Annotated in this window: 213 protein-coding genes, 2 tRNA genes, 1 other RNA gene, 1 pseudogene and 1 other annotated feature (1 of these 218 cut by a window edge); of the genes and pseudogenes, 99 read left to right on the top strand and 118 right to left on the bottom strand. The window is 51.5% G+C overall.

Annotation, left to right across the window (positions count from 1 at the left end; translation table 11 throughout):
• A protein-coding gene (locus WHR59_RS01085) for an AsmA family protein (protein WP_043018658.1) crosses the window boundary here: on the bottom strand, window positions 1-1,262 show its 5' portion. 799 nt of this gene lie to the left of the window's left edge; 1,262 of the gene's 2,061 nt are visible here — the first part of the coding sequence; it begins with the start codon at window positions 1,260-1,262; the stop codon falls past the left edge of the window.
• 77 nt (window positions 1,263-1,339) lie between these two features.
• Window positions 1,340-2,107 carry a cyclic-guanylate-specific phosphodiesterase gene (gene pdeH, locus WHR59_RS01080; protein WP_043018659.1) on the bottom strand — a complete coding sequence of 256 codons (768 nt, stop codon included), beginning with the start codon at window positions 2,105-2,107 and terminating at the stop codon, window positions 1,340-1,342.
• A gap of 230 nt (window positions 2,108-2,337) precedes the next feature.
• Here pdeH and WHR59_RS01075 point away from each other — a divergent pair, with 230 nt between their 5' ends.
• The gene (locus tag WHR59_RS01075; protein ID WP_047408018.1) at window positions 2,338-3,267 is read left to right on the top strand and encodes a sugar kinase; all 930 of its coding nucleotides are present in this window, start codon (window positions 2,338-2,340) and stop codon (window positions 3,265-3,267) included.
• Between the two features lie 49 nt (window positions 3,268-3,316).
• On the opposite strand, the gene WHR59_RS01070 is transcribed toward WHR59_RS01075, so the two are convergent.
• From WHR59_RS01070 to WHR59_RS01055, 4 genes are all read right to left on the bottom strand, one after another.
• A complete protein-coding gene (locus tag WHR59_RS01070; RefSeq protein ID WP_043018661.1) occupies window positions 3,317-4,810 on the bottom strand; it encodes a M16 family metallopeptidase in 1,494 nt (497 codons plus the stop codon).
• Between the two features lie 222 nt (window positions 4,811-5,032).
• On the bottom strand, window positions 5,033-6,319 hold the full coding sequence (dctA, locus tag WHR59_RS01065) for a C4-dicarboxylate transporter DctC (protein WP_003827429.1): 1,287 nt from the start codon (window positions 6,317-6,319) through the stop codon (window positions 5,033-5,035).
• 157 nt (window positions 6,320-6,476) lie between these two features.
• Window positions 6,477-8,483: a biofilm formation regulator HmsP gene (hmsP, locus tag WHR59_RS01060; RefSeq protein WP_047408009.1), complete on the bottom strand. Its 2,007-nt coding sequence runs from the start codon at window positions 8,481-8,483 to the stop codon at window positions 6,477-6,479.
• A gap of 225 nt (window positions 8,484-8,708) precedes the next feature.
• Window positions 8,709-8,816, bottom strand: a complete 108-nt coding sequence (locus WHR59_RS01055) for a type I toxin-antitoxin system toxin Ldr family protein (RefSeq protein ID WP_043018663.1) — start codon at window positions 8,814-8,816, stop codon at window positions 8,709-8,711.
• A 426-nt stretch (window positions 8,817-9,242) separates the two neighbouring features.
• On the opposite strand from WHR59_RS01055, the gene megL reads away from it, so the two are divergent.
• Complete coding sequence (gene megL / locus WHR59_RS01050; RefSeq protein ID WP_338843534.1) at window positions 9,243-10,439, top strand: methionine gamma-lyase; 1,197 nt, start codon at window positions 9,243-9,245, stop codon at window positions 10,437-10,439.
• 117 nt (window positions 10,440-10,556) lie between these two features.
• Complete coding sequence (locus tag WHR59_RS01045) at window positions 10,557-11,855, top strand: aromatic amino acid transport family protein (protein ID WP_043018665.1); 1,299 nt, start codon at window positions 10,557-10,559, stop codon at window positions 11,853-11,855.
• Window positions 11,856-11,890: 35 nt separating this feature from the next.
• Here WHR59_RS01045 and WHR59_RS01040 read toward each other — a convergent pair whose 3' ends face one another.
• The 7 genes from WHR59_RS01040 to WHR59_RS01010 all read right to left on the bottom strand — a co-directional run bounded on the left by WHR59_RS01040 (window position 11,891) and on the right by WHR59_RS01010 (window position 19,121).
• Window positions 11,891-13,093 (bottom strand): sigma-54 interaction domain-containing protein, encoded by a 1,203-nt coding sequence (locus WHR59_RS01040; protein ID WP_338843533.1) that lies wholly within the window; start codon window positions 13,091-13,093, stop codon window positions 11,891-11,893.
• 176 nt (window positions 13,094-13,269) lie between these two features.
• Complete coding sequence (dppF, locus tag WHR59_RS01035; RefSeq protein ID WP_043018667.1) at window positions 13,270-14,274, bottom strand: dipeptide ABC transporter ATP-binding subunit DppF; 1,005 nt, start codon at window positions 14,272-14,274, stop codon at window positions 13,270-13,272.
• Window positions 14,271-15,254 (bottom strand): dipeptide ABC transporter ATP-binding protein, encoded by a 984-nt coding sequence (dppD, locus tag WHR59_RS01030; RefSeq protein WP_005133837.1) that lies wholly within the window; start codon window positions 15,252-15,254, stop codon window positions 14,271-14,273. The genes dppF and dppD overlap by 4 nt, the downstream gene beginning before the upstream one ends.
• 10 nt (window positions 15,255-15,264) lie before the next feature.
• On the bottom strand, window positions 15,265-16,167 hold the full coding sequence (dppC, locus tag WHR59_RS01025; protein ID WP_338843532.1) for a dipeptide ABC transporter permease DppC: 903 nt from the start codon (window positions 16,165-16,167) through the stop codon (window positions 15,265-15,267).
• Window positions 16,168-16,176: 9 nt separating this feature from the next.
• A complete protein-coding gene (gene dppB, locus WHR59_RS01020; RefSeq protein ID WP_003837733.1) occupies window positions 16,177-17,196 on the bottom strand; it encodes a dipeptide ABC transporter permease DppB in 1,020 nt (339 codons plus the stop codon).
• A 166-nt stretch (window positions 17,197-17,362) separates the two neighbouring features.
• On the bottom strand, window positions 17,363-18,970 hold the full coding sequence (dppA, locus tag WHR59_RS01015; RefSeq protein WP_043018669.1) for a dipeptide ABC transporter periplasmic-binding protein DppA: 1,608 nt from the start codon (window positions 18,968-18,970) through the stop codon (window positions 17,363-17,365).
• Window positions 18,885-19,121 carry a hypothetical protein gene (locus WHR59_RS01010; RefSeq protein WP_162267364.1) on the bottom strand — a complete coding sequence of 79 codons (237 nt, stop codon included), beginning with the start codon at window positions 19,119-19,121 and terminating at the stop codon, window positions 18,885-18,887. Before WHR59_RS01010 ends, dppA begins: the two co-directional genes overlap by 86 nt.
• A gap of 563 nt (window positions 19,122-19,684) precedes the next feature.
• Here WHR59_RS01010 and WHR59_RS01005 point away from each other — a divergent pair.
• Both WHR59_RS01005 and WHR59_RS01000 read left to right on the top strand, forming a co-directional pair.
• Window positions 19,685-21,046: a hypothetical protein gene (locus tag WHR59_RS01005; RefSeq protein ID WP_338843531.1), complete on the top strand. Its 1,362-nt coding sequence runs from the start codon at window positions 19,685-19,687 to the stop codon at window positions 21,044-21,046.
• Window positions 21,047-21,369: 323 nt separating this feature from the next.
• Window positions 21,370-22,731 carry a hypothetical protein gene (locus WHR59_RS01000; RefSeq protein ID WP_338843530.1) on the top strand — a complete coding sequence of 454 codons (1,362 nt, stop codon included), beginning with the start codon at window positions 21,370-21,372 and terminating at the stop codon, window positions 22,729-22,731.
• Between the two features lie 73 nt (window positions 22,732-22,804).
• Here the strand turns inward: WHR59_RS01000 and WHR59_RS00995 are convergent.
• The 5 genes from WHR59_RS00995 to WHR59_RS00975 all read right to left on the bottom strand — a co-directional run bounded on the left by WHR59_RS00995 (window position 22,805) and on the right by WHR59_RS00975 (window position 27,200).
• A non-coding RNA gene (locus tag WHR59_RS00995) (RtT sRNA) lies at window positions 22,805-22,936 on the bottom strand.
• Window positions 22,937-22,970: 34 nt separating this feature from the next.
• Window positions 22,971-23,047 (bottom strand) — tRNA-Pro (locus tag WHR59_RS00990).
• Between the two features lie 91 nt (window positions 23,048-23,138).
• Window positions 23,139-24,833 (bottom strand): kdo(2)-lipid A phosphoethanolamine 7''-transferase, encoded by a 1,695-nt coding sequence (eptB, locus tag WHR59_RS00985; protein ID WP_080625973.1) that lies wholly within the window; start codon window positions 24,831-24,833, stop codon window positions 23,139-23,141.
• A 211-nt stretch (window positions 24,834-25,044) separates the two neighbouring features.
• Window positions 25,045-26,247 carry an L-lactate MFS transporter gene (locus WHR59_RS00980; RefSeq protein WP_047407984.1) on the bottom strand — a complete coding sequence of 401 codons (1,203 nt, stop codon included), beginning with the start codon at window positions 26,245-26,247 and terminating at the stop codon, window positions 25,045-25,047.
• 251 nt (window positions 26,248-26,498) lie between these two features.
• On the bottom strand, window positions 26,499-27,200 hold the full coding sequence (locus WHR59_RS00975; RefSeq protein WP_181230973.1) for an autotransporter outer membrane beta-barrel domain-containing protein: 702 nt from the start codon (window positions 27,198-27,200) through the stop codon (window positions 26,499-26,501).
• Between the two features lie 159 nt (window positions 27,201-27,359).
• Between WHR59_RS00975 and tag the strand changes: the two genes are divergently transcribed.
• Both tag and WHR59_RS00965 read left to right on the top strand, forming a co-directional pair.
• Window positions 27,360-27,929 carry a DNA-3-methyladenine glycosylase I gene (tag, locus tag WHR59_RS00970; RefSeq protein WP_003846107.1) on the top strand — a complete coding sequence of 190 codons (570 nt, stop codon included), beginning with the start codon at window positions 27,360-27,362 and terminating at the stop codon, window positions 27,927-27,929.
• A complete protein-coding gene (locus WHR59_RS00965; protein ID WP_047407975.1) occupies window positions 27,919-28,359 on the top strand; it encodes an N-acetyltransferase in 441 nt (146 codons plus the stop codon). The genes tag and WHR59_RS00965 overlap by 11 nt, the downstream gene beginning before the upstream one ends.
• Here the strand turns inward: WHR59_RS00965 and WHR59_RS00960 are convergent.
• Window positions 28,328-30,661 (bottom strand): molybdopterin guanine dinucleotide-containing S/N-oxide reductase, encoded by a 2,334-nt coding sequence (locus tag WHR59_RS00960; protein ID WP_338843529.1) that lies wholly within the window; start codon window positions 30,659-30,661, stop codon window positions 28,328-28,330. The two genes, WHR59_RS00965 and WHR59_RS00960, sit on opposite strands and share 32 nt — an antisense overlap.
• Before the next feature lie 159 nt (window positions 30,662-30,820).
• Here WHR59_RS00960 and WHR59_RS00955 point away from each other — a divergent pair, with 159 nt between their 5' ends.
• From WHR59_RS00955 to ghrB, 6 genes are all read left to right on the top strand, one after another.
• Entirely contained in the window at window positions 30,821-31,483 is a 663-nt protein-coding gene (locus WHR59_RS00955; protein ID WP_043018678.1) for an OmpA family lipoprotein, read from the top strand.
• Between the two features lie 104 nt (window positions 31,484-31,587).
• Window positions 31,588-32,604: a LacI family DNA-binding transcriptional regulator gene (locus tag WHR59_RS00950; protein ID WP_047407969.1), complete on the top strand. Its 1,017-nt coding sequence runs from the start codon at window positions 31,588-31,590 to the stop codon at window positions 32,602-32,604.
• 99 nt (window positions 32,605-32,703) lie between these two features.
• Window positions 32,704-33,453: a sugar phosphate isomerase/epimerase family protein gene (locus tag WHR59_RS00945; protein ID WP_043018680.1), complete on the top strand. Its 750-nt coding sequence runs from the start codon at window positions 32,704-32,706 to the stop codon at window positions 33,451-33,453.
• Between the two features lie 3 nt (window positions 33,454-33,456).
• Entirely contained in the window at window positions 33,457-34,395 is a 939-nt protein-coding gene (locus WHR59_RS00940; RefSeq protein WP_043018681.1) for a sugar kinase, read from the top strand.
• 64 nt (window positions 34,396-34,459) lie between these two features.
• A complete protein-coding gene (locus tag WHR59_RS00935; protein ID WP_003827389.1) occupies window positions 34,460-35,740 on the top strand; it encodes an MFS transporter in 1,281 nt (426 codons plus the stop codon).
• Between the two features lie 22 nt (window positions 35,741-35,762).
• Entirely contained in the window at window positions 35,763-36,737 is a 975-nt protein-coding gene (ghrB, locus tag WHR59_RS00930) for a glyoxylate/hydroxypyruvate reductase GhrB (protein ID WP_338843528.1), read from the top strand.
• 58 nt (window positions 36,738-36,795) lie between these two features.
• On the opposite strand, the gene WHR59_RS00925 is transcribed toward ghrB, so the two are convergent.
• Window positions 36,796-37,506, bottom strand: coding sequence for a DUF3053 domain-containing protein (locus tag WHR59_RS00925; RefSeq protein WP_016154915.1), 711 nt, complete (start codon window positions 37,504-37,506; stop codon window positions 36,796-36,798).
• A gap of 380 nt (window positions 37,507-37,886) precedes the next feature.
• Between WHR59_RS00925 and WHR59_RS00920 the strand changes: the two genes are divergently transcribed.
• From WHR59_RS00920 to cueP, 3 genes are all read left to right on the top strand, one after another.
• Window positions 37,887-38,177 (top strand): HTH-type transcriptional regulator, encoded by a 291-nt coding sequence (locus tag WHR59_RS00920; RefSeq protein ID WP_005133819.1) that lies wholly within the window; start codon window positions 37,887-37,889, stop codon window positions 38,175-38,177.
• Window positions 38,178-38,456: 279 nt separating this feature from the next.
• Window positions 38,457-38,669: a transcription antiterminator/RNA stability regulator CspE gene (gene cspE, locus WHR59_RS00915; protein ID WP_000014594.1), complete on the top strand. Its 213-nt coding sequence runs from the start codon at window positions 38,457-38,459 to the stop codon at window positions 38,667-38,669.
• 186 nt (window positions 38,670-38,855) lie between these two features.
• Entirely contained in the window at window positions 38,856-39,395 is a 540-nt protein-coding gene (gene cueP, locus WHR59_RS00910) for a copper-binding periplasmic metallochaperone CueP (protein ID WP_043018683.1), read from the top strand.
• Between the two features lie 66 nt (window positions 39,396-39,461).
• Here cueP and glyS read toward each other — a convergent pair whose 3' ends face one another.
• The 3 genes from glyS to WHR59_RS00895 all read right to left on the bottom strand — a co-directional run bounded on the left by glyS (window position 39,462) and on the right by WHR59_RS00895 (window position 42,856).
• Window positions 39,462-41,531: a glycine--tRNA ligase subunit beta gene (gene glyS, locus WHR59_RS00905; protein ID WP_338843527.1), complete on the bottom strand. Its 2,070-nt coding sequence runs from the start codon at window positions 41,529-41,531 to the stop codon at window positions 39,462-39,464.
• Between the two features lie 9 nt (window positions 41,532-41,540).
• Entirely contained in the window at window positions 41,541-42,452 is a 912-nt protein-coding gene (gene glyQ / locus WHR59_RS00900) for a glycine--tRNA ligase subunit alpha (RefSeq protein ID WP_001168551.1), read from the bottom strand.
• A gap of 95 nt (window positions 42,453-42,547) precedes the next feature.
• Complete coding sequence (locus WHR59_RS00895) at window positions 42,548-42,856, bottom strand: YsaB family lipoprotein (RefSeq protein ID WP_193145673.1); 309 nt, start codon at window positions 42,854-42,856, stop codon at window positions 42,548-42,550.
• 172 nt (window positions 42,857-43,028) lie between these two features.
• On the opposite strand from WHR59_RS00895, the gene WHR59_RS00890 reads away from it, so the two are divergent.
• Complete coding sequence (locus tag WHR59_RS00890) at window positions 43,029-44,024, top strand: acyltransferase (protein ID WP_087050766.1); 996 nt, start codon at window positions 43,029-43,031, stop codon at window positions 44,022-44,024.
• Window positions 44,025-44,064: 40 nt separating this feature from the next.
• On the opposite strand, the gene yiaA is transcribed toward WHR59_RS00890, so the two are convergent.
• The 4 genes from yiaA to xylA form a co-directional block, all read right to left on the bottom strand.
• Window positions 44,065-44,502, bottom strand: a complete 438-nt coding sequence (gene yiaA / locus WHR59_RS00885; protein WP_075145496.1) for an inner membrane protein YiaA — start codon at window positions 44,500-44,502, stop codon at window positions 44,065-44,067.
• Window positions 44,503-44,871: an inner membrane protein YiaB gene (gene yiaB / locus WHR59_RS00880; RefSeq protein ID WP_047407954.1), complete on the bottom strand. Its 369-nt coding sequence runs from the start codon at window positions 44,869-44,871 to the stop codon at window positions 44,503-44,505.
• A 167-nt stretch (window positions 44,872-45,038) separates the two neighbouring features.
• A complete protein-coding gene (xylB, locus tag WHR59_RS00875; RefSeq protein ID WP_199995049.1) occupies window positions 45,039-46,493 on the bottom strand; it encodes a xylulokinase in 1,455 nt (484 codons plus the stop codon).
• 71 nt (window positions 46,494-46,564) lie between these two features.
• Window positions 46,565-47,887 (bottom strand): xylose isomerase, encoded by a 1,323-nt coding sequence (xylA, locus tag WHR59_RS00870; protein WP_003024252.1) that lies wholly within the window; start codon window positions 47,885-47,887, stop codon window positions 46,565-46,567.
• A gap of 361 nt (window positions 47,888-48,248) precedes the next feature.
• Here xylA and xylR point away from each other — a divergent pair, with 361 nt between their 5' ends.
• Window positions 48,249-49,427 carry a D-xylose utilization transcriptional activator XylR gene (gene xylR, locus WHR59_RS00865; RefSeq protein WP_043018691.1) on the top strand — a complete coding sequence of 393 codons (1,179 nt, stop codon included), beginning with the start codon at window positions 48,249-48,251 and terminating at the stop codon, window positions 49,425-49,427.
• A 73-nt stretch (window positions 49,428-49,500) separates the two neighbouring features.
• Here the strand turns inward: xylR and WHR59_RS00860 are convergent, their stop codons facing one another.
• The gene (locus WHR59_RS00860) at window positions 49,501-50,325 is read right to left on the bottom strand and encodes a protein bax (protein ID WP_338843526.1); all 825 of its coding nucleotides are present in this window, start codon (window positions 50,323-50,325) and stop codon (window positions 49,501-49,503) included.
• A 316-nt stretch (window positions 50,326-50,641) separates the two neighbouring features.
• Here WHR59_RS00860 and malS point away from each other — a divergent pair, with 316 nt between their 5' ends.
• Together malS and avtA are read left to right on the top strand one after the other, a co-directional pair.
• Window positions 50,642-52,672 carry an alpha-amylase gene (gene malS, locus WHR59_RS00855; protein WP_172862499.1) on the top strand — a complete coding sequence of 677 codons (2,031 nt, stop codon included), beginning with the start codon at window positions 50,642-50,644 and terminating at the stop codon, window positions 52,670-52,672.
• Window positions 52,673-52,847: 175 nt separating this feature from the next.
• Window positions 52,848-54,104 carry a valine--pyruvate transaminase gene (gene avtA, locus WHR59_RS00850; protein ID WP_075145492.1) on the top strand — a complete coding sequence of 419 codons (1,257 nt, stop codon included), beginning with the start codon at window positions 52,848-52,850 and terminating at the stop codon, window positions 54,102-54,104.
• A 39-nt stretch (window positions 54,105-54,143) separates the two neighbouring features.
• Here the strand turns inward: avtA and WHR59_RS00845 are convergent, their stop codons facing one another.
• From WHR59_RS00845 to yiaJ, 3 genes are all read right to left on the bottom strand, one after another.
• Window positions 54,144-55,490, bottom strand: coding sequence for a DUF4026 domain-containing protein (locus WHR59_RS00845; RefSeq protein ID WP_172862501.1), 1,347 nt, complete (start codon window positions 55,488-55,490; stop codon window positions 54,144-54,146).
• 23 nt (window positions 55,491-55,513) lie between these two features.
• On the bottom strand, window positions 55,514-56,005 hold the full coding sequence (locus WHR59_RS00840; RefSeq protein WP_043018695.1) for a 4Fe-4S dicluster domain-containing protein: 492 nt from the start codon (window positions 56,003-56,005) through the stop codon (window positions 55,514-55,516).
• A 117-nt stretch (window positions 56,006-56,122) separates the two neighbouring features.
• Window positions 56,123-56,938 carry an IclR family transcriptional regulator YiaJ gene (yiaJ, locus tag WHR59_RS00835; protein ID WP_043018696.1) on the bottom strand — a complete coding sequence of 272 codons (816 nt, stop codon included), beginning with the start codon at window positions 56,936-56,938 and terminating at the stop codon, window positions 56,123-56,125.
• A 217-nt stretch (window positions 56,939-57,155) separates the two neighbouring features.
• Here yiaJ and yiaK point away from each other — a divergent pair, with 217 nt between their 5' ends.
• From yiaK to araD, 8 genes are all read left to right on the top strand, one after another.
• On the top strand, window positions 57,156-58,154 hold the full coding sequence (gene yiaK / locus WHR59_RS00830; RefSeq protein ID WP_043018697.1) for a 3-dehydro-L-gulonate 2-dehydrogenase: 999 nt from the start codon (window positions 57,156-57,158) through the stop codon (window positions 58,152-58,154).
• Between the two features lie 11 nt (window positions 58,155-58,165).
• Window positions 58,166-58,630: a YhcH/YjgK/YiaL family protein gene (locus WHR59_RS00825; RefSeq protein ID WP_047407940.1), complete on the top strand. Its 465-nt coding sequence runs from the start codon at window positions 58,166-58,168 to the stop codon at window positions 58,628-58,630.
• 14 nt (window positions 58,631-58,644) lie between these two features.
• Window positions 58,645-59,577 carry a DUF4862 family protein gene (locus WHR59_RS00820; RefSeq protein ID WP_172862503.1) on the top strand — a complete coding sequence of 311 codons (933 nt, stop codon included), beginning with the start codon at window positions 58,645-58,647 and terminating at the stop codon, window positions 59,575-59,577.
• A gap of 31 nt (window positions 59,578-59,608) precedes the next feature.
• A complete protein-coding gene (locus tag WHR59_RS00815; RefSeq protein WP_043018700.1) occupies window positions 59,609-60,928 on the top strand; it encodes an MFS transporter in 1,320 nt (439 codons plus the stop codon).
• A gap of 100 nt (window positions 60,929-61,028) precedes the next feature.
• Window positions 61,029-62,531 (top strand): FGGY-family carbohydrate kinase, encoded by a 1,503-nt coding sequence (locus tag WHR59_RS00810; protein ID WP_338843525.1) that lies wholly within the window; start codon window positions 61,029-61,031, stop codon window positions 62,529-62,531.
• Entirely contained in the window at window positions 62,531-63,193 is a 663-nt protein-coding gene (gene ulaD, locus WHR59_RS00805; protein ID WP_043018842.1) for a 3-keto-L-gulonate-6-phosphate decarboxylase UlaD, read from the top strand. Before WHR59_RS00810 ends, ulaD begins: the two co-directional genes overlap by 1 nt.
• Window positions 63,186-64,046 carry an L-ribulose-5-phosphate 3-epimerase gene (locus tag WHR59_RS00800; protein ID WP_043018702.1) on the top strand — a complete coding sequence of 287 codons (861 nt, stop codon included), beginning with the start codon at window positions 63,186-63,188 and terminating at the stop codon, window positions 64,044-64,046. Before ulaD ends, WHR59_RS00800 begins: the two co-directional genes overlap by 8 nt.
• Window positions 64,040-64,735, top strand: a complete 696-nt coding sequence (gene araD / locus WHR59_RS00795) for an L-ribulose-5-phosphate 4-epimerase (RefSeq protein WP_080625963.1) — start codon at window positions 64,040-64,042, stop codon at window positions 64,733-64,735. The genes WHR59_RS00800 and araD overlap by 7 nt, the downstream gene beginning before the upstream one ends.
• Before the next feature lie 4 nt (window positions 64,736-64,739).
• Here araD and WHR59_RS00790 read toward each other — a convergent pair whose 3' ends face one another.
• On the bottom strand, window positions 64,740-65,555 hold the full coding sequence (locus WHR59_RS00790; protein WP_338843524.1) for a helix-turn-helix domain-containing protein: 816 nt from the start codon (window positions 65,553-65,555) through the stop codon (window positions 64,740-64,742).
• Between the two features lie 252 nt (window positions 65,556-65,807).
• Here WHR59_RS00790 and WHR59_RS00785 point away from each other — a divergent pair, with 252 nt between their 5' ends.
• Both WHR59_RS00785 and WHR59_RS00780 read left to right on the top strand, forming a co-directional pair.
• On the top strand, window positions 65,808-67,208 hold the full coding sequence (locus WHR59_RS00785) for an MFS transporter (RefSeq protein WP_181634214.1): 1,401 nt from the start codon (window positions 65,808-65,810) through the stop codon (window positions 67,206-67,208).
• A gap of 10 nt (window positions 67,209-67,218) precedes the next feature.
• Complete coding sequence (locus WHR59_RS00780) at window positions 67,219-69,174, top strand: glycoside hydrolase family 127 protein (RefSeq protein WP_181634213.1); 1,956 nt, start codon at window positions 67,219-67,221, stop codon at window positions 69,172-69,174.
• Window positions 69,175-69,265: 91 nt separating this feature from the next.
• On the opposite strand, the gene WHR59_RS00775 is transcribed toward WHR59_RS00780, so the two are convergent.
• On the bottom strand, window positions 69,266-70,006 hold the full coding sequence (locus tag WHR59_RS00775; RefSeq protein WP_047407925.1) for a MipA/OmpV family protein: 741 nt from the start codon (window positions 70,004-70,006) through the stop codon (window positions 69,266-69,268).
• 121 nt (window positions 70,007-70,127) lie between these two features.
• On the opposite strand from WHR59_RS00775, the gene WHR59_RS00770 reads away from it, so the two are divergent.
• Complete coding sequence (locus WHR59_RS00770) at window positions 70,128-71,081, top strand: LysR family transcriptional regulator (protein WP_043018708.1); 954 nt, start codon at window positions 70,128-70,130, stop codon at window positions 71,079-71,081.
• 81 nt (window positions 71,082-71,162) lie between these two features.
• Here WHR59_RS00770 and WHR59_RS00765 read toward each other — a convergent pair whose 3' ends face one another.
• The 9 genes from WHR59_RS00765 to WHR59_RS00725 all read right to left on the bottom strand — a co-directional run bounded on the left by WHR59_RS00765 (window position 71,163) and on the right by WHR59_RS00725 (window position 81,493).
• Entirely contained in the window at window positions 71,163-72,299 is a 1,137-nt protein-coding gene (locus WHR59_RS00765; RefSeq protein WP_047407922.1) for an HlyD family secretion protein, read from the bottom strand.
• Between the two features lie 5 nt (window positions 72,300-72,304).
• Window positions 72,305-72,628 (bottom strand): DUF3302 domain-containing protein, encoded by a 324-nt coding sequence (locus tag WHR59_RS00760; RefSeq protein WP_047407908.1) that lies wholly within the window; start codon window positions 72,626-72,628, stop codon window positions 72,305-72,307.
• Between the two features lie 254 nt (window positions 72,629-72,882).
• Window positions 72,883-74,421 carry an aldehyde dehydrogenase AldB gene (gene aldB / locus WHR59_RS00755; protein ID WP_043018711.1) on the bottom strand — a complete coding sequence of 513 codons (1,539 nt, stop codon included), beginning with the start codon at window positions 74,419-74,421 and terminating at the stop codon, window positions 72,883-72,885.
• A 92-nt stretch (window positions 74,422-74,513) separates the two neighbouring features.
• Window positions 74,514-75,665, bottom strand: a complete 1,152-nt coding sequence (gene yiaY / locus WHR59_RS00750; RefSeq protein WP_043018712.1) for an L-threonine dehydrogenase — start codon at window positions 75,663-75,665, stop codon at window positions 74,514-74,516.
• A gap of 189 nt (window positions 75,666-75,854) precedes the next feature.
• Window positions 75,855-77,699 carry a selenocysteine-specific translation elongation factor gene (selB, locus tag WHR59_RS00745; RefSeq protein WP_043018713.1) on the bottom strand — a complete coding sequence of 615 codons (1,845 nt, stop codon included), beginning with the start codon at window positions 77,697-77,699 and terminating at the stop codon, window positions 75,855-75,857.
• Window positions 77,696-79,087: an L-seryl-tRNA(Sec) selenium transferase gene (selA, locus tag WHR59_RS00740; protein ID WP_043018714.1), complete on the bottom strand. Its 1,392-nt coding sequence runs from the start codon at window positions 79,085-79,087 to the stop codon at window positions 77,696-77,698. The genes selB and selA overlap by 4 nt, the downstream gene beginning before the upstream one ends.
• A 225-nt stretch (window positions 79,088-79,312) precedes the next feature.
• Window positions 79,313-79,921: a glutathione S-transferase gene (locus WHR59_RS00735; protein WP_075145483.1), complete on the bottom strand. Its 609-nt coding sequence runs from the start codon at window positions 79,919-79,921 to the stop codon at window positions 79,313-79,315.
• A gap of 70 nt (window positions 79,922-79,991) precedes the next feature.
• A complete protein-coding gene (locus tag WHR59_RS00730) occupies window positions 79,992-81,128 on the bottom strand; it encodes an HlyD family secretion protein (protein ID WP_047407893.1) in 1,137 nt (378 codons plus the stop codon).
• Between the two features lie 2 nt (window positions 81,129-81,130).
• Complete coding sequence (locus WHR59_RS00725; protein WP_043018717.1) at window positions 81,131-81,493, bottom strand: DUF3302 domain-containing protein; 363 nt, start codon at window positions 81,491-81,493, stop codon at window positions 81,131-81,133.
• Window positions 81,494-82,023: 530 nt separating this feature from the next.
• On the opposite strand from WHR59_RS00725, the gene mtlA reads away from it, so the two are divergent.
• The 3 genes from mtlA (at window position 82,024) to mtlR (ending at window position 85,896) form a co-directional block, all read left to right on the top strand.
• Window positions 82,024-83,940, top strand: coding sequence for a PTS mannitol transporter subunit IICBA (gene mtlA, locus WHR59_RS00720; RefSeq protein WP_043018718.1), 1,917 nt, complete (start codon window positions 82,024-82,026; stop codon window positions 83,938-83,940).
• Window positions 83,941-84,160: 220 nt separating this feature from the next.
• The gene (gene mtlD / locus WHR59_RS00715; RefSeq protein WP_338843523.1) at window positions 84,161-85,309 is read left to right on the top strand and encodes a mannitol-1-phosphate 5-dehydrogenase; all 1,149 of its coding nucleotides are present in this window, start codon (window positions 84,161-84,163) and stop codon (window positions 85,307-85,309) included.
• Window positions 85,306-85,896, top strand: coding sequence for a mannitol operon repressor MtlR (gene mtlR, locus WHR59_RS00710; RefSeq protein ID WP_005120486.1), 591 nt, complete (start codon window positions 85,306-85,308; stop codon window positions 85,894-85,896). The genes mtlD and mtlR overlap by 4 nt, the downstream gene beginning before the upstream one ends.
• 12 nt (window positions 85,897-85,908) lie before the next feature.
• On the opposite strand, the gene WHR59_RS00705 is transcribed toward mtlR, so the two are convergent.
• Window positions 85,909-86,115 (bottom strand): hypothetical protein, encoded by a 207-nt coding sequence (locus WHR59_RS00705; protein ID WP_003827334.1) that lies wholly within the window; start codon window positions 86,113-86,115, stop codon window positions 85,909-85,911.
• Between the two features lie 292 nt (window positions 86,116-86,407).
• On the opposite strand from WHR59_RS00705, the gene WHR59_RS00700 reads away from it, so the two are divergent.
• From WHR59_RS00700 to trmL, 6 genes are all read left to right on the top strand, one after another.
• The gene (locus WHR59_RS00700) at window positions 86,408-86,770 is read left to right on the top strand and encodes a YibL family ribosome-associated protein (protein WP_043018722.1); all 363 of its coding nucleotides are present in this window, start codon (window positions 86,408-86,410) and stop codon (window positions 86,768-86,770) included.
• A 262-nt stretch (window positions 86,771-87,032) separates the two neighbouring features.
• Window positions 87,033-88,688 (top strand): L-lactate permease, encoded by a 1,656-nt coding sequence (gene lldP / locus WHR59_RS00695; RefSeq protein WP_003827332.1) that lies wholly within the window; start codon window positions 87,033-87,035, stop codon window positions 88,686-88,688.
• Window positions 88,685-89,461, top strand: coding sequence for a transcriptional regulator LldR (lldR, locus tag WHR59_RS00690; protein WP_338843522.1), 777 nt, complete (start codon window positions 88,685-88,687; stop codon window positions 89,459-89,461). Before lldP ends, lldR begins: the two co-directional genes overlap by 4 nt.
• Window positions 89,458-90,648, top strand: coding sequence for an FMN-dependent L-lactate dehydrogenase LldD (gene lldD / locus WHR59_RS00685; protein WP_043018724.1), 1,191 nt, complete (start codon window positions 89,458-89,460; stop codon window positions 90,646-90,648). Before lldR ends, lldD begins: the two co-directional genes overlap by 4 nt.
• A gap of 197 nt (window positions 90,649-90,845) precedes the next feature.
• Window positions 90,846-92,186 carry an aromatic acid/H+ symport family MFS transporter gene (locus WHR59_RS00680; RefSeq protein ID WP_338843521.1) on the top strand — a complete coding sequence of 447 codons (1,341 nt, stop codon included), beginning with the start codon at window positions 90,846-90,848 and terminating at the stop codon, window positions 92,184-92,186.
• Between the two features lie 46 nt (window positions 92,187-92,232).
• On the top strand, window positions 92,233-92,706 hold the full coding sequence (gene trmL / locus WHR59_RS00675; RefSeq protein ID WP_043018725.1) for a tRNA (uridine(34)/cytosine(34)/5-carboxymethylaminomethyluridine(34)-2'-O)-methyltransferase TrmL: 474 nt from the start codon (window positions 92,233-92,235) through the stop codon (window positions 92,704-92,706).
• A 93-nt stretch (window positions 92,707-92,799) separates the two neighbouring features.
• Here the strand turns inward: trmL and cysE are convergent, their stop codons facing one another.
• From cysE to WHR59_RS00650, 5 genes are all read right to left on the bottom strand, one after another.
• Complete coding sequence (gene cysE / locus WHR59_RS00670; protein WP_016154965.1) at window positions 92,800-93,621, bottom strand: serine O-acetyltransferase; 822 nt, start codon at window positions 93,619-93,621, stop codon at window positions 92,800-92,802.
• A 77-nt stretch (window positions 93,622-93,698) separates the two neighbouring features.
• Window positions 93,699-94,718 carry an NAD(P)H-dependent glycerol-3-phosphate dehydrogenase gene (gene gpsA / locus WHR59_RS00665; RefSeq protein WP_043018726.1) on the bottom strand — a complete coding sequence of 340 codons (1,020 nt, stop codon included), beginning with the start codon at window positions 94,716-94,718 and terminating at the stop codon, window positions 93,699-93,701.
• Window positions 94,718-95,185, bottom strand: a complete 468-nt coding sequence (gene secB, locus WHR59_RS00660; protein ID WP_003024155.1) for a protein-export chaperone SecB — start codon at window positions 95,183-95,185, stop codon at window positions 94,718-94,720. Before secB ends, gpsA begins: the two co-directional genes overlap by 1 nt.
• A 46-nt stretch (window positions 95,186-95,231) precedes the next feature.
• Window positions 95,232-95,483, bottom strand: coding sequence for a glutaredoxin 3 (grxC, locus tag WHR59_RS00655; RefSeq protein ID WP_003024152.1), 252 nt, complete (start codon window positions 95,481-95,483; stop codon window positions 95,232-95,234).
• Between the two features lie 51 nt (window positions 95,484-95,534).
• Window positions 95,535-95,966 carry a rhodanese-like domain-containing protein gene (locus WHR59_RS00650; RefSeq protein WP_005120473.1) on the bottom strand — a complete coding sequence of 144 codons (432 nt, stop codon included), beginning with the start codon at window positions 95,964-95,966 and terminating at the stop codon, window positions 95,535-95,537.
• A gap of 248 nt (window positions 95,967-96,214) precedes the next feature.
• Between WHR59_RS00650 and gpmM the strand changes: the two genes are divergently transcribed.
• From gpmM to WHR59_RS00635, 3 genes are read left to right on the top strand one after another with little or no spacing between them, the layout of a single operon-like run.
• Window positions 96,215-97,759, top strand: a complete 1,545-nt coding sequence (gene gpmM, locus WHR59_RS00645; protein WP_043018843.1) for a 2,3-bisphosphoglycerate-independent phosphoglycerate mutase — start codon at window positions 96,215-96,217, stop codon at window positions 97,757-97,759.
• Between the two features lie 33 nt (window positions 97,760-97,792).
• On the top strand, window positions 97,793-99,052 hold the full coding sequence (gene envC, locus WHR59_RS00640; RefSeq protein WP_254302595.1) for a murein hydrolase activator EnvC: 1,260 nt from the start codon (window positions 97,793-97,795) through the stop codon (window positions 99,050-99,052).
• Between the two features lie 3 nt (window positions 99,053-99,055).
• A complete protein-coding gene (locus WHR59_RS00635) occupies window positions 99,056-100,027 on the top strand; it encodes a divergent polysaccharide deacetylase family protein (protein WP_172862510.1) in 972 nt (323 codons plus the stop codon).
• On the opposite strand, the gene WHR59_RS00630 is transcribed toward WHR59_RS00635, so the two are convergent.
• Complete coding sequence (locus WHR59_RS00630) at window positions 100,014-101,048, bottom strand: glycosyltransferase (RefSeq protein WP_043018729.1); 1,035 nt, start codon at window positions 101,046-101,048, stop codon at window positions 100,014-100,016. The genes WHR59_RS00635 and WHR59_RS00630 overlap by 14 nt on opposite strands.
• 244 nt (window positions 101,049-101,292) lie before the next feature.
• Between WHR59_RS00630 and rfaY the strand changes: the two genes are divergently transcribed.
• Window positions 101,293-101,979, top strand: a complete 687-nt coding sequence (gene rfaY / locus WHR59_RS00625) for a lipopolysaccharide core heptose(II) kinase RfaY (RefSeq protein WP_338843520.1) — start codon at window positions 101,293-101,295, stop codon at window positions 101,977-101,979.
• Between the two features lie 67 nt (window positions 101,980-102,046).
• Here rfaY and tdh read toward each other — a convergent pair whose 3' ends face one another.
• The 3 genes from tdh to yibB all read right to left on the bottom strand — a co-directional run bounded on the left by tdh (window position 102,047) and on the right by yibB (window position 105,415).
• Complete coding sequence (gene tdh / locus WHR59_RS00620) at window positions 102,047-103,072, bottom strand: L-threonine 3-dehydrogenase (RefSeq protein ID WP_338843519.1); 1,026 nt, start codon at window positions 103,070-103,072, stop codon at window positions 102,047-102,049.
• Window positions 103,073-103,081: 9 nt separating this feature from the next.
• Window positions 103,082-104,278 carry a glycine C-acetyltransferase gene (gene kbl / locus WHR59_RS00615; protein ID WP_043018731.1) on the bottom strand — a complete coding sequence of 399 codons (1,197 nt, stop codon included), beginning with the start codon at window positions 104,276-104,278 and terminating at the stop codon, window positions 103,082-103,084.
• A gap of 279 nt (window positions 104,279-104,557) precedes the next feature.
• The gene (gene yibB, locus WHR59_RS00610) at window positions 104,558-105,415 is read right to left on the bottom strand and encodes a protein YibB (RefSeq protein ID WP_200001147.1); all 858 of its coding nucleotides are present in this window, start codon (window positions 105,413-105,415) and stop codon (window positions 104,558-104,560) included.
• A 278-nt stretch (window positions 105,416-105,693) separates the two neighbouring features.
• On the opposite strand from yibB, the gene rfaD reads away from it, so the two are divergent.
• The 4 genes from rfaD to rfaL are packed head-to-tail and all read left to right on the top strand — an operon-like array spanning window position 105,694 to window position 109,889.
• Window positions 105,694-106,626, top strand: a complete 933-nt coding sequence (rfaD, locus tag WHR59_RS00605) for an ADP-glyceromanno-heptose 6-epimerase (RefSeq protein ID WP_043018732.1) — start codon at window positions 105,694-105,696, stop codon at window positions 106,624-106,626.
• 12 nt (window positions 106,627-106,638) lie between these two features.
• Complete coding sequence (rfaF, locus tag WHR59_RS00600) at window positions 106,639-107,685, top strand: ADP-heptose--LPS heptosyltransferase RfaF (RefSeq protein WP_043018733.1); 1,047 nt, start codon at window positions 106,639-106,641, stop codon at window positions 107,683-107,685.
• A gap of 3 nt (window positions 107,686-107,688) precedes the next feature.
• Window positions 107,689-108,681: a lipopolysaccharide heptosyltransferase RfaC gene (rfaC, locus tag WHR59_RS00595; protein WP_338843518.1), complete on the top strand. Its 993-nt coding sequence runs from the start codon at window positions 107,689-107,691 to the stop codon at window positions 108,679-108,681.
• Window positions 108,681-109,889, top strand: coding sequence for an O-antigen ligase RfaL (gene rfaL, locus WHR59_RS00590; RefSeq protein WP_338844090.1), 1,209 nt, complete (start codon window positions 108,681-108,683; stop codon window positions 109,887-109,889). Before rfaC ends, rfaL begins: the two co-directional genes overlap by 1 nt.
• Window positions 109,890-109,924: 35 nt before the next feature.
• On the opposite strand, the gene WHR59_RS00585 is transcribed toward rfaL, so the two are convergent.
• The 6 genes from WHR59_RS00585 to rfaQ all read right to left on the bottom strand — a co-directional run bounded on the left by WHR59_RS00585 (window position 109,925) and on the right by rfaQ (window position 116,249).
• Window positions 109,925-111,067: a lipopolysaccharide N-acetylglucosaminyltransferase gene (locus tag WHR59_RS00585; RefSeq protein WP_043018735.1), complete on the bottom strand. Its 1,143-nt coding sequence runs from the start codon at window positions 111,065-111,067 to the stop codon at window positions 109,925-109,927.
• Between the two features lie 11 nt (window positions 111,068-111,078).
• Window positions 111,079-112,092, bottom strand: coding sequence for a glycosyltransferase family 8 protein (locus WHR59_RS00580; protein WP_043018736.1), 1,014 nt, complete (start codon window positions 112,090-112,092; stop codon window positions 111,079-111,081).
• 90 nt (window positions 112,093-112,182) lie between these two features.
• The gene (gene waaO, locus WHR59_RS00575; protein ID WP_140389866.1) at window positions 112,183-113,193 is read right to left on the bottom strand and encodes a lipopolysaccharide 3-alpha-galactosyltransferase; all 1,011 of its coding nucleotides are present in this window, start codon (window positions 113,191-113,193) and stop codon (window positions 112,183-112,185) included.
• Window positions 113,194-113,267: 74 nt separating this feature from the next.
• Window positions 113,268-114,065, bottom strand: a complete 798-nt coding sequence (gene rfaP, locus WHR59_RS00570) for a lipopolysaccharide core heptose(I) kinase RfaP (protein WP_043018738.1) — start codon at window positions 114,063-114,065, stop codon at window positions 113,268-113,270.
• Entirely contained in the window at window positions 114,058-115,182 is a 1,125-nt protein-coding gene (locus WHR59_RS00565) for a glycosyltransferase family 4 protein (protein ID WP_193145690.1), read from the bottom strand. The genes rfaP and WHR59_RS00565 overlap by 8 nt, the downstream gene beginning before the upstream one ends.
• Window positions 115,179-116,249, bottom strand: coding sequence for a lipopolysaccharide core heptosyltransferase RfaQ (gene rfaQ, locus WHR59_RS00560; RefSeq protein WP_072033413.1), 1,071 nt, complete (start codon window positions 116,247-116,249; stop codon window positions 115,179-115,181). Before rfaQ ends, WHR59_RS00565 begins: the two co-directional genes overlap by 4 nt.
• 398 nt (window positions 116,250-116,647) lie before the next feature.
• Between rfaQ and waaA the strand changes: the two genes are divergently transcribed.
• Together waaA and coaD are read left to right on the top strand one after the other, a co-directional pair.
• Window positions 116,648-117,925 carry a lipid IV(A) 3-deoxy-D-manno-octulosonic acid transferase gene (gene waaA / locus WHR59_RS00555; protein WP_043018741.1) on the top strand — a complete coding sequence of 426 codons (1,278 nt, stop codon included), beginning with the start codon at window positions 116,648-116,650 and terminating at the stop codon, window positions 117,923-117,925.
• Window positions 117,926-117,933: 8 nt separating this feature from the next.
• Complete coding sequence (coaD, locus tag WHR59_RS00550) at window positions 117,934-118,413, top strand: pantetheine-phosphate adenylyltransferase (protein WP_080625955.1); 480 nt, start codon at window positions 117,934-117,936, stop codon at window positions 118,411-118,413.
• Between the two features lie 47 nt (window positions 118,414-118,460).
• Here the strand turns inward: coaD and mutM are convergent, their stop codons facing one another.
• From mutM to radC (WHR59_RS00530), 4 genes are all read right to left on the bottom strand, one after another.
• Entirely contained in the window at window positions 118,461-119,270 is an 810-nt protein-coding gene (mutM, locus tag WHR59_RS00545) for a bifunctional DNA-formamidopyrimidine glycosylase/DNA-(apurinic or apyrimidinic site) lyase (protein ID WP_043018743.1), read from the bottom strand.
• Between the two features lie 98 nt (window positions 119,271-119,368).
• Entirely contained in the window at window positions 119,369-119,536 is a 168-nt protein-coding gene (rpmG, locus tag WHR59_RS00540) for a 50S ribosomal protein L33 (protein WP_003024094.1), read from the bottom strand.
• Between the two features lie 20 nt (window positions 119,537-119,556).
• Complete coding sequence (gene rpmB / locus WHR59_RS00535) at window positions 119,557-119,793, bottom strand: 50S ribosomal protein L28 (protein WP_003024071.1); 237 nt, start codon at window positions 119,791-119,793, stop codon at window positions 119,557-119,559.
• A gap of 218 nt (window positions 119,794-120,011) precedes the next feature.
• On the bottom strand, window positions 120,012-120,677 hold the full coding sequence (gene radC, locus WHR59_RS00530) for a RadC family protein (protein WP_043018744.1): 666 nt from the start codon (window positions 120,675-120,677) through the stop codon (window positions 120,012-120,014).
• Between the two features lie 172 nt (window positions 120,678-120,849).
• Between radC (WHR59_RS00530) and coaBC the strand changes: the two genes are divergently transcribed.
• The 3 genes from coaBC to slmA all read left to right on the top strand — a co-directional run bounded on the left by coaBC (window position 120,850) and on the right by slmA (window position 123,219).
• Window positions 120,850-122,070, top strand: coding sequence for a bifunctional phosphopantothenoylcysteine decarboxylase/phosphopantothenate--cysteine ligase CoaBC (coaBC, locus tag WHR59_RS00525; RefSeq protein ID WP_087052877.1), 1,221 nt, complete (start codon window positions 120,850-120,852; stop codon window positions 122,068-122,070).
• Window positions 122,048-122,506 carry a dUTP diphosphatase gene (gene dut, locus WHR59_RS00520; protein WP_003827259.1) on the top strand — a complete coding sequence of 153 codons (459 nt, stop codon included), beginning with the start codon at window positions 122,048-122,050 and terminating at the stop codon, window positions 122,504-122,506. The genes coaBC and dut overlap by 23 nt, the downstream gene beginning before the upstream one ends.
• A 116-nt stretch (window positions 122,507-122,622) precedes the next feature.
• Complete coding sequence (slmA, locus tag WHR59_RS00515; RefSeq protein ID WP_003827257.1) at window positions 122,623-123,219, top strand: nucleoid occlusion factor SlmA; 597 nt, start codon at window positions 122,623-122,625, stop codon at window positions 123,217-123,219.
• A gap of 66 nt (window positions 123,220-123,285) precedes the next feature.
• Here slmA and pyrE read toward each other — a convergent pair whose 3' ends face one another.
• A complete protein-coding gene (gene pyrE, locus WHR59_RS00510; protein WP_043018746.1) occupies window positions 123,286-123,927 on the bottom strand; it encodes an orotate phosphoribosyltransferase in 642 nt (213 codons plus the stop codon).
• A 65-nt stretch (window positions 123,928-123,992) separates the two neighbouring features.
• The gene (gene rph, locus WHR59_RS00505) at window positions 123,993-124,709 is read right to left on the bottom strand and encodes a ribonuclease PH (protein WP_003024054.1); all 717 of its coding nucleotides are present in this window, start codon (window positions 124,707-124,709) and stop codon (window positions 123,993-123,995) included.
• Window positions 124,710-124,834: 125 nt separating this feature from the next.
• On the opposite strand from rph, the gene WHR59_RS00500 reads away from it, so the two are divergent.
• Window positions 124,835-125,698, top strand: a complete 864-nt coding sequence (locus WHR59_RS00500) for a YicC/YloC family endoribonuclease (protein ID WP_003024052.1) — start codon at window positions 124,835-124,837, stop codon at window positions 125,696-125,698.
• Between the two features lie 258 nt (window positions 125,699-125,956).
• The gene (locus WHR59_RS00495; RefSeq protein WP_003024049.1) at window positions 125,957-126,574 is read left to right on the top strand and encodes a trimeric intracellular cation channel family protein; all 618 of its coding nucleotides are present in this window, start codon (window positions 125,957-125,959) and stop codon (window positions 126,572-126,574) included.
• Here the strand turns inward: WHR59_RS00495 and ligB are convergent.
• Entirely contained in the window at window positions 126,571-128,250 is a 1,680-nt protein-coding gene (gene ligB, locus WHR59_RS00490; protein ID WP_181230960.1) for an NAD-dependent DNA ligase LigB, read from the bottom strand. The genes WHR59_RS00495 and ligB overlap by 4 nt on opposite strands.
• Window positions 128,251-128,511: 261 nt before the next feature.
• Here ligB and gmk point away from each other — a divergent pair, with 261 nt between their 5' ends.
• From gmk to recG, 5 genes are read left to right on the top strand one after another with little or no spacing between them, the layout of a single operon-like run.
• Complete coding sequence (gene gmk / locus WHR59_RS00485) at window positions 128,512-129,135, top strand: guanylate kinase (protein ID WP_019078035.1); 624 nt, start codon at window positions 128,512-128,514, stop codon at window positions 129,133-129,135.
• Between the two features lie 54 nt (window positions 129,136-129,189).
• Window positions 129,190-129,465 carry a DNA-directed RNA polymerase subunit omega gene (gene rpoZ / locus WHR59_RS00480; protein ID WP_000135058.1) on the top strand — a complete coding sequence of 92 codons (276 nt, stop codon included), beginning with the start codon at window positions 129,190-129,192 and terminating at the stop codon, window positions 129,463-129,465.
• 18 nt (window positions 129,466-129,483) lie between these two features.
• Window positions 129,484-131,598 (top strand): bifunctional GTP diphosphokinase/guanosine-3',5'-bis pyrophosphate 3'-pyrophosphohydrolase, encoded by a 2,115-nt coding sequence (spoT, locus tag WHR59_RS00475; protein WP_032950538.1) that lies wholly within the window; start codon window positions 129,484-129,486, stop codon window positions 131,596-131,598.
• Window positions 131,599-131,602: 4 nt separating this feature from the next.
• Window positions 131,603-132,292: a tRNA (guanosine(18)-2'-O)-methyltransferase TrmH gene (gene trmH, locus WHR59_RS00470; RefSeq protein WP_043018748.1), complete on the top strand. Its 690-nt coding sequence runs from the start codon at window positions 131,603-131,605 to the stop codon at window positions 132,290-132,292.
• Window positions 132,293-132,297: 5 nt separating this feature from the next.
• Entirely contained in the window at window positions 132,298-134,379 is a 2,082-nt protein-coding gene (gene recG, locus WHR59_RS00465) for an ATP-dependent DNA helicase RecG (RefSeq protein WP_338843517.1), read from the top strand.
• Window positions 134,380-134,421: 42 nt separating this feature from the next.
• Here the strand turns inward: recG and gltS are convergent, their stop codons facing one another.
• Window positions 134,422-135,627, bottom strand: a complete 1,206-nt coding sequence (gene gltS, locus WHR59_RS00460) for a sodium/glutamate symporter (RefSeq protein WP_087050748.1) — start codon at window positions 135,625-135,627, stop codon at window positions 134,422-134,424.
• 225 nt (window positions 135,628-135,852) lie between these two features.
• On the opposite strand from gltS, the gene xanP reads away from it, so the two are divergent.
• A complete protein-coding gene (xanP, locus tag WHR59_RS00455; RefSeq protein ID WP_003024026.1) occupies window positions 135,853-137,244 on the top strand; it encodes a xanthine/proton symporter XanP in 1,392 nt (463 codons plus the stop codon).
• Window positions 137,245-137,365: 121 nt separating this feature from the next.
• Entirely contained in the window at window positions 137,366-139,075 is a 1,710-nt protein-coding gene (locus tag WHR59_RS00450) for an AsmA family protein (RefSeq protein ID WP_200008085.1), read from the top strand.
• 41 nt (window positions 139,076-139,116) lie between these two features.
• Here the strand turns inward: WHR59_RS00450 and WHR59_RS00445 are convergent, their stop codons facing one another.
• The 9 genes from WHR59_RS00445 to WHR59_RS00405 form a co-directional block, all read right to left on the bottom strand.
• Window positions 139,117-139,794 (bottom strand): D-lyxose/D-mannose family sugar isomerase, encoded by a 678-nt coding sequence (locus WHR59_RS00445; protein WP_338843516.1) that lies wholly within the window; start codon window positions 139,792-139,794, stop codon window positions 139,117-139,119.
• Between the two features lie 49 nt (window positions 139,795-139,843).
• Window positions 139,844-140,704 carry a ketose-bisphosphate aldolase gene (locus WHR59_RS00440; RefSeq protein WP_338843515.1) on the bottom strand — a complete coding sequence of 287 codons (861 nt, stop codon included), beginning with the start codon at window positions 140,702-140,704 and terminating at the stop codon, window positions 139,844-139,846.
• 80 nt (window positions 140,705-140,784) lie between these two features.
• Window positions 140,785-141,636 carry a class II fructose-bisphosphate aldolase gene (locus tag WHR59_RS00435; protein ID WP_075145468.1) on the bottom strand — a complete coding sequence of 284 codons (852 nt, stop codon included), beginning with the start codon at window positions 141,634-141,636 and terminating at the stop codon, window positions 140,785-140,787.
• Window positions 141,637-141,647: 11 nt separating this feature from the next.
• Window positions 141,648-142,739 carry a PTS fructose transporter subunit IIC gene (locus WHR59_RS00430; RefSeq protein WP_003837581.1) on the bottom strand — a complete coding sequence of 364 codons (1,092 nt, stop codon included), beginning with the start codon at window positions 142,737-142,739 and terminating at the stop codon, window positions 141,648-141,650.
• 26 nt (window positions 142,740-142,765) lie between these two features.
• Window positions 142,766-143,086 carry a PTS fructose transporter subunit IIB gene (locus tag WHR59_RS00425; RefSeq protein ID WP_043018754.1) on the bottom strand — a complete coding sequence of 107 codons (321 nt, stop codon included), beginning with the start codon at window positions 143,084-143,086 and terminating at the stop codon, window positions 142,766-142,768.
• A 20-nt stretch (window positions 143,087-143,106) separates the two neighbouring features.
• Complete coding sequence (locus WHR59_RS00420) at window positions 143,107-143,577, bottom strand: fructose PTS transporter subunit IIA (protein ID WP_338843514.1); 471 nt, start codon at window positions 143,575-143,577, stop codon at window positions 143,107-143,109.
• 26 nt (window positions 143,578-143,603) lie between these two features.
• Entirely contained in the window at window positions 143,604-145,157 is a 1,554-nt protein-coding gene (locus tag WHR59_RS00415; protein WP_220772205.1) for a BglG family transcription antiterminator, read from the bottom strand.
• 446 nt (window positions 145,158-145,603) lie between these two features.
• Window positions 145,604-147,922, bottom strand: a complete 2,319-nt coding sequence (gene yicI, locus WHR59_RS00410; protein ID WP_338843513.1) for an alpha-xylosidase — start codon at window positions 147,920-147,922, stop codon at window positions 145,604-145,606.
• 10 nt (window positions 147,923-147,932) lie between these two features.
• Window positions 147,933-149,315 (bottom strand): glycoside-pentoside-hexuronide family transporter, encoded by a 1,383-nt coding sequence (locus WHR59_RS00405; protein WP_338843512.1) that lies wholly within the window; start codon window positions 149,313-149,315, stop codon window positions 147,933-147,935.
• Window positions 149,316-149,605: 290 nt separating this feature from the next.
• On the opposite strand from WHR59_RS00405, the gene WHR59_RS00400 reads away from it, so the two are divergent.
• Together WHR59_RS00400 and WHR59_RS00395 are read left to right on the top strand one after the other, a co-directional pair.
• Window positions 149,606-149,700, top strand: a tRNA-Sec gene (locus tag WHR59_RS00400).
• Between the two features lie 163 nt (window positions 149,701-149,863).
• Window positions 149,864-151,063, top strand: coding sequence for a tyrosine-type recombinase/integrase (locus tag WHR59_RS00395; RefSeq protein WP_192226461.1), 1,200 nt, complete (start codon window positions 149,864-149,866; stop codon window positions 151,061-151,063).
• A 52-nt stretch (window positions 151,064-151,115) separates the two neighbouring features.
• Here WHR59_RS00395 and WHR59_RS00390 read toward each other — a convergent pair whose 3' ends face one another.
• Window positions 151,116-152,015, bottom strand: coding sequence for a hypothetical protein (locus WHR59_RS00390; protein ID WP_116944062.1), 900 nt, complete (start codon window positions 152,013-152,015; stop codon window positions 151,116-151,118).
• Window positions 152,015-153,727 carry a zinc ribbon domain-containing protein gene (locus WHR59_RS00385; protein WP_139157166.1) on the bottom strand — a complete coding sequence of 571 codons (1,713 nt, stop codon included), beginning with the start codon at window positions 153,725-153,727 and terminating at the stop codon, window positions 152,015-152,017. The genes WHR59_RS00390 and WHR59_RS00385 overlap by 1 nt, the downstream gene beginning before the upstream one ends.
• 21 nt (window positions 153,728-153,748) lie before the next feature.
• Here WHR59_RS00385 and WHR59_RS00380 point away from each other — a divergent pair, with 21 nt between their 5' ends.
• Window positions 153,749-154,963, top strand: coding sequence for an N-6 DNA methylase (locus WHR59_RS00380; RefSeq protein ID WP_338843511.1), 1,215 nt, complete (start codon window positions 153,749-153,751; stop codon window positions 154,961-154,963).
• 76 nt (window positions 154,964-155,039) lie between these two features.
• On the opposite strand, the pseudogene WHR59_RS00375 reads toward WHR59_RS00380, so the two are convergent.
• Window positions 155,040-155,366 (bottom strand): annotated as a pseudogene (locus WHR59_RS00375) (transposase); the annotation flags it as partial.
• Window positions 155,367-155,479: 113 nt separating this feature from the next.
• Entirely contained in the window at window positions 155,480-156,607 is a 1,128-nt protein-coding gene (locus tag WHR59_RS00370) for a hypothetical protein (RefSeq protein ID WP_338843510.1), read from the bottom strand.
• A 377-nt stretch (window positions 156,608-156,984) separates the two neighbouring features.
• On the opposite strand from WHR59_RS00370, the gene WHR59_RS00365 reads away from it, so the two are divergent.
• The 10 genes from WHR59_RS00365 (at window position 156,985) to WHR59_RS00320 (ending at window position 165,058) form a co-directional block, all read left to right on the top strand.
• On the top strand, window positions 156,985-157,149 hold the full coding sequence (locus tag WHR59_RS00365; RefSeq protein WP_187301237.1) for a helix-turn-helix transcriptional regulator: 165 nt from the start codon (window positions 156,985-156,987) through the stop codon (window positions 157,147-157,149).
• A 159-nt stretch (window positions 157,150-157,308) separates the two neighbouring features.
• Window positions 157,309-158,592: a hypothetical protein gene (locus tag WHR59_RS00360; protein ID WP_338843509.1), complete on the top strand. Its 1,284-nt coding sequence runs from the start codon at window positions 157,309-157,311 to the stop codon at window positions 158,590-158,592.
• 184 nt (window positions 158,593-158,776) lie between these two features.
• Window positions 158,777-159,670: a GTPase family protein gene (locus tag WHR59_RS00355; RefSeq protein WP_192226451.1), complete on the top strand. Its 894-nt coding sequence runs from the start codon at window positions 158,777-158,779 to the stop codon at window positions 159,668-159,670.
• Between the two features lie 191 nt (window positions 159,671-159,861).
• On the top strand, window positions 159,862-160,551 hold the full coding sequence (locus WHR59_RS00350; protein WP_015703837.1) for a helix-turn-helix transcriptional regulator: 690 nt from the start codon (window positions 159,862-159,864) through the stop codon (window positions 160,549-160,551).
• Between the two features lie 61 nt (window positions 160,552-160,612).
• A complete protein-coding gene (locus WHR59_RS00345; RefSeq protein WP_338843508.1) occupies window positions 160,613-161,623 on the top strand; it encodes a hypothetical protein in 1,011 nt (336 codons plus the stop codon).
• A 92-nt stretch (window positions 161,624-161,715) separates the two neighbouring features.
• Window positions 161,716-162,537, top strand: coding sequence for a DUF932 domain-containing protein (locus tag WHR59_RS00340; RefSeq protein WP_015703839.1), 822 nt, complete (start codon window positions 161,716-161,718; stop codon window positions 162,535-162,537).
• Between the two features lie 68 nt (window positions 162,538-162,605).
• Window positions 162,606-163,076 (top strand): RadC family protein, encoded by a 471-nt coding sequence (gene radC, locus WHR59_RS00335; protein WP_063411334.1) that lies wholly within the window; start codon window positions 162,606-162,608, stop codon window positions 163,074-163,076.
• Between the two features lie 12 nt (window positions 163,077-163,088).
• Entirely contained in the window at window positions 163,089-163,415 is a 327-nt protein-coding gene (locus WHR59_RS00330; protein WP_338843507.1) for a type IV toxin-antitoxin system YeeU family antitoxin, read from the top strand.
• Window positions 163,416-163,435: 20 nt separating this feature from the next.
• Window positions 163,436-163,756 carry a TA system toxin CbtA family protein gene (locus tag WHR59_RS00325; protein WP_015703842.1) on the top strand — a complete coding sequence of 107 codons (321 nt, stop codon included), beginning with the start codon at window positions 163,436-163,438 and terminating at the stop codon, window positions 163,754-163,756.
• Window positions 163,757-164,029: 273 nt separating this feature from the next.
• The gene (locus WHR59_RS00320) at window positions 164,030-165,058 is read left to right on the top strand and encodes a hypothetical protein (protein ID WP_338843506.1); all 1,029 of its coding nucleotides are present in this window, start codon (window positions 164,030-164,032) and stop codon (window positions 165,056-165,058) included.
• 73 nt (window positions 165,059-165,131) lie between these two features.
• Here WHR59_RS00320 and WHR59_RS00315 read toward each other — a convergent pair whose 3' ends face one another.
• Window positions 165,132-165,290, bottom strand: coding sequence for a YlcI/YnfO family protein (locus tag WHR59_RS00315; RefSeq protein WP_338843505.1), 159 nt, complete (start codon window positions 165,288-165,290; stop codon window positions 165,132-165,134).
• A gap of 128 nt (window positions 165,291-165,418) precedes the next feature.
• Between WHR59_RS00315 and WHR59_RS00310 the strand changes: the two genes are divergently transcribed.
• From WHR59_RS00310 to WHR59_RS00300, 3 genes are all read left to right on the top strand, one after another.
• On the top strand, window positions 165,419-165,709 hold the full coding sequence (locus tag WHR59_RS00310) for a SymE family type I addiction module toxin (protein WP_038635547.1): 291 nt from the start codon (window positions 165,419-165,421) through the stop codon (window positions 165,707-165,709).
• Between the two features lie 117 nt (window positions 165,710-165,826).
• A complete protein-coding gene (locus tag WHR59_RS00305; RefSeq protein WP_286605683.1) occupies window positions 165,827-166,003 on the top strand; it encodes a prevent-host-death protein in 177 nt (58 codons plus the stop codon).
• A gap of 400 nt (window positions 166,004-166,403) precedes the next feature.
• Entirely contained in the window at window positions 166,404-166,778 is a 375-nt protein-coding gene (locus WHR59_RS00300; RefSeq protein WP_338843504.1) for a Rap1a/Tai family immunity protein, read from the top strand.
• Window positions 166,779-166,899: 121 nt separating this feature from the next.
• On the opposite strand, the gene misL is transcribed toward WHR59_RS00300, so the two are convergent.
• Window positions 166,900-169,734, bottom strand: a complete 2,835-nt coding sequence (gene misL / locus WHR59_RS00295) for an intestinal colonization autotransporter adhesin MisL (RefSeq protein ID WP_047407799.1) — start codon at window positions 169,732-169,734, stop codon at window positions 166,900-166,902.
• A 75-nt stretch (window positions 169,735-169,809) separates the two neighbouring features.
• Window positions 169,810-170,427 carry a helix-turn-helix transcriptional regulator gene (locus WHR59_RS00290; protein ID WP_043018761.1) on the bottom strand — a complete coding sequence of 206 codons (618 nt, stop codon included), beginning with the start codon at window positions 170,425-170,427 and terminating at the stop codon, window positions 169,810-169,812.
• A gap of 577 nt (window positions 170,428-171,004) precedes the next feature.
• On the opposite strand from WHR59_RS00290, the gene WHR59_RS00285 reads away from it, so the two are divergent.
• From WHR59_RS00285 to WHR59_RS00275, 3 genes are all read left to right on the top strand, one after another.
• Complete coding sequence (locus WHR59_RS00285) at window positions 171,005-171,778, top strand: winged helix-turn-helix domain-containing protein (protein WP_338843503.1); 774 nt, start codon at window positions 171,005-171,007, stop codon at window positions 171,776-171,778.
• The gene (locus WHR59_RS00280) at window positions 171,775-172,239 is read left to right on the top strand and encodes a hypothetical protein (protein WP_043018762.1); all 465 of its coding nucleotides are present in this window, start codon (window positions 171,775-171,777) and stop codon (window positions 172,237-172,239) included. The genes WHR59_RS00285 and WHR59_RS00280 overlap by 4 nt, the downstream gene beginning before the upstream one ends.
• A gap of 342 nt (window positions 172,240-172,581) precedes the next feature.
• Window positions 172,582-174,078, top strand: coding sequence for a C69 family dipeptidase (locus WHR59_RS00275; protein ID WP_043018763.1), 1,497 nt, complete (start codon window positions 172,582-172,584; stop codon window positions 174,076-174,078).
• 35 nt (window positions 174,079-174,113) lie between these two features.
• On the opposite strand, the gene WHR59_RS00270 is transcribed toward WHR59_RS00275, so the two are convergent.
• Window positions 174,114-175,016 carry a LysR family transcriptional regulator gene (locus WHR59_RS00270; protein ID WP_043018764.1) on the bottom strand — a complete coding sequence of 301 codons (903 nt, stop codon included), beginning with the start codon at window positions 175,014-175,016 and terminating at the stop codon, window positions 174,114-174,116.
• Between the two features lie 236 nt (window positions 175,017-175,252).
• Between WHR59_RS00270 and WHR59_RS00265 the strand changes: the two genes are divergently transcribed.
• The 3 genes from WHR59_RS00265 (at window position 175,253) to WHR59_RS00255 (ending at window position 177,586) form a co-directional block, all read left to right on the top strand.
• Window positions 175,253-176,260 (top strand): zinc-binding alcohol dehydrogenase family protein, encoded by a 1,008-nt coding sequence (locus WHR59_RS00265; protein ID WP_043018765.1) that lies wholly within the window; start codon window positions 175,253-175,255, stop codon window positions 176,258-176,260.
• 1 nt (window position 176,261) lies between these two features.
• Window positions 176,262-176,567 (top strand): putative quinol monooxygenase, encoded by a 306-nt coding sequence (locus tag WHR59_RS00260; protein ID WP_043018766.1) that lies wholly within the window; start codon window positions 176,262-176,264, stop codon window positions 176,565-176,567.
• Between the two features lie 116 nt (window positions 176,568-176,683).
• Entirely contained in the window at window positions 176,684-177,586 is a 903-nt protein-coding gene (locus WHR59_RS00255) for a carboxylate/amino acid/amine transporter (protein ID WP_003827166.1), read from the top strand.
• A 28-nt stretch (window positions 177,587-177,614) separates the two neighbouring features.
• Here the strand turns inward: WHR59_RS00255 and nlpA are convergent, their stop codons facing one another.
• The 9 genes from nlpA to WHR59_RS00210 form a co-directional block, all read right to left on the bottom strand.
• Window positions 177,615-178,433, bottom strand: coding sequence for a lipoprotein NlpA (gene nlpA, locus WHR59_RS00250; RefSeq protein ID WP_043018767.1), 819 nt, complete (start codon window positions 178,431-178,433; stop codon window positions 177,615-177,617).
• A 215-nt stretch (window positions 178,434-178,648) separates the two neighbouring features.
• Complete coding sequence (gene dagF / locus WHR59_RS00245) at window positions 178,649-179,392, bottom strand: 2-dehydro-3-deoxy-phosphogluconate aldolase (RefSeq protein ID WP_338843502.1); 744 nt, start codon at window positions 179,390-179,392, stop codon at window positions 178,649-178,651.
• Window positions 179,379-180,488 carry a D-glucosaminate-6-phosphate ammonia lyase gene (gene dgaE, locus WHR59_RS00240; protein ID WP_338843501.1) on the bottom strand — a complete coding sequence of 370 codons (1,110 nt, stop codon included), beginning with the start codon at window positions 180,486-180,488 and terminating at the stop codon, window positions 179,379-179,381. The genes dagF and dgaE overlap by 14 nt, the downstream gene beginning before the upstream one ends.
• Before the next feature lie 3 nt (window positions 180,489-180,491).
• Window positions 180,492-181,352, bottom strand: coding sequence for a PTS system mannose/fructose/sorbose family transporter subunit IID (locus WHR59_RS00235; RefSeq protein WP_005121522.1), 861 nt, complete (start codon window positions 181,350-181,352; stop codon window positions 180,492-180,494).
• Window positions 181,349-182,098: a PTS mannose/fructose/sorbose/N-acetylgalactosamine transporter subunit IIC gene (locus WHR59_RS00230; protein WP_003023960.1), complete on the bottom strand. Its 750-nt coding sequence runs from the start codon at window positions 182,096-182,098 to the stop codon at window positions 181,349-181,351. Before WHR59_RS00230 ends, WHR59_RS00235 begins: the two co-directional genes overlap by 4 nt.
• Window positions 182,099-182,123: 25 nt before the next feature.
• Window positions 182,124-182,609 (bottom strand): PTS system mannose/fructose/N-acetylgalactosamine-transporter subunit IIB, encoded by a 486-nt coding sequence (locus WHR59_RS00225; protein WP_043018770.1) that lies wholly within the window; start codon window positions 182,607-182,609, stop codon window positions 182,124-182,126.
• Window positions 182,610-182,621: 12 nt separating this feature from the next.
• Window positions 182,622-183,047 (bottom strand): PTS sugar transporter subunit IIA, encoded by a 426-nt coding sequence (locus WHR59_RS00220; protein ID WP_043018771.1) that lies wholly within the window; start codon window positions 183,045-183,047, stop codon window positions 182,622-182,624.
• Window positions 183,048-183,167: 120 nt separating this feature from the next.
• Entirely contained in the window at window positions 183,168-185,966 is a 2,799-nt protein-coding gene (gene dagR, locus WHR59_RS00215) for a transcriptional regulator DagR (RefSeq protein WP_043018772.1), read from the bottom strand.
• Window positions 185,967-186,056: 90 nt separating this feature from the next.
• A complete protein-coding gene (locus WHR59_RS00210) occupies window positions 186,057-186,473 on the bottom strand; it encodes a GNAT family N-acetyltransferase (protein WP_043018773.1) in 417 nt (138 codons plus the stop codon).
• Between the two features lie 129 nt (window positions 186,474-186,602).
• On the opposite strand from WHR59_RS00210, the gene WHR59_RS00205 reads away from it, so the two are divergent.
• Window positions 186,603-186,896 (top strand): YicS family protein, encoded by a 294-nt coding sequence (locus WHR59_RS00205; protein ID WP_043018774.1) that lies wholly within the window; start codon window positions 186,603-186,605, stop codon window positions 186,894-186,896.
• Between the two features lie 94 nt (window positions 186,897-186,990).
• A complete protein-coding gene (locus WHR59_RS00200) occupies window positions 186,991-188,373 on the top strand; it encodes a glycoside hydrolase family 1 protein (RefSeq protein WP_100193764.1) in 1,383 nt (460 codons plus the stop codon).
• A 46-nt stretch (window positions 188,374-188,419) separates the two neighbouring features.
• On the opposite strand, the gene nepI is transcribed toward WHR59_RS00200, so the two are convergent.
• From nepI to WHR59_RS00185, 3 genes are all read right to left on the bottom strand, one after another.
• A complete protein-coding gene (gene nepI / locus WHR59_RS00195) occupies window positions 188,420-189,613 on the bottom strand; it encodes a purine ribonucleoside efflux pump NepI (RefSeq protein ID WP_075145455.1) in 1,194 nt (397 codons plus the stop codon).
• A gap of 168 nt (window positions 189,614-189,781) precedes the next feature.
• Entirely contained in the window at window positions 189,782-190,234 is a 453-nt protein-coding gene (locus WHR59_RS00190) for a DUF1198 family protein (protein WP_003827141.1), read from the bottom strand.
• 20 nt (window positions 190,235-190,254) lie between these two features.
• Entirely contained in the window at window positions 190,255-191,010 is a 756-nt protein-coding gene (locus WHR59_RS00185) for an IclR family transcriptional regulator (protein WP_043018781.1), read from the bottom strand.
• A gap of 245 nt (window positions 191,011-191,255) precedes the next feature.
• Between WHR59_RS00185 and WHR59_RS00180 the strand changes: the two genes are divergently transcribed.
• From WHR59_RS00180 to WHR59_RS00170, 3 genes are all read left to right on the top strand, one after another.
• Entirely contained in the window at window positions 191,256-192,155 is a 900-nt protein-coding gene (locus tag WHR59_RS00180; RefSeq protein WP_043018782.1) for a dihydrodipicolinate synthase family protein, read from the top strand.
• A 21-nt stretch (window positions 192,156-192,176) separates the two neighbouring features.
• Window positions 192,177-193,694 (top strand): UxaA family hydrolase, encoded by a 1,518-nt coding sequence (locus tag WHR59_RS00175; protein ID WP_043018783.1) that lies wholly within the window; start codon window positions 192,177-192,179, stop codon window positions 193,692-193,694.
• A gap of 63 nt (window positions 193,695-193,757) precedes the next feature.
• Window positions 193,758-195,068 (top strand): MFS transporter, encoded by a 1,311-nt coding sequence (locus tag WHR59_RS00170; RefSeq protein WP_051642805.1) that lies wholly within the window; start codon window positions 193,758-193,760, stop codon window positions 195,066-195,068.
• A 99-nt stretch (window positions 195,069-195,167) separates the two neighbouring features.
• On the opposite strand, the gene uhpT is transcribed toward WHR59_RS00170, so the two are convergent.
• From uhpT to ivbL, 7 genes are all read right to left on the bottom strand, one after another.
• Window positions 195,168-196,559 (bottom strand): hexose-6-phosphate:phosphate antiporter, encoded by a 1,392-nt coding sequence (uhpT, locus tag WHR59_RS00165; RefSeq protein ID WP_047407748.1) that lies wholly within the window; start codon window positions 196,557-196,559, stop codon window positions 195,168-195,170.
• 142 nt (window positions 196,560-196,701) lie between these two features.
• On the bottom strand, window positions 196,702-198,030 hold the full coding sequence (locus WHR59_RS00160) for an MFS transporter (RefSeq protein WP_043018785.1): 1,329 nt from the start codon (window positions 198,028-198,030) through the stop codon (window positions 196,702-196,704).
• Window positions 198,031-198,039: 9 nt separating this feature from the next.
• Window positions 198,040-199,542, bottom strand: coding sequence for a signal transduction histidine-protein kinase/phosphatase UhpB (uhpB, locus tag WHR59_RS00155; RefSeq protein ID WP_338843500.1), 1,503 nt, complete (start codon window positions 199,540-199,542; stop codon window positions 198,040-198,042).
• Window positions 199,539-200,132: a transcriptional regulator UhpA gene (uhpA, locus tag WHR59_RS00150; protein WP_043018787.1), complete on the bottom strand. Its 594-nt coding sequence runs from the start codon at window positions 200,130-200,132 to the stop codon at window positions 199,539-199,541. Before uhpA ends, uhpB begins: the two co-directional genes overlap by 4 nt.
• 73 nt (window positions 200,133-200,205) lie before the next feature.
• Window positions 200,206-200,496, bottom strand: a complete 291-nt coding sequence (ilvN, locus tag WHR59_RS00145) for an acetolactate synthase small subunit (protein ID WP_003023914.1) — start codon at window positions 200,494-200,496, stop codon at window positions 200,206-200,208.
• Window positions 200,497-200,499: 3 nt separating this feature from the next.
• Window positions 200,500-202,188: an acetolactate synthase large subunit gene (ilvB, locus tag WHR59_RS00140; RefSeq protein ID WP_181230950.1), complete on the bottom strand. Its 1,689-nt coding sequence runs from the start codon at window positions 202,186-202,188 to the stop codon at window positions 200,500-200,502.
• Between the two features lie 107 nt (window positions 202,189-202,295).
• Window positions 202,296-202,394: an ilvB operon leader peptide IvbL gene (ivbL, locus tag WHR59_RS00135; RefSeq protein WP_003827118.1), complete on the bottom strand. Its 99-nt coding sequence runs from the start codon at window positions 202,392-202,394 to the stop codon at window positions 202,296-202,298.
• 521 nt (window positions 202,395-202,915) lie between these two features.
• On the opposite strand from ivbL, the gene tisB reads away from it, so the two are divergent.
• The 3 genes from tisB (at window position 202,916) to emrD (ending at window position 205,339) form a co-directional block, all read left to right on the top strand.
• Window positions 202,916-203,005, top strand: coding sequence for a type I toxin-antitoxin system toxin TisB (gene tisB, locus WHR59_RS00130; protein ID WP_003840643.1), 90 nt, complete (start codon window positions 202,916-202,918; stop codon window positions 203,003-203,005).
• Window positions 203,006-203,128: 123 nt separating this feature from the next.
• Window positions 203,129-203,962 carry a DMT family transporter gene (locus WHR59_RS00125; protein ID WP_047407739.1) on the top strand — a complete coding sequence of 278 codons (834 nt, stop codon included), beginning with the start codon at window positions 203,129-203,131 and terminating at the stop codon, window positions 203,960-203,962.
• A 192-nt stretch (window positions 203,963-204,154) separates the two neighbouring features.
• Window positions 204,155-205,339, top strand: coding sequence for a multidrug efflux MFS transporter EmrD (gene emrD / locus WHR59_RS00120; RefSeq protein WP_075145452.1), 1,185 nt, complete (start codon window positions 204,155-204,157; stop codon window positions 205,337-205,339).
• Here the strand turns inward: emrD and WHR59_RS00115 are convergent.
• Window positions 205,266-206,348: a cellulase family glycosylhydrolase gene (locus WHR59_RS00115; protein WP_043018792.1), complete on the bottom strand. Its 1,083-nt coding sequence runs from the start codon at window positions 206,346-206,348 to the stop codon at window positions 205,266-205,268. The genes emrD and WHR59_RS00115 overlap by 74 nt on opposite strands.
• 78 nt (window positions 206,349-206,426) lie before the next feature.
• The gene (gene dsdC, locus WHR59_RS00110; RefSeq protein WP_043018793.1) at window positions 206,427-207,353 is read right to left on the bottom strand and encodes a DNA-binding transcriptional regulator DsdC; all 927 of its coding nucleotides are present in this window, start codon (window positions 207,351-207,353) and stop codon (window positions 206,427-206,429) included.
• Window positions 207,354-207,582: 229 nt separating this feature from the next.
• Between dsdC and dsdX the strand changes: the two genes are divergently transcribed.
• On the top strand, window positions 207,583-208,920 hold the full coding sequence (dsdX, locus tag WHR59_RS00105) for a D-serine transporter DsdX (protein WP_043018794.1): 1,338 nt from the start codon (window positions 207,583-207,585) through the stop codon (window positions 208,918-208,920).
• A 17-nt stretch (window positions 208,921-208,937) separates the two neighbouring features.
• The gene (dsdA, locus tag WHR59_RS00100) at window positions 208,938-210,260 is read left to right on the top strand and encodes a D-serine ammonia-lyase (RefSeq protein WP_043018795.1); all 1,323 of its coding nucleotides are present in this window, start codon (window positions 208,938-208,940) and stop codon (window positions 210,258-210,260) included.
• Window positions 210,261-210,272: 12 nt separating this feature from the next.
• Here the strand turns inward: dsdA and WHR59_RS00095 are convergent, their stop codons facing one another.
• Genes WHR59_RS00095 through WHR59_RS00085 form a run of 3 tightly spaced genes read right to left on the bottom strand, consistent with a single transcriptional unit; the run spans window position 210,273 to window position 212,081 of the window.
• The gene (locus tag WHR59_RS00095) at window positions 210,273-211,385 is read right to left on the bottom strand and encodes an anaerobic sulfatase maturase (RefSeq protein ID WP_167373430.1); all 1,113 of its coding nucleotides are present in this window, start codon (window positions 211,383-211,385) and stop codon (window positions 210,273-210,275) included.
• Window positions 211,382-211,744, bottom strand: a complete 363-nt coding sequence (locus WHR59_RS00090) for a DUF202 domain-containing protein (protein WP_043018797.1) — start codon at window positions 211,742-211,744, stop codon at window positions 211,382-211,384. Before WHR59_RS00090 ends, WHR59_RS00095 begins: the two co-directional genes overlap by 4 nt.
• The gene (locus WHR59_RS00085; RefSeq protein ID WP_042311462.1) at window positions 211,734-212,081 is read right to left on the bottom strand and encodes a YidH family protein; all 348 of its coding nucleotides are present in this window, start codon (window positions 212,079-212,081) and stop codon (window positions 211,734-211,736) included. Before WHR59_RS00085 ends, WHR59_RS00090 begins: the two co-directional genes overlap by 11 nt.
• A 107-nt stretch (window positions 212,082-212,188) precedes the next feature.
• On the opposite strand from WHR59_RS00085, the gene WHR59_RS00080 reads away from it, so the two are divergent.
• On the top strand, window positions 212,189-212,638 hold the full coding sequence (locus WHR59_RS00080) for a hypothetical protein (protein WP_043018798.1): 450 nt from the start codon (window positions 212,189-212,191) through the stop codon (window positions 212,636-212,638).
• A gap of 49 nt (window positions 212,639-212,687) precedes the next feature.
• Here the strand turns inward: WHR59_RS00080 and WHR59_RS00075 are convergent, their stop codons facing one another.
• Window positions 212,688-214,181, bottom strand: coding sequence for a sulfatase-like hydrolase/transferase (locus WHR59_RS00075; protein WP_043018799.1), 1,494 nt, complete (start codon window positions 214,179-214,181; stop codon window positions 212,688-212,690).
• Window positions 214,178-215,893, bottom strand: coding sequence for a solute:sodium symporter family transporter (locus WHR59_RS00070; RefSeq protein ID WP_043018800.1), 1,716 nt, complete (start codon window positions 215,891-215,893; stop codon window positions 214,178-214,180). Before WHR59_RS00070 ends, WHR59_RS00075 begins: the two co-directional genes overlap by 4 nt.
• Before the next feature lie 166 nt (window positions 215,894-216,059).
• On the opposite strand from WHR59_RS00070, the gene WHR59_RS00065 reads away from it, so the two are divergent.
• Window positions 216,060-216,923, top strand: coding sequence for an AraC family transcriptional regulator (locus WHR59_RS00065; protein ID WP_043018801.1), 864 nt, complete (start codon window positions 216,060-216,062; stop codon window positions 216,921-216,923).
• A gap of 49 nt (window positions 216,924-216,972) precedes the next feature.
• On the opposite strand, the gene WHR59_RS00060 is transcribed toward WHR59_RS00065, so the two are convergent.
• The 3 genes from WHR59_RS00060 to ibpA all read right to left on the bottom strand — a co-directional run bounded on the left by WHR59_RS00060 (window position 216,973) and on the right by ibpA (window position 219,693).
• Complete coding sequence (locus WHR59_RS00060) at window positions 216,973-218,634, bottom strand: putative transporter (RefSeq protein WP_043018802.1); 1,662 nt, start codon at window positions 218,632-218,634, stop codon at window positions 216,973-216,975.
• A 124-nt stretch (window positions 218,635-218,758) separates the two neighbouring features.
• Complete coding sequence (gene ibpB, locus WHR59_RS00055; protein WP_047407721.1) at window positions 218,759-219,187, bottom strand: small heat shock chaperone IbpB; 429 nt, start codon at window positions 219,185-219,187, stop codon at window positions 218,759-218,761.
• 92 nt (window positions 219,188-219,279) lie between these two features.
• Entirely contained in the window at window positions 219,280-219,693 is a 414-nt protein-coding gene (ibpA, locus tag WHR59_RS00050) for a small heat shock chaperone IbpA (protein WP_003023882.1), read from the bottom strand.
• Window positions 219,687-219,759: a sequence feature (ROSE (Repression Of Heat Shock gene Expression) occurs in the 5'-region of heat shock genes and acts as an RNA thermometer to modulate expression.), on the bottom strand. (Overlaps the previous gene by 7 nt.)
• A 238-nt stretch (window positions 219,760-219,997) precedes the next feature.
• Between ibpA and WHR59_RS00045 the strand changes: the two genes are divergently transcribed.
• A complete protein-coding gene (locus tag WHR59_RS00045) occupies window positions 219,998-220,330 on the top strand; it encodes a YceK/YidQ family lipoprotein (protein WP_167373431.1) in 333 nt (110 codons plus the stop codon).
• 1 nt (window position 220,331) lies between these two features.
• On the opposite strand, the gene WHR59_RS00040 is transcribed toward WHR59_RS00045, so the two are convergent.
• On the bottom strand, window positions 220,332-221,558 hold the full coding sequence (locus WHR59_RS00040; RefSeq protein ID WP_338843499.1) for a DUF3748 domain-containing protein: 1,227 nt from the start codon (window positions 221,556-221,558) through the stop codon (window positions 220,332-220,334).
• 100 nt (window positions 221,559-221,658) lie between these two features.
• Between WHR59_RS00040 and cbrA the strand changes: the two genes are divergently transcribed.
• Together cbrA and WHR59_RS00030 are read left to right on the top strand one after the other, a co-directional pair.
• Window positions 221,659-222,804, top strand: a complete 1,146-nt coding sequence (gene cbrA, locus WHR59_RS00035) for a colicin M resistance lipid reductase CbrA (protein ID WP_193145732.1) — start codon at window positions 221,659-221,661, stop codon at window positions 222,802-222,804.
• Window positions 222,805-222,862: 58 nt separating this feature from the next.
• Entirely contained in the window at window positions 222,863-223,456 is a 594-nt protein-coding gene (locus WHR59_RS00030) for a hypothetical protein (protein WP_230586372.1), read from the top strand.
• Between the two features lie 44 nt (window positions 223,457-223,500).
• Here the strand turns inward: WHR59_RS00030 and yidA are convergent, their stop codons facing one another.
• From yidA to dnaA, 5 genes are all read right to left on the bottom strand, one after another.
• Window positions 223,501-224,313 (bottom strand): sugar-phosphatase, encoded by an 813-nt coding sequence (gene yidA / locus WHR59_RS00025; RefSeq protein WP_043018808.1) that lies wholly within the window; start codon window positions 224,311-224,313, stop codon window positions 223,501-223,503.
• A gap of 209 nt (window positions 224,314-224,522) precedes the next feature.
• Complete coding sequence (gyrB, locus tag WHR59_RS00020; RefSeq protein ID WP_043018809.1) at window positions 224,523-226,937, bottom strand: DNA topoisomerase (ATP-hydrolyzing) subunit B; 2,415 nt, start codon at window positions 226,935-226,937, stop codon at window positions 224,523-224,525.
• 28 nt (window positions 226,938-226,965) lie between these two features.
• Window positions 226,966-228,039 (bottom strand): DNA replication/repair protein RecF, encoded by a 1,074-nt coding sequence (gene recF / locus WHR59_RS00015; protein ID WP_003844434.1) that lies wholly within the window; start codon window positions 228,037-228,039, stop codon window positions 226,966-226,968.
• A gap of 138 nt (window positions 228,040-228,177) precedes the next feature.
• The gene (gene dnaN / locus WHR59_RS00010; RefSeq protein ID WP_005121477.1) at window positions 228,178-229,278 is read right to left on the bottom strand and encodes a DNA polymerase III subunit beta; all 1,101 of its coding nucleotides are present in this window, start codon (window positions 229,276-229,278) and stop codon (window positions 228,178-228,180) included.
• A 4-nt stretch (window positions 229,279-229,282) separates the two neighbouring features.
• A complete protein-coding gene (dnaA, locus tag WHR59_RS00005) occupies window positions 229,283-230,686 on the bottom strand; it encodes a chromosomal replication initiator protein DnaA (protein ID WP_043018810.1) in 1,404 nt (467 codons plus the stop codon).

Raw genomic sequence — 230,686 nt, 5'->3', positions numbered from 1 at the left:
CCTTTGAAACGCACGTCAGCGTCCATCACGTTCCATTTGTCGGTTTCAAAACGGTCATACGGCAAGACCTTGCCCGCAGGTTGAACGCTCTTCTCACCTTTGCGCTGTTCAGATTGTTTTGCCCGTTCTGCCCCTTTACCTGAATCCACACCGATCAACGGACCCAAATCAGCCAGCCTCAGTTGGCGAGACTCAACATCCCCCTTCAGCATGGGTCGCGGTTTACCGGTGGTATAGGCCAGCGTTCCGTGAATATCGCTATCGCCAATGCGGCCATTAAAATCGCGATAATCAAAAACAGAGGATTTTTCCGGGTCGATTTTTGCCACCAGACGCCCGTCGGTTTCAAACGGCGGCGTATCCGGGAGCAGTACGCCGGTCAAATCGTACAAATCCCCTAGCGAATCTCCCGAGAATTTAAGCCGCAGATCCGCCCCGCCCATGTTCAACGGATCGTTTATCGTGCCGATAAACGCCACGCGCGTATTGCCCGAACGGAAATCAGCCTGAATCGGGAAAGGGGTATCTTCACCACGCAGCGCCAGCATTCCGCCTATTTTCCCGCTACCGCTTAGCGGTTCGCCGTTATATCGCCCTTGCGCTTTCAGCCCAAATACGTAGTCCTCGACGCGGGCGTTGCTCTCTTTACCCTTTGCGCCGGTCACTTCGCTAAAGGGCAACGGTTTACCCAGCGGATCGACCAGGATCTCAAGCTCTGACTTCGTCACCTTATCGTTAATGGCGATACGTCCCTGATCGAACAGAATGTTATCCAGCCGGAACGACCACGCGGATGGCGGCGCATTGGGATCGCGATTTTCATCCCCTGCTAAGTTAAAGGTCCAGTTATTGTTTTTCTCAGACAGGCGGATAAGCCGCGCATCGGGTTTGACCAGCTTGATCCACGGGAGCCAGACGGTTTTTGTCAGCAGCGCCAGTGGGGCGAGCGTGGCTTCAACGCGCGGGAGATGCACCATGGTAACGTCAGGAATATCTGGCGGGTTGCCGAGGATAATATCTTCGGCATGGATATGCGGCCACGGAACCCAGCTACGCCAGCCGGTTTCCTGCTGCTGGCGCTGCCAAACCACGCCCAGATCCCCTCGTATGGCGAAGGGCCGGTTGAGTTCTGTAGAGACTTTCTGGTTGATGGTCGGTTTGAGCCGGTTCCAGTCAAATGTCGCAATCACAATGATGAGTACGACGATCAACAACAAGAAAACCCCTATTACTGAAGTGGTTATTTTACCTGTTCTCGTCATGTCTAACCTCCTTACTTCCTTCCTTGCCTGTCCTAAAGATAGTCCAGTAGAAGAAAAGGAGGCGCTCTACATCCTCATCAAAGGGACAGAATAACGTCTTCGAGGGTATCCAGGGGCACTGGACGAGAGAGAAAATAGCCTTGGGCCGCGAAAGCCGGTGAGTTTTGCACATCACGCCACTCTTCCAGCGTTTCGACGCCTTCAACAATTACGCCGCGGCAATAGCGGTTCATCAGCTGTAACAGTAGCGTGAAGAGATTGCGGCCTTCCGGCGTCTGGCGCAGCATGACAAACAGATCCCGCGCCACTTTGATATAGTCGTAACTCACTTCGCTCAGGGCCGAGAAGTTCGCCATACCGGTACCGAAATCATCCAGCCAGAGCGGGCCAAATTCGCACATTGAGGCGAACGACGAGCCCTTCGGCAAACGGATATGCTCCACCAGTTCAAAGCGCAGCCACGGCAGGCATTCGATGATTTTCAGGATTTCGGGATCCTGGCGCATGGCAATAAGCGTTGGCCCGTCGACATTCACTGATGCCAGCAGATTATTAACCCGGAAAAACGCTGCTTTTTGTTCAAGCTGTAAAAGCTGCTCTTTCACCACATCGACACGATGTCGGACGGCTACTTCGGCAAAATAGCGGTCTGGCGCGATGCGTTGGGAGGGGTTTTCAGGATGGCTTACGACGGTCAGCAGCTCAACGGCCATCAGCCGACCATTGGTCTGGTAAATCGGCTGGTAGGTGTAAGCACGCTCGCACTGCAGCCAATAGCGTCTCTCCTGCAAGCTTTCAATACTCGCATCGGGCGTAATTAGCTGCTGGGTAACCTGCTTTATCATCTGAGATGTCCTGTAAATAAGAGTGTGACTGACCGGACTCGTCAAAGGTTATCGGCGCTCAGGCGCAGAACTTTACGTTCAGCCGTACGCAAAATAGAAACTAAGCGGCAAAAAACGACGCAGAACACGTGCTGGCTCAAAAAAATAATGGAACGATGTTTTAATATAGTTGACCACTTAACACCCACAGCGCACACTAACGCTAATTTTTTTCAGAGCAGGTTACGACTATGTCCAGAAAGATTGCCGTGATTGGCGAATGCATGATTGAGCTGTCACAGAAAGGCGCTGACGTTCAGCGCGGATTCGGTGGCGACACGTTGAATACATCCGTTTATATCGCCCGTCAGGTCGATGCTGCGGCACTTTCCGTACACTATGTGACTGCACTGGGTACCGACAGTTTTAGCCAACAAATGCTGGAATCCTGGCAGGGCGAAAACGTCGATACCTCATTAACTCAGCGCATGGAAAACCGCCTGCCGGGCCTCTATTACATTGAGACCGATAGCACCGGCGAGCGCACCTTCTATTACTGGCGTAATGAAGCCGCCGCAAAATTCTGGCTGGAGAGCGAACAGTCCACCGCGATTTGCGAAGAGCTGGCGACATTTGACTATCTGTATCTGAGCGGAATCAGCCTGGCGATTTTAAGCCCGGCAAGTCGTGACAAGCTGCTGTCATTGCTGCGTGAATGCCGTGCCAACGGTGGAAAAGTCATTTTTGACAATAACTACCGTCCACGCCTGTGGAGCAGTAAAGAAGAGACCCAGCAGGTGTATCAGCAGATGCTGGAATGCACCAATATTGCGTTCCTGACGCTGGACGATGAAGACGCGCTGTGGGGTGAAAAACCCGTTGCCGAGGTGATTGCCCGTACTCACGCTGCTGGCGTTCAGGAAGTGGTTGTGAAGCGCGGCGCAGACTCTTGCCTGGTTTCCATTGCAGGCGAAGAACTGATCGACGTTCCGGCCGTAAAACTACCGAAAGAGAAGGTGATCGATACCACCGCTGCGGGAGACTCCTTCAGCGCCGGGTATCTGGCGGTACGTCTGACCGGTGGCGATGCCGCTGATGCCGCAAAACGCGGTCACCTGACGGCAAGCACGGTGATTCAGCATCGCGGGGCGATTATCCCCCGCGACGCCATGCCGCAATAACGTGTTGTTCTTGTAGGCCGGGGGCGCTTAGCTTGCCCGGCCTACAGGTCTACTGTACCGGCGGGATGTCCGACACTTCAGGATGTGATTCATCCGTCTCAACCGAGGTTGCCGCTGCGGTAACCGGCGCCATAATGCTATCCCACGTCGCCTGCAGATCCTTCATATTGAATTCAGGCTCACCCTTTGGCTGCAGCAGGATTAACGCCATGTCTTGCGACAGTTGCTGACGCAGGTCCTGATTCAGCATCTCAACGCTCAGGCTGTTCAGGAAGCTCTGGCGTAAACGCTGATACTGTTCAGGCGCAATATCCACCACCTGATTTTGCAGTGAGCGCAAACGCTGGCTGATCAAAATATCGGTATCGGTGCGACCATAGGTGGCAAACAGCTTCTGCAGTTCCAGATTCTTTTGCGCCACCAGCGCATTAAACTCTTCTTCCGGCAGCCCCTTATCACGCACTTTGGCCAGCTCACGCGCAACCGTACCGAGGTTCGCATTCAGCTTACCGTTCGGTGATTCAACGTTGATGGCGCACTGCGCGCGCAGGAACAGCACCCGACAGTCGAATCCAAGGCCAATGTCTTTGGCATTGTTTTTGGTGAGCTCCTGCTGAATGTGCCAGAACAACGCTTCGCGAGCTAAATCAGCGCGCCAGTAACGTAGCAGTGCGGCAGATTCACGGATCGGCTGCCACGGCGTATCCCACATAATAGACAGACGATCCTGACGTACCGCATCAGTCATGATGCTCACAGCCTCTGCACGCAGCGGAGAGAGCGTCGGTACCGGCGCCGGGGTTTCGCGTTTACCTTTTAACTCGCCAAAGGTTTTGTTGATTTGCTCAGCCACGCTGCGCGCATCTACGTTACCGACGATAATCAGCGTCATCGCATCCGGGGTATACCATTTCTGGTAGAAGGACTGGATTTTCGTCGCATCGACAGGCGTTTTCAGCGGATCGGCTGGATCGTGACCCAGCAGCGTCGATCCCTTCAGACGATAGCGCCACCATCCCTCTTTGGTATCTGACGGCCAGGTTGCCACCATGTCTTCACTACTCAGCGCATGATTGACCGTTTCAGGGGTAATGCTCAAATTGCCGGAAATATTGGCCAGATATGAAAGCGACTCTTTCAGCAGATCGTTACGGCTGTTAGGCAGACTGAGGTTATACAGCGTGGAATCATAGGAAACGATAACGGGCGGCATGGGACGTTTGGGATCGAACCCCTGCTGCCAAAGTGAACGGGCTTGCGTGGCGTCGAGGCCGCCGCTTTGCGTCAGCGCGATACGTGGGATCGCATGGCTGAAACCACTCTGTTGCGTACTTTCGGTGAGTGAACCGGTATTAACCAGCAGGCGAACCTCAATACGGTCGCTGGGGCGCTGGGGAGTGGCCAAGACTTGCCACTGTAAACCATTTGCCAGCGTACCCTGTTGCCACGCCGGGTCAGGCTGGAGCGCATCTGCCTGCACATAGCCGGCAGTGGCCATCATCAGCAAGCCGCCCGCTAAAAGTCGAATTTTTGTGCCCTGCATGTGAACCCCTGATCAACTATCCTGGAAATAAAAAGACAGCCCGTGAAAGGACTCTCTGAATATGACGTTAAAAACACTTCGTGTTAGACCGCAAGAACATAAAAATGTCACGGAGGAAGTGAAAAAATCCCGACGCCGCCGAATCGGCAGTTTCAGGCACAGGGGGTAATTATGCGCAAACACCCGCAGTCCTGGAAGGGACTACGGGCATAAGTGACGAGATTAAGAGGATAAATCGTGCGTTTTGCCATCCGGCGCACGGTTATTCAACGTATCATCCAGCTTTTTGGTGTCCAATTCTTTCACCCATTTAGCCACAACGACAGTTGCCACACCGTTACCAATCAGGTTGGTCAGCGCACGGGCTTCAGACATGAAGCGGTCAATACCGAGAATCAGCGCCAGACCTGCAACCGGCAAATGCCCCACCGCAGAGATAGTCGCGGCCAGAACAATAAAGCCACTCCCGGTCACACCCGCAGCACCTTTTGAGGAGAGCAGGAGCACTACCAACAGGGTTATCTGATGGAAGATATCCATATGGCTGTTGGTGGCCTGTGCGATAAACACCGCCGCCATCGTCAGATAGATTGATGTCCCATCAAGGTTAAACGAGTAGCCCGTGGGTATAACCAATCCGACAACCGACTTCCGACAGCCCAGTTTTTCCATCTTATCGAGCATGCGCGGTAGCGCGGACTCGGAAGAGGAAGTCCCCAGAACGATCAGCAGTTCTTCACGGATATAGCGGATGAATTTAAAGATACTGAAGCCGGTTGCGCGCGCAATTGAGCCCAGCACCAGCACCACGAACAAAATACAGGTGATGTAGAAGCAGATGATCAACTGACCCAGTTGGACCAGCGTCCCGACGCCATATTTACCGATGGTAAAGGCCATGGCACCGAAAGCACCGATCGGCGCCAGGCGCATGATCATATTGATGATGCCGAAAATAACCTGTGAGAAACTTTCAATCACGTTGAAAATCATCTGGCCTTTGCTGCCCAGACGATGCAGCGCAAAACCAAACATTACCGCAAACAGCAATACCTGCAGGATGTTACCGCTGGCAAACGCGCCAATGACGCTCGCCGGGATAATATCCATCAGGAAACCTACGATCCCCTGGTCTTTTGCCTGCTCTGCATACATTGCAACCGCTTTGGCATCCAGCGTCGCCGGATCGACGTTCATCCCGGCACCGGGTTGCACCACGTTGACGATGATAAGGCCGATGATCAGCGCAATCGTACTGACAATTTCAAAATAAAGCAGTGCAACCGCACCGGTGCGGCCTACGGCTTTCATACTTTCCATGCCTGCAATGCCGGTAACGACAGTACAGAAGATGACAGGTGCGATGACCATTTTGATGAGCTTAACGAAAGCATCACCCAGCGGCTTCATTTGTGCGCCTAATTCAGGATAGAAATGGCCAAGGAGAATACCTATGGCAATTGCTGTCAGGACCTGAAAGTAAAGGCTTTTGAATATAGAGGTTTTCATAGGGTGTCCTTAAAGTAAAAACCACAGGTCTTGTAAGGTTTTGTTTAACCTGCGGCCTTAAAGTAACACCCACTCAACATGACAGAAATGCACCTGGATCATAATTGATACAGAAATGTTAAAAATTTTGAGCTGGCTCGCACAAGCGAGACCTTTTTTAACTTTTGTAATCAGCGTTTTCCGGCGTCAGATAACGTTCTTCGAAGATATTTGCCGGGACCGGCCTTGCAAACAGGAACCCTTGCGCCACTTCAACTCCGGCTTGTGATAACCATTCGCGTTGCGCTTCGGTTTCGACGCCTTCGGCGATCATCTGCAAATTAAGGCTATGAGCCAGCTGAATAATGGCGGAGATCATGCTGCAATCTTCAGGAACGCCATCGACAAACATCTTATCGATTTTAAGTACATCTACCGGTAACGACTTCATATGCTGCAGCTGTCGCAGACCGGCATACCCCATGCCAAAATCGTCCAGTGCGATACGCACGCCTGCGTTGCGCAGCGGGCGTAAAATAGCCACAGCGGCATTAGGATCATCAATATGCCGGCTTTCGGTCACTTCCAGAATCAACGTCCCTGGCTTGATGCGATAGCGATTTAACAATTCCAGCAGATCCGACACCATACTCGGGTGCATCAGCTGTAGCGCAGACAGGTTCACCGACAGAGGCAGCATCAGGCCGCGTTCCTGCCAGGCTGACAGCTGGCGGCATGTCTCTTCCAGCACCCAGTAACCGACCGTTACCATCAGACCACAGGACTCAATCCTGTCGATTAACCCTTCTGGCAGCTCCCAACTTCCGTCCGGCTGCTGCATTCGCAATAATGCTTCTGCACTCAATACTTTACCGCTGGACATCTCCACCTGCGGCTGCATCCAGAGCGCAAACTGACGGTTATCCAGCGCGGTAAGAATATCGTTCTCTTCCGTCAAACGCTGCTGCGCCTCTTCCATTTGCAACGGATCAAAGAACTGAATCTGGTTTTTACCCTTGTGGCGCGACGTTAACACGGCTGAGAGCGCCCGGCGGTATAGTTGTTCTGCGGTCAAATCGCCATTAAACATCGCTACCCCAATGTTGCAGGCAGGACGGAGTTGAATACCTTGAATCGGTAATCGCTCATTAACGATAGTAAGTACTTGCTGACCTAGTGTAATCGCGTGCCAGGGCTCTTTTACGCCATGTGCGAGGATGGCAAAGTCATAGCCGCTCACCTGGGTAAGCACCATTCTGGGGGCCAATACTGACTTCAGCTTTTCAACCAGCGTAAGCAACAGGATTTCCCGCTGGGTCTCGGATAATACACCCGCGGTATCACGCAGGGTTTCGCAGGTGACAATCATCAGCGCCGTCGTCTGCTGGCGGGTAACAACCTGCTCCAGCAGTTCCATCAGAAACGACTTGTTGGGCAGTTCGGAAACCGGGAACCGCATTGAATTGTCGCTTTGTTCTTCACTGTGGCGCTGAATCAGCTGCTGATTGAGGTTGTAGCTACGCACCAGCAGGCCAATCTCATCATCCTGATGCAGACGCGGCAGCGTCAGCTGATAGCCAATCAGATTCTGTTGGGGAATATCGTTTAACTCACGTGCTATTTTACGTAATGGATGCAAAATCAATCGGTTAATACACCATGAGATGGCTATTGTGAGGATTAACGATAGAAGTAAGTAAATGGTCACTAACGTTGAGAGCGTACTCATCACGAACTTATACATGCGGTAAGAATCCGCCTGCAGCACCAGATACGCCAGCGGTTGCGGGTTCGCTGAACGCTCAAGAGAATAGACCGGTAGCGAGATTTGTACCGGAAGCTCAAACAGACGGGTCACCGTAACCGGAACCGGACGCTCAGGGATAAAGCTCATGCGCAACGCCTGAAACTGATTGGGCAGCACCACATCGGCACGACTGACCACGCCTGCAGGCCGAATACTTCTTAAAATGGCTTCCGCTTCGGGAATATCCCCTTTCAGGATTGTGCCCGACAGAGGCTCACGGACGGAGCGAGCGATACTTTCCAGTTGCGTAGCCGTGTTATAGCGGTTCTGCTGGACCAAATGGAACAACAAAACGGTGCAAAAAATAAACACAAACACCATGACAACGGCCGCAACCATTGCCATCTGCTTAATTGTTAACGAGCGACTGACACGCAAACTGACTCTCCACGGATAGACGAAACTGCCGTCAGAGTATACCCGATCGTGGCGGTATTAAGAGAGGCGGTATCTGAAAACTTCCCAGCATGCATTATCGCGACAGGATAGGCACCTGACGACGAGATTTATCTGCATTTAAGCCGAAAAAGGCCGCAAGGTCGCCCCTGCGGCCTGGTTCGGGCGCATGTTGCCATCGCGGCAGACAGACGCCCACAAAGCGCATTACTTCCTGTTACGCAGCCAGCTCACAATCAGGCTGGCAATAATGCCAGCGATGACTGGAGCCGCTAAATCGTGCCAGAAGGCCACGCCTAACTGTGCGAGCGTCATATAGCCGCCTGTGTTGCAATGGCAACTGTTCGCGGCTATCCTTAACTTGTCTGGAGTCAAGTTAGCCCCCGTTTTGTTGCCAGGTTTATACCGAACAACGTGCGGGGGTTTTCTCTTTCCAGCAACCGATGCCGCCGGGGATCAAGCCCCCGCAACATTGCGCCTCACCGGGAATTCCCGGCTTGCCGCTGATTCTACGGTAGCCCACTTGCCATATCACTGCGCAATATTCCGCTCTGCGTAGCGCCTCGCATTTCACCCTTTTTTCTCGCCAGTACGCTGGAAAGATTCTTGCCAGTTGGCAACATTCCTGCCGACTATCAATCCAGGAAAACACATAACCCATTGATATCTATTAATTCAATTTCTGGCACAGCGATTGCTATTTGAGTGTGAGCTGTTCTGTTCCGAATTAAAGGAGATATCATGTCTGACTGTCGTACTTACGGATTCAACACCCAGATCGTTCACGCGGGGCAACAACCCGACCCTTCAACTGGCGCGCTCAGTACGCCTATTTTCCAGACTTCAACGTTTGTTTTTGACAGCGCCGAACAAGGTGCCGCCCGCTTTGCGCTCGAAGAGTCCGGGTACATTTACACCCGCCTGGGTAACCCCACCACCGATGCGCTGGAGAAAAAGCTGGCGGTACTGGAAAGAGGTGAAGCCGGGCTGGCAACCGCGTCCGGTATTTCTGCCATCACCACAACGCTGCTGACGTTATGCCAGCAGGGCGACCATATTGTTTCCGCCAGCGCGATTTACGGCTGTACCCACGCGTTTTTGTCGCACAGCATGCCGAAGTTTGGCATTAACGTCAGCTTTGTCGATGCGGCTAAGCCTGAAGAAATTCGCGCCGCCATGCGTCCGGAAACCAAAGTGGTGTATATCGAAACACCCGCTAACCCGACGCTCTCATTGGTTGATATTGAAACGGTGGCCGGCATTGCCCATCAGCAAGGCGCATTGCTGGTGGTGGATAACACCTTTATGTCGCCCTACTGTCAGCAGCCTTTGCAACTGGGCGCAGACATCGTGGTGCACAGCGTCACTAAATACATCAACGGCCACGGGGACGTGATTGGCGGCATTATCGTCGGCAAGCAGGAGTTTATCGACCAGGCTCGGTTTGTTGGGCTGAAAGATATCACCGGCGGCTGCATGAGTCCGTTCAACGCCTGGTTGACGCTGCGCGGCGTTAAAACGCTGGGTATTCGTATGGAGCGCCACTGTGAAAACGCGTTGAAAATCGCCCGCTTCCTCGAAGGGCATCCGTCCATTACCCGGGTCTATTATCCTGGCCTGTCTTCGCATCCGCAGTATGGGCTGGGCCAGCGGCAGATGAGCTTGCCAGGAGGAATCATCAGCTTCGAAATCGCTGGCGGCCTCGAGGCTGGCAGACGGATGATCAATTCTGTAGAATTGTGCCTCCTCGCGGTCAGTCTCGGTGATACCGAAACCCTCATTCAGCACCCAGCGTCTATGACACATTCGCCCGTTGCGCCAGAGGAGCGGCTTAAAGCAGGTATTACCGACGGGCTTATCCGTCTTTCTGTGGGTCTTGAAGATCCAGAAGATATTATTAACGACCTTGAACACGCCATCAGAAAGGCAACATTCTGACCATTATGACCTGAACCGACGCAGATCGGTTCAGGTTGTTGAGAATCAAGGCACAACAGTCTGGCAATACGCGCAATCCTGTTTCGGGGGGAGCGCGTATTTTGGGCAGGGGGTTCTATGCAGGACAACACACTACAACTAAGCAACAATACAGCAACCGCCGTACCATTCTCAAAGAAAATACCATTCACGAAATACGATTTTGGCTGGGTATTACTGTGCATCGGCATGGCAATTGGCGCCGGAACGGTACTGATGCCGGTACAAATAGGTTTGACAGGCATTTGGGTATTCATTGTCGCCTTTATTATTGCCTATCCGGCAACCTATATTGTGCAGGATATTTATTTAAAAACATTATCAGAAAGTGAAACCTGTAATGATTATACTGATATTATTAGTCATTATCTAGGCAAGAACTGGGGCGTATTTCTTGGCGTCATCTATTTTCTGATGATTATTCACGGCATATTTATCTATTCCTTATCCGTGGTTTTTGACAGTGCCTCATATATCAAAACCTTCGGCTTGACCGAGGCCGATCTCTCACAGTCGATAATCTACAAAGTGGCCATTTTTGCCGTGCTGGTCGCCATTGCTTCCGGAGGAGAAAAACTGCTGTTCAAAATCTCCGGTCCGATGGTGGTAGTCAAAGTGGGTATCATCATCGTGTTTGGTTTTGCGATGGTTCCGCACTGGAACTTCGCTAATATCAGCGCATTCCCTGAAGCATCGGTCTTCTTTCGCGACGTGCTGCTGACCATCCCGTTCTGCTTCTTCTCAGCGGTGTTTATTCAGGTGTTGAACCCAATGAACATCGCCTACCGCAAACGGGTGGCGGATCGGGTGCTGGCCACGCGTATGGCAATCCGTACGCATCGGATCAGTTACATTACGCTGATTGCGGTCATTCTGTTTTTCTCTTTCTCTTTTACCTTTTCTATTAGCCATGAAGAGGCCGTTTCGGCCTTTGAACAAAATATTTCCGCACTGGCGCTGGCGGCGCAGGTCATTCCAGGGCAAATTATTCATATCACCTCCACGGTGCTGAATATCTTCGCCGTATTAACCGCATTCTTTGGTATTTATCTGGGGTTCCACGAGGCGATTAAAGGTATTATTCTTAACGTTCTGAGTCGCGTTATTGACGTCGAGAAAATTAATCCCCTGGTGCTTACACTAGGTATTTGCACCTTTATTGTTATCACCCTGGTCATTTGGGTATCATTTCGCGTCTCGGTACTGGTGTTCTTCCAGTTGGGTAGCCCACTGTACGGGATTGTGTCGTGTATTATTCCGTTTTTCCTGATCTATAAAGTAACGCAACTGGAAAAACTGCGCGGGCTGAAAACCTGGCTCATCCTGCTGTACGGGATCCTGCTGTGCCTGTCGCCATTATTGAAGCTGATTGAATAATCCACGTATACTGCGCCGTCAGCCACTGGCGGCGCTTAATCCACACCCTCCAGTTGATAGCTGCGAATTTTATTCAGTACCGTGGTATGTGATACCCCCAGCGCTTTGGCAATATGCCGCGACGACACATTCTCTTCCACCATCTGTTCAATAAGCTGACGTTCAGCACACAAAACCTGTTCTTTAAAAGGACGTTCTGTCGGTGCCTGCTCAACGGCGGGCAAATTCACCATCCCTAATTCTTCCCGCGTAATAACATCGGATTCCGCCATCAGCATCAGGCGAATAATGGTATTTTCCAGTTCACGCACGTTTCCCGGCCAGTTGTGATGATGCAGGGCATCAAAGCAGGCTTTATCCAGAATGATCCGCCGCTGGAATTCCTTCGCGTATTTCTGCACAAAGTGGCGAATCAGCAGGCTGATATCCTGCGGACGCTCCCGCAAAGGCGGAATAGTCAGTGAAAGTACGTTGATGCGGTAATAGAGATCCGCGCGCAGCAGACGTTGTTCCACCCTCTCTTCCAGATTGGCGTTGGTGGCCACAATAATGCGCACATTGACCGGAATAATTTGCGCCCCGCCAACGCGACGGATCCCGCCATCCTGAAGAACACGCAGTAATTTAGCCTGTAAACTCAGCGGCATTTCACCAAATTCATCGAGAAAAAGGGTGCCTTTATCGGCCATTTCAAACAGCCCTTTTTTGCCTTTACCGTCTGCGCCGCTAAAAGCCCCTTTCTCGTAGCCAAAGAATTCACTCTCCATCAGCGACTCAGGTAGCGCAGAGCAGTTGACCGGAATAAACGGATAAAAACGCCGCTGCCCGGAATTATGGATAGCCCGGGCTAACAGCTCTTTGCCGGTACCCGTATCGCCGCGGATCAGAACAGTGTATTTGCTGTCGGCAATTTTTATCGCCTTTTCGATAAGCGAGTGCATGCTCTGGCTGCTGCAAATAATGTCGGAGAAATAGCGCGGGCGTTCCGGCTCAGACATCGACAGCTCGCTTATCTCTTCGCACAGGTAAGCGACGTTAATAATATCGGTGCGCTGGCTTAAACAGGATTGCACGCAGGAAATATCCTGTAACTGGCGGCACCAGGATTTAATCAGGATCCGTCCAGGCGTGACTTTCATCGAGATGATATTGATATCGCAGCAGGAAAATTCCTTCAGGACATCCTCAACCATCGACAGACGATCAATTGTTTTAATATCCCAGCGTATCGTGACCACATTTGCTCCTGATAGTTAGCAACTGCGAAACAGATATTTCTGTGACGAGAGAAAATCTGACTACATTTTAGACGCTATGGAATAATGTTCTGCCAGAGGACTCACATTGTGGGCGTAAAAACAAAATATAAAAAAACCGGAGCACAAGGCTCCGGTTATTGGGTCATAACCCACGTTTATTGCTGCGGGTTTTCATCCTGGTCAACGGCGAAACAGGCGACCAGTTGACCGCCGTAATCTTTCAACTGCGGCTGAAGCTGGGTACACGGACCAAAGCGACGACGGCAGCGCGCGTTGAACGCACAGCCCGGCGGCGGATTCAGCGGGCTTGGCAGCTCACCGGTCAGCTTGATACGCTCACGACGATCGTCAGGGTTCAGGCGCGGCGTTGCGGAAAGCAGCGCCTGCGTGTACGGATGACGCGGATTATTGAAGATCTGATCCTTCGTTCCTTTTTCCACACAGCGGCCTAAGTACATCACCATCACTTCATCGGCAATGTGCTCAACTACCGACAGGTCGTGGGAGATGAAGACGTATGACAACCCCAGTTCCTGCTGCAAGTCCATCATCAGGTTAAGCACCTGCGCACGAACGGAAACGTCCAGCGCCGAGACCGGTTCGTCGGCAATCACCACGTCCGGGTCAAGCATCAGCCCGCGAGCGATGGCAATACGCTGACGCTGACCGCCGGAGAACATGTGCGGATAGCGATCGTAGTGCTCAGTTTTCAGCCCCACTTTCGCCATCATCGCCAGCGCCTTTTCACGACGCTGCTCTTTGCTCAGCGTGGAGTTGATTAGCAGCGGCTCTTCCAGAATCTGCCCGACTTTTTTACGCGGGTTCAGGGAACCGTACGGGTTCTGGAACACAATCTGGATTTTCTGCCGACGCAGCTTCTGCGCCTGCGGGTCGTGCTTAAGCAGATCCTGCCCCTGGTAATACAGCTCACCGCCGGTCGGAACTTCAATCATTGTCAGCAGGCGGCCAAGGGTGGATTTCCCGCAGCCCGACTCGCCGACCACCGCCAATGTTTTACCGCGTTCTAAGGTAAAGGAGACACCGTCCAGCGCTTTCACCAGGCGTTCCGGGGCGAACATGCCCTTTTTCACCGGGTAGTGTTTTTTCAGGTCAATTGCCTGCAACAGCGGCTGTGGCAAAGCGGCCTTTTGCGTACTCATAGCCCAGGCCTCCCGGCATCATCAAGTGGGTAGTGGCATTTCGACTGACGACCGCCTTCCAGCAGGTTCAGTTCAGGTTCTTCAGCGCGGCATTTGTCGGTCGCATAGGGGCAGCGCGGATTCAGCAAACAGCCGTTCGGGCGGTCATATTTACCGGGCACCACGCCCGGCAACGAAGCCAGACGCGCTTTATCCTGAGCAAACTCCGGCAACGCGCGCAGCAACGCCTGGGTATACGGGTGACGCGGCGCGCGGAAAATATCCTGCGCGGCTCCGGTTTCCACTACCTGCCCGGCGTACATCACGATAATTTTGTGCGCTGCTTCGGCCACCAGCGCCAGATCGTGCGTAATCAAGACCAGCGCCATGTTCTCTTTTTGCTGCAACTCCAGCAGCAGCTCGATGATTTGCGCCTGAATAGTCACATCCAGCGCCGTGGTCGGTTCGTCGGCAATCAGCAGCTTTGGACGACAGGCTATCGCCATCGCGATCATGACGCGCTGGCTCATCCCACCGGACAACTGGTGCGGATATACATCCAGACGCGAGGCCGGATCGGGGATCCCCACCAGCGTCAGCAGGTCAATCGCCCGCTGAATACGCGTTTTTTTGTTGCCGCCCTGGTGCACCTTGATGGCTTCCATAATCTGGTAACCAACGGTATAGCACGGGTTAAGGCTGGTCATCGGGTCCTGGAAGATCATCGCGACTTCCGCGCCCACTAACTGGCGACGCTCTTTCTCAGAGATGCGCTTCAGGTCGCGACCATTAAATTCCAGATTTTCGGCCATTACCCGGCCTGGGTAGTCAATCAATCCCATAATCGCCAGAGAGCTGACGGACTTACCAGAGCCTGACTCCCCAACAATGCCAACCACTTCACCCTGGTTCACACTGTAACTAATGCGGTCTACGGCGCGGAATTCGGAACCGACATCGCCGAAATGCACCGATAATTTATCTACATTTAATAACGCCATCTCGAACCTCTTACTGCTTCAGTTTGGGATCGAGCGCGTCACGCAGACCGTCACCCATCAGGTTAAATGCCAGCACCGTCAGCAGGATTGCCAGCCCCGGGAAGGTCACGACCCACCAGGCGCTTTGCGCAAACTGCAACACGTCAGAGAGCATGGTGCCCCATTCCGGCGTAGGCGGCTGTGCGCCCATCCCCAGGAAGCCGAGAGCAGCCATATCGAGAATGGCGTTAGAGAAACCCAGCGACGCCTGAACAATCAGCGGCGCAAGACAGTTAGGAAGAATATTGACGAACATCTGGCGCATCGCACCGGCTCCCGCCACGCGGGATGCGGTGACGTAGTCGCGGTTAACTTCCACAAGGACAGCGGCGCGCGTCAGACGTACATAGTGCGGCAATGCCACGAACGTCAGCGCCAGCGCGGCGTTGCCAATCGAGGGGCCAAACACCGCCACCAGCACCAGCGCCAGTAACAGGCTCGGCAACGCCAGCATGATATCGACCACACGCATAATGACGTTATCGACAATCCCGCCAAAGTAGCCGGCGATAAGCCCGAGAATCACGCCCATCAGCAGGGAGAGCACCACCACCAGACAGCCGACCAGCAGCGACAGACGCGCACCGTACATCAGGCGGGACAGCACATCGCGGCCCACATCATCAGTACCAAACAGATGCGCCATGGTACCGCCTTCCTGCCACGCAGGAGGAGCCAGCAGCGTATCGCGGAACTGTTCTGCCGGGTTGTACGGCGCAAGGACGTTGGCAAAGACCGCAATCAGAATCATGATGACAACATAAACCAGCCCGACAACCGCGCCTTTGTTGCGTTTAAAATAGTGCCAGAACTCCTGCAGCGGAGTCATTGGCACCGGTGCAGCAATAACTTTATTTTCAGTAACCTGTGACATGATGGCCCCTTACTTCTTATGCCGAATACGCGGGTTCACCACGCCGTACAGCAGGTCTACCAGCAGGTTGACGAGAATAATCATCGTCGCGACCAGCAGCACTCCGCCCTGCACCACCGGATAATCACGGCGTTGCAGCGCATCGATCAGCCAGCGCCCCAGCCCCGGCCAGGAGAAGATAGTTTCGGTCAGGATCGCCCCAGCCAGCAGCGTACCGACCTGCAGGCCGATTACGGTTACCACGGGCAGCATCGCGTTACGCAGAGCGTGAATGATGATGACGCGCATACGGGTCAGACCTTTGGCGCGCGCGGTGCGAATGTAATCCTCGCCCAGCACTTCCAGCATCGATGAACGGGTCATACGCACAATGACCGCCAGAGGAATGGTACCCAGCACCATCGCCGGCAGAACCATATGCGCCAACGCATCAATAAAGTTGCCCTCTTCCCCCCAGATGGCGGTGTCTATCAGCATAAAACCGGTGAGGGGATTGGAGTCATCAAGGAACACCATGTCGCTCACCCGACCGGAAACCGGCGTCAGGTTCCACTGCACGGAAACCAGCATGATCAGCATCATGCCCCACCAGAAGATCGGCATGGAGTAACCGGTCAGCGCCAGGCCAACAGCGGTGTGATCGAAAATAGAGCCGCGCTTCACGGCAGCAAGTACACCCACCGGAATACCCACCGCAACGGCGAAAATCATCGCACAAACGCCGAGTTCCAGCGTTGCTTTAAAGCGAGGTACGAACTCTTCCCATACCGGTAAGCGGCTTTTCAGCGAGATACCTAAGTCACCATGCATAACCCCCCAGATATAGTGGAGGTACTGCTGCCACATCGGTTTATCCAGACCGAGTTCAGCCAACAGTTGAGCATGACGCTCAGGGGAGATTCCACGTTCACCCGCCATGATCATTACCGGATCGCCGGGGATCATATGGACGAAGGCAAAAGTGAGAAGAGTGATACCGATAAACGTGGGGATGACGAGTCCCAAACGTCGGAGAATGAACTGCAACATAACCCGGATTCTCTCTAATGACGCACGGCCTGGAACCGTGAGTCTGTATTGCTCACAAATCTTATCCCACGCAAACTGCATCGCGGGTAAAGCATTACGCCGGATGGCGCTGCGCTTATCCGGCCTACACAATACCGGGGCGCAGCGCTTCCTTAATTGCTTTTAATTATTCGACAGAAACGTTTTCGAAGTGGTGTTTGCCTAATGGATCAACCACATAGCCTTTCACTTCTTTACGCACTGGTTCGTACACGGTGGAGTGAGCAACAATCAGAGCCGGAGCCTGATCGTGCATAACTACCTGCGCTTGCTTGTACAGTTCAATACGTTTGTTGTGATCGTCAGTCGCACGCGCCGGCTGAATCAGGTCTTCAAACGGCTTGTAGCACCAGCGAGAGTAGTTGGAACCGTCTTTCGCTGCCGCACAGCTGAACAGGGTGGCGAAGAAGTTGTCCGGATCCCCATTGTCACCGGTCCAGCCCATCATCACCGCCTGATGCTCACCCGCTTTGGCGCGTTTCAGATACTCGCCCCACTCGTAGGTCACAATTTTGGCCTGAACGCCAATTTTCGCCCAGTCGGCCTGAACCATCTCCGCCATACGGCGAGCGTTCGGGTTGTACGGACGCTGTACCGGCATCGCCCACAACTCAACGGTAAAGCCTTTATCCTGACCGGCTTCCTTCAGCAGCGCTTTGGCTTTCTCAGGGTCGTAGGTGTAGTCTTTAACGTCGTCGTTATAGCCCCACATGGTCGGCGGGATCAGGTTCTTCGCGGCGACGCCAGCGCCCTGATAAACCGCTTTAATGATCGCTTCTTTGTTCACCGCGTAGGTCAACGCCTGACGGACTTTCACGTCATCAAACGGTTTCTTCTCGGTGTTGAAAGAGAGGTAGCCAACGTTCAGACCGGCCTGCTCCATCAGGTTGATGTTTTTATCCTGCTTCATGCGCGCGATGTCTGCCGGGTTCGGGTACGGCATCACCTGGCACTCGTTCTTCTGCAGCTTGGCGTAACGCACGGAAGCGTCAGGCGTAATGGAGAAGACCAGACGGTCGATCTGCGGCTTGGTGCCCCAGTAACCTTCGAATGCTTTATACAGAATACGGGAGTCTTTCTGGTACTGCTGCAGCTGGAATGGACCGGTACCGATAGGGTTCAGATCCACTTTCTCCGGGGAACCGGCTTTCAGCATGTTATCCGCATATTCTTTGGAAAGAATAGAAGCGAAGTCCATCGCCAGGTCAGCCAGGAACGGTGCTTCCGGGCGAGTCAGGACGAACTGAACGGTTTTATCGTCCACTTTTTTCACTTCGGCGATCAGATCTGGCAGACCCATCCCTTCGAAGTATTCATAGCTGCCGCCGGACACTTTGTGGTACGGATTCTGGGCATTTTTCTGACGATCGAAAGAGAACACCACGTCATCGGCGTTTAAATCGCGCGTCGGTTTGAAATCTTTGTTGTCTTGCCACTTCACGCCCTGGCGCAGGTGGAAGGTATAGGTTTTACCGTCTTCGCTGATTTCCCACTTCTCAGCAAGGCCCGGGATGACTTCAGTTGTACCCGTTTTGAACTCAACCAGGCGGTTATAGATCGGTACGGAGCTGGCATCATAGGTGGTGCCAGAGGTGAAAAGCTGCGGGTTAAAGCCTTCAGGAGATCCTTCTGAACAATAAACCAGAGTTTTAGCCTGTACGCTTGCTGCGACGGTCATGGCCACCAGGCTCAGACCAAGCTTCAGCATCCCTGACTTCTTCAAGGAAATACTCATTCTTCTGCTCCAAATGTGATGTTTGTTGTTTTACCCTTTGCAGTGGGTTTGCACCGCCTGGCCTTTTTTGTTTTTTACCCGGCCGGGTCGGCGTTAAGAGGATGGGGATTCCGTTCACATAAGCGACTGAGTTGCAGTGCGGATTCTCCATGAAATGCCCCTCATGCCCTACAATCTGTCAACAGAATGTGTAAACGTCAATAAGGGAGCCTTGATTTACGCGGAGGATGAGAAATCCCGAACAAAGATAAAAAAAACATTTCTGAAACATTTCCAGCAGGGAAATTTATGCTACGCCCTCTGACTCAGCATAAAAAACCAAACATATTGCAACACTTAGAGTATAAATTTTACGCAGATTATGAAAAATAACTCACATTTTGCTGAATATGTGAGCATGACCTTCTGTGAACGTTAAAACGCACAGGTGAAAATGCTACTTTCAGACATAAGTTCAGACACCTTTCTCAGCGCAAGCTCATACATAAAATCAATAGAAGATGTCACAAAATGGCACGTTATCCTCACTAGCCGACATCATCTCCTCTCGTAAAATCTCACAGCATCATTGAGGGGATGGCGTTCCGCTATAAATATATAAATAAAGCCATTTTTATCTAATGTGATTTCATTCATTGCTGTTACCTCCATTAAATTTGATTCACGGCCAACAATCCGCCGTATCCGAAATTAAATATGAAATGGAGAAATACAATGAGTGACATGATTTTTTATACTGAACCAGATTTCCAGGGAGAAAGCCTGACTATTGCAAGCCATGACAACGTTGAAGTATATGCTCTAACAAAATGGACTTATCGCTCAGTAAGACTTAATAATAACAAGGCTATGATTAGCGCATCATATAACGACTTTGATCCTGTCAATCAACAAGAAAATTTCATGAGTGAAGATATCCGTGATTTAGCGGACACTATTCATGTGAAGGATTCTTTATCATCAGTCACGGTTTTTAACTTAAACAGTGATGATATCATTGTCAGTATGGATGCGCACTGCGACATGCGAGGATTGAAAACAAACATTGATAGTGAAGCAAAACAACCACCTCTGTTCGATTCGTATTGCTTTGAAAAATACACTACAGATGCTATTTCAGGCACGCTCGCTATTTTAAACCCAGTGACGTTACTTTCCTCAGATGTATATCTGACCTGTGAATCACATTCAATTTACTCAGTCGGCAGTATTGGTACAGGTTATGGAACAGCAACTACCGCGACGATTACGTACTCTCCGGAAACAAAAGATGTTGTCGTGACACCTGCGGCTAAACAAGTCTCCGTTACCGTAGAAAAGGTGGATGAACATCACTTCCTTGCTCATTTTGTCTATGACTGCGGGATCTACGATCATTGTATAATGCATCCTGAGGAGGATTATCGTGGTTATAATGCTATCACTCCTGAAGATCAGTTTTCTAACGTCAGAAATGTAAGCGGTTCCTGGAACTATAAATCTATGGAGATTATTTCAGACTCTAATTATAAAACATCATGGCTTTGGACAGATTACCCTGCCGGCGGCGATGGATATGACATGAGTCAATATCGCAGCTTTACAACATCAACTTCCTTACCTCGATTCAATAATATTTTTGACAGCGGTAGCTCAAATCAAGTGTCATTGGCGTATAGCGCAGGCGGAATTCCGGTGTTATTACGCCTGACAAATACGGATGCTTCCGCAAACTGGAAAGATTTTGTCATTGAAAGCTACTTTAACACCGAAATGTTCACCGTCCGTGTCCCCATTGAATATCATACTTTCTGTGCCAATAACCCAGATGCTGCACAACCCGGTATGGTATGCGTGGTAAATGAGAGCAACCTTCATCAGGATTTTAATACCTGCTTACTTCGGTATGGCTCTCTGAGTACTGATGGTGCGACCGTCACTTGGGCAGGAGAAACAACGCTTAACATTGAATATGCTTCCACTGATACTCTGACCCTTTCGCTGGGTAGTGAGGCCCCAGCAGACTGGGTGATTACAGCCGTAACACGCGGTGACGACTGCTGGTACGTTGATCTGAGCGGCTCTGTTCCTGCCTGACAGGCAATAATCTCCTTTTATAAGACGACAAAAGCCTCATCGATTCTCTGATGAGGCTTTTTTATGCTTTCAAACTTATCTTCAGTTCGCATTATAAGGGGCAAGACCTGAGTGAAAATTGTCGCGTTGGCCTCAACAGCCGACATCAACATCTCCCATTAAATCCTACAGCATCATAGAGGAAGTTGCCTTTTTCTATCAAAATTATAAATAAACCGATTTTTATCTGATGTGATTTCATTTAACCCTGCTTTCTCCATTAAATTTGATTCGCGGTCAACAAACTGCCGCATCCACAATTAAATATGAAATGGAGAAATATAATGAGCGATATGATTTTTTATACTGAGACCAATTTTCAGGGCACATCCATTACCCTGCCAGTGCATAAGGTATTAGATGTCTTTGAGTATGGTATCTGGGCATTTCGTTCGGTTAAGGTAAACGGGAATAAACTTTTTCTTCAGAGTATTGATGCTGTTCAGGAAAACGAATATGTTGTCCCTTACCGTTCAGAGCTTTTTATTAATGAGGATGTCAGCGACCTGACCGTACTGACAAATAATATTGAGAACTTATCTGGCGTTTTTGCAATTTCCCTACCTGAAAATGAAATTATTGTCAGCATGGATGTGACTAACAAACTCAATAACTTCAGGACATCTATTGATTCATATGTTTCGTCATTATCACGTATTGACACTGAATGTTACTTTAATCACACCCAACAAAACATCCCTGGCGTGATGGTTTTTTTGAACCCAGAAACGCAGCTTTCTGAGTTCACCTCACTGACTGCCGAGGCCACGACAGCCAAATATCCCGATGGCTGTCAATCCAGTTACGATAAACTAGCCAGCGTTACCGTCACTTATTTACCTGAGTCAGAGACGATTACCTTAACGCCAGATGTTAGTGTATTGCCCTATACAATTGAGAAATTAAGTGACAACCATTTTATTGTTCACTATGAATATATTGTGGAAAACTACAACCATAGTTATTTTTACGATCAAGAGGAATATCGCGGTGACATGGCAGTTTTAAGCACTCAGTTCAGCGTGAATTTAAAAGATGATGCAAATAACTGGCTGTACCAATCAGCATCAATTTTTAGTACAGCAAATTCACCGCTGTTTTTTTTCACAACACCTTACCCTACAGATGGCGTAGGTTTTGACTTCAATGAGTTCCGCAATTTAATCACCAATACAGGTGTGGATAATATTCCTGTCGCATTAAACCATACTTCCGCTGCTGTAACCGCAGTTTATACAAGTAATGCCGTGCCGGTTTTTGTGCGCCTGACGAACACAGTAGACGCCGATAACTGGAAAGGTTTTGTCCTCCAAAGCGAGTTTATTACCGATCTCATCCAATTCGACCAGCGAGATTATTCCTCATTTTGCATGAGCAAACCGGATACCCAGCCAGGCTTGCTGTGCATTGCCCCCTATAGCGCCTCTAAACTTGATTACCATGAATGCAACCTGCGTTATGGTTCGCTGAGTGAGGATGGCTCGACCGTCACCTGGACCGGCGACTGCGGGCTTATCATCGAAAATGCTTCAACCGATGAATTAAACGTTTCACTACTGAATGCCCCGGCTGACTGGGAAATCACAGCGGTAACGCGCGGTGATGACGGCTGGTACGTTGATCTGAGCGGTTCAGCCGTTGCCTGATGGCGTTTCTCTTATCAGGCCTGGAAATGCCACTAAAGCAAAAAACCCTGCTCGTTGAGCAGGGTTTTGAATTTGGTCGGTGATAGAGGATTACTCGCCACTGCGTGGCTCGCCCTGCGGCCGTTGCTGACGCAACGTTCTCTCACTACGCTCGAGTCGAACCTCTTGCCCCCGGAGGTTCTCATCCTCGTGGATTCCTGAATGCAAAAAGCCCGCTCAAAGAGCGGGCTTTTCTAATTTGGTCGGTGATAGAGGATTCGAACCTCCGACCCCTTCGTCCCGAACGAAGTGCGCTACCAGGCTGCGCCAATCACCGAATGCGGGGCGCATCTTACTGCTCAGCAGCGCGCCCGTCAATCCCTTAGCATCAAAATGCCATTTGATCGGTGAGAAAGTCAGCAGCCCAATTACTGAGCCTTAACCTTCTTCGCGTCCGGAATGCGGCACCAGTTGTTATTCTCGTTAATACCGCCATTTGGCGAGGTATAACCGAGGCAACCCAAAATAGTGTCGTACAGTTCCACATGACGACGCGGCACCTTCATATCAGCTTCTTGCTTCAGATGTGCAAACGCCTTCGCATGGTCTGGGTCTTCCAGATATTTGTCTGACATCCACACCAACATAGGAACGCGGAACTGCTCTGGCGGCGCCATTTTACGCGGCGTACCGTGCAGGTGCTCACGCTCGTTAATCGACTCACCGTGGTCGGCGGCGTAGAACACAATCGCTTTCTTATCGCGCAGTTGATCGAACACTTTGGTAATAAAGTGATCAACATAGGTTACCGAGTTATCAAACGAGTTGATCATCTCGGCCTTCGAGCAGCCGCTATCAACATTGACGCACTCCGGCTTCCACTGCGCATATTCGCGGGTGTAGCGCTGAGTGTAGTTAAAATGCGAGCCTTTGGTGTGCAGAATAATCAGATGCTTGTCACCATCTTCATTATTCTGCAAAGACTGCTGCATCTCGGTAATCAGCAGCATATCGTCAACGTTTTTGCCACGGTTACGCGGCTCAGCGCCAATCTGCTCACGGTAAGCGATGTTCTCCGCCATGGTATTACTGTAGAACCACATCTCGCTTTGCATCGCGTAGAGGTCGGTCTTGAACCCTAACTGGCTGAGCACAGCAAAGACGTTTTGTTCTTTCAGGGTACGCTGCGGGTTTTCTTCCGCCCCGCCCTGACGTACAAACATACAGCGCAGCGAAAGTTTAGTTGCCGTATCGCAGGAATATCCCCGGAATGCGGCCAGATTTTTCTCCTGGGCGAGTCTTGGCGTAGTATTGCGCTCATAGCCAAAAATCCCCATATGATCCCAACGCGTGGTTTCCCCGATAATAAAGACCACATAGGTGTCGTCGAGATTTTTGGGCGCAACGTAGGTGAACTTCTTCGCCGGGTTCATCAGCGATTTGTTGTCTGAAGATTCATCCACCTGTGCCCAGGCGTACAGACCCAGCGCTGAGAGCCAGTTTGACGGCAAATAAGAGTTCGCCACAACCCCGCCATAGCTGGGTAGATCGATCCCCGTTTCACGTTCAACGCTTCTCTGTTGCATGCTCAGCAGGCGAATCGGCGCCCATACCAGCAGGCCAGCTAACAATACTACCCCCACGCTACGCCATCTCATACCCGGTGTACGAATCTGTCTCATCAGGGTATAGCGGCAGCGGTTACTCCAGATCAGCACCAATGGGATAATACTGACCGAAACCAGCCACACGATGAAATGCCAGCCGACGACTTCTTTCGATAAATCAATATCCGTGGTCATAACGGAGGCGATAATGCCGTAGCCAATTACCACGTTCAGGAAGGTCATATAATAACTGGCGCCGGCAGAACACAGCACCACAAAGGTTGCCAGCACACGCCAGGCGCGTCGGCCAAATAACGAGAGAAGTCGGAGTAAAAAGAAGGTCACCAGCACAGTGCCGGCCAATTCAACAACCGCGGAGAGTCCTTTCCAGACGGTAAACTCGTGCGCATATCCACTAAAGCGACGGAAAAATACGGCACAGTTCATAAACAAACCGATATAGATTGCCAGCAAGAAACTGAGTTTCTGCTGCGTCATCGACTTAATGTATCTCATGCAAACAAACCCTGGAAATCGGGATAAAAACACCCTGTGCAGCGATCAATCAGACCGGACAGAGGAAAAATGCGACAACAGCAGAAGTGAAATGTCTACGGGCGCGGGTAAGTAGACCACAGGAGGGAGAAAAAGTGCTTATAGAGAATGAAAATGGCGCATATATTTTTGTAAATATATGCGCCAGGTATTAATCAGACCACTAATAGGTTTAGGCGTGTGCCTCGGTGTAGACGCTACGTTGTGGCTGACGAATAGTGGTAGAAAGCGCCAGCGAAATGATTAACAACGCAAAGATAACGCAGAAGGTCACAAAGAACCCGCCAAACAGCGAGGCGATAATGGAACCGCAAATACTGCCAATACCGAAGCCCAGGTAGATAACACCGTAGTTTTTAGCCAGGTTATTCAGACCGAAGAATTCGCTGACCAGTGATGGGAACACGGTGATGGTGCCGCCAAAGTTAAATGCGACACAGGCAATCGCCATAAAGAAAGTGACGTCATTCAGCGGCGCGAACAGCAGAGCAGCCATACCCACCAGCGAAACGACCTGGCCAATGGTGATAACGCGAATACGGGAGATTTTATCGGACAGAATCCCCAGCACCAGACGGCCCGACAGGTTCGCGATAGAAATCACGGTAACCGCATTTGCCGCCGTTGCCACATCCATATGCGCCAGGCTTTGTGCGATATCTTTCGCCACGCCAATCACATACAGGCCGCTCATACACGCCGTCAGGAACATGACCGCCAGCATCCAGTACTGCGGTTTACGCATGGACTGCGCCAGGGTGAAGTCATTCTCGACCACGCCATTTTTCGTTTTCACTTCCTGATTCGGCGCATCTTTCATCAGCGTGGAGCCAAAGACGATCATTACCAGCACAATCGCGCCCCAAATCATGAAGGTTTTTTCCAGGCCTACGGTACTCAGTAACTGGCTATCGATAAATTTAAAACCGAGGCTGCCAAGGCCATAAGAACCGATGGCAAAGGCGGAAATCAACCCTTTACGCTCCGGGAACCATTTTACGCAGTTGGAAAGCGTTAACAGGTAACCTGCACCATCCGCCAGACCAACCAGCACACCGGCGCTCAGCCACAGCATAATCAGGCTGTCGGAGTGGGCGGTTAAGAAGAAGCCGACGCCGAGTAAAACACCGGAGGCCATGGTGACGCGTTTCACGCCAAAACGTTCCTGCAGCTTGCCGGCAACGGAAGAGGAAATCGCCAGCCCAAGGCTCAGCAAGCCAAAGGAAAAGGCAACCTGGCTCACTGGCGCATCAAGCTTAGAAGAGAGTGCGCCATTAAACAGGCTCCAGGTATAAACAGAACCTAAAGCAAATTGGGTAATAATGGTGCCGATCAGAGTCAGCCAGCGGGTACGCTGATAATCAGAAGTTTTCATGGCAGTCTTCCTGCATAAACAAAATGGGAAATTCTCTGCCAACAACCATACCGAAGCGCTTTTATGAGCAGGAGAAAACGGCATGAAATGCCGCCAGGACGGAATGAAATGCCTGGATTGTGGAATGAATGACGAGACAAAAAGTCGGGTTACTGAATTTTATCGCATGAGTTAGTACACGCTATCGCTGAGGCGCGTGTGATTGTTGATCTCGATATGTAACAGAGATGTTTTTCTGATGATTTTTTACGTTAAAATTTGGCGCTCACACCCATGGTGTACATATAGTCGCTGTTGTTGGTGCTATTTTCCGCCTGCGAGAGCGCCGCATAAGCCGCCATGTGCGGGTTCAACAGCATGTCTGCACCGACGGTAACATCCAGCCAGTTACCGTCCTGACCCGCCGCCGTCATGCGGCTTAAGCCCGACTGCGCTTTCCAGATATTCTCGCCAAACTGCTGGTTATAGCTGATTTGCGCCCACGGTCGCACATCACCGAACTGGGAGTTCACTCGCCAGCCTAACGTGCTGACGCTGGCATGCCACAACGGATCGTTCTGCGCTATCGACGTCGCGCTATCGCCAAACTCGTTGTAAGTAGACGTGGTTGAACCGTCATAATGCAGCGCGGCAACCGGACCGGTTGTCACCTGCCTTGAAAGCGGGAAGTTCCAGCCCATACTCATGCCGCTGGTCGCCTCCATAGGCGTCTCAGCCGCCAGATTCACCACGGGCCCCGCTACGTTTTGAGTGGAGCGAATACGTTCTTCCAGAATGTCGTTATAACGTGGTTGGTGATCGCTGTCCCATGTATAACGTTCAGCCGTATGCCCTGACATCGCATCAACGATATATTCTTGTTGCCAGCCATATGCTGTATTGATGGACAGCGCACAAACTATGACGCTCGCCAGAGTTAACCTTTGGCGACCACTACTGTTTCTTATAATCATCAACGCGACTCCAGAAAAGAGCCGAATTCGGCGATATTATTGTCATTGTGTGAAGGATATCGGGCCCATCAGGCCCTGTATTAAATATTGTCTTTTTAGCTGGCGCGTCAAGGCGGGCCGAATGAAATTTTTACGCCAGTAAAAACAGCGAGGAAGAATATGCAGCGTTGCGGATGGGTCAGCCAGGACCCACTTTACATTGCCTACCACGACAAGGAATGGGGCGTCCCCGAAACCGATGGCAAAAAGCTGTTCGAAATGATCTGCCTTGAAGGCCAGCAGGCCGGATTATCGTGGATTACCGTACTAAAGAAACGGGAAAATTATCGCCACGCCTTCCACCATTTTGACCCGGAAAAAGTGGCGGCCATGACTGAAGAGGATGTGGAGAGGCTGGTACTGGATGCTGGCATTATTCGCCATCGCGGAAAGATTCAGGCCATTATCGGCAACGCTCGCGCCTTTTTGACCATGGCGCAAAACGGAGAGTCGTTTAGCGAATTCGTCTGGTCATTTGTTGATAACCAACCGCAAGTGACCCGCGCCGCCAACCTGAGCGATATCCCCACCTCAACGCCTGCGTCAGACGCGCTGTCTAAAGCGTTAAAAAAACGCGGGTTTAAATTTGTCGGCACCACCATTTGTTACTCCTTTATGCAGGCGTGCGGCCTGGTCAACGATCATGTCACCAGTTGCATCTGCTATCCGGGAGAACAACATGATTCGTGAATCAAAGGCTGACGATCTACCGGCGATTCTGGCGCTATGGATGGAAAGCACAATCCATGCCCACCCGTTTATCGAAGAGCGCTACTGGCGCGAAAGTGAATCCATCGTGCGTGATGTTTACCTGCCCGCCGCGCAAACCTGGGTGTGGGAAGAAGAAGGCGAGCTCAAAGGCTTTGCCAGCGTTATTGATGACCGCTTTCTCGGCGCGCTGTTTGTCGCGCCTGCCGCCATCAGAAACGGGATCGGCAAAGCGCTGGTGCAGCATGTGCAGCAGCGCTTTTCGATACTCAGCCTTGAGGTCTACCAGAAGAACCAATCGGCGGTGAACTTCTACCATGCACTGGGTTTTCGCATTGAAGACGGCGCATGGCAGGAGGAAACTCACCATCCCACGTGGATTATGGGCTGGCAGGCGGATCAAACGCCGTAAGGGTCAACGTTGGTCCGCTGTATTTTTCGAGCCACGCCAGCGCAGTGTTGCCCGCGCAGCCATTCCCCAGCTTCGAGCTGGGGAGATCTTTGGTCAGCACGTTGACGGCGCCATTTTTACAAATACCGTTAGCAGCGAGATCCAAATCAGGCCAGGCGCCTTCATGAATACAGATGACGCCAGGTTTAATACCTGCCGACACCACCGCTCCCGCCAGTACTTGTCCTCGCAGATTCCACACCCTGACCGTGTCGCCATCCACAATGCCGCGCGCGTGGGCGTCCTGCGGGTGGATCGTAACCGGCTCACGATCCGCTACCGCATACCGTTCGCGCAACGCGCTGTAGTTAAGCTGGCTGTGCAAACGGTGCGCCGGATGAGCGGAAAGCAACTGTAACTGCTCCGGCTCTGCGTTACCGAACCACTCATCAGGCTCCAGCCACATCGGGTGTCCCGCACAGTCTGCGTAGCCGTAACCGGCAATCCTCTCACAGTAGATTTCAATTTTTCCGCTGTCCGTTTTCAGCGGATGCGCCTGCGGGTCGCGGCGAAAATCCGCGAAACGGATAAACTGCGCGCTGGCGGCGTTTTCTGGCATTTCGATCAGGGCGTTGCGCTGCCAAAACTCGGCGAAAGGCGGCAATGTCACCTGCTGACTGGCCCCGCGTTGCCCGGCAATATTGTAAAAGGTCTCCAGCCACGCCAGTTCGCTTCTACCTTCGGTAAATCGGTCATATCCGCCTTTTTCCCAGCGTTCACTCAGCTCGGCAAAGACATCAAAATCATTTCTCGCTTCGTCCTGCGGCGGTACGACCAGCTTCATTGGCACCAGATGCTGGTTGCTGTAATCGCCGGTCATGGTCAAATCATTACGCTCAAACGACGTTGTCGCCGGCAGCACGATATCGGCATGCTTCGCTGCGGCAGTCCAGAAACATTCCGAGATAACCACCAGCTCCGGTTTCTGCCAGGCGCGAATTAAACGGTTGGTGTCCTGGTGATGAGTGAAGTTAGCGCCGCCCGCCCACCACAGCATGCGGATGTCCGGGAAATGGCGGTCCATTCCATTATGCTGGTAAAAACCGCCGGGGTTCTCCAGCGCGTCGACAATACGCGCCACCGGGATTTTATCCACCGCGTCGGTGCCGCCTTTAATGCTGCCCTGCATTGAGGCCAGCACCGCAGACCGGCGCGTTGGGTTGCCGCCGTTGGCAAAATGGTACGACAGCCCAAAGCCACCGCCTGGCGTGCCGATTTGTCCGAGCATGGCGGCCAGGGTGACGATCATCCAGTGCTTCTGCTCGCCATACTGCTGGCGCTGCATCCCCCATCCTGCCATCAGCATGGTGGTGTTTTGGTGAAATATCGCCGCCAGCTCACGTATTTTCGCTGCCGGAATGCCACAAATGTCGGCTGCCCACTCCGCCGTTTTTGCAACATCGTCAGATTTACCCAGCAGATAGTCGGCAAAACGGGCATAACCGGTCGTGCACCGGGCGAGAAAGTCCTCGTCGTGCCAGCCGTTTTCCACCAGCGTATGCGCGATACCCAGCATCAACGCCACGTCAGTCCCCATATGCGGGGCGATCCATTCCATCTTATCGCCAAAGAAATCGACGCTTTCCGATCGCATCGGATCGATACAGATCAATCGTTTCCCGCTGTCGCGTAAAGCCGCAAAGTAAGCGATCCCCTGTTCGTCAGAAGCGTTCCAGGCAATCTTCAGGGTATTCAGCGGATTGGCGCTCCATAACACCACCACCTCGCTGTGCTCCAGCACCACCGGCCAGCTGGTTTGCTGCTGGTAAACTTCGTTGCCGCCCACCACGTACGGCATGATGGCCTGCGCAGCCCCCGTCGAGTAATCCCCCAGATGCCCGGTATAACCGCCCGCCAGCGCCATATAACGCTGTAACAGCGTCGCGGCTTTGTGTAACACGCCGTTGGAACGCCAGCCGTAGGAACCAGCAAAAATCGAGGCCGGGCCGTAGCTGTCACGGATGCGTTTATGCTGCGTATGGATAAGATTTAGCGCGTCATCCCAACTGACGCGAACAAATTCATCCTGCCCGCGCACCCCCTGTGGGTTATCCGGCGAGGCGAGAAAGCCTTTACGCACCATCGGAAAACGTACCCGCGTTTTACTGTGAACCTGGTCGCGCACCACGGTTTGCAAAGAGTTGGGATGGGTGCCAGGCAGCGCGCCACGCGAGGAGAAAACCGTCTCCCCATCGGTTTCGACAAGGACTGGTCCCCAGTGAGCGGCGGTTAATACCGAGTAATGTGCGGGTGAATTAGCCAAGATGGTGCTCCTGAATGCGATGTGACGGCTTATTTATTATGCCGTTCAATGTTACTTACAAATTTCAGAGTCTTCCCTGGAATTTTCTTCATGTTCACACGTCATAATCAACCGCCACGGTCGCTGTGGCAAAGAAGAAAAAGTCATTAAGGAATTAAGATGAAGAAACGTGTTTTTGTTATTGCTGCCATCGTGAGCGGCGCCCTGGCGGTTTCTGGCTGCACAACAAACCCTTACACCGGCGAACGCGAAGCGGGTAAATCCGGCATTGGCGCGGGTATTGGCTCTCTGGTCGGCGCGGGCATTGGCGCACTCTCTTCTTCGAAGAAAGATCGCGGCAAAGGCGCACTGATTGGCGCAGCGGCTGGCGCGGCCGTTGGCGGCGGTGTCGGCTATTACATGGACGTGCAGGAAGCAAAACTGCGCGAAAAAATGCAGGGAACCGGCGTCAGCGTGACGCGTAGTGGCGATAACATCATTCTGAATATGCCAAATAACGTCACCTTCGACAGCAGCAGTGCCAACCTGAAACCTGCTGGTGCCAACACCCTGACCGGCGTAGCAATGGTACTGAAAGAGTACAATAAAACCGCCGTCAACGTGCTGGGCTTCACCGACAGCACCGGCAGCCAGGATCTGAATATGCGTCTGTCGCAGCAGCGCGCGGACTCCGTCGCCAGCGCCTTAATCACTCAAGGGGTCGCGGCTAACCGTATCCGCACTCAAGGTATGGGCCCGGCAAATCCGATCGCCAGCAACAGCACGGCAGAAGGTAAAGCGCAGAACCGTCGCGTAGAAATCACCTTAAGCCCACTTCAGTAACGTTTTGTGCCGGGTGAAGACAGGTCGAATCCATCCGGCATGAAGCACTTGCCATCGTTGATTTTCGCGTTAAGGTGTTGTCACCAAACTCAGGGAAATCAGCGATGAGCAAATCAACACGAGCAACCATCAGCGATGTGGCGAAAGCCGCAAAAACCGGCAAGACCAGCATTTCACGTTATCTCAACGGTGAAAAGCACCTGCTTTCCGACGCGCTGCTGGCCCGCATTGAACAAGCCATTGCCGATCTCGACTACCGCCCCAGCCTGATGGCAAGAGGCCTGAAACACGGTCGTACCCGCCTGATCGGCCTGATCATCGCCGATATTACAAATCCCTACTCCGTCAACGTGTTAAGCGGTATTGAAGCCGCCTGTCGCGATAAGGGCTTTACCCCGCTGGTGTGTAACACCAACAACGAAGTGGATCAGGAGCTGCATTATCTCGACCTGCTGCGCAGTTACCAGGTCGAAGGAATTGTGGTCAACGCCGTCGGGATGCGCGAAGAGGGGCTGAACCGCCTGCAGCAGTCTGCGCTGCCGATGGTGCTGATTGACCGTAAAATTCCCGATTTCGCCTGCGATATGGTCGGGCTGGATAACACCCAGGCGGCAACGGTTGCCACCGAGCATCTGGTCGAGCAAGGTTTTGAAGCCATCCTGTTCCTCAGCGAACCGCTGGGCATGGTGAATACGCGCCGCGAACGTCTGAGCGCTTTTCGCGCCACGCTCGCGCAGTACCCCGGCGTTATCGCGCAAAATGCCGAAGTCCCGCTAACGGACAATACGCAACTGGATGACACGCTGCGCCAGTTCCACCAGCAGCATCGGGGCATGCGTAAAGCCGTTATCTCCGCCAATGGCGCCCTCACGCTACAGGTTGCCCGCGCCCTGAAGCGCATTGGCCTTAACTGGGGCAGCGATATCGGCCTGCTCGGTTTTGACGAACTGGAATGGGCAGAGCTGGCGGGCGTCGGTATTACCACATTGAAACAACCCACCTGGCAGATTGGCTACACTGCCGTTGAGCAGGTTGTAAGCCGAATTGATGGCGGCTCTTCTGCCATTCAGGAACAGGTCTTCTCCGGCGAGCTGATCGTGCGCGGCTCTACCGCCCGTTAAATTACCTTCGTGATGGTGATCATAAATTCGACATCCCAGGCTTTTCTTTGGAACCGGTTCCATCTAGCGTTATTACAACAACGCTAGTCTGGAGTTTCCATGAAAAGAAAAATTATGGTGGTCACCGCCGCTTACGGCCAAGACCAGGTGCGGGCCGCAGGCGGACAAACGGCATTATTGCCTATCATTGCCGAAGCCGGTGCTGACGGCGTTGAAATCCGCCGCGAGTTATTAACCGATGCCGAGCTGAAAACGCTCCCTACGATGGCTTCTGCTATCGAAATCTTCGGCCTGCTGGCCTGTTACTCAGCGCCTGAGCCATTGTTCCTTGCGAACGGTAACCTCAACCCCCAACTTCCCGCGCTACTTGAAGAAGCGCAGGCCCTGCAGGCGCTGTGGTTAAAAGTCTCCCTCGGCCATTTTTCCCATACCGAACAGTTCAACGTTTTACGCGAATGGCTCGACAACAGCGGAATGGAGCTGGTTGTTGAGAACGATCAAACCGCCTGCGGACGCCTGCAACCGATGCAGCGCTTTAACGAAGCCTGTCAGACGCAAAACCTGCCGATATCTTTAACCTTCGATATGGGCAACTGGCTGTGGGTGGGCGACTCCCCGGAAGAAGCAGCACAAAACCTGGCGTCAACCGTTGGCTATATCCATGTCAAAGCCGCTGTCACACATCGCGACAGCTACCGCGCCGTACCGCCAGATGCAGCAGACTCGCGCTGGATGGCGCTGCTAAAAACGCTGCCCAACGACGTCCCGCGCGGCATTGAGTTCCCCCTGGAAGGGCAGGATCTGACGGCGGTTACCCGCCACTACGTCGAGCTGTTACGCGAGGAGTAACGTATGAAAAATTCACTGGATGTGGTCACTATTGGTGAAGCGATGGCGATGTTTGTCGCCACGCAAACTGGCGAACTGGCGGATGTGGAGCAGTTTATCAAGCGCGTTGCAGGCGCGGAGCTTAACGTGGCGACCGGTCTTGCCCGTCTGGGCCTGAAGGTCGGCTGGGTGAGCCGCGTTGGCAACGACAGTTTTGGCCGTTTTATCGTTAAGTCGCTGGAAAAAGAAGGGATTGATGCGCAGGGAGTCACCCAGGACGGGCGTTACGCTACCGGCTTTCAGCTTAAATCTAAGGTCGAAAATGGAACCGATCCCATTGTGGAGTATTTCCGCAAAGGTTCCGCTGCCAGCCGCCTCAGCGTTGAGGATTACCACGAGGCCTATTTCGCCAGCGCGCGCCACCTGCACCTGAGCGGCGTAGCAGCCGCGCTTTCCTCCAGCTCTTATGAACTACTGGCGCATACCGCCCGCACCATGAAGGCCCAGGGGAAGACCATCTCGTTCGACCCGAATTTGCGCCCAGTGCTGTGGAAAAGCGAAGCCGAGATGGTGGAAAAACTGAACCGGCTGGCATTTCAGGCTGACTGGGTTCTACCCGGGTTAAAAGAGGGCATGATTTTAACCGGTCAGCAAACGCCTGAAGCCATCGCCGACTTTTATCTGCGCCATGGCGTGAAGGCCGTGATCGTTAAAACCGGGGCTGATGGCGCCTGGTACAAAACTGCCAGCGGTGAACAAGGCTGCGTTGCGCCGGTAAAAGTCGACAACGTGGTCGATACGGTCGGCGCAGGCGATGGCTTTGCCGTGGGCGTTATCAGCGCCCTGCTCGAAGGCCGCTCGCTACATCAGGCAGTGACCCGCGGCAATAAAATTGGCGCACTGGCCATTCAGGTTCAGGGCGACAGCGAAGGATTACCCACACGTGAACAATTAGGGGAATAAATTCCCGGCCAACTCTGTACCCTACATACAGAGGCGGCGTAACAGCATAACCAGAGGGCAGTCTATGAATAGCTCAACTAATGCAGCAAAACGCTGGTGGTACATCATGCCAATCGTGTTTATCACGTATAGCCTGGCGTACCTTGACCGCGCGAACTTCAGCTTCGCCTCCGCCGCAGGTATCAACGAGGACCTCGGCATTACCAAAGGGATCTCTTCCCTGCTGGGCGCGCTGTTTTTCCTTGGTTATTTCTTCTTTCAGATCCCGGGCGCAATTTATGCCGAACGCCGCAGCGTACGAAAACTGATTTTTGTCTGTCTGATCCTCTGGGGTGCCTGCGCGTCGTTAACCGGGATGGTCAGCAATATTCCAATGCTTGCCGCCATTCGCTTTATTCTTGGCGTCGTTGAAGCCGCCGTGATGCCGGCAATGCTGATTTATATCAGCAACTGGTTTACAAAATCCGAGCGCTCGCGCGCTAACACCTTCCTGATCCTCGGTAATCCGGTCACCGTCCTGTGGATGTCCGTGGTTTCCGGTTACCTGATTCAGGCGCTGGGCTGGCGGGAAATGTTTATCATCGAGGGCTTCCCGGCCATCATCTGGGCATTCTGCTGGTGGGTGCTGGTAAAAGACAAACCGTCTCAGGTCGGCTGGTTGTCAGAATCTGAAAAAGCCGCGCTTCAGGCGCAACTGGAAAAAGAGCAGCAAGGCATCAAAGCCGTACGTAACTACAGCGAGGCTTTCCGCTCACGTAACGTGATCCTGCTGTGCATGCAGTATTTCGCCTGGAGTATTGGCGTCTATGGTTTTGTCCTGTGGCTGCCGTCGATTATCCGCAACGGCGGTGCAAATCTGGGGATGGTAGAGGTTGGCTGGCTGTCATCCGTACCGTATCTGGCGGCGACGGCGGCGATGATCCTCGTCTCCTGGGCCTCCGATAAGCTGCAAAATCGTAAACTGTTTGTCTGGCCGCTGTTACTCATTGCCGCTTTCGCTTTTATCGGCTCCTGGGCCGTGGGCGCAGACCACTTCTGGATTTCTTACACGCTGTTGGTTATTGCGGGTGCGGCAATGTATGCCCCTTATGGCCCCTTCTTCGCCATCATTCCGGAAATGCTGCCGCGCAACGTCGCCGGTGGGGCAATGGCGCTGATAAACAGCATGGGCGCGCTAGGTTCATTCTTTGGTTCATGGTTTGTCGGCTACCTAAATGGCGCAACCGGCAGCCCGTCCGCCTCGTACATTTTTATGGGGGTAGCGCTTTTTGTCTCAGTATGGCTAACTTTGATCGTTAAGCCTGCTAATAATCAACAGCTACCTATTGGCGCACGCCACGCTTAAATTTTAACTTACGGAGATTCGCATGAAGCCGTCCATTATTCTCTATAAAGCGTTACCTGACGATTTACTGCATCGCCTGGAAGAGCATTTTACTGTGACTCAGGTGCCTAACCTGCGCCCGGAAACGGTCACACAGCACGCCGACGCTTTTGCCAATGCAGAAGGTCTGCTGGGCTCCAGTGAAGCCGTCAATACCGCCCTGCTGGAGAAAATGCCCAGGCTGCGGGCGACATCCACGATTTCCGTAGGCTATGACAACTTCGACGTCGATGCTCTCAACGCGCGTAAGGTGCTGTTGATGCACACGCCAACCGTGCTGACGGAAACCGTCGCCGATACGGTGATGGCACTGGTGTTAAGCACCGCTCGCCGCGTGGTAGAAGTCGCTGAACGAGTTAAAGTTGGCGAATGGACCAAAAGTATCGGGCCGGACTGGTTTGGTACCGATGTACACCACAAAACGCTGGGGATTGTCGGCATGGGCCGTATTGGCCTGGCACTGGCACAACGCGCGCATTTCGGCTTTAGCATGCCAATTCTCTACAACGCGCGTCGTCATCACCAGGAGGCGGAAGAGCGCTTCAATGCACGTTACTGCGATCTTGATACGCTGTTGCAGGAGTCTGATTTTGTTTGCCTGATCCTGCCGTTAACCGAAGAAACGCATCATCTGTTCAGCACCGAACAGTTCGCCAAAATGAAGTCTTCCGCCATTTTCATTAATGCCGGACGTGGACCAGTGGTTGATGAAAAAGCACTGATTGCCGCCCTGCAAAATGGGGAAATTCATGCCGCAGGCCTGGATGTGTTTGAGCAGGAGCCATTACCGGCGGACTCACCGCTGCTGTCGCTGCCAAACGTGGTTGCCGTGCCGCACATTGGTTCAGCCACGCATGAAACACGCTATAACATGGCGGCCTGTGCGGTGGATAATTTAATCGATGCGCTGCAAGGACGCCTTGAGAAAAACTGCGTGAACCCGCAGGTTGCGCCATAAACAAAAGGCCGGGTAGCGCTTACGCTCACCCGGCCTTTCATGTATTACAGCGTCTTAATTACTGAGCGGCATTCACCGCAGCAGTCCAGGCCTGATTAAATGCCTGATGCTGAGAAGCCAACGGGCCAATCAGCGTGTTGTACTGACTTGCCTGCTGTGACGTTGGGAACTGGATACCGTTGGCGACAAAGCTCACCTGTGTATCCTGCTGCGCGACAAAATCACCGACCTGCACTAACTGCTGCGTGAAGATTTGCGCGGCAGGAATCAGCGGCTGTAACGCCTCTGAAGGTACAGTGACGACTTTGTTATAGACCTGGTCAAAGACCGGCTTCAGATCCTCGCCCTGCTTCAGCGCGCCATGCGCAGCATCCGCCTGCAGTTTCGCATTCTGCAACTGTTGCCCTAACACGCCCAGCGCACCATTTGCCTGACGCAACGGTTCACGCTGAGTCACATAATCCTGAGGAACACGAATCGCATTTACGCTATCAACCACCGGACGCAGACCGGAATCCATCGCCTGATTAACCTGCTGTGAATAGCCATACAGAATCGCGTAATCGGACACAAACGGGCCAAACTGTTTTTTCTGATCGGCGGTCAGCGTTGGTAAACGCTCTCCGCTACGCATTGCAGTATTCTGCAGAAAATCGATAAACGCTTTGCGTTGATCGCCTTCTTTATCAAAACACCCACTCAGGCCAACTACCATTAAGAGCGCCAAAACAGGCGCAAACCAGCGAGAGCAGGACTTACCTGTCGCCATTTTAATACTCCTTTCACCCAAAAATGCGCACAACGACACCCGCGTGCCTGACGTTGACAAGGATAGTCCAGGTCAGCCCCGCAAGATACCCTTTCCGCGTAATCTTGTGGGGGAAAATAACCACTCCCGCCACCCTTCGTTTTGCTAAACAATGCTGCATTTGCCCCACGGCGTCATATTTTAGTCATCTTTACAATCGGGTTCGCTCGTTCGGAGATCCCGACCGTTATCAGTTCGTTAGCCTGCAAAAGATTATCGGCCACGATCCGCTGAAACGAATCCATCACGCAAAGCTTAAATCCGGCTTCATTTTTTCCGACTACTCTTAATGAGCTTCGATGAAATTCACGATCCCGCTGTGTGATTTGTAGGAGTTCTCAATGGAATACAAAGATCCTATGTTTGAACTGCTGAGCAGTCTGGAGCAGATTGTTTTTAAAGATGTATCGCAGACGGTCACTCTGACGCAAAAAACCAACCCTTTCACCGAATTTGAACAGCTACGACGAGGGACAGGTTTAAAAACAGACGATTTTGCCCGGGTGATGGGCGTGACGGTCGCAATGGTTCATGAATGGGAGTCTAAACGCGTAAAGCCTTCCAGTACCGAATTGAAGTTAATGCGCCTGATTCAGGCAGACCCAAGACTAAGTAAGCAATTGATGGATTGAACTATTTTTCAATTTTACCTAAGAACGGTCCGGTAAAAGGACCGTTCCCTTACGGAGAGTATCCACAAATAAGAAAATAGTAGTTGCATCCACATGCGTAAAATGAGTTAATGCCCTCAACGGTTTGACGTACAGACCATTACAGCAGTTAGTAAGGCAAGTCCCTTCAAGAGTTATCGTTGATACCCCTCGTAGTGAGCATTTCCTTTACTGTTAAAAAATCTGTAGAGCACGCCATATCGCCGAAAGGCACACTTATTTTTTAAAAGGTAATACACTATGTCCGGTAAAATGACTGGTATCGTAAAATGGTTCAACGCTGACAAAGGTTTCGGCTTCATCACTCCTGACGATGGCTCTAAAGACGTGTTCGTACACTTCTCTGCTATCCAGAACGATGGCTACAAATCTCTGGACGAAGGTCAGAAAGTTTCCTTCACCATCGAAAGCGGCGCTAAAGGCCCGGCAGCTGGCAACGTAACCAGCCTGTAAGCTTAAAAAGCTCAAAATTCTGAATCCCTGCCATACGGCGGGGATTTTTTTTATCTGTACTTCGCAAGACTTCCCCCCAAACGCTTCTTTGCATTACTTTACCCGTCGTCCCTTTGACCTTTCCCTAAGGGCAAGCTTTATAGTGAGCCAGTCTGTATTCCACAACATTCACAAGGAATTGAAGCTATGTCGAAATCCTCACTGCTGCTGATATTAGGTTTGCTCACAACCGGTAGCGCGTTCGCTGCAACCCCGCCAGCGACTTTTCTGGCGGAGAATGGGCTCAGCGGTAAATCCGTCGAGCAAATCGTCGAAACCATTGACCAGTCGCCGCAGAGCCGCCCGCTGCCGTACTCCGCATCCATCACCAGTACCGAATTAAAGCTCTCGTCGGGCGATCAGATTTATACCCTGCCGCTCGGTGACAAGTTCTATCTGTCATTTGCCCCTTATGAATGGCAAACACATCCTTGCTTCAACCACAGCCTTTCTGGCTGCCAGGGTGAAATGCCGGAGAAAACATTCAATGTCAAAGTGACGGATAACAAGGGGGGCGTGGTGGTCCAAAAAGAGATGAAGAGCGGTCGAAATGGCTTCGTCGGGATATGGTTACCGCGCAATATGACAGGTACCATCGCAGTAAGCTACAACGGTAAAACAGCGCAGTATCCCATCACGACGATGGAAGACAGCCAGACCTGTCTGACAAAATTACAGCTGCGCTAACAACATAAAAAAATGCCGGATAAGGCACAGCCGCCATCCGGCATTTTCTAAGTCAGCTCAGGACCATTACTGCAGCAGAGAAATATCCGCCACGCGCAGGAACAGTTCGCGCAGTTTTTCGAGCATAGACAGACGGTTAATACGCAGATCTTTATCTTCCACGTTAACCATCACTTTCTCAAAGAACGCATCAACCGGTTCACGCAGCGCCGATAGCTCAACCAGCGCTTCCTGGTAATGACCGGCTGCAAAAACAGGCTCCAGCTTATCGCGCAGCACCACAACCTGCATCGCCAGCGCAATTTCTTCCGGCTCCTTCAGCGTTGCCGCATTTACGCGGTCATTCAACGTCTCTTCAGACTTCGCCAGGATGTTCGATACACGCTTGTTCGCGGCAGCCAGCGCGGACGCGGCTTCCAGCGTACGGAAGTGCGAAACCGCCTTCATACGTGCGTCAAAATCAGCCGGACGAGTCGGACGACGCGCCAGTACTGCCTGGATGGTATCGACGGTGTAACCTTCATCCTGATACCAGGCGCGGAAGCGACCAAGCATAAAGTCGATAACGTCATCCACCACGTTGGCGTTAGTCAGCTTATCGCCATACAGACGAACCGCTTCCTCGGTCAACGTTTGCAGATCCAGGTTCAGGTTCTTCTCAACGATGATACGCAGTACGCCCAGCGCGGCACGACGCAGCGCAAACGGGTCTTTGTCACCTTTCGGATGCTGACCGATACCGAAGATACCCGCCAGAGTATCCATCTTATCGGCAATCGCCACGGCACAGGCAACCGGGTTAGACGGCAGGTCATCACCAGAAAAACGCGGCTGATACTGCTCGTTCAGCGCCACAGCCACATCTTCCGCTTCACCATCGTGACGCGCGTAGTGCATGCCCATTACGCCCTGGGTATCAGTGAACTCGAAGACCATGTTGGTCATCAGGTCGCACTTAGACAGCAGGCCAGCACGCGTTGCGTGGTTAACGTCAGCGCCAATCTGACCAGCAATCCAGCCCGCCAGCGCCTGGATACGGTCAGTCTTGTCGCGCAGCGTACCCAGTTGCTGTTGGAACAGCACGGTTTGCAGACGCGGCAGATGGTCTTCCAGACGTTTTTTACGGTCGGTATTGAAGAAGAACTCGGCATCCGCCAGACGTGGACGAACTACCTTCTCATTACCGGAGATAATCTGGCTCGGATCTTTCGATTCGATGTTGGCAACGAAGATAAAGTTCGGCAGCAGTTTGCCGTCGTTCGCGTAAACCGGGAAGTACTTCTGGTCACCTTTCATGGTGTGTACCAGTGCTTCAGACGGAACCGCGAGGAATTTCTCTTCGAACTTCGCAGTCAACACTACCGGCCATTCCACCAGCGAGGTGACTTCTTCCAGCAGGCTTTCGCTCAGGTCAGCGTTACCGCCAATCTTACGCGCCGCTTCTTCAGCATCGGCTTTGATTTTCGCTTTACGCTCAGCGTAATCTGCAATCACTTTGCCGCGCTCACGCAGGATTTCTGGGTACTGATCGGCAGAATCGATGGTGAATTCCGGCTCGCCCATAAAGCGATGTCCGCGGATCACGCGATCTGACTGAATACCCAGAATAGTTGCCGGAATGACTTTGTCGCCCAGCAGCAGGGTCACGGTGTGAACCGGACGCACGAAGTGCACGTCAGACGCGCCCCAGCGCATCAGTTTCGGGATAGGCAGTTTCGCCAAAGAGGTGGCGATCATATTCGGCAGCAGCGCTTCAGCGCTTTCACCTTTCACATGCGCGCGATACAGCAGCCACTCACCTTTGTCGGTGGTCAGACGCTCAGCCTGGTCAACCGTAATGCCGCAGCCACGCGCCCAACCTTCTGCCGCTTTGCTCGGTTTTCCTTCAGCGTCAAACGCCTGGGAAATGGCCGGGCCGCGTTTTTCAACTTCACGGTCAGGTTGCGCTTGCGCCAGATTCGCGACTTTCAGCGCCAGACGACGCGGCGCGGCGAACCACTCCACGTTGCCGTGCGCGATGCCAGCGTTATCCAGCTCCGCAGTAACGTTCGCAGCAAAGGACTCAGCCAGGCTGCGCAGTGCTTTTGGTGGCAGCTCTTCAGTGCCGATTTCCACCAGAAAAGTTTTCTCAGACATGGCCGCCTCTTATTTGTCTTTGTTGCACATCGGGAAGCCAAGGGCTTCACGGGAAGCGTAGTAAGCTTCTGCCACTGCTTTGGTCAGGGTGCGAATGCGCAGGATATAGCGCTGACGCTCGGTGACGGAGATCGCTTTACGCGCATCCAGCAGGTTGAAGCTATGGGCGGCTTTCAGGATACGTTCATACGCAGGCAGCGGCAGCGGATTTTCCAGCGCCAGCAGCTGCTGCGCTTCTTTCTCGTACTGCTCGAAGCAGGTGAACAGGAAGTCCACGTCGGCGTATTCGAAGTTGTAGGTGGATTGCTCCACTTCGTTCTGATGGAACACGTCGCCGTAAGTGGTTTTACCCAGCGGGCCGTCGCTCCAGACCAGGTCGTAAACGCTGTCTACGCCCTGAATGTACATGGCCAGACGTTCCAGACCGTAGGTAATTTCCCCGGTCACAGGTTTACACTCCAGACCACCAACCTGCTGGAAGTAGGTGAACTGCGTCACTTCCATGCCGTTCAGCCACACTTCCCAACCCAGACCCCAGGCACCCAGCGTCGGGTTTTCCCAGTTATCTTCCACGAAACGGATATCGTGAATGGTCGGGTCCATACCCAGCTCTTTCAGAGAACCCAGGTACAGCTCCTGAATGTTGTCCGGAGACGGCTTAATCACTACCTGGAACTGATAGTAGTGCTGTAAGCGGTTCGGGTTTTCGCCATAGCGGCCATCGGTCGGACGACGAGAAGGCTGCACATAAGCAGTCGCCATCGGTTCCGGCCCCAGCGCACGCAGGCAGGTCATTGGGTGAGATGTGCCCGCGCCGACTTCCATGTCCAATGGTTGAACGATGGTGCAGCCCTGGCGAGCCCAGTAATCCTGTAAGGTCAGGATCAAGCCCTGGAAGGTCCTGGTATCAAACTTTTGCATATTATTTCGTGCTGGATACGTGTGGATTTAAAGGAAGCGGTCAGTATACCCGCTGGCTGCAAGATATACAGTACGAAACGGGAAAAAGGGGGAACTTAGCGCATGGAAAGGTGCAAAAACTGCCCGTCTGCATCAAAAGAGCAGACAAAATTCTCTTTACGGAAGGTCGAACCACGCATCTCATAGCTGCCCTGGAATTGTTCCAGGCCGGAGATATCAATTTTCTGCGCGCCGGTGTTATAAAGTTGTGCCGCCTCATTTTTGCACAGCGACTCCATATCCAGCGAGCGTGTTGCACTGACCTTAACCTTTTGCGCCTTCTGCGCGGGTGCAGGCGGCTGTGTGTTAGCGCACGCTACCAGCATGAGGGTAGCAATCGCGGGAAAGAAATACTTCATCATCATTTTATTACCGCCTGGTTTGCTGGTCAGTCTTATTATTAGTGTCTGGAAACTGATCCTATTTTGAGAATCTCATCAGACCATCTCAAGCTTTAGCGTAAGAACTCGGATTATTCCAGTGAGCTACGCGCGCAAAATTTCGGTCAGACTTTTTTTAACGGATACAGAGGAACTGATGCAGCCCAAAATTTTCTGGATTGATAACCTGCGCGGGATAGCCTGTCTCATGGTCGTGATGATCCACACCACGACCTGGTACATCACCAATGCGCAAAGCGTCAGCCCGTTGAATTGGGATCTGGCCAATGTGCTCAATTCAGCCTCTCGCGTCAGCGTCCCGCTGTTCTTTATGATTTCGGGCTATCTTTTTTTTGGCGAGCGCAGCGCCAAACCGCGCCATTTCACGCGCATCGCGCTCTGCATTTTGTTTTACAGCAGCGTGGCGCTGGCCTATATCCTGCTGTTTACCTCGATCAACGCCGGGCTGTCGCTGAAAAACCTGCTGCAAAAGCCGGTGTTCTATCACCTGTGGTTTTTCTTCGCGATCGCCGTCATCTACCTGGTTTCACCGCTGATACAGGTGAAAAATATCAGCGGCAAGATGCTGCTGGCGCTCATGGTAGTGATTGGGGTGATTGCCAATCCCAACACCGTTTCGCAAAAAATTGGCGGTTTTGAATGGCTGCCCATCAATCTGTACATCAGTGGCGACACTTTCTATTACATCGTGTACGGCCTGCTGGGTCGGGCGATTGGCATGATGGATACGCAAAAGCGCACGCTCACCTTGCTCTGTGCGGCGTTGTTCATCACCGCGGTGTTTATTATTTCTCGGGGCACGTTGCATGAACTGCGCTGGCGAGGCAATTTTGCCGATACCTGGTATCTCTACTGCGGTCCGGCAGTGTTTATTTGCGCCGTCTCGCTCCTGACGCTGGTCAAAAATACGCTCAGCACGCGCACTTTGCCGGTACTGGGCCTTATTTCCCGCCACTCGCTGGGCATTTATGGCTTTCATGCGCTGATCATTCACGCGCTGCGCACCAACGGCCTTGAACTCAAGAGCTGGCCACCGCTGGATATGCTGTGGATTTTCAGCGCTACGCTGGCTGGTAGTTTACTGTTGTCCATACTGTTGCAGCGTATCGATACGCGCAGGCTGGTGAGCTAAAAAGAAAAGCCCTCGATCGGTAACCATCGAGGGCAAGCGATCATTCTGTAAAATCTTCCGCTACTGCTGGCGTTTCTTTTGATTGATCCAAACCACCATCACGGATATTTTTCTGTACCGCAACGGTACCAAACAGGCTCAAAAAGAAGGCCAGGCCATAAAATCCTTTCTCGTTTAGCAGCAGCGTGGCATTCCACAAACCGATAACCAACAACGCCACCGCAATAACAAACGCGGCCAGGCAGGTTACGTAGTAAATCGGCGTAGTCGGGATCCCTTCATATTTATCCCGTACCGTTTTTTGATAAGACGCAGCAGAAAACAAACCAAGCACCAAAACAGCAAAGTAATACCCCTTTTCGTTCAACTGCATATCGGCGTTCCACAACCCCAACAGATAAACCACAATACCGCCGAGCAGCGCGACCCACGACACAATGCTAAATGCGGGTGAATAAGTTGATGTCCTGTTTTCCATTTAGAGTTCCTGTCCTTTAGATAAATATTCTGCTGGGCGCATGAGTAAAACTTGCCCCAGTAAACACACAAAGAATGCCGCCGGGTACAGCCCCATTTCGATGGGTGCTAACGGGGTATTCCACACCCCCACCAGCAACAATCCGATCGTTATGAGCGCCACCATCTGACACACGGAAGCGAAGCGTTCGTCGTTCTGATTGAGATTTTCAGCACGCTGGTAAGCGTACGTCACAAACATTCCCGTCATCAGCGCACCAAAAAAATAGCCTTTGCTGCTCAATAACGGGCATGCTCGCCATAAGCCAATAACGTAAATCAACGCGCCAGAGAGGAATAATATCCATGGCAACAGCCTTGTCGTCTTCATTGGGATCTCCTTATCCATCATGGATACAATATGAATAACCCGCTAAAGACAACACAGAAAAATGCCACTACGCCGGACTTTCAGAATAAATTCATGCACGCTAATTATTTATTAGATTGAAATATATATTTGATAAATCCCCACTGTTTACCAGAGGGGATTTAGGGTCAGGACATCAGCGGTTTTAATTGCTGATAGATTTGGCGGAAGGTTTCCCGACGCTGTTGGTAAAGCGCGTGGCGCCCGGCATCCGGATAATGCGCTTGTTCCAGCGTAAGCTGAGGCAGAAGGTCTGATAAAGGCCGCTGCGGATTCATGGCAATTTGCGCCAGTCGCGCCGCGCCGAGTGCAGGACCGACATCGCCGCCGGTACGGTAATCCAGCTGCAATCCGCTGATGTCAGACAGCATCTGACGCCAGTATTCGCTGCGCGCCCCGCCGCCAATCAGCGTGATGCTGGCGGGCTGCACGCCGCAGGCATGAACCACGTCCATACCATCGGCCAGCGCAAAACCCACGCCTTCCAGCACCGCCTGCGCCAGTTCCGCCGGCCCGTGCTGATGCGTCAGACCGAAAAATACGCCCTTTGCCTGTGGGTTGTTGTGCGGCGTACGTTCCCCGGACAGATAGGGTAAAAACCAGACCGGCTCAGCGTGTTCATCCGCCTCTTGCGCAGCAGCAATCAACGCAGGAACGCTCGCCAGTCCGGTTAATTTTGCCGCCCAGTCCAGGCAGGACGCCGCACTAAGCATCACGGACATCAGATGCCATCGTTCAGGCAAGGCATGGCAAAAGCTGTGGACTGCGCTTTCCGGTTTGCTGAGAAAGCCGTCGCTGACCGCAAAATAGACCCCGGAAGTACCCAGCGATAACATCGCCTGACCGGCATTCATCATGCCCACACCCACTGCTCCCGCCGCGTTATCGCCGCCGCCGGCAACCACCGCAACCTCCTGCATACCCCAGGCGTGGGCGACCTCTGGCAACAATGTTCCGGTAATACCGCTGCCTTCATAGAGCGCAGGCATATGCGCACGAGTCAGCTTACAGGCGGCCAGCATGACATCACTCCAGTCACGCTTCGCGACATCCAGCCACATCGTACCTGCCGCATCAGACATATCGCTGGCAAAATCGCCGGTCATACGCAGGCGCAGGTAATCTTTCGGCAGCAGGACTTTATCAACCCGGCTGAAAATCTCCGGTTCGTGGCGCTGCACCCACAGCAGCTTTGGCGCGGTAAAGCCAGGCATCATCAGGTTGCCGGTGATGGCGCGCGACTGCGGAACCAGGTTCTCGAGCATCACGCACTCTTCAGCACAGCGTCCATCATTCCACAGGATAGCTGGACGCAATACCTTCCGTTGCTCGTCCAGTAGCGTGGCGCCGTGCATTTGTCCGGCAATCCCCAGCGCTTTCACTTCGCGAAGTGAATGCTGCTGGCCCAGCGCTGTCACCGCACGATCCGTTGCCCGCCACCACTGCTCAGGGTCTTGTTCAGACCATAACGGATGAGGCCGCGAGACGGTGAGTTTCTCCGTGTGCGAAGCGACCACATCGCCCTGCTCATTGAGCAGAATAGCCTTTACGCCTGATGTACCTAGATCTATCCCGATATACATAGGGCATCGTTCCTTAAAGAAAGGCCCGGTAGCGCGAGCTGACCGGGCTTACCGACGTTCTCAGAGATCCGTTATTTGTCGAACAAATAATGGTTTACCAGATTTTCCAGCAATTCCTGATGACCACTCTGGTGCACCGGCGCCAGGTTGTGTTGCTCAGCGTACTGCGCAATTTCCGTCAGCGTCATCTGTCCTTTCAGAATTTGCTGGCCCAGCTCACCATTCCAACCGGCATAGCGTTTAGCCACGCGTTGATCCAGACCACCGTCTTCAATCATACGGGCCGCAATTTTCAGCGACAGCGCCATGGTATCCATCGCGCCAATATGACCATAGAACAAATCGTATTTATCGGTACTCTGACGACGCACTTTGGCATCAAAGTTCAGGCCGCCGGTGGTGAAGCCGCCCGCTTTCAGGATTTCATACATCACCAGTGCATTCTCTTCGACGCTGTTAGGGAACTGGTCTGTATCCCAGCCCAGCTGTGCGTCACCACGGTTGGCATCGACAGAACCAAACAGACCCAGCGCGATGGCGGTAGCAATTTCGTGATGGAACGAGTGGCCTGCCAGCGTGGCGTGGTTGGCTTCGATATTCAGTTTGATCTCTTTTTCCAGACCGAACTGCTTGAGGAATCCGTACACGGTCGCCGCATCGTAGTCGTACTGGTGTTTGGTCGGTTCCTGCGGTTTCGGTTCAATAAGCAAAGTGCCCTGGAAACCGGTTTTGTGTTTGTGTTCCACCACCAGTTGCATGAAGCGGCCAATCTGCTCACGTTCCTGACGCAGATCGGTATTCAACAGTGTTTCATAGCCTTCACGACCGCCCCACAGAACGTAGTTTTCGCCGCCGAGCTTATGCGTGGCATCCATAGCCGTAACCACCTGCGTGGCGGCCCAGCTGAACACTTCCGGATCCGGGTTCGTGGCCGCGCCCGCGCCGTAGCGTGGGTTGGTGAAGCAGTTTGCCGTTCCCCACAGCAGCTTCACACCGCTTTGTTCCTGTTTTGCCGCCAGCACATCAACCATCTGCGCAAAGTTGTTTTTATACTCTTTCAAAGACGCGCCTTCCGGCGAAACATCCACGTCATGGAAGCAGTAATAAGGCACGTTCAGCTTGTGGAAGAACTCAAATGCCACATCCGCTTTGCGTTTCGCCAGCGCCAGTGCTTCACCAGGCTGCTGCCATGGGCGATCGAAAGCCCCCATACCGAACATATCCGCACCGTTCCAGCAGAAGGTATGCCAGTAGCAGGCCGCAAAACGCAGATGATCTTCCATGCGCTTGCCCAACACGATTTCGTCAGGGTTGTAATGGCGGAATGCGAGCGGGTTGGTGGATTGAGTGCCTTCAAAACGAACACGATCGAGTTGGTCAAAATAAGCCGGCATAATAAGCTCCATAATCAGGTAATACGGCAAGTAAACTGCGATATGGCTATACTGGAATTTCCTGATTTATTGCTCAATTACGTTATTTCACACCGCTATTAAGAGAATACCCAAACGTGCGCTGGCTCCCAAAAAAACGCGCTGAAAAAAGAAATAAAAAAGCGATCGCGATCGAAGGTTAGCCATTAAACAAAAAACCGTAATGCGTAGATAAAAAATGACAATTGTCATCCCGCTGACAGTATGTGAATTTTGCGTAGCGCCAGGCAAATAAGAAATTTGTCACGCTTCATCAAGCAGTCGTACCTGCGGTTTTGCTAGTATCGACAGGCCCACGTTAACCTTTCCAGGACAGGTTCTTATGTTTGATAAACGTCACCGCATCACTCTGCTATTTAATGCCAATAAAGCCTACGACCGCCAGGTGGTAGAAGGAGTGGGTGAATATTTACAGGCATCGCAATCCGAGTGGGATATATTCATTGAGGAAGACTTCCGCGCCCGTATCGATAATATTAAAGACTGGTTAGGCGACGGCGTTATTGCTGATTATGACGATGATGACATTGCGCAATTACTTGCCGATGTCGATGTTCCCATCATCGGCGTTGGAGGTTCTTACCATCTGGAGCAAGATTACCCACCGGTACATTACATCGCCACCGACAACCACGCGCTGGTAGAAAGCGCTTTCCTGCATCTGAAAGAGAAGGGAGTTAACCGCTTTGCATTTTACGGCCTGCCCTCCTCAAGCGGTAAACGCTGGGCCGCGGAACGTGAATATGCGTTTTGCCAGTTGGTTGCCAAAGAGAAGTACCGCGGTGTCGTCTATCAGGGGCTGGAAACCGCGCCGGAGAACTGGCAGCACGCGCAAAATCGACTGGCGGACTGGCTACAAACTCTGCCACCGCAAACCGGTATTATCGCCGTTACCGACGCGCGGGCACGACACGTCCTGCAAGTCTGCGAACACCTGCATATTCCGGTACCGGAAAAACTGTGCGTGATAGGAATAGACAACGAAGAATTGACCCGCTACCTGTCCCGGGTGGCGCTGTCATCCGTGGCTCAGGGAGCCAGGCAGATGGGATATCAGGCTGCTAAACTCCTGCACCGTTTACTGGCGAACGAGGAACTGCCGCTGCAACGCATTTTGGTTCCTCCGGTGCGTGTCATTGAACGTCGCTCAACCGACTACCGTTCCTTAACCGACCCGGCGGTCATTCAGGCGATGCACTTTATCCGTAATCATGCCTGTAAAGGTATTAAGGTTGAACAGGTGCTGGATTCAGTAGGAATCTCACGCTCGAACCTGGAGAAGCGCTTTAAAGAAGAGGTCGGCGAGACTATCCACGCTGTGATTCATGCCGAAAAGCTGGAAAAAGCGCGTAGCCTATTGATTTCTACCACACTTTCAATCAACGAAATTTCACAGATGTGCGGCTATCCGTCTCTGCAGTATTTCTATTCGGTCTTCAAGAAAGAGTACGACACGACGCCAAAAGAGTATCGCGATGTGAACAGTGAAGTGTTGCTATAGGGGGAATTACCGGATGGCGGCTTCGTCTGATCCGGCCTACGAGATGACTTGTAGACCGGATCAGCACGCGAAATTACATATGCGCGGCGATTAAACGCTGGTTATCCTGATACATTGCGAACAGATAGTTGTTGTAGCTCTGTCCCTTAGTGGAGTAACCCTTCAGCTTATGGATCATCGCGGTAGCGGTGACTTCCTGATCGGCTTTACGCAGCTGCGCGCGTGACTTACGGAAGGAAGAGTAAGCCGGATGCGTGTTCAGGTTGATGACGTAAGCATTCACCGACTCTTTCACCGATTCAAACTGTGAGTAGCCTTTCACCTTACCTGGTGCATTGTTACAACGACCTTTGCCACATTTCATGCCAAACAGGTTGTTGTTGCTGCGCGCCAGCTTCGACGTGCCCCAGCCGCTTTCGGCCGCAGCCATGGTTGCCACCATACTGGTCGGGATAATGTCTACGCGCTCAAGCAGCGTATTCCACGGAATTTTACGCGTGTTACCAGACCAGCTCACTTTGTAGCGCTTCGCGATGTCTTTCATCCGCGTACGCTCAGTCGGTGACCAGCGGTTCTGGTACTGTTTTGAAATCAGCCAGTTACGGTTCGCCGTAATGGCAGCATTTTGACTGGTAATATAAGGCATAACCGTCCGGAGAAACGCTTTTTTCCTTGGTGTTCCGGAAGGGTATTTTCGCAAATCAGGAAGTGAACTACTCTTTGCACTATTGCGAGAATACTCTTGTTTACTGCTAACCTGTTTATTACTTGCCTTGGTTATCTGGGGCTTGTGACTCGTTGTCGCCGTGTGTGTCTTTGCCAGCACCTCACCCGAAAATGCAACGGTGAGTAACATAAGAATCATTGCCCCATATCGTCGAATGGGAGTCAATATCATTAGGTCTCCTGGTCGGATTTATACATTCCAACACCTTATATTTTTCACAAAAATGAGAGATGAATCTCAAATCATATCAAAAATAGCTGTCAAGAGCACCCAAAGGAATAGTCCAATTCTGAAACTATGTCACGCACTAACAGTTCTGGGCGCCATTAATTCGAAGAAAATGTGGGGGTTATCGCAAAATCAGTTTATTTTTTGCGCGCGTTAACTCACCCTCACTTCTCCTCCTGGCGGAATCGACTCTAAGGAGGAGTTTCCGGCCTGATTTCACTGGCAAACTGGCGAAAATCGCAGCATCAAGGACAGCATTATGAAACTTGCCGCCGTTGCGCTGGCGCTCATACCCGGCATTGCCATCGCTTCATCATGGACTTCTCAAGGACTACCGACCTTCGAAGCGGAAGGTACGGGTAAATTCGTCAGCCATGCAGCGTTGACGAAGGGTACTCGTCCTTTAACCCTGAATTTTGACCAACAGTGCTGGCAGCCCGCCGATGCGATAAAACTCAACCAGATGCTGTCGCTAAAACCGTGTGAAGGCGCTCCGCCGCAGTGGCGCTTATTCAAAGACGGCGATTACACGCTGGAAGTGGATACCCGCTCCGGCACGCCAACGCTGATGCTCTCGGTAAAAAGCGCCGCAGACCCTGTCACGACCCAGATTCGCCAGTGCCCGAAATGGGACGGTGCGCCGGTCACGCTGAACGTGAGCCAGACCTTCCCGGAAGGTGCCGTGGTACGTGATTTCTACAGCCAGCAAACCGCGACGGTAAAAAACGGGGCGATTACCCTGCAGCCCGCCGCAACCAGTAACGGGCTGTTGCTGCTCGAACGGGCGGAAACTGATGCCCCTGCCGCTTTTGACTGGCATAACGCCACGGTGTATTTCGTCCTGACGGACCGCTTTGTAAATGGCGATCCGAGTAACGACCACAGCTATGGGCGTCGCAGCGACGGCATGCAGGAAATTGGCACCTTCCACGGCGGCGATTTGCGCGGGCTCGCCAGCAAACTCGACTACCTGCAACAACTGGGCGTCAACGCCCTGTGGATCAGTGCGCCGTTTGAGCAAATCCACGGCTGGGTCGGTGGTGGCACCAAAGGCGACTTCCCTCACTACGCTTACCACGGCTACTACACTCAGGACTGGACCACGCTCGACGCCAATATGGGTGACGAAGCAGACCTGCGCACGCTGGTTGATGGCGCACATCAGCGCGGCATCCGTGTTCTGTTTGATGTGGTAATGAACCATACCGGCTACGCCACCCTGGCGGATATGCAGGAATATCAGTTTGGGGCGCTGTACTTATCGGGCGATGAGCTGAAAAAAACGCTCGGCGAACACTGGACTGACTGGAAACCGGCCGCCGGGCAGAGCTGGCACAGCTTTAATGATTACATCAACTTCAGCGATAAAGCCGGCTGGGAAAAATGGTGGGGGAAAAACTGGATCCGCACCGATATTGGCGATTACGACAATCCTGGCTTTGACGACCTCACCATGTCGCTGGCCTTCCTGCCCGACCTGAAAACCGAATCGACCACGCCCTCCGGGCTGCCACATTTTTATCAGCACAAGCCGGATACGCACGCTAAAGCTATCGCCGGATACACGCCCCGGGATTATCTGACGCACTGGCTCAGTCAGTGGGTGCGTGATTACGGGATTGACGGCTTTCGGGTCGATACCGCTAAACACGTCGAACTTCCCGCCTGGCAGCAGCTAAAAACACAGGCCAGCACGGCGCTGGTCGAATGGAAGAAAGCCAACCCTGACAAAGCGCTGGATGATAAACCCTTCTGGATGACCGGCGAGGCCTGGGGCCACGGCGTGATGCAAAGCGACTATTACCGTCACGGCTTCGATGCGATGATCAATTTCGACTACCAGGAGCAAGCGGCAAAAGCCGTCGAGTGTCTGGCGAATATGGACCCCACCTGGCAGCAGATGGCGGATAAACTGCAGGACTTTAACGTTCTGAGCTATCTCTCCTCACACGATACGCGTCTGTTCCGCGAAGGTGGAGACAAAGCCGCCGAGCTATTGCTGCTGGCGCCTGGCGCGGTACAACTCTTTTATGGCGACGAGTCGGCCCGCCCCTTTGGCCCAACCGGCTCAGATCCATTACAGGGGACGCGCTCGGAGATGAACTGGCAGGATGTGACCGGGAAATCTGCCGCCAGCGTCGCACACTGGCAACGTATCAGCCAGTTCAGGGCCAGACATCCGGCCATTGGCGCCGGTAAACAAACCACGCTGCCCCTGAAGCAGGGATACGGATTTATCCGCGAACATGGCGACGACAAAGTGATGGTGGTGTGGGCCGGTCAGCCCTGACGCGCCCGGCTTCTCGCTGTGCACGCAGCGGGAAGCCTGATTCAACATAAAAAACCAGCCAGATAAAAATCTACAGCACAAAACCTCAATCCAACCTGATGCCCCCGATTTGCACCCTGCCATGGGTAGCGCTATGGTTAGCCACTTTACTACTCAGTTCGACAGACCACCTGCTATGACATTCTCACTTTTTGGCGACAAATTCACCCGCCATTCAGGCATCACACGCCTGATGGAGGACCTCAACGACGGTTTACGCACCCCAGGCGCCATCATGCTTGGCGGCGGTAATCCGGCGCAAATTCCAGAGATGCAAAATTACTTTCAGTCTCTGCTGGCAGATATGCTGGAAAACGGCAAAGCCACTGATGCGCTTTGTAATTATGACGGTCCACAAGGAAAAACCGAGCTACTGTCTGAGCTGGCGAAACTGCTACGTGAGAAGCAGGGTTGGGATATCGAGCCACAAAATATTGCTCTGACAAATGGCAGTCAGAGCGCGTTTTTCTACTTATTCAATCTGTTCGCCGGACGTCGCGCCGACGGCACAACGCAAAAAGTGTTGTTCCCGTTAGCCCCGGAATACATTGGTTATGCCGATTCCGGGCTGGAAGAGGAACTCTTTGTCTCCGCGCGCCCAAACATCGAACTGTTACCGGAAGGCCAGTTTAAGTATCACGTTGATTTTGAACACCTGCATATTGGTGAAGAGACGGGGATGATTTGCGTGTCTCGTCCGACGAATCCGACAGGCAACGTGATCACCGACGAAGAGCTGATGAAGCTGGACCGGCTGGCCAACCAGCATGGGATCCCGCTGGTGATTGATAACGCCTATGGCGTACCGTTCCCCGGCATCATCTTTAGCGAAGCGCGCCCGCTGTGGAACCCCAACATTGTGCTGTGCATGAGCCTTTCGAAGCTGGGCCTGCCAGGCTCCCGCTGCGGCATCATCATCGCGAATGAAAAAATCATCACCGCCATCACCAATATGAACGGCATCATCAGCCTCGCGCCTGGCGGAATGGGGCCGGCAATGATGTGCGAGATGATTAAACGTAACGATCTGCTGCGCCTCTCCGAAACGGTAATCAAACCGTTTTATTATCAGCGTGTTCAGGAGACGATTGCGATCATTCGCCGCTATTTGTCTGAAGATCGCTGCCTGATTCATAAACCGGAAGGCGCGATTTTCCTGTGGTTATGGTTTAAAGATTTGCCGATCACCACCGAGCTGCTGTATCAGCGCCTGAAAGCGCGCGGCGTACTGATGGTTCCCGGTGACTACTTCTTCCCGGGTCTGGATAAACCCTGGCCGCATACCCATCAGTGCATGCGGATGAACTACGTTCCGGAGCCGGAGAAAATCGAAGCTGGGGTGAAAATTCTGGCGGAAGAGATCGAGCGCGCCTGGAGCGAAGGGAGCAACTGATTTTTGTCGCCCGATACCGTTTTGTATCGGGCGCTAGCATCACGAACTGTGCGATATCAGCTCGAAAATATTATCTGGGGTAAACACTCCCCGCGGATGATAAATGCGCCAGTCACTGAGCAGTGTAAACGGTAACGTATATTGCTCGCCTTCCTGCATATGATGCACGTAATACGGCTGATTGGTTAATACGCCTGTCAGATGTTCATCAGCGATGTTCTGCAACATAAACCACATATGTTCGCGCTTATCGTCATCGCCGTAGGGAACACCGATTTTGACAAGGGGCGCTGATATTTCATTATGCTGCGTCTCAAAAATATGCTGGAAATAAGGCCAGCGCATTTGCGCTTTTTGCGCATCGCTATCCGACAATGCGATACTTTTCATGAACATCACTTGATCGCCACCCAGCCCACCGTCAATCACGCTGCCAATGCCGCCACGCTCATCGGCTAGACGGAACAACAGGCACGACGGGCCATTATGCTCATCTTCCCGATCGGCCAGATCGCCGGAAAAACGCCCGGAAGGTAAATCTGAGATATCACCCACCCTCTCTGCGATCTCAGGCAACAGGTTCAGGTTGCCGCCATGTTCGATCACGCTAAGTCCCTGTTCCCAGGGAATGGCCACAATATACTGCTCGCCTTCGTGAGTTCGCGCCAGCATCAGCGGTTCATTACAATACATGCCGCGATCGTCAATACAGATATTCACAAACGCTTCAATCATGTAGCCAATGCTGCCCAGATTTTCCACCGGCTGGTGAATAATCACCTCGCACTCCGGTAAACCCAACCGCCGCAGGCCATGCGTGTGCAACCAGTAATGATCGTTTTCATCATCGTGAACGGCGTGGATCGCATACAGTGTATCTGCACGCGGCCGCGCCGGAAAACGCGCTTCAAACAGTAACCGCTCGCGGGAAAACAGCCTACCGCCTGCGCTAGCGTCCTGGGCCACCAGCAGGTCCGGCACCAACAGTCCCACAATTTTGATCGCCTGCTGCCAGCTCAGGAAAACATCATTACTAAAACGGGTCGTGACTGAGATTCGCTGGCGATAATCTGCCATCTCAGAAAGTACTTCCGGTGCAACAGAACGTGCGCCAGGGACGTATTCCAGGGCGGAAGGATCGTGCTCACAGCTAAAGAGAGAAACGCGATAAAGATAAAGCTCACCGCCTGCGGTAAAGGTCAGATGCAGTTCTTCTTTCTCTTCGTCAATACGTGACAACAGCTCCGGAAATAGCGTCTGCCCCTCCACACGCGCCTGTAACGCTTCAAGGGTAACGGGTTGTGGCGGGGTCGCTACAAACTCGGAGTCCGTTTTAAACAGACCGTTGTTCGCAGCGGCGAGATACGCTTGCTTGTTTGATGCCATAATTATGCGTCCTTGCTCAATGTTCAAAAGGTAGAAAACGCCGTACGGCTACGCCTTTCACAGTTTAGCTGCGCGATCTGATTCTCGCTTACGCACTGCAACGCACTTGTCGGGCAAGCTTCAACACACGCAGGCCCCGTTTCGCGATGCCAGCACAAATCGCATTTTATCGCCTGCACCCGCGATGAGCGGGCGACAACATTCATTGCCCCAAACGGACAGGCCAGCATACAGCTTTTACAACCAATACATCGTGTTTGTTCAACGAAGATATGTCCATGTTCACGGCGAATAGCGTGCGTTGGACATACATTCGCGCAGGGAGCATCTTCACATTGATGGCAGGCGACTGCCGTTGTAAAGGCATCGTCTTTGATCACCCGAATCCGCGGGACAAACGCAGAAGAAGAGACCGACGCACAGTCCTGGTTTTGCTGATGCGCGACGACGCAGGCAACTTCACAGGTACGACACCCAATACATTTTGCCGCATCCGCCATAATAAACTCGTTCATTGCCCCCTCCTTCTGCATGAAAACTTCAGATTGCCAGAGAGACTGCCCCTGTCGCTTTGATCGGACAGGGGAAACGGTTAAATAGTGTCAGGTGTCTGAATGACGCCTGGCATGCGCCTAATCGCGAACGGTAAAGCCCAGCTCATTTGAAATGGCCTGTGCGGTTTCCCGCAGCGGCTTGAGTAGATTCTTTTCCCCTACCTGCTTAAGTCGCGATGTCGAGAGTGAAATTGATACCGCGTAGGGCACCCGGCCATGAATATCAAACACCGGCACGGCAATACAGGATACCCCCAGCTCATTCTCTTCCCGATCCATCGCCATACTGCTTTCGCGGATCTGCGCCAGTTCATCGTACATCGCCGGTAGACCGGTAATGGTATTGCGGGTCAGCGGCTGAATCAGATCCTGATGGCTCTCCCAGTAGGACTCCACGTAATCCGCATGCCCAAACGCCATGTAAATTTTGCCCATCGCGGAGCAGTACAGCGGCATATGTTGGCCGATATAGGCGCGGGTACGCAGCATGCCTGTCGTCGGCTCCAGCTTATAAATCAGAATCGCATGGTCATCTTCACGACTGGAGAAGTTGATCGTTTCGCCAGTGGCGATATTCAGCGCTTCAAGGTGCGGTGCGGCAACATGGATGATATTCAGTGACGACAGCGCCTTCTGTCCCACGGCGATAAATTTAGTGGTCAACCGATAACTGCCCGCAGCGGGTGCGGGCGTGACGTATCCGCATGACTGAAGGCCTTGCAGGAGTCGATGCACGGTACTTTTGTTCAGCCCGGCCAGTTCAGACAAATGGGCCAGCGGACACCCATTCGGATAGTTGCTCAGGATCTCAATCAACATCAAACCACGGAACAGGCTCTGACTTCCGGCTGGCCTCTCTTTATCTTGCGTCATTTCACTCTCTTTGGTGCCCATCGCTTCCGCTCCCCTTTTCGTCGCGCTCTGATGGTAGCGCAAAGTGTGTTTCAGTTCACGATCTGAACCGAAAAAACACAACTATTTGATTTTGATGATTTTAAAAAATAGACCACCCCGTTGATCTGTCAAAATTTGATCGCTATATTTGAAATCAGATTTCGCATAGTGAAATTTAGAGATAAAAAAGCGATCAAACTTAAACAAGGAAACAGGAATGAAAGTCACTTTTGAGCAGTTGAAAGATGCGTTCAATCGGGTACTGCTGGCACGCGGTATCGCCGTTGAAACCGCCGATGCCTGTGCCGAAATGTTTGCGCGCACCACCGAGTCCGGCGTTTATTCGCACGGCGTGAATCGCTTCCCCCGTTTCATTCAGCAACTGGATAACGGCGACATCATTCCTGAGGCCAAACCGCAGCGCATTACCAGCCTGGGGGCGATTGAACAATGGGATGCCCAGCGTTCGATCGGCAACCTGACGGCGAAAAAGATGATGGACAGAGCTATTGAGTTGGCTTCCGATCACGGCATCGGCCTGGTCGCGCTGCGTAACGCCAACCACTGGATGCGCGGCGGCAGCTATGGCTGGCAGGCGGCAGAGAAAGGGTACATTGGTATCTGCTGGACCAACTCGATTGCCGTAATGCCGCCATGGGGTTCGAAAGAGTGCCGTATTGGTACTAACCCGCTGATTGTCGCGATCCCCTCCACGCCAATCACCATGGTTGATATGTCGATGTCGATGTTCTCCTACGGCATGCTGGAAGTGAATCGCCTGGCTGGTCGCGAACTGCCGGTAGACGGTGGTTTTGACGATGAAGGCAATCTCACCAAAGAGCCGGGCGTTATCGAAAAAAATCGCCGCATTTTACCAATGGGTTACTGGAAAGGTTCAGGCCTGTCGATTGTGCTGGATATGATTGCCACCCTGCTTTCTGACGGTTCCTCCGTGGCGGAAGTCACCCAGGATAACAGCGATGAATATGGCGTTTCACAGATTTTCATCGCCATTGAAGTGGATAAGCTAATCGATGGAGCCACCCGCGATGCCAAACTACAGCGGATTATGGATTTCATCACCACCGCCGAACGCGCTGATGAAAACACGCCTGTTCGTCTGCCGGGCCACGAGTTTACAAAGCTACTGGCAGAAAATCGCCAAAACGGCATCACCATTGATGACAGTGTCTGGGCAAAAATTCAGTCGCTGTAAGGAGCAACACCATGATCTTTGGACATATTGCTCAGCCTAATCCGTGTCGTTTGCCCGCAGCGATTGAAAGGGCGCTCGATTTTCTGCGCACCACGGATTTCCGCAAACTGGAGCCGGGCGTGGTGGAGATAGACGGTAAAAATATCTTCGCGCAGATTATCGATTTAACTACCCGTGACCCAGCCGAAAATCGCCCGGAAGCGCATCGCCGCTATCTGGATATTCAGTTTTTAGCCTGGGGTGAAGAAAAAATCGGTATCGCTATTGATACCGGAAATAATGAAATCAGCGAAGCGTTATTAGAACAGCGCGATATTATTTTTTATCACGCCAGTGAACATGAATCTTTTATTGAAATGACTCCGGGAAGTTACGCCATATTTTTCCCGCAGGATGTTCATCGTCCGGGATGTCATAAAACTGTCGCCACACCGATCCGCAAAATAGTCGTGAAGGTTGCTATTTCAGTTTTATAAAAGGAGCACAAAAAATGAAAGCTAATACAACCGGTTATATTATCGGTGCGTACCCCTGTGCACCCTCATTTCACCAAAAGAGTGAAGAGGAAGAGAAGGAATTCTGGCGGCAGCTCTCCGATACCCCGGATATTCGCGGACTGGAACAGCCCTGCCTTGAACATCTGCATCCGTTGGGCGACGAATGGTTATTGCGCCATACGCCGGGCGACTGGCAAATCGTGGTCACGGCCATTATGGAAACCATGCGCCGCCGCGGTACTGAGGGTGGTTTCGGGTTGGCCTCCAGCGACGAAGATCAGCGTAAAGCCTGTGTGGCGTATTACCGCCATCTGCACCAGAAAATCAACCATATCAATGCAACTAATGGCGGAAAAGTGATCGCGCTGGAGTTGCACGCTGCCCCGCTGGCAGGCAACCCGAACGTCGCCCAGGCCACCGACGCGTTCGCTCGTTCACTGAAAGAAATTACCCACTGGGACTGGTCCTGCGATCTGGTGCTGGAGCATTGCGATGCCATGACGGGCCCTGCGCCACGCAAAGGCTTTTTGCCGTTAGAAAACGTGCTGGACGCAATAACCGGATATGACATCAGCGTGTGCATTAACTGGGCGCGATCGGCCATTGAAGGGCAGAACCTCGCCCTACCGCTGACCCACACGCAGCAGGTCCAACAGGCCGGTAAATTGGGCGCGCTGATGTTTTCCGGCACCACAATCACGGGAGAGTATGGCGAGTGGCAGGACTTACACGCGCCGTTTGCTCCTTTCTGCCCGCAAAGCTTGATGACCACCGACCATGCCCGCGAATTATTCGCCTGCGCAGGAACCGAGCCATTGCAATTTGCCGGTATTAAATTACTGGAAATAAATGCCAATGCAGATGTGGATCATCGCGTAGCAATATTGCGCGACGGTATCGCTGCATTAAGCAAAACAAAATTATAAAAATAACATACTACTCTACGAGAATATTAATATGAACATGACCTCTCGCCCTACACTCAAAGATATACCCCGTCAGCGCTGGCTGCGAATTATTCCACCCATTCTCATCGCCTGTATTATTTCTTATATGGACCGCGTTAATATCGCATTTGCGATGCCGGGCGGCATGGACGCCGAATTAGGTATTTCCGCCACCATGGCGGGACTGGCTGGCGGTATTTTCTTTATCGGTTATCTGTTTTTACAGGTTCCCGGCGGAAAAATTGCCGTACACGGTAGCGGCAAGAAATTTATCGGCTGGTCGTTGGTTGCCTGGGCGGTCATTTCCGTTTTGACGGGATTGATCACTAATCAGTATCAACTGCTGGTTTTGCGCTTTTTACTCGGCGTTGCCGAAGGCGGCATGCTGCCGGTTGTGTTGACGATGATCAGCAACTGGTTCCCCGACGCCGAGCGCGGTCGCGCCAATGCGATTGTGATTATGTTTGTGCCGATTGCCGGGATCATTACCGCCCCGCTCTCGGGTTGGATCATCACCGTGCTCGACTGGCGCTGGCTGTTCATTATTGAAGGTTTACTCTCCATTGTGGTCCTGGTGCTGTGGGCCTATACCGTTTACGACCGACCGCAGGAAGCACGCTGGATCTCTGACGCCGAGAAAAATTACCTCGTTGAAACGCTGGCCGCCGAGCAAAAAGCTATTGCCGGAACCGAAGTCAAAAATGCCTCTCTGGGCGCGGTGCTGTCCGATAAAACCATGTGGCAGTTGATCGCACTGAATTTCTTCTACCAAACCGGGATTTACGGTTACACCCTGTGGCTGCCGACCATCCTCAAAGAGTTGACGCACAGCAGCATGGGACAGGTCGGTATGCTCGCCATTCTGCCGTACGTTGGCGCAATTGCCGGGATGTTCCTGTTCTCTTCTCTCTCTGACCGCACCGGTAAACGCAAGCTGTTCGTCTGCCTGCCGCTGATTGGCTTTGCCCTGTGCATGTTCCTCTCCGTGGCGCTGAAAAATAACGTCTGGCTGGCTTATGCCGCGCTGGTCGGCTGTGGCTTCTTCCTGCAATCGGCTGCGGGCGTGTTCTGGACCATTCCGGCGCGGTTGTTCAGCGCGGAAATGGCCGGTGGCGCACGTGGGGTTATCAACGCCCTCGGCAACCTTGGAGGCTTCTGCGGTCCTTACGCGGTCGGCGTACTCATCACCCTGTACAGCAAAGATGCGGGCGTTTACTGCCTGGCAATCTCACTGGCGCTGGCCGCGCTGATGGCACTGCTGCTGCCAGCAAAATGCGATGCCGGTTCTGCGCCGCTAAAGACGCTGAATCCGCGTAAACACGCGGCGTAACACGATGTCCGGTGACGCTTCGCTTATCGGGCCGACGAAATCCATACATACCCCAGGCCGGATAAGCGCAGCGTCATCCGGCCAAAATGAGATGACAAAGATGAGTGAGAAAGCGACCTTCTGGCTGGGTATTGATTGTGGCGGTACATATCTGAAAGCAGGTTTGTATGATGCCAAAGGTCATGAGCAGGGAATTAACCGGCAATCGCTGCAGACAATATCGCCGTTACCCGGTTACGCCGAACGCGATATGCACCAACTGTGGCAACAGTGCGTCGCGACCATTGCCGGTCTGTTAAAACGCACTGGCGTCTGCGGCGATCAAATTAAAGGCGTCGGTATTTCCGCTCAGGGCAAAGGCCTGTTTCTTCTTGATAAGCAGGATAAACCGCTGGGCAATGCCATTCTCTCTTCCGATCGACGCGCGATGGACATCGTTCAGCGCTGGCAGCAGGATGGGATCCCTGAGCAGCTCTACCCGGTCACCCGCCAGACATTGTGGACCGGGCATCCGGCATCGCTCCTGCGTTGGGTAAAGGAGAATACCCCTCAGCGCTACGCGCAAATTGGCAGCGTCATGATGGGCCATGATTACCTGCGCTGGTGCTTAACCGGCGTCAAAGGCTGCGAAGAAAGCAATATCTCCGAGTCGAACCTCTACAACATGACCACCGGTCAGTACGACCCGCGATTGACCCAATGGTTGGGCATCAGTGAAATCGACACTGCCCTGCCACCTGTCGTTGGCTCAGCAGAAATATGCGGGGAAATCACCGCTCAGACAGCCGCCATCACCGGTCTGGCGGCGGGTACGCCCGTCGTCGGCGGTCTGTTTGATGTGGTTTCCACCGCACTCTGCGCCGGTATTGAAGATGAGCACACCCTCAACGCGGTAATGGGAACCTGGGCTGTCACCAGCGGGATCGCTCACGGCCTGCGTGACCACGAGGCCCATCCCTATGTTTATGGCCGCTATGTGAATGACGGGCAGTACATCGTTCACGAAGCCAGTCCGACCTCCTCCGGCAATCTGGAATGGTTTACCGCTCAGTGGGGCGAACTCTCTTTTGATGAGATCAATCAGGCCGTCGACAGCTTACCGAAAGCCGGTAGCGAGCTTTTCTTCCTGCCCTTTTTGTACGGCAGCAACGCCGGGCTGGAGATGACCAGCGGCTTTTATGGCATGCAGGCTATACACTCTCGCGCCCACTTATTACAGGCCATCTACGAAGGCGTGGTTTTCAGCCACATGACCCACCTCAACCGCATGCGCGAACGTTTTACGCAGGCGCATACCCTGCGCGTCACCGGAGGTCCGGCGCACTCAGATGTCTGGATGCAAATGCTGGCCGACGTCAGCGGCTTACGTATCGAGCTGCCGCAGATTGAAGAGACCGGCTGCTTTGGCGCAGCGCTTGCTGCCCGCGTAGGCACCGGCGTTTATCACGATTTCAGCGACGCCCAGCGCAGCTTACAGCACCCGGTACGCACGCTGCTGCCAGACGCCGCCGCGCATGCGAGCTACCAGCGTAAATACCGCCAATACCAGAATTTAATTACCGCACTACAGGGCTACCACGCCCGCATTAAGGAGTACGAATGATGAGTCGACCATTACTGCAACTGGCGCTCGACCACACCAACCTGCAGGCGGCCCAGCGCGATGTCGCACTGCTACAAGAGAGTGTTGATATCGTTGAGGCGGGGACGATTCTCTGCTTAACCGAAGGCCTTAGCGCCGTAAAAGCGTTACGCGCCCAGTGCCCAAATAAAATCATCGTCGCCGACTGGAAGGTGGCCGATGCGGGCGAAACCCTTGCACAGCAAGCGTTTGACGCTGGCGCTAACTGGATGACCATCATCTGCGCTGCGCCGCTGGCGACGGTAGAAAAAGGTCATGGCGTCGCGCAGTCCTGCGGCGGTGAAATTCAGATGGAACTGTTCGGCAACTGGACGCTGGATGACGCCCGAGACTGGTATCGCGTAGGGGTTCGTCAGGCGATTTACCATCGCGGGCGCGATGCCCAAGCCAGCGGGCAACAGTGGGGAGAAGCGGATCTGGCACGCATGAAAGCGCTTTCCGATATTGGTCTGGAACTGTCGATTACCGGCGGGATTACGCCCGCCGACCTGCCGCTGTTTCGCGATATCAACGTCAAAGCCTTTATCGCCGGACGCGCGCTGGCTGGGGCGAAAAACCCAACGCAGGTTGCTGGCGAATTCCATGCGCAAATCGATGCCATCTGGGGAGCACAGTATGCGTAATCATCCGTTAGGTATCTATGAAAAAGCGCTGGCGAAAGACCTCTCCTGGCCGGAGCGTCTGGTGCTGGCGAAAAGCTGCGGTTTTGATTTCGTCGAAATGTCAGTGGATGAAACCGATGAACGCCTGTCGCGTCTCGACTGGAGTCCCACTCAGCGCGCATCGCTGGTGAGCGCGATGCTGGAAACCGGTGTGGCAATCCCCTCAATGTGCCTGTCCGCCCACCGCCGTTTTCCGTTTGGCAGCCGCGATGAATCTGCACGCGTCCGGGCGCGCGACATCATGACCAAAGCCATTCGTCTGGCGCGCGATCTCGGTATTCGCACCATTCAGCTGGCAGGCTACGACGTCTATTACGAAGAACATGACGAAGGTACGCAGCAGCGCTTTGCCGAAGGGTTGGCATGGGCAGTCGAGCAAGCCGCCGCCGCGCAGGTCATGCTGGCGGTAGAAATCATGGATACCGCGTTCATGAACTCGATCAGCAAGTGGAAAAAGTGGGATGAAATGCTGTCATCGCCGTGGTTCACCGTCTATCCGGACGTAGGCAACCTCAGCGCCTGGGGTAATGACGTCACTGCCGAATTGACGCTGGGTATTGACCGTATCGCCGCTATCCACCTGAAAGACACGCTGCCAGTAACCGAAACCCATCCGGGCCAGTTTCGCGATGTGCCCTTTGGCGAAGGGTGTGTGGACTTTGTTGGTATCTTCAAAACGCTGCATGAGCTGAACTATCGCGGGTCGTTTCTGATTGAAATGTGGACTGAAAAAGCGAAAGAGCCAGTACTGGAAATTATCGAGGCACGACGCTGGATAGAGGCACGTATGCAGGAAGGAGGATTTCCATGTTAGAACAACTGAAGTCCGAGGTGCTGGCAGCCAATCTGGCGCTTCCGGCTCATGGGTTAGTCACCTTTACCTGGGGTAACGTCAGCGCAGTAGATGAAACGCGGACACTGATGGTGATTAAGCCATCCGGCGTAGAATATGACGTGATGACCGCCGACGATATGGTGGTGGTGGATATCGCCAGCGGCGACGTGGTTGAAGGGAGTAAAAAACCCTCATCTGACACGCCAACCCATCTGGCGCTATACCGCCGCTACCCTGAGATCGGTGGGATCGTCCATACCCACTCACGCCACGCGACGATCTGGTCGCAGGCGGGTCTTGATCTCCCTGCATGGGGCACCACACATGCCGATTATTTCTATGGTTCTATTCCATGTACCCGTCTGATGACCGTTGAGGAGATCAACGGTGAATATGAATACCAGACCGGCGAAGTCATCATTAAAACTTTTGAGCAACGAGACCTGAACCCGATGCAGGTTCCGGCGGTGTTAGTGCATTCACACGGTCCGTTTGCCTGGGGTAAAGACGCCGCAGACGCCGTACATAACGCCGTGGTGCTCGAAGAGTGCGCCTACATGGGGCTGTTCTCGCGCCAGTTAGCTCCGCAGCTGCCGGATATGCAGCCTGAGTTGCTGGATAAACATTATCTGCGCAAACATGGCGTGAATGCGTATTACGGGCAGTAACGGGTCAGGCGCTATTAATATGCTCTTTGCAATAGCGCCGTTTCCACGCCGCGGGCGTCAGGCTGGTATGCTTGCGAAAGATTTTGCGAAAATAACCCACCTCATTAAATCCACATTTCATCGCCACTTCGGTAAGCGATAGCGAATCACTGATCAACAGTTTTTCTGCCGCCCTTACCCGCTGGCGATGCAACGCTTCAGTGAGTGTCAGCCGGAAAGCGCTACGGAATACACGCCCCAGATAGTCCGCATTGCAATGCAGCTCTTTCGCCAGCGTTGAGGCACTAATCGGCAGGTGGAACTGAGTGTGAATTATCTGCTGCGCTTTCCACGCCAGCGCATTACCTGGACTGTCTGGTGGTTGCTCGCTGGCAGCCGCGGATATTTGCTGCAAAATCAGCAGCAGGATCAGTTCCAGCGCTATGCTGCGATGAATATTTTCCTGCTCGCGTAAGAACTGACGAAACAACGAGATAATATATTGTGGCTCGCTCACCCGGGTATGTTGAGGGATAGCAAGTAACGGTTCCGTTATTGATGCGTCGCTTTCTGCCGTCACCTCAAAATGCAGCCAGTAAAATTTCAAATTAGCCGGAAATTGCCCAACGCCAATATGCGAGCGCTGCGGCCACAGCAGCAAACTTTCTCCGGCATTCACGCAAAAAACGGTCTGGCCTTCGCGAATCGTTAATGTCCCTTTTTCGACAAAGATAATTTCCCAGGATTGCAATCGTCGCGCAGGATGACTGCCCACGCCCCGGGAAATAAATAATCCGCCATTTTGTACTTTAATCGGAAGAGACATGGATAATTCGAGCATATATATTCAAATTCCCGCTTTCAGCATTATTTAAATCGGTCTTTATTATTGATTATTCACGATAAACCCAGGTTTCACCGGATCGAAATCACATTTTCTAAATGAAGTCGGAATTGTTATCTTTTTATACTTTTCTCTTCCCTTGTTGCTCCAAACATTTCGTGCAGAATAAATAACGTACTTTGCAAATTACCCACAAATAACCCGCAGTGTAGCGGGAATTTTTCTGAACATTCTCTCCGGGAGTTATTTATGACTTCGGCTCCGATTACGACATCCGATTTGGCACAGCGTGCCCAGGACGACAAACTCTCTCTGCGTGAAAAAATAGGCTATGGGTTAGGCGATGCGGGCGGGACGGTCATTACCTGTCTGATCATGAACTTCCTGACATTTTTCTACACCGATGTCTTCGGGTTAACGCCCGCACTGGTTGGTACATTGTTTATTGCCCTGCGCGTATTTGACGCCATTTCCGACCCGATAATGGGCGTGCTGGCCGACCGTACCCAAAGCCGCTGGGGGCGCTTTCGCCCCTGGCAGCTTTGGGTTGCGGTTCCCATTGGCATTATTGGCGTACTCACGTTTACCGTCCCTGACGCCAGCATGAGCGTAAAAATTGCCTGGGCGTTCGGCACCTATCTGCTGCTCTCCGTCGGCTATACCGCCATCAACGTGCCGTACTGTGCGCTGATCAACACCATGACAACCCGCCACAATGAGGTGATCGCCTGCCAGTCCTGGCGCTTTGTGTTGTGCGGCGTGGCGGGATTCCTTGTCTCCGTCGGCCTGCCGTGGATGGTGGATGTTCTGGGTCAGGGCAACGCTGCGCAGGGTTATCAGTTCGGCGTAGGTGTCCTGTGCGCCATCGCGGTAGTGATGTTCCTGTGCTGCTTCTTCTGGGTGCGCGAGCGCGTGCCGCTGGCGATGATGGGGAAATTTACCCTGCGCGAACACATTGGCGGGCTGCGCAAAAATGATCAGCTATTACTGATGCTGGTAATGTCTTTCCTGCTGATTAACGTCTTTAATATTCGCGGCGGCGGGTACATGTACTTCATTACCTATGTGCTGGAGGGCAGCACCGCTTACACGTCGCTGTTTTTCACCATGGTCACCTTCGCGTCCATCATCGGTTCGGTGATCGTCAGCCCGCTGACCCGCCGCATGGATACCGTCAAACTCTATTACTACACCAACCTGGTGCTGACGGCGCTGGCGGTGCTGATGTGGTTCCTGCCAACCGGTCCGGCTTATCAGACGCTGTGGCTGGCGGTGATCCTCGGCAACGGTATTATTCTGGGCTTTACTCTGCCGCTGCATTTCTCGCTGATGGCCTTTGCCGACGACTACGGCGAGTGGAAAACCGGCGTGCGTTCTTCCGGCATGAATTTCGCCTTCAACCTGTTTTTCATCAAGCTGGCTTGGGCCTCAAGCGCGGGGATCATCAGCCTGTTGTTTATTTTTGTCGCCTATCAGCCAGGCGCTGGCAACCAAACCGCCAGTTCGCTGCAAGGGATTACCGCGATGGAAACGCTGCTGCCCGCGCTGTTCCACCTGCTGCTGGCGCTGTCTATCCGCCTTTGCAAACTCAATAACCCGATGATGTCGCGCATTGCCACCGATCTGCGTCAGCGTCATGTACAGCCTTAAGGAGCATGAAATGAACGTACTGGAAGTCGACCTGCATAAGCTCACGGTCAGCGATCCGTTCCTCGGACAATATCAGCAGTTGGTGCGTGATGTGGTGATCCCCTACCAGTGGGATGCGCTTAATGACCGCATTGCAGAGGCGGAACCAAGCCATGCGATAGAAAACTTCCGCATCGCCGCGGGACTGCAGGACGGCGAGTTTTACGGCATGGTTTTTCAGGATAGCGACGTGGCGAAATGGCTCGAGGCCGTCGCCTGGTCCCTGTGCCAGAAACCCGATGCGGAACTTGAGAAAACCGCTGATGAGGTCATTGAACTGGTGGCTGCGGCACAGTGTGCAGACGGCTATCTCAATACTTACTTCACGGTAAAAGCTCCGGATGAACGCTGGACCAACCTCGCCGAATGCCATGAACTGTACTGCGCCGGTCATTTAATTGAAGCGGGCGTCGCATTCTTCCAGGCGACGGGTAAGCGTCGTCTGTTAGAAGTGGTGTGCCGCCTGGCGGATCATATCGACAGCGTGTTTGGGCTTGGTGAAAATCAGTTACGCGGCTACCCCGGACACCCGGAAATCGAGCTGGCCTTAATGCGCTTATATGAAGTGACTCAGCAGCCACGCTATATGGCGCTGGTAAATTACTTTGTTGAACAACGCGGCGCTCAGCCCCATTTCTATGACGAAGAGTACGAAAAGCGGGGGCAAACCTCTTACTGGCACACTTACGGCCCGGCGTGGATGGTGAAAGATAAACCCTACAGCCAGGCACATCAGCCCATTTCAGAACAGCAAACGGCTATCGGTCACGCGGTGCGCTTTGTATATCTGATGACCGGCGTGGCGCACCTGGCACGTTTAAGCCAGGACGAAGGCAAGCGTCAGGATTGCCTGCGTCTGTGGAAAAATATGGCCCAGCGCCAGTTGTACATTACCGGCGGCATTGGCTCTCAAAGCAGTGGCGAGGCGTTTAGCAGCGATTACGATCTGCCCAACGACTCCGTGTACGCGGAAAGCTGCGCTTCAATCGGACTGATGATGTTCGCCCGCAGAATGCTGGAAATGGAGGCCGACAGCCAGTATGCCGACGTCATGGAGCGCGCCCTGTATAACACCGTTCTCGGCGGCATGGCGCTGGACGGTAAACACTTCTTCTACGTTAACCCACTGGAAGTACACCCTAAGTCATTAAAATTCAATCATATTTACGACCACGTGAAGCCCGTTCGCCAACGCTGGTTCGGCTGCGCCTGCTGTCCGCCCAATATCGCCCGCGTCTTAACCTCAATTGGCCATTACATCTACACGCCACGTCAGGACGCGCTGTATATCAATATGTATGTGGGCAATAGCATGGAAGTCCCCGTGGCAGATGGCGCGCTCAAACTGCGCATTAGCGGGGATTATCCATGGCATGAGCAGGTGAAAATCGCCATTGAATCACCGCAGTCGGTGTATCACACCCTGGCCTTGCGCTTGCCTGACTGGTGCTCCGCGCCGCAGGTTTTGCTGAATGGCCAACCGGTTGAGCAGGATATTCGCAAAGGCTATTTGCACATCAGCCGAACCTGGCAGGAGGGCGATACGCTCAGTCTGACTCTGCCAATGCCAGTGCGTCGGGTGTACGGAAACCCACTGGTGCGTCATGTTGCCGGTAAGGTCGCTATTCAACGTGGGCCATTGGTGTATTGCCTGGAGCAGGCCGACAACGGCGAAGAACTGCATAATCTGTGGCTGGCGAAAGAGAACGAATTCAGGGTGTTCGAGGGTAAGGGGCTGTTCAGCCATAAGATGTTAATTCAGGCTGAAGGCGTGAAGCAAAGCTGCGCCGACGCGACGCAGCAATCCTTGTGGCACTATGATGTTTCACCGGCTTCTCGCCAGGCGCACACGCTGACGTTTATTCCGTGGTTTAGCTGGGCGAACCGTGGTGAAGGCGAAATGCGAATCTGGGTAAACGAGCAGTAACGGTAAGCGTACCGGATGACGACGCTTCGCGTCTTATCCGGTCTGGCGACTGAAAAGATTGCCCTCCTCCCTGAGGACAAACGGGTGAGAATCAGAAACGCCAGGTCAGACCGGACATCAAGGTGAAGCTGTCATCGCGATCAACCATCGGGCTATTTTTAATGTCGTCCGGCAGCGCACTGTAGTTGGCGCTGGCCAGCAGCGTCAGGTTGCTGGTCAACGCGTATTTAGCGGACAGGCCAACATACGGTGTCCAGCTGTCCCCAGGAGAGTAGCTTGATAACCCACTACGGCGGGATTCATTGCCAGAGATGCCGTAGTAATATTCGTTGAAGTTTTCGTCATAGTAGAGCACGCCAATCGCCGGCGTCAGCGTTAGCTTGCCCATCGGCATTTGGCGGAACAGAGACATTTCCGCGACCCAGCCATTGCTGTTATCCAGCACATCCGCTGCGGCGGAGACTTTCACACTGCCCCATTTCTGATGGTGATACCACGCAGCGCCCGCCATGGCGGTCGCGTCACGCTTATCCAGCTTTTTCATCGCATGATCGTCGTTATCACCTGGATCAAACTCAAGCGGCATGTATGAGGCAGTAATGCTAAATTCATTACTTTCGTTTTTTGAAAGAATATAACCTAACGTTGTTTGCCTAAAATAAAAGGATTCACTTTCATAACTGACAAGCGGTACTGCGTGAACGTTATCATTATATCCACGATAAGGAGATTCATTATATACAGCGCCAGCACCAATAGAAAATTCTGCGGCAGTTGCACTCGCCATAAAAGAAAAGGCGAACAGCGCCACAATATTGCGTTTAATTAACATGCCAACATTCCATTTTAAAATAAGCTACAAAGCGCGTGCATAATAATGCTTACAATTTCATCGATGCAACATTCATATTTATATAGTAATATATACAAACATATATATATTGGGTTTGGCGATGAACAAATTACAACTCAAACACCGGGAACTGAAAATTATTTCGGTAATTGCTGCCAGTGAAAACATCAGTCATGCCGCTACGGTTCTCGGCATCGCACAGGCCAACGTCAGCAAGTATCTGGCTGATTTCGAATCAAAAGTTGGATTAAAGGTGTTTGACCGCACCACTCGGCAGCTAACTCTTACGCCGTTTGGTACGGCGCTGCTTCCTTACATCAATGATATGCTGGAAAGAAACGATCAGCTCAATAGTTTCATTGCTGATTATAAGCATGAAAAACGTGGGCGGGTAACGGTCTATGCACCAACGGGAATTATTGCTTACTTATCGCAACATGTTATTGCAAAAATTCAGAATATCGGCGGCATTAGCCTCTCACTTAAAACATGTAACCTTGAACGTAAAGCATTTTATGAAGGCGTCGACTTTCCTGATGATTGTGATGTTTTAATCACCTATGCACACCCTAAAGATGAATCACTGGTCGCCAGTTTTATTACCAAATATGCAGTGACGGCATTTGCCAGCCCTGAATACATCAAACAACATCCTATTAGTAGCCCTGATGAGCTGGAAGAACATTCCTGCATTCTGATTGATTCCATGATGATAGATGATGCCAATATCTGGCGCTTCACCTCCGCCGGCGGCAAGGAAATGCACGATTATCGGGTGACCGGAAATTATGTCTGCGACAATACACAGTCTGCGTTGGCGCTGGCACGTAACCATCTGGGCATTGTTTTTGCGCCGAATGCGAGTGTACAAAAAGATGTTCAATCCGGATTGCTGGTCCCATGTTTCTCAGAACAACATGAATGGTGGCTGGATTTAGTGGCGATTTTCCGCAAGCGTGAATACCAGCCATGGCGGGTACAGTTTATTCTTGATGAGATGTTGGCAGAGATCCGCCAGCAGCTTACTCAGTCGCTGGAGCAGCAGACTGAGTAAGCAAAATGAGGATACCAGACTCAACAGGCGTTATTGGCGCAGGTAGTTTGAACACTGCCCAGGTTCAAAAATAGCCTGCACCTAGTGGTCGAGATACAGGTAATGCACCCAGCTGGTCATCCGCAGCAAGACCTTACGCATGACCGACACATGCTCGAAGTGGTCAGAGTAAACGGCGACCTGGGCGTAAATCCCATCAGGTAATGCGCTCACATCCGCATTTTCATTTAGCTCAATTGTGGCGATCACCCCTTCCGAACCGGGCGTCGAGTTTAAGGATTGTAGCGCCCCGTTCGACTGGTATGTCCCCCCCGGTACGGCTGGGCTGATGGCAGCCAGTTTGCCGCTAAATACCTTACCCGGCAGGGCGTTAAAGACCACTTCCGCTTCATCGCCGGGCTCCAGTCGCAGCAGCGAGTTTTGACGGAACTGGGCGATAATTTGCCGTTTTTGATCCGGAATAAACACCATCACCGGGCGCATCGGCAGCGCGGCGGCGTAGGTTCCGGGGCGCATCAGCACCTGGGTTACGTAACCATCGCTGGGCGCGCGAACCACGGTCTGATCCAGATTGAATTCCGCTTCAGCTAACTGTGCTTTCAGGCTGGCAATTTGCGAATTCTCACCCTGCACCAGGCTGTCTAACTGACTCTGGATTTGCTGTTGTTCTGCAACGGAGGATTTCACCGCGGCTTCCTGCGCCAGATAGTTTTGCCGCGCCGCGTCGATATCGCGTTCAGAAAAAGGATTCACCTTCGCCTGACTCCCCTGCGCATAGCGCTGGTAATCTTTAGCCAGTTTGTCGCGCGTGGCCTTTGCCTGCTGCGTGTTGGCTTGCATTTCGTCTAACTGTGCCACCAGAGCCTGCTCTTTATGCTGTGCGGTGACAATATCAGCTTTCAGACGATCTACCCGCGCCTGATAACGTCCCGGATTAAGCTTAAAAAGAACCTCGCCTTTTTTGATCAGCGTATTCTTCTTATCCGTTACTTCCGTCACTACACCCGTTACCTGCGGCACTACGGGAATTGAAATTACCGCCTTTTGCGCCTTAAATGTATACGGATGGTTATAATTCATCAGTAATATCAGCCCGCAAACAATAAATATACCGCCTAAGGCTGCGGTGGGTACTGTCCATTTATTTACAGGAATTTTAAATATTTTAAATATTGACCATGCGCACGCCACATAGGTCAGAACAATCAGTAAATCCATCGATATTACTCCGCCGGAGAGGTCTTCGCCTCACCCAGTTTCTTTTCCAGATCGGCCACCCGTGCCTGAAGCTGGATCAGGGAAGGATCCGCGCTCTGCATGCCCCATCCGCGCTCGGGGCGATAAAGCGTTGCCCAGATCCACAAAAAGGGCCAAATAACATGTAAGGTAAACAAACTAACCCAGCCCGCGACGTGTATTGCGTCAGCATGTGGATGGTTACGTTTCTTTGCAATTAGATAGGGAATATCATGCAGAATAATAATCCCGTAAAAAATGACCAGGAATACAAAAATAAGCACTCCTAATGCAAAATAATCAAGGAACATATTTGCCTCAGGGATTTAAATTAAAAATTCGGCTGCTGTTTGATTTAAACAATAGAGTTGATAATAGTAGTGGAATGACCAGATTGGATGCAATGGTGTTATTTATATAACGATATATGGGTTTCTATATATACCCGTCGTCTATCGAGCTGCTTCTTTGTTGGCTGCGTTCGTTCACCCCAGCCACTTACCTGAGTAAGCATCCTGGGGATGCCCGGTACGCTAAACGCGTCCGGGCAGTAAGTGACGGGATATTAGAACAGCCCCAGCGGTTTATCTGAGTAACTCACCAGCAGGCATTTGGTTTGCTGATAATGCTCGAGCATCATCTTATGCGTCTCGCGCCCGATGCCCGACTGCTTGTAACCGCCGAACGCCGCATGCGCCGGGTAAGCATGGTAACAGTTGGTCCATACACGCCCCGCCTGAATACCGCGGCCCATCTTGTACGCCAGATTTCCGTTACGACTCCAGACGCCAGCACCGAGACCGTATTGGGTGTCATTGGCGATTTCCAGCGCCTCTTCCATGGTTTTGAAGGTCGTGACGGCCAGTACCGGTCCGAAGATCTCTTCCTGGAAAACCCGCATATTATTCTTACCAAACAAAATGGTCGGTTCGAGGTAGTAACCCTCTTTTAACTCGCCATCCAGCTGCTTACGCCGCCCGCCAGTGAGAATATCTGCCCCTTCTTTCTTACCAATATCGATGTAATTCAGGATGGTTTCCAGTTGACCATGCGACACCTGCGCGCCCATTTGCGTCACGCTGTCTAACGGGTTGCCGCTACGAATACTTTCCACCCGGCGAATCGCTCTTTCCATAAAACGTTCGTAAATGGATTCCTGCACCAGGGCACGGCTTGGACAGGTACACACTTCGCCCTGGTTGAAGGCAAACAACGCAAAGCCTTCCAGCGCTTTGTCAAAGAACGCATCTTCTTCATCCATCACGTCTGCAAAGAAGATATTGGGAGATTTCCCACCCAGCTCCAGCGTGACAGGGATAATATTCTGCGTGGCGTACTGCATGATCTGCTGCCCGACTTCCGTTGAGCCGGTAAACGCCACTTTCGCAATGCGTTTAGATGTCGCCAGATATTCACCGATTTCTCCACCCGCGCCGTTTACCACGTTCACTACGCCTGGTGGGAGAAGATCGCCGATGACTTCCATCAACAGCAGTACGGACAGCGGCGTCAGACGCGCAGGTTTAAGCACCACGCAGTTACCCGCCGCCAGCGCGGGCGCCATCTTCCAACTGGCCATCAGTAGCGGGAAGTTCCACGGGATAATTTGCCCTACCACACCAAGAGGTTCATGGAAGTGATACGCCACGGTCTCGCTATCAACCTCACTGATTCCCCCTTCCTGCGCACGAATACAGGAAGCGAAATAGCGGAAATGGTCAATCGCCAGCGGCACGTCTGCCGCGCTGGTTTCGCGGATAGGTTTACCGTTATCCCAGGTTTCTGCCGTCGCCAGCAGCTCGAGATTTTGCTCCATGCGATCGGCGATTTTGAACAGAATCGCCGCCCTGTCCTGCACGGATGTCTGCGCCCACTTGTCTTTTATCTTGTGCGCGGCATCCAGGGCAAGATCGATATCCTTTTTGCCGGAAGAGGCCACTTCGCACAGTAATTGCCCGGTTACCGGCGTCAGGTTTTGGTAATACTCGCCGTCCACCGGTGCGACCCAGTCACCACCGATAAAGTTATCGTATCGGGCTTTTAACTTCAGAGGGTAACCATATTCGCCGGGATAAATACGCGTTGAAGGGGGATTATTGGTCATGACCGTCTCCTTGCTGTAGGGGTACTACAAGGGTAGACGGGGCTGGCGAATTATTCGCCAGCCATTTCCTGCTTTACGACAGGTATCACGAATTACATGGCTGCGCGATAAATCGCCATAATTTCTTCATGAGTCGCCTGAATCGGGTTAGTGAAACCGCAGGCATCTTTCAGGGCATTGGTCGCCAGTACGGCAATATCTTCTTCCTTCACGTTCAGCTCACGCAGACCGGCAGGAATATTCACTTTCTGCGCCAGTTCGCGGATCGCCGCGATGCAAGCTTCCGCCCCTTGCTCCGCGCTCAAGCCAGCAACGTCCACGCCCATCGCCTTAGCGCAATCACTCAGACGAGCGGCAGCCACTTTACTATTGAAAACCTGCACATGCGGCAGCAAAACAGCGTTACATACACCGTGCGGCAGATCGTAGAAACCACCCAACTGGTGCGCCATGGCGTGCACGTAACCCAGAGAAGCGTTGTTAAAGGCCATGCCTGCGAGGAACTGCGCGTAGGCCATAGCCTCACGTGCCTGAGCATTGCTGCCGTCTTCAACAGCGACCGGCAGGTTTTCCGCAATCATGGTGACCGCTTTCAGCGCGCAAGCATCGGTAATTGGGGTTGCAGCAATAGAAACGTAGGCTTCGATAGCGTGGGTCAGCGCATCCATACCAGTGGCCGCCGTCAGAGACTTCGGCATACCGACCATCAGCGAGGAGTCATTAACGGACAGCAGCGGCGTAACATGCTTATCCACAATCGCCATTTTAATATGGCGTACTTCATCGGTAATAATGCAAAAACGCGTCATCTCCGACGCCGTGCCCGCGGTGGTGTTAATGGCGATCATCGGCAACTGAGGTTTTGCTGAGCGATCCACGCCTTCGTAATCGCGAATATCGCCGCCGTTAGCCGCCACCAGCGCAATACCTTTTGCACAATCGTGCGGAGAACCACCGCCGAGGGAAATAACGCTATCACATTGGTTTTCTTTCAACATTTGCAGGCCAGCAGCGACGTTACTGGTCGTGGGATTAGGATGTGTACCGTCGTAAATGACGCTGAAAATATCACGTTCCTGTAATGCCTTTTGAATCTCGCCAGCCATACCTAATTTCGTCAGCATGGCATCTGTGACAATCAGCGTACGGCGAAAACCATATTCCGCCATTGTATTCATCGCGTCTTTTAATGAATCAGCGCCAATTACATTCACGGAAGGAATAAAAAATGTTGAAGCAGCCATTGTACGTTCCTTATTTTATTCTGAAGAGCCAGGAAGCATACGTGTGAATTTTTCAACAAAATATGATCGTGGTGGTTATTTTAATAACACCATAAATAAAAAAGCACATTAGGCTTAGAATCTAATGTGCTTATTTCAATCAACATATATTTTGTATTAATTCATTTAAACCATGAATTAATTGTTTCATTATTTTTCCGGAAACAATAACGCATCGCGTAATAAATGATCATTTCCCCGGCGACGCGTAAAACCAATGCGGTCAAAATATTCCAGAATCTGAATAGCCAATTTGCGCCCAACGTTCAGCCTGTCGCGGAAATCAGCCGCACAGGTCGATCCCCGTTCCTGATCCAGCTCGCGGATCATATTGGCAAAGGCCACAATCCGATCGTTACGGTAATAGCGATCTTTAACGATCGCGGTAATAATGCCTTGCTGTGCCGCTTGTCGTAACGCCACGCGCATCATCTGCTCATCCGTACCCGTCTGTTTTGCCAGATCGCGTACCCACCACGGCTCATCGCCAAAAAGCGGTTCTGCTTTTAGCCAGATTGCCTGCTGCTCATCGCTGAAACCCGCCTTGTGATCCGGCAAATGCAGCCAGCCATGATGGCTATGGATGGCACCGCTCTCGCGCATCTTTTCAATCAGCAGCAAGACCAGCGCTTCGTCTTCCATCGGCAAAGCCATACGCCGCAGACGTTCGCGTCCAGGCCCTGGCTCATCACGGTGCTGTTCGTGGTAGGTCGCCAGCGTATCGAGGACTTTTCGCTGCCAGCGCGCCGCAACGGGAGCATTCAACAGGCTGTATCCCGCCTGAATAAAACCATGTTGCTCAATCAACGGACGCATCCCGTTGCCGTTGAGCTGGCGCGCCCAGGCGAAATCAGGAATATTCACCGCCCCACGCGTCAGATGCAGCGCCAGGGCGTCGCCGTCACTCTGCGCCTTTTCCAGCGCCGACAGCCACTGCAGATATTCCGGCTTACGTTTCCCGCGACGCGGCGGATTGAGCGTTACCACGCGCGCACCTGCTAGCGTCGTGCGGGCAGAAATATCGCGCAGCACCAGACGGTCGTTATCAGCAAGCCAGAGCGGTGTATCAAACACCAGTTCCGCCAGCGTTCCTTCAAGCAGCGAGATTCGCCCGGTTACATGACTGGCCGCGTGGTGAATATGCAGCGGTTGCCACTGCATCAGCGGCGCGGCATGTTCTAAAGAAACAATTACGCGGGTAAAAGCCTCCGGCGGCGCATCGGAAAGTAGCCAGTCGCCGCGGTTAAGTTCTTCTTTTTGCGCATCGCCGGCAATATTCAGCGCGATACGTTGCCCCGCCTGCGCGCGTTCGGTGGCCTGATTTTGCGCATGCAGGCTACGTACGCGCATCGGTTTGTTGACGCCCGTGAGCCACAGCGTGTCACCGATATTCACTTCACCGCTAAGCGCCGTCCCGGTCACCACCAGCCCCGCGCCTTTGACCGTAAAGGCACGGTCAATCGCCAGGCGAAAGCTGCGATCGCAGGCATGCTCGCGCGACGTTAATTGCAGCAAATGCTCGCGCAGTTCTTCAATCCCACGACCTTCACTGGCGGCCGTCACGAACAGAACCGCACCGGCGAAACCATAATTCTCAAGCGTGGTGTGCACCTCGGCACGTACCGCGTTGATGCGATCCTCATCCACGCGGTCGGCTTTCGTGAGCGCCACGGTGATCTGCGGATTACCCGTCAGTTGCAAAATTTGCAAATGCTCACGCGTTTGCGCCATCACGCCATCATCACACGCCACCACCAGCAGCGCGTGGTCAATCCCGCCGACACCTGCCAGCATGTTGGACAAAAACTTTTCGTGTCCCGGAACATCGATAAATCCCAGTATCCGTCCGTCCGGCTGCGGCCAGTAGGCATAGCCGAGATCGATGGTCATGCCGCGCTTTTTTTCTTCCGGCAGACGGTCGGCATTCACGCCGGTAATCGCCTGTAATAACGTTGTTTTTCCGTGGTCAACGTGTCCGGCGGTTGCAATAATCATTTCAGCATCATCTCCATAAACCGGGTCTCGTCTTCAAGGCAGCGCAGATCCAGCCACATGCGACCATCATAAATTCGCCCAATGATCGGCACGGGCAACGTACGCCAGCGAGCGGCCAGCGCTTCAAGGCGGCTACCGCGCCCGTCGTGGGGGGTAAAGGTTAATGCCGCGCTGGGCAGCCTATCAACAGGTAGCGAGCCGCTGCCAATCTGCGACAGGCAAGGCATCACATTCAGGGCGAATTCGTCGCCGTAATGCTCAGCAAGCCGTGCCTGTAATTGTTGGGCCTGCGCGTGGACAGCCTCTTGCGAACGGGTGAGCTGGCGTAGCGTCGGCAGCTTCGTCGCCAGTGCTTCCGGGTGCAGATAAAGCCGCAGCGTCGCTTCCAGCGCAGCCAGCGTCATTTTGTCTGCCCGTAACGCACGTTTCAGCGGATGGCTCTGTAAGCGAGCGATCATCTCTTTTTTACCGACGATGATCCCGGCCTGCGGCCCGCCCAGTAATTTATCGCCAGAAAAGCTCACCAGACTGACGCCAGCGGCAATCAGTTGCTGCGGCATCGGCTCCTGCGGCAGTCCATACTGGCCGAGATCGACCAGCGAGCCGCTGCCGAGATCCGCCACCACCGGTACATCCAGCTCCTTACCAATAGCGGCCAGCTCAGCCTCACCCACCGACTTCGTAAAGCCTTCAATGCTGTAATTACTGGTATGCACCTTCATCAGCAGCCCGGTGTTTTCATTCACCGCCTGACGGTAATCTTTCGCATGGGTCCGGTTGGTGGTACCCACTTCGCGCAGCATACATCCGGCCTGGCACATAACGTCCGGAATACGAAACGCGCCGCCAATTTCTACCAGTTCGCCGCGTGAAACGACCACCTCTTTGCCGTTAGCCGTGGCGGCCAACATCAGTAAAACCGCTGCTGCATTGTTATTAACGATACAGGCGTCTTCCGCCCCCGTCAGACGGCAGAGTAAATCCGCCAGGGCCCGATCCCGATGTCCACGCCCGGCATCATCCAGGCTGTATTCCAGCGTCACCGGCGTGCGCATCGCCTGCACCACCGCCTCGATCGCTTCTTCTGCCTGCGACGCGCGACCAAGGTTGGTGTGCAGCACCGTGCCGGTCAGGTTAATCACCGGACGCAGCGCGCTTTGCGATTCTCGTTCCAGCCGGGCGCTGGCTTCTTGCGCCCAGTCCTCACACCATGCCGGGAGCGCGTGCGTGTCGCGGATGGCTTCTCTGGCTTCGTCGAGCATATGACGCAGCAGGTCAACCACTCGGGTATGACCGTGAGACTCACGTAAGGCTGGGAAGGCGCTATCGCGCAATAAACGATCGATAGCGGGAAGCTGGCTGTAGAGTGAACGCATGTCGGTTGTCATGAAAGGGCCTGGCTGTTGGTGGCCCTCTCCACCGTGGAGAGGGATATCGATATAGGAAGGATTGTACCGTGACTTTGCTCAGGCGGACATACATACACAATATCATTCAAGATGCATCGAGGCGGCAAGAGAATGAGTCCCCAGGTGCGTACGAATAGTACGTAACTGGGGCGAAGAAACGCTGCCAACAAAGAGGCAGCTTGAAGGATGAAGTGTAAATGTGCATCAAGCCTTTGGCGGTTCTGTACGGGCAAAACTTTCGCGTTGAAAGAGCGTTTCCACCAGTTTGACCAGGCGCGGGCGATCAACACACCAGCCGGGCGCGACCCGACGGAAATTGAGATAACCGACGGCACAAGCAATCGCAATGGTTGCCAGGTTAACCGTATCCGTTTTCAGCGTACCGTCCGCCAGATAGCCCTCCAGCATATCCAGACTACGGGTAATCTTTTCCCGCTGGCGTAACAGTTCCGTTTCTGACTGCTGCGCGGCGGGGCGAGCCTGCTCACGCACCGAGACTAAACCCGCATCCATAATGCCGTCTGCCAGCGCTTCCAACTGGCGTACCTTCAGCGCCGCCAGCGGTTCACGCGGCAGCATAGCTGGCGCAATATCCAGCAGCTCGATATATTCCGCAATGATCGGGGAGTCAAACCAGTACTCGCCCTCATCGGTGACCAGCGCGGGCACTTTTCCTAGCGGGTTATAGCGCGCCACGCCGCTATCCGCGTTATAGGGAAGTTCATTCACAAATTCGAAGGTGATGCCCTTTTCCAGTAACAGAATAGAAATTTTACGCACAAAAGGGCTGGTATAGCTGCCGATGAGTTTCATGCCGGGTCCTTTTTGCCAACAAAAATATCAGTATGGCTCAGGTCGCCGTAAATGGCAGGTGATGACGATCTCAATGATCCAAATAAAGGTAATGCATCCAACTGGTCATGCGCAGCAACACTTTACGCATCACCGACACGTGGGCGAAATGGTCAGAATAGACCGCCACCTGGGCATAGATACCGTCCGGCAACGCATCCACATCGGCATTAGGATCCAGTTCAATCGTGGCCAGCACCCCATCGGTACCCGGCACCACCGTTAAGGATTGTAATGCCCCCTGGGCCTGATAAGAACCGCCCGGCACAACCGGCAGAATGGAGGTCAACTTAGCGGAGAAAACCTGACCTGGTAGCGCATTAAACACCACTTCCGCTTCATCGCCCGGTTTCAGGCGCAACAGCGAGTTCTGGCGGAATTGCGCCACGATTTGTCGTTTCTGTTCCGGAATAAACACCATCACCGGGCGCAGAGGCAGCGCGGCAGCGTAGGTCCCGGGACGAATAAGCACCTGCGTAACATAGCCGTTGCTGGGGGCACGGACGATAGTCTGCTCAAGATTGTATTTGGCTTCAGCGAGCTGAGCGCGCAGAGACGCAACCTGAGATTGCTCCCCGTTGACCATACTGTCTAACTGGCTTTGAATCTGTGTCTGTTCCGCAACCGATCCTTTGACCAGCGCATCCTGGGCCAGATAGTTTTGCCGGGCGTTGTCGATATCGCTTTCAGAGAATGGGTTTACCCTCGCCTGGCTGCCCTTCAAATAGCGTTGATAATCCTTATACAGGCGGTCACGTTCCGCAGACACGCGGGTGGTATTAGCGACCGCTTCCGACAGCTGTGCTTTCAGATTGTCGATATTATGCGTCGCGGTCACCAGGTCTGCCTGGAGTCTGTCAACCCGCGCCTGATAACGCACAGGATCGAGTTTAAATAACACCTCGCCTTTTTTAATCAGCTGATTATTTTTATCTGTCACCTCACTAACAATTCCCGTGACCTGCGGGGTAACAGGAATTGAAATAACCGCTTTTTGCGCCGTAAAGGTATACGGGTGGTTATAGTTCATTAATAAAATAAGTCCCGCCACAATAAACACGCCGCCTAATGCAGCGGTTGCAAGCGTCCATTGGTTGACCGGAATACGAAATATTTTAAAGATGGCCCAGGCGAATGCCACGTAGGTCAGGACAATCAACAGATCCATGATTAAATCTCCGGAAAGGTGGAGTTATCGGTTTTATTCTCCCCATCCAGTCTTTTTTCCAACTGGCTGATGCGCGCTGCCAGCGCAGCAATCTCGGGGTCTGGATCCTTTCCGGTCGACGTGATGTGTGACTGCATGCCCCAGCCACGCTCAGGCTGGTAGAGCGTCGCCCAAATCCACAGGAATGGCCAAATAACATGCAATGTAAAAAGACTCACCCATCCCGCCGTGTGGATGGCATCGGCATGAGGATGGTTGCGCTTCTTAGCCATGTTATATGGGATATCATGGATGGCGATGATTCCATAAAACAGCACCAGAAATACGAAGATCAGCACGCCCAACGCGAAATAATTAAGAAACATACCTGCCTCGAATTCACGCTAATTAGAGTTTTTTTATGCCGGCAGCCGTATGCACCCAGGCTGATGTTTTGAACATAACTGCAGTTTGGGGTTTTCGCCATACCACAAAAAAAATATTTTTTCTGGTGAGAAGTTGCTTTCTTTTGCAATAAAAATGTCGGGGGTAGAACCTGCTGTAGATCACATCCGGGCAAATGCAGATAAAAATACTTTGCGATCTACATCACAAAGATTCAACAAACAGCAAAAGCAAAAATGTGAATCAGTTCACATTTACCCCTCGTTTTTGGCGAATTTTGATCCAGCGATGTTTTTTTGTACCGGTATTTTGTGATTAAGATCACATTAACTAGCGCCCCACACCCTATATTTACGTGACGGAAGTCACACAAAAAGGCATCGACTGGACAGTTGAACGATTCAGTGCCAGATTTCGCAGTATCTACAGGGTCCGGCTACCTCCTGCCGCTACATTAACAAACCTCGGGCTTTCAGCCTGCGCGATAGCAAACATAAGAAGGGGTGTTTTTATGTCATCCGATATTAAGATCAAGGTGCAAAGCTTTGGTCGATTCCTCAGCAACATGGTGATGCCAAATATCGGCGCGTTTATCGCGTGGGGTATTATCACCGCATTATTCATTCCGACAGGGTGGTTGCCGAACGAAACGCTGGCGAAGCTTGTCGGCCCAATGATCACCTATCTGCTGCCGCTACTGATCGGTTATACCGGTGGTAAGCTGGTTGGCGGCGAGCGTGGCGGCGTGGTTGGTGCTATCACCACCATGGGCGTTATCGTCGGTGCTGATATGCCAATGTTCCTCGGCGCGATGATCGCAGGTCCGCTGGGCGGCTGGGCTATCAAACATTTCGACAACTGGGTAGACGGTAAGATCAAGTCCGGTTTTGAGATGCTGGTGAATAACTTCTCCGCAGGCATCATCGGGATGATCCTCGCCATTCTGGCATTCCTTGGCATTGGCCCATTGGTTGAAGCACTGTCCAAAATCCTGGCGGCAGGCGTTAACTTCATGGTTGTCCATGACATGCTGCCGCTGGCGTCTATCTTCGTTGAACCGGCGAAAATCCTGTTCCTCAATAACGCCATCAACCACGGTATTTTCTCACCGCTGGGTATTCAGCAATCCCATGAGATGGGCAAATCCATCTTCTTCCTGATTGAAGCTAACCCGGGTCCGGGTATGGGCGTCCTGCTGGCATACATGTTCTTCGGTCGCGGCAGCGCTAAGCAGTCTGCGGGCGGCGCGGCAATCATTCACTTCCTGGGTGGTATCCACGAAATTTACTTCCCGTACGTGCTGATGAACCCACGTCTGATCCTGGCCGTTATCCTCGGCGGTATGACTGGCGTATTTACCCTGACTATCCTGAACGGCGGTCTGGTTTCTCCGGCCTCTCCGGGTTCTATCCTGGCCGTGCTGGCAATGACGCCGAAGGGGGCTTACTTCGCTAACATCGCCGCTATCTGTGCAGCAATGGCGGTCTCCTTTGTAGTCTCAGCCATTCTGCTGAAAACCAGCAAAGTGAAAGAAGATGATGACATTGATGCTGCCACACGTCGTATGCACGACATGAAAGCGGAATCTAAAGGCGCATCTCCGCTGGCGGCTGGCGACGTGACTAACGACCTGAGCCATGTGCGTAAAATCATCGTTGCCTGCGATGCCGGTATGGGTTCCAGTGCCATGGGTGCGGGCGTACTGCGTAAGAAAGTGCAGGATGCCGGTCTGTCTCAGATTTCTGTCACCAACAGCGCGATTAACAATCTGCCGCCGGATGTGGATCTGGTCATTACCCACCGTGACCTGACCGAACGTGCGATGCGCCAGGTGCCTCAGGCACAGCACATTTCGCTGACCAACTTCCTCGACAGCGGTCTGTACTCCAGCCTGACCGAACGTCTGGTTGCGGCACAGCGCCACAACGTGAATGAAGTGAAAGTCCGCGATCACCTGAAAGACAGCTTTGAAGAGGGTGATACCCACCTGTTCAAGCTGGGTGCGGAGAATATCTTCCTTGGCCGTAAAGCCACTAACAAAGAGGAAGCGATTCGCTTTGCCGGTGAGCAACTGGTGAAAGGTGGTTACGTTGAGCCAGAATACGTTGAGGCGATGCTGGACCGCGAAAAACTGACCCCGACTTACCTCGGCGAGTCCATCGCAGTACCGCACGGTACGGTTGAAGCCAAAGACCGCGTGCTGAAAACCGGTGTGGTGTTCTGCCAATACCCGGAAGGCGTTCGCTTCGGTGAAGAAGAAGACGATATTGCCCGCCTGGTTATTGGTATCGCAGCACGTAACAACGAGCACATCCAGGTGATTACCAGCCTGACCAACGCTCTGGATGATGAATCTGTGATCGAACGTCTGGCCCATACCACCAGCGTGGATGAAGTTCTGGAACTGCTGGCGGGTAAAAAAGCTTAACGCTTAAGTATCTCCAAAATAGTTCGAGCTGCAGGAAGGCGGCAACGCAGTGAATCCCCAGGAGCGTACATAAGTACGTGACTGGGGTGAGCGAGGAGAGCCAACGCATCTGCAGTTCGAAATATGAAGGCGATATCCTCTCCCTTGTGGAGAGGGTTAGGTTGAGGGAAAAGCCTCACCCCAGCCCTCTTGGGTAAAAACATTAATGAAGGTTAATACTATGAAAGCATTACATTTTGGCGCAGGTAATATCGGTCGTGGCTTTATCGGCAAATTGCTGGCGGACGCGGGGATACAGCTGACGTTCGCGGATGTAAACCAGGTCGTGCTCGATGCCCTGAATGCCCGTCATAGCTATCAGGTTCATGTGGTGGGTGAAAACGAGCAAGTTGATACCGTCTCCGGCGTCAACGCCGTGAGCAGCATCGGCGATGATGTCGTCGACCTGATTGCCCATGTAGATTTAGTCACTACCGCCGTCGGTCCGGTCGTGCTTGAGCGCATCGCTCCGGCCATCGCCAAAGGGCTGGTTAAACGCAAGGCACAGGGCATAGCTACTCCGCTAAATATCATCGCCTGTGAAAACATGGTGCGCGGAACGACCCAGTTGAAAGGCCATGTAATGAACGCGCTGGCAGATGAAGACAAAGCCTGGGTTGAAGAACATGTTGGCTTCGTCGATTCCGCCGTGGACCGTATTGTTCCTCCTTCAGCCTCTGCGACCAATGACCCGCTGGAAGTTACCGTTGAAACCTTCAGTGAGTGGATTGTCGACAAAACGCAGTTTAAAGGCGGATTGCCGAACATCCCGGGAATGGAATTAACTGATAACCTGATGGCATTTGTCGAACGTAAACTCTTCACGCTGAACACCGGGCATGCTATAACCGCGTACCTCGGAAAATTGACCGGTCATCAGACCATCCGTGACGCGATTCTCGACGAGAAAATCCGCGCAGTGGTAAAAGGTGCGATGGAAGAGAGCGGCGCGGTACTGATCAAACGCTATGGCTTTGATGCAGCAAAACATGCGGCATACATTCAGAAAATCCTCGGTCGCTTTGAAAACCCGTATCTGAAAGATGACGTTGAGCGCGTGGGTCGTCAGCCGCTGCGTAAGCTGAGCGCGGGCGATCGTCTGATTAAACCGCTGCTGGGCACGCTGGAGTATGCTCTACCGCACGCCAATCTGGTCACCGGTATTGCTGCTGCAATGCACTATCGCAGTGAGGAAGATCCGCAGGCACAGGAACTGGCCGCGCTGATTGACGAAAAAGGTCCACAGGCCGCGCTGGCGCAGATCTCCGGCCTGGATGCCAACAGTGATGTGGTGGCGGAGGCGGTTAACGCATATAACGCGACCAAATGATAGAGAATGTGGCGCAGGTCAGCCTGCGCCCAAATGACAGATTGTCAGATATGCAGGCAATAATGGAACAAACGCAGGCCTTTGAAAATCGTGTGCTTGAGCGTCTGAATGCTGGCAAAACCGTACGCAGCTTCCTCATCACCGCCGTAGAACTGCTCACCGAGGCGGTGAATATTCTTGTGCTTCAGGTATTTCGCAAAGACGACTATGCGGTGAAATATGCTGTAGAACCGCTGCTTGACGGCGACGGTCCGCTGGGCGATCTTTCCGTTCGCCTGAAGCTCATCTACGGTCTGGGCGTACTCAGCCGGCCGGAGTATGAAGACGCGGAGCTTCTGATGGCGCTGCGGGAAGAGTTAAACCATGACGGCAATGAATATGCGTTCACCGACGACGAAATTCTTGGTCCGTTTGGCGAACTCCACTGCGTGACGGCACTCCCGCCGCCACCGCAGTTTGATACCTCAGACTCAGGTCTGCACGCGATGCAGATCCAGCGCTACCAGCAGATGGTGCGCTCCACGATGGTACTTTCCCTGACCGAGCTGATTTCTAAAATCAGCTTAAAAAAAGCCTTTCAAAAATAAGACCCTGCAGGCTTACTTCTCTTCCTGCTGCGGTCGATAAAGCTGCCGATAGTACGCCAGACGTTGCAGATACAGCTGCGCATTCTCCTGCGGTATTTCAGAAGGGACAACGTTGCGCGGTGGTGTTTTATTCAGATACTCGCGAAAAGCCTGGCTTGAAGCCATAAAATCGACCGTCTTATCAATAAGGACCGAAACGTTCTCACCTATTTTCGCCATAATCTTCCCTCCTCCATGTATTAACCACGCTCAGCCTGCGCGGTTGATCATTTAAGTTTAGGATCGGTTGGGCAATTACATTGAGGAAAACGTGCTTCACTATGAACCCGCCAATAAAAAGCGCCATGGCCGATCTTATCGCTTAAAATTCCTTATTAATCAAAATTGTAGTATTTCCATTAGCTGAATAATACTTGCGGCATTTGATTATTTATCTTCGATTAGTTGTGAATAATCCCGCTCTGCGCGCATACTATAGGATATTCATCCTATTTTTATCAGAAGCTATCCTATGAAAGAAGTCGAAAAAAACGAAATTAAACGCCTGAGCGATCGTCTGGACGCTATCCGCCACCAGCAGGCTGACCTGTCTCTGGTTGAGGCCGCCGACAAATATGCCGAGCTGGAACAAGAGAAAGAAACTCTGGAAACCGAGATTGCGCGTCTGCGTGAAGTCCATGGCCAGAAGCTGAGCAAAGAAGCGCAAAAGCTGACGAAACTCCCTTTCCGTCGCGCCATCACCAAAAAAGAGCAGGCGGATATGGGCAAGCTGAAGAAGAGCGTGCGCGGCCTGATTGTCGTTCACCCGATGACCGAGCTTGGCCGTGAAATGGGCCTGAAAGAGATGACGGGCTTCGCGAAGAGCGAGTTCTAATCTCCCACCGGGCAACATCCGCTTGCCCGGTCCTTCATTTCCCCTCGCAATTGGCCCTACCAATTTCAGTCAGATCCTACCAGCACCTCACATTTCATTAAAATGCGCGTACAATACCGTTGCCAATAGATAACATTTGATTAACCATTCATTGTCATTACCCCTACACAACAATATTGGCAGGGCCACTTTTACACATAATGTGACCTGGAGATGAGCACAGACTCATTCCATTATGTCGGCGGCCCCCAGGAGACCTGCAATGAATCTCTGGCAACAGAACTACGACCCGGCCGGTAACATCTGGCTTTCCAGTTTGATCGCATCGCTCCCTATCCTGTTCTTTTTCTTCGCCCTGATTAAGCTCAAGCTGAAAGGCTATGTTGCGGCATCATGGACGGTGGTGATTGCTTTGTCGGTCGCCCTGCTGTTTTACAAAATGCCGGTCGATCACGCTCTGGCTTCCGTGGTCTACGGCTTCTTCTATGGTTTGTGGCCGATTGCCTGGATCATTATCGCCGCGGTATTCGTCTATAAAATCTCGGTGAAAACCGGACAGTTCGACATCATCCGCTCATCGATACTCTCGATTACCCCGGACCAGCGTCTGCAAATGCTGATTGTCGGTTTCTCCTTTGGTGCCTTCCTCGAAGGAGCAGCAGGCTTTGGCGCTCCGGTAGCGATTACCGCCGCGCTGCTGGTAGGCCTCGGCTTTAACCCACTGTACGCGGCAGGTTTGTGCTTGATCGTAAATACTGCGCCGGTCGCTTTTGGCGCAATGGGCATTCCGATTCTGGTTGCCGGTCAGGTGACCGGACTGGACAGCTTCGAGATTGGCCAGATGGTGGGCCGTCAGCTGCCGTTCCTGACCATTATCGTGCTGTTCTGGATTATGGCGATTATGGATGGCTGGCGCGGCGTAAAAGAGACCTGGCCTGCGGTGATGGTCGCTGGAGGCTCGTTTGCTATCGCGCAGTATCTCAGCTCTAACTTTATCGGACCGGAGCTGCCAGACATCATCTCTTCTCTGGTTTCGCTGGTCTGCCTGACGCTGTTCCTGAAACGCTGGCAGCCAGTACGCATCTTCCGCTTTGGCGATATGGGCGCTTCGCAGGTCGATATGGACCTGTCGCGCACCCGCTACACCGCAGGACAAGTGGTACGCGCCTGGTCTCCGTTCCTGTTCCTGACCGCCACCGTCACGCTGTGGAGCATACCGCCGTTTAAAGCGCTGTTTGCGCCCGGCGGCGCGATGTACCACTGGGTGGTCAATATTCCAGTCCCGTTCCTCGACAAGCTGGTTGCCCGTATGCCGCCGGTCGTACACGAAGCCACAGCCTACGCGGCGGTGTACAAATTTGACTGGTTCTCTGCGACCGGTACCGCGATCCTGTTTGCCGCCCTGCTGTCTATCGTCTGGTTGAAGATGAAGCCGTCTGCTGCGCTGCAAACCTTTGGCAGCACGCTGAAAGATCTGGCGCTGCCTATTTACTCCATCGGCATGGTGCTGGCGTTCGCGTTTATCTCTAACTACTCAGGTCTTTCATCAACCCTGGCATTGGCCCTGGCGCACACCGGCAGCGCGTTTACCTTCTTCTCGCCGTTCCTCGGCTGGCTGGGGGTATTCCTGACCGGGTCCGACACCTCATCAAACGCACTGTTTGCCGCCCTGCAGGCCACGGCCGCTCAGCAAATCGGCGTATCAGACGTACTGATGGTGGCGGCAAATACCACCGGCGGCGTGACTGGCAAGATGATCTCTCCACAATCTATCGCTATTGCCTGTGCGGCAGTGGGATTAGTGGGGAAAGAATCTGACCTGTTCCGCTTTACCGTGAAGCACAGCCTGATTTTCACCTGCATGGTGGGTGTGATCACCACGCTGCAGGCCTATGTCTTAACCTGGATGATTCCATGATAGTGATGCCCAGACGCCTGTCAGACGAAGTCGCATCTCGTGTGCGGGCGCTGATTGAAGAACACCAGTTGGAGGCGGGCATGAAGTTGCCCGCTGAGCGTCAGCTGGCCGTACAGCTCGGCGTCTCGCGCAACTCGCTGCGCGAGGCGTTAGCAAAGCTGGTGAGCGAAGGCGTACTGATTAGCCGTCGTGGCGGCGGGACGTTTATCCGCTGGCAGCATGAGGCCTGGTCTGAACAAAACATCGTTCAGCCGCTGAAGACTCTGCTGGCGGACGATCCCGACTACAGCTTCGATATTCTTGAAGCCCGCCACGCCATTGAAGCCAGCACCGCATGGCACGCAGCGATGCGGGCCACCGCCGCCGACAAAGAGAAAATCAGGCTCTGTTTCGACGCCACGCAAAGCGAAGATCCGGATCTCGCCTCACAGGCTGACGTGCGCTTTCATCTCGCCATTGCGGAGGCCTCGCACAACGTGGTGCTGTTGCAGACCATGCGCGGTTTCTTCGACGTATTGCAGTCTTCGGTTAAACAGAGCCGCCAACGTATGTACCTCGTGCCCCCCGTATTTTCACAACTGACGGCGCAGCATCAGGCAGTGCTGGACGCCATTGTCGCCGGCGATGCCGACGGGGCGCGTAAGGCCATGATGGCGCACCTTAGTTTTGTCCACACCACGATTAAACGATTTGATGAAGATCAGGCCCGCCAGGCGCGTATCACCCGCCTGCCCGGTGACTCTGGTGAAAATAGCAGGGAGAACAACACATGATTATTTCAGCAGCCAGCGACTATCGCGCCGCAGCCCAGCGCATCCTACCCCCCTTCTTGTTCCATTATATTGACGGTGGGGCGTATGCCGAGCACACCTTGCGCCGTAACGTGGCAGACCTGTCGGAAGTGGCGCTGCGCCAGCGCGTGCTGAAGAATATGTCCGACCTGAGCCTGGAAACAAAGCTGTTCAACGAAACGCTTTCCATGCCGGTGGCCCTCGCGCCTGTCGGACTGTGCGGCATGTACGCACGCCGGGGGGAAGTTCAGGCCGCCGCCGCCGCTGACGCTAAAGGCATTCCGTTTACGCTTTCCACGGTATCCGTATGTCCTATTGAAGAAGTCGCCCCGACCATCAAGCGTCCGATGTGGTTCCAGCTGTATGTCCTGCGCGATCGCGGCTTTATGCGTAACGCCCTGGAGCGCGCCAAAGCAGCGGGTTGCTCCACGCTGGTCTTTACCGTCGATATGCCTACGCCCGGCGCACGTTACCGTGACGCCCATTCCGGTATGAGCGGTCCAAATGCGGCACTGCGTCGCTACTGGCAGGCAGCCACTCATCCACAGTGGGCATGGGACGTTGGCCTGAACGGTCGCCCGCATGATTTAGGCAATATCTCGACCTATCTTGGCAAACCCACCGGCCTTGAGGATTACATCGGCTGGTTGGCGAATAATTTCGATCCGTCGATTTCCTGGAAAGACCTCGAGTGGATCCGTGAATTCTGGGACGGCCCGATGGTGATCAAAGGGATCCTCGATCCGGAAGATGCTCGTGATGCCGTCCGTTTCGGCGCGGATGGCATTGTCGTTTCTAACCATGGTGGCCGCCAGTTAGATGGTGTACTGTCTTCTGCTCGCGCGCTGCCCGCCATTGCCGATGCGGTGAAGGGCGATATCACCATTCTGGCCGATAGCGGGATCCGCAACGGTCTGGACGTTGTGCGCATGATTGCGCTGGGCGCGGATAGCGTACTGCTGGGGCGGGCCTATCTGTACGCGCTGGCGACCCACGGCCAGGCCGGGGTGGCGAATCTGCTGAATCTGATCGAGAAAGAGATGAAAGTGGCAATGACCCTGACCGGTGCGAAGTCGATTAGCGAAATCAGCGGTGATTCGCTGGTACAGGAACTGGGTAAGAGCCTGCCTGCTGCATTAGCGCCTCTGGCCCAGGGTAGCGCTGCGTAACACTCTCCCCCGTAAAATCGCGTTTTCTGCATGGTCGGCCTGTTCTCAGCCCGGCCATTTTTTATGCAAAAATAACGACCAGTTAACATTTACAACCAATATATTTGACAACTTTTTATCCACCTGCCAAATGTATATACAAGCTAATACAAGAGCGATTTATACAGATAACAACCATCATAACGGGCGAGGGTGACATGGCTTATTCCGGTAAAGTGAATATCCAGCAGGCGATAGATGACAGTCCTTTTTCGCGCTTCCATTGGGTCATTATTGTCCTGGGATTTCTGGTTTTAGCCATTGACGGCTTCGATACCGCGGCGATGGGTTATATTGCTCCCACGCTCTCAGCCGACTGGGGCATCAAGAAGCAAGATCTCGGACCGGTGTTAAGCGCCGCGCTATTAGGCCTGTCATTTGGCGCCCTGCTCGCCGGACCGATTTCCGATCGTATGGGCCGTAAGCGTGTCCTGGTCTTTTCCTGTCTGTTCTTTGGCCTCGCCAGTCTGGGAACCGCCTATGCCCAGACGCTGAATATGCTCACATTTTGGCGTTTTCTCACTGGACTTGGGCTTGGCGCGGCAATGCCCAACGCCATCACCCTGGTGTCAGAATTCGCCCCGAAACGCTGTCGTTCAATGGCGATTAACACCATGTACTGCGGCTTTCCGTTAGGCGCTGCGGGCGGCGGCGTAATCTCCTCCTGGCTTATTCCCAATTACGGCTGGCACAGTGTTCTGCTTGCCGGTGCGATCGCCCCGCTGGCCCTCACCGTACTGTTGGTGCTGTTCCTGCCGGAGTCGGTGAAGTATCTGGTTCACCGCGGTAAAGGGGTGGCACAGGTTAAACGCATTGCTCAACGTTTTATATCGGGAAATCTGGAACAGGTTACCCAGTTTTATCTGGATGAAGACCGCGTCACGATCAAAAAAGGCAGCGTGGCGCAGCTATTCAGTATGCCCTGGCTGCCGGGCACGCTGATGCTCTGGACGACCTACTTTATGGGGCTGGTTATCTATTACGTGCTGCTGAGCTGGATGCCAACGCTGATGCTGGGCATGGGCTATCCGCTGGCTGAATCCGCCTGGCTGACGTCACTGTTTACCTTCGGCGGTACCGCAGGGATCCTGCTGGCCGGTTGGTTAATGGACCGTTGGGAAGCGCATAAAGTGGTGTCACTCGGCTTTATTCTGACGATGCTGTTTGCCCTCGCCCTCGGTTTTGAGCATAACCATATCATCCTGTTCGGCGCACTGATCTTCCTGATGGGGATTACTATGAACGGCGCGCAGTCCGGGCTACAGACGCTGGCTGCAACGTTTTATCCAACCCACTGCCGCGCAACGGGCATTGCCTGGATGCAGGGCGTGGGCCGCTTCGGTGGCGTAGCCGGAACGATGATGAGCGCCCAGTTGCTTTCCCTGCAATGGCAGGCAGACAGTATCTTAATGTTCCTCAGCCTTCCGGCTTTGGTCGCCGCTGCCGCGACGATTTACAAGCTGCAACGCTATAAACCGCACGCGCTGACCGTCGCATAGTACCGGCTCTTTCTGCTATTCTGCCCCCCGTTATTAAGGGGGCAGTATGCTTAACATCGTTTTATTCGAACCAGAAATCCCGCCAAATACCGGCAATATTATCCGTCTTTGCGCCAACACCGGCTTTCGTCTGCATATTATTGAGCCAATGGGCTTTACCTGGGACGATAAGCGCCTGCGTCGCGCGGGGCTGGATTACCATGAATTTACCGCCGTGCTTCGCCACCCTGATTACGCCGCCTTCGTCGCTGCAGAACATCCGCAACGTTTGTTTGCCCTGACCACCAAAGGTACGCCAGCGCATAGCGCGGTAAGCTATCAGGACGGAGATTATCTGATGTTTGGCCCGGAAACCCGCGGCCTGCCAGCCAGCATCCTCGATGCGCTGCCTGCCGAACAAAAAATTCGTATTCCGATGATGCCGGACAGTCGCAGCATGAACCTGTCAAATGCGGTGTCGGTGGTGGTGTATGAGGCCTGGCGCCAGTTAGGATACCCTGGCGCGGTATTACGGTCGTAAAAGAATTAAATGCCGGATGGCGGCTACACCTTATCCGGCCTACAAATACCACGTAGGCCCGGTAAACGCAGTGCCACCGGGCATGGCTCGAAATCAGATGCCATCACCGTATTCGAAAGTATGATGAATCCCATTGAAATGCTGATCCATATCCATGGACGGCTTATCGCTGTCTGGCTTACCGACGATGCGTGCCGGAACGCCTGCCGCGGTAGTGTGCGGGGGGACCGGCTGTAAAACCACGGAACCTGCGCCAATCTTCGCGCCGCGTCCGACTTCAATGTTGCCGAGAATTTTCGCGCCCGCGCCAATCATCACCCCTTCACGAATTTTCGGATGACGATCGCCGCCGGCTTTACCGGTCCCGCCGAGCGTAACGGATTGCAAAATAGAGACGTCGTTTTCAATCACGGCGGTTTCACCCACCACAATACCGGTGGCGTGATCGAGCATGATTCCACGGCCAATTTTTGCCGCCGGGTGAATATCTACCTGGAAGCTAACGGACACCTGATTTTGCAGGAAGATCGCCAGTGCCTGACGCCCCTGATGCCACAGCCAGTGACCAATACGGTAGGCCTGAAGCGCATGAAAACCCTTCAGGTACAGAAGTGGGGTGGAATATTTATCGACAGCCGGGTCACGCGTACGTACCGCCTGAATATCACAGGCCGCTGAGGCAATCATTTCAGGATCGGCGGCGTAGGCCTCTTCCACGACTTCGCGAATCGCAATGGCAGGCATGATCGGAGAGGCGAGTTTATTCGCCAGCATATAGCTTAGCGCACTGCCGAGATTTTCATGCTTGAGCAGCGTTGCGTGGTAAAAACTGGCCAGCATTGGCTCACATTCCGCCAGTGCCCGGGCTTCCGCTTTAATGTTTTTCCAGACGATATCCAGTTCTTCACACGGCATTGCGTACTCCAGAAGGTAGCAAAACGACCGACCCGTTCTTCGCGGGTCGGGTCGTTATATTCAACAGTTCCTTACAGCTAGTGGCGACTCAGCTCGTCCTTGCGTGCACGGCCTAATAACGTCAATGCTGCCTCGCGCGCGTTTTTTCCGCAATACAATACTTGATAAATTTCCTCGGTTATTGGCATCTCAACACCAAAACGGTGCGCCAATTCACGAACTTCTTTTGTATTGCGGTAGCCTTCAACCACCTGACCAATCTTGTCCTGCGCGCCCTGCACGTCCATCCCCTGGCCGAGCATCATGCCAAAACGACGGTTACGTGACTGGTTGTCGGTACAGGTCAGCACCAGATCGCCCAAACCCGCCATCCCCATAAAGGTGGCAGGATCGGCACCCAGCGCCGCGCCAAGACGAGACATTTCGGTCAGACCACGGGTGATCAATGCGGTTCGCGCATTCGCGCCGAAACCAATGCCGTCAGACATCCCCGCGCCAATCGCAATGACGTTTTTCACCGCGCCGCCCAGTTGAACGCCAATGAAATCCGGGTTGCTGTACACACGGAAGCTTTTGCCGCAGTGCAGCAACTGCTGGAGATCGTCAGCAAAAGTATCATCCGTTGAGGCCAGAGATATCGCCGTCGGCATACCCGCCGCCAGCTCTTTCGCGAACGTCGGACCGGAAATAACCGCCAGTGGAATAGAATCACCTAACGCTTCACGCGCGACGTCCTGCAGCAGGCGTCCCGTTTCCGCTTCCAGACCTTTTGTCGCCCAGACCAGCCGCGCGTCAGGGCGCATCAGCGGTTTGATGTTACGCAGCACTTCGCCAAAAACGTGGCTCGGCACTACCACCAGAATATTACGACTGGCGGCCAGCGCAGTGGCTAAGTCACTTTCCAGGCGCAGCGTTTCGGGAAAAGGCACATCAGGGAGGAACGCGACGTTGCAGCGATCGTGCTCGAGGGTCGCGATATGTTTCGGATCATGGCCCCACAGGACAACCTGATGGCCATTTCTTGCCAGGGTAATGGCAAGAGCGGTGCCGTACGAGCCGGCACCAATCACAGTCATTGAAGCATTACTTTGGTTCATCAGGCATCCTGATGTTCTTCAGTACCTTCGCCAGCCTGCTGCTGTAAATAGTTCATGAACAGCGCATCAAAGTTGACCGGCGCAAGGTTCAGTTGCGGGAATGTACCGCGTGAAACCAGGCTGGTGATGCATTCACGGGCATACGGGAACAGAATGTTCGGGCAGTATGCGCCAAGGCAATGCGCCATCTGAGTCCCTTCAATACCACTGATGGAGAAAATACCGCCCTGCTGAACTTCGCACAGGAACGCAGTTTCTTCGCCCAGAGAAGCCGTTACGGTGACACGCAGCACTACTTCATACACATCATCTGCCAGTTGGGTAGATGCGGTATCAAGATCAAGTTTAACCTCTGGCTGCCAATCTTTCTGGAAAACATGCGGTGCATTTGGCGCTTCGAAAGACACATCCTTGGTATAGATACGTTGGATCTGGAAAGCCATTTCAGTGTTATTTTGTTCTGACATGTTGAGAAAACCCTTTAGTGTTGTCCTTTAAATACTTCGGTACGCCTTAACGCAGCAGTGGATCCAGTCCACCACGCGCATCCAACGCATACAAGTCGTCACAACCACCAATGTGCTGTGCATCAATAAAAATCTGCGGAACCGTAGTACGGCCACTGCGCTTGATCATCTCTTCGCGCTTCACGGCATCGCCGTCAATCGGAAGTTCCTGGAAACTCACACCCTTGCTGTTCAACAGCGCCTTTGCGCGATGGCAAAACGGGCAGGTTGCTTTGGTATAGATCTCAATATTGGCCATGACTTATCTCCAGTGTTCTTTTACCCTGCGGTATGAAAGAAGACGGGTAAATTACTTGCCGCGAACCAGTGGCAGGTTCTCACCACTCCAGCCCGCTACGCCGTCTTTCAGTACAGATACCTGCTCAAAACCGGCTTTAATCAGCGCAGTTGCTGAATCCTGGCATTGCATGCCTGAGCCATCAACCACAATAACAGGTTTGTTTTTGTGTTTTTCCAGCTCGCCAAAATTATTGGCTTTGATTTCGCTCGGCAGCAGGTTAGTGGAGCCTGCGATATGACCTTTACGGAAGTCGTCGCGCTGACGTAAATCCACAATCACCGCATCTTCTTTATTGATAAGACGTGTAGCTTCTCCGCGCGTAATCACCTTCACTTTCGAAGTCAGGCTCTTAAACGTGGTAAATAATACAGCCGCCAGTAACGCAATCCAGGCGATACTCAAGACAGGGTGGCGACTAACAAATTGCATAATTTCTTGCATGGGGGGTAACAACTCCCGACTCAGTGATTAAAAAACCAGGAAAGGAGTATACCTGCGCGTTGGCGCAAATACAGCCAGAGCGTGCATTGGATTGCATTTTTGCGGGGCGCTACGGAAAAAAAAACGTAAATCCGCGCCCTCTGCGGCGCGCTCTGGTCGATTATTTGATCTTCTGGGGCTACTTTATCGATTCAGCTGTAGTAAAATTACGCAATTATTTTTTATCTATTAAGTGTGAGGTTGTCGCAATGTCGGTTTCTAAAAAACCTATGGTACTGGTGATTCTGGATGGCTACGGTTATCGTGAAGACAGCCAGGATAACGCCATCTTTAATGCCAAAACCCCGGTAATGGATGCCCTGTGGGCAAAACGTCCGCATACCCTGATTGATGCGTCTGGCCTGGAAGTCGGCCTGCCCGATCGCCAGATGGGCAACTCCGAAGTGGGCCACGTCAACCTGGGCGCTGGCCGCATCGTGTATCAGGACCTGACCCGTCTGGATGTTGAAATTAAAGAGCGTACTTTCTTCGCTAACCCGGTGCTGACCAATGCGGTCGACCAGGCAAAAAATAGCGGCAAAGCGGTACACATCATGGGTCTGCTCTCTGCTGGCGGCGTTCACAGCCACGAAGATCACATCATGGCGATGGTAGAAATGGCCGCTGAACGTGGCGCTGAGAAAATCTATCTGCACGCTTTCCTTGATGGCCGTGACACCCCGCCGCGCAGCGCTGAACATTCCCTGCAGAAATTCGAAGAGAAATTTGCCGCGTTGGGCAAAGGCCGCGTAGCGTCCATCATCGGTCGTTACTACGCTATGGACCGCGACAACCGTTGGGATCGCGTTGAACAGGCTTATGACCTGATGACGCTGGCAAAAGGCGAGTTCCAGTTCGCTACGGCGGTTGAAGGCCTGCAGGCTGCTTATGCCCGCGACGAAAACGACGAATTCGTGAAAGCGACCGTGATCCGTGCTGAAGGCCAGGCTGAAGCCGCCATGGAAGACGGCGATACGCTGATTTTCATGAACTTCCGTGCTGACCGTGCGCGTGAAATTACCCGTGCGTTTGTTAACGCTGACTTCGACGGCTTCGCCCGTAAGAAAGTCGTTAACCTCAACTTTGTGATGCTGACCGAATACGCGGCCGACATCAAAACTGCGGTAGCTTACCCACCAGCGTCTCTGGCCAATACCCTTGGCGAGTGGATGGCGAAGAACGACAAAACGCAGCTGCGTATTTCCGAAACCGAAAAATATGCGCACGTGACCTTCTTCTTCAACGGCGGCGTAGAAGAACCGTTCAAAGGCGAAGACCGCATCCTGATCAACTCGCCGAAAGTCGCGACCTACGATCTGCAGCCGGAAATGAGCTCTGCAGAGCTGACCGAAAAACTGGTTGCTGCGATTGAGAGCGGAAAATACGACACCATCATTTGTAACTACCCGAACGGCGACATGGTTGGCCACACCGGGGTGATGGAAGCAGCGGTTAAAGCGGTTGAAGCGCTGGATCATTGCGTTGAGCAGGTGACTAAAGCGGTTGAATCCGTTGGCGGCCAGTTGCTGATCACCGCGGACCACGGTAACGCAGAGCAAATGCGCGATCCGTCCACCGGTCAGGCACATACAGCGCACACCAACCTGCCCGTTCCGCTGATTTATGTCGGTGGCAAAAACGTCAAAGCAGTCGAAGGCGGCAAACTTTCTGATATCGCCCCGACGATGCTGACGCTGATGGGTATGGAAATCCCGCAAGAGATGACTGGTAAGCCGCTGTTCATCGTGGAATAATCCCTCCCCATGAGGGGAAAGGCGATTAATACCATCACTCGGGCCGTGAAGCTGCGCAAGCTTTCAGTCAGGCCCTTGTTCTACGCCAGCGCGCTTAGCGCTGGCGTATTGCTGTGCGCCTTTTCCGCCCACGCGGACGAACGCGACCAGCTCAAATCTATTCAGGCCGATATCGCGGCAAAAGAACGCGCGGTACGCCAACAGCAACAACAACGCGCCACCCTACTCGCTCAGCTTAAAGCGCAGGAACAGGCCATTGCCGTTGCCGCCAGGCAACTGCGCGAAACGCAAAACTCACTGGCGCAGCTGAACGCGCAAATCGCAGAGATGAATGCCGCCCTTGCGAAGCTGGAAAAACAGCGGGCCGCGCAAGAACGCAGCCTGGCAGCCCAACTCGACGCTGCATTTCGCCAGGGAGAACATACCGGTATTCAGCTCATTCTTAGCGGTGAAGAAAGCCAGCGTGGGCAACGCCTGCAGGCCTATTTCGGCTATCTGAACCAGGCGCGACAGGAAACCATCGCGCAGCTGAAACAAACCCGTGAAGAGGTCGACTCGCAAAAAGCCGAGCTGGAAGATAAGCAGAGCGAACAGCAGACTCTGTTGTACGAGCAGCGTGCTCAGCAGGCTAAGCTGGAGCAGGCGCGTAAAGAACGCCAGAAGACGCTCTCGGGTCTGGAGTCATCGATTCAACAGGGTCAACAGCAGTTGGGCGAAATGCGCGCCAACGAATCGCGCCTGCGTAATAGCATTGCTCGCGCCGAAGCCGCAGCCAAAGCACGTGCGGAACGTGAAGCCCGCGAGGCGCAGGCCGTACGCGATAAGCAGCAGGATGCCTCACGGAAAGGCTCAACCTATAAGCCAACCGAAAGTGAAAAATCACTGATGTCGCGTACCGGCGGTTTGGGTTCACCACGTGGCCAGGCATTCTGGCCCGTTCGTGGTCCAACGTTACATCGTTATGGCGAACAGCTGCAGGGTGAGCTACGTTGGAAGGGGATGGTTATTGGCGCATCCGAAGGCACCGAAGTTAAAGCCATTGCCGATGGTCGCGTCATTCTGGCGGACTGGCTGCAGGGCTATGGCCTGGTCGTCGTCGTTGAGCACGGTAAAGGCGATATGAGCCTGTACGGTTATAACCAGAGCGCACTGGTCAGCGTCGGTACGCAGGTTCGCGCCGGGCAGCCTATTGCACTTGTGGGTAGCAGCGGCGGTCAGGGCAGACCGGCGCTCTATTTCGAAATTCGTCGCCAGGGTCAGGCGGTCAATCCACAGCCGTGGTTGGGAAGATAAGTTTTGCCTCAATTTCGTCGTCTATTACTCTCTCTCGCCAGCCTGCTGGCCTTCGCAACACCTGTTTTTGCTGGCAAACTCGCCATCGTCATTGATGATTTCGGCTATCGTCCACACACTGAAAATCAGGTACTGGCGATGCCTTCCGCCATCTCCGTTGCCGTTTTGCCTAATGCTCCGCATGCGCGGGAAATGGCAACCAAGGCCCATAGCAGCGGGCATGAAGTCCTGATCCATCTACCGATGGCGCCACTGAGCAAACAGCCGTTAGAGAAAGACACTTTACGCCCGGAAATGAGCAGCGAAGAGATTGAGCGAATTATTCGCGATGCGGTAAGCAAAGTACCGAATGCGGTCGGTCTGAACAACCATATGGGCAGCGCGATGACCTCCAGCCTGTTTGGCATGCAGAAGGTGATGCAGGCGCTGGAACGATACGATCTCTACTTCCTTGACAGCATGACCATCGGCAACAGTCAGGCCATGCGCGCAGCATCAGGAACCGGTGTGAAGGTCATCAAACGCAAAGTCTTCCTGGACGACACGCAAAACGAAGCCGATATTCGCCGTCAGTTTAATCGTGCCGTCGAACTTGCGCGTCGCAACGGCTCGGCAATTGCCATTGGCCACCCTCACCCGTCTACGGTTCGCGTCCTGCAGCAGATGCTTTATAGCCTGCCAGCCGACATCACGCTGGTTCGCCCAAGCAGCCTGCTCAATGAACCACAGGTGGATACGTCCAGACCAAACCTCACTCCGCCAAAAAACGGTACGCCTGACGCACCGCGTAATCCTTTCCGCGGGGTGAAATTATGCAAACCGAAACAGCCGTTAGAGCCCGTTTACGCCAGCCGCTTCTTCAGCGTGCTCGGTGAAAGCATCACCCAAAGCACGCTGGTGCAGTACATGAAGCTGCAGTGGCAGGGCTGGGGAAATACATCCTCTCCCGGCACTATGAACGCTAACGTAGATTAAGCGTTTTACGTGTAATACGAGAAGGCGACGATGTTTTATCTCGCCATTTCCAGAGACGGAATGACCATAGCAGCGCCTGGTACATAACTTTGGCGCTGCGTACATTAGTAATCATGCGTTTATACATACCCGAGACAAAAATCTCTGCAATCATACGCTGACGAATATGAACATCCGGTTCTTTGCGTACTGCGTGACAAACGCGCAAAGCTTCATAGGTTATTTGCTGATGAAATTCCGGATAAAGAGTAATCCGTCCAGCATATTCACGATTCAACTTATCCAATAACCGTGTAATTTTAATATAGTGTCGTTGGTAATTGAGATTTTTTAAGCCTTGTCTTTTAAGACGGCTAACTGATTGATCATGTAAGAAGTATTTATATAAAGATTGTTCGGTATATCGTACACGTTTGGCGTTAAACATAAACTCCGTCGTCCATACAATATCCTGATGATGCAACCCAGGAACAAACGATATCTTATTTTTCTCGATAACATCCCTGCGGTAAACCCCCATCCAGACCACATGTGTCCAACGGCGTGAAGCCAATGCCATACGTAACCAGTCAGGGCCGGTCAATACACCCGTAGACCGCAAACGGTCCGTCGGTATTGATTGCCAGGTGTCCCCCGTTTCGAAAATGCACCAGTCAGAATTGCACTGCGCCAGATCCAGGTCATCCTGAAGTGCCATGGTCATCAGGGTTTCATACATATTGGGATAAACCAGGTCATCAGCATCGACAAATGCAACATAATCCCCTCTGGCCGCTGCCAGACCACGATTACGCGCAACAGATGCCCCAGCGTTAGCCTGATGCAACAACCGAACATGGGGATAGTTATCAGCATACTGTCTTGCTATATCAACAGAGTTATCCGTTGAGCCATCATCGACAATAATGATCTCTATCGCACTCCATGTCTGTGCGATCAAAGATTCCATGCAATCCCGAAAACTATCACCCGCGTTATACAACGGAATAATAACACTCAACATATTTGTGCTGTTTCTCATCAGCTAACCCTGGTTTGTTAGTACACTGATGACTTTTACTACAGTTTCATTAAGGAATTATTAAGCCTGGAACGATTTATCGCCAGAAGCGGCGCGGCGAAAGCAGCCAGTATGAGAAAATGCTATGCGAAACCTGAGTTCAGCGGGCAGTGAAAGCTCAGATCGTCTACATATTGAGGGGCGCAACCTGTATACTATATCGCTATAAATTAACGCATTATGTACACTGATATTGGGGAAAGTGATGGCCATCAGTAAGACACATGAAAAAGGTTATACGGTCTATTGTAAAGAGACCAATATAGACCTTAAGTCACTGATGAGTAAGTATATAAATAAAGAAATCAGTGGCAAACCGTTGAGCAGTGGTAACGCTATGCGCAGCGTGGAACTGGTCGAGTACAACTCACAAAAATTTATCATCAAAAACGACCGTGAAGTTGATCCTCGATTCGAGAAAAAAATGCAGAATTTTATCTCCGGTCCCTTCTATTCCAGGCTCATCAAGAAGCTGGACAAGCTCTCCCCGGAAATGCGCGCCTGTACAGCCGATCTCTACTACGCTGCAGAGAAAGTGCGCCTTCGTCAGTGCCATGATGTTTATATCATTCATGAATATATTGAAGGTACTCCCTTAAAAGAAATTAGCCCTAAGAATGCCGATGAAGTGAAGCAGTGCGTTCTGCGCCTTCACAAAGCCGGGTTGGCATCTAATGATATCCACCCAGGAAACTTCATTCGTACACCAGGCGGTGAATTAAGAATTATCGACTTATCTTGTAAGGGAAACATGAAGATTTGTCAGGCTAATGACATTTTAGCATTGCAGCGAAAATATAATATTAAAATCAAAGGGGAAGGGTTAGTCTATAAGCTTATCTGCCTCAAAGAAGCGACAAGATCTTTATCCAGAAAGCTTCGTGGTAAATAGCATTTATTATATATACGGCCAGATCAAATAATCTGGCCGTTGGTAACATTTAATACAAATCGAGCCTTCAATCCCAACTCAGGATCACTTTCCCTGACTGGCCTGAACGCATCGCGTCAAAGCCCTGCTGGAATTGATCGATGGAGAATCGATGGGTGATGATTGGCGACAAATCCAGACCAGACTGAATCAGTGCAGCCATTTTGTACCAGGTTTCAAACATCTCACGACCGTAGATACCTTTAATAAACAGCCCTTTAAAGATAACTTTCGTCCAGTCGATGGACATGTCAGATGGCGGAATACCCAGCATAGCAATGCGGCCACCGTGGTTCATAGTGTCCAGCATGGCGCGAAACGCTGGCGGTGCACCGGACATCTCCAGACCTACATCAAACCCTTCGGTCATACCCAGTTCAGCCATCACGTCAGTCAGATTCTCTTTCGAGACGTTGACCGCGCGAGTGATGCCCATTTTACGCGCCAACTCAAGGCGATACTCATTAACGTCGGTGATCACCACGTGGCGTGCGCCAACGTGCTTCGCGACCGCCGCTGCCATAATTCCGATTGGACCCGCGCCGGAAACCAGCACATCTTCCCCAACCAGATCGAACGACAGCGCCGTGTGCACCGCATTACCGAACGGATCGAAGATAGACGCCAGGTCGTCGGAGATATTGTCCGGGATTTTAAACGCGTTAAATGCCGGGATCACCAGGTACTCTGCAAAGCAGCCAGGACGATTTACGCCGACACCGGTCGTATTGCGGCACAGGTGAGTACGCCCACCGCGGCAGTTACGGCAATGCCCGCAGGTGATATGACCTTCGCCTGAAACGCGATCGCCGATTTTAAAGCCTTTAACTTCCTGGCCGATGCCAACAACTTCGCCGACATATTCATGCCCAACGACCATCGGTACCGGGATGGTTTTTTGCGACCATTCATCCCAGTTATAAATGTGAACGTCAGTCCCGCAGATGGCTGTTTTACGGATTTTAATCAGCAAATCGTTATGGCCGACTTCCGGTTCAGGAACGTCGGTCATCCAAATGCCCTCTTCCGCTTTCAGTTTGGATAACGCTTTCATTTCACATCCTCAGGCAATAACGCCCAGTTGTTTACCAATGCGTGTGAACGCCTCAACAGCACGCGTGATCTGCTCAGGGGTATGCGCCGCAGACATCTGGGTACGAATACGCGCCTGGCCTTTTGGAACCACCGGATAGAAGAATCCGGTAACGTAAATCCCCTCTTTTTGCAGTTCACGGGCGAACGCCTGCGCTACAACCGCATCACCCAACATCACCGGGATAATCGCGTGATCCGCACCCGCTAACGTAAAGCCTGCGGCAGACATTTGCTCACGGAACTGACGTGCGTTCGCCCACAGGCGATCGCGCAGCTCGTTGCCAGCCTCGACCATCTCCAGCACTTTAATGGAGGCTGCAACAATCGCCGGAGCCAGTGAGTTGGAGAACAGGTACGGACGGGAACGCTGACGCAGCCACTCAACAACCTCTTTGCGCGCTGCGGTGTAACCGCCGGATGCGCCACCGAGTGCTTTACCCAGCGTACCGGTGATGATGTCCACACGGCCCATCACATCACAGTATTCATGGGAGCCACGACCGTTTTCGCCGACAAAGCCGACCGCATGAGAATCATCAACCATGACCAGCGCGTCGTATTTATCCGCCAGGTCACAAACGCCTTTCAGGTTAGCGATAACGCCATCCATAGAGAACACGCCATCGGTGGCGATCAGAATATGACGGGCGCCCGCTTCACGCGCTTCTTTCAGGCGCGCTTCCAGCTCGACCATGTCGTTGTTGGCGTAACGGAAACGCTTTGCTTTACACAAGCGAACGCCGTCAATGATAGACGCGTGGTTTAGCGCATCTGAAATAATCGCATCTTCTGCACCCAGCAGCGTTTCGAACAGGCCGCCGTTGGCGTCAAAGCAGGAAGAGTAAAGGATGGCATCTTCCATACCGAGGAATGCCGCCAGTTTTTGCTCCAGTTGCTTATGGCTGTCCTGAGTACCGCAAATAAAGCGGACCGAAGCCATACCAAATCCGTGAGAATCCATGCCCGCTTTTGCCGCTGCAATCAGCTCCGGGTGGTTAGCCAGCCCCAGATAGTTGTTCGCACAAAAGTTAATAACGTGGCTTCCGTCCGCCACGGTGATATCCGCCTGCTGGGCAGACGTAATAATGCGCTCTTCTTTAAACAATCCTTCCGCACGTGCGGTGTCGAGATCGTTGGTTAACTGTTTGTAAAAATCCCCACGCATTTCAATTCTCCAGACTGGGCAAATTTCAGCACATATTACCCAAAGCTATACGTTGATACGAGATGACGCATCACTACTTCTTCAAAATGAAGCATAAATCACGTATATCCACATGGCTAATCAGTGATGCTGCCGTGTATCTTTATTAGGAGGGATAATTCACAACCACTTGATTTAGAAGAGCTTTATTGATTGAGGTGAAAAAACAGCATCAATAACAGAAGAATGCCTTCACAGCATTCTATCTGCTCAGGTAACCCTTAGATCCCATTCGAACCACTACTTTCGGGTCAGAAAAATTCGTAGTGCCTGGAGTTTTGCACCTAACGCGGTTCGCCGATAAACACGGAACAGATCGAACCATTTGCCACGACCAAGGTAATTAAGCATTAATAGCGCAGGGCGCTTGTAATAACACATAACAAAAATACCCTGATCATCATCAACAATATTATTTCTGAGGGTCTCTTTTTGGCATTCAGTGACTAATGAATAAAACTCTTTCCATTTTTCCTGAGAGCCAACAATAGCGCCACCGATAATATAAATATGATTCCCAATCATAAAGTCAAACACTTGCTTTATTGATGATACAACCAAGCCTTTTTTAATCGTAAAGAGATGCATTTTATTACGATCAAATGGGAAATCCCATATCTTTAAACCGCCAGTGACCTGAGGTTTACGACAATACCCGAAGTCGATCCACGCAACCATCGGAGTATTAACTAAGCCTAAATTAATAGCTTTAGCTACAAAATATGCTTTTAAATTAGTGATCAACACATATTCTGGAGACCAGTATTCAGGGTTACCAAGCTGTCGAGTTTCTAACTTACTCTTAAAGGCATCATCCTGCTGGATTTGCCTAATTTTATTTTTAATATGTTTGAATTTATTATCTAAATCTATAGCTATAATTTTTGTGGGCTTACCTTTGCGTATTTCCGCAATTCTGGCTTCAAACTCAGGCGAAGTAAAAATAACCATATCGTTTTCTAAAGCGGCTAACCGCTTGAAGTAATCAAAATAGACATCAGAAGATCGGGATAGTTTTTCACGGAAGCCTTTATTAACAGTCCACTCCCCCCTACCGATATCAAAATATGCTGTAACAATAGTGGTAGATGATTTCATAGCCATATCAAACCATTAATAAAAAAAATATTATATCACATAGCTTTTGTTTTTGTACATATAATATACATGGGTGGTTATTAAAAAACCGCAATACATTTAAGAATAATTCAATACAGATAATAACCATTAAATAAGCATTCTTATGCAAGTGTTTATAGACCGTCTGCCGACTCGCCATCTTACTTAAGAGGCTGAAGGGATGCCGATGTGATGGTATGATTACAAACATTAGTGTCTGAGATTGTCTCTGACTCCATAATTCGAAGGTTACATTTATGATCATCGTTACCGGCGGCGCGGGCTTTATCGGCAGCAACATCGTTAAGTCCCTGAATGATAAAGGCATCACCGACATCCTGGTGGTGGACAACCTGAAAGACGGCACCAAGTTTGTTAACCTGGTGGATCTGAATATTGCTGACTACATGGACAAGGAAGACTTCCTGATCCAGATTATGGCCGGGGAAGATTTCGGCGATATCGAAGCGATTTTCCACGAAGGCGCATGCTCTTCCACCACCGAGTGGGACGGCAAGTATATGATGGATAACAACTATCAATACTCCAAAGAGCTGCTGCACTACTGCCTGGAGCGTGAAATCCCGTTCCTGTACGCGTCTTCTGCCGCCACTTATGGCGGTCGCACTTCTGATTTCATCGAATCCCGTGAATATGAGAAGCCGCTGAACGTCTACGGTTACTCAAAATTCCTGTTCGACGAGTACGTTCGTCAGATCCTGCCAGAAGCGAACTCTCAGATTGTTGGCTTCCGCTATTTCAACGTCTACGGACCACGTGAAGGCCATAAAGGCAGCATGGCGAGCGTCGCCTTCCACCTCAATACCCAGCTCAACAATGGCGAAACACCAAAACTGTTCGAAGGCAGTGAAAACTTCAAACGTGATTTCGTTTATGTCGGCGATGTGGCTGCGGTAAACCTGTGGTTCCTGGAAAACGGGGTTTCCGGCATCTTTAACCTCGGTACCGGTCGTGCGGAATCTTTCCAGGCCGTTGCCGATGCTACGCTTGCGTATCACAACAAAGGCAGCATTGAGTACATCCCATTCCCGGAAAAACTGAAAGGTCGCTACCAGGCATTTACTCAGGCCGATCTGACTAACCTGCGCGCAGCGGGCTATGACAAGCCGTTTAAAACCGTCGCCGAAGGCGTCACGGAATATATGGCCTGGCTGAACCGCGACGCGTAAGGCAGGCAATCAATGAGGATTCTGGTGGTGGGCCCGTCCTGGGTGGGCGACATGATGATGTCGCAAAGTCTCTATCGCACGCTTAAGGCGCGCTATCCCCAGGCGATAATCGACGTGATGGCACCTGCGTGGTGCCGTCCGCTGCTGTCGCGCATGCCTGAAGTCAACGAAGCTATCGCCATGCCGTTGGGTCATGGCGCGCTGGAGATCGGCGAACGCCGTAAACTCGGTCACAGCCTGCGTGAAAAGCGCTATGACCGCGCCTATGTGCTGCCTAACTCGTTTAAATCAGCTCTGGTGCCGTTCTTTGCTGGCATTCCCCATCGTACCGGTTGGCGTGGCGAAATGCGCTACGGTCTGCTAAACGATGCGCGCGTGCTGGATAAAGACGCATGGCCGTTGATGGTCGAGCGCTATGTGGCCCTGGCTTATGATAAAGGTGTGATGCTGACAGCCAAAGATTTGCCGCAGCCTCTGCTATGGCCGCAGTTGCAGGTCAGCGAAGGCGAGAAATCACTGACCTGTAGTCAGTTTTCCCTCTCTGCCGAACGCCCCATCATCGGCTTTTGCCCTGGCGCGGAATTTGGCCCTGCAAAACGATGGCCACATTACCACTACGCAGAACTGGCGAAGCAATTGATCGATGAGGGCCATCAGATTGTGCTGTTTGGCTCGGCAAAAGACCATGAGGCCGGAAATGAGATCCTGGCGACGCTGAGCGTTGAACAGCAGGCATGGTGCCGTAATCTAGCGGGGGAAACACAGCTGGAGCAGGCCGTCATCCTTCTCGCAGCCTGCAAAGCGGTGGTCACCAACGACTCTGGATTAATGCACGTTGCCGCCGCGCTAAACCGCCCATTGGTCGCATTATACGGCCCCAGCAGCCCGGATTTCACTCCACCTCTTTCACACAAGGCGCGCGTGATTCGCCTGATTACGGGTTATCACAAAGTACGCAAGGGCGATGCGGCAGAAGGCTATCATCAGAGCCTGATTGACATTACACCCCAGCGCGTACTGGAAGAACTCAACGACCTGTTGTTACAAGAGGAAGCCTGACGGATGCGGGTACTGATCGTTAAAACATCGTCTATGGGCGATGTTCTGCATACGTTACCTGCATTAACCGATGCGCAGCAGGTCATGCCGGATATTCAATTTGATTGGGTAGTGGAAGAGGGTTTCGCGCAGATCCCAACCTGGCATGCGGCCGTTGACCGCGTGATCCCAGTGGCGATTCGTCGTTGGCGTAAAGCCTGGTTTTCAGCGCCGATTAAAGCCGAGCGTAAAGCCTTTCGCGATGCGGTGCGTTTACGCCAGTATGACGCGATAATTGATGCGCAGGGTTTGGTTAAAAGCGCAGCGTTGGTTACGCGTCTGGCGCGTGGCATCAAGCATGGTATGGACTGGAGCACGGCACGCGAACCCTTGGCTAGCCTGTTTTATAATCGCAAACATCACATTGCCCGGCAGCAGCATGCGGTAGAACGTACGCGTGAGCTGTTCGCCAAAAGTCTGGGATATGCTAAACCGCAGTCGCAGGGTGATTACGCTATCGCTCAGCATTTTCTGAAAGAACGTAATGCTGAGACAGGACAGTATGCCGTATTTCTGCATGCCACGACGCGTGATGATAAACACTGGCCAGAAGCCAACTGGCGGGAGCTAATTGGCCTGTTAAATAACGCTGGCATACGTATTAAACTGCCCTGGGGTGCTCCCCATGAAGAAGCACGGGCCCTTAGGCTGGCGGATGGTTTTTCTTATGTTGATGTTCTTCCACGGATGACTCTTGAAGAGGTCGCTCGCGTATTGGCGGGGGCAAAATTTGTGGTGTCGGTTGATACAGGCCTGAGCCATTTAACCGCTGCGCTGGATCGCCCTAATATTACGTTGTACGGTCCAACGGACCCAGGATTGATTGGTGGGTATGGGAAGAATCAAGTGGTATGTCGCTCAGGAAGTGAAAACCTTTCAGACTTGCATTCTTCGACCGTATTTAGATCAATTAATTGTGAATTTTTGAATAATTGTCTGCCGGTGTCGGAGAAATGATGGCTCTAACAAAGTTTTTTTTAAATGAGAAAAAAAACTGGAAGGTAAACTGGAATAGAGGACTTGTATTTCTTTTTATCGCCACCTATTTCTTAGGTGATATTACACGTTATAAACATTTGATTGTCATACTGATGACAATCACTACGATAGTCTATTTATGCAAGAATCCTCGTCATTACATTTCAACTTTTAAAACATTTATTTTTTCAAGTGTATTATTTCTTGTAATCGCTACTTTCGTCTCTTTAATGTTCACTCCTGAACTAAAAGCTAGCCTGAAAGAGATAAACAACTCTGTTGTTGAAAATGTTTTATTATGCACCATTGCGATCCCTGTATTATTAAGAGAAGAAAGCAAAGAAACCATTTCGAAGTTGATATTCTTCTCGTTCCTTACAGCTCTTAGTTTGCGATGCCTTTCAGAACTTGTCCTTTATTATCAGGACTATCAGCAAGGAATCATGCCTTTTACTAATTATCAACATCGCGGAATTTCAGACGCAATGGTATTTTTATTTCCCGCGCTTCTGAATCTCTGGTTACTTAAATCAGCAAAATACCGTATATTATTCCTGACGCTAGGGGCAATTTATACCTTTCTAATTCTCGGAACATTGTCCCGTGGCGCTTGGTTATCGGTATTTATCATCGCTCTTACATGGATAGTTATTTATAAACAATGGCGATTGTGTCTTGTTGGAGTACTCGTCGCCATTGTTGCTCTGACAGCTATTTTTTCACACAAAGATATGTCAGAAAACCTGACAGTTAAATTACAGCAAACTGACAGCTCATACCGCTATACTAATGGTACCCAAGGAAGTGCGTTTGACCTAATCCTTGAAAACCCGGTTATAGGCTATGGCTTTGGTAACAATGCTTATAAGATAGTGTACAACAAGCGTGTTGTTGATTATCCAAACTGGACATTCCGTGAGTCAATTGGACCACACAACCTTATTCTCTTTGTCTGGTTTGGTACAGGGTTGCTTGGACTTCTGGGATTAATACTGGTGTACACAAGCATTGTGAGAGAGTGCGTCACGCATGCATTTAGGGAGAATTATCACTCCCCATACAATGCTTATATGATAATTTTACTTTCATTTGTCGGTTATTTTATTATTCGCGGTAACGTTGAGCAGATTGAATTAGATCTGTTGGGTATTTTTGCTGGGTTACTGTTAGCCCTGAAGAATAAATAAATCATTAAAAAAGGCTACTTTATGTAGCCTTTTTATCACTCGAACCAGTTACAAATAACCTCTTCAAAACGTTGCGTAACAGCAGACCAGCTATAGTTTTTAAAGACGTATTGCTGCCCTCGTTGGGCCGTATCCGGTAAATCACTTTCCAGCATGACCCTGGTGATATCCTCAGCAATAGTGTCTGCAGTCATCGGCTCTGTTAAGTGATAGCCTGTAATCTTATCTTTAACAAACTCAATCATGCCGCCTCGAGTGCTGACTAATACAGGCCTCCCGGCTCCCATAGCCTCAATTGCCACCATACAAAATGGCTCCTGAAACTGCGAAGGAATCACTACTATGTCTGCCAGTGGATAGTAATAGTGCATTTTCTCGGGAGAGATACTACCCAACATAATGCAATGTGGCTTGAGACGCTCGGCTATCTCCCGCACTTCGCGCTGATAATCACCTTTATCATTCTTACTTACTTCCATGTGATCACCAACGACCACAAGCTTCAGATTTTTGTTTTCATGTTGCAGCTTTTCAAAAGCCTGCAGAAGCAAGAGAACACCTTTATCAGGTACTATGCGTCCAGCAAAAAATACCACCTTGCTTTCTGGGGAAATATTTAATTTACTCTTTGATATGGATTCATAGGACGATTGATAGATATCCAGGTCAATACCATTAGGTACAATAACAATATCAGCTTCAGGAAGATAAGATTGATAATAATTCTTCAAAAACAAACTTGGTACGATCATCTTAACTTTTTGATCGAGCAACTTAGGTTCAAAAGCATTATGCATATGAATCACAACTCTTGCCTGAGGAGCTCGCGAACGAATTTGTCGATATAGCTTCATACTGTTATGGACAACAATCACACTTTGATCGGTTATCTCAAACTTTTCAGCAACTTTCAGTATGCGCTTTGAATAAGGTACCGGATCCAGTCGGGTCCACTTTTGGAAAATACGCTTATATAGCGGACTAAATCCTATGCGATGAATACTGCATCGTTCGTTTACGTAAGAATAATCAGAATATCCTTCATTCTTTATGCAGACAATACGATTAGGGAATTGAGTTCTCTGTGCAACCTGATACATCCAGGTCTCAACTGCCGCGGCACCACGTGGTGGAATAGAATAAATAGGGGTTACAGTAAATATGATTTTATCAATCATAAAGATCACCTTCACATTGTCTTATATTTAATTGCTGCGATCAGGCCTGGAATTATTTTATTTTGATAAAGAAGATGCTTATATTTTTCTCTATATTCATGTTTTTGTTTTGCAACTTGATAAGGCTGATTCTTCCATGGTGACTTCTCATATACTGTGCGGAAAAACTGTGCTGAGGAATAATCAGCCCACTCGTGCCATGGTTTTGTTACACCAGTATAATGAATAAATACTGTCTCTTCATTAATCACTGATTTATAATGATTTTTATTTTTAATTTCAAACTCAGACTTCAATGAGTAAATTGAGTTAAATTTTCTCGGTAATAATACCGCATGATGCAAAAACATAATATTTAAAATATCTTGATCAGGATATTTTACTTTGGAAACTATATTTTCATCTGACAATAGTTCAAAAAATCTCTTCGTCAAACTAGAGTTAAGCCATTGTTGCAAGTTTATATACATGACCCCCGAGTTAAAGTAGTTGCCTTTAAACTCAGGGTTATGTAAACGTTCTGCGCTTTTAGCCTGCATGGAATCAACATCTACTACGACCGCACCATATTCCCCATCAAATTTCAGAGCGGCAAGATCCTCTAAAGAGCCTTTACACGTAATATCAGCATCTAGATATAGCAGTCGATCTAATCGTTCAGAAAAGTAATCAAATGAAAGCAAGCGATAGTATATTGACACTGGCCATATATTTGTTTTAGGCAGTGACACCAACGGTTCAGAATCAATATGATATAGCTTAATAACTGTTTTATACTGTTCTGCTAACTGTGTCAAAAGTGCAATATAATCTTGGTCTAAATAATCCGCAATAATATGAAAGGTAAAATTAATATTACTCTCTTTATTATTTTCAAGGATAGATGCAATAGAGATTGCCGCACCAGTTTGGTAATTTTTATCGATCCCCCATGAAATATTAAAAGTGTCACGATCATCACATGGAGTAACACGTCTGTCTAACTCAATGATATCTTTGAAGTTAGTTAACCTTTTGAAGTCCAATTTAATTACCTTTAATTATTTCAGCTATATTTTTCAGCGGCCAAGTTCTGCATAGTTATGGATGATTTTAGTAATGCACTTAACCAGCAGTTAACCTTTCAACTTGGTCAGATAATAATTAAAGTAGCTATACAGTCCCTGAACGTATAACCCTTGTTTAAATTTATGCTTTGCACAATATCTGAATTGGTTACTATTGGTCGGTTTGAGAAGCGCGACTGAATGCCAGGGCGAGGCCTCTTTCGCAACTAAAAAACTCTTCGATACCGGATAGTTGGACCACTCATGCCAGGGTTTAGTCGGTCCTACATAATGAATGAAGACAGTTTCATTATTAACAGGGTTGACTACTTTATCTTTCAGTTCATAATTAATGCTAAAGCGAGTATTGTATTTACCATTGATAAAAGTTACTTTTCCGGCTAACAACACATTAAGGACATCTTGATCAAGATGAGTTATTCTTTCCACCCATTCTGGAATACGCAACATTTCGATGGCTCGGGAAGAGATATTATTACTGTGCCATGCGTTGATATTGATAAGTAAGAATCCAGCATTAAAGTATCCGGCAGTTAATTCTGGAGTGGCCAGAGTTACAGAACGATTATGCCACCATTCGGAATCTCTTTCCGTTACAACGACAGCGATCTCATCTGCGGAAAACTTATAATCGACCAGTTCTCGTACACAACCCTGGCAAGCAATATCAGCATCAAGGTATAATAATTTATCTACCTTATTATAGAAATAATCTGCAATAACAAAACGGAAGTATGTTGCATAAGTCCAATTTTTGGTACTAGGTAAGTCTTTTAATTTATTGCAATCAATTAGGTAGACTTTGATACAGGATTGATATTGTTTAGCCAGATCGGAGAATCTGGCTTTATCACTCTCATCGAAATAATCAGTAAATATATGAAATGTGAAATCGATTTTTTTATTCGACAATAATATAGAGGCTATTGAAACGCCGCAGCCAAATAAAAAATTCCTGTCAATACCATAACCGATATTAAAACACTCTGCAGAAGTATTTTCCCGAAAATCGTACTCAAAAACAGAAAGGATAACTTCTTTATCACTAAATTGAGACATTTGACTCTTACCAATTTTTGAGAAATAAACCACGTTCTCACATGCCCTATTCCAAATAGTTCAGGATAAATTAATCACAGAGATTTACGAATTGTTCTTTCGCGTATTTTATTAGCTTTAACCTGTGCTTCATTGAACAAATCAGCCTCCTGGCTTAGGATGCTTTTCAATGGCAATTCGCAATAGACGCGTAGAAATCTATATATATCACGCTGTGTTAATCCAATATTCATGGATGAAAAATAGAGACCAATCAAGTCTTTGTCACGCCAGCGTCGGGGAACGGTCGACCGAATCTGAGCACGGTGCAAATCAATCACTGAAATCTTGAGATCGTCCTCATGCCCAGAAAAAGGAAGATGTAATAAAAAGTGGCAAATATAGCAATCGCGATGATTGATACCTCCAGCATGCATCTTACGCACCATGGTGGCAACACGATCAATAATCATACGCTTCACTTTCACATCGGGAGAATTTGTGGCCCATTCCGCACAGTAATCTTCCAGGCTGATGGTTGGAGTGAGATCCTCAGTAATAATAAACGAGGTTTTAGTCAGTGGATTCAATCCTTTCTCACCAAATCCCACCCCTGTCATTGTATCCACGCCCAATTGACTCAGGCGATGAATAGCATTCCATTCTCTATCAGCACCTAATACTGGCATGCGTAATGAAAGTAGATTTTTAACAATCTCCTTCAGAGAAGTGCCTCTGTGCCATTTTAAAAAATAGCTTTTGCCCGCTAGTTCAAATCGTAGCGTACGGCGAGTTTCCAGCTCTCTGAATACTTCACCTTGTAAATTTTTAACTTCTTCAAATGCATCTTTCCCGCGCCATAATGTGGCTAACGGTTCTTTTAATTCAACCATCTAAACCACCCGTAATCATATCCGCTGCTTTCTCCGGTAGGCTGTATAAATCTTGCGTATCCGCATAGTTTCGCGCATTTTCCCTCCACTCAGAACACAATGAAGGCTCTACCAGCGCTTTACGTAAGACTTCATTCAGCGTTTCTTGCCGGAATGGTTCTGCAATTGCCATACCACAGTTAGCATCAACAATATAATGCGCGTAACCGCATACAGCTGTGGTCAAAACCGGCAGCCCTGCAGTGATTGCCTCTAGTAGCACAATGCCTGCCGCCTCCTGATAAGCCGGATGCATCAATAAATCAGCCGCAGCCATTAATTCTGCAACATCATTACGGCCTGAATAGAAATGGACATTACTGCGTACGCCAAGTTTTTCCGCCAACGCCTCAAATTTTCTCGGTTTGTCTTGTCCAACAACAAACAGTAGCGTATTGGTTCGAAGAGTTTCTGGTAATGATGCCAACGCGCGAATTGAACGATCCACACCTTTACGAGTGAAATCAGAGCCTACCTGTAATAAAAGATTTTGTTGCTCTGTTATACCGTTTTTCTGGCGAAAAACTTCATGGCTATTCGGGATCTGCTGACTATACTTTCTGTCCGGATAAATCCCGGGAGGAAGAATATGAAATCGCTCAGCTTCTGTCTGATAATGCTTCTGAAAATCAGCAATCTGCTTATCAGTTAGCATTAATAGCTGCGTCGATTTACCCTGCTCAAACGTCGCACGCTCAAACGCTGCATAGTGCCGATATCGTGAAGTTAACCGATAGAGGAAACCTTTTTCTTGCGCCACTTTCTCGGCATAGCAAACGTCAGCAGCATAGTAGATATCCAGGCCCGGCATTTTATTAAAACCAACAACCCGATCGACAGGATGCTGAAGTAAATGTGCCTGGACCCAGGAATAATACTCCGCATTGCGGCCATGGTTTGTCCGGGACTTTACCGGTACAAGAATTAATTCAAAAACGTCAGGACACTCACCTTCCCAGGACTGCGTGTAGACACGAACATGGTGACCTCGTGCCGCTACAGTTTGCGCAATGCGCATAAAATCACGCTGTAACCCACCGAATGGGAAGTATTTATACAAACAGAAAGCAACAATCATACGGGACTCCCCGCTTGTGGCGGCACAAGTCTACCGGGTAATAGTTTATCGACAGCAGCAATAACATCGTCAGCGGGAATCACCGAAAGATACATTTCATTGCGATCGCGCTGCTCACGTGGTGGCATCGGACGGTAATCACCAGCCCAAAATTGAATCATCTGCTTTGACCATGGTCGCCAAAAATTATGATCCGTTGCGCCAAACAGGCATATCAATGGTGTATCAACCGCAGCAGCAATGTGCCCGGGAGCAGAGTCCACCCCAATAAACAACTGGGCATGATCGATGACTGCTCCTAGCTCTGGGAAGCTCATCTTTCCGGCCAACGCAGTAACGGGCTTTTCTTTGCAACCTTGTGCAATTTCATTCACGCAAGCCAGATCGTCTGCGCCTGGGCCAGAGGTCAGAACTACCTCCAGACCACGCTGGTGTAAGGCGTCAATTACCTGTGAAAACTTTTCGTTATTCCAGCACTTGAAGCGTTGACGTGCCGTCGGTTGAATAACAACGTATTCATCACCAACCCCAGCCCGATTTAATTCTGTGCGCATACGTTCCCAACTATCCGGAGGATAGCTCATTGTGGTATGCGTAACAGTCGAGTTAAGTTTCAACGGGGCCAGCACAGACAGATTACTTTCCACCACATTTTCTCCGCTCAGCGGAGCCAGACATGTAAAACTATTTTTCCAAAAAGAAGATTGCCGATGAGCATAATCCTGAGAGATTTTAATCGGCGCATTCAGTAGCCGCATCAATATCGCGACGATCCACTGGTCGGTAAGGTTTACAACTAAATCATACCCATTTGCGCGTAACGTTGTGGCCAGGTGCATGAAATTAGTAATTTTGTCGGTTACTTTTGTCTTTTTATTTTTAATACCATAAAGGGCATTAATTTCTGGGTTTTCCGACAAAATTGGGATGGTATCCTGATAAAGAAGCACGTCGATTTTCGCTTCAGGATAGTTCTGCTTTAGCGTACTAATGACAGGAGTTGTTAACAACATATCTCCGTGAAAACGCATTTTTATGACCAGAATTCTATTAATTGGCTTATCCACAAGCGGCTCTTTTATCGTGAGTGTCCGGTAAAGTTAAGCAGAAAAAAGCACGCTACCGCCCCAGGCTCAACAGCTACCTGATTACTGATATCGCACTGATTTTTTTACGCGCTAGTGTATCACTTCTTTCGCCATGTTCCGACTCGAATAATTCTTGCACAACCAATATCATTAAGCCATATAAATCAATAAATTACCATGTCAAGACCTTTTGATTTTAAGCTCTCTGGCTCGACTAAACCTGAAAATATCAACAGATATCGTAAAGATGCAAAAGATGTTTGCACCCAAGGTAATCCCCGCCTGAGACGCTATTTAATTTAAAAATAGGAAAAGTATTGGTAAAGCCACAACTAAATACATAGAATCCCCAGCACATTCATAAGTCAGCTACCATTATGCTCGAATTGCTTTACACCGCCCTTTTCTACCTTATTCAGCCTCTGATCTGGATACGGCTTTGGGTGCGCGGACGTAAGGCTCCGGCCTACCGTAAACGCTGGGGTGAACGCTACGGCTTTTACCGCCGTCCGCTTAAACCAGGCGGCATCATGCTTCATTCGGTTTCAGTAGGCGAAACGCTGGCAGCTATCCCATTAGTCCGCGCTCTGCGACATCGTTATCCCGATTTGCCGATCACGGTAACCACCATGACGCCAACCGGTTCCGAGCGCGTACAATCCGCTTTTGGCACTGACGTTCAACACATTTATCTGCCGTACGATTTACCGGATGCCCTGAACCGTTTTCTGAATAAAGTTGACCCCAAGCTGGTGTTAATTATGGAAACAGAGTTGTGGCCAAATCTGATCGCGGCGCTCCATAAGCGCCACATCCCGCTGGTCATTGCCAACGCACGTCTTTCAGCTCGTTCAGCTGCTGGCTACGCTAAATTAGGGAAATTTGTTGGCAGGCTGCTCCGTCGTATCACCTTGATTGCCGCCCAGAACGAAGAAGATGGCGCACGTTTTATTGCGCTTGGCGCCAGAAGCAATCAGGTCACCGTCACCGGCAGCCTGAAGTTTGATATTTCCGTCACGCCGCAACTGGCCGCAAAAGCAGTCACATTACGTCGTCAATGGGCGCCTCACCGCCCGGTATGGATTGCAACCAGCACCCACGACGGCGAAGAAAGCATTATCATTGCCGCCCATCAGGCGTTATTAAATCAGTTCCCGAATCTTTTACTGATTCTGGTTCCCAGACATCCGGAACGCTTCCCGGATGCTATTAACCTCGTACGCCAGGCTGGGCTAAGCTATACCACACGCTCTTCGGGCGAAGTTCCGTCATCGGGTACTCAGGTTGTGATCGGCGACACTATGGGCGAGCTGATGCTACTGTACGGCATTGCCGACCTCGCTTTTGTCGGCGGTTCACTGGTTGAACGTGGTGGACACAATCCACTGGAAGCCGCGGCACACGCCATTCCTGTATTAATGGGACCGCATACTTTTAATTTTAAAGATATTTGCGCCCGCCTCGAACAGGCAAGCGGATTGATCACCGTCACCGACGCAACTACGCTGGTGAAAGAGGTCTCTTCTTTACTGACCGATGCAGATTATCGTAATTTTTATGGCCGTCACGCAGTTGAAGTTCTGTATCAAAATCAGGGCGCGCTACAGCGTCTGCTGCAGCTGCTGGAACCTTATCTGCCACCCAAAACGCATTGAGGCAAGTCATGCAAAAACGGGCGATTTATCCAGGAACCTTTGATCCCATTACTAACGGCCACCTCGATATTGTGACGCGTGCAACAAGCATGTTCGATCACGTAATCCTGGCCATTGCCGCAAGTCCCAGTAAACAGCCGATGTTTACTCTGGAAGAGCGCGTTGAGCTGGCGCAACAGGCAACGGCGCATCTTGGCAATGTCGAAGTTCTGGGATTCAGCGATTTGATGGCAAATTTTGCCCGCGATAATCAGGCTAATATTCTGATCCGTGGTCTGCGTGCGGTAGCCGATTTTGAATATGAAATGCAGCTGGCCCATATGAACCGTCACCTGATGCCACAACTGGAAAGCGTCTTTTTGATGCCGTCTAAAGAGTGGTCATTTATCTCATCGTCGCTGGTGAAAGAAGTTGCCCGCCATCAGGGTGACGTGACGCATTTTCTGCCGAAAAACGTCCATCAGGCATTATTGGGTAAACTGAAGTAATACGTCTGGCCGGATGAGACGTATGCGACCTCCGGCCAATAACGGTGTTATTTCTGACAGCGACGGCAGTAGAACGTTGTGCGCTGGGCGTGTTTTGTCGCAATGATTGGCGCGCCGCACGCGCGACAGGGTTCACCTTCTCTCCCATAGACTTGCAGCTCCTGGGCAAAATAGCCCGGCTTACCGTCACTTTGCAGGAAATCCTTCAGCGTGGTGCCCCCCTGCTCAATAGAACGCAGCAAAACCGCCTTGATGACGCGCACCAGCAGTTCACACTCGTCCTGCGACAAAGATGACGCCAGACGGTCAGGATGGATGCCAGCCGCAAACAGCGACTCGCTGGCATAGATGTTACCCACCCCCACCACCAGCTTGTTATCCATCAGCCAGGGCTTAATCGCAGTTTTCTTCTTCGCACATTTCTGCTGCAAATAACCAGCGTTGAAATCATCGCTCAGCGGCTCAGGACCAAGATGAGCGAGGACATTATGCCCATCCAGCTCTTTAGCCCACAGCCATGCGCCAAAACGGCGTGGATCGGTATAGCGCAGGACTTTGCCGTTGCTCATCACCAGGTCAACGTGGTCATGCTTTTCTGCCGGAAGTTCTTCAGGGAGGATACGCAAACTACCCGACATCCCCAGATGAATGATTACCCAGCCATCCGATAGCTCCAGCAGCAGGTATTTCGCGCGCCGCTGTACGCTCAGAACGGGTTTATCACTCAGACGATAGATTTCCTCAGATACCGGCCAACGCAAACGACCGTTACGCACCGTCGCGTGCATAATCGTTGCCCCCACCAGATGCGGCTCAATACCGCGGCGGCTGGTTTCGACTTCAGGTAATTCAGGCATAGTATCTCCGGCGATGTATCAGGTCACATTAATATGGGGACGACCAGAAAACAAAAAACCCCGCCGAAGCGAGGTTTTTTATTACATCAAAGCGAGAATTATTTGATTTTCGCTTCTTTGTAGAGAACGTGCTGACGGACAACTGGATCGAATTTTTTCAGTTCCAGTTTTTCCGGCTTAGTACGTTTGTTCTTCGTAGTGGTATAGAAGTGACCAGTACCAGCAGAAGAAACCAGCTTGATTTTCTCACGAATACCTTTAGCCATGATTTATTTCCTCTTAGTACTTAGTACTTTTCGCCACGGGCACGCAGTTCAGACAGAACTGTTTCGATGCCTTTCTTATCAATAACACGCATACCTTTAGCAGATACACGCAGGGTGACAAAACGCTTCTCGCTCTCAACCCAGAAACGGTGAGAGTGCAGGTTAGGCAGGAAACGGCGTTTAGTCGCGTTCAGTGCGTGGGAACGGTTGTTACCGGTCACCGGACGCTTGCCAGTAACTTGGCAGACTCGGGACATGTCTATTCTCCAAAAATCAAATTAGCTCGAGCTTCGTATGGGGTATCGGCGCCTCGTCAGGCTTTACAGCCCGGTCATCGCATAGTTCTAAGTGAACTCTCGATTGCCAGGCCCAAATGCCAAACCCGAGATTCTCAAAGGTGGCGTAGTATACGCTGACCCGGCGTTATGCTCAAGTCCCGAACAGACAAAGATCCCGATGGATCGCGTAAAGTGCGTTAAATCCAACCGCGTTCCGCAAAAGAAACGTACTCTCCGCGCCCAATGACCAGATGATCTAGCACCCGGATATCCATGAACTGACAGCATTTCACAACACGCTCGGTGATGAGTTTATCTGCTTTGCTCGGCTCTGCACACCCCGAAGGATGATTATGTGCAAGGATCACCGCCGAAGCATTCATTTTTATCGCTTCACGGACAATTTCTCGTGGATGCACCTCAACGTGGCTTAGCGTACCGGAAAAAAGTTTGCTGTGCTTAATCACACGGTGTTGAGAATCCATAAAGATCACAAAAAAGATCTCGCGTTCCTCTTGCGAGAGCTGACTTTGCAGAAATTCGCGCGCCATTTCCGGGCTAAGTATCGCGCGCTCCTCTATCACCCGTACGTTGTAATAACGCCTTGCCAGCTCCGCTATTCCCTTCAGTTGCGCGTACTTCGCGATACCGATGCCCTGAACGTAGCTGAAATCCAAGTAATCAGCAGACAACAGGCCATACAGCGAATCAAAATGCTGAAGCATCTCTTTCGCCAGCGTAAGCACATCTTTACCCAGCATCCCGGTGCGTAAAAAAAGAGCCAGTAGCTCAACGTCGGTCAGCGAACTGGCCCCCTGCGCCAACAGCTTTTCCCGAGGCATCATACGTCCTGTATTTCCCATGCTTTTCCTCTCCTTTAGCGTGCGCATAGTGGCATAACGCCAGCGGTGAATCGACGCTCTGTTTTCACTTCTTCGTAGCGCCTCGCAAACTGGATCGCGGGCAAAAGCACGACAAATTGCGGATTGTGATAAAATATCCGCCTTCTGGTGAAACCCAACAGGAAAGATCATGATGAGCCTGGCCGGTAAAAAAATCGTACTTGGCGTCAGTGGCGGCATTGCTGCGTACAAAACCCCTGAGCTGGTACGTCGTTTACGGGAACGCGGCGCTGACGTCCGCGTGGCGATGACCGAAGCGGCAAAAGCGTTTATTACACCTCTGAGCTTACAGGCCGTTTCGGGTTATCCCGTTTCCGACAGCCTGCTTGATCCTGCAGCCGAAGCCGCGATGGGCCACATTGAGCTGGGGAAATGGGCCGATTTGGTTATCCTGGCCCCTGCTACGGCAGACCTGATTGCTCGCGTTGCCGCAGGTATGGCGAACGATCTGGTGTCAACAATCTGTCTGGCAACGCCAGCGCCTGTTGCCGTGCTACCGGCCATGAACCAGCAGATGTACCGCGCTGCCGCGACCCAGAACAACCTGGGCATCCTTGCTTCGCGAGGGTTGCTCATTTGGGGCCCTGACAGCGGTAGTCAGGCATGTGGTGATATCGGTCCTGGACGTATGCTGGACCCATTAACCATTGTGGATATGGCGGCAGAACATTTTTCACCTGTCAACTCCCTGCAACATCTCAACATCATGATTACGGCGGGCCCGACGCGTGAACCGCTTGATCCTGTGCGTTATATTTCCAACCACAGCTCCGGGAAAATGGGATTTGCTATCGCAGCCGCGGCCGCAAAGCGCGGAGCAAACGTCACGCTGGTATCGGGTCCGGTTTCGTTACCCACTCCGCCATTTGTCCAGCGCGTTGATGTGATGACCGCGCTGGAGATGGAAGCCGCCGTGCAATCTGCGGTGCAACAACAGCATATTTTTATCGGCTGCGCCGCAGTCGCTGATTATCGCGCTGACACGATCGCCCACGAAAAAATCAAAAAGCAGGCGACGCAGGGTGATGAATTAACAGTAAAAATGGTCAAAAATCCGGATATTATCGCCGGTGTTGCCGCACTGGTTGCTAACCGTCCCTTTGTCGTTGGGTTTGCCGCCGAAACAAATAATGTGGAAGAATATGCCCGGCAAAAACGCATCCGCAAAAACCTTGATGTGATCTGCGCGAACGATGTTTCGCTGTCTACTCAAGGATTTAACAGCGACAGCAACGCATTACACCTTTTTTGGCAGGATGGAGATAAAGTCTTACCGCTTGAGCGCAAAGAACTCCTGGGCCAATTATTACTCGACGAGATCGTGACCCGTTATGATGAAAAAAATCGACGTTAAGATTCTGGACCCGCGCGTAGGGCAACAATTTCCGCTTCCTACGTACGCCACCTCTGGTTCTGCCGGACTTGACCTGCGTGCTTGTCTTGATGACGCCGTAGAACTGGCGCCGGGCGCAACAACGCTGGTACCAACGGGGTTAGCTATCCATATTGCCGATCCTTCTCTGGCAGCGGTAATGCTCCCGCGTTCCGGATTGGGCCATAAGCACGGTATCGTACTGGGCAATCTGGTCGGTTTAATTGATTCCGACTACCAGGGCCAGCTGATGGTATCCGTCTGGAACCGTGGTCAGGACAGCTTCACTATCGAGCCGGGCGAGCGCATCGCGCAGATGGTATTTGTACCGGTTGTGCAGGCTGAATTTAATCTGGTGGAAGAGTTTGAAGCCACCGATCGTGGCGAAGGTGGCTTCGGCCATTCCGGGCGCAAGTAACCCGCAGAAAAGTATCCCACAGCGTAATAACGCAATAACATACCGCAAACAACAGTTTGCGGTCGCTGTGTGGATGCCTGCCTGGCAAGAGCTTATTTTCAGGGGTATTTTGTAACATGGTAGAAAAGCAAACTGCGAAAAGGAATCGTCGCGAAGAAATACTTCAGTCTCTGGCACTGATGCTTGAGTCCAGCGATGGTAGCCAACGCATCACCACAGCAAAGCTGGCAGCCTCAGTTGGCGTATCCGAAGCGGCATTGTATCGCCATTTCCCCAGCAAGACTCGCATGTTCGATAGCCTGATTGAGTTTATCGAAGATAGTCTGATTACCCGTATCAATCTGATTTTGAAAGATGAAAAGGACACTAACGCGCGCTTGCGTCTGATCGTACTGCTCATTTTAGGGTTCGGTGAGCGCAACCCTGGCCTGACGCGAATACTGACCGGACACGCGTTGATGTTCGAGCAAGATCGTCTGCAAGGCCGTATTAACCAGCTTTTTGAGCGAATTGAGGCGCAATTACGCCAGGTTCTGCGAGAAAAAAGAATGCGTGAAGGTGAAGGCTACACCGTGGATGAAACGCTGCTGGCCAGCCAGTTGTTGGCTTTCTGCGAAGGTATGCTGTCCCGGTTTGTACGTAGCGAATTTAAATATCGTCCGACGGATGATTTCGACACCCGCTGGCCGTTGGTGGCTGCTCAGTTGCAATAGCAGATTTGTTTAGTCCGGCCTACGGGGTTACGTAGGCCGGATAAGCGCAGCGCCATCCGGCAGTTCTTAAACGCCGTACGCTTCGCGATAGGCCCGTACTGCCACCAGATGCTCTGCCATCTCTGGCTTCTCTTCCAGATACGCAATCAATTCTTTCAGGGTAATGATAGAAATCACCTTGCAGCCATAATCGCGTTCCACTTCCTGAATCGCTGAAATCTCGCCGCGACCGCGTTCCTGACGATCGAGAGAAATCAGTACCCCCGCCAGCGTGGCGCCATGAGCCTGGATAATTTCCATCGACTCACGAATAGCCGTACCTGCGGTGATAACATCATCGACCAGCATGACACGCCCTTCAAGTGCGCTACCTACCAGATTACCGCCTTCGCCGTGGGTTTTCGCCTCTTTACGGTTAAAGCAGTACGGCAAATCTTTATCATGGTGCTCCGCCAGCGCAACGGCCGTTGTGGTAGCAATCGGAATACCTTTGTAGGCCGGACCAAACAGCAAATCGAACTCAATACCGGAATCCACCAGCGCTTCGGCATAAAAACGGCCTAACAGTGCCAGGTCGCGCCCGGTATTAAACAGCCCGGCGTTGAAGAAATAGGGGCTTTTGCGCCCGGATTTCAGCGTAAATTCGCCAAACTTTAGTACCTGCTTGCTAAGCGCAAACTCAATAAACTGGCGCTGATACGGTTTCATGGATTCGCTCCTCATCTCACTTTATTACAGACAAAAAAAAGGCGACTAATCAGTCGCCTTTAAAATCAATTTTCTAACGCCGCCTTCTGCGTCGCTACAATGGACTCGATCCCCCCTCGGGCCAATGCCAGTAGCGTGAGAAGTTCTTCATGGCTGAACGGCTCGCCTTCCGCCGTGCCCTGCACCTCTATAATGCGACCGTCTTCAGTCATCACCACGTTCATGTCGGTTTCTGCGGCAGAATCTTCAACGTATTCCAGGTCGCAGAGTGCTTCGCCGTTCACAATACCTACGGAGACCGCCGCGACCATCCCTTTCATTGGGTTGGTTTTCAGCTTACCGCTTGCTACCAGTTTGTTCAGCGCGTCAGCCAAAGCGACACAAGCACCGGTAATGGATGCGGTGCGCGTACCGCCATCGGCCTGAATAACATCGCAGTCCAGCGTAATCGTGAATTCGCCGAGCGTCTTCAGATCAACGGCGGCGCGCAGCGCACGAGCGATCAGACGCTGGATTTCCATGGTACGACCGCCCTGCTTACCTTTCGCCGCTTCACGGGCGTTACGGGTGTGCGTGGCGCGTGGCAGCATGCCATATTCTGCGGTGATCCAGCCCTGGCCCTGTCCTTTCAGAAAACGCGGTACGCCTTCATCAATCGAGGCGGTACACAGCACTTTGGTATCACCAAATTCGACCAGCACGGAGCCTTCAGCGTGTTTTGTATAATTACGGGTCAGGGTGACGGGACGCACCTGATTGGCACTACGACCTGCTGGACGCATGATAAATTCTCCGGCTTGAAACGAATGTGGCTGCGCATTATACGGACTTCCGACTGTTATTCCTATCCTGACAAGACGTGGATGGCTATAATCCTCCCATCTCATCTTTAAAAACAGGAACGTCTATGATCCGCAGCATGACCGCCTACGCCCGGCGTGAAATCAAGGGTGAATGGGGTAGCGCAACCTGGGAAATGCGCTCGGTAAACCAGCGTTATCTGGAAACTTATTTTCGCCTGCCGGAGCAGTTCCGTAGCCTTGAACCCGTTGTTCGCGAGCGCATCCGCACACGTCTGACGCGCGGTAAAGTCGAGTGTACGCTGCGTTTTGAGCCCGATGCCAGCGCCCAGGGCGAGCTGATTCTGAATGAAAAGCTCGCTAAACAGCTCGTGAGTGCAGCTAACTGGGTCAAAATGCAGAGTGATGAAGGTGAAATTAACCCGGTTGATATCCTGCGCTGGCCAGGCGTAATGGCTGCCCAGGAGCAAGATCTGGACGCCATTGCCGCCGAAATCCTCGCTGCGCTTGACGGTACGCTGGATGACTTCATCGTCGCGCGTGAAACCGAAGGTCAGGCGCTGAAAGCGCTGATCGAGCAGCGTCTGGAAGGCGTCAGCGCTGAAGTTACGAAAGTACGTGCACATATGCCGGAAATCCTGCAATGGCAGCGCGAGCGTCTGGTAGCCAAACTGGAAGACGCCCAGGTGCAACTGGAAAATAACCGCCTTGAGCAAGAGTTGGTGCTGATGGCGCAGCGCATCGATGTGGCAGAAGAGTTAGATCGTCTGGAAGCCCACGTCAAAGAAACCTACAACATTCTGAAGAAGAAAGAGGCGGTTGGCCGTCGTCTGGACTTCATGATGCAGGAATTCAACCGTGAGTCGAACACTCTGGCATCCAAGTCTATCAATGCCGAGGTGACGAATTCCGCGATTGAACTGAAGGTATTGATCGAGCAAATGCGCGAGCAGATCCAGAACATCGAATAAGCCAGCATTCTACGTAGCCCGCCAATAAACGGCGGGACTACGTGTTTTCCCTTCGCTTTGGTATTCTTCCCATTCATTCCGAATTATATTTTCTCATCATTTATTATCACCACCAATAACACAAAGCACATGTCACCACGTATTTTTAGCACATTCGCATTAGCTGTAGTTATTAAAATCGCTTCACCTTAGAAAATCTCAATCGTGACAATGCGCACAAATCGTTAACCTTAGCCCCCAGCAAATCAGGGGGAATACATGCTGTTACACGTTTTATATTTAATTGGTATTACTGCCGAAGCCATGACCGGTGCGCTTGCGGCTGGGCGTCGTCGTATGGATACATTTGGCGTCATTATTATTGCCACCGCGACCGCCATTGGCGGCGGCTCAGTACGCGACATTCTTCTCGGCCACTATCCGCTTGGCTGGGTAAAGCACCCTGAATACGTCATTATCGTGGCGACCGCTGCGGTACTCACCACCATTATTGCTCCCGTCATGCCCTATCTGCGTAAAATATTCCTTGTACTGGATGCGCTGGGCCTGGTGGTTTTTTCTATTATTGGCGCTCAGGTGGCGCTGGATATGGGTCATGGGCCGATTATCGCCGTAGTCGCTGCAGTCACTACCGGCGTCTTTGGTGGTGTTTTACGTGATATGTTCTGCAAACGTATCCCATTAGTATTCCAGAAAGAACTGTATGCCGGCGTTTCATTTGCCGCTGCAGTGCTGTACATCGTGCTGCAACATTATGTCTCCAGTCACGATGTAGTGGTTATCTCTACCCTGCTCTTCGGCTTCACCGCCCGACTGCTGGCGCTGCGCCTGAAGTTAGGGCTACCGGTATTTTACTATCGCCATGAAGGCCATTAAGGCATAAAGCCCGCGATCCGCTGAGCAGCTAACCAGTTGCTCAGCGCAATGATCTCTCTATTCTCCAGCCACTGCATCACCTGGCGTGCCCGCCGCTCCCCCATGAAAGGCAACTGCCGCCAGCTTTGTTCACTGCGCGCCTGTAACTGCTGCCACGAACCATCCCGACTGGCATTCAGTGTTGCCTGTGTTAACGGTATTCCCATGGCAATCACCCAGCGCGTGAACGGGAGATGGCGCGACAGGTTGAACTGATGCCACAACTTCTCCCCTTTGTTCACGCCGAAGGTGGACTGTAGCTGCGCCTGGGTTAATCCTAGCCAGGAAAAGATATGTTCAAAGCGATACGCCTGATGGAGCTCTCGCCATCCCGCCTCGCCGATACCCTCCAGCCCCAGCACTTCTTTACCGCCCAGCCAGACCAGTCTGGCAACAAACTGTTCCTGGCACTCCGCTGTGGCATAAAAACAGGTTAATGAATTGAAGCGCCCCTCAGGTGGCACCGGCTTAATACGCTGGGTACTGCGCCAGACCACCTCATCTATACGGGGGATCCCTTGTCCAGCGAGGCTTATCAGAATCTGATCGCCTGGCGCGATATCCCATTCATTCCAGCGTCGTACAGAGCCAATATTGACGCGCTGCACTCGCTTATCATCCAGCATGACGGGAGTCAGCAATGCCACCACCGCAATTTTCCCGCTTTTGCCAACGGAGAACTGAATACCCGTTACCTCAGATACCCTTGCCACAGGAGGATATTTCCACGCCGCCAGCCAGTCACCCTGTCCGGGTAGCCAATACTGTGCCCGTGGCTCTTTTGCCGTTCGCACCACTACGCCATCCGTCACAAAAGGTAATGCTGAACTCCACCACCTGGCGCGCGACTTTTCGACGTCATCCGCATTTTTCACAGCCTGAGTATAGCGTTGCGTGTAACTGAACCCGGCAGCAGTGAGTTGCTCCTGTCTTTCAGACATGAGCGCCGGACCATCAGGCCAGGCCCAGATAAAAATATCCAGCGAGCGTAATATTTCCGGGTTGCTCTGGCGCATCATCATTCCAGCAACCTTTGAGCGGGCGTTCATTCCGCCTTTCTGTTGCTGGATATGCCCCTGCTGCTGTAAAAATATCTCCCCCTGCAACGTACTGTTAGCGAGCTGTCCTGTGGTGGTGCGTGGCACGGAAGGGATCTGAAGAACCTTTTGCGTCCAGTCTTCGCCTTTCAGGCCGTTACCACGGCTAATCGCCTGTATCAGATTGCCGTTGCGATAGACCAGCGTGACCGCCACGCCGTCCACCTTTGGCTGTACCCAGAGATCGCTGCGAGTGTGCATCCATTGCTGTAACGCTTGCTTATCGGCAAGTTTACGGACTCCCGTGTGGGGAACTGGATGCGGGACGGTGCCACTTATTGGGGGCGCAGACAGATCTGGTGGGGCTTCATCGCCAAAACAGCGCTGCCATTGGATGAGTTGCGCATTGAGCTGGTCATAAACGCCGTCGTCTACAGCACTTTCACCCTGTTTCCAGTAACTGTCATTCCACTGTGTGATCTGCTGCTGTAGTCGAGAAATTTCTTCGTTTGCCCTGGCAGGAGACCAGACTGGGCATACCGCCCATGCGGGTAGACATCCCATTAGCAAAACCAGCCCTATGCCTTTCCATAATCCCATGTTACCTCCGCTGAACACTGCATTTCCCGGCAGATATAACGCGAAGTAAAAGGGAAACAGAGCGGCAAAAAATCATCCTGCGAGCACCGTTCCTGACATTTGCACAAATTGCTGCAAATCGCGGATAAAACAGGAAACTGGTACGCAAAACGCAATAAACATGCGCAAAAAGTGTGACAAGGGCTACGTCACATAGCGGCTACGTGTATAATAAGCCCGTATGTAGGCTCTCTTTCGACAATCACATACATTAAGATACTCATGGCTCAAGGCACGCTTTATATTGTTTCTGCCCCCAGTGGCGCGGGTAAATCCAGCCTGATTCAGGCTTTATTAAAGACCCAACCGTTGTATGACACCCAGGTTTCTGTTTCGCACACCACGCGCGCGCCGCGCCCGGGGGAAGTGCACGGTGAACACTATTTCTTTGTGAACCATGACGAATTCAGAACCATGATTGGCAGAGACGCGTTTCTGGAACACGCTGAGGTTTTCGGTAATTACTACGGCACCTCACGTGAGACCATTGAGCAAGTATTGGCATCCGGCGTAGACGTCTTTTTAGATATCGACTGGCAAGGTGCGCAGCAAATTCGTCAAAAAATGCCGCATGCGCGCAGTATTTTTATTTTGCCGCCATCTAAGATTGAGCTGGACCGCCGTCTGCGTGGCCGCGGTCAGGATAGCGAAGACGTGATCGCAAAACGTATGGCGCAAGCTGTTGCAGAAATGAGCCATTACGCCGAATATGATTATCTTATTGTGAATGATGACTTCGATACCGCCCTGGGCGATTTGAAAACTATCATTCGCGCCGAACGTCTGCGCATGAGCCGCCAAAAGCAGCGTCATGACGCTTTAATCAGCAAACTGTTGGCAGACTGAACCCACATTCAGTATCATGCCCAGTCATTTCTTCACCTGTGGAGCATTTTAAGTATGGCACGCGTAACTGTTCAGGACGCTGTAGAGAAAATTGGTAACCGTTTTGACCTGGTACTGGTCGCCGCGCGTCGCGCTCGTCAGATGCAGGTAGGCGGAAAGGATCCGCTCGTACCGGAAGAAAACGATAAAACTACCGTTATCGCGCTGCGCGAAATCGAAGAAGGTCTGATCAACAACCAGATCCTCGACGTGCGTGAGCGCCAGGAACAGCAAGAGCAGGAAGCCGCTGAATTACAAGCCGTTACCGCTATTGCTGAAGGTCGTCGTTAATCACAAAGCGGGTCGCCCTTGTATCTGTTTGAAAGCCTGAATCAACTGATTCAAAACTACCTGCCGGAAGACCAGATTAAGCGTCTTCGGCAGGCGTATCTCGTTGCACGTGACGCTCACGAGGGCCAGACACGTTCAAGCGGTGAACCCTATATCACGCACCCGGTAGCGGTAGCCTGCATTCTGGCCGAGATGAAACTCGACTACGAAACGCTGATGGCTGCGCTGCTGCATGACGTGATTGAAGATACTCCAGCCACCTACCAGGATATGGAACAGCTTTTTGGTAAAAGCGTTGCAGAACTGGTAGAAGGGGTATCGAAGCTTGATAAGCTTAAGTTTCGCGATAAGAAAGAGGCGCAAGCTGAAAACTTTCGCAAGATGATTATGGCGATGGTGCAGGATATCCGCGTCATTCTCATCAAACTTGCTGACCGTACCCACAACATGCGCACGCTGGGCTCATTACGCCCGGACAAACGTCGCCGCATCGCCCGTGAAACCCTCGAAATCTATAGTCCGCTGGCGCACCGTTTAGGTATTCATCACATTAAAACCGAGCTGGAAGAGCTGGGTTTTGAAGCGTTGTACCCAAACCGCTATCGCGTGATTAAAGAAGTGGTAAAAGCCGCTCGCGGCAACCGTAAAGAGATGATCCAAAAAATCCTCTCGGAAATCGAAGGGCGTTTGCAAGAGGCAGGCATTCCGTGTCGCGTAAGCGGGCGTGAGAAGCACCTGTACTCGATCTACTGCAAAATGGTGCTCAAAGAGCAGCGTTTTCACTCCATCATGGACATCTACGCGTTTCGCGTTATCGTTCATGATTCCGATACCTGCTATCGCGTACTCGGCCAGATGCACAGCCTGTACAAACCACGTCCTGGTCGCGTGAAAGACTATATCGCCATTCCGAAAGCTAACGGATATCAGTCTTTGCACACCTCAATGATCGGCCCACACGGTGTCCCGGTAGAAGTACAGATTCGTACTGAAGACATGGACCAGATGGCAGAGATGGGGGTTGCAGCGCACTGGGCTTACAAAGAGCACGGCGGCGAAAGCAGCACCACTGCGCAAATCCGCGCTCAGCGCTGGATGCAAAGCCTGCTGGAACTGCAGCAGAGCGCCGGTAGCTCGTTTGAATTTATTGAAAGCGTTAAATCTGATCTCTTCCCGGATGAGATTTATGTTTTCACACCGGAAGGGCGCATTGTCGAACTGCCTGCCGGTGCAACGCCTGTCGACTTTGCCTACGCCGTGCATACCGATATCGGCCACGCCTGCGTTGGCGCACGCGTCGACAGACAGCCTTATCCGCTTTCACAACCGCTCTTTAGCGGCCAGACCGTTGAGATTATTACCGCGCCGGGCGCACGTCCGAACGCCGCATGGCTCAACTTCGTCGTCAGTTCGAAAGCGCGCGCCAAAATTCGCCAACTGCTGAAAAACCTCAAGCGCGATGATTCCGTTAGTCTGGGTCGTCGACTGCTCAACCATGCCCTGGGCGGTAGCCGTAAACTGGCTGAGATCCCACCAGAGAGCATCCAGCGTGAGCTTGAGCGTATGAAGCTCGCCACGCTTGACGATCTGCTCGCAGAAATCGGTCTGGGTAACGCCATGAGCGTGGTGGTAGCGAAAAACCTTCAGCAGGGCGAAGCAACGACAAATGTGCCGGCGCAATCTGGTCACGGTCATCTGCCGATCAAAGGCGCAGACGGCGTGCTGATCACCTTTGCGAAATGCTGTCGTCCGATTCCAGGCGATCCAATCATTGCCCACGTCAGTCCGGGTAAAGGTCTGGTGATTCACCATGAATCCTGCCGTAATATTCGTGGCTACCAGAAAGAGCCAGAGAAGTTTATGGCGGTGGAATGGGATAAAGAGACGGAGCAGGAGTTCATTACAGAGATTAAGGTGGATATGTTTAACCACCAGGGTGCTCTGGCGAACCTGACGGCGGCAATCAACACGACCACCTCCAACATTCAAAGTCTGAATACGGAAGAGAAAGATGGCCGCGTCTATAGCGCCTTTATTCGCCTGACCGCTCGCGATCGCGTGCATCTGGCGAATATCATGCGCAAAATTCGCGTCATGCCGGACGTGATAAAAGTCACCCGAAACCGAAACTAGTCTTATGAATGAACAGCGCTATGCACGTATCCGCGAGATGCTCGCGCGTCGGCAGCCCGATCTGACCGTCTGCATGGAGCAGGTCCACAAACCTCATAACGTTTCTGCGATCATTCGTACTGCAGATGCGGTCGGCGTGCATGAAGTCCACGCCGTCTGGCCGGGTAGCCGTATGCGCACCATGGCCTCTTCTGCCGCAGGCAGCAACAGTTGGGTGCAGGTGAAAACTCACCTTACCATTGGCGATGCGGTCACACATTTAAAAAGCCAGGGCATGCAGGTTCTGGCTACTCATCTGTCAGATAACGCCGTGGATTTTCGCGAGATTGATTACACGCGGCCCACCTGCATCCTGATGGGCCAGGAGAAAACCGGCATCACTCAGGAAGCGTTGGATCTGGCTGATCAGGACATCATCATTCCCATGACTGGCATGGTGCAGTCGCTGAACGTTTCTGTCGCCTCCGCGCTAATCCTGTACGAAGCGCAGCGCCAGCGGCAAAATGCTGGCATGTACCGACGAGAAAACAGCATGCTGCCACAAGACGAGCAGCAGCGCTTACTGTTTGAAGGCGGTTATCCGGTGCTGGCGAATGTCGCTAAGCGCAAAGGTCTTCCCTACCCTCACGTCAACACGCAGGGCGAAATTGAAGCCGATGCAACGTGGTGGGCCACTATGCAATCTGCGAGATAAACGCGATGAAAGGCCGTTTACTGGATGCCATCCCACTCAACTCTCTGACCGGCGTTGGCGCAGCGCAAAGCAGTAAACTGGCGAAAATTGGCCTGCACACCGTGCAGGACCTCCTGCTCCACCTCCCTCTGCGTTACGAAGATCGTACCCATCTGTACCCCATTGGCGAATTGTTACCGGGCGTCTATGCCACCGTTGAAGGCGAAGTGCTGAACTGTAATATCACCTTCGGTGGCCGCCGGATGATGACCTGTCAGATCAGCGATGGCTCCGGCATTCTCACCATGCGCTTTTTCAATTTCAGCGCTGCGATGAAAAACAGCCTTGCCACCGGTCGCCGGGTGCTGGCCTACGGTGAAGCCAAACGCGGGAAATATGGGGCAGAAATGATTCACCCGGAATACCGCGTGCAGGGCGATCTCAGCACGCCGGAATTACAAGAAACGCTCACACCGGTGTATCCAACTACCGAAGGCGTGAAGCAGGCCACGCTGCGCAAACTGACCGATCAAGCGCTGGATCTGCTCGATACCTGCGCCATTGCCGAACTGCTGCCACCAGAGCTGTTACAGGGCATGATGAGCCTGCCGGAAGCCCTGCGCACGCTACACCGTCCACCGCCGTCACTGCAATTGAGCGATCTGGAAACCGGCCAGCATCCGGCGCAGCGACGTCTGATTCTGGAAGAGCTTCTGGCGCATAACCTCAGCATGCTGGCGCTACGCGCCGGGGCACAGCGTTTCCACGCCCAGCCGCTGAGCGCAAACAATACGCTGAAAGACCAACTGCTGGCGGCGCTACCGTTTAAACCCACCGGCGCACAGGCCCGCGTTACCGCTGAGATCGAACGCGATATGGCGCTGGATGTCCCAATGATGCGTCTGGTGCAGGGCGATGTCGGCTCCGGTAAAACCCTGGTTGCGGCTCTGGCCGCGCTGCGGGCTATCGCACATGGTAAGCAGGTGGCGCTGATGGCCCCCACCGAATTGCTGGCTGAACAGCATGCGAATAACTTCCGCAACTGGTTCGCGCCTCTGGGCGTTGAAGTGGGCTGGCTGGCAGGTAAGCAGAAAGGCAAAGCGCGCCAGTCACAGCAGGAAGCCATCGCCAGCGGCCAGGTACAGATGATTGTCGGCACGCACGCGATTTTCCAGGAGCAGGTGCAGTTCAACGGACTTGCGCTGGTTATCATCGATGAGCAGCACCGTTTTGGCGTGCATCAGCGTCTTGCGCTGTGGGAGAAAGGCCAGCAGCAGGGTTTTCACCCGCACCAGCTAATCATGACCGCCACGCCAATCCCGCGCACGTTGGCGATGACCGCCTATGCCGATCTCGACACGTCGGTCATTGACGAACTGCCTCCGGGGCGTACGCCGGTCACTACGGTGGCCATTCCGGATACCCGCCGCAGCGATATTATTGACCGCGTGCGCAACGCCTGCACCCACGAAGGGCGTCAGGCGTACTGGGTCTGTACGTTAATTGAAGAGTCTGATTTGTTAGAAGCTCAGGCGGCTGAAGCGACGTGGGAAGAGCTTAAACTGGCGTTGCCCGAACTCAATATTGGCCTGGTACACGGGCGCATGAAGCCTGCCGAGAAGCAGTCGGTAATGGCTGCTTTTAAACAGGGAGATTTGCATCTGCTCATTGCCACCACGGTGATTGAAGTGGGCGTGGACGTACCCAATGCCAGCCTGATGATTATTGAAAACCCGGAGCGCCTGGGCCTGGCGCAGTTGCACCAGCTACGTGGTCGCGTAGGTCGAGGCGCGGTGGCCTCCCATTGCGTCCTGCTCTATAAATCACCGCTGTCAAAAACTGCACAACAACGCCTGCAGGTTCTGCGAGATAGCAACGACGGATTCGTCATTGCGCAAAAAGATTTAGAGATTCGCGGCCCCGGCGAGCTGTTGGGTACACGCCAGACCGGAACGGCGGAATTCAAAGTTGCGGACTTACTGCGTGATCAAGCGATTATCCCGGAAGTTCAGCGTATTGCCCGCCATATTCATGAACGTTACCCGCAACAGGCTGTGGCGCTAATCGAGCGCTGGATGCCGGAAACCGAACGCTACTCCAACGCATAGTTGATTCTTAGCGGCGGCGGATGTGACTCCGCCGCACAGCCTTTATTGCGCGAAAATCGGCAACAGCAGATACAGCTTAATCACCAGCGCGTTGACGATATCGATAAAGAACGCCCCCACCATCGGCACCACCAGAAACGCCATATGGGACGGCCCAAAACGTTCGGTAATCGCCTGCATGTTGGCAATCGCCGTCGGCGTCGCGCCGAGGCCAAAACCGCAATGTCCGGCTGCCAGCACGGCGGCATCGTAGTTCTTACCCATCATGCGCCAGGTGACGAATATCGCGTACAGCGCCATGAAAATGGTCTGCACGACCAGGATTGCCAGCATCGGCAGAGCCAGAGAAGCCAGCTCCCACAGCTTCAGGCTCATCAGCGCCATCGCCAGGAAAAGCGACAGACTGACGTTACCCAGCACCGAAACCGCGCGCTCAAATACCCGATAAAAGCCCAGTAGCGCCAGGCCGTTACTGAGGATCACGCCAACAAACAGCACGCAAACGAAGGTCGGCAGTTCCAGCACCGTTCCCACCAGCATTTGCGCAACGATTTTACCCACCGTCAGACAGATAGCGATCAGCGCGATGGTTTCAATCAGCACCAACGAGGTGATCATGCGCCCGACGTCCGGCTTTTCAAACGCGGTCGGCACGGCCTGATCGTCAGGCATGCCGTCAGGCGTGGTGGAGTGTTTGACCAGATAGCGCGCCACCGGACCGCCAATCAATCCGCCCAGAACCAGGCCAAACGTTGCGCAAGCCATCGCCACTTCAGTTGCATTGGTGAAGCCATAACGTTCAATAAACAGCTTGCTCCATGCGGCCCCGGTTCCGTGTCCGCCAGAGAGGGTTATTGAACCAGCAATCAGCCCCATCAGCGGATCCAGGCCCAGCAGGGTCGCCATACCAATACCGATGGCGTTTTGCATCAGCAGCAGGCCAACAACCACAATCAGAAAGATTCCCACCACACGGCCACCAGCACGCAGACTGGCGATATTGGCATTCAGGCCAATGGTGGCGAAGAAGGCCAGCATCAGTGGGTCGCGCAGGGTCATGTCGAAGTTCACTTCCCAACCCATACTTTTTTTCAGTATCAGCAGCGCAATCGCTACCAGCAATCCGCCCGCTACAGGTTCGGGAATGGTGTATTTTTTCAGGAAGGAAACAGACTGGACGAGCTTACGTCCCAGCAGCAATACAAGGGTTGCCGCAACCAGCGTTGATAACGTATCGAGATAAAACATTTACAGCTCCATTAGTGCGTTTAGCACAATCACGCACGATGCATTCCAGACCGATTTTTAGCTCTTATTGAGTTTTCGGGGTGGATTTTAAGCAGAAAATCATGAAAAGTTATATAAAAATGTATGTTTATCCGTTTTAAATATTAAGAATACCTGGTAGCAAACGTTTGCATTTCTGCCCTGGTCAGATAAAATCACCGCTTTTCCACCATGGGATTGCCTCTGATGTCCGTTAACGCCGTAGAGTCAACAAATGCGCAACCGGTTGCGCAGACTCACAACAGTGAACTGATTTACCGTCTTGAAGATCGCCCCCCGCTAGCCCAGACCCTGTTTGCCGCCTGCCAGCACCTGCTGGCCATGTTCGTCGCGGTAATCACTCCTGCTCTGTTAATTTGCCAGGCGCTCGGCTTACCGGCTCAGGATACTCAACACATTATCAGTATGTCGCTGTTCGCTTCCGGCGTAGCTTCTATCATTCAGATCAAAGCCTGGGGCCCGGTCGGCTCAGGGCTGTTATCCATTCAGGGCACCAGCTTTAACTTTGTTGCGCCACTGATTATGGGCGGTACAGCGCTAAAAACCGGTGGCGCAGATGTCCCAACCATGATGGCGGCGTTGTTCGGTACGCTGATGCTGGCCAGCTGCACTGAGATGGTTATTTCACGCGTACTGCATCTGGCGCGTCGTATCATTACCCCGCTGGTCTCAGGCGTGGTGGTGATGATTATCGGCCTGTCGCTGATTCAGGTCGGTCTGACGTCGATTGGCGGCGGCTATGCCGCAATGAGCGACAACACCTTTGGCGCACCGAAGAATTTACTGTTGGCAGGCGTCGTGCTGGCGCTAATTATTCTGCTTAACCGCCAGCGCAACCCGTACCTGCGCGTTGCGTCACTGGTGATTGCAATGGCGGCGGGTTACCTGCTGGCCTGGTTTATGGACATGCTGCCGCAAAATACCGCGCCGGTAAGCCAGGATCTGCTGATGGTGCCAACGCCGCTGTATTATGGCCTGGGTATCGACTGGAGTTTACTGCTGCCGCTGATGCTGGTCTTTATGATCACCTCGCTGGAAACCATCGGTGATATTACGGCCACCTCCGACGTCTCCGAGCAGCCGGTTTCTGGTCCGCTGTACATGAAACGCCTGAAAGGCGGCGTGCTGGCGAATGGCCTGAACTCGTTTGTTTCCGCCGTGTTCAACACCTTTCCTAACTCCTGTTTTGGCCAGAACAACGGGGTTATTCAATTAACAGGCGTTGCCAGTCGCTATGTCGGTTTTGTGGTGGCGCTGATGCTGATCGCGCTGGGTTTGTTCCCGGCGGTCAGCGGTTTTGTACAGCATATTCCTGAGCCGGTACTCGGCGGCGCAACGCTGGTGATGTTCGGTACGATCGCGGCATCCGGCGTGCGTATCGTGTCCCGCGAGCCACTGAACCGCCGTGCGATTCTGATTATCGCCCTGTCGCTGGCCGTCGGCCTGGGCGTTTCCCAGCAGCCGCTGATCCTGCAGTTCGCTCCGGACTGGGTGAAAAACCTGCTCTCTTCCGGCATTGCCGCAGGCGGTATCACCGCTATCGTTCTGAACCTGGTATTCCCGCCAGAGAAGCAATAAGCAAAATGCGGCGTTGATTCTGAATCAACGCCGCTGTAACGCTCTTTCACCATTCCCGCCTTGAGCATTGCGCCTAAATCGTGCATAACTTGACTATGTGCACTTCGCGGGATGGAAGACCATGAAATTTATTGGAAAGCTGCTTCTTTACGTGCTGATCGCCCTTGCAGTGGCGATCCTCGGCCTTTATTTTCTACTGCAAACCCGCTGGGGCGCAGAGCATGTCAGCGCCTGGGTCTCGGAGAACAGCAGCTACCATCTGGCCTTTGATGCCATCGATCACCGATTTTCTTCCCCTTCCCATATTCTGCTGGAAAACGTCACCTTTGGCCGGGATGGTCAGCCCGCGACGCTGGTCGCCAAAACGGTCGATATTGGACTGAGCAGCCGCCAAATCACCGACCCGCTACATGTCGACACCATTTTGTTGCAAAACGGCACGCTGAATTTGTCGCAGCAAACCGCGCCGCTGCCGTTCCAGGCCGATCGCCTGCAGTTGCAGGATATGGCCCTTAACAGCCCCGGTAGCGAGTGGACCCTGAGCGCGCAGCGTGTTAACGGCGGCGTCATTCCCTGGAGCCCTGAGGCGGGTAAAATTCTCGGGAGTAAAGCGCAAATTCAGCTCAGCGCCAGTTCGTTGACGCTCAACGATGTCCCGACCACTAACGTATTGATTGAAGGCAGCATCGACCATGACCGGGTGACGCTTAGCAATATTGGCGCAGACGTGGCGCGTGGGGCATTAACCGGCGTGGCGCAGCGCAATGCCGACGGTAGTTGGGTAGTGGAGAATCTGCGCCTGAACGATATCCGGCTGCAAAGCGACAAATCGCTGGCCGAGTTTTTTGCTCCGTTAAGCACGATTCCTTCCCTGCAAATTGGTCGTCTGGAGGTAACAGATGCCCGTTTGCAAGGCCCCGACTGGGCGGTGACGGATCTCGACCTGAGCTTGCGCAACATGACCTTCAGTAAGGACGACTGGCAAACCCAGGAAGGCAAACTGTCGATGAATGCCAGCGAGTTTATTTACGGCTCTCTGCACTTCTTCGATCCAATCCTGAACGCCGAGTTCTCACCACAGGGTATTGCTCTGCGCCAGTTCACCACCCGCTGGGAAGGCGGTATGGTCAGAACATCCGGAAGCTGGATGCGCAGCAACAAAGCGCTGGTCCTCGATGATTCCGCTATTGCCGGTCTGGAATATACGCTGCCGGAAAACTGGAAACAGCTTTGGATGAAACCCTTGCCAGCCTGGCTAAACAGCCTGACGCTGAAGAAATTCAGCGCCAGCCGTAATCTGGTGATTGATATCGATCCGGACTTCCCTTGGCAACTCACCGCGCTGGACGGTTACGGCGCCAACCTCGGGCTGGTACAGAACAATCAGTGGGGGGTCTGGAGCGGAAGCGCCACCCTCAACGCCGCTGCAGCCACCTTTAACCGCACCGACGTGCGTCGTCCTTCGCTGGCGCTGACCGCGAACAGCAGCACCATCAATATCAGCGAACTGAGCGCCTATACGGAAAAAGGGCTACTGGAGTCCACCGCCAGCATTTCGCAGTTGCCTCAGCGCCAGACTCAGGTCAGCCTGAACGGGCGCGGCGTGCCAATGACGATTCTGCAACATTGGGGATGGCCCGCACTGCCGCTTTCCGGTGACGGTAACATCCAGCTTACCGCCAGCGGCGGTCTTCAGGCCGATGCACCGCTCAAGCCTACGATCAACGGTCAGTTACATGCGGTGAATGTGGAGAAACAACAGGTAACGCAAACCATGCGGGCGGGCGTGGTATCCGGGAGTGAAATTACCGCCCCACCCGTTGCGCAGTGATTATTGCCCGGTGGCGCTTCGCTTACCGGGCCTACCCCCGCTTATAAACGAATATATTCACTGCATAACAACCATTTCACCGGTTCGTCCTCTTCTATCGCCGGGAAGCGACCGCCCGGCTCAAGGAAATGGTTGTCATGCAGGTCGTCATTGACCATCGAGATTTCCCAGCCCAGCACGAACGCTTTCTCCGCCCAAAAGCGGTGATACAATCGTGGCGGCAAACACACCCCTTGTCCCGGTTTCAATACCAGCGTCTCGCCAGCGTCAACGGTACGCCGCTGACCATCCACGCTAACCTCAACAATGCGCCGGGCATCATACCCGTCATCAGGCGTGGCCCACGCCAGTTGCATACACAAATCACCGCCGCCGCGATTAACGATATCTTCCATTTTGTGGCGATGAAAATGCCATGGTGTTTGCTGATCCTGCTGAATTTTCAGCATCTTTTCGGCGTACGGTTTGGGGTAATTGACTGACCCTATCAGACCATTGCGCAACGTCAGTAACGTCAGCCCCGTTTGCGCAAAATCTCCGCGCCCGAAGTCGGTAATGTCCCATCCCAACTGGAGATCGAGTACTTCACGCCACAGAGTTTGATCCTGTTGCCGCCAGGCGTCGACGGTAAAATACGCAAAGTCAGGCAGACAGATTCGAAAAGTCTCGGCGATGGCATGCGCTTTATCGACGGCATAATTAATGTGTGAACGCTTCATTCCACTTTTCCTTATTGCGAAAGAGGCGGGTCGCCCCGCCTGCATGCCGTTAGTAAAGTGACGCTTTGCCGGTTGAGCCGAACAGTTTCATTTTATGGCGGATGACGTCACGCGCGGCGCTAATGGCTTCCGGGTAAATAACGTTAGGATCCCACCAGGTTTCTTTCGCCAGGATTTCGCGGACTTTCTGGAAGTAGGCGTATTTCATGTCGCTGGAAATATTGATTTTGCCAACGCCCAGCGTCACGGATTCGGCAATTTCCGCATCCGGGTTCGCGGAACCGCCATGCAGCACCAGCGGAATATCCACCCGCCCGGCGATGTCGCGCAGGATATTCATTTGCAGCTCTGGCTGCATCCCTTTCGGGTAGATCCCGTGCGCAGTTCCAATTGCCACCGCCAGCGTGTCCGCGCCGGTACGGGCGATAAAATCCTGTGCCTGAGCAGGATCGGTATAAGTAACCTTCGACACGCCGCCTTCCACTGACGTCCCGGTCTGGCCAATCGTACCCAACTCCCCTTCCACCGAAACGCCTACCGCATGCGCCAGTTTGACCACTTCTCGGGTCAGCGCCACGTTCTCTTCATACGGCAGCAGCGAGCCATCAATCATCACCGAGGTAAACCCACACTGAATTGCCCGCAGGACATGCTCAACCGAAGCGCCGTGGTCCAGATGCAGAGTAAAAGGAACCGGGCTGCGCAGGGTGATATCGCGCACGTAGCTAAAAAACGCATCGCCGACAAAATCATGTTCGCTGGGGTGAATGGAGATAATCGCCGGGGTATTGGTCGCTTCCGCTTCTTCCACTACGGCACGTACAAAGCAGCTGTCCGCCACGTTGAATGCGCCGATGGCAAAACTGTGCTGACGGGTAGGTTGCAGTAATTCTTTCATCGAAACTAACATGTTAATTCTCCAGTTTCAGGGTGTAGAAAGCCCTGCCAGTGCGTCATCGCAGAGGCATAAAAGGCGTTACAGAAAATGAATCAGGCTTTGCCGATAGCGCCGCTGGCCTGCAGGTACGGAATAATGGCTTCCTCGCAGGCCTGCTCCATCAGGGCCAGGACATCAACGAGTTCACCGGATGTGTCGCGACACAGGGTATGTAGTAGCGCTGCCTTTCCGGCTTCGAAAACCGCCGCGCCAACGTTTATCTTGGCAACGCCAAACGTCGGGCAGCGCTGTAGCTGGTCAAACGGCGTCCCGCTGCCACCATGCAGCGCCAGCGGCACCGTTGATAACCGGGCAATTTCCTCCAGCCGTTGAAAATCAATAGCTGGCGTGACGCCCGGCGCGTACATGCCGTGCGCCGTGCCAACCGATACCGCCAGTAAATCGATCCCGGTCTGTTGGATAAAGGGTTCCACGTCGGCAGCCTGGGTCATCAAATCCGCGTTAGTCGCATAATCATAGCGTGGAGCATCGGCCAGATGGCCCAGCTCACCCTCCACACACAGTTGCACGCTGGCAGCGAGATCAACCACCGCCCGGGTCTGGCGAATATTCTCCTCCAGGGCAAAGGCGGAGGCGTCGATCATTAACCCGCTGAATCCGGCTCGAAAAGCCTGGCGAATGCGTACAGGATCCTTTCCATGATCCAGCGCCAGCGCGATCGGTACCGAGGCTTCCTCTGCCAGCGTTTTGACCACCGCTACCGCTATCGGAGCCGGAAAATGGTCCAGGTGTCCCTGATACAGATTCAGAATGATAGGCGCATGGTGTTTCTCAGCCACCCGTACCGCCGCACGGGCGCTTTCCAGGTTCATACAGTTGATAGCCAGCAGCGCGTACTGCTCGCGCCAGGCTTTCGTCACCATGCTTTTCATATCGGCAAACATACGGCCTCCGGTTATTCCAGGGTGAAGGTGATCTCTTCGTCTTTCAGCTTTTGATCGCTAAGTTCATCAAACTCTTCGTCACGCTCGGTCACCGGTTTCTTCCACAGCGACAGCATGACGCCGCAAATCACCGTGCCAATCCCCAGCGCCAGGCAAAACAGCAGCGGATGCGTAAAGAGTGGGACCACGAACATGCCGCCGTGCGGTACCGGGCTTTCGACGCCCCATACCATTATCAGGCCGCCCGCTATCGCCGAAGCTACCACGCAGGACCCCACCACGCGCAGCAGGTCGCGCGCCGCAATCGGAATAACCCCTTCGGTAATCATGCAGATCCCCATCGGGAATGCCGCTTTCAGCGCCTCGCGCTCCGCACGGGTGTATTTGTGACGCGTCAGCAGGAAAGAGAGCGTAATGCCAAAAGGAGGGATCATCGAACCGACAAACTTCACCGCTTCCGGACCGTACACACCGCTGACCAGCATGCCGTCAGCAAACAGCGACATGGTTTTATTCACCGGGCCGCCAAAGTCGAATGTCGCCATTGCGCCGAGTATAGCGCCCATCAGAAAGCGGGATCCGCCCTGCATAGACTCCAGCAGATGAATCAATGCGTCCTGCAGCCAGGCTATCGGCTTGCCAATCAGCGTCATCATCAACAGGCCGCCAATGACGGTACTCAGTACCGGCAACACCATGATGGGCATCAACCCCTGCATCGACTGTGGCAAACGGATATAGCGTTTGAGCAGCAGGACGGTATAACCGACCAGAAACCCGCCCAGCATCCCGCCGATAAAACCGGTATGAATTTCTCCGCAGACGAAGCCGACAATCAGGCCCGGCGCGAATCCGGGACGATCGGCAATGGAGTACGCAATCGCCGCGCTAATCAGCGGTACGATTAACCCCATTCCCCAGCCGCCAATCTGGTTGAGCATCCAGGGTATGGTGCCTGTTTTTTCACCCACGTTAGTGCCGCCAAGTATTTGCCCGAGAGCAATACAGATCCCGGCGGCAACAATTAACGGGATCATCCACGAAATTCCCGTTAATAAATGTCTTTTTATTTCCTGAGATAGCGGAATTTTATTTTCACTCATGTGAAATCCCTCCAGAATGAGGATCGCTACTGGTTAGTATTAACTAATGATTTTTCGACCTTTTCAAGAAACTGAATCGGCGATTTTATGACGATTTCGGTTTTCACTCGCACAATGCGTTTATTTGAAAAGCGCTCCTCCCCTTTTATTTTTACATCGACAGCAAGAATCACAACATCAGCCGCAGAAATATCCTCTGCCAGCAGTTCGTTCTCCGTGCCAATGGTCCCCTGGGTTTCTACTCTTATATTATGGCCAAGCGCTTTAGCACCTTTAATTAACTTTTCACGAGCAATATAGGTGTGCGCAATACCCGCCGTACAGGCGGCGACACAAACAATATTCATAACATGCTCCACTTTTTTATTTAGTAAACATTGGATTCAGCATATTGGCTAAAAAGCTCAATAATTTTCTGTGGACTGCTTTCGACTAACAGTTGTTCAATAATATCGTCATCCGCCAACGCGCCGGCAACCTGCGAAAGCAGACGAATATGGGTGGTGTTTTGATCTTCAAGGCGTACGGCAAACAGAATGATGCAGCGCACGTTGCTGCCATCCAGGGTTTCCCATGGAATGTCCTGGCGGGTACGACCAATCGCCAGCGTAGTATTAACCACCGCCGAAGATTTCCCGTGCGGGATCGCAATATGATTTTCGAAGCCGGTCGAACCTTCTGATTCACGCAGCCAGACATCCTGAATAAATGTTTCCCGACAGCTAATTGCCCCATCTTTTTGCAGAATATCCGTCAGTTCCTCAATAGCCTCCGTTTTGTTTGTGGCATTCATGTCCAAAATAACGCGATTTGTATTGAGTATTTTCGTGATGTCCATCAATCATACCTCATGGAGTTCAGACATTAATTTGCAACGACCAGCGACGTCGCCCGATGTAATTTTTCCGTAATAACCGTTTCTGTTACCCGCTTAATATCCGCATCATTGAAGAAGGCAGTGACATACACGACCGGGATGGCAACGGCAGGTAAATTGATCGTCGATACCACCAGTTCAATATCGTCCGTCAGTACGGAGGGCAGGCTGCCTGCCGACACCACGCCAACGATGGTCCAGTCCGGAAAGGCGCGCAAAATGCGGCTTTTGAGTAAGTGAGAGGTGCCGATACCGGTTGAGCAGACCAGCAGCACGCGCTTTCGTGCTATCTGCCGCTCCATTGCGGCCTGAAAATGCACGGTTAAATATCCCACCTCATCTTCCGACACGGCCCGCTCGCCCCAGCCGCTAAACACCCGATTTACCGCACACTGAGTCAGACGCCAGACATCCTGTAACTCGCCTTTAATGTCCTCCAGCAGGGGGTTACGAATACGGATCTGGTAGTTCAGGCGGTTAATCAGCGGCTTAATGTGGATCAGCAATCCGTCGTACAGTGCAGTGTCCTGGCTAAGATCGCTGTCAACCATTTCGGCGAAGGTGGCAATCAGCCGCTGGGTAATTAAGCGTGCTTCGTCGCTGGAGTGCATATGGCCAATCACGCTCACATCGTTATGTTCCTCAATCACTACACCGGAGGAGATAATGTATTGATAAATAAACCAGACTTCGTCTTCCGGTAGCGGATGAGCAATACGTTTTTCGATATGCTGAATCATACGGCTGGCAATGGAAAAAATGTTCTCGTCACATAAAGTGATGTTTTCTTCTTTTCTCGCAAGCGCGTTGCCCCGCGTGATGCGGTACATCATGATCAGAATATGAGTAAAGATATTGACGTAATAAGGCTCACCCAGCGACCAGCACAGATCGTTCTCCATTTCCTGCAACAACGTCTGGACAAATAAAACGTCTTCTTCGCCAAAGTAATGCACTAACGCTTTGTAACTGCCCGGGTCAAGGCGTGAATAAACCACGTTACCAGGTTCATTATGGTTAATCACACCGTTAATCAGCGACGCCATCGCCTGACGCACGCCGCTCTCACTGCCTTCGATGTGCGTACCGCTTTGGCTGCGAATCAGCGACAGGCCCAGCGGAGTGATCCAGGACTCAATCACTTTCAGATCGTTAACAATCGATGCGCTACTAATGAAATAACGTTCGGATAATTTGCTGATCGAAGTTTCATGTGGCGTTTCACTTAATAATTGGGAGGCTATTTTGACTCGTCGTGAATTATTCATCATGCCGTCAGCATCTTCACCCTCCACCCCTAATAACTGATCCAGATATAAAAGATCGGTAATATTATCGGCAATTAATATCACGCCCGCACCGGTACGTTTATCAATGGTTATTTTCCATTCCGCTAACCATGATTCCAGTAGCCGTAGATCGCGCTGGACTGTTTTCTCTGAAACAGATAAATATTCGGCAATTTTCAGCAGTGTGACATATTCCTTCCGGGACAGAAGAAATTTTAATAATCTGTTTTGTCGCGAGGTAATCATTTGCATTATTTACCCTTATTACATACCAGATTAAATATCTATACCCGTCATACTTCAAGCTGCATGTGCGTTGGCTTTCCTGGCTCACCCCAGTCACGTACTTATGTACGCTCAGGGGATTCGCTGCATTGCCGCCTTCCTGCAACTCGAATTATTTAGGTTATAAAGAAGCATTTATGCTCCACGTGTATTCCGTGATGATAAATATAAGAGGACTACGATGCGCCAACAATACTAAATCGTGTCCTGTATTCCGGACAGAAATAAGACAAAAAGGGGGAAATAGTGAGATATTTACGGCGCAGATCACATTTTTCGCGGGAATTAGAGTGATAACGCTCGCAAATATGGAGATATAAAATTTTAAATCAGGATGTTTTTGATTTTCAGATCTGGAACGCTGCTCGCAGCGTGGGCCGGATAAAACACATCCGGCACCACGTAGACTGAATTTACAGGGTAATCGTCAGAGTATCACCTTCAGGCGTTACCACTACGCCCTGCTCGCTGCCCGCAGATGAACCGCCCTTCACGCCGCTGAGCTGCGCAATATTACGCAGGCACAGCGTCCAGTTACGCGCTTCGCCACTCCCTTGCACGGTGATGGTATTACCCGCACGCGTCGCCTTCAGCGTGAAGATAACCGAACCGTCAGCCGCCGGGACTTCACAAATCGCTTCCCGGCCCTCCTGCAGATGGAACAGCTGGAAGGCGGTCCCTTCGTGCCAGGCGTAGTCCGGCTTCTGATTATTGCGCCCCAGCGCCAGCAGGGTGTTGTCGCGCACATACACCGGCAGACTCAGGAAGTCATGCCTCTGTTTATGCCAACGGCTGCCCGCCACCTCGTCGTTATGCCACAGATGCGTCCAGCGTCCTTCCGGCAGGTAGAACTGCACATCTCCTGCCTCGCTAAACACCGGCGCAACCATCACGCTATCGCCCAGCATGTACTGGCGGTCGAGATAATCACACGCCGGATCGTCCGGGAACTCCAGCATCATTGCGCGCATCATCGGCGTGCCTTGCTCATTGGCGCGTGCCGCTTCGCGATACAGGTACGGCATCATACGGCATTTCTGTTCGGTGAAGTAGCGCACCACATCGCAGGATTCGTCATCGTACGCCCACGGCACACGGTAGGATTTACTGCCGTGCAGGCGGCTGTGGCTGGAGAGCAGCCCGAACGCACACCAGCGCTTGTAGACGTGCGCCGGGGCGGTATTCTCAAAGCCGCCAATATCGTGACTCCAGAAGCCAAAGCCGGACAGACCGATAGACAACCCACCGCGCAGGCTTTCGGCCATCGATTCATAGTTGGCGTAGCAGTCACCGCCCCAGTGCACCGGAAACTGCTGCGCGCCCACGGAGGCCGAACGGGCGAACAGCACAGCCTCTTCTTCACCGACGGTTTCTTTCAGCACGTTCCACACCAGTTCGTTGTAGATGTAGGCATAATGGTTGTGCATTTTCTGCGGATCGGCACCGTCAAACCACTGCACGTCTGTGGGAATGCGTTCGCCAAAGTCAGTTTTGAAGCAGTCAACGCCGATATCCACCAGATCTTTCAGCTTGTTGGCATACCACTCGCAGGCTTGCGGATTGGTAAAGTCATAAATCGCCAGACCCGGCTGCCATTTATCCCATTGCCACAGGGAACCGTCCGGACGTTTGAGCAGATACCCTTGCTCTTTCAATTCATTGAACAGCGGGGATTTCTGACCGATATAGGGGTTTATCCAGACGCAGACCTTCAGCCCTTTCTCCTTCAGGCGACGGATCATGCCTTCCGGGTCCGGGAAGGTCGCCGGATCCCACTCAAAGTCGCACCACTGGAAGGCTTTCATCCAGAAACAGTCGAAGTGAAAGACGTGCAGCGGCAGATTGCGCTCGGCCATGCCGTCGATAAAGCTGTTCACCGTTGCTTCATCATAATTGGTGGTGAACGACGTGGTCAGCCACAGGCCGAACGACCAGGCGGACGGCAGCGCCGGACGACCGGTAAAGCGGGTATAGCGATCCAGCACCGCTTTCGGCGTTGGGCCGTCGATGACGAAATACTCCAGATACTCGCTTTCAACGCTGAACTGCACTTTCGACACTTTCTCAGAGCCGATTTCAAACGACACGCACTGCGGATGGTTCACCAGCACGCCGTAGCCGCGGTTGGTGAGATAAAACGGGATGTTCTTGTAAGACTGCTCGGTACTGGTGCCGCCATCGCGGTTCCAGGTTTCCACCGTCTGGCCGTTACGTACCAACGCGGTAAAGCGCTCCCCCAGCCCGTACACCGTTTCCCCAACGCCCAGATCCAGGCGCTCAAACATATAGTTTTTCCCGCTGTGGGTATCCTGGACATAGCCGTTATTTTTCAACTGGCTGCCGGTAATACGTGCCCCGTTACGCAGGAAATCCAGCGACCAGAACTCACCTTTGGTGACCCGCACGCTCAAATTACCGCTCTTCAGTTCGGCAAATTCAGCGGTGTTTTGCATCTCGACGTTGACGTCCTGCCGCACGTTCAACGGGTAGTGCGGACCGTTATCCAGCGCGCCCTGGAAGTGTTCCATACGCACGCCAACCACGCCTTCCTGCGGCGAGAAAAAGCGTAGGGTGAAGAGTGGGGTATCCAGTTGCCAGGTACGTTCACGCACGTCGCGCGGCGCAACGTAGACGATCATCTCGTTACCCTGCTGTTCGACCTCGAATACCTGAATCGGGTGAGTTAAATTCAGGCCAGGTTGCGTCAGCCAGTTACCATCGCTAATTTTCATCGTCAGTTCCTTAGTTCTGTAATTCTTTCGTCGTAAAATCCTGCTGATTGCGGCGCGCGCCCTGAGCCAACTGGCTCATAATTTCCGTCAGATAAGGCGTTTTCAGGGTATAGAAGCGTTTGGCGATCACGGCACTCAGCAGGTAACAAATAGCCGGGACAATCGTGAACAATGCGATAATGATGCTGATGGTGGCGCTGTTCTGGGTTTTCGCTGCGGCATCGTAACCGCCGCCCGCCAGCATCCAGCCGATCATCGCCCCACCGAGCGCCAGACCCAGCTTGAGCACGAACAACGTTCCCGCAAAGCTGATCCCCGTCAGACGTTTTCCGTTGCACCACTCGCCGTAATCAACGGTGTCGGACATCATTACCCACTGGATGGGCGTCACGAGCTGATGCAGTACACCAATCACGAAGATGAAGACGAACATGGTGATGTTGGCGTGCATCGGCACGAAGAACATCGCCAGACTGACGACCGCCAGCAGGGCGTTCGTCCACCAGAAGACGCTGACTTTGCATCGCCAGTCGGTCAGCGGTTTTGCCAGCGCAGAGCCGATCAGGTTGCCGACGCAATAAGTGGTGAGGAAGGCGACAAACACTTCCGGCGTGCCCAGGATCCAGGTGACGTAATACATCATCGCCCCGCCGCGAACACAGACGGCCAGGATGTTGAGGATGGTCAGCAGGCCGACAATGCGCCACTGGTCGTTTTGCCAGATGTCGCGCAGGTCTTCACGCATTGAGGTGCTGCTCGGCGGCGCTTCCACACGTTCTTTGGTTGTGAAGAAGCAAAACGCCAGCATCAGAAACGCCACTACCGAGAGCACGGCAATCCCGCCCTGGAAGCCCAGCGCTTTATCTTCGCCGCCAATCAGATTCACCAGCGGCATCATCAGCACGGTGGAGAGCATGCCGCCCGCCGTCGCCAGCACGAAGCGCCATGATTGCAGGGAGATGCGCTGCGTCGGGTCATTGGTGATAACACCGCCCAGCGCGCAGTAGGGAATATTCACCACGGTATAAAGCAGGGTCAGCAGCGTGTAGGTGATTGCGGCATAAATCATTTTGCCGTGCAGGCTGAGGTCTGGCGTACTGTAAGCGAGCACACAGACCAGACCAAACGGCAGAGCGCCAAACAGCACCCACGGACGGAATTTCCCCCAGCGCGACCGGGTACGGTCGGCCAGTAGCCCCTTGCAAGGGTCTGAGATAGCATCCAGCGCGCGGGCCAGCAGAAACATGGTGCCGACAAATCCGGCAGGAATACCAAAAATATCGGTATAGAAAAACATCATATATAACATGACGTTATCGAATATAATATGACTGGCGGCATCGCCCATGCCGTAGCCGATTTTCTCTTTAACAGACAGAATCTCACTTTTCATTACGCATCCTTGTTTGCACTTTCTCACGCGCTGGTACCGGTTACAGCTTTTGTAAACCATCCCTGTTGGCGCGGGTATTCCGATATCTCGTTATCAAATTACGATTCTTGTTTTCTGTGATCGGGGTAGCGTCAAAAAATAATCATCACTGTAACTTATGGATTTCGTAGGGATTTATTTGAAACGGGTCATGGTAACGTGAAACGGAAGTTAAAAAAGTGAGTGAGGGGGTGTGGAAACGTTTGGAAGTAGCTATAATGCGCCCCGCCTCCATGTAGCAATCGAGGCGCGGAAGATCGTCATCTCCGGTGAGGTGGCTGGACTTCAAATCCAGTTGGGGCCGCCAGCGGTCCCGGGCAGGTTCGACTCCTGTGATCTTCCGCCAATTAGCCTCCCCTGAATTCCCTCACAGTCAATAAATCCCTTATACTACCTGCTATTGCAATCAGTTATGTTCTCCTGATGTCAACTGATGTCTACCAGAATCAAGTACATTCTGGGGGCATTATGGGGGGCATAAAAGATGCCCCCATTTTGAGGTGCCCCCAATGAAGTTAACAGCCCGTCAAGTTGATACTGCTAAACCGAAAGAAAAGTCTTACAAGTTATCTGATGGCGGTGGCCTCTACCTTGAGGTAGCGACCAGTGGCTCACGTTACTGGCGTTTGAAGTACCGTTATGCTGGTAAAGAAAAACGCTTGGCCTTTGGTGTATATCCAGAAGTCTCCTTGGCTGAAGCACGTGATAAACGTGAAGCTGCAAAAAAGGTACTGGCAGCGGGTAACGATCCTGGTGAAGTAAAGAAAGCGGAGAAAATCGCTCAGAAGCTAGGCTTTGAAAACACTTTTGAAGCAATTGCTAGAGAATGGCATCAGGTGAGAGCTGACCGTTGGTCGTTGCGCTATCGTGAAGAAATCATTGATACCTTCGAGAAAGATGTTTTTCCCTACATTGGTAAGCGTCCCATTGCAGAGATAAAACCGATGGAGTTACTTGAAACTCTGCGCCGAATGGAAAAACGTGGCGCGTTAGAAAAGATGCGCAAAGTCAGGCAACGCTGTGGCGAAGTATTCCGTCATGCGATCGTGACCGGACGCGCTGAATACAATCCAGCCCCCGATCTCGCTACTGCCCTCGCCACACCCAAGAAAACACATTTTCCCTTCCTGACTGCTGAAGAACTACCGCACTTCCTCGAAGATCTAGCTGGGTACACTGGTAGCATTATTACCAAGACGGCAACCCAAATCATCATGCTTACAGGTGTACGAACTCAGGAGTTGCGTTTCGCCCGTTGGGAAGATATCAACTTTGAAAAGCGACTCTGGGAGATACCTGCCGAGGTGATGAAGATGAAGCGACCGCACATCGTACCTATGTCGGATCAAGTAATAGCACTCTTTGAGTCACTGAAACCTATTACTGGGCTATATCCGCTTGTATTCATCGGACGTAATGATCGTACTAAGCCGATCTCAAAAGAAAGCATTAATCAGGTGATTGAGTTATTAGGATACAAAGGAAGGCTGACGGGGCATGGTTTCCGTCACACAATGAGTACCATTCTGCACGAAGAAGGTTTTGACTCTGCGTGGATTGAAACTCAACTTGCTCATGTGGATAAGAATGCGATTCGTGGGGCTTACAACCATGCGCAATATCTGGATGGAAGAAAAGAGATGATGCAGTGGTATGCGAACTATATAACTGAAATGAAGATTCATAATATTAAAGTTGTTAATGCTTAGAGGGAGTAAGGGCAATCATAGTTCTTGAATGGTTGCCCTTAATTAAAATAAATTAAGACCCTTCGTAATAGTCTCTTAATTCATTATAAGCTGTTTTAGGCGTATATGGTTGTTTCTGCTGTCGAATAATTTCATTATTTAATTCACTGGACACAAAAAGCTTGAAATAACGTGAAAACCACTTTCTATCCGAATTAAAATTCCATGATAGAGCTGATTTATTTGTTACCACATATCTTTTTAGCAGCTCATTAAATAGAAAATTATTATACGTCCTGACACAATTTAAACATATTGCGCTTGATTCCTGAAGGAATGAAAAATCGAGAACTATAGGTTTTTCAAAAAATTTGCTATGCTGATTAATACCTAATTTAACAGCGTTTTTTGAGCCTAATAACCCTGCGCGGTGTACGATACAGTGTCTTAATTGACATAGTTGTTCAAACATCGATAAGCATTCAATAAGTTCTTTCTGATCACTTGATTGCTTATTGATATTTATATCTAGATAAGTTTTGGTGGTTTTTTGAATATTATCCAAGCTAATAAATGTACAATTCTCTAATAAAGCCTCTGGCAAAAGGTCAGCCTTATGGTGAATTGCCGCAGCATAAGTTAACTGCTGCTCCAAGCATTGTTCATAAGCGATATTATCTAAAAGAATAGTCTCTCGTATAATTCGCCGAATAAATGATTCGACATTTGATATAAAACCTAACAAAAAAAGATTGTAAACATCACGATCTTCCTCATTTGTCGAATCTAACAATCCTTCTCTTTCTAATCTCCCCAATTTAACTAAGAGAGATTTGTTTTTTTTGATATATACATCAATTGGCGAATCTACAATATCGCGATCCATACCAAATAAATTGACAGTATTCAGCGTGACTACTCGCGAGTCACCGCATACTTTAATAAAAAATGGGGCTTTCTTTTCTTTAGCCATTATGAAAGAAACTCCTCCATCAACCGTGTTGCTTCATTGATAACTTTTACGGCCTTTTTCTCTCCAACACCTTTTGCTCTTCTAAGTTCTTGAGCAGGATTTGTAGAAAAAACAATATCAGCAATAGTTTCAATACGAGTTTCTTCTTTTATTTTTGTTTTCAACCACTTAGATAATGGTAAATCGTCAATTTTCTTTGATGTCAATTCATCGAAGGTGGACTTATTTATCAACTCCGACCCACAATACATACAAAACCGTTGTTCCTCATCTTTTCTGGGATTTCCGCAACTAGAACAGCTAGGCAACTCTAATGATAGCGAGTCGATTTCATCTTGTGTCAAAAACTCAGCAAATGAGTTTTTTCTAACAGGGTGCTTTTCTTTTGGGAAAGAGATAGATGTTGAAAAATTTGTAATATAACCAGCCCTACCAACTTGATAGGCACCTTCATTTAGAAGAAGTGTGAAATGTGGAATAAATCGGTCATAAGTCCGCGATCCTGTTGCTGTTTTTCCGTGTTTAACTGGATGAATACGTGAAAGCAAACCAGTCTCTTCTAAAAGCCTTATAATCAAGCTAATATCTTTATTCTTTTTATTAGCGTTTTCTTGCTGTTGCAATACTCCCAAATAAACCTGCTGCTTGTTTTCAGCTAATGCCTTTTTATTTGCTAGCGTGATCTCGCTAATAATTTCATTTAATACTTTATGGCCTGCATTAACATATTGTTTATACTGAGGCTGTTTAGAGGACAATGTTTTAAACTCTTTTAGAATGATCTCTGATTGCTCAGATATCACTGAGTTTACTTTACTCTGTATGCTGTTTTTCGACGAAATTTCATACTGGTTTATCAAATTAATGAAAGCTCTTGGAACACCAAAAGCTGCATAAATAAAACACTTTTTAACATCATCTTTTAATTCATTGGTATATCTTTTACTATAAATTTGTTCGAATAATTCTACATATTCGTCATCATCAATTGTCGGCCAACAAGAAACACTTTCTGCATCTTGACCTATATGGAAACGCGGTCCTAATTCAGTATTAGGATATATCGATGCTTTAGGTGATATTTTTGATGATTTAAGTGATCTGAAAATATCAAAGAATTCAACCATGTAATCCTTAGTGAGAACCAGCGCTGCATCATCACATAAAAGAATCGCATGCTTGCGATTAGAATCCGTTATAGCTTTTTCGATAAATTCTGTTACTAGCGCTACCGAAATAGTATCCAATAAATTATTGTGCCAATCTCTTATTTGTTGTTTTTCAATTTGCTCACAATAATAGGAAAGATCATTCCATTCTAGGTCAGTATCTAGAATTACTTTATCGCAGGGTATTTTTAATTCATCTAAAGTGTCCTTAACACCTAATAATATTTTAGATAACACCCAACAATGGAAATATTGTATAGCAATTGACGATGAATTTTTTAAAGGTTCCAATCTCAGATATTTTGAGAATGTCATATAAACAGGAAAAGGCTTATTCTCACTGCCTAGCGCTTGTTTAAAAGCGATGCGCATATGGTGAGTTTTACCTACTCCTCTAGGCCCAACGATCAACTTTGAACCACGAGATAATATTTTTTTTAGTACGCCACTATAAAACCGGCTTTCTGCTGTGATCCTCTCGAGCTCCTCAAGAGTCATATGGTCTGCTCGGTATTCAAACTCTTCATTCTCAGTAACAGACAATTTCTCATCCTCACGCTTATAATGCTGGTACCAGCGGGTGCCTTTAGATATCATTCAAGCTCAAAAGCGTATAAACAACTTAAAGTGATGACTAAACAAAGCTCCCTTGGACAATACTACACGCCTTCTGACATTGCAGTACGGATTGTTGAAAAGGCTTTAAAAATCATAGGAAAGTCTCCATCTCGAACACTGGAGCTAGCTGCCGGTGAAGGGCATCTGCTTGCAGCTATTGAGCTCAAAGCCCCTAACTGCAAAATGTACGCGATCGATATCGACGATGCGAACTGTTCATCTCTGAAGGAGATGCATCCAGATTACGAAACTTTCAATGCTGATGCAACCAAGCCCATTGATTTTTTGGATAAATTGACCTTTGATTTTGCATTAGGTAATCCACCTTTTTTAAATAATGTAACTGTAGATCTTTTTATTCAATCTTTATTAAGCAGCACATTAAACATAGAAATTAAAACCGGTAAAAAAATTAGAGCTGAATACGTTTTTTTATGCCAATACATGAATTTTTTAAAAAAAAATGGCATTCTTGCTATTATTCTTCCTGATTCGATTATTTCAGGTGTAAAATCTCGTATCTTTAGAGAGGCCTTGCTAAGGAAATTCAGTATTGAAGAGATAGTTGAATTAAATGGAAGTCCATTTTCTAAGACTGAAGCGAAAACTCATGTCTTATTTATCAGGAATAGATGTCCTAATAAAATAGAGACTAAACTATCTTCTTTTGATGTAAACAAAAAAAGTATTATGGTATTAAATGATTCTTTAGTTGATAGAATGGATTTTACTTTTCATAAAGCGAAGAATAAAATTACAGGAACTAGACAATTACTTAACTATGCCACAATTCAACGTGGGAAACTTACACATATAGATCTAAAAATGATGGGCGAAGATTACATACACAGCACAACATTTGATAAAGATTTTTATCTGCCGATAAAATCTATATCTCCCAATAAATCATATGTTACCAAAGGGGATGTCATCATGTGTAGGGTTGGAAGCAGGGTTGCAGGGAAAATTAGAGTATATAATGGTGATCCCGTTTTATTTACGGATTGCATTTACAAAATACATTTTAAAGAAAATAACATCAAAAATGATTTCTTATCCTTTATCACATCAACAGGAGGGAAAGAATCTCTTATGTCATTGCTACGGGGTGTATGTTCGAAATATATAACAAAGAGCGATCTGGAGTCTATTTTTTTCTAAGAAATGGAGTGGAGTCATCCATTTCATTATAGTACTACGTTAAGATTATAAGATTGAATTAAAGAGAATGGCGTGATAGGGATAAAATCTGGCTTTCCATCTGCGTAATGCGCGTCTGGTGTTTCTTAATCAGCTGGGGCTCGAAGGTGTTTTCACGGTCATTCGGCGTGTTCAGTTTTATCTCGCCGTCATCGCACAATACCGTTTTGACGAGTAGCCATTACGGGTGTTTGAGCCTGTTTTGGGCGTATTTTCTCATACCCGGGTTGGTCAGTCAGCTCGCGTTGAATGCCGTTTCGATGGTTAATTTCGTCAGCATACGGGAAAACTGATTGAGGTCGGCTTCGGTTTTAAGGCCCTTAGCCAGTTCAGCCGTGAGTGCTTTAAGTTTCTTTTCGTCCATAATTTGCCTGTCTCCGTTGTTGGAGTGAACATATCAAAAACAGGCAATTACACAATTTTAACTACACTCTTGGTTTTAAAAAATCTTTGAAAACTGCATCTCTTATCTACATTTTACACTAAAAATTTATGATAAACATAGCTGTCACCATCCCATTCAGGCGTATAAGGCAATTGAGCTAATATATTGTTATATTTTATTATAAATTTTGATTCATTCTTTATAAATTGACTATAACGTAAATAAAGCATTCTAGCTGATACTTTATAATTCAGTTTATCCATTATATCTTTAGCCTCTTCACTAATGCTATTAGTATTATTGCTTTCACAATAAATTGCTCTTGTTGGATTCTCCTGTCTTAAAAGTTCTATTAAAAAAGCGCCCCAAGCGCCAGGCCATCTGGCTATTGTTCCTTGAAAAAACCGTCTATGTTTAAATAAACGACTTACATTTCCCAGAAGGATTAAAGCAGTTTCCTCCTCATTTAATCTCGTATCTGTAAATTTATAAAGAATACCTTCTTTACTAAAAACATTATCTATTAAATATTTATATTCATCTATAATATTTTTCCTTAACGTATCAGGAATATCTTTCGGAGGAGCTTTTAAGGTTATTTCATCCATACCGCCTGGATCAATACAAAACCTTGCAAATACTCTAAAAATCTCAAACTCCATAAGTAATGCTACCCGATTAAAGGAGTCCTTATTATCACTTTTTTTGTCACACCGATATTTCGCGCACGTCATTATACCAAGGTCATTAAGGTATCCATAGAAGAGAATATGATCAACAGGATGAATTAGACTATTGAACTTAATAGCAAGTCTATAAGCTATCGTGGCTGGTATATTCATCACTTCATATTTTTTTGTCAAATTAATTAATTGCTTTGTAAAATCAGATTTTATAACTCCATGTTCTGATACCATACAACTCAGAAGATCGAGCGCTATTTCTTTTTTCTTTTCCAAAATAGAATCTAGTACTTCATTAGGAATTTCATGTTGACCCTTCAACTTACTCATGAATTTTACATCATCGCCACTTAATGAAATTTCCAGACCACATATCAAATAGTGAGTTAAAATATCTAGTAGAGCTTCTTCTGCGCTGATTTTATTTACAGCTTCCTGTACATCAAGAACTATATTTTGAAATAACTTTATATCTTCTGAAGATAGGCATTTTGATGTATATACACAATGGAAATGAATAACATCAAGAATGTCCATTACTGCTTTCTGTTCGTTTGATATCTTAGGCATTTTGCATTTAGTGTCTAAAAAAGTATTCATTATTTACCAATTTTACACACTAAAAAATCCAATTAATATCCTCTTCGTAACGTCAAACCTGCACTTTCAACACTTACTTAATGAAGAGGTCAACAATGGCACACACAGATGTAGTTAAGAATAAATTACAGATACCTAAATCAGCCAACAGCATCAGGAACCGTCTTTCTTCTCGTCTCGGAGACTCCACTAGCCCTCAGCATGTATGGGGTACATCTGTAGCTCCAGCCGAGCTAGTGACGAGCTTGATCCCAAATCAAAAACTCACTGATACTATTTCGCAGCGTTACAACAATGATGACATTTTAATCGATATGAAATATATCGTGAGCAATTCAGGTCTGACAAATAAGTTCTTCTACGCTCAAATAAAGAAAGGCCTATTTCCATCACCAATTAAGTTAGGACGATCTTCTCGGTGGAAACTGAGCGAGTATGAACAATGGATTGAGCAAAGAGCAAATAAAAGAGGCCAATAGCCATTTAGAAAAATAATTGGCTAGGTAATTTGTATGTTGATAATTAAATTTAACATTATATTTATATCAGCTAATTATCTATTGGTTAATAATTAACTATAACACAACAATACTTATATCTAAACTGCATTACCATTTAATGGTATAAAGGATAATATCATGGCCATCTGTGTCCGTAAAAACTGCACTACGTCTGTCTGGGGAAATAATAAAGAGAGATCTAAACGTCTCTGTAAACGACATTATGCCGCATATGTCCAAAACCGGATAGCTAAAGAAGCTAAAGCATTATCAGTTTGTTATTATTGTGGCCTGTCCATCGCAAAGATGAGAAACAAAAAATACTGTTGCAAAGCCCACCGCCAGCTGGGTTCCAGAAAAATTTTAGGGAAGATCATAACGGATATTATTGGATTTTCTTACTGGGGGCATATTCAACATCATATTAAGCGAAGCCCAATAGAACTGGCTTCAATTAATGGAGTGCATGACATTACTGGTTTATACCAACTGTACCAATGTAAAACGAAGCATCAAAGGAGCTATGTTTTAGCACTCGAACAATGGGGAGTGTCGAAGGAGAAATCAAAAATTAAACCCATACCACTTCTAAGGTTAGAAATTTGCCATTTCTATCCGGTGAATAGTGGTGGTGAAAATACACCTGATAATGTGATCATCGCCCCATTACGTATCAATCGCATGTTAAAAGATACAATCCCGTACCAAGGTAGGCTTTTCCCCGGATTGAAAGCGTTAAGAAAAAAAATGCCACTGAATGGAAGCCTTTACGATGGTCTAGTTGCACGATTTGGAAAAAAGGTTGTAGACGAAGAGCTTTCATCAATTGGCAAACTAAAGCACTTCCATGGTAATTACGCCAAACAGCCGGAGTTTGGGGGAATGCATCATGAATTTCCCCTACTAATGCTGTTAATTTCGGAATTATTACGCTTAGGGCACCATGACATTGTTAAATTTCTTCAAGCTATTCGGCGGGACTATGAGAGTCTTCTTCCTGTATATGTTGAATTAGTGGCTATTATCATGTTTTATGCGATTTTAACTGGTGATCGTGACCGTTTCCTAATGCGTTTCATGAGAATTCATCGTTGGTTCGACGACACGGCTTTATCCACAAGGCATCCATTTCGGGCATGGGGCAGGGACAACTACGAAAGATGCATGTACCTACTCCTAAGGCGATATCTACGACTGTTTTTTGGCTCAGCTATTGAGAGTCCCCGAGAAATTGTCGATCTCTACAATAGTTTTTTCTCACTTCAGGTTGTTGACGTCGGGGAGTTGGGCGAAATCGTAAGCTTTTCCTATTTCAAAGGAAGACAGAGCAAAGTGAATACCTTTTTTATCATTCCAGAGTATGTGCTTGACACACTGCCTAGGTCAGGGGACGTTTTCGGGATTGGTTCAACACTTAGCTGAACGGGTAACACAACACCACAAATAAATAGCGCCAAAACTGTCGTTTTTGGCGCTCACTTTTCCACACTTTATCGCTAAAATACAGTAAGTTAACTGAATATCACTATCCCAATAAATTTCGCACCCTCATTACCCCTTTGAAGAACCGAAAGACTTTCAGGTAATACATTCAAAGGAGCGCCTTATGTCCAAACACTCTGATTCACATGATGCGGTAAACGCATTCCAAGCCTGTCTTAGCTTCCTACCCTCTTCTTCGACCGAACGCATCCTGAAGCAGTTAAAGCAATCTATCGACTACGAGCCTGTAATTGGAATTATGGGTAAAACAGGTGCAGGTAAAAGCAGCCTTTGCAACGCACTATTCCGGGAGCAAACTTGTCTGACTAGCGAGCTTATGGCGTGTACCCGAGAACCACAACGCTTGGTCCTCACTGTGGGCGAACGCAGCATAACCCTGGTCGATCTTCCCGGCGTTGGTGAGACTCCTGAGTTCGATGCTGAGTATATGGCGCTCTATCATCGTTTGTTTGTTGAACTGGACCTAGTTATTTGGGTATTACGGGCTGATGATCGCGCCCGGGCAATAGATATTACAACACACCGATTGTTACTTTCTAATGGCGCAGATCCATCACGTTTCTTATTTGTGATAACTCAGGCTGAATGTATTCCTCCGTTGCCAACTAACTCTGAATGCCAGGATCGGCCTTCTCCAACACAGTGCCTTTCGTTGGCCACCATCAGCGCCCAAATTGCGGGTCAGTTTCCATCTTCTTATCCGGTAATAGCAGTTTCTGCTCATACTGGCTACAACTTGACGGTCCTTGTAGAGCTTATGGTGCATGCATTACCGATACAGGCTAGCAGCGCCTTTTATCGGCAATTGAAACCAGAGCACCTGACTAAAGAGAGCAACGATGCTGTACGCCAGCGGTTTGGTGAGATGGCAGGAAATGCATTTGATACGGTGATAAACCCGGACTCTTTCCCGTCAGGCTGGACCAGCTTTTTGAGGAAACTACGCCAAAAATTAGTACAACTTGCCACCGTGTTATGGGACAGAGTTTTTGGCTAACACCACATCCGTCAGGTTGTGTCGCTATGATGAATGTTTTTCAGACAAAACCATTCTTAACAAGGCGTTATCGTGCCGCACTATTTTTCAGATTTCATTATTTTACCTATCTTTGCCGACATAACGTGTCCGGCCTGTGCTGCATAATAACTGCATGAAATAGAAACATATTTGTTGCCCTGAGAGGCCATATGTCCGTCAACGAGCAAGACTCACGTTACGACCGACTGGCGATCAGATTATCGGTCATTATTAGCCGCCTGCTTGCGGGAGAAACACTCTCACTCAAATCTCTGGTGGATGAATTTGGTGTCTCTGAACGCACTCTACAACGTGACTTCAATCAGAGGCTAATCCATCTGGATATTCTGGATGAAAATGGGCGATACCGTTTGAATGATTGCCAACCACCCGATCATTCATCGGGCGCATTCTCGTTTATACGTACTACAGGGATTGCTCGGATAATCCCAGTGCAAGACAGGCAACTAATGAACCTGCTAATGAACGAGTCCGGGACTTCACCCTGCCTGATCTGGCATGCCCCCCTGAAATCCCATGTCGCATTACCCGAGTTCTTCTCCCGTCTTGTGCAGGCTATCAGCCAGAAACGACAAATCACTGTGTTGGTTGAAGGGCAGCGTCATGAAGCATTGGAGCCTTATCGTCTTATTCACTATGTGGAGGAATGGTATCTGGTGGTGTGTCAGTCGGGAAAAATCCGTGTGTTTGCTCTGACCAGTATTGGTGCTGTCACGCTTGATGAGGTGCGCTTTAAGCGTCGCGAAGATATTTCATACCTGACTGCTGGTGAAGGTTTTATTGCGGCACTACCGCATTTTCCTCTTATCAGTGATGTTATTGACACATTTCGCTATTAGTCCCAGCTATCAGGAAGACCTGATTTAGCCTGTATATCTTATCCGTTATGGAGAACCTTTAATGAAAATGATCATACCTCTTAAAACTACGATACTGACAGTGATGTTAGGTGCCTCAACTTTTAATGCTTCCGCAGCATGGCAAGTAAGTGGGACTTTTTGTCAGTCTTACACCGATGATGGACGAGTACTTGTTCGCGTAAGACCCGCAACAATAGGTTTGATTGAGCAGCAACCGCAATGCAACGGACGAGGCTCTACCGAATTGGCTGGCAGTAACTTTAGTGTCAATGGTTCGTCTTATCCCTCCAGCGTGATGTGTAACGCCCAATCGAACTATCAGGCAGTACAAACCACCACGGCGACAAAAGATATCCAAAACATAATCAGCATGCTGCAAGATAACCAATCGGTCAGCATCAATACCTTCGGTTCACGTTCTGAAGTTAATACTGCTGATTTTGCACAAGCTTGTTCATCCATCATTAACCAGAAAGTGGCCGACTTCGATCCCCAGAAAACCTATCAACAGGACATGGCAAAGATGGGCTATAAACAGGATGAAAACGGCCAATGGCATAAACAATCAAAACAGGCATATTCACGCGAAGCAGATCCTGAAATAGCCGCCAACTATGACCCCAAAGCGGGGATTGCTGAAAATTCAGGAAAAGGAGGGTTCTATGGAGACGGAGCCAATAAAAATCTTTATGGTCCGGGTAGCCAGGCACAAAAGGATGCTGAAGCTGCAAACGAAGCACGCCGCCTTGCAGCACAAAATCATATGTCAAAAAGCGCTACTGGAATTACAGAACCAGAGATGCAGGCAGCATTAGCGGCAGCGAAAAAGGCTTATGCTGCTAATTACGATCAAGAAACCCTCGCGTCAGCTGACTTTGGATCATACAAACAAGCACCTTCTGTACCAGATCCGGCAGATAAAACACAAAAACTGCGTGTCGTGGAGTATGAGGTCTATAATCCAGGCTACAAAACTTATGACAAAGTGCGTGTCACCCTAAACGCATCAGGTTCAGTGACTGGCACACAGGTTCAGTACGAAGGTCAGTAATACACCATTCAACTGCTAGCAATCATTTCATCCAGGCCATGCATCCCTAGGGAAGTATGGCCTTTTCACTTTTATGCCCGAAGGAATTAATTATGACCCGATTAGCCAGCCGCTTTGGTGCGGTCAATTTAGTGCGCCGTGATCGCCCGTTAACCCACGATGAACTGGCACATTACGTTCCGAGTGTCTTCAGTGAAGAAAAGCATGAATCCCGCAGTGAGCGTTACACATACATCCCTACTATTACCCTCCTCGATAACCTTCAACGCGAGGGTTTTCAACCGTTCTTTGCCTGCCAGACCCGAGTGCGAGATCTGAGTAAGCGAGAGCACACCAAACATATGCTGCGCCTGCGTCGCGAAGGGCAAATTACCGGCAAACAGGTGCCAGAAATTATTCTGCTTAATAGCCACGACGGTTCAAGCTCATACCAGATGCTACCAGGTTTATTTAGATCGGTTTGCCAAAATGGACTGATTTGCGGTGAAAGTTTTGGGGAAGTGCGTGTGCCGCATAAAGGCAACGTAGTGGAGAAAGTCATTGAAGGGGCTTACGAAATACTGGGCATTTTTGACCGAGTAGAAGAGAAGCGCGATGCCATGCAGTCACTTATGTTACCGCCACCTGCTCAGCACGCCATTGCGAAAGCGGCATTAACCTATCGTTTTGGTGAAGAGCATCAACCAGTCACGGAATCACAGATACTTTCCCCGCGCCGATGGCAGGATGAAAGTAACGATCTTTGGACTACCTACCAACGCATTCAGGAAAACCTGATTAAAGGTGGGCTATCGGGACGAACCATCAAAGGTAAACGCGCTCATACACGCGCAGTGAAAGGTATCGACGGTGATGTGAAGCTCAATCGAGCACTGTGGGTTATGGCTGAGAATATGCTGCAATTTGCTTCATGAACTCTATCACGAAGGCTCTTTTGCCCCTACGACTAAACTGGTAGGGCTTTTTGCTTTAAGGAACAATTATGTCTGCGCCCAATTTATTCCCGGAATTTCCGGTAAACGAGCAACGTGTTATACAACGCGCACTGCGATTGCTGGAGAAGTATCAGCGTCAACCCAGTAAATCATTTACTAGCACCAGCGTTACTAAAGCCTGGCTTCAACTCAGGATGGCACACCTTGAGCGTGAAGCTTTCATCGTGATGTATCTCGACAATCAGCACTGTTTGCTGGAACGCGAAACACTGTTTACCGGCACACTGAGCCATACCGAGGTACATCCCCGCGAAGTGGTGAAATCGGCACTGAAGCATAATGCTGCTGCGGTAATTCTGGCGCACAACCATCCTTCTGGTACGACAGAAATCAGCCAGCAAGATAAACACATTACTCAGCGGATCGTGAAAGCTCTGGCGCTGGTGGAAGTACGCGTGCTGGATCATCTCGTAGTCGGGAATGAGACAATTTCATTTGCTGAGCTGGGATTACTTTAAAAGGAGGTTCTCATGTCATTAATACCAGCCCATGATTGGGGACTACAAAGAGAAATTGTTCCACGGTTTGGTGCCAGATTAGTTCAGGAAGGCAACCGGCTGCATTATCTGGCTGACAGGGCTAGTTTGATGGGCAATTTCAGCGATACGGAATGCTTCAAATTGAATGACGCATTTCCACACTTTATCAGCCAGATGGAATCGATGCTGACCACTGGTGAACTGATCCCCCGTCACCATCACTGTGTCACTCTCTACCACAACGGTTTTACCTGCGAAGCCGACACCCTTGGCAGTTGCGGCTACGTGTACATCGCTGTTTACCCCACTCAACGCTAACTAATTTCTTGAGATCAAACATGAATACTCAACCTGCAACAACTCCGCAGGCGGCGAAGCCATGTCTGTCGCCCCTAGCTGTCTGGAAAATGTTACTGACAATCCTGCTAGATCAGCACTATGGTCTCACGCTAAACGACACGCCGTTCAGTGATGAAACTGTTATTCAGAAACACATTGAGGCAGGTATTACCTTGGCTGATGCCATAAATTTTCTGGTTGAACGCTATGAACTAGTTCGTATTGACCAAAAAGGCTTCTCTGTGCAAGATCAAGAACCTTGGTTAACTTCTATGGATGTCCACCGAGCACGATTTAAACTCAACGTGGAGCGTTTATAATTTAACCAGTTAACTGACAAGGAAAAACATGTGGGGGCATAATTGGGGGCACACTTAAAAATCGCATAGAAAAATAATCAATAAATTCAAGGTGATTAATTATCAAATGCGACTCCTGTGATCTCCGCCAAAGTTCTGTCATAAAGACATATCCATCTAATAGTAAAATTGCTATCTTATCTTTCGCTATATTCAACAGTTATCGGAACAAAACTATAAATATTTTAACGCTCAATCATTGAGATATCGTTCGAAAAATAGGAGTAGATCAAAATGGAAATTAAAAAAATTCATACAATCACAGATTATCAAACTTTTCTAGAGAAAATGTATGGCCAAGTTAATCAGGACAAAGATGCCGACTATATATATTCATGTTTAGTAAGAAAAGTATCTTTCCTTTCTAGAGCAATTCTAAGAGATGGTGAATATGAAAGGAGCTTTGTTCAAAGTCTATCTTGGCTATTTTCTTTAGCCACAAAATTTAACGTTGATTTGAATACTGAGTTCTATAAAAAATTTCCAGACAGCTGTCCCTACTGTCTTGAGTCGCCGTGCGAATGCGTACAAACACACAAGCAACCAGCCAGAAATTTAGCAGCATATGCAGCGAGGCATGAGTTAAGAGAAAAATTCTCCGCACTAAAAAATACAAACGCATTAGAAAAAAGAAATATTGATAGAGCAGTAAGTGTGATTAACGAAATTTACCCATCAAACGGTTCTGTATGGAAAATTTTTGGAAGCTTTTACCATTTCTCTCGCTTATTTGAAGAGTTAGGAGAAACCCAAGAGGCCTATTTTGCTGTCAACAGAGAAACCGGAAACATCTCAAATCTTGCAGAAGAAATGTCTGATGTTGCTGCCTGGCTCTTCTCAGCATGGGGAATAAAATGCCCTAATAAGAGTTTAGGAGATGCACTAAAAGATTATTATTTAGACGGGTGCCCTGTATGCCACCAGTTAATTTGCGAATGTAAATCATATTCCGGCCGTTCAGATTCAATAGCTAATAATAAAGATTTATCGTTCATTAAGAATGAACTACAAGGTTTATCTACTTTGCTCAATGAAAAATCAACTGAAATTGACGAGCTGATAAAATCCTTAGATGATGCAATTGTTGCTGACACAACATTAGATGCTAAAAGAGCAGTAATTCAAACTGATGGTTTCTTAAAGAAAACGCAAGAAGCAATTAAAGAAAGTGCAACTACAGCAGAGAATGCAGCCAAGATAACCACATCTTTAGGTGTAGTTATCAGTTTTATTGATAAAATAAAAGATGGGTGGCTAAACTAAGTAATAAAATAAAGGGTTGGTTACTTATAAGAATAGTAGCCAACCAAGATTAATGCTTTTATATCCGATGGGATTATTTCACTAATCTCATCCTACAAGCCTCTTTCACCCACTTACTAAAATTCCCTTTCCCCGCAGCCTTCTCAATCTGCTCCAACAGCTCATCCTCAAAACGGATGTTCTTCATGGTGCTTTTAGTGCGGTCAAAATTTGGTTTCTTTTTTTCTTGCATGGTAGGTACCACTTAGGTTAGTTTATACACATGTGGTACCTACCACATGGAGTCTAAAATTAAGCAACGCCCAACAGTGCTGTCACACCAAAGGGCGTCTAACCTCACCAACTATCAAGGAGTTGATTATGGCTGATTCGCATTCTACCCCAGACACCGACCAATCCGGAACCGAGCGTTCGGTAATTGTGGGATATCGCCCGAATGTTTTCGACAAATCCACACCAAAAATTATTCTTTCTGGCAAGTGGCTACGCGAAGCGGGGTTTGATACCGGGCAACAGGTTACCGTAAAAGTGATGAACGGTTGTATCGTCCTGATGGTCTATGGCGAGCAGGAACAACGGTTGCAGGATGAGTTGAAAGAGGCACATCAGAAGTTGAACAGAATTGAGAGCACGCTGGCGACACTCCAGTGAAGCGCGGCTGAACCTGTAAGCGGTACTTACAGATTCACCTGGTGCCGGATGGCGCTAACGCTTATCCGGCCTACTCTCCTGGAAAATGAAGCCAAAGTGTAACGGAAACCCAAACAAATGAATCACCATGAAAAACCAGACTCAATCTTTTCGATTGACGACGATGAAAAAGTCGAAGAAATAAAAATTCAGTTACTAAAAGCCAAGATTCAATGTGCAAAATGTGACATTTATTCTGACAATATTGTTAATGGAGACAATTTCTTTGATGAATTATTGGCTCCAAATAAATAAAAATTTATTATAAACTCATGGAGAAGAACAATAATTATGATATTTGAAATTTTAGTTTATTATCCATGAATCGGCAACGCATCAGGGATTGTTCAATCACTACACGAAAAACCATAATGATAATACTATCCTGATGGCCTATGCCAAACGATAAACATGACAGCACAATAAACACCATATTATAATCCCGCTAAAAATACACGGGCATTTTTTCTTTAATCAGGAAGGGACAGCCTCATTTCTAATAAATTAATTATTGGGTTACATATGAAAAATTTATTCATGGCAATGGTTATAGCTCTCGTCACAATCACCGCATCATCCACCGTCTTTGCATGCCCGAAAGGAGAACATCCGCACGGCGGTACTGGCTCACACCATAAGGGAGGCTGGTGCTCGTATGATCAGTAAAATTGCTATTCCTGTCGTGTTGTTGCTCTCTTTTTCAACATCGGCTTTGGCAAAAGCGACGTTGAATATTGACGGTAACTCTCTTTATCATGGCTATCAGTTGTATGAAAAAGGCTTTGATTATTTGAGCGTTCAGGATGAACAGACAGCTGTGATGTATATGTCTTTTGTCGCAGGAGTGGCGGGCGCATTGTCACAAGAGAATATCATCTGCGGTGAGAGTGTAACCATCGGGCAGGAAGCCGATATCGTAGGGAATTATCTCCAGACTCATCCTAAGGAACGAACAAAATATACGCCTTCAGCCTTGGCTATGATCGCTTTAGGCAAAGAACTCTCTTGTAGTAAAAAAAGTAATAGCTAGCATCTGGCATAATATTTAGCGTTTGGTGCCGGATAGCGCTAACGCTAATCCAACCTACAATTCCCACAAAAAATAAAGCCGCCGATAGGTTAATCAGCGGCTTTTACATTACAGCATTACATTAGAAGTTATATTTCACGCCGAGCATACCGCGGGTATCGCTGTAGCCTTTATCGCCGACCTGTTGGGCCACATTGCTCCATACGTTGAGACGCGGAGTAATTTGACCCTCAACGCCGACTTTCAGCTCGCCGATGTTTTTGGTGCCGCGCATATCGTTGCTCACATCGTCCATTTTCACGCTGGTTGTCTGCGTGTTGTGGATCCAGTTGGCTTCAACAAACGGCTGGAACTCGCGAGATTTACCGTCGTCGATGGCATTGTGACCGTTGATAAAGGCTTTTACCCCCAGACGGGTCATCAGGTTGCCATCGGTGTTGTCCCTCACGCGGGTACCGTTCGCTTCGCGGTGGCTGTCGGCCTGCACATCCATCCACACCACCTGCGCTTTCGGTTGCAGCCAGTAGCTATTGCGCTCGTTTTCACCCAGTTTGAAGCTGTAACCGGCTTCAACAGAAGCGGTTATCCCGCTGGATTTGTATTTCTCTGTCGCCTGTTCCTGGCCCATCACTTTGTTATCAAACCAGTTGTACAGCGCCCAGGTATCCACGTAGGTACCGGTCTTGTCGGCGTCATTGGCATACCATGTGCCGTACAGTCCCACGCTGTAACCGGTGACCTGACCACGTGAATGGTACCCGGTCAGGCTGGACTGCGTGCGGTTCTGGCTATTGGCATAACCTGCCATCGCGCCAAGATGCCAGCGGTCGAGACCGTCGCTACTCCACTGCGCCAGATCGCCGCCTAACTGCAAGACATAGCTGTTGCTTTGGGTTTTCAACTGTCCGCTACCGTCTTTGAAGCGGGTATGCGCTCCAACGTTACGCATCCACAGGCTGGTGACTTTTTTCTCGCCCGTCAGCATGTCGATGTACTGCGTTTCACCCAGACGGTCGTGCAGTCGGGTCATAAACAGCGTGTTAGCGGCGTAATTGTTCGCCAGATAACTGCCTGCTTCCGGGCGGTACTGCTGCTCAGTGACAGGAGGCGCAACAGGTTCTTCCGGCTCAGGGATAATCGGGTCTACAGGATCGACGGGGTCTGGATCTACCGGACCTGGGTCAATAGGGTCAACCGGATCCGGGTCAACGGGGTCGGGGTCGATGGGATCAACCGGGTCCGGATCGACGGGGTCCGGCTCTTCCGGATCAGGCGGAGCCGGAATAAAGCTGGTCAGATACCAGTTGCTGCCCTTCTGCACAACGTTATAGTCGTACGCTCCGGCAACAATACGGCCCGCTTTCTCAAAAGTACCGTCAGAATTACCGGCCACTTCGATGATCTCAATGCCTTCAACGGTCTGCGCCCCGGTTCCGCCAATATTGTTCACCGCTACAAACGCGTTACCCGCGGTGTCGCCGAGCACTTTCAGCTTGTCGGTTTCGGAGGTATCGTCATTCAGGACGGTATTGAAAACCAGTTTGCCGCCGTTTCCGGTAAAATCTTCATTGATGGTAAGCGTCTGCCACGGTTCACCGTCAGCATGCCCAAAGTTCACCACTGACCCGCTGTTCAGCGTCAGGTCGGTGAGCGTTGAGCTGTTGGTCATATTCCAGGTCGCGTCGCTCATTTGCAGCGAGATAACGCCCGTCCCGGCAGTGGCGCTGGTGATGTATGACGCCCCGCTCCACAACGAGTTGTCGGTCATGTTGAGCTTAATGGTACTGTTTTGCTGCGGCAGGCTGCTGGTTGCAGCAGTCGCGCCGGCGGCGTGAAGATCGCCATCGATAAGAAAGCGCCCACCAGCGGAGCCGTCTACGGTGCCGCCCGTTTCGGTGCTGATGGCATAGCTTTCATTGCTGTGATTGCCCGCCATGGTAATGGCGGCACCGCCTGCCAGGTTTATCGCCCCGCGTGAAGTCGCATACAGGCCGCGTGGCGCTTTACTGTATGACGCCGCTTTCGCCGAACTGTTGACGTTGATTGTTGCATTTTCGCCGAGATTTACGGTCGCGTTGGTGGAGTAGACCGCATGTGCGCTAACGCCATTGACCGTAATCGTCGCGTTGTTGCCCAGTTCTGTTTTGGAAGACGAGGCGGCATAAATCCCCGTGGAAGAGGCACCCGATGTCTCAATGGTGGCGTCATTGCCAAGCAGGATCGAGGAACCGCTCTGCCCGGTGCGAAGACCTTCTGAACTGTCACCTGTCGTCACAATGTGTGCCCGGTCGCCAACGACAATCGTATTTTTGGCCTGCGTGGCGTCTTTCATTGCGTTTGCAGTGATGCCACGTCCCTGGGTACCGGTAGTCTGAATATACAGATCGTCGCCGACATAAATGCTGGCCGATCCTTTCCAACCCTGGCTATAGGAGTTGTAACCGGCGTTAATACCGTCACCATCCTGACCGTCCACATAAATGCTGGTGCGGTCGCCTGTAATGATAAAGACTGGGTTATCAGGCGTATTGGCCCCATGCGTGCGGATACCGTCAACATCTTTACCATTATTGGCGGCATTCTTCGACTGTGTGCGAATCGTCAGGTCGTCACCGAAAATAACGCCCGGGCTACCCGTGGTACTATTCTGAATAACGGTAACAGAGTGCTCAAAAGCTTCAGCACCGGGTCCATTAATCGTTAATCCATTGCCATAAACGGGAATAGTACCCGCACTCCATTGATAAACATAATTCGGCATGGCGCTGGTTTTAGCGAAATTGGCATTTGCCTGCGCAGGTATTATTGCCTGCAACTCTGGGGGCAAACTACTAACCAGTCCGCTGGAAGGAAGACTATCAACGTCAACCCATGCCGCATGGCTTGAAAATACCATAGAGGTTAATGCGGCTGAAACCGCTATGGCAATACGAGAGTAAGATTTGGGATTTGGCATATTAGCCTCCTGCTATCAGGCGTAGAGCGTCCACCACATCGCAAGGATGTGAAAATAATAGAAATCAGAAATGCGTTATAAAATATTCGACAATATTTGATGAATACTATGGCCTAACTTATCTTCAAGCCTGAGCTTGTAGACATATATTTTCTTAATATCGATATTATCTATTTTGGTAATTTGCTGAATGCTTTTTCCTGACACAAAGCGCTTCAGTAATATCATTTCTGTGTAATTGAGTGAGCGTCCGCGTTTACTGTTAGCGAGGTGGCCGGTAAATAATCGGCGAATTTTCTGACGCTGAACCTCATCATCATCATCGGAATATATAATTCCTTGAATTTTATTGCTTTTTGACAACCAGTAGTTGGCTAACGGCGCCAGGTTCCTGTCTGCTATCAACACAATATGCATACCGCTATAGGCCAGGCGGTCTACCCATTGCGGGTCGGCGAACAGGCGCAGATTCGGGAAAGAAAAGTCCACAAAAATAAACCCGCGCGACAAATGGTTTTGATTATTAAGCAGAAGTTTTTCAATAATTCCTTTTTGCAGAAAGCCATTTCCCTCTGGCCAGATCGCAAAAGCGGCACGGTGACAGTAGCTGGCGCGAACCGCAGTATCCGGAAATAATTGACAGGATAATTCACAGCTTATGCAACGAACACTCTGTGACGGTGATCTCTTCATCAAAAATGACTCCTGTTATTTTTCCATAAATATTTCATTGGTAAATAAATGTGTCAATCCGACACGTTTGACATTCCTTGTCAGTTAATAACAGTGGTGCTAATAAAATGTAATAAACTCCTGATGTGCTATTATGTATGGGCTGTGATTAATACGATTGCGCTAAGTTTTTTTGTGCCTTACCTCAGAATTACAGCCTGGGCATTAGGAATTTTATGCATAAATTAAGATTCCAGGATAAAACAGTAAAAAAGCACTATTTGCTAAAAAACAACCGATGTAAACGATACTCATTAATTACACAATACTGATAACTCAATCACCCTTGAAGTGCTGTGGATAAATATAATGATAATTCAGATAAAACTGTAATGAATTCTCATTATTTAACATTAGTTAATTCTCACCTAAGAACTGAAAATCATAAGTCATTGTATTTAAAGATCTTTAATCCCTTAAGTAAAATTCTTATCTTCGATCACGTACAAAGAGTGAGGCATATTTTCGATTTGGATGTAAAATTTAAGGGAGATGTTGGCACACGCGGTGATACGTTGTGGTTACTGAGGGTTGGCAATTGTACCTTATCAATCAGTTGGTCGAATTTAATCCTGATAGCAAAAGTCTGGTCAATCGTCAGACCGGGCGGGCAATACAACTTCAACTCCCAGCCTCACTTTGTTTTCTCTATTTAATTACTCACGCAAGTGACATTGTTTCGCAGAGCACGTTGATGAAAGTAGGTTGGGGCGAGAGAAATAATGTGACCACCACCAACACATTTTACCAGGCTATTCTGACGCTACGTAATGCGCTGGCGGATGTGGGGCTACCACGAGATACGGTGAAAACTATTTCCCGGCGCGGGCTCAGATTAAATGAAAATACGCAGGTAGAGGCAATAACGCATCCTGAGAGTGACGTTTACCAGCCGCCGGTTATAGGGGATTACGCGCCCCCAAAGATAATTCCTCCCGCGCCTCAACAAACGACGCGGGTACCCTGGTGGGACATTATTTTTAGCGCTGGCATCGTTATTGCCACCCTGCTTATCTGGCTGGTGTGGTATCAAACACGTCCTGTTATGCCGTTTAGTAAATTCGTGTCGGTTTCTATGCAGGTCCCCTCACGACAAAACTGTAAAATCTTTTACTCACCGAATGAGCACGATCAGGAGAATTATTTCAATCTGATGCAGTTGCATCCCTATCTCTGTGAAAACAACAAGCATGTGTTCCTTTCCGGCTACCGAAAAGCGGAGAGGATTGTGGCATTTGTCTGTGATAAAGATGCGCGGGTAGATGCTCACGCGTTTTGTACCACCCATTATTACTGGATGCGCGGGCAATGAAAAAAACACGCCACCTTATTTTGCTGGTGATCGGCCTGGCGACATTACTCGGCTCTGGTGGATGGCTATGGCATTCACGCTATGCCGAAAAACCGCTAAATTGCGTTGGAAATGTTGAATGGAATATTGGCAGCAACCGCTTTGCCGGTACGATTTCATTCCGAATGTACAAAGATGCAGGGCTATCGACCATTACCGGAAAACTGTACGGACGTAATACCTCAGACATTAGCAGGAACATCTATTTCAACTATACCAGGCAGCACGAAGCCCGAGTGCTACAGGCGATGCAGGTGGTCAAAACCTTTGCTGATAGCGCCGATGAAGCTGATATTAACAACACATTACCCGGATTTTATCGCCAAAGCGGACGAACCCTAAGCCTGGTCATGGAGGAGTATAAGGGCGCATGGATTTTTGCCAGCTCCAATGTACCCTCGCTGTACTGCCGCAAAAGGTAACGTCTTATCCGGATACAAAAATCGCGCCTCCCCAATGGAATTCATATTTTCCATCATCGACTTACGCGACATGGGTCACTGAATCCACTAATAACCCATTGCTATTCTTCATCCCGAATCAGGAAACATCCTGAATACCACGATATCCATTGCGTAATAATTAAGCGAAATGGGCGTTTTATTTTGCCCAGAAGACTTCAACCTACAGATGGATATTTGGAGAAGACGTGGGCAGGGGCGTTTATCTCTCTCGCGAGCAATGTCTGAGCGTTCAGGCGTTATCGCACTTCAGGAAACGGTGTGTTTCCGGTGTATTTTTGGCGTACATATGAGGGATACGTAATGTTTACTTTTAAAAAGTGCCTGATTGCACTTTCTATAAATTTGGCCGTTGTTTCATCAGGTTTTGCCTGTACGACCCTGCTGGTCGGTAACGAAGCATCAGCGGACGGCTCTATGCTGGTAGCCCGTAGCGCAGACAGCGATGCCCTAAAAGCGCAACATTTTGTCATTCATCCGGCAAAACAGAATCAGACCGGGGTATACAGTACCAAAGCACATAACGGTGCGAATGACTTTACCTGGCCGCTCCCCAAAAACTCTCTGCGTTATACCACCGTTCCAAACTGGAAAACTCAACTGCACGGCGCGACCGGATTTAACGAGCTGGGCGTTGGCGTGAGCGGCACAGAATCTATTTTTGCCTCACCAAAAGCGCTGGCCGCCGACCCGTACGTTGAGGATAAAGGGATCACCGAAGACGATATTCCGGATATTCTGCTGTCGCAGAGTAAAAACGCGCGTGAAGCCGTGGCGCTGCTGGGCCATATCGTTGAGACCGTCGGCGCAGGTGAAGGCTTTGGCGTTGCCGTCGTCGACGATAACGAGATCTGGTACCTGGAAACCGGCAGCGGCCATCAGTGGATGGCGCAGCGTCTGCCAAATAACCAGTATTTTGCCACCGGTAATCAGGGCCGCTTACAGGATTACGATCCGAAAAACCCGGACATGATGGCGTCAAAAAACCTGATTCAATTTGCGACTGAAAAAGGTCTGTACGAACCAACAAAAGATGGCAAATTCAACTTCTCCAAAGCCTATACCCGTGATGATGAGCGCGATCGCACGTATAACGATCCTCGCGTATGGACCATCCAGAAAGAGTTCAATCCTTCCGTAAACCAGGATATGGCCAAAGGGCGTGAATTCCCGGTCTTCATGACGCCAGAGAAGAAAATGACGCTGGACGATGTGAAGGCCGTACTGCGTAATCATTACGAAGGCACCAGCCATGACCCCTACACCAACGGTCTGAACGGCAAAGAACCATGGCGTCCGGTCAGCGTCTTCCGCACCTATGAAGCGCACGTTATGCAGGTCCGTCCGTGGTTGCCAAAAGAGATTGGTGAAACGACCTACATTGGTCTGGGCATGGCCGACCTCACCGCTTTTGTTCCGTACTACAGCGGCCTGAAAGCGTATCCGGCAAACTACACGATGGGTAGCGACAAAGCGGACGATCAATCCATTTACTGGAAATACCGCAAGCTACAGACGTTGACGATGACTGATTATCCGAAGCTCGCGCCAATCGTCAAAAAAGCCTACAAAGCGTGGGAAGACAAAGTGGCGAAGGAGCAAAAAGAGGTCGAAGCAGAGTACCTGAAGATGGCCAAAACTGATAAACCAGCCGCCGATAAGATGCTGAATGACTTCAACCTGCGCATCATGGCCGACGCCGAGAAGCTGACGGAAGACCTCACTAATCAGTTGTTTACCATCCGCACGAAAGACATTCAGTCTGATATTTTCTTTGCAAACGCGGCGAAAAAAGACTGAGTAACAACGCGATAATATTCTGGCGCAAGCGCATATTAGCTTTGCGCCAGCATTTCACACCGCGCCTTCACCGCGTCGTGCAGCAGACGGACCGCCGTCGAAAGCTGCTTCCGATGCGGGCAAATCATATTCAGAGGAACTTTCTCCCCCTGATAATCCGGCATCAGCAGTTGTAATCGACCGTCACGCACATCCTCGCTGACATCCAGCCACGACTTGTACGCCACGCCTTCTCCGGCAATCGCCAGCCGTCGAATAACTTCCGCATCGTCGCTCATAATGGTGCCGTTAACCTGTACACTGCTGACCTCGCCGTTACGCGTAAACGTCCAGCGATCGTGCAGGCGGCCGCGTAATACGAAGGTCATGGCGTTGAGCTGAGTTAAATCGTCCGGGGTTTGCGGCGCGCCGTTTTGCTTAACCCATTGCGGTGATGCCACCAGCACGCGTCGATTACCCGGTGCAACGGGCAGTGCAATGTAAGACGCGTCTTCAATGTTGCCATAGCGAAACGCAACATCGACGGGATCTTTAAAGACATCCGTCACCTGGTCAGAGAAAAAAATCCGCAGGCGCAGCGCGGGATAGCGGCGTCGAAACGACTGAAAGACGGGCAGCAGCAGGTTACGACCGAGATCGGAAGGCACGGCGATTTGCAGCGTGCCTGACACTTCATCTTCCGGGGTCTGAATTTTTTGCAGCCCGGCATGCATCACATCCAGCATCTGGCGAGCATAGGGCAGCCAGACCTCGCCCTCCGGCGTCAGGCGCAGGCTGCGCGTGGAGCGGGCGAACAAGCGGATAGCCAACGTAGACTCCAGGCGCTTGATAGCAGAACTGACCTGGGCAGGCTGAACCCCGACTTCACGCGCGGCATCGCTAAAACTATTCAGCGCCGCGGCGCGGACAAACAACGTGAGATCTTCAAGCCGGAACATTTTCACTCCCCGAGTATAAGTCCTGTCGCCGTACGGCTATTTTTCCCGTTCTGCTACCGGTTTACCATCACATTATTCAAAAGATATACCCTAAATAATTCGAGTTGCATGAAGGCGGCAAGGGAGTGAATCTCCAGGAGCATAGCAAACTATGTGACTGGAGTGAGCGAGCGCAGCCAACGCACATGCAGCTTGAAGTATGACGGGTATAAAAGATTCCTGTGACCGGAGAGATTATGAAAGCCATCGCTATTACCCGCGCCGCGACCGACGGCAATAACATTGAATTTTTACAAGAGATTGATCTGCCCATGCCAGTCGCCACCGGGCACGATCTGCTGGTTGAAGTGAAAGCCATTTCCGTCAACCCCGTTGATACCAAGGTCCGCGAAGGTTTTAACGCTGATGTGCCGCGCGTGCTGGGGTGGGACGCTGTTGGCGTGGTGAAGTCCGTGGGTGAAGCGGTCACTCTGTTCGCACCTGGCGATGAAGTCTGGTACGCCGGTGCGCTGGGTCGCGCTGGCAGTAACAGTGAATTTCAGTTGGTTGATGAACGTATTACCGCGCTGAAGCCGCAATCACTGGATAATGCTTCTGCGGCGGCGCTGCCGCTAACCGCCATCACCGCATGGGAAATGCTGTTTGACCGTCTGGGTATTGCGGAAAACGACAATGAAAATGATGTGTTATTGATTGTTGGCGCGGCTGGCGGCGTCGGTTCTATCCTGACGCAACTGGCCAGTAAGTTGACCAAAATGACCGTCATCGGTACGGCATCACGTCCACAGAGTCAAAAATGGGTACGTGAAGCGGGCGCTCATCATGTAATTGACCACAGCAAACCGCTGACGGAAGAGTTGACACGGATAGGTATTAAAGAGGTGACACACGTTGCCAGCCTGAACAATACCGAGCAGCACTATTCGCAAATTATTGCCGCCCTGGCGCCGCAGGGCAAACTGGCGCTGATTGACGATCCGCAATCCCTCGATGCGCGTCCGCTGAAGGCCAAAAGCATTTCGCTGCACTGGGAGTTTATGTTCACCCGTTCAATGTTTACCACCCAAGACATCATTGCGCAGCATCAGCTATTGACCCGCGTGGCACGGTTGATCGACGACAATATCCTCCGCACCACGCTGGGCGAGCATTTTGGCGCGATCACCGCGGCGAATCTGCAAAAAGCCCACACGCAAATTGAAACCGGTCGCTCGGTCGGCAAGATTGTGCTGGAGGGGTTTTAATATGTCTGATTCAGAAGTAATTTCAATTATTGCGGTACTGAAAGCCAGACCGGGGAAAATCGACGCACTGAAACACGCGCTGCAGGCCCTGCTGCTGCCCACGCGCCGGGAGCCAGGCAATATTGAATATGCCCTGTTCCAGCTACGCGACACGCCGGATGTGTTCTACGTACGCGAATCCTGGCGCGGCCAGGCCGGTCTGGACGAACATATCGCTTTGCCGCATTTCCAGACGTTCATTCTGCAAATGAACGATCTGCTGGCCGAACCACTACGGCTGGATTATCTGACGCCGATTGCACCTTGATATTATCGCCAGCCCCCTGCCGAGTGGGGGGCGTTGTCAGCCATGCCTCCCTCGCTTCGCTATCTCTGCTATGATGCCTGCACACAAATAAAACAAAACAACATGCCGAGGAAAAGATGAGTTCCACCAGAAGAGGGATGATGAATGTCCTGATTGCCGCCGTATTATGGGGAAGTTCAGGCGTTTGCGCGCAGTACATCATGGAGCAAAGTCAGATGTCGTCGCAGTTTCTGACCATGACGCGCCTGATATTCGCCGGGCTCATTCTGCTGATGCTCTCTTTCGTTCACGGCGACAAAGTGTTCTCCATAATTAAAAACCGCAAAGATGCTATCAGCCTGCTGATTTTCTCCGTAGTCGGGGCGCTTACCGTCCAGCTAACTTTTCTGCTGACCATCGAAAAATCCAACGCCGCCACCGCGACGGTGCTGCAATTTTTGTCACCGACCATTATCGTGGCGTGGTTCTCCGTGGTGCGCAAAGCGCGACCGGGGATTTTAGTGCTGACCGCAATCTTCACCTCGCTTATCGGCACCTTCTTACTGGTCACCCACGGTAACCCGACGTCGCTATCAATCTCACCTGCCGCGCTGTTCTGGGGAATTGCCTCGGCGTTTGCCGCCGCGTTTTATACTACCTACCCTTCAACGCTCATCGCGCGCTACGGCACGCTGCCGGTCGTCGGCTGGAGTATGTTGATCGGCGGGATGATCCTGCTGCCGTTTTATGCCGGGCAAGGCACTAATTTCGTGGTGAATGGCAGTTTGATTCTGGCGTTTTTCTATTTGGTGGTTATCGGCACATCGCTCACGTTTAGCCTGTACCTGAAAGGCGCGCAGATGATTGGCGGACCGAAAGCGAGCATTTTAAGCTGCGCGGAACCGTTAAGCAGCGCGTTGCTGTCCCTGCTGCTGTTAGGCATTACCTTTACCCTGCCAGACTGGCTGGGCACGCTTTTGATCCTCTCTTCGGTAATACTTATCTCAATGGACTCACGTCGCCGCGCCAGAGCGGTTTAACCTCAACCAGCGCGGCAACGGGTCATGATTACCAGCCCGGAACCGCGCCGCCGTTAAAGATAGTTTCTGCCGCCTTCGCCACTTCCGGTGACTGATAAGATTGCAGGAATTCTTTTACATTCTCGGCATCTTTATTGTCTTCCCGCGCCACCAGAATGTTCACGTACGGTGAGTTTTTATCTTCAATAAATACGCTGTCATGTACCGGGGAAAGCCCGGTTTGCTGGATGTAGGTGGTACTGATAATCGCCACATCCACTTTTTGATCGTCCAGCACGCGCGGTAACTGTGCGCCTTCCAGTTCCATAATATTCAGATGCCGCGGATTATCAGTAATATCCAGCGCCGTTGGCAGCAGGCCAGTATCCGCTTTCAGAGTGATTAACTTCTCTTTTTGCAGCAGCAACAGCGCCCGCCCAAGGTTGGTTGGGTCGTTAGGTATCGCAATCGTCGCACCGTCTTTTAGCTCAGCAACGCTTTTGATTTTCTTCGAATATCCAGCCATCGGGAACACAAAGGTATTACCCACCGCGACCAGCTTATAGCCGTGCGCTTTATTATCTTGTTCAAGGAACGGACGATGCTGGAAAACGTTAGCATCCAGCTCACCATGGTTAGTGGCATCGTTGGGCAGCAGAGAGCCGCTAAACCCCACCAGCTCCACCTCCAGGCCATATTTTTCTTTAGCGACTTTCTTCGCGACTTCCGCCACGTCCTGTTCTGCGCCGTTAATCACGCCCACTTTGATATGCTTTGCATCATTGCTCTGCTGATCGCATCCTGCCAGCAATAATCCCGCCAGTAATACCACCGCCCCGGCCCCGAAATAAGGTATCTTCAGTTTCACATTTTATCCTTTTGCAATAACCGCCTGATGAGTAATGAAATGACTATAGCGGGAAGGCCGCTGCGGTTTAAAAAACGAAAAAGCATCAGCAAGAAGAAAAAAGCATAAAGCAGACATATGGACAAAAATGCCCGGTAGCGCTTACGCTGACCGGGCTGGTGACATGAGGTTATCTGTAGGCCGGATAAGCGAAGTGCCATCCGGCGATAACAACATCACACCATCTCTTTCACTATCTCCATCAACCTGACGACGTCTGCAGGCCGGGTATTGCCAGTCTGTGGGTCGATAATCGAGCTGTAAACATGCGGCATGACGCGCGGTACTCCCGCTTCCAGGCAGGATTGCAGGATAACGCCGAAGTTTTCGAGATCGATCCCGCCGGTCGGTTCAATCAGCGTCATGCCGTTTCGTGCTGCAGTCGTCGCCAGTGCGTACAGCTCAGGCAGCGACCGCTCACCGCCCATCGGGAAGAATTTCGCCGCGTGAGCGCCGGAATCGAGCATCATACGTACCGCTGCATCGCAGGAAACGCGGGCTGGCGTTCCCTGGCTGCTGCTGACGCCGGTCGAGATCAACACTTCCCCCGGCGTGCCTGTGGGACTGACTAACGCGTTGATATGGGTTTGTTCGCCGCCCGTGGCCGCCAGCGCCCCTGCCGCAAACCCACAACCGGTGAAGGTCTGGTTGACGTGTGCCGGATGGACCCGTGAGGCAATCATCGCCGCTTTGTAATACTGCGCCGGATCGCCCGCGCCCAACCCCACGGAAATTGATGGCACATCGGTCATCCAACGTTTTACTTCTTTGATCCCTTCTTCAACCGAGGAAAACTGCGCCGAAAGAATACCGATCACCGCGTGGCCTTCGGCAGCATCATAGATTGCCCGGGCATTAGCGATATCCTTCGCCAGTACGTTAATGGCCACTTTATTCCGATAAAAATTAATCTGCTGCATGGTCTGCAATCTCCTTTAATCGCGCCACGATCAGCGCCATTTCTCCTTCAGCGACCGTACGCGGGTCAAGACTAAAAACGCCCTGATGAAGGTTGTAACGACGAGCGTAAATCGCGATTTCACCCCCGCGAAGTTGCGCTTCTACGGCGTAAGCATCCATTCCCAGCACCTGCGCATTCACCCGAATACGTATCCGCCAGATGGCGCGTCCGGCCTCATCCTGCTCGATATCCGCATCCAGTCCGCGAATCGCTGAAATCGCCTGCGCCACGGGGCGGAGCTCTTCAGCGGTGACCACGGTTTGTTCCTGATGGTAGTTTTCCAGGGCATACACCAGCCCAACCATATTCTCTTTGCCGATTTTCATCGCCCGGGCAATCCCGTGGTGCTGCGCTTTACACGCGGCAATCCACTGTTTCTTCCCGGTGATAAATCCGGAGGTCGGCGCGTTAAAAGCTTTTGCCCCGCTGTAGACCACCATATCTGCACCGCTCGCCACCCAGGCGTGTAAATCCTCCTCGGCGGCGGCATCGACAATTAGCGGCAGGTTGTGAACCTGCGCGACCTGCACAAAATCCGCAATGCTCAACATGCCTTTCTGCACACAGTGGTGCGATTTCACGTACAGAAGCGCGGCGGTGTTGTCGGTAATCGCGCTCTCTAGTTGCCAGTGGGCCGCCAGATTACTCGAGCCAACCTCCACCACCCGCCCGCCGCCCAGGCGGATGGCGCTGGTGATGGGCGCACCATAGTCAACGTTATGTCCGCGCAGCATAACCACTTCATTAGCCATACCTGCACTGTCCGGCATCAGCGTGACTCTTGCCTGGTCACCGCGGGTAATGGCGGCAGCAACAGCGATGGCAATACCCGCCGACGCACAGGAGGTGACATAGCTGTCTTCAGCGCCGGTGTAGCGGGAAACCAGTTCTCCGGTTCTGTCCACCAGCCGATCGATTTCAACAAAAGCCGAAGCTGCCCGCGCGGTGGCCTGCATCACTTCCGGGGCTACGCTGGAAACGCCCAAAATCGTCATTTTGCCGCAGGCGTTAATGACCTGTTTTAGCCCCAACTGTTGATAGATATTTTGCGTCATGGCTTATAGCACTCCCAGCAGCGAACAGACCACGCTGAGCGCGACAATCGACAGCAAAATCGTGGTATACCGCGGCCCTTTCTTCACCAGGTAGAAGTAAATGGCGAACACCGCCGCCAGCGGTAACAGACCGGGGGCAATAGAGTCGAGGATTTGCTGAACCACCACTTCAGAACCTTTCAGGGCACTGAGTTTTAACGGCGTGGTGATCTTGACGTAGCTAGCAGAAAGCGCCCCCATCATGATCAAGCCCAGCACGTTCGCGCCGTAGATAAGCTCCTTTATTCGCCCTCCCTGCAGCAGGCCAATTATCGAGTCACGCCCCAGCGTATAGCCTTTGTGAACCATGCCATAGCTGATTGCCAGCGTAATAGCAGGATAGAGAATTAACGGCACAATTCCGCCCATCGCACTGCCATTGGCGGCGAACGGGATGAATATAGCAATTAACAGCGGCATCACGGCGGCCCAGATGATGGAGTCCCCCATCCCGGCCAGCGGTCCCATCAGTCCGGTTTTAATGCCGGTGATGGAGGCATCGCTGATCGGCTCGCCGCGGGTTTTCTGTTCCTCCATCGCAATGGAGATCCCCTGAATCACCGCCCCGAACGTCTGCTCCGAGTTGAAGAAGTTCAAATGGCGTTTCAGCGCTTCAACCTGCTCCTCTTTTTGCGGGTAGAGTTTTTTGATGATCGGCGTCATTGAGGCGCAGAAAATCAGGCTCTGCAATCGCTCATAGGAGCTGGAAACTTCCGCGCCCAGCCAGTAGATAAACCAGGCTTTGGTGATGTCTGCTTTAGTCAGCGTTCCGCTTTCACGCGCGCGCTCCACCAGTTCATGCTGCATTACGTCGCTGCTCATCATGCTGCTCCTTCATTTTTCGCCAGACCTTTAATCAGGAAGGCCACGCAGGTACCAAAGATTGCCATCGCCATGATGTCCACCTTCAGGTACAGCACCGCAAAGAATCCGCCGATAAACCACGGCAGCAGACTCTTTTTACCGATCACCATAATGGTGATGGCGAAGCCCAGCGCCGGCAGAATGCCGCCCATAATTTCAAAGGAGTGGGTGAGCCAGTGAGGCATCAGCTTCAGGAAGCTTTCCACCACGTCCTGACCAAAATAGTTAGCGGCGAAAACCACCGGGAAACGCAGCACCAGCCCGAGTAACGCCGGGTAGAGGAACGCACAGCGCATAATGCCCGCCATATTTGCCGTTTCCGCATGCTTGTCGGCCATATGCACCCACGCCGCGTTTAACGTGCGGCGCAGCTGGTCGAGAAACACGCCGATGACGCCAAACGGGATCGCCAGTGCGATAGCCAGGTTCGGGTCCATTCCGGCCTTCACGGCGATAGGAATTGAAATACAGGCAGCCAGCGCCGGATCCGACGGGACGTTGCCGCCCGGCGTGGAGGTCACGCCGAGATAAACCAGCTGCATACCTGCGCCGATGATCATCGCCGTTTCCATGTTGCCTAACAGCAGGCCAACGAATACGGCAATCACGACGGGTTGTAGCAGCATGGCTGAGAAGGTGTAGCCAAGGCGTAATCGGGCAAACCAGTAATACAACCCCATCAGGCTTGCAAAGACTAAAGTATCCATAATTAAGTACCCTGTTATCAAAGAATTAGAATTTTTTCAGGATATCGTCCAGCGACTGAGGCTTATCTTCCGGGATAGTCTGGAAGAACACCTGAATCCCACGATTTTTCAGGTCGCTCAGAATGCCGACGTCTTTTTCATCCAGCGTAATGTTCTGGAATACCGCTTTGCGGTTTGGCCCACCGCCCAGTCCACCGACCTGAATGGTAGTGACGTCAAACCCCAACTGGACCGCTTCCTGAACCGCCGCCAGAGAAGGGAACAGCACCAGCACTTTGCCGTCACCAAGCTGGTTTTCTTTCCAGGCTGCCGCAAAACTTTGGTTACTGAAACAATCCACTTTGATGTTCGGCGGCGCGGCCATCAGGTAGATATTTTTCATAAACGGATCGGCATCCAGCTCATCGCTGACCACCGCAATCCGGTTTGCCTGAGATTGCCCAACCCATTTGGTCACCACTTGTCCATGAATCAGACGGCTATCGATACGACATAAAACGATGTTTGCCATGATGTTTATTCCTTATTGTGATTGTTGTAATTGACGTACGTGGGCAACAACGTCCAGGCAGCTGCTACGCCCGGCCTCGACCAGATCGGCCACGCAGGTGGTCAGTTGGCCATGCTCGCGTTTGTCGAGCGCCTCCAGTAACAACGAGGCGTTGAGCCCAGAAATCACTGCCACTGGGTAATCGGCGCTCAGCCGTGCCGCCACGTTAGAGGTGGTTCCGCCAATAAAATCGGTCAGGATCAGTGAGCCTTCCGGCATAGCTTTCACTACGGCTTCGACGCGCTGATAAAATTCGCCGAGCGTATCAACGGGCATCAGCGCAATTTCCGTCACGCCTTTGATTTCGCCCATCACCATGCGCAGGCTGTTGCAAAGCTGTTGCCCCCAGCCGCCATGGGTCAGCAGCAGGATCTGGGGCAAGGATTCAGTGGTAGTCAAAATGGCCTCCTGGCTCGATTACATAGACATAGGTAAACAGAGCAAAGGCTGTGCCAGAATTTGTGTCACGCGGGGGAGTTGTGAATGCCGACGGGGCGCAAAGCCCCGCAAGTCTTGGGATTAGCTATACAGCAGTTCGTAGATATAAAAATATTCCGCGTCCGATAAGCGAATGGCATAGGCCTCTTCGATCGGCAGGAAAGCAGATTTAATGACACTAAACGCGCGAACATCCAGATCCGGCTTGTTCTCCAGCGCCATCTGTAACGGTTTGCGGTTAATCACGATACGCTCGACCATACAGCAGCAGTGGATCAGGAAGCGCAGTGTCACCTGACGGCTCGGTTTGAGCGAAAGCGTGGTGGTCAGATGATTCAGCACGCCTTCCATCTCTTTCAGAATACGCTGCGGGTTGAGCACCGAAATATGGTTAATGATGCTCTCCATGGTCAACGCGCTGATAAAGCGCATCGCGCTGCGCTCCATCTCCAGACGGCGTTCGCTGCTGGAGAGATCGGGCGTCAGCAGGCTGAGCACCAGTTCAGGGCCTTGCTCAGAGAACAGCTCCTCGAGCGAGATAAACGGAATATCCGGCAGTCCCGGCTGGAAAGTACCCACGATTCCCGCCAGACGTTCACTGGCGTTAATCGCCTGCTGAACGCGCTCCAGGCTGCGAACTTCGTTGTAATCGAGGATAACCATCCGCGTATCCTGCGACATCAGCTCGCCGAAGCTCTCTTCCAGCACCTTTTTGATTTTTTCTGCTGTTCCCATCCCGGTAATGCAGGAGATAACCAGCACTTTACCGCTGTTTTCCTGCTGCGGCGTACAGAGCTGACAGGGAATATTTTTGCTCTGCATCAACGCCGCCAGCTGCGGCAAGTCGCTGGTTTCGTAGCTTAAATCCAGCCCAATCTCCAGCAGGCTGGTGAGCGTAATATTGGGCATCAGCAGAACATCTATCTGGAATAATTTGCTGATCGTACTGCCAAAATGGACCAGCGAGCCAATATCCACCATCAGGATTAATCGGCGATATTGCCGGGTCTGGATCATCTGCGTCAGGGCTTCCAGCGTGTCATGCACCGACTGCTCGAAAGGCATATCGATAGCGCTGAACACCTCGCGCTCCAGTACGCGATTCACGTACTGCGCCTGACTTGTGGCGGTCGTCGCACCGTGAGCAATCAAAATCACCCCGCAGTCCGGACTGGCGTCAATCCGTTGGCGGTAATGGCGACACTCTTTGAGGAACAGGCACAGCCAGACCACCTCCGTCGCCGGACACTGAATATGCAGCAGTTCATTGATTTTTCGGCATAACAACGTAGCGTTTTCGTATTCATCTTTGCAGCGATCGAGGATCAGGCTGGAAGAATAAAGTTGCGGAATAAGGCCGCGCTGCACATAGCCAATCAGCGCCAGGAAGTGTTTGCGTAACGGGTTAACCAGATTTTCCGGCAGCGTGAAGCCAAGCACCTGCTCAACACAGCCGATCAGCAGCGTGACTCGCTCTTCAATCTGATCGCCATAGCGCGGGGGATGCGCCACGCTGTCGCGGCTATAGAGACCATATTCAAAAATCGAGCTGAGTTTGTTTTTGAGGATTGCCAGCGTTTCGGCTGGCGGTACGTTACTGTTACGCAGATTGATATATTCCCGGGTCAGGAAGCTATAAAAGAGATCGCTCTCTTCAATTTCAGCTCCGGTGGCCAGCGAATTTTTCAGTGCCGGCAGCGTGCGGGCATCGATGCTCAGGTGCTCTTTGCCTTCGAACAGCGCCCCAACCAGCAGACGTTGCTCCGGCGTGGCGTTAAAGGGGATCTCGGTCAGACGTTTATCCAGCTGTAGCGTATCGCTGTGCTCCGTCATTCCCGAAGCCCAGGCCTGGGCGCAGAGAAACTGAATATCGCTCTTGAGCTGACCAATATTGCCTTCCAGCGGCTTGTTCAGCAGCCAGAGCAGCAGGGTACGGTCGATGCTTATCGTACGCTCGATTTTGCGGCTCTCACGCTGTAAGAAGCCAACGATCAGTTCAACCTGCTCTTCCACCGAACGCTGGCGTATGCCAGGGAGATCGATACATACCTGAATACGTCGCTGGAAAGTGCGCAGTAATGCCGAACTTACCGGTTCGGTGGTCGCACATATCAGGCGAACCGAGATTGAACGCGCCACGGCGCTTGAACCCAGCGGCCGGTATTCGCCTTTGTCGAGAATAGAGAACAGCTTTTCCTGGCCTTCATACGGCAGACGATGCACTTCATCGAGCAGGAGATAGCCGCCATCAGCCTGTTCGACCAGACCGGGTTTATTCTCGTTTGCGCCGGTAAACGCCCCCTGTCGATGACCAAACAGGTGTGAAGAGAGCAGCTCCGGGTTATGCGCGTATTCCGCGCAGTTGAAATAGACCAGCGGGGGAGGCGTTCCCGCTGCACGTTCGCAGGCGAAACGGTGCATCAGTTCGGCAAAAAAGGTTTTACCTACGCCGGAGGGACCGGTTAGCAGAACATGCAGCCCGTGGGGATACAGCACCGCCGCGCGGCCTTTTTCCACCGCATCGCGCAGGCTGCGATCGTAACCAATCAGGCCGGAAAAGGGATCGTCTGTCGCCTGGTTTTCCTGAACAGGCAACAGGTCGGCAACGGTTTGCACTTCACGCTCGGACTCATCCAGTTTGCGCCCCAGCAGCGTTTCAATCGCCTGACGATGCAGAAAGAATACCGGGCGACCGCGGCTTTTAATCGCCAGGCCGTCGTTCCAGAGCTGATTGAGATCTTTACTGACCGAGTTGCGCGCCAGCCCGAGGTTGAAGCCGATAGCCTCCGCCGTGAACGCCCTTTCCTGCGCCAGATGGGCAAGATTCAGTCCTCGCGTCAGCCGTTCCAGCTCTCCCAGTATTATCTCAATCCGTCTCATCTCTTTACCGCTTAAGAAATAAATGATTGTTCAGAACATACACTATTCTGCTGCGCAAGAAAGTGAGGCGGCGTCCAGACCTTCCGGTCATCAAAACGTTTTTGACAAATAATGGCGCGCGGAACCGGTTTCCGGGAAGTTATCGAGGGTCATTTGCAGCTGATAGCCGTTTTTCTGATAAAACGGCAGCGCCTGGAAACTCATGGTATCCACCAGCGCATGCAGGCATCCTCTCTCACGCGCCGTCTGTTCTGCGGCCTGCATCAATTTTGTGCCGTAACCGCCTTTACGCAGTGAATCATGCATCCACAGAAAATCAATGCACAGCCATTCGCCTTTGATTTTGCCGATCAACCCGCCCAGAATTTCATTGCGCTCATCGCGCCAGTACACCGCCAGGTCGCCAAAATTGGTGGTTTTCAGAAACTGGCGGTTGTAAGCGCGCAACCCGGCAAGCAGGGCATTTTGATCGTCTTCGGTAATCGTATCCGTAATCTGTATTTGCATCCTATCCTCCTAAAATAACTACAACTTCTGGCTGATTTATTTTTGACATTAACACAGGGTGATGAGTGAGTCGTATGCCGTCTACACTTACTCTTGAGATGATGCGCATAGACAACAAGGATTATTATCATGAAACGAGTCATTTTCCCGATTATTGCCGTCCTTTTCATGCTACCCGTTCTGGCGCAAGCCGACTCGGCATATGGCAGTCTGCAGGCTGTACACGAAAAGAATACCGTTTTGAAGGATTTACGTAAGATTTGCACCCCGCAAGGCTCGCCATCTGATGAGGTATGGGAAAAAACGATTATGGCTGATACGCGTAACCAACAGCACATCCGCGAAGCCATTCTGGCAATTCAAAGAAACAATCAGAACAACTACTGGGAAGCGCTTGGCAAAGTTGAATGCCCGGATTTATAAGCATCTTGTTGTAAAATGAGCACTGTAACCGGTTTCTGTGTCGCAAAAACACGTATTGTTGCCAGAACGTATAAATAGCAATGGAGCAACAATAATGCGATACCGTTTTCCTGAAAACTTCTGGTGGGGAAGTGCCTGCTCAGCGCTGCAAACCGAAGGGGATAGCCTGAACGGCGGCAAAAGCCAGACCACGTGGGACGTGTGGTTCGATCGTCAGCCAGGTCGTTTCCATCAGGGGGTTGGTCCGGCAACTACCTCGACCTTTTATCAGCACTGGAAACAAGACATCGCATTGCTCAAACAGCTGAAACACAACAGCTTCCGCACGTCTCTGAGTTGGTCGAGACTGATCCCAGACGGTACCGGCGAGGTTAATCCTGAAGCTGTCGATTTCTATAACAACGTCATCAATGAGCTGCTGGCACAAGGTATTACGCCATTTATCACCCTGTTCCACTTCGATATGCCGATGGTGATGCAGGAGAAAGGCGGCTGGGAAAACCGTGAAGTGGTCGAGGCGTTTGGCCGCTACGCACAGACCTGTTTTACATTGTTCGGCAACCGGGTTAAGCACTGGTTTACCTTTAACGAGCCAATTGTCCCGGTAGAAGGCGGCTATCTGTATGACTTCCATTACCCTAACGTAGTGGATTTCAAACGTGCAGCCACCGTGGCGTATCACACCGTACTGGCGCATTCCACGGCGGTTCGGGCGTATCGTGGCGCAAACCATGACGGTGAAATCGGCGTGGTGCTGAATTTAACGCCTTCCTATCCACGCTCACAAAATCCGGCGGATGTGAAAGCCGCACACTATGCGGATCTGCTGTTTAACCGCAGCTTCCTCGACCCGGTGCTGAAGGGTGAATATCCGGCAGATTTGGTCGAACTGCTGAAAGAGTACGATCAATTACCGGCATGCCAGCCGGGTGACAGCCAGTTGATCGCCGAGGGCAAAATCGATCTGCTCGGCATCAACTACTATCAGCCGCGTCGCGTCAAATGCCGTGATAGCGCCGTCAACCCGGATGCACCGTTTATGCCGGAGTGGCTGTTTGATTATTACGAAATGCCGGGTCGGAAAATGAATCCTTACCGTGGCTGGGAAATTTATGAGCCAGGTATTTACGATATCATTACCAATTTGCGTGATAATTATGGCAATCCACGCTGTTTTATTTCTGAAAACGGTATGGGTGTCGAGAATGAGCAGCGTTTTATTCAGCAAGAGCAAATCAACGACAGCTACCGTATTGAATTTGTTGCTGAGCATCTCAAATGGCTACATAAAGGAATTAGCGAAGGGTGTAATTGTCTTGGCTACCATATGTGGACCTTTATTGATAACTGGTCATGGCTCAACGGATATAAAAACCGCTACGGTTTTGTTCAGTTAGATTTAGAAACGCAAAAACGCACGGTGAAAAAGAGCGGCGAATGGTTTGCCCACACCGCCGAAAATAATGGTTTTGATTGAAACCCACCAGGATGCCGGATAGCGATCCGGCATATCGTGATTTAGTTTATTGCATACCCTTTATGCGAACTTTCGCTGCCACCAGAAGCGCCGTCAGCAGCATCAGGCTGCCGGAGAGCATCAGGGGCGACAGCAGTCCGAGGTTATCGAGCGCATAGCCTCCCACCGCTGCCCCGCAGGTATTGGCAAGCTGGATCACGGCGACCTGGATGGATCCGGCTTTTTCTGCCTGATCGGCAAGCGAGCGGGTGATCCACGTCGACCAACCGACCGGTACCAACGCAAACGCCAGTCCCCAGATAATCGCAATGCCTGCCGCCACAACTTTGTCGCTGCCCCACAGAATCAGGACCAGCGCGCTGAGCGCCAGCACCAGCGGCGCACCGGCTAAGGCTAGTTTTACCGAGCGCTTCAGAATTACCGAGGAGAGCGACGTCCCGACAAAGCTGGCGATACCAAAACTCAGCAGCACCAGCGTCAGGCCATCAACGCCAAAGCCCGCCAGATTCATATAGATCGGACGAATATAGGTAAAGAAGGCGAACTGCCCGGCAAAGGACATGAAGATGGCAATCATCCCGGCCATCACGCCCGGGCGCTGCAGCAGACTGAACATGTTTTGTTTCTGATGCGAAGGTTCGCCCGGCAGCGAAGGCAGCGCTCTCACCACCCATATGGTACACAACACCCCCATTACCGCCGCCGCGTTAAACACGTTGCGCCAGCCGATAATGCCGCCCAAAAAGCTCCCCAACGGCGCGGCAATCACCAGCGCGATTGAGACTGCGCCAAAAATCACCGACAGCGCTTTCGGTACCGTACGTGCGGGAACCAGACGCATGGTCAGCGACGCCGACATCGCCCAGAAACCGCCAAGTGCCAGACCGAGGCAGGCACGGCCAACGAGCAACAGCGAAAAAGAGTTGGCAAAGGAAACCAGCAGGCAGGAGAGCGTCAGCAGCACCGAAAACAGGATCACCACGTAGCGACGATCGGTCGCCTGAATAATTTGCGTCACAAACAGGCTGGCGAACATGGCGACAAACGCCGTCACGGTCACTGATTGTCCGGCAACGCCTTCAGAAATCCCCAGATCCTGCGCCATCGGCGTTAACAGGCTAACGGGCAAAAATTCAACGGTTATCAGGCAGGCAACGCAGAACGCCACGGCAAATACCGCCGACCAGTTCGGGCGGACATTTGCCTCAGCGCGGGATTTTTGTTCAACAGCTTCACTCATTTTGTTACCTGCGTGGGGTTATTGTAGAAAAGTTACGCAGTGTAACATTAAATTTGTGACGTATTTAACGTTTTGACAACTATTCCCCGGATGCCGGCTGCGCCTTATCCGGCTTACGATTGAACCTGTTTGTAAGCCTGATAAGCGTAGCGCCATCAGGCATCACTATCAGTGCAGCCAGTGCACGCCATCTTCGGGCTGGAAAAAGGCGTTATAGCGCATCTGAAACGCATTAAGCTCCTGCATATCCGGCTCCATCTCGCGCAGAAATCCGAGCGCCAGACGCACCTGCGCGTCGGTAATCGGTGCAGCCAGCCGGGCTTTTTGCAGCCAACGGTGCCACTGCAGCAGATTCTGCTCACTGCCGTCGACAATCACGATTTGCCAGATCAACAGCACCTGGGCGGCATTTTGCAGATGTGATTCATCCGGGCGGTGCAGGTACTGTAAAAAAGCCTCACCCTGTACTTTTCCCATCTGATCGATCATCGATTCTACCGGCACGACATCAATATTCAGTCGCTCGCTCAGACGACGAATTGCCCGCCGCGACCCGGACGTCAGCACCCGAAAACCCACCACAAAAACAACCACCAACGTGGCCAGCATTATCCAAATCATTAATGACGATACCCGCCTGCTTAAACTAATTTTTCCGAGAGTGACTGGCAGGCTTCGCGCACCCACTGTGAATATTGTGGAATACAATCTTTAGGCATTTGTAATTCAACGCCGCTGATACTTATTGCCGCAATTACTTCTTTATTACGATTAAATACCGGTGCAGCAATGCAATAGATGCCAGGGGAGTCCTCGGCGTTATCAAATACCCAACCCTGCTCGCGGATTTTGGCAAACTCTTTCATCAACGCTTTTTTGCTGGTAATGGTGGTATCTGTATACTGCGGCAATTCCTCATTCGGTAACAGTTCATCTATTTTATCCTGCGGCAGCCAGGCACAAAGCGCTTTCCCCACACCGGAGCTGTGCATCGGTAACTTTTTACCGACCCAGGTACGAATACTAATAGCCTGAGTGTTTTCCAGCTTCATGAGATAAATTGGGGCAACTTCATCCAGTATGCCCAGATGGCAGGTCAGGTCCGTTTGCTCACGCAGTTTTTCCAAAACTGGAAGCGCTGCATTACGGATATCAAACTGTTCCAGCGAACGATTCCCCCATTCATACAGCTTTAGTCCCAAAAAGAAACGCCCCTTTTCCAGGCGCAAAAGATGATGCTCAACCAGGGCATTTAGCAACGAGGATGTGCTGCTTTTGGGTAATCCCAGATCCTGCTGAATCTGGCTGAACGTCGCCCCAGGGGAATTGAAAAGGTAATTACAGATTTTTACTGTCTTATCCAATGCGGGAACAGAGGTCGTAATGTCTTGGTTCATGCGCTATTAATCTTTTTTTATTCATAGACTCTGCACAGTATACCGCAATCACTTTTCTCAGGAATGCGGCTTTTTTGCACATCAGCAAATGAGCTCCATTCCCTAAATGTCAATTCCCCAAACTCGATCCATCTCACAATTGTTCGTTTTTTCCGCAAAAAGCATTGACGAACGATTTGGATATTTGCTGTACTAACTTCAATATACAGAACATGAGTTCCACATATAGAACTAGAGGAGTGGCAATGTTGAACGTTTTCAAAGGTATTTTCCCGCCAGTACCGACCATCGTTGACGATAACGGTGAATTGGATCGCGCAGGAATGGCAGCAATGATTGACCATGTTATTAGCAATGGTGCTGACGGTATGTTGATTCTGGGCAGCGGCGGCGAATTCTCACATTTATCGTCTGAGCAAAGAAAACAGATTGCAGAATTTAGTCTGCAACATGTTGCCGACAGAGTTCCAGTTCTCATCGGTATTGCCTGCGCGAGCACTGCGGAAACTATCCAGCTTGGAAAACACGCCGAAAACGCGGGGGCACAAGGAGTACTGGTAGTTAACCCCTATTATGCAAAACTCAGCGATGAGGCCCGCTTTACGCATTACAAACGGATCGCAGAAGCGTTAAGCATCCCAGTCTTCTTATATAACTTTCCAGAGCTAACCGGTCAGGATATTGGTTTAGACGTCATCACCCGTCTTGCCCGTGATGTACCAAATATCGTCGGTATTAAAGACACTATTGATAACATTAGCCACACAAGGGAAATTATTAATCGAGTTCACTGTTTTCGCCCAGATTTTATCATTTTCAGCGGTTATGACGAATATTTACTTGATACATTACTACTGGGTGGACATGGCGGAATTCCGGCAACCTTTAACTTTGCGCCTCATATTACGCGGGGAATTTATCAGGCTGTTCAACAAAACGATCTTGCTACAGCCAAAACGCTTCAACAACAACTTGCCGGATTATCACCTTTATATGCCTTAGAACAACCTTTCTTCGGCGTTATAAAAACCGCCATAAAATTAAGTGGTGTGGACATATCTACCGCAGTTGTCCCTCCTGCATTACCGTTAGATAAAGAAAAAATAGCGCAGGTTAAGAGTATTTTGACCCGTATCTCGGTATAAACCAGCATGAGAGCAATGATAATGAACATCAACCCAGTACTAAAATTGAATCCCAAAGATGATGTGGTTATCGCAAGACAAACAGTCCCCAGTGAAACCTGGCTTGAAGACGAACAAATTACGGTTTTGAGTGAAATTCCTGCAGGGCATAAAATCGCCCTGCGTGCGCTGAGTGTCGGCGACGCGGTCAAACGCTATGGACAGATTATAGGCTTCGCAACCCAGCCGATTAAACCTGGCGAACACGTCCACATGCACAATTTGGGAATGGGCGATTTTGAGCGCGACTATGCCTGGGGTGAAGATTGCCATTCACTTCCTCCAGTCCCTCAACAAGATACATTTATGGGTATCCGCCGTGCAGATGGCCGAGCAGCCACACGTAACTACATCGGTATTTTAAGCTCCGTCAACTGCAGCGCCACTGTCGTCAGGGCCATTGAGGATCACTTCCGCCTGCACGGCCTTGCAGATTATCCAAACGTTGATGGCGTAGTATCATTACCACAAAGTTTTGGCTGCGCTATCGGCGCTAAAAGTGAATCAATGGACGTCATGAGACGTACGATGGCCGGTTATGCCACCCATGCGAACTTCGCCGGGGTAATCATCATTGGTTTGGGATGCGAATCCAGTCAAATTAAAGACATGATGAACGCCCATGGCCTGGCCGATGGCCCCATGATGCACAGTTATACCATTCAGGATGTAGGCGGCACACGCCACGCCATTGAGAAAGGTATTATCCTGGTTAACCAGATGCTACCTGTTGCTAACCAAGTTACACGTCAACCCATCCCTGCTTCAGAAATCATCCTCGCGCTTGAGTGTGGCGGTTCCGACAGCTATTCCGGGATTTCGGCCAATCCAGCTCTGGGCTATGCGGCAGATAAACTGGTGCAACAAGGCGGAACAGCAATTTTATCTGAAACCTCGGAAATTTATGGCGCTGAACATCTTCTTACCCGCCGCGCCGTTTCTCGCGAAGTAGGTGAAAAACTCATTGCACGCATTCACTGGTGGGAAGAGTATTGCCGCCGTACCGGGAGCGAAATGAACAATAACCCCTCGGCCGGTAACAAAGTCGGCGGATTGACGACGATTCTGGAAAAATCACTAGGTGGTATTGCTAAAGCAGGCACAACCAATCTGACAGAAGTGTATGAGTATGCCGAACCGGTAACCGCGAAAGGCTTTGTCTTTATGGATACTCCTGGATATGACCCCATCGCCGTCACGGGTCAAATCGCCGGAGGGGCAAATCTTCTGTGTTTCACCACAGGCCGCGGTTCGGCCTTTGGTTCCAAACCAACGCCAAGCCTGAAGTTGGCTACCAATAATGCGCTTTGGGAACGCCAACAGGAGGATATGGATATTAATTGCGGAACCATTGTCGAGGGGGAAGAAACCATTGCGGAAGTTGGCGAACGTATTTACCAGATGATCCTTGAAATGGCATCCGGAAAAAAAACGAAGAGTGAGGAATTTGGCTATGGCAGTCAAGAATTCGTCCCCTGGACTATTGGCTCCATAATGTAACGCTCCACAATATAATAATACCTCGTACCGCCATACTCACTATGAGTATGGCAAGGAGTCTTTATGTCTATTATTAATACAAATACTGAAGAAGATAAATTAAAGGCAACAACAGTAAGATGGCGGATATTTATCATCATGCTTTTATTAGGTGCCATTAACTATATTGACCGCACCTCTCTTTCTATTGCCATGCCTTATATTACGGATGAATTTGGTATTACCGACACCCGCGTTGTCGGCGTTATTCATAGTGCTTTTTTCTGGGCGTATGCATTAATGCAAATTCCCAGTGGCATCATTGCCGATAAATTCAAAGCCAGAAATATCATTGCCCTGGCCACTATCTTATGGGGTGCATTTCAGGCCGTCGCAGCTCTGTGTCACTCTATTTTCACCCTTTCACTTTCTCGTCTGGGGTTAGGCGTCACTGAATCTCCAATCATGCCCGCTGGTGCGAAGTTAATGGGGACATGGTTAACACCAACAGAGCGCGGACGCGGTTCGATGCTGCTTGATGGTGGCGCCCCCCTGGGTACGGCGTTAGGGGCAGTAATCATCGCCGGTCTTATTGCAATGTTCGACTCCTGGCGTATGGCATTTGTAGTGGCAGGCGTCGGAACAATGGTCGTCGGCCTTCTGGCCTGGTGGTACATCCGCACATATCCATCAGAACATCCGAGCATTAATAAAGCTGAGCTGGACCACATTGCTGCCGCAAACGGCGCGGAAACCAGCAGTAAAAAATACCGTTTAGCTGATATCAAACCTTACCTGAAACAACGAAATGTAATTGCGCTTATCGGGGGGTGGGTCTGCTACAGCTTTGTGTTCTACGGTCTGATGACCTGGCTGCCGCTCTATTTTCAAGCCACCTACGGTTTTGATATCAAATCGATGGGCGGAGCAATGGCGCTGATCTTCCTGCTGTGCTTTGTCGGCCAATTGACGGGCGGTTACATTATGGATAAATGGCGCAGCAAAGGAGCAAAAACAAGCCGTGTTATGCATACCATGTTGGCTATTTCCGCCACTACTGCTGGTGTTGGCATTTTCCTTTGCGCACAAAGTTCGACGCCAGCCGTCGCCATCACCTTACTCACTATTGCCCTTTTCCCTCTGCGGTGGGCCAGCGTTTACTGGTCAATACCGGGACTGTTGGGCGCACAATCTGTTGCAGGCACCATTTGCGGGACCATGAACTTCACTAGTAACCTGTTCGCCGCCATCTTACCCATTTTTATCGGTTTCCTGGTTCAATCTACCGGCAACTATTACGCCGCCATGATGTTCTTTGCACTGGCTGCAGTGGGTTATCTCATCTGCTCGCTACTGATCAACTTTGATAAAAAAATGGTCATTGCCGACGATTAATCAACTGACTTTGAAACAACCTGAATACGAGATGCTTCAGCCTCAAACATAAAAAAGCCCGCCATTAAGGCGGGCAAAAGTTACCAATGCACACTTAACTTAAGCGACTTTCAATTGTTGAATCTTTTTCTCGCGGCGAATTTTCCGTTCTTCAAATACGGCCACCACGGCCATCAGGCAGATACAACCGATGGCGGCAGCATCCAGCGCGGCGAAAGTGCCCGCCCAGCCGGTCAGACCGAAAATCGGCGTGCCGTCGGCAATCATCCCCAGACCCAGCTTGGCGAAGCTGTCACCAATCAGATAAGCGAAAGTGCCTTTAATCCCATCGGCCGCGCCGATCGCTTTTTTCGGCACAAATCCGACTGCCGCAACGCCGATTAACAACTGAGGACCGAACACCAGGAAGCCCAGCGCAAACAGCGAAGCCAGATAGACATACTGGTTGCTGGCATGTTGATAAACGCCCAGGGTGGCGATAATCAACGCCAGCGCCACGCAGGCCACCAGCGCACGGCGGCCATTCGCCAGGTCAGAGAGCCAGCCCCACAGCAGCGTGCCAACCAGGGCGCCCACTTCAAACAGGGTAAAGCCCTGAATCGCCACTTCTTTGGAGAGCTTCAACTCCTGGAAAGCGTAGACGGTGGACCACTGGTCAATACCGATACGCACCACGTACAGGAAGATGTTCGAGAAACATAACAGCCAGATCACTTTGTTTTTCAGCACGTACTCAACAAAGATCTGCCATTTAGTCATCTCGTTTTCTTCTGTCTCTTTGTCCTCTTCGCTGATCTCCTCGCCGAACAGCTCTTCGGCTTTACCGAGGCCGTATGACTCCGGGGAATCGCTGCCGTAGCGCAGACCGATAAAACCAACAATCAGGGCAATAATTGACGGGAAGATAAACATCCCGATGACGTGACCGTCGAACAGATAGTTAGCGCCAAACAGCGCCACGCCCGCCGCACCCGCACCACCGAGGTTGTGAGAGATGTTCCACATGCCGAGGTAAGAACCCCGCTTGCGACGCGGCGTCCATTTGGTGATGGTGGAATAGCTACACGAGCCGCCGGTACTCTGGAAGAAACCGCTCAGCGCGTAGAAGGCGATCATCAAAAACAGACTGGTTGAACCCGCGCCCATGCTGGCGCTGAAGCCGAGCATACAGATGGCGGAGAGGATCAGCATAAACGGCAGGAACTGCTTGGTGTTTTTACCGTCCGCGTAGTAGGAAACCAGCGTTTTACCCACGCCGTAGGTGATAGAGAAGCCCAGGCCAATCATCCCCAACTGCGTCATGCTCAGCCCGTAGGTGGAGATCATGTCATTCTGCGCGATGTTGAAGTTTTTGCGGATCAGGTACATGGTCAGGTAGCCGATAAAGACCACCAGATAGGACTGCATGAACGGTTTGAACCACATTTTGCGCCGCACATCGAGCGGCAGATCCAGGGTCGGCTTGCGCACCTGGTTTAGAAAGGCCAGCATTTGACACTCCCGAGCTAATTTTTATACCTGCGAATGGCAGGCATTGTAAAAATCAGCCGGAAGACGCGCCTGAGACAGCGTCCAGGTGAAACCGGGAAAATTTCTTAGTTTTGCCCCACTCAGGGCAAAAAGGTGAGGTACATCACGCTTCGTTAAGATCGCGCGGGGCCTGGGCGTTTAAAAACGGCAGCAGCAGCAGCGCGGAAATCCCCGCCGCAATGGCGATCACCACAAAGAATCCTGTCCAGTGCCAGACCTCCATCACCTTCGCCAGCGGCCAGCCGGAGAGCGATGCCCCCAGATAAGCAAACAGTCCGACAAACCCGGTTGCCGCGCCCGCCGCCTCTTTGTGCGAGCACTCCGCCGCCGCCATGCCTATCAGCATCTGCGGGCCGAAGACGAAGAATCCAGTGGTGAAAAAGCACGCTGCCTGCATCACGTAGCTGGCGAACGGCATCAGCCACAACGAGCCAACGGAGAGTAAAATTCCGGCGGCGAAAATCAGGTTCATTGGACCACGGTTGCCGTTAAACAGCTTGTCAGAACCCCAACCCGCCACCAGCGCGCCAACAAATCCGCCCAGCTCAAACATCGTCACGGCGGTATTGGCGGTCACCAGATCCACGCCGAGCGTCTCCGACATATACAGATTACCCCAGTCATTGATCGCGGCGCGCACAACGTACACCAGCACATAACACAGCGACAGCAGCCAGATATAAGGATTCAGTAGCACATAGCGGGTGAGGATCTCTTTGCGGCTCAGCCCTGCGCCTTCCTGCTGCTGGGCGATCTCCAGTTCATCATGCCGCCAGTCGCCAACCGGTGGCAGGCCAATTGCCTGCGGCCTGTCGCGTAGCCGCCAGCAGAGAAAAATCCCTACTACAATCGCCAGCAGCCCGGCGATGGTCATCCCGGCGCGCCAGCCGTAGTGCAGCGCCGTCGCCGCCATCACGATGGGGATCAGCGCCCCGCCGACGTTGTGCGCGGTATTCCACAGCGCCCACCAGCCGCCGCGCTCGGTACGCGAATACCACGCGGTCAATAAACGCGCGCAGACCGGCGATCCCCAGCCCTGGAAAAAGGCGTTCAGCGCCCACAGCACCGCAAAAGCCCATAGCGAGGTGGAAAATCCAAACAGAATGTTCACCACGCCGGTGGCAATCAGCCCGATACCCATAAAATAGCGGGCGTTGGAGCGGTCGCTGACGATACCGGAAACAAACTTCGACAGGCCGTAGGTGATGTAAAACAGCGTCGCCAGCAGCCCAATGTCGCTACGAGTCAGCACACCGCTGGTGAGAATATCCGGTACGGCGGCGTTGAAGCTCTTGCGTGTGAAATAGAACAGCGCGTAGCCGAGCCAAATGGTGGTCAGAATATGCCGCCGCCAGTAGCGGTAGCGGGCATCCACCTCACGCTTATCAGTAATGAGCGGCGCACTGGCCGGGGCTTTTAAAAACGAAAACATGACTGCGCCTTACACATATCGCTGGGGTAACGACACGCTGACACGCGTGCCGTGCGTACAGGAAATCGTGAGCTTACCGCCGAGGGCGCTAATGCGTTCGCGCATCCCCGTAAGGCCAAATCCCTGCTGATTCGACCCCGGCGGCAGGCCGCTGCCGTCGTCCTCAATCACCAGCATCAACCGTTCATCCTGTTGCCAGCCCTGAAGCGTCACCGCGCTGGCGTTGGCGTGCTTCACGATGTTGTTCAACCCTTCCTGACAAACGCGAAACAGCGTTACGCGCTGGCTTTCGCTGAGCACAGATTCATCAATTCGCCAGTCGAGATGGCTGACGATGCCGCGGCTTTCCAGCTCCATTTCGCGCATCAGTGAGCGGATGGCCTGCTCCAGCGTGAGATCGTCCAGTTGACGTGGTCGCAGGCGGCCTAACAAGCGACGTACTGAATCGTACACGCCGAGAGAAAGTTGTTCGATGTGCGCCCCACTGCGCTTCACCCCTGCGTTTTCCGGGGCCAGGCGCTGGACAATACCCGCCTGCGTGCGAATGGCGGTGATGGTCTGGCCGATATCGTCGTGCAGTTCGCGCGCCACGTCCCGGCGCACGCTCTCTTCGGTCTCCAGCAGGCGTTCAGCCAGACGGTGGTTGCGCGCTAATTCGTTTTGCAGCGACTGGTTAAGCTCGCGCAGACGCTGAATGCCCGCGCCGAGTAGTAGCCCGGTCAGGCTTTGCGCCAGCAGCGAGAGCAGTAAATCGACGGGATGATCGTGCCAGGTCTGGCTGGCAATCAGCGCGATGGCGTTCATTAGCGTCGCAATCAGCGCCCCCTGCCAGCCATAGTGCCAGGCGAGCGCAATGATCGGCAACGCGAGGCAAAACGGCGTGAAGCGTGACAATTCATCCGGCAGGCCAAGCTGCAACCACAGACTGACGCTAAACAGCAGCAGATACCAGACCAGGTGCCGCCCGCGCCAGTTCACAGGCTGCGACACCACCGCCGGGCCCAGCGGCAGCCAGGTCGTGCTGGTCAGATAGTGCCAGAACACCAGGCAGATCGGCGCCAGCGTTAATCCGCCGGTGAGCGTCAGCAACAGCGCGTTCCACGCCTCTTCGCCTTGCCCAATCCAGGGCAACGATTGTAGCAATGCCGCCGCCGTCAGCGCCGCGCCCTGCAACAGCAGCGTGCGCCAGTCGCGCTGATGGCGGTATCGCGAAATCAGCATCACCGGGAGTAGCGTGAGGGCGCTTCCGATCATCAAAAGTGGCAAATGGGCCAGCGCCACTTCCTGTGTCAGCCAGAAAAGAAGCAGCCATTCCGCGCCCAGCAGCACCGGCCAGTAGCCGCGCGGACATTGCAGCATCAGCCCCAGACGCAGGCCAAACGGAAACAGCAGCACCGCCAGTTCCGGGCGCTCAACCAGATGCAGGCTGATGCTCCACAGGCAAAACCACGCGGCTGAGAAAATAAAAAAGCAGGCAACAATGGTAATTAACCGGGAACAGAGCGTGTTCATTGCCAGCCGTCAAACATCCGGCGAGCCAGTTCCACGTCGTTGCTGACGTCGAGCTTTTCCATCAGGTTGGCGCGATGCACATGTACCGTCTTCGGAGACAGCCCCAGCTCGGCGGCAATCTCTTTCACCGCCATGCCTTGCGCCAGTTTTTCCGCCACCTGACGTTCGCGTTTAGTCAGCGGATCCTGACGACCGGCCGCCAGTTTGACGGCGATGTCCGGCGTCAAATAGCAACCACCGGTCGCCACGGTATGCACCGCCGCGATCAGCTCATCCGGGCTGCAGCGTTTAGAAAGGAAACCACGTGCGCCCGCGTTCAGTGCCTGCTCCACCAGCGCCGGGCTGTCATGGACGGAGAGCATGATAATCGCCATTCCCTTTGGCAACTGACTCAACAGTTCAAGGCCGGAGATATCGGGCATCGAGATATCACAGATACACACCTGCACGCCGCGTCCCGGTAATCCCGCCAACGCCTCGCTGCCTGAGCCAAACTCAGCCACAACCTGCAAATCAGGTTCCAGCCCCAGCAGTTGGGCAAAGCCGGAGCGAACGATAGTGTGGTCGTCGATAAGGGCGATGGTGATCATGGGTTTGTCCTGGCGGATAAAAAAACGCGCTTACCTTAACGATAAGCGCGTGGCTGTTCAAGTCTTGAGCGAACTACTCAAAGAACACGGTGATTTTGTTAAACATCGACGGGTCGGACTGGTTGCGGGCCACTTTCACTACATCTTCCAGCTTGTCTATCTGGCTTATCATCTGCTCCAGACGTTGATCGTCGTTGACCAGTAGCCATATGCGGCTCTTATCGCTGTCCTGAATCGGTAGACAGAGAATGCCTTCCACGTTGAACGCGCGGCGGGCAAACAGCCCGCAGACGTGGGTCATTACGCCCGGATGGTTGCGCACGGTGAGTTCCAGGATTACGTTGTCATGAGTCTGCTGTTGCATGGCTTATTCCCCCACCATTTCTGTGTTTGCCGCACCCGGCGGCACCATCGGGTACACTTTTTGTTCGGCATCAATGCGCACGTGAATCAGCGCAGGTCCAGGGCGATTAATAATTTCCTGCAACGCTGCCTGCGGGTCCGCCTCGTTATTCAGATCGCAGGTTTCGAGACCAAACCCAGCGGCTATCTGCATAAAGTTAATCATCCCCGGATAGGTCGCCGCAAAAACGCCCTGCTTATAAAACAAACTTTGCTGCTGATACACCAGACCCAACGCTTCGTTATTCATCAGGATAATTTTAATATCCAGCTGATTTTCGCTGGCGGTCGCCATTTCCTGAATATTCATCATCAGGCTGCCGTCACCAGAAAAGCACAGCACTTTTTTGTCCGGGTTGGCCAGCGCCGCGCCAATTGCCGCCGGCAGACCAAAGCCCATGGTTCCCAGACCGCCAGAGGTCAGCCACTGACGCGGACGATTCAGCGGGTAAGCCTGTGCCGCCCACATCTGATGCTGGCCTACATCGGTGGTGATAATGGCGCTGTCATCCACGCAGGCAGCCACGGCGTTGATCAATCCATAGTGGCTGAGCGGGTCGCGTTCCTGCGGAATAGTGCAAGGGAATTCGCGTTGTAAATCGGCCACCATTTGATGCCACGGCTCTCGCGGCTGCGCGTCAATTAATGGGATCAATTGCGCCAGAACCTCATCGACATCAGCCTGAATCGCCACGTGCGGCTGTTTGATTTTACCCAGCTCCGCGCGGTCGATATCCACATGGATGATTTTGGCGTTCGGGCAGAACTGCTCGGTTTTACCAATCGCCCGGTCATCAAAACGTGCGCCCAGAACAATCAGTAAATCCGCTTCTTGCAGAATAAAGTTGGTGCTGCGCGCGCCGTGCATGCCTAGCATACCTAACGACAGCGGATGCGCTTTCGGCAGTATACCGAGCGCCATTAAGGTCATGGTGGTAGGCAGCGTCGCTTTTTCTGCCAGTTCACGCACGCGCTCAGGCGCGTTAATCACGCCGCCGCCGAGGTACAGCACCGGGCGCTGTGCAGCGTTAATCATGGCTGCGGCATCGCGAATGCTGTCCTGGCTGAACGCTGGCGCCGCCATTTTCTGCGCGGGCTCCGGCATCTCTTCAATATCAAAAACGGCAGTTTGAATATCCTTAGGAATGTCTATCCACACCGGGCCTGGACGTCCGGACTGCGCAATGCGGAACGCATCGCTCATAACCTGGGGTAATTCACTGATATGGCGGACCAGATAGTTGTGCTTAGTGATGGGGATAGAGATGCCGTAGGTGTCGACTTCCTGGAAGGCGTCGGTACCGATCATCGAAGCCGGAACCTGCCCGGTGATACACACCAACGGGATGGAATCCAGACGCGCGTCGGCAATGGCGGTTACCAGGTTGGTTGCGCCCGGTCCGCTGCAGGCCATACAGACGGCGGGTTTGCCATCGGTTCGCGCCATTCCCTGCGCGATAAACCCTGCGCCCTGCTCGTGGCGCGCCAGGATATGACGGATTTGCGTGCTTTGGCTTAAGGCGTCATAGACGGGAAGAATCGATCCGCCGGGAATACCGGTAACAACCTGAATGCCCTGGCGTTCCAGGAAATAAACGATGAATTCTGCGCCCGTAAAACGCGTACGCTTGGATGTTATGCCCGAACTTGCCATGCTCCAGTCCTTTTATTCTGGGCCTTTGCTCCGGGCAGGTCTCTGAAACGAAAAACCCCGCCCGGTTTGCGCCGGCGGGGTTTTGGAATCGTGTGTTGATTCGGACCCTACGGCGCATTGCCGACGACCACCACCACACGCACGACGACCGCTGCGCGAGATGGCGCAGTTTTTAGTAGGGTCGCAGTCAGCATGGAAGGGTTCATTAGGGACCTGTCTGTTTGTTGATTAACTGGATTTATACAAACACAGGTTTTTCAGCGTGACAATGGAAAAATTTTCATCTGCATAAAAATGCGTCAACGATCACATTTCACAGGACCTGGCCGAAAAACAAAAAACCCCGCCGGAGCGAGGTTTTTTCAGCGCTGTGCGGTTGGTAGCCGCCGAACACACTGTGTTATGTCAACGAAAAAAGTATACGCGTTCTGCGAAGAACACGCAATTTCGGCACGAATTTTGATGGTTTTGAGTATGGGACATGAATGGCGTAACGTCCATAAAATACTGTTAATTTATACAGTATTTATCTATAATGTCTCGGTACGCAATGTGTTATACGGGGGCCGCATCGTAAACCGGCGCATCAAAGTCCTGGCTGAAACGGGTGGTGCCGTCAGCGCCTTAACCCCCGTGTGAGCACACTGTGTTATGTCAACAAAGGTGCTGACAACAGGCAGCGGCGAGGTACGTCAGCACCGTGCTCCTTGTACCAAAAGGAGAGCGTATGAGCCTCGTGGATATCGCTATTCTTATCCTCAAACTCATTGTTGCAGCACTGCAACTCCTTGATGCCGTTCTGAAATACATTAAGTAATTCAGATTCAAGTCGCACCAAAGGGGGGCGGGTAACACTCCGCTCCCCTTTCACCTTCTCCCTGGTGCTTGTGTCGCGCCAATATGTTACGTTTTTATGACATTCTCAGGGAAGAATTCCACCATGACGCTTTCTGTTTTCTGCATTTTGCTGTTCGCCGCGCTGCTGCACGCCAGCTGGAACGCCATCGTCAAAGCTGGAAACGATAAACTGTATTCGGCGATCGGCGTTAGCGGCTCAGCAGCGATTATGGCATTGATCTGCTTACCCTTCGCGCCTCAACCTTCCGCCGCCAGCCTGCCGTTTTTGGCCGTCTCAACCGCGCTACAAGTGGTGTATACGGTCCTGGTCGCCAAAACCTATCAGGTTTCGGATATGAGCCAGACCTATCCGTTAATGCGCGGTACAGCGCCGCTGCTGGTCGCAATTATCAGCGTTCTGTTCCTTGGGGATAGTCTGTCTATGCTGGCGTGGGTGGGGATTGCCACGATCTGTCTGGCCATTCTCGGTATGGCATTTAACGGACGCAGCAGCTCGCAACGCGGGATCGTACTGGCGCTCATTAATGCCTGCTTTATCGCCGGTTACACGCTGGTTGATGGCACCGGCGTACGCTTATCAGAAACCGCGCTGGGTTATACGCTGTGGACCTTCTTTCTGAACGGCTCCTGCCTGCTCACCTGGGCGATGATCGCCAGGCGCCGGGAAGCGTCGCGCTATCTGGTGCAGCAGTGGAAGAAAGGTATTCTTGGCGGGATTGGCACGATGGGTTCTTACGGTCTGGCGCTATGGGCCATGACCCAGGCTCCGTTGGCTGTGGTCGCGGCGCTGCGTGAAACCTCCATTCTGTTTGGCGCTCTGCTCGCGTGGTTGCTGCTGAAAGAAAAGGTTGCCGGAATTCGTCTTGTCGCGGCCGCAGGCATTGCCGTAGGCGCGGTATTACTACGTTTGTCTTGATCGTGCTGTAACCCGATGCAATCCGGCAACATTTGTTGCCGCTTTTTGTTTACATTTCCTGCCGTCCACCCCCTAAACATTCCAGCCTACTATCTGGCCTTCTTTTTCTGTTGTGGTAGATTCCACGCGCATTTACGGGAAAGTGCAGCACCTTATTCTTCTTTTTTCTCTTTTTTAAAAGTAATCAGCGAAATGAAAAGGCATAGAAGCGTCAATTTGTTGTTGATGTTGGTATTACTGGTGGCGGTAGGTCAGATGGCGCAAACCATTTATATCCCCGCAATTGCTGATATGGCGCGTGAACTGAACGTTCGCGAAGGGGCGGTGCAAAGTGTGATGGCCGCCTACCTGTTGACCTACGGCCTGTCACAACTGTTTTACGGCCCACTTTCCGATCGTGTTGGCCGCCGTCCGGTGATCCTCGCCGGAATGTCTATTTTTATGCTGGCCACGCTGGTCGCCATCACCACCCATAGCCTGACGGTTCTGATTATCGCCAGTGCAATCCAGGGGATGGGAACGGGCGTCGGCGGTGTGATGGCGCGAACCTTGCCGCGAGACCTGTATGAAGGTACGCAGCTTCGTCACGCCAACAGTTTGCTGAATATGGGGATCCTGGTCAGTCCGCTGCTGGCACCGCTGATTGGCGGTATGCTGGATACCGTGTGGAACTGGCGCGCTTGCTATATTTTTCTGCTGATTCTGTGCGCGGGCGTCACGTTTAGCATGGCGCGCTGGATGCCGGAAACGCGCCCGGCAGGCGCGCCGCGTCCACGGCTTATCGCCAGCTATAAAACGCTGTTTGGCAACAGCTCTTTCACCTGTTACGTGCTGATGCTGATCGGTGGCCTGGCGGGCGTTGCGGTCTTCGAAGCCTGCTCTGGGGTATTATTGGGCGCACGGCTCGGTCTGAGCAGCATGGTGGTCAGTATCCTGTTTATTCTGCCCATCCCGGCGGCGTTTTTCGGCGCCTGGTTCGCCGGTCGCCCGAACAAGCGTTTCTCGACGCTGATGTGGCAGTCGGTTATCTGCTGTCTGGTCGCCGGTTTGATGATGTGGATCCCTGGGCTGTTCGACGTGATGAACGTCTGGACGCTGCTGGTTCCCGCCGCGCTGTTTTTCTTCGGTGCCGGGATGCTGTTTCCGCTGGCAACCAGCGGCGCAATGGAACCTTTCCCGTTCCTGGCAGGCACTGCCGGCGCGCTGGTAGGGGGATTACAAAACATTGGTTCCGGCGTGCTGGCGTGGTTCTCTGCCATGCTGCCGCAGACCGGGCAAGCCAGTCTGGGATTGTTGATGACCCTTATGGGGCTGCTGATTTTTGTTTGCTGGATTCCACTGGCGTCACGCGTGTCGCATCAGGGACAGGCGGTTTAAGCGTATGATGGCCCGGCTTATCGCCGGGCTTTTCGCATTCAGGCGCGATCATCGTCGTCAGCAGCGGCTCCAGCGCCGGACGCCAGGCACCCTCCTCGCCATCATAGAACTGCGTATCCGCATTGATAGCATAGGGAATTTTCGCTTTCTTCAGCTCGCACGCCATAAAGCGGGCAAACGCCATTTGTGAGGCTGAAGGCGCGTTCCTGATGGTTTCTCCTGGCGACCAGCCTCCTACCCAACTGACATGACCAGTTTTCTGCTGCCAATGAACGGCGGTATTGATGCGGGCGCGAATAGCGGCCTTTTCTGCCGCAGTCCCTGAGGTCCACGGGTATTTGCCGTTATTTTTCAGCGGTCCCCACGGAAAAATATGCCATTGGGCCAGCACGGTATTCTGACTTTGCGGCGGCAGTTTCAGGTTAAGCAAATCTTCCGGTGCAGCACGCAGTCGCGGCGCGATGAAAATCATCCGCTGCGGGTCGATGGCATGGATGTTACGAATGGTTTTATCATACACCCGATTGAGCGACGCCTGATTATGGTTGAGCTTATCAGAGGGTTCAAATATCAGGTCGAAACCCAGCAACGGCGAGCTTTGACCAAAGTAATGCGCCACCGCCACCCACCAGTTAACCACCTCTTTTTCGTTACCGGCGCTGGGGTCTTTTTTATATTCGTCAGCCTGATAGGCGATTATCGGGATCACGCCATACTGCTCACAGGCTTCCACCAGTTTACGCAAGTGTATAAGCCGCGCCTCCGTGGGCTCTCCCGCCACGCGAATGCGCACGTGGGTCAACCCTTTCGCCTTAAAATCCCGCACCACCAGCGGATCGAATTCACGGATACCCCGATCGGTGCGCGCCCAGTCTACGTCCATCCCAACGCCAAGCTGCTGCGCATACTGCGCCGCCGTCAGCGCAGGTTGCGTGGCATATACGGTGGCGCTGGCTAACAGCAAAAGGGAAACAATCGGCTTTAACACGGTCGTCCTTACGCAAATCATCAGGAGTGATATCACGTATTTAGCATGCTTTTTCACTTTCCGTGTAGAGAGAAAGCGTAAAAAATATTCGCGACCTGCCTAATTAACCTGCTCCTGTAGCCAGCCAATAAACGCCTCGATTTTCGGCCACTGCCTGCCGGGCAGCGTGGTGATGTAGTAGTGCTGATGGCATTTCAGCGCCATATCGCCAAAAGGCGCGACCAGCTCTCCGCTGTCGAGACGTTTTTGCACCAGCCGCCTTCGGCCCATCGCCACGCCGATATGGTTCATTGCCGCAATGACCGCTAAATCAGAGCGATCGAAACCAATTCCCGATGATGTCGGCAGATTTGCTGCAAAATGCTGCGCCCAACTGTGCCATTCATCGGTCCCGGAATCGTTACTCCACGCCTGTCTGTCGTGCAGCAGCGTACAGTGCGGCAGATTCACCAGCGATCCGGTAAGGTCATGGCGTCGAGCGTAGTCCGGGCTGCATACCGGCAGGATCTCTTCATCCATCAGGAAGTGATGGGTGAGTTGCGCGGAAGGCGCGTCGTCAAAATAGATAGCCAGATCGACCCCGGCACGCTGCAGATTGACGTTGTCATTGCCGGTCAGGATAGTCAGTGAAATTGCCGGGTAACGGCGGGTAAAATCACCGAGCGCCGGAACCAGCCAGCACTGAGCGATAGAGGGCCGCGAGTAGACGGTGAGCGTCCCCGAGAGCTCCTGATTCTTGATATCAAGAATTTCCTGGTTGAGCGTGTCCAGCGACGATTTCAGCGCCCAAAAAACCCTTTTGCCTTCGTGGGTGAGTTCCACTTTGCGGTGCGAGCGGACAAACAGTTGGATGCCTAACTCCTCTTCCAGCTGATTAATCCGATGGCTGACGGCGCTGGGACTTAATGACAGCTCGTCTGCTGCCAGCGCAAACGACTGATGCCGCGCAGCCACTTCAAAAGTATACAGTTTTGACAACTGCCAGCCATTGAGCAGACGATTTCTGACCTCGCGTACGGGATCCATACTCACCTCTTGTCCTCCTGATTCATTCGCCGGAGTGTAAAAAAGTTCGCTGCAAAAATCAGCATAAAGATGAATCAAAGTGAACCATATCGCAAAAACCAGGCACAATTAGACGTAAATCACTCACTTGATGCAATCTGGCTCATGTGAAAGGGGATTTATATCGTTTGTCAGACCCTGCCTTATTTTTGTCCAATACCCCTATATTAATCACAGGGCAAGGTGAGCTATGCACTCTCAAATCTGGGTTGTGAGCACGCTGCTGATAAGCATCGTGTTAATCGTTTTGACCATCGTGAAGTTCAAATTCCACCCGTTTCTGGCGCTGCTGTTAGCCAGCTTCTTCGTGGGTACGATGATGGGTATGGGGCCACTGGATATGGTCAATGCCATTGAGAGTGGCATCGGCGGTACGCTGGGCTTCCTCGCCGCGGTTATCGGCCTTGGAACCATTCTGGGCAAAATGATGGAAGTCTCAGGCGCGGCCGAACGCATCGGACTGACGCTGCAGCGCTGCCGTTGGCTTTCCGCTGACGTCATTATGGTACTGGTCGGACTGATATGCGGGATCACACTGTTTGTTGAAGTCGGCGTGGTGCTGTTGATTCCACTGGCTTTTTCGATTGCCAAAAAGACCAATACATCACTCCTGAAGCTGGCGATTCCGCTGTGTACGGCGCTGATGGCAGTACACTGCGTCGTGCCGCCGCATCCAGCCGCCCTGTTCGTGGCGAATAAGCTGGGTGCGGACATTGGTACCGTGATTGTTTACGGTTTACTGGTCGGTTTGATGGCCTCACTGATCGGCGGTCCGCTGTACCTGAAATTCCTCGGTAACCGCCTGCCGTTTAAACCGGTTCCGGCTGAGTTTTCCGACCTCAAAGTGCGCGACGAAAGTACACTGCCGTCGCTGGGCGCTACGCTGTTTACCGTTCTGCTGCCGATTGCCCTGATGCTGGTAAAAACCGTTGCAGAGCTGAACATGGCGAAAGGCAGCACGGTGTATACGCTGCTGGAGTTTATCGGTAACCCGATCACCGCGATGTTTATTGCCGTTTTCGTGGCCTACTACATTCTCGGTCTGCGTCAGCATATCGGCATGGGGGCGCTACTGACCCACACCGAAAACGGTTTTGGCTCGATTGCTAACATTTTGCTGATTATCGGCGCAGGCGGCGCATTCAACGCTATCCTCAAGAGCAGCGGGCTGGCGGATACCCTCGCACTGATCCTCTCAAACATGCATATGCACCCGATTCTGCTGGCCTGGCTGGTGGCGTTAATCCTGCATGCCGCAGTGGGCTCCGCCACGGTGGCGATGATGGGGGCGACGGCTATCGTGGCACCGATGCTGCCGCTCTATCCTAACGTTAGCCCGGAGATCATCGCCATTGCCATCGGTTCCGGCGCTATTGGCTGCACGATCGTGACCGATTCCCTCTTCTGGCTGGTGAAGCAGTACTGCGGCGCCACCCTGAATGAGACGTTCAAATACTATACGACCGCGACATTTATCGCGTCCGTGATTGCACTGGTTTGCACATTCCTGCTTTCCTTTATTATTTAAGCGCAAAGAGACTGACTATGGAAAATATTCAAACACTTATCGCCCAGTATCCTTTAGTGGAAGACCTGGTCGCTCTCAAGGAGACGACCTGGTTTAACCCTGGCACCACCTCTCTTGCGGAAGGTTTACCGTACGTTGGCCTGACCGAGCACGATGTTCAGGATGCCCATGCTCGTCTGACGCGCTTCGCGCCGTATCTGGCGCAGGCATTCCCGGAAACCGCAGCCACCGGCGGCATTATCGAATCCGAGCTGGCCGCGATCCCGGCGATGCAAAAACGGCTGGTAAAAGAGTACGGGCAGCCTATCCGCGGAGAAATCCTGCTGAAGAAGGACAGCCATCTGCCGATTTCCGGCTCAATTAAAGCGCGTGGTGGTATTTATGAAGTGCTGACACACGCGGAAAAACTGGCGCTGGAAGCCGGTCTGCTGACCACACAAGACGATTACAGCATTCTGCTTTCACCTGAGTTCAAACAGTTCTTCAGCCAGTACAGCATCGCGGTAGGCTCCACCGGCAACCTCGGCATGTCGATTGGCATTATGAGCGCCTGTATCGGCTTTAAGGTGACGGTGCATATGTCTGCCGACGCTCGCGCGTGGAAAAAAGCCAAACTGCGCAGTCACGGCGTGACGGTAGTGGAGTATGAAGAAGATTACGGCGTGGCGGTAGAGCAGGGTCGTAAGGCGGCAGAATCCGATCCGAATTGTTTCTTTATCGATGATGAAAATTCCCGCACGCTGTTTTTAGGCTATGCGGTCGCGGGCCAGCGTCTGAAGGCGCAGTTTGCCCAGCAGGGACGCGTGGTGGATGCCGACCATCCGCTGTTTGTTTACCTGCCGTGCGGCGTCGGTGGTGGTCCTGGCGGCGTGGCGTTTGGCCTGAAGCTGGCCTTCGGCGACAACGTGCACTGCTTCTTCGCCGAACCGACCCACTCCCCCTGCATGCTGCTGGGGATTTATACCGGGCTGCACGATACGATTTCCGTGCAGGATATCGGCATCGATAACCTGACGGCGGCGGATGGGCTGGCGGTAGGTCGTGCGTCCGGCTTTGTTGGCCGGGCGATGGAACGTCTGCTCGACGGTCTGTACACCCTGGACGATCAGACGATGTACGACATGCTGGGCTGGCTGGCGCAGGAAGAAGGCATTCGCCTTGAGCCGTCGGCGCTGGCCGGGATGGCCGGTCCGCAACGCGTATGCGCCTCTGCTGACTATCAGCAGATGCACGGCTTCAGCGCAGAGCAGCTCAATAACGCCACCCACCTGGTGTGGGCGACCGGCGGCGGCATGGTACCTGAAGAAGAAATGGCGCAGTATCTGGCCAAAGGGCGTTAAACGTTGCTGACCTTAACGCAGCATCGCCATCAGTTCCATCGGTGAGCGATGTTGCTTAAGCAGGTCACGCATCACGCGCATATGCGGCGCGGTATGGTTGAAGAAAGCGCTGTACCCGCCGCAAATCGCACTTTTTCCACTGCTGTCGCGATGCTTTGGACAATCACCATGGCAAAAGCGTAACAACGAACACGCCTGACATTCCGCACTCAGCGTGGCCTTCTTGGACTGACCAAACGCCGTTACCTGCGGGCTGGCATTGAGCTCACTCAGCGACGTGTGATGAATATTACCCAGGCGAAAATCAGGGTAAACATAGTGATCGCATTGATACAGATCGCCATTCGCTTCCAGGGCAAACGCATGCCCGCAAGTGGAGCTTAGCGAACACATCTGCGCCGGATGCCCGCACCATACGCCCAGGGTTGAATCAAATAACTGGACGAATACGCGACCAATATCTTCTCTGACCCAGATATCAAAGACGGAATTCAGGAAGGTTCCCCATGCCTGCGGCGGGACAGATTCGGCGGTAAGCTCGCCTTTTTCATCATATTCAACCAGCGGAATGAACTGCAAAAACGGCGTGCCAAGCTGGCGAAGGTAGTGATACATCAACCCGGGCCGCTGACTGTTCAGAGAATTAACCACCACCAGCAGATTGAACTCCACCTGATGCTTACGCAGCCTGGCAATGGCGTCCACCACCTTATGGTGAGTCGGTTTTCCACTACGGTTAACGCGATACGCATCGTGCAACTCGGCAGGGCCATCCAGGGAAATCCCAACCAGCCAGCCGTTTTCACGTAAAAACTGACACCATTCGTCGTTGAGCAAAATCCCGTTGGTCTGGAAAGCATTATGGATTTGCTTCCCTTGCCCGTACTGTTTTTGCAAGGTCACTACGCGGCGAAAAAAGTCGATACCACAAAGGGTTGGCTCTCCACCCTGCCAGGCGAACATCACTTCAGACCCCGGCTGCGCGGCAATATGCTGGCGAATAAACGTCTCTAAGGTGGCATCATCCATTTCGGGTTGAGTGGGTTTATCAATGTAAAAACAGTAACGACAATCAAGGTTACAACGAGAGCTGGCCGGCTTGGCCATGACCTGACATCCTGTCATGCTAAATTCCCGATAAATGCAATAAGTTGGCGAACATGCGTTACAGCAAACAGTATTGCGAGGGATAACACCGCGAGGGAGATCATAAATTTGTCACGCACCGCGCGAGATTCAGAAAAATCACTATGCGTAACATCCATCAGGGTACGACTACGGGTATAGCGCCAAAGTACGATGGCCACCATCGCCAGCACCACAATTGAAACCCAAAACAGAAAGCCCGCCTGATGCCAGTTGTGCTTCAGCGCCAGCGCCATTAGCGCGCCATAGCCCAGCAGCGTACGAAACCAGGCCAGCGATGTTCGCTCCGGTTGTAATCCCGGGTCGGCGATACGTCGCGACTTACGGCTATCCGGCATACAGTACCAGTCCCATGACAATCACCGCGACGATCATCAAAATCAGGCTGATGATTAACAGGCTATGGGTATACGGCAAATCCTCTTTCAGACGCATTGCCCTCTCATTACGCAGCCAGCGAAGGTAACCATAAATCGCCAGGCCACCGGCAAACAGACACAGTAACAGCGCCAAAAGCTCACGAATGACCGGCGTGGCGAAATCCGGAGCCAGTTGGTCAAGACCAACGCCCGCCGCCAGAAATCCCAACGCGGTACGGATCCACGCCAAAAAGGTACGTTCATTTGCCAGCGAGAAGCGATAATCCGGGGCTTCTCCAAGGCGGGAAATCTTCATCCAAACTCCTTTTTCATTCATAGCTCAGCTACGTTGTCTGGTCATTTTCAGAATTTCGTACAGCGGAATGCTGATACCCTCTACCTGAACCAGCACAGGGAGGTCTGATGGACATCATATCGCAAAACAAATGTAGTTCACTGGGAATGCTATTTGGCGCCATTGCGTTGATTCTCGGCATTTTTCATTTCTCTTTTGGCCCCTTTTCCGCCCCACCGCCAGCGTTGGAAAGCGTGGTGGCAGAGAAGGTATCCGCCGTTAAAAAAGGGATTCTTGCCGGTCTGAAAGGGGAACAACCGCCCGCTGCTGCGAAAAAAACTGCCACTGATATCGATAAAATACTGGATAACAGCGGCATCGCTCTTGCCGTCATCGCGCTGATATGTGCGTTTATCGGCGGCATGCGTAAAGAAAATCGCTGGAGTATTCATGGCGCAATGTTCTTCGGCGGCGCGACACTTGCCTTTCATGCTCTGCTTTTTGGCATTGCCATTATCTGCGGCATCATTCTGCTCATGCTGATATTTTCCTTTCTCGGCGGTGCTTCTCCAGTTTGACCAGCCTGCCGGATGGCGGCGTGAGAACCCGATCCGGCAGGGCGTTCCCTCAGAACTTCTGCTTTTTCTCCTCCACTTTTACGCCCTGGGTTGGTAAACCGGTGTCGTAATCGCGTACCACCGGAGAATAGCCATCTTGCGGGCGTGGGCGGAAAGCGCCCATCCAGCGCGGTACGGCGTCCGGACGCCACGGACGCAAACTCCACTGGTAGGTACGGAACGGGTCGCGGATTTTATCCATATAGTCCAACAGAGCATCGTGCATCTGGCAGCGAACGTCGGCCAATTGTGGCGAATCTATCAGGTTGTGTAGCTCATCGGGATCGTTTCGTCTGTCGTAAAGCTCATCGCTGGTAAACAGATTCAGCACCAGCTTCCAGTCGTCTGTCACCCAGCAGCGTACCGGAATAAATCCGCCAAAACTGTCATGTTCAATCTCATAACGGTTGAACTCCACCATCACGCCGCGTGGCTTTTCAATGTTAAGGATGTTTTCACCCGGCAGGATTTGTGGCTGCTCAATGCCCGCCAGCGCCATCATCGTCGGCAGCAGATCGATATGACTGACCGGCGTGTCTACCTGCATCGGTTCTCCCTGCGGCGGGCGCATAATCAGCGGAATTCGCGTGATGTCGTCATACATCGCCGCCCCCTTACTGATGAGCTTATGCGCTCCCATCATCTCACCGTGATCGGAGGTATAAATAACCCAGGTATTCTCCCGCTGTTCTGGCGTTAAGGCATCAATCACCCGGCCAATCTGATCGTCAACAAAATCGTTGCAGGCAAAATAGAGTGGATGGTGATAGCGTCCGTCTTCACCCACCGGAGACGGCATCGCTTGCGACCACAGGCGATGATGCTCAGGTTTATCGCACAGAGTATCCTGCGCTTTCGCGCCCAGATCGTAGTAAAAGTCCTGATATTTCTGCAGATACTCCACCGGACAGGTAAAAGGGTGATGCGGCTCGTCGTAGGAAATCACCATCAGGAAGGGGTCATCGTTACGCGCTGGCTGGTGGAGGAAATCGACCGCCCGGTTGCTGATACGATGCGCCCAGGTGAAGGTTTTGTCGATATTGTTGGCCAGCAAATCCTCCACGCTGTTCAGACCGTTACGCCACAAACCGATCTCTTTATCCGTCAGTTCTGCCAGGTAATTGGCCCCGTCATACCAGTAGTCGGCATCCCACTCGGGTGGACACTCGCCGGTACCAAAGTAATCATGCCCGTCGAGATGCCACTTGCCGATGTAGCAGGTGTGATAGCCCGCATCCTTGAAGTAGCGCCCCATGGTGGAAATGTTTTTCCCCGGCGCGACGTTATTGGTCCACGGACCAGACTGGTTGGCATAAATACCGGTAAACAACCCCGCGCGGGCCGGGGTGCAGACCGGTGAGCAGGTATAAGCGGAATTGAAGCGAATACCTTCCGCCGCCAGACTATCAATATTATTGGTATTCAGCGGCTTACCACTGTAGCAGCCGACCATATTGGTTGCCTGAGTATCGGTCATAATGAACAGAAAATTAGGGCGGGTCATGCTTTATCCTTAGCGTCAGAGACACAGTGTTCAGTAGAGATACGCCGCGACTGCCAGCTGCTGAAAATCAGGTATATCACTACTGCTGCCGTGATGGCGTAGCTGAAGATTGTCAGCCAACGAGAGTTGTAACCACCAAACTGCGCCAGACCAGAATAAACGCCAATCATCGCAAACAGGACGCCAACAGAGGCGATCTTCGCGTTTTTCCACGGCTTCATGTCGACCGCGAAAGCATCATGGAATTTAAACGGCGTGGCACGCGGCTTGATAACACCGATAGCCAGCATGACCACCACGTTGATGCAGAAGGTACAGGCCAGCACGTAGAGGAAGTGGAACTCGAATTTCACCAGATAGTTGATGGTGATGTAGCTGACGATACCCAGCCCCATCGCAACCTTCGCCGCCAACGCCGGGATGCGGGGGAAAAAGAAGCCCATAATAACGATGGTCACCAATGGTACGTTGTAAATGCCGTTGAGTTGTTTCATCCAGCTGTAAAGCCCCTGTGGCGCATACGCAATCCACGGCGCAACCAGCACAGAAATAACCGCGACGATAAAACCAAAGCGACGTCCCACGCTGACCAGTTTATCGGGGCTGGCCTGCTCGTTAATCAGTCGACGATAAATACCGAGGCTGAAGAGTGTCGAGGCGCTGTTGAGAAAACCGCAAAACGCGCTGATGATCGCGCCGAACAATACGGCGCTGAAAAAGCCAATCAGCGGCAACGGCATGACTTTGTTTACCAGCGCCGGGTAAGCCATATCCGCTTTTGGGAGATCCTGGAAAAGGTGAAAGGCGATAACGCCAGGCAATACCAGAATCAGCGGATCCAGCATCTTCAACACCGCCGTCAATAAGGCCCCTTTCTGTCCCTCTGATAAGCTTTTTGACGCCAGCGTACGTTGAACAATTCCCTGGTTCGTACACCAGTAGAAGGTATTCACCAGAATAAGCCCGGTCAGCGCCGCGCCGATCGGTACCGGGTCGTTGCTCCCGCCAATCGAATTCAACATCTGGCTGTGATCCTGCGTTAAGCGCGTAATCCCTTCGCTCAGGCTGCCTTTACCCATTGCCATCAGGCCAAACAGTGGCACCATCAGACCGCCAATCACCAGACCGATACCGTTGATCACATCGGCAATAGCGATGGCACGCATCCCACCGACCACGGCGTACAAAATACCACTAATCCCCAATACCACCGCCATCAACCAAATTGCCGTATGCTGGGAAATATCAAAGGTTTCAGTAACATGAAACATACTGTTAAAGGCAAGCGCGCCGGAATACAAAATGATCGGCAGAAAACAAATCCCCGTGGCAATTAAAAAACAGCAGTCGATGATAATGCGGGTCGTTTTGTCATAACGCTCCTCAATAAAGTCCGGAATAGTAGCAATGCCGCGCTGCAGATAGCGCGGCAAAAAAATCAGCGCCAGAAAAATGAGCGGGATCGCTGAGATAACTTCCCATGCCATTACCGACATTCCACTGCGGTAAGCCTGGCCGGTTAACCCTACCAGTTGTTCCGTCGAGAGATTCGTTAGCATCAGCGACGCGGCAATAACCGGCGCTTTTAGCGATCGCCCCGCCAGAAAATATCCTTGTTGCGATCCGGTATCCGCTTTCCGTAACTTCCACCAGGTGATTACCGCCACCAGCAGCGTAAAACCCACAAAGCTTAGAATTTGTAGCGTATTCATCTCATAGCCCTTTTTATCATTATGTCCCGGCAGCGGTAGGGAAAATCGGAGGTATTACGCACCGGGTCAGGCAGTCAGATTTCTTAAAATAAAAACGTCATATCCCTGAACGGATTTTTTCTGTTAAGTTCAGGTTGTGGGCATAATTCTCCGGCGGGAAATTAAAATGAATGGAAAGATGCAAAGTTCGCATGTAAAAAACGAAACTACGTACAATATTCCCCTATTGATTAACGAAAATGTGATCTCAAGCGGAATTTCATTGATCTCGCTGTGGCACACCTATGCCGACGAACATTACCGGGTTATTTGGCCACGCGATAAGAAAAAGCCACTGATAGCTAATTCATGGGTTGCTGTCTATACCGTCCAGGGCTGTGGGAAAATCCTGCTAAAAGGCGGCGAACACATTACCCTCACCGGAAATTGTATAATATTTTTAAAACCAACAGACATACAGTCTTATCATTGTGAAGGATTAGTATGGGAACAATACTGGATGGAATTCACTCCAACCAGCGTAATGGATATTCCGTTACGCCAGCAAAGTATTATTTATAATGGTGATATTTATAATCAGGAACTGGCCGAGGTCTCGCGATTAATTACGTCACAAGACTCAATGAAAAATAATCTGGCCGTCGCTTTTCTCACAAAAATAATTTATCAATGGATTTGTCTTATTTACGCCGAAGGTAAAAAAGACCCACAGCGGATACAAATTGAAAAACTGATTGCCACTCTGCATGCCAGCCTGCAAAGGCGGTGGAGCGTGGCGGATATGGCGGCCACCATCCCCTGCAGCGAAGCCTGGCTACGTCGTCTTTTTTTACGTTACACCGGTAAAACACCGAAGGAATATTATCTCGATGCCCGGCTGGAACTGGCGCTGTCACTGTTAAAGCAGGAAGGGAATACGGTCGGACAGGTGGCAGATATGCTTAACTTTTTTGACTCATTTCATTTCAGCAAAGCCTTTAAACACAAGTTTGGCTACGCGCCCTCGGCAGTGCTTAAACATGAGAAGTGAAATACCGTCTCATCCGGCCTGCAGGAGATGCAGGCCGGATACTCGCTCTTTAACCCAGCCCCCAGAAGATCACCGCCAGCAGCTGTGGCGTGATAATCCTCAGGAACATAACCAGCGGATAAACGGTGGCGTAGGAGAGCGCAGCTGCCCCGCTGGTGGCATGCAGGTTGTTAGCAAACGCCAGCGCAGGGGGATCGGTCATTGAGCCAGCCAGCATACCGCACAGCGTCAGATAGTTCATTTTGGCGAAGATACGCGCCAGCAATCCAACGGTAATCAGCGGAATAGCAGTAATGAAAATACCGTAGCCCACCCAGCTCAGGCCATCGCCCTGCGTCAGGGTATCGACAAAATCACCGCCAGATTTCAGGCCAACCACCGCAAGAAACAGCACAATACCTAACTCTCGCAACGCCAGGTTAGCGCTGGGAGGCATAAACCAGTACAGCTTACCAATGCTGCCAATACGCCCCAGAATTAAGGCCATGATCAGCGGTCCACCGGCCAAACCCAGTTTTAACGCCACCGGGAACCCCGGGATGAAAAGCGGGATGGAACCCAATAGCACACCCAGTCCGATACCAATAAATACCGGCAGCATCTGCACCTGTTGCAGTTTTTGCTGCGCGTTACCCACAACATTGGCGACGGCATCAATGGACGCGGGACGCCCCACCAGATTGAGGATATCGCCGAATTGCAGGCTGGCGTCGCTGCTGGCTACGAGCTCAACCCCCGCACGGTTCAAGCGGGAGATAACCACGTCGTAACGCTCTTTGAAATGCAGGTCGCGGATTCGTTTACCCAGTACCTGTTCGTTGGTCACCACCACGCGCTCAACGCGTAAATCGGTACCTCGCGTCGACAGCGATGTGTCCACCTCCTGCCCAATCACCACCTGCGCGTTGTGCAGATCGCCAGGCTGACCGACCAGGTGTAACAGGTCGCCCATCTGGATAATTGTCCCTGGCGACGGCACCATCAATGTCTCTTCACGTTTCAGACGCGAGCAGATGATTTTATCGCTGTTCAGAATCGGGACATCCTGAATCGCCATATTGTTGAGGTTCGGGTTTTCCACGCGGATGTTCATCGTCTGAATCAGCGCGTGTCCGTTGGTCAGCGTAGATTCATGCTGATGGGCTTCGGCATCGACGTTAACGCGAAAAATGAGGCGCATCAGCCACATCGTGAGCAAAATACCACAGATACCAAAAGGATAGGCCATGGCATAGCTCATCCCCATCTGATCCACTACATCAGCAGGGGTACCCAGATCGCGCAGAATTTGCTGCCCCGCCCCCAGCGCCGGCGTATTGGTGACCGCGCCGGAGAATATCCCCAGCACCACGGGAAGGGGAATGGCAAAAATCTTATGCAGGATCGCGGTGACCAGGCCACCCATAATAACAATCAGTACGGCAAACAGATTCAGCCGCAGCCCGGAAACGCGCAGTGACGCAAAAAAGCCCGGCCCCACCTGAATACCGATGGTGTAGACGAAAAGAATCAGGCCAAATTCCTGAATAAAATGCAGCATGTCGCCGCTCAGGGTCATCCCTGCCTGATCGACAAAATGCCCGACAATAATGCCGCCGAACAGCACGCCTCCAATGCCAAAACCAACACCACGTATTTTTATGTTGCCGATCCATAATCCGACAACCGCCACCAACGCCAGAACGCTGACCGTCAATGCTATATCACTCATTATCCTGTTCCCTGTGAATAACATCATTAAGTAAATGGATTCTCGCAGAGTACAGTCGCAATGTATGGGTGGTAAAGCACAAAAAAGCCCCGTCATTTCTGGCGGGGCAAAGGCATGGAGCTATTTAACTCTCTAATGCGGGACGTTCGCTGATGGCGATACGTTGTGGAGCAATGGTTTCAGGTTCATTCCGGGTCAAATCGATATGCAGCAAGCCGTTAGTGAAGCTTGCGCCGGAGACCTCCATATTTTCAGCCAGCGTGAAGCTCAGGCTGAACGGCTGAGTGACCAGCCCCTGATGCAACCATTTGGTCTCTTTTTCCGGCTGTTGCGGCGTACCTTTCACGGTCAGGCGCGTGCCTTCCAGTTGAATATCCAGATCTTCCTGGCGGAAACCGGCTAACGCAAGGGTAATGCGGTAGTGGTTATCATCGCTCTTTTCGATGTTATATGGCGGGAAGCTCTGGCTTTCACCGGTGTTTTGCAAGGCATTGGCCAGTTTGTCAAAACCGATCCATTGACGCAGCAGTGGGGATAAATCGTAGTTACGCATAATAATCTCCTTCTAAGAAGCGAGTAGGTACTTTTCGGCTCCCTGACGGCAAGCCGATGACTTAGCAGGGCCGCCTGCAGCGGCCCACAGAATTAGTTGATTTCGATGCGGCGCGGCTTGTTCGCTTCGGGAATCACGCGCTCAAGATCGATATACAGCAGACCATTCACCAGGTTTGCGCCGCGAACATGAATGTTCTCCGCTAACTGGAACTTACGTTCGAAGTTGCGCTCGGCAATGCCCTGATACAGGTAAGTACGTTCTTTTTGATCGTCCGCATGAGCGCCTTTCACCACCAGCAGATTGTCCTGGGCAGTAATTTCCAGTTCGCTTTCAGCAAAACCGGCAACGGCAATCGCAATGCGGTAATGGTTTTCGTCTACCAGCTCAACGTTATACGGAGGGTAGCCGCCATTGCTCTGGCCCTGATTGTTTTCCAGCAGGTTAAACAGGCGATCAAAACCAATTGCAGAACGGTACAGCGGGGATAAATCAAAGTTACGCATAATCAATAGCTCCTGAAATCAGCGAGAATAATCGACCTTCCATCATGGACAGGTCAGGTAGCCAGGACACCCATCAGGCATGCCCTTCATTTGTCTACACTCTAAAAATGGGTCTTAATACAAACTTTTCAAGCGTATTCATCTGACTTTTTTTGCAGTTTGGTGTCTATTGCATACACTGGGGGAAGCAGTTGTTATCGTTAAATCGCGATAGCCGCCACAGTGCGACGAAATGGTGATGTTATTTTCGCAACGGATCGCTTTAACTCACCATGCAAACACGATAAATACAGATGAATAAATGATGATAAAAAAAATGTTGGTAACACTGGCAATGTGCAGCGGGATGGCGTTTTTGAGCGGCTGTTCCAGCATTATGTCACATACCGGAGGCAAGGAAGGGACGTATCCTGGCACGCGCGCCAGCGCCACAATGATTAGCGAAAGTGATACAAACTGGGGAACCAAGTCGCTGGCGATTCTGGATATGCCGTTTACCGCCGTACTGGATACGGTACTGCTTCCGTGGGATCTCTTTCGCAAAGACAACTCGGTGAGATCCCGCGTAGAAAAAAGCGAGGAGAGAACGCAGGCCACAAACGCGGTTATTCCCCCGGCTGAAATGACCGCGCCTTAAGCTAGCGCCTGGTTTCTGTCACCCATAACTGGCGGAAACCCTCGACGTCTTCCATCCACGCAACCCATTGACCGTCAGGAGAAAAGACGATCGCGTCGCCTGACGGCGGGTTGCCATGATGATCCGTTAAAAAATCAATCTCTCCCGTAAGAGCATCACAACAGGCGATTTTGTTCTGCAGTACAAATCCCAGCCATTTCCCCGACGGATGCCAGTTGAACGCTGACTGAATATCCGTGGCGCAGCGGGTAAGCTGACGCGGCTCCCCTCCTTGTGGGGAAATCAGCCACAGTTGCACAACACCACGATCATCGCGCATTAAAAACGCAATCTCAGAGGCTCCTGGATTACTGCGCACCCAGTGGCGCGGCTGATTAACCAGCCCAGGGAAGACGTGCTCATGGGTAAACGTCAGGCGGCGTTGAGTTATGCCGGATGGCGGCGCAGGCATTGTCGCCTCAGTCCCCTCCAGTGGCTCGTCGCCAGGCTGTTTCCAGCCGCTTTCATCCTGTGGCAAATCAACAATAAACAGCTCCGGCACCTTCTCACCAGAGGCGGACAGCGTATCGCCGATAAACGCCAGTCTGCTTTCCCCCACCCAGCCCTCTTCATAGGCGCGGTTAATCTCATCGCTCCCCGGCTTTGGCGCTGGCGTCGTCTGACTCACCAGCACGCACCAGTAGCTACCGCTATATTCACGGGGATGCTGCGAGGAAACATTCACCGGACCATACGGCGCAGCCACGCCGACGTTGCGTAAATCGAGCGCTGGAGAGCGCTCATGCAGCACATGGTCGTTATAGGTAAAACTGACAAACTCCCCATTCGGGCTAAAAACATGCACATGACTGCCGCCGCGCAGCGCGCCCGGCGTATATGGCGCAGTAATATCCATCGCATCCAGATTCTCCATCCCAGCCTGCGAAGCAATCACCCCACGCCGATGATGGAAGTCGTAATGCCATGTTTCATCTGGATTTTCAGGCCCATGAATAAATACATATTTTTCCGACTTTGGATGAACGGTCACCACGCCAACGTGCGATCCCTGACTAGCCCGGTAAATCACCTCCAGCTCGCTGGTATGGATATTGACGCGCTCAATTGTTTCACCGGTAAAAGAGGCGCCGGAGGGGCGCACATCAAAGACCAGCCACTGGCTGTCCGGTGTCCAGGTATTGATATTGGTAAGCTGATGATTACGCGGCGTAAAGGTGATTTGCTTCATGGGATGCCCTGATACAAGACGATTTCAGCAATCATACTTCACAAGCACTTCACTTTCAGGCTTTAGCGTATCGCTATCTTCATTTTTTGCGGACAGAAAGATGGAACATTTTGACGTAGCGATTATCGGATTAGGCCCGGCAGGCGCAGCGCTGGCGCGGCAGTTGAGTGGAAAAATGCGCGTGATCGCGTTGGATAAAAAACGCCAGTGCGGCAACGAAGGTTTTACCAAACCCTGCGGCGGTCTGCTGGCCCCGGATGCCCAGCGTTCGTTTATCCGCGACGGGATAACCTTACCCGTTAATGTCATCGCCAACCCGCAGATATTTAGCGTTAAAACGGTTGATGTTGCCGCTTCTTTGACGCGTAACTACCAACGCAGCTACATTAATATCAATCGCCATGCATTTGATTTATGGCTTAAATCGCTCATTCCTGACGATGTACAGGTGTACCACGACAGCCTGTGTCGGAAAATCTGGCGCGAGGGCGATAAATGGCATGTAATCTTCCGCGCCGACGGTTGGGAGCAGCAGATCACCGCGCGTTATCTGGTAGGTGCCGACGGAGCGAATTCACTGGTACGCCGTCATCTCTATCCCCAGCACCAAATCCGTAAATATGTCGCTATTCAACAATGGTTTGCGGAAAAACATCCTGTCCCGTTCTATTCCTGTATTTTTGATAATGACGCAACCGACTGTTATTCATGGAGTATCAGCAAAGACGGCTATTTTATCTTTGGCGGCGCGTACCCCATGAAGGACGGCCAGGCGCGCTTTGACGCGCTGAAAGAGAAGCTGGAAACGTTCCATTTCCAGTTCGGCAAACCGGTGAAAAGCGAAAAATGTACGGTGCTGTTCCCCTCACGCTGGAAAGACTTCGTCTGCGGCGAAGATAACGCGTTCTTGATTGGTGAAGCGGCCGGATTTATCAGCGCCAGTTCGCTGGAAGGGATTAGCTATGCGCTGGACAGCGCGGAGATCCTCAAATCTGTACTCCTGCGGGATGCGCCAGATATGAATCACGCCTACCGCAACGCCACCCGCAAGTTACGCCTCAAACTGTATGGCAAAATCCTGAAAAGTCGCGCCCTGACATCGGCCTTTTCCCGTAAATGGATAATGCGCAGCGGCGTGGCGCACATTCCCTTGGCAAAATCTGAAAGTCACCCGCCAGCAAAAGAAAAGCGTGATAAATCGCGTAGTATGGCCATGACATTACGGCGCGTTTTTTTAAGGGATTAAGTTGAACATAAAACATAGCTGGTTGGTAAAATCGCTGGTCGTATCATCGCTTAGCGTTATGTTATCAGGGTGCCTGAGCTTTATGTGGCTCAAAGCAGGCGATCCACAAACAACAAGGGAAAAGTGGAAAACAGACACCGTTATTGGCTTATCGTCAGGTAAAGATAATGATGGTAATGAAGGCTATGTCTTTGTCGGCAAAACGTTTGATTATCTGATAACCAGTGGTGCCGAAAGCGTGGTGAAGTTGCTGCAAGATCCGCAAATCGACCGTCATAATTTACAGGCCGTTGATATCGCCGAATTCATCATCAGCGACAATAAAAAGGGATTTAAAGGCGTATTAACGCTTAAATACACAGGGGAAACGCAGGACGTTAAACAAGTGCTTACGGGCTACGGTTTTGACTGCTCAGCGCAATACTGCACTAAAAATCTATCCAAACTGGAAGGGACAATCCATAAAAAAAGCACCAAACAGGATTACTCGCAGATGCTTACGTTTTATCATCCATTTACCGTTGGTTTTTACGAATATAAAACCTCACATATACCCGAATTCGTCACAAACGGACTACTGCCCATTACTATCACTCTGGATGTCGTAACCTCTCCATTACAAATATTATTTTTTAATTATTATCACCAATAAAAATTTAAATAGGCAAATGTAACAAGGCACTTGCCCATAACTTCTTAATTCAGCGCAAATTTCTCAATGGCATACGCGACGCCATCTTCAAGGTTGGATTTCGTCACGAAGTTGGCGATTTCTTTGACTGATGGAATAGCGTTGTCCATGGCAACGCCCACGCCTGCGTATTCAATCATCGCGATGTCGTTTTCCTGATCGCCAATCGCCATCACCTCTTCGGCTTTAATGCCTAACGTATCGGCCAGCGATTTTACACCTGTCCCTTTATTGACGCGTTTATCGAGGATTTCGAGGAAATACGGCGCGCTCTTCAGCACGGTGTACTTCTCTTTTACTTCCGCAGGTATACGCGAGATAGCTTTATCAAGGATCTCCGGCTCATCAATCATCATCACTTTCAGGAACTGGGTTGCAGGATCCATTTTCTCGGCTTCACAGAACACCAGCGGGATGGTCGCGACAAACGATTCGTGCACCGTGTAGTAGCTGATATCACGGTTCGCGGTATACAACGTATTGCGATCGAGAGCGTGGAAATGTGAGCCAACTTCCCGGGAAAGCTGTTCCAGGTAACGATAATCATCATAGCTCAGCGCGGTTTGCGCCACGGTACTGCCATCCCCTGCTTTCTGCACCAGCGCACCGTTGTAGGTAATGCAGTAGTCACCGGGTTGTTCCATATGTAGTTCTTTCAGATAGCTGTGAACGCCGGCATACGGGCGTCCCGTGGTCAGCACCACATTCACGCCACGCGCGCGCGCCGCGGCAATCGCCGTTTTGACCGCAGGTGAAATGGTGTGATCGGGCAGCAGAAGTGTGCCATCCATGTCGATAGCAATAAGTTTGATAGCCATGAGTTCCCCGGATTAAATGAGTCCGTCCTCATGCTAACGCGATTCCGCTCAAAAAACAGCTACGAAAAGGGGGATAGAAAGGGGAATCGAGATTCCCCTTTTGTCGATTGGTTGTCGTTTGTAGGCCTGATAAGCAACGCGCCATCAGGCACAATACAACGTCTTGCCGGATGGCGGCGTAAACCGCCTTATCCGGCCTACAGATTGACTTAAATATCGATGTTCGCCGCTTTCAGGGCGTTTTCTTCGATAAACGCACGACGAGGTTCAACGGCATCACCCATCAGCGTGGTGAACAGCTGGTCGGCGGCGATCGCATCCTTCACGGTAACGCGCAGCATACGACGGCTTTCCGGGTCCATGGTGGTTTCCCACAGCTGTTCCGGGTTCATCTCACCCAGACCTTTATAACGCTGGATAGCGAGACCACGACGAGACTCTTTCTGCAACCATTCCAGCGCCTGCTCAAAGCTTGCTACTGGCTGACGACGTTCGCCACGTTCGATAAACGCATCGTCTTCGATCAGCCCGCGCAGCTTCTCGCCGAGCGTACAAATACGACGGTATTCGCCACCGGTCACAAATTCATGCTCCAGCGGATAATCGGTATCGACACCGTGGGTACGCACACGGATCACCGGTTCGAACAGGTTCAGTTCAGCGTCTTTACGCACGAAGCTGTTCCAGGTGCTGCCGTGCATTTCTTTTTCATTCAGCACGTTAACCAACTGGGAAACCCAGGCCGTCACTTTCGCTTCATCAGACAGGCAGTCTTCAGCCAGCGTCGGTTGATAAACCAGTTCTTTCAGCAGCGCTTTCGGGAAACGACGTTCCATACGGCCGATCATTTTCTGCGTCGCGTTGTATTCAGAAACCAGTTTTTCTAATGCTTCACCCGCCAGGGCTGGTGCGCTGGCATTGGTGTGCAGCGTTGCGCCATCCAGAGCGATAGAAATTTGGTACTGATCCATCGCTTCGTCATCTTTAATGTACTGTTCCTGCTTGCCTTTTTTCACTTTGTACAGCGGTGGCTGTGCAATGTAAACGTGGCCGCGCTCAACGATTTCCGGCATCTGACGATAAAAGAAGGTCAACAGCAGCGTACGAATGTGCGAGCCGTCGACGTCCGCATCGGTCATGATGATGATGCTGTGATAACGCAGTTTGTCCGGGTTGTACTCGTCACGACCGATGCCACAGCCGAGCGCGGTGATCAGCGTCGCGACTTCCTGAGAGGAGAGCATCTTGTCAAAGCGCGCTTTCTCGACGTTGAGGATTTTACCCTTCAGCGGCAGAATCGCCTGGTTTTTACGGTTACGGCCCTGCTTCGCAGATCCGCCCGCGGAGTCCCCTTCCACCAGATACAGTTCAGAGTGGGCTGGGTCGCGTTCCTGACAGTCCGCCAGCTTGCCCGGCAGACCGGCTAAGTCCAGCGCGCCTTTGCGACGGGTCATTTCACGCGCGCGGCGTGCAGCTTCACGGGCACGCGCAGCATCGATAATTTTGCCAACGACGATTTTCGCGTCAGACGGGTTTTCCAGCAGGTATTCACTCAGCAGCTCGTTCATCTGCTGTTCTACCGCCGATTTCACCTCAGAGGAGACCAGCTTATCTTTGGTCTGTGAGGAGAACTTCGGATCCGGCACTTTCACAGAAACAACGGCAATCAGACCTTCACGGGCATCGTCACCGGTGGCGCTGACTTTCGCTTTTTTGCTGTAGCCTTCTTTGTCCATGTAGGCGTTCAGGGTACGGGTCATCGCCGCACGGAAGCCTGCAAGGTGAGTACCGCCGTCACGCTGTGGAATGTTGTTGGTGAAACAGTAGATGTTTTCCTGGAAACCATCGTTCCACTGCAGCGCAACTTCAACGCCGATACCGTCTTTTTCAGTGGAGAAGTAGAAGATATTCGGGTGGATCGGCGTTTTATTTTTGTTGAGGTATTCAACAAACGCCTTAATGCCACCTTCATAGTGGAAATGATCTTCTTTGCCGTCGCGCTTGTCGCGCAGACGAATAGAGACGCCGGAGTTCAGGAAGGACAGCTCACGTAGACGCTTCGCCAGAATGTCGTATTCAAACTCAACGACATTGGTAAAGGTTTCGTGGCTTGGCCAGAAACGGACCTGAGTCCCGGTCAGTTCTGTTTCGCCGGTTACCGCCAGCGGCGCCTGCGGCACACCGTGCACGTAAGTTTGCTGATGCACTTTGCCTTCACGACGAATCACCAGCTCCAGTTTCTGCGACAAGGCGTTAACGACAGAAACACCCACGCCGTGCAAACCGCCGGAAACTTTATAGGAGTTATCATCGAATTTACCGCCTGCGTGCAGAACGGTCATGATAACTTCCGCCGCCGAAACGCCTTCTTCCGGGTGAATACCGGTCGGGATACCACGGCCATCATCGGTAACGGACACGGAGTTATCAGCGTGAATCGTTACCACGATATCTTTACAGTGACCCGCGAGCGCTTCGTCGATAGCGTTATCTACCACCTCGAATACCATGTGGTGCAGACCGGTGCCGTCATCCGTGTCGCCGATATACATACCAGGGCGCTTACGCACCGCATCCAGTCCTTTCAGGACTTTGATACTGGAGGAGTCATAAGAATTCGACATCAACGTTTCTCGCTCATTTTATCTTGGGTTAATCCGTTATTTTACCCTTTTCCACGGTAAACATCTTCGAATTTTCATCGGACATGTCTATAACGTGTTCAGCGCTGATTGCGCTGACAAAGACCTGAGATTGCGTGGCTTTTAAGCGGCTGGCCAGCAGCCCGCGACGCGCGTCATCCAGTTCAGAGGCAAAATCATCTATCAGGTACAGGCAGCGCCGTCCGCTTTCACGGGTCAGGAACTCCCCTTGCGCCAGACGTAAGGCGCACATCAGCAGCTTTAGCTGCCCACGCGACAACGTGTCTTCCACCGGCGCACCGTCGGCACGAATGCGGAAATCCGCCTTATGCGGGCCGTGCGCGGTGTAGGTCAACATGCGATCGCGTTCAAAACTGCGTTCCAGCACTTCGGCATAATCAGTCTCTTTCTCCCAGCCGCGCTGGAATGAGAAGGAGAGAGAAAACTCGGGAAGAAACTGCTGGCAGGTATCCGCCATATCCTGCGCGATACCGGCGCTGTACTCCGCGCGCCAAGTGCTGATTTGTTCCGCCAGCGGGATCAGTTCTTTATCCCACGGGCGCAGTTGCTCATAACGACTCACCTGGCGCAGCGCCGCATTACGCTGCTTGAGCAGTCGTTTCAGGTTGCTCCAGGCGGTGAAAAATCCGGCTTCATTGTGAAAGCATCCCCAGTCAAGGAATGCTCTTCTGTATTTGGGGCCGCCATTAAGTAAAGTAAACCCCTCTGGCGTGATCAGTTGCATCGGCATCAGGTGCGCCAGTTCTGCAACCTTGTGCCCGTCAGTGCCGTCAATGCGCACTTTGCTGTCGCCCAGTTTGTCTTTCGTCAGACCAATCGACGTCTCACGCTCTTCCCCTTGCAAACGCCCGTGTAAAACAAACGACTCCTGCTCGTGGCGAATGACGCGACCAATCTGCAAACTGCGAAACGCCCGGCCGTGGCCGAGCGTATAGATGGCTTCCAGCACGCTGGTTTTGCCGCTGCCGTTCGCGCCAACCAGAAAGTTAAAGCCGGGAGATAAAGCGAGATCCGCATTTTCAATATTGCGGAAATCTTTAATCAGGAGTCGGGATAGCGACATATCAACTCATAACCAGGGCGTTATCGTCGCAGTTAGTCTGGTTACGGCCAGCGCACAGCAACCGGAGCGTACTGAAGTACGTGAGGATTGCGAGCACTGCCCGGAGCCAGAATAACAAGTAAGATAGCCCGATATTCTTTACAAGCGCATAGGCATGACGACATAGGCTGCAGATTGTGACGCTGCATCTTCAATCTGTACGCTCGATACGGAATCGGTCAGCAGAATACGCACGTTCTCGCACTTCAGCGCGTTCAGAACGTCCAGTACGTAGCTCACGTTAAAGCCGATTTCCAGCTCAGTACCAGGATAGGAGACATCCAGAATTTCTTCTGCTTCTTCCTGCTCCGGGTTGTTGGCGGTGATTTTGAGCTGGTTTTCGCTGACATACAGACGCACGCCGCGGAATTTCTCGTTAGAGAGGATCGCCGCACGAGCAAATGCCTGTTTGAGGATATCGCAACCGGCTTCCAGATGTTTGTCCGGATTCTTCGGCAATACGCGGCGATAATCCGGGAACCGACCGTCAACCAGCTTGGAAGTGAAGATAAAGTCGCCCACGTGCGCACGAATGTTGTTGCTGCCAATCTGCACGCGCAGCGGGTTATCACCGCCGTCGAGCATACGCATCAGTTCAATCACGCCTTTACGCGGTACGATCACCGAATGGCTTGGCAACGGCTGACCGACAGGCATTGAACAGACCGCCAGGCGGTGACCGTCGGTCGCCACGGTACGCAGCTCTTCCCCTTCGGTTTCAAACAGCATGCCGTTTAAGTAGTAACGTACGTCCTGATGCGCCATCGAAAACTGCGTGGCTTCAATCAGACGCTTCATCGTAGCCTGCGGCAGGGTGAATTCGACTTCGCTCTGCCAGTCGTCCAGATTCGGGAAGTCGGCAGCAGGCAGCGTAGACAGCGAGAAACGGCTGCGACCAGAACGCACCAGCATACGGTCGCCTTCCAGTTGAACGGCAATCTCCGCGCCTTCCGGCAACCCGCGGCAAATATCGAAGAATTTACGCGCCGGAACGGTGGTCGCACCAGGTTCATGCGGCTGGATCAGCGCCACGCGCGCCACCATCTCCATTTCGAGATCGGTACCGGTCAGCGAAAGCGCACCGTCAGCAACCTGCAGCAGCAGGTTTCCGAGAATAGGCAGTGTAGGACGTCCACCCAGCGGGCCGCTGACCTGCTGAAGCGGTTTTAATAAATGTTCACGTTCAACGGTAAATTTCATAGCGTCACGAAGATAATGTTCTGATTAAATTGGAGAAATCTTCTTTAATATCATGGCTTTCTTCACGCAACTGCTCAATCTTGCGGCAGGCATGAAGCACGGTAGTATGGTCACGCCCACCAAACGCGTCGCCAATTTCCGGCAGACTGTGGTTAGTGAGCTCTTTTGCCAGCGCCATCGCCATCTGGCGCGGACGAGCTACCGAGCGAGATCGACGCTTAGAAAGCAGATCCGCAATTTTGATTTTGTAATACTCCGCCACCGTCTTCTGAATATTGTCGATGGTGACCAGCTTTTCCTGCAAAGCCAGCAGATCGCGCAGCGCTTCACGCACGAAATCGATAGTAATCGCCCGGCCGGTAAAATTGGCGTTGGCGATCACGCGGTTCAATGCGCCTTCCAGTTCACGCACGTTAGAGCGTAGACGTTTGGCAATAAAGAACGCCACTTCCCCGGGCAGACGAATGTCGTTTTCGTCGGCTTTTTTCATCAGGATCGCGACGCGGGTTTCCAGTTCAGGTGGTTCGATCGCCACAGTCAGTCCCCAGCCGAAGCGGGATTTCAGACGATCTTCAACGCCGTTGATCTCCTTCGGATAGCGATCCGAGGTCAGGATGATCTGCTGATTGCCTTCCAGCAGGGCGTTAAAGGTGTGGAAAAACTCTTCCTGCGATCGTTCTTTATTCGCGAAGAACTGGATATCGTCAATCAGCAGCGCGTCAACGGAGCGGTAGTAGCGTTTAAACTCTTCGATCGCGTTGTTTTGCAGGGCTTTAACCATATCCTGCACAAAACGCTCGGAGTGCATATACACCACTTTCGCGTTTGGCTTACGCGCCATTATGCCGTTACCGACAGCGTGCAGCAGGTGAGTTTTACCCAGACCCGTACCGCCATAAAGGAATAACGGATTGTAGGCGCCGCCAGGATTGTCCGCCACCTGACGTGCCGCCGCGCGCGCCAGTTGGTTAGATTTACCTTCAACGAAGTTATCAAACGTGTGTTTGACGTTGACGTTAGAACGATAGGTAGGTTCTGCCGGGGCCGGGACGTTATCCCAGCCAGGGCGCGCTGCCGGAGCGGCGCGTTGCGGTTGCACTTGCTGCGCTACGTAAGCGGGCGCAACAACGTTGTTCACCGGCGTCTTCAGCGTTTGCGTGACGGGTTTAGTACCGACTTCAAAGCGCAGCTGTGGGGCATCCGCTCCACAGAAGTTATTGAGTAATCCATTAATATTATTAAGGTATTTATCCCTTACCCAATCGAGCACGAAACGGTTTGGCGCATACAAAGCCAGCGTGTTATCGCTCAGTTCCGCCTGCAACGGGCGTATCCACATACTGAACTCTGTGGCTGGTAACTCATCCTGCAATCGGGCAAGACACTGCTGCCAAAGCGAAAGTGACAC

This window comes from Citrobacter europaeus, assembly GCF_037482245.1.
GTDB classification, from domain to species: Bacteria; Pseudomonadota; Gammaproteobacteria; order Enterobacterales; family Enterobacteriaceae; genus Citrobacter; species Citrobacter europaeus.
Note: the sequence above shows the minus strand (reverse complement) of the source record. Positions and strands in the feature narration are given on the sequence as shown.

Excerpts from the sequence above, each read along its gene's own strand:
- mtlA (WP_043018718.1), top strand. The coding sequence starts at position 82,024 with ATGTCATCCGATATTAAGATCAAGGTGCAAAGCTTTGGTCGATTCCTC.
- WHR59_RS00775 (WP_047407925.1), bottom strand. The coding sequence starts at position 70,006 with ATGTTAATTAAACGCAATATTGTGGCGCTGTTCGCCTTTTCTTTTATG.
- WHR59_RS01055 (WP_043018663.1), bottom strand. The coding sequence starts at position 8,816 with ATGACGCTCGCACAGTTAGGCGTGGCCTTCTGGCACGATTTAGCGGCT.
- WHR59_RS00170 (WP_051642805.1), top strand. The coding sequence starts at position 193,758 with ATGTCTATTATTAATACAAATACTGAAGAAGATAAATTAAAGGCAACA.
- dsdX (WP_043018794.1), top strand. The coding sequence starts at position 207,583 with ATGCACTCTCAAATCTGGGTTGTGAGCACGCTGCTGATAAGCATCGTG.
- waaO (WP_140389866.1), bottom strand. The coding sequence starts at position 113,193 with ATGTCTCAATTTAGTGATAAAGAAGTTATCCTTTCTGTTTTTGAGTAC.
- WHR59_RS00860 (WP_338843526.1), bottom strand. The coding sequence starts at position 50,325 with ATGATATTGACTCCCATTCGACGATATGGGGCAATGATTCTTATGTTA.
- WHR59_RS00950 (WP_047407969.1), top strand. The coding sequence starts at position 31,588 with ATGAGCAAATCAACACGAGCAACCATCAGCGATGTGGCGAAAGCCGCA.
- dppB (WP_003837733.1), bottom strand. The coding sequence starts at position 17,196 with ATGTTGCAGTTCATTCTCCGACGTTTGGGACTCGTCATCCCCACGTTT.
- uhpA (WP_043018787.1), bottom strand. The coding sequence starts at position 200,132 with ATGATCACCATCGCCCTTATCGACGACCACACTATCGTTCGCTCCGGC.
- WHR59_RS00380 (WP_338843511.1), top strand. The coding sequence starts at position 153,749 with ATGCTGGTACCAGCGGGTGCCTTTAGATATCATTCAAGCTCAAAAGCG.
- rpmG (WP_003024094.1), bottom strand. The coding sequence starts at position 119,536 with ATGGCTAAAGGTATTCGTGAGAAAATCAAGCTGGTTTCTTCTGCTGGT.
- WHR59_RS00500 (WP_003024052.1), top strand. The coding sequence starts at position 124,835 with ATGATCCGCAGCATGACCGCCTACGCCCGGCGTGAAATCAAGGGTGAA.
- WHR59_RS00180 (WP_043018782.1), top strand. The coding sequence starts at position 191,256 with ATGTTGAACGTTTTCAAAGGTATTTTCCCGCCAGTACCGACCATCGTT.
- rpmB (WP_003024071.1), bottom strand. The coding sequence starts at position 119,793 with ATGTCCCGAGTCTGCCAAGTTACTGGCAAGCGTCCGGTGACCGGTAAC.
- dctA (WP_003827429.1), bottom strand. The coding sequence starts at position 6,319 with ATGAAAACCTCTATATTCAAAAGCCTTTACTTTCAGGTCCTGACAGCA.
- WHR59_RS00780 (WP_181634213.1), top strand. The coding sequence starts at position 67,219 with ATGAACGTACTGGAAGTCGACCTGCATAAGCTCACGGTCAGCGATCCG.
- WHR59_RS00785 (WP_181634214.1), top strand. The coding sequence starts at position 65,808 with ATGACTTCGGCTCCGATTACGACATCCGATTTGGCACAGCGTGCCCAG.
- WHR59_RS00305 (WP_286605683.1), top strand. The coding sequence starts at position 165,827 with ATGAATCACCATGAAAAACCAGACTCAATCTTTTCGATTGACGACGAT.
- dagR (WP_043018772.1), bottom strand. The coding sequence starts at position 185,966 with ATGAGACGGATTGAGATAATACTGGGAGAGCTGGAACGGCTGACGCGA.
- WHR59_RS00650 (WP_005120473.1), bottom strand. The coding sequence starts at position 95,966 with ATGCAAGAAATTATGCAATTTGTTAGTCGCCACCCTGTCTTGAGTATC.
- cspE (WP_000014594.1), top strand. The coding sequence starts at position 38,457 with ATGTCCGGTAAAATGACTGGTATCGTAAAATGGTTCAACGCTGACAAA.
- WHR59_RS00935 (WP_003827389.1), top strand. The coding sequence starts at position 34,460 with ATGAATAGCTCAACTAATGCAGCAAAACGCTGGTGGTACATCATGCCA.
- rfaP (WP_043018738.1), bottom strand. The coding sequence starts at position 114,065 with ATGGTTGAATTAAAAGAACCGTTAGCCACATTATGGCGCGGGAAAGAT.
- nepI (WP_075145455.1), bottom strand. The coding sequence starts at position 189,613 with ATGAGTGAAGCTGTTGAACAAAAATCCCGCGCTGAGGCAAATGTCCGC.
- dppD (WP_005133837.1), bottom strand. The coding sequence starts at position 15,254 with ATGGCGTTATTAAATGTAGATAAATTATCGGTGCATTTCGGCGATGTC.
- WHR59_RS00700 (WP_043018722.1), top strand. The coding sequence starts at position 86,408 with ATGAAAGAAGTCGAAAAAAACGAAATTAAACGCCTGAGCGATCGTCTG.
- WHR59_RS00345 (WP_338843508.1), top strand. The coding sequence starts at position 160,613 with ATGAAAATGATCATACCTCTTAAAACTACGATACTGACAGTGATGTTA.
- WHR59_RS00070 (WP_043018800.1), bottom strand. The coding sequence starts at position 215,893 with ATGAATACGCTACAAATTCTAAGCTTTGTGGGTTTTACGCTGCTGGTG.
- pyrE (WP_043018746.1), bottom strand. The coding sequence starts at position 123,927 with ATGAAACCGTATCAGCGCCAGTTTATTGAGTTTGCGCTTAGCAAGCAG.
- malS (WP_172862499.1), top strand. The coding sequence starts at position 50,642 with ATGAAACTTGCCGCCGTTGCGCTGGCGCTCATACCCGGCATTGCCATC.
- WHR59_RS00185 (WP_043018781.1), bottom strand. The coding sequence starts at position 191,010 with ATGAACCAAGACATTACGACCTCTGTTCCCGCATTGGATAAGACAGTA.
- WHR59_RS00965 (WP_047407975.1), top strand. The coding sequence starts at position 27,919 with ATGATTCGTGAATCAAAGGCTGACGATCTACCGGCGATTCTGGCGCTA.
- lldD (WP_043018724.1), top strand. The coding sequence starts at position 89,458 with ATGATTATTTCAGCAGCCAGCGACTATCGCGCCGCAGCCCAGCGCATC.
- dppC (WP_338843532.1), bottom strand. The coding sequence starts at position 16,167 with ATGTCACAGGTTACTGAAAATAAAGTTATTGCTGCACCGGTGCCAATG.
- WHR59_RS00445 (WP_338843516.1), bottom strand. The coding sequence starts at position 139,794 with ATGAAGCGTTCACACATTAATTATGCCGTCGATAAAGCGCATGCCATC.
- glyQ (WP_001168551.1), bottom strand. The coding sequence starts at position 42,452 with ATGCAAAAGTTTGATACCAGGACCTTCCAGGGCTTGATCCTGACCTTA.
- WHR59_RS00435 (WP_075145468.1), bottom strand. The coding sequence starts at position 141,636 with ATGTTTGCCGATATGAAAAGCATGGTGACGAAAGCCTGGCGCGAGCAG.
- waaA (WP_043018741.1), top strand. The coding sequence starts at position 116,648 with ATGCTCGAATTGCTTTACACCGCCCTTTTCTACCTTATTCAGCCTCTG.
- dgaE (WP_338843501.1), bottom strand. The coding sequence starts at position 180,488 with ATGACGCAAAATATCTATCAACAGTTGGGGCTAAAACAGGTCATTAAC.
- mtlR (WP_005120486.1), top strand. The coding sequence starts at position 85,306 with ATGATAGAGAATGTGGCGCAGGTCAGCCTGCGCCCAAATGACAGATTG.
- WHR59_RS00125 (WP_047407739.1), top strand. The coding sequence starts at position 203,129 with ATGACGCTTTCTGTTTTCTGCATTTTGCTGTTCGCCGCGCTGCTGCAC.
- WHR59_RS00425 (WP_043018754.1), bottom strand. The coding sequence starts at position 143,086 with ATGAATATTGTTTGTGTCGCCGCCTGTACGGCGGGTATTGCGCACACC.
- ilvN (WP_003023914.1), bottom strand. The coding sequence starts at position 200,496 with ATGCAACAGCAGACTCATGACAACGTAATCCTGGAACTCACCGTGCGC.
- dsdA (WP_043018795.1), top strand. The coding sequence starts at position 208,938 with ATGGAAAATATTCAAACACTTATCGCCCAGTATCCTTTAGTGGAAGAC.
- radC (WP_043018744.1), bottom strand. The coding sequence starts at position 120,677 with ATGGGAAATACAGGACGTATGATGCCTCGGGAAAAGCTGTTGGCGCAG.
- cueP (WP_043018683.1), top strand. The coding sequence starts at position 38,856 with ATGTCGAAATCCTCACTGCTGCTGATATTAGGTTTGCTCACAACCGGT.
- lldP (WP_003827332.1), top strand. The coding sequence starts at position 87,033 with ATGAATCTCTGGCAACAGAACTACGACCCGGCCGGTAACATCTGGCTT.
- WHR59_RS00735 (WP_075145483.1), bottom strand. The coding sequence starts at position 79,921 with ATGAAACTCATCGGCAGCTATACCAGCCCTTTTGTGCGTAAAATTTCT.
- yiaJ (WP_043018696.1), bottom strand. The coding sequence starts at position 56,938 with ATGGGCACCAAAGAGAGTGAAATGACGCAAGATAAAGAGAGGCCAGCC.
- WHR59_RS00350 (WP_015703837.1), top strand. The coding sequence starts at position 159,862 with ATGTCCGTCAACGAGCAAGACTCACGTTACGACCGACTGGCGATCAGA.
- aldB (WP_043018711.1), bottom strand. The coding sequence starts at position 74,421 with ATGACCAATAATCCCCCTTCAACGCGTATTTATCCCGGCGAATATGGT.
- slmA (WP_003827257.1), top strand. The coding sequence starts at position 122,623 with ATGGTAGAAAAGCAAACTGCGAAAAGGAATCGTCGCGAAGAAATACTT.
- WHR59_RS00440 (WP_338843515.1), bottom strand. The coding sequence starts at position 140,704 with ATGTTAGTTTCGATGAAAGAATTACTGCAACCTACCCGTCAGCACAGT.
- ilvB (WP_181230950.1), bottom strand. The coding sequence starts at position 202,188 with ATGGCAAGTTCGGGCATAACATCCAAGCGTACGCGTTTTACGGGCGCA.
- WHR59_RS00290 (WP_043018761.1), bottom strand. The coding sequence starts at position 170,427 with ATGAAGAGATCACCGTCACAGAGTGTTCGTTGCATAAGCTGTGAATTA.
- yicI (WP_338843513.1), bottom strand. The coding sequence starts at position 147,922 with ATGAAAATTAGCGATGGTAACTGGCTGACGCAACCTGGCCTGAATTTA.
- WHR59_RS00210 (WP_043018773.1), bottom strand. The coding sequence starts at position 186,473 with ATGCAAATACAGATTACGGATACGATTACCGAAGACGATCAAAATGCC.
- WHR59_RS00045 (WP_167373431.1), top strand. The coding sequence starts at position 219,998 with ATGATAAAAAAAATGTTGGTAACACTGGCAATGTGCAGCGGGATGGCG.
- WHR59_RS00315 (WP_338843505.1), bottom strand. The coding sequence starts at position 165,290 with ATGCAAGAAAAAAAGAAACCAAATTTTGACCGCACTAAAAGCACCATG.
- rfaY (WP_338843520.1), top strand. The coding sequence starts at position 101,293 with ATGGCCATCAGTAAGACACATGAAAAAGGTTATACGGTCTATTGTAAA.
- WHR59_RS00725 (WP_043018717.1), bottom strand. The coding sequence starts at position 81,493 with ATGTTTCTTAATTATTTCGCGTTGGGCGTGCTGATCTTCGTATTTCTG.
- WHR59_RS00370 (WP_338843510.1), bottom strand. The coding sequence starts at position 156,607 with ATGGACATTCTTGATGTTATTCATTTCCATTGTGTATATACATCAAAA.
- WHR59_RS00270 (WP_043018764.1), bottom strand. The coding sequence starts at position 175,016 with ATGTTCCGGCTTGAAGATCTCACGTTGTTTGTCCGCGCCGCGGCGCTG.
- WHR59_RS00060 (WP_043018802.1), bottom strand. The coding sequence starts at position 218,634 with ATGAGTGATATAGCATTGACGGTCAGCGTTCTGGCGTTGGTGGCGGTT.
- WHR59_RS00800 (WP_043018702.1), top strand. The coding sequence starts at position 63,186 with ATGCGTAATCATCCGTTAGGTATCTATGAAAAAGCGCTGGCGAAAGAC.
- WHR59_RS00945 (WP_043018680.1), top strand. The coding sequence starts at position 32,704 with ATGAAAAGAAAAATTATGGTGGTCACCGCCGCTTACGGCCAAGACCAG.
- dut (WP_003827259.1), top strand. The coding sequence starts at position 122,048 with ATGATGAAAAAAATCGACGTTAAGATTCTGGACCCGCGCGTAGGGCAA.
- dnaN (WP_005121477.1), bottom strand. The coding sequence starts at position 229,278 with ATGAAATTTACCGTTGAACGTGAACATTTATTAAAACCGCTTCAGCAG.
- mtlD (WP_338843523.1), top strand. The coding sequence starts at position 84,161 with ATGAAAGCATTACATTTTGGCGCAGGTAATATCGGTCGTGGCTTTATC.
- WHR59_RS00820 (WP_172862503.1), top strand. The coding sequence starts at position 58,645 with ATGAAAGCTAATACAACCGGTTATATTATCGGTGCGTACCCCTGTGCA.
- WHR59_RS00680 (WP_338843521.1), top strand. The coding sequence starts at position 90,846 with ATGGCTTATTCCGGTAAAGTGAATATCCAGCAGGCGATAGATGACAGT.
- WHR59_RS00940 (WP_043018681.1), top strand. The coding sequence starts at position 33,457 with ATGAAAAATTCACTGGATGTGGTCACTATTGGTGAAGCGATGGCGATG.
- ibpA (WP_003023882.1), bottom strand. The coding sequence starts at position 219,693 with ATGCGTAACTTTGATTTATCCCCGCTGTACCGTTCTGCAATTGGTTTT.
- WHR59_RS00980 (WP_047407984.1), bottom strand. The coding sequence starts at position 26,247 with ATGAAAACTTCTGATTATCAGCGTACCCGCTGGCTGACTCTGATCGGC.
- ivbL (WP_003827118.1), bottom strand. The coding sequence starts at position 202,394 with ATGAACCCTTCCATGCTGACTGCGACCCTACTAAAAACTGCGCCATCT.
- WHR59_RS00430 (WP_003837581.1), bottom strand. The coding sequence starts at position 142,739 with ATGAGTGAAAATAAAATTCCGCTATCTCAGGAAATAAAAAGACATTTA.
- xylR (WP_043018691.1), top strand. The coding sequence starts at position 48,249 with ATGTTTGATAAACGTCACCGCATCACTCTGCTATTTAATGCCAATAAA.
- megL (WP_338843534.1), top strand. The coding sequence starts at position 9,243 with ATGTCTGACTGTCGTACTTACGGATTCAACACCCAGATCGTTCACGCG.
- araD (WP_080625963.1), top strand. The coding sequence starts at position 64,040 with ATGTTAGAACAACTGAAGTCCGAGGTGCTGGCAGCCAATCTGGCGCTT.
- yiaY (WP_043018712.1), bottom strand. The coding sequence starts at position 75,665 with ATGGCTGCTTCAACATTTTTTATTCCTTCCGTGAATGTAATTGGCGCT.
- gmk (WP_019078035.1), top strand. The coding sequence starts at position 128,512 with ATGGCTCAAGGCACGCTTTATATTGTTTCTGCCCCCAGTGGCGCGGGT.
- WHR59_RS00205 (WP_043018774.1), top strand. The coding sequence starts at position 186,603 with ATGAAACGAGTCATTTTCCCGATTATTGCCGTCCTTTTCATGCTACCC.
- WHR59_RS00765 (WP_047407922.1), bottom strand. The coding sequence starts at position 72,299 with ATGGATTTACTGATTGTTCTGACCTATGTGGCGTGCGCATGGTCAATA.
- radC (WP_063411334.1), top strand. The coding sequence starts at position 162,606 with ATGTCTGCGCCCAATTTATTCCCGGAATTTCCGGTAAACGAGCAACGT.
- WHR59_RS00705 (WP_003827334.1), bottom strand. The coding sequence starts at position 86,115 with ATGGCGAAAATAGGTGAGAACGTTTCGGTCCTTATTGATAAGACGGTC.
- WHR59_RS00495 (WP_003024049.1), top strand. The coding sequence starts at position 125,957 with ATGCTGTTACACGTTTTATATTTAATTGGTATTACTGCCGAAGCCATG.
- cysE (WP_016154965.1), bottom strand. The coding sequence starts at position 93,621 with ATGCCGTGTGAAGAACTGGATATCGTCTGGAAAAACATTAAAGCGGAA.
- rpoZ (WP_000135058.1), top strand. The coding sequence starts at position 129,190 with ATGGCACGCGTAACTGTTCAGGACGCTGTAGAGAAAATTGGTAACCGT.
- recF (WP_003844434.1), bottom strand. The coding sequence starts at position 228,039 with ATGTCGCTATCCCGACTCCTGATTAAAGATTTCCGCAATATTGAAAAT.
- WHR59_RS00065 (WP_043018801.1), top strand. The coding sequence starts at position 216,060 with ATGAATGGAAAGATGCAAAGTTCGCATGTAAAAAACGAAACTACGTAC.
- WHR59_RS01000 (WP_338843530.1), top strand. The coding sequence starts at position 21,370 with ATGAGCGATATGATTTTTTATACTGAGACCAATTTTCAGGGCACATCC.
- WHR59_RS00175 (WP_043018783.1), top strand. The coding sequence starts at position 192,177 with ATGAACATCAACCCAGTACTAAAATTGAATCCCAAAGATGATGTGGTT.
- xylB (WP_199995049.1), bottom strand. The coding sequence starts at position 46,493 with ATGTATATCGGGATAGATCTAGGTACATCAGGCGTAAAGGCTATTCTG.
- eptB (WP_080625973.1), bottom strand. The coding sequence starts at position 24,833 with ATGAGATACATTAAGTCGATGACGCAGCAGAAACTCAGTTTCTTGCTG.
- ulaD (WP_043018842.1), top strand. The coding sequence starts at position 62,531 with ATGAGTCGACCATTACTGCAACTGGCGCTCGACCACACCAACCTGCAG.
- WHR59_RS00090 (WP_043018797.1), bottom strand. The coding sequence starts at position 211,744 with ATGCCGGATAGCCGTAAGTCGCGACGTATCGCCGACCCGGGATTACAA.
- WHR59_RS00030 (WP_230586372.1), top strand. The coding sequence starts at position 222,863 with ATGTTATCAGGGTGCCTGAGCTTTATGTGGCTCAAAGCAGGCGATCCA.
- WHR59_RS00360 (WP_338843509.1), top strand. The coding sequence starts at position 157,309 with ATGGCCATCTGTGTCCGTAAAAACTGCACTACGTCTGTCTGGGGAAAT.
- WHR59_RS00630 (WP_043018729.1), bottom strand. The coding sequence starts at position 101,048 with ATGAGAAACAGCACAAATATGTTGAGTGTTATTATTCCGTTGTATAAC.
- WHR59_RS00565 (WP_193145690.1), bottom strand. The coding sequence starts at position 115,182 with ATGATTGTTGCTTTCTGTTTGTATAAATACTTCCCATTCGGTGGGTTA.
- xylA (WP_003024252.1), bottom strand. The coding sequence starts at position 47,887 with ATGCCGGCTTATTTTGACCAACTCGATCGTGTTCGTTTTGAAGGCACT.
- gltS (WP_087050748.1), bottom strand. The coding sequence starts at position 135,627 with ATGTTTTATCTCGATACGTTATCAACGCTGGTTGCGGCAACCCTTGTA.
- recG (WP_338843517.1), top strand. The coding sequence starts at position 132,298 with ATGAAAGGCCGTTTACTGGATGCCATCCCACTCAACTCTCTGACCGGC.
- gpsA (WP_043018726.1), bottom strand. The coding sequence starts at position 94,718 with ATGAACCAAAGTAATGCTTCAATGACTGTGATTGGTGCCGGCTCGTAC.
- lldR (WP_338843522.1), top strand. The coding sequence starts at position 88,685 with ATGATAGTGATGCCCAGACGCCTGTCAGACGAAGTCGCATCTCGTGTG.
- WHR59_RS00415 (WP_220772205.1), bottom strand. The coding sequence starts at position 145,157 with ATGCAAATGATTACCTCGCGACAAAACAGATTATTAAAATTTCTTCTG.
- trmL (WP_043018725.1), top strand. The coding sequence starts at position 92,233 with ATGCTTAACATCGTTTTATTCGAACCAGAAATCCCGCCAAATACCGGC.
- xanP (WP_003024026.1), top strand. The coding sequence starts at position 135,853 with ATGTCCGTTAACGCCGTAGAGTCAACAAATGCGCAACCGGTTGCGCAG.
- rph (WP_003024054.1), bottom strand. The coding sequence starts at position 124,709 with ATGCGTCCAGCAGGTCGTAGTGCCAATCAGGTGCGTCCCGTCACCCTG.
- dppF (WP_043018667.1), bottom strand. The coding sequence starts at position 14,274 with ATGAGTACGCAAAAGGCCGCTTTGCCACAGCCGCTGTTGCAGGCAATT.
- WHR59_RS00310 (WP_038635547.1), top strand. The coding sequence starts at position 165,419 with ATGGCTGATTCGCATTCTACCCCAGACACCGACCAATCCGGAACCGAG.
- grxC (WP_003024152.1), bottom strand. The coding sequence starts at position 95,483 with ATGGCCAATATTGAGATCTATACCAAAGCAACCTGCCCGTTTTGCCAT.
- WHR59_RS00160 (WP_043018785.1), bottom strand. The coding sequence starts at position 198,030 with ATGTTTTCGTTTTTAAAAGCCCCGGCCAGTGCGCCGCTCATTACTGAT.
- WHR59_RS01005 (WP_338843531.1), top strand. The coding sequence starts at position 19,685 with ATGAGTGACATGATTTTTTATACTGAACCAGATTTCCAGGGAGAAAGC.
- WHR59_RS00340 (WP_015703839.1), top strand. The coding sequence starts at position 161,716 with ATGACCCGATTAGCCAGCCGCTTTGGTGCGGTCAATTTAGTGCGCCGT.
- WHR59_RS00925 (WP_016154915.1), bottom strand. The coding sequence starts at position 37,506 with ATGGCGACAGGTAAGTCCTGCTCTCGCTGGTTTGCGCCTGTTTTGGCG.
- yiaB (WP_047407954.1), bottom strand. The coding sequence starts at position 44,871 with ATGAAGACGACAAGGCTGTTGCCATGGATATTATTCCTCTCTGGCGCG.
- WHR59_RS00190 (WP_003827141.1), bottom strand. The coding sequence starts at position 190,234 with ATGATTTGGATAATGCTGGCCACGTTGGTGGTTGTTTTTGTGGTGGGT.
- WHR59_RS00390 (WP_116944062.1), bottom strand. The coding sequence starts at position 152,015 with ATGGCTAAAGAAAAGAAAGCCCCATTTTTTATTAAAGTATGCGGTGAC.
- WHR59_RS01070 (WP_043018661.1), bottom strand. The coding sequence starts at position 4,810 with ATGCAGGGCACAAAAATTCGACTTTTAGCGGGCGGCTTGCTGATGATG.
- WHR59_RS01045 (WP_043018665.1), top strand. The coding sequence starts at position 10,557 with ATGCAGGACAACACACTACAACTAAGCAACAATACAGCAACCGCCGTA.
- ligB (WP_181230960.1), bottom strand. The coding sequence starts at position 128,250 with ATGGGATTATGGAAAGGCATAGGGCTGGTTTTGCTAATGGGATGTCTA.
- WHR59_RS00115 (WP_043018792.1), bottom strand. The coding sequence starts at position 206,348 with ATGATTTGCGTAAGGACGACCGTGTTAAAGCCGATTGTTTCCCTTTTG.
- WHR59_RS00235 (WP_005121522.1), bottom strand. The coding sequence starts at position 181,352 with ATGATGAGCAGCGACGTAATGCAGCATGAACTGGTGGAGCGCGCGCGT.
- WHR59_RS00895 (WP_193145673.1), bottom strand. The coding sequence starts at position 42,856 with ATGATGATGAAGTATTTCTTTCCCGCGATTGCTACCCTCATGCTGGTA.
- WHR59_RS00265 (WP_043018765.1), top strand. The coding sequence starts at position 175,253 with ATGAAAGCCATCGCTATTACCCGCGCCGCGACCGACGGCAATAACATT.
- secB (WP_003024155.1), bottom strand. The coding sequence starts at position 95,185 with ATGTCAGAACAAAATAACACTGAAATGGCTTTCCAGATCCAACGTATC.
- gyrB (WP_043018809.1), bottom strand. The coding sequence starts at position 226,937 with ATGTCGAATTCTTATGACTCCTCCAGTATCAAAGTCCTGAAAGGACTG.
- WHR59_RS00075 (WP_043018799.1), bottom strand. The coding sequence starts at position 214,181 with ATGACCCGCCCTAATTTTCTGTTCATTATGACCGATACTCAGGCAACC.
- rfaL (WP_338844090.1), top strand. The coding sequence starts at position 108,681 with ATGGCTCTAACAAAGTTTTTTTTAAATGAGAAAAAAAACTGGAAGGTA.
- WHR59_RS00845 (WP_172862501.1), bottom strand. The coding sequence starts at position 55,490 with ATGGCATCAAACAAGCAAGCGTATCTCGCCGCTGCGAACAACGGTCTG.
- yibB (WP_200001147.1), bottom strand. The coding sequence starts at position 105,415 with ATGAAATCATCTACCACTATTGTTACAGCATATTTTGATATCGGTAGG.
- rfaF (WP_043018733.1), top strand. The coding sequence starts at position 106,639 with ATGAGGATTCTGGTGGTGGGCCCGTCCTGGGTGGGCGACATGATGATG.
- emrD (WP_075145452.1), top strand. The coding sequence starts at position 204,155 with ATGAAAAGGCATAGAAGCGTCAATTTGTTGTTGATGTTGGTATTACTG.
- WHR59_RS00955 (WP_043018678.1), top strand. The coding sequence starts at position 30,821 with ATGAAGAAACGTGTTTTTGTTATTGCTGCCATCGTGAGCGGCGCCCTG.
- WHR59_RS00200 (WP_100193764.1), top strand. The coding sequence starts at position 186,991 with ATGCGATACCGTTTTCCTGAAAACTTCTGGTGGGGAAGTGCCTGCTCA.
- yiaK (WP_043018697.1), top strand. The coding sequence starts at position 57,156 with ATGAAAGTCACTTTTGAGCAGTTGAAAGATGCGTTCAATCGGGTACTG.
- uhpT (WP_047407748.1), bottom strand. The coding sequence starts at position 196,559 with ATGCTGGCCTTTCTAAACCAGGTGCGCAAGCCGACCCTGGATCTGCCG.
- WHR59_RS00225 (WP_043018770.1), bottom strand. The coding sequence starts at position 182,609 with ATGGCAAACATCGTTTTATGTCGTATCGATAGCCGTCTGATTCATGGA.
- WHR59_RS00330 (WP_338843507.1), top strand. The coding sequence starts at position 163,089 with ATGTCATTAATACCAGCCCATGATTGGGGACTACAAAGAGAAATTGTT.
- WHR59_RS01010 (WP_162267364.1), bottom strand. The coding sequence starts at position 19,121 with ATGGAGAATCCGCACTGCAACTCAGTCGCTTATGTGAACGGAATCCCC.
- WHR59_RS00230 (WP_003023960.1), bottom strand. The coding sequence starts at position 182,098 with ATGGATACTTTAGTCTTTGCAAGCCTGATGGGGTTGTATTACTGGTTT.
- WHR59_RS00405 (WP_338843512.1), bottom strand. The coding sequence starts at position 149,315 with ATGAAAAGTGAGATTCTGTCTGTTAAAGAGAAAATCGGCTACGGCATG.
- WHR59_RS00890 (WP_087050766.1), top strand. The coding sequence starts at position 43,029 with ATGCAGCCCAAAATTTTCTGGATTGATAACCTGCGCGGGATAGCCTGT.
- uhpB (WP_338843500.1), bottom strand. The coding sequence starts at position 199,542 with ATGAACACGCTCTGTTCCCGGTTAATTACCATTGTTGCCTGCTTTTTT.
- yidA (WP_043018808.1), bottom strand. The coding sequence starts at position 224,313 with ATGGCTATCAAACTTATTGCTATCGACATGGATGGCACACTTCTGCTG.
- rfaC (WP_338843518.1), top strand. The coding sequence starts at position 107,689 with ATGCGGGTACTGATCGTTAAAACATCGTCTATGGGCGATGTTCTGCAT.
- selA (WP_043018714.1), bottom strand. The coding sequence starts at position 79,087 with ATGACAACCGACATGCGTTCACTCTACAGCCAGCTTCCCGCTATCGAT.
- coaBC (WP_087052877.1), top strand. The coding sequence starts at position 120,850 with ATGAGCCTGGCCGGTAAAAAAATCGTACTTGGCGTCAGTGGCGGCATT.
- WHR59_RS00790 (WP_338843524.1), bottom strand. The coding sequence starts at position 65,555 with ATGCTCGAATTATCCATGTCTCTTCCGATTAAAGTACAAAATGGCGGA.
- WHR59_RS00770 (WP_043018708.1), top strand. The coding sequence starts at position 70,128 with ATGAACAAATTACAACTCAAACACCGGGAACTGAAAATTATTTCGGTA.
- WHR59_RS00395 (WP_192226461.1), top strand. The coding sequence starts at position 149,864 with ATGAAGTTAACAGCCCGTCAAGTTGATACTGCTAAACCGAAAGAAAAG.
- cbrA (WP_193145732.1), top strand. The coding sequence starts at position 221,659 with ATGGAACATTTTGACGTAGCGATTATCGGATTAGGCCCGGCAGGCGCA.
- WHR59_RS00815 (WP_043018700.1), top strand. The coding sequence starts at position 59,609 with ATGAACATGACCTCTCGCCCTACACTCAAAGATATACCCCGTCAGCGC.
- WHR59_RS00975 (WP_181230973.1), bottom strand. The coding sequence starts at position 27,200 with ATGATTATAAGAAACAGTAGTGGTCGCCAAAGGTTAACTCTGGCGAGC.
- dppA (WP_043018669.1), bottom strand. The coding sequence starts at position 18,970 with ATGAGTATTTCCTTGAAGAAGTCAGGGATGCTGAAGCTTGGTCTGAGC.
- coaD (WP_080625955.1), top strand. The coding sequence starts at position 117,934 with ATGCAAAAACGGGCGATTTATCCAGGAACCTTTGATCCCATTACTAAC.
- dagF (WP_338843502.1), bottom strand. The coding sequence starts at position 179,392 with ATGCAGCAGATTAATTTTTATCGGAATAAAGTGGCCATTAACGTACTG.
- WHR59_RS00810 (WP_338843525.1), top strand. The coding sequence starts at position 61,029 with ATGAGTGAGAAAGCGACCTTCTGGCTGGGTATTGATTGTGGCGGTACA.
- WHR59_RS00730 (WP_047407893.1), bottom strand. The coding sequence starts at position 81,128 with ATGGATCTGTTGATTGTCCTGACCTACGTGGCATTCGCCTGGGCCATC.
- WHR59_RS00080 (WP_043018798.1), top strand. The coding sequence starts at position 212,189 with ATGGACATCATATCGCAAAACAAATGTAGTTCACTGGGAATGCTATTT.
- WHR59_RS00920 (WP_005133819.1), top strand. The coding sequence starts at position 37,887 with ATGGAATACAAAGATCCTATGTTTGAACTGCTGAGCAGTCTGGAGCAG.
- WHR59_RS00355 (WP_192226451.1), top strand. The coding sequence starts at position 158,777 with ATGTCCAAACACTCTGATTCACATGATGCGGTAAACGCATTCCAAGCC.
- WHR59_RS00255 (WP_003827166.1), top strand. The coding sequence starts at position 176,684 with ATGAGTTCCACCAGAAGAGGGATGATGAATGTCCTGATTGCCGCCGTA.
- ghrB (WP_338843528.1), top strand. The coding sequence starts at position 35,763 with ATGAAGCCGTCCATTATTCTCTATAAAGCGTTACCTGACGATTTACTG.
- WHR59_RS00420 (WP_338843514.1), bottom strand. The coding sequence starts at position 143,577 with ATGGACATCACGAAAATACTCAATACAAATCGCGTTATTTTGGACATG.
- WHR59_RS00585 (WP_043018735.1), bottom strand. The coding sequence starts at position 111,067 with ATGATTGATAAAATCATATTTACTGTAACCCCTATTTATTCTATTCCA.
- yiaA (WP_075145496.1), bottom strand. The coding sequence starts at position 44,502 with ATGGAAAACAGGACATCAACTTATTCACCCGCATTTAGCATTGTGTCG.
- pdeH (WP_043018659.1), bottom strand. The coding sequence starts at position 2,107 with ATGATAAAGCAGGTTACCCAGCAGCTAATTACGCCCGATGCGAGTATT.
- WHR59_RS00450 (WP_200008085.1), top strand. The coding sequence starts at position 137,366 with ATGAAATTTATTGGAAAGCTGCTTCTTTACGTGCTGATCGCCCTTGCA.
- tdh (WP_338843519.1), bottom strand. The coding sequence starts at position 103,072 with ATGAAAGCGTTATCCAAACTGAAAGCGGAAGAGGGCATTTGGATGACC.
- ibpB (WP_047407721.1), bottom strand. The coding sequence starts at position 219,187 with ATGCGTAACTACGATTTATCCCCACTGCTGCGTCAATGGATCGGTTTT.
- trmH (WP_043018748.1), top strand. The coding sequence starts at position 131,603 with ATGAATGAACAGCGCTATGCACGTATCCGCGAGATGCTCGCGCGTCGG.
- WHR59_RS01075 (WP_047408018.1), top strand. The coding sequence starts at position 2,338 with ATGTCCAGAAAGATTGCCGTGATTGGCGAATGCATGATTGAGCTGTCA.
- WHR59_RS00365 (WP_187301237.1), top strand. The coding sequence starts at position 156,985 with ATGAAATATATCGTGAGCAATTCAGGTCTGACAAATAAGTTCTTCTAC.
- rfaD (WP_043018732.1), top strand. The coding sequence starts at position 105,694 with ATGATCATCGTTACCGGCGGCGCGGGCTTTATCGGCAGCAACATCGTT.
- WHR59_RS00325 (WP_015703842.1), top strand. The coding sequence starts at position 163,436 with ATGAATACTCAACCTGCAACAACTCCGCAGGCGGCGAAGCCATGTCTG.
- kbl (WP_043018731.1), bottom strand. The coding sequence starts at position 104,278 with ATGCGTGGGGATTTTTACAAACAGTTAACCAACGATCTCGACACCGCA.
- WHR59_RS00840 (WP_043018695.1), bottom strand. The coding sequence starts at position 56,005 with ATGAACGAGTTTATTATGGCGGATGCGGCAAAATGTATTGGGTGTCGT.
- WHR59_RS00760 (WP_047407908.1), bottom strand. The coding sequence starts at position 72,628 with ATGTTCCTTGATTATTTTGCATTAGGAGTGCTTATTTTTGTATTCCTG.
- glyS (WP_338843527.1), bottom strand. The coding sequence starts at position 41,531 with ATGTCTGAGAAAACTTTTCTGGTGGAAATCGGCACTGAAGAGCTGCCA.
- misL (WP_047407799.1), bottom strand. The coding sequence starts at position 169,734 with ATGCCAAATCCCAAATCTTACTCTCGTATTGCCATAGCGGTTTCAGCC.
- WHR59_RS00280 (WP_043018762.1), top strand. The coding sequence starts at position 171,775 with ATGAAAAAAACACGCCACCTTATTTTGCTGGTGATCGGCCTGGCGACA.
- WHR59_RS00320 (WP_338843506.1), top strand. The coding sequence starts at position 164,030 with ATGGAAATTAAAAAAATTCATACAATCACAGATTATCAAACTTTTCTA.
- WHR59_RS00260 (WP_043018766.1), top strand. The coding sequence starts at position 176,262 with ATGTCTGATTCAGAAGTAATTTCAATTATTGCGGTACTGAAAGCCAGA.
- WHR59_RS00825 (WP_047407940.1), top strand. The coding sequence starts at position 58,166 with ATGATCTTTGGACATATTGCTCAGCCTAATCCGTGTCGTTTGCCCGCA.
- dsdC (WP_043018793.1), bottom strand. The coding sequence starts at position 207,353 with ATGGATCCCGTACGCGAGGTCAGAAATCGTCTGCTCAATGGCTGGCAG.
- tisB (WP_003840643.1), top strand. The coding sequence starts at position 202,916 with ATGAGCCTCGTGGATATCGCTATTCTTATCCTCAAACTCATTGTTGCA.
- WHR59_RS00040 (WP_338843499.1), bottom strand. The coding sequence starts at position 221,558 with ATGAAGCAAATCACCTTTACGCCGCGTAATCATCAGCTTACCAATATC.
- WHR59_RS00275 (WP_043018763.1), top strand. The coding sequence starts at position 172,582 with ATGTTTACTTTTAAAAAGTGCCTGATTGCACTTTCTATAAATTTGGCC.
- WHR59_RS00095 (WP_167373430.1), bottom strand. The coding sequence starts at position 211,385 with ATGACAGGATGTCAGGTCATGGCCAAGCCGGCCAGCTCTCGTTGTAAC.
- WHR59_RS00300 (WP_338843504.1), top strand. The coding sequence starts at position 166,404 with ATGATCAGTAAAATTGCTATTCCTGTCGTGTTGTTGCTCTCTTTTTCA.
- tag (WP_003846107.1), top strand. The coding sequence starts at position 27,360 with ATGCAGCGTTGCGGATGGGTCAGCCAGGACCCACTTTACATTGCCTAC.
- mutM (WP_043018743.1), bottom strand. The coding sequence starts at position 119,270 with ATGCCTGAATTACCTGAAGTCGAAACCAGCCGCCGCGGTATTGAGCCG.
- gpmM (WP_043018843.1), top strand. The coding sequence starts at position 96,215 with ATGTCGGTTTCTAAAAAACCTATGGTACTGGTGATTCTGGATGGCTAC.
- selB (WP_043018713.1), bottom strand. The coding sequence starts at position 77,699 with ATGATTATTGCAACCGCCGGACACGTTGACCACGGAAAAACAACGTTA.
- WHR59_RS00085 (WP_042311462.1), bottom strand. The coding sequence starts at position 212,081 with ATGAAGATTTCCCGCCTTGGAGAAGCCCCGGATTATCGCTTCTCGCTG.
- avtA (WP_075145492.1), top strand. The coding sequence starts at position 52,848 with ATGACATTCTCACTTTTTGGCGACAAATTCACCCGCCATTCAGGCATC.